Below are 228,219 nucleotides of genomic sequence, written 5' to 3'. Positions count from 1 at the left end.
TGTGGCCGGAGTCCTCGGGGACCAGCAGGCCGCAGCCGTGGGCCAGCTGTGCTTCGACCCGGGCGACGCGAAGAACACGTACGGCACCGGGAACTTCCTCCTGCTCAACACCGGCCGCGAGATCGTCCGCTCCGTGCACGGTCTGGTCACGACCGTCGCCTACCAGCTGGGTGGCGATGCCCCCGTCTACGCGCTCGAGGGCTCCGTGGCGGTGACCGGCTCTGCCATCCAGTGGCTCCGGGACCAGCTGGGCATCATCGGCGACGCCGCCGAGACCGAAGCTCTGGCCGGCAGCACGGCGGGCACGGACGGGCTGTACTTCGTCCCCGCCTTCTCGGGCCTCTTCGCCCCGCACTGGCGACCGGACGCCCGGGGCGCCATCGTCGGGCTGTCCCGGTTCCACACCCGCGCCCACCTGGCCCGCGCTGCGCTCGAGTCCATCTGCTACCAGTCCAGGGACGTCGTCGCGGCGATGGAGCAGGACAGCGGGATCACCCTCGGCAGGCTGCGGGTCGACGGCGGCGTCACCGCCAACGGTTTCGCCATGCAGGCCCAGGCCGACATCCTCGGGATCCCGGTGACCCGTCCCGCCGTCGCCGAGACCACCGCGCTGGGTGCGGCCTACGCCGCCGGCCTGGCGACGGGCTTCTGGTCGGGGACCGACGAGCTCAGGGCGAACCGCCAGGAGTCCCGGTGCTGGCTGCCGACCTGGACCGCGGAGGAGCGGGCCGACGGATACCGCCTCTGGCACAAGGCCGTTCAACGAACGCTCGACTGGGTCTGAGCGCGATGAGGAGAAGATGATGCAGTCTGAGAACGCAGCGCTCGGGCCCCGGCAGCGGCGTGATGCGCTGGCCCGGCTGGCCGTGCAGGAGTTCGACGTCGCCGTGGTGGGAGCCGGTGTCGTCGGGGCGGGGATCGCCCTGGACGCCGCCACCCGCGGGCTGTCCGTCGCGCTGCTCGAGGCCCGCGACTACGCGTCGGGCACCTCCAGCCGGTCGAGCAAGCTCATCCACGGCGGGCTGCGGTATCTCGAGCAGCTCGAGCTCGGCCTGGTCCGTGAGGCGCTGAGGGAACGGTCCCTCATCCTCAACCGGCTGGCGCCCCACCTCGCTCGCCCCGTCCCGTTCCTCTACCCCCTCCGGCACCGGGCGTGGGAGCGCGTGTACGTCGGCAGCGGCGTGGCGCTCTACGACGTGCTCGGTGGCCGGCACGGCGTCCCGTCCCACCGGCACCTGACGCGCGCCGGCGCCCGGGCCCTGTTCCCGTCGCTGCGTCGGGACGCCCTGGTCGGAGCCGTCCGCTACCACGACGGGCAGGTCGACGACGCACGCCTCACGATGATGCTGGCGCGCACCGCCCACCAGTACGGCGCGGTCTGTGCGCCGAGCACCCGGGTCACCGGCTTCCGGCGCGACGGAGACCGGGTCACCGGCGTCGTCGTGAGCGACCTCGAGGGCGGCGGACGGATCGAGGTCCGTGCCGAGCACACGATCAACGCCGCCGGTGTCTGGACCGACGAGATCCAGCAGATCGTCGGAGGGCGAGGACAGCTCCGCGTCCGCGCGTCCAAGGGCATCCATCTCGTCGTGCCGCGTGACCGCATCGACGCCACGGTCGGCCTCATCGGCCGCACCGAGAAGAGCGTGCTGTTCGTGATCCCCTGGGAGAACCACTGGATCATCGGGACGACCGACACCGACTGGGACCTCGACCTCGCGCATCCCGCAGCGAGCCGGTCGGACATCGACTACCTCCTGGACCAGGTCAACCGGCTCCTGACGACCCCCCTGACGCACGACGACATCCAGGGCGTGTACGCCGGCCTGCGCCCCCTGCTGCAGGGCGAGTCGGACGCGACCAGCCAGCTGTCCCGGGAGCATGCGGTGGTCACCCCGGTCGACGGCCTGACCATGGTCGCCGGGGGGAAGTACACCACCTACCGCGTCATGGCCAAGGACGCCCTCGACGCTGCCCTGCGCCCCCTCGGGCCGGCGGTCCCCGCCTGCGTCACCGAACAGGTCCCGGTCATCGGCGCCGACGGCTTTGCGGCCCTGTGGAACTCACGGCATCGCCTGGCCGCACAGTCGGGCCTGCATGTGGCGCGGATCGAGCACCTGCTGCACCGCTACGGGACGCTGGTCCACGAGCTGCTCCGGCTCGTCGCAGACCAGCCCTCGCTCGGCCGTCCTCTGGAGGGTGCGCCGGACTACCTGGCCGTCGAGGCCCACTACGGCGCGAGCCACGAGGGCGCCCTGCACCTCGACGACCTGCTCGCTCGACGGATGCGCATCAGCATCGAGACGTTCGACCGTGGACTCGACGCGGCACCCGAGGTCGCCCGGATTGTCGCGCCCGTCCTCGGCTGGTCCGACGACGACATCGCCCGCGAGATCGAGCACTACCGAGCACGTGTCCTTGCGGAACGGGAGTCGCAGCAACAGCCGGACGACCACACCGCGGACGCCGCCCGCCTCGGCGCCCCCGACGTGCGCCTGACCGTGGGGCGCCTCGGGCAGGCCGGCCCGGCCCTCTCGCGGGGTCCACGCTGAGGCGGCCGCCCCTGCCGGCCGGAGTCAGGCCGGCAGGGTCACCAGCATCCGCCCGCGCACCTCGCCGGCCGCGAGCAGCGAGCCCATCCGGCTCGACTGCTCCTCGGCCGCCTGCCAGCGGGGGTCGTCCCCGTGGCGCCGTTCGAGCTCGGCCTGGACGGTCGCCGTCGCCTCCTCCCAGTCAGCGGGGAGCGCGGCGAAGCCGTCGGTCCACCCACTGGCCACCACCCGGAGCGACGCTCGGTCGAGCAGCTCGTCGAGGGCCTCGACGGTGGGAAACGTGTTGCCCTCCGGCGGTTCCAGGCCGAGGTCTCCGGGGTGGGCGGCGCAGTAGACGACCAGGCCGAAGCGCGCCTCGCGCCGCAGCACCCGCCGGATCTCGGCCAGGTACGCCGGCTGGTCGTCCACCGTGCACAGCACGCCGAGACTCCACCCGGTCCCGATGACGCCGCTCGCGATCGGCAGCCGGCTGCCTGCCTGGATCGCCGGTAGGCCGAACAGGGACCGGGCCGCCCTGCAGGCTCCCGGCTCGGGGTCGGTGAGCACGGGACGGACGCCGGTCTCCCGCGCCGCGAAGGCGGCCGGTCCACCCACGCCGGCCCCGCAGTCCAGGAAGATCTCGTCGGGTTCGGGCCGCAGGTGGTCCAGCAGCCAGCGCAGGGCACCAGGACTGCCACTGCCGCGACAGCCGGCGGGGATGCGGTGGGCGGGGTCCAGGCCCGCGACGACGTCCGCGGTCCACGCCGCGACGGTGTCGAACTCGGCGTCCATCGAGTCGGCGGAGTCGCTCACCCCCGGACTCCCTTCGCCGTTCGGACCCGTCGTCCGATCTCGGCCTGGATCTCGGCGGCGGCCTGCACGCCGTGCGCCGACGCGAGCCCGGAAAGGTTCACCCCGGCGACGCCCGGCAGCCCCAGCAGGTTGACGGCCTCGTCCACGGCCGCCGCGACGCCGGCCTCGACGGGGTCGTCGGCCGTCAGCACCTTCTCCAGGCGTTCCGGTGCGATCTGCAGGCCGGGCAGGGCCGCGAGCACGGCCGCGGAGCGGTGATCGGTGAACACGACGACCGAGGCGATCACCGGCATGCGCAGCCCGGCCGCCTGAGCCGCGTCGAGGAACCGGCGGAGCTCCGTCGCGGTGGCCACGTGGTTCAGCACACCCACCCGCGCACCGACCCGCTGCTTGTGCACCAGCCTCAGGGGCCGCAGGGCCACGGGGCGGGCCGCAGGCGTCTCCGCAACCGCCGCGCACAGCCCCGACGAGGCAGCCAGGGCGGCCAGCCGGGTGCCGTCGAGGTCGAAGATCTGGGTCACGTCGGGGCGGACGTCGAACGCCCGGCCGTCGCCGGTCACGCACAGGACCGTGGCCAGCCGGTCCAGGGCGAGGGCGTGCAGCTCCTGCTCGAGGCTGACGCGGTTGCGGTCCCGGCAGGCCAGGGTCACCCAGGGCACGACGCCGGCGTCGGCGATCAGCCGGGCCAGCGTGCTCGGCGGGAAGTCGGGGCGGTCCTGGTGCTCGCCGACCAGGACGGCGTCGCAGCTCGGCGCGAGCAGCCGGGCCGTCGAGCGCAGCGTGTGCGCGTCGGCCGGTGGCACGCTCAGGTCGGTGAGGACCATCGGCACCCGCAACGCGTCGGGCGGGTCCGGGGAACGGTCGAGGGATGCTGCGCCCAGGCCGACGACGAGGTCGTCCGAGGGGTCGGTCAGCCGGTCGAACACGCACGGCGCCGCGACCATCTCGCAGTCACCGTCGGTCCGGACACCGCCGCAGGGCCCGTACACCATCCGCTTGGGGCAGCCGGGGGCCGGCCGCTGAGACGTCAGCTGCACGCCTCACAGACTGTCAGGTCGATGCCGACACGGCGGCGGCAGCATAGGGCGACGGCCCGGAAGGGTTGCCGAACAAGCGCGCGAGCGGCGCGCGGTGCGGGGTCCTGACGCGTGCGTGCGTCAGGACCCCGCACGCGGTACCCCGTCAGTTGGCGATCTTGTAACCGGCCTGGGCCACCGCCGCACGGATGGCGGCGTCGTCGATGTGGCCGCTGATCTCGAGCGTGCCGTTCGAGACGTCGACGTCGACGTCGCTGACCCCCTCGATGCCGCTCACGGCGTTCGTCACCTTGGTGACGCAGCTGTTGCAGGTCATGCCCTCGACGGTGTACGTGGCAGTGGTGTTGCACATCCCGGTGTTCTCCTCGTGTCTGGCCGGCGCTGCGGCGCATGGGTGGCCTGGGTGGGATCTCGGGACCGGCGTGATGCCGCCGCGCCGCGGACGCGACCCCCGGTTCGTGCGGAACCGGCCCAGTACCTGGCCGATAGGTTACCCCCCTACCGTATGAAGTCAAGGGTCTGCCGACCTTGACTGGGTACCCTCCCCCCGTATAGTACTTTTACCTCGGCTTGGACCATGACGCCTCAGGAGGACCCCGTGCTGGTGACCGTCGACGTCGACCGCTGCGAAGGCCACGGGTTGTGCACGCTCGCCGCACCGGAGGTCTTCTCCTTCGACGACCGGGGCACCCTGCAGGTCGTCGAGCGTCCGGACCCCCGGCACCTCGCGGGGGTCGAGCAGAGCGTGGGGGCCTGCCCGGCCCTGGCCATCACGCTCACCAGGGCTCCCACTCGCGATGCCACCCGCTAGCCGCGCCGAGCCGCGGGACCGGCCACGGCACGTGCTCGTCGTGGGGGCCTCCCTGGCCGGCCTGCGCACGGCCGAGGCCCTGCGTCGGGCGGGGTTCGACGGCCGGCTGACGATCGTGGGCGCCGAGAGGCATCCGCCGTACAACCGCCCCCCGCTCACCAAGGCCGCGCTGGTCGGGGGCCCGGAGCTGACCGCGCTGGAGCTTGCGCGGGCCGACGACCTCGCGGCCACCTGGGCTCTCGGCATCTCGGCCACCTCGCTCGACCTCTCGGCCCGGGAGGTACGGCTCGAGACCGGAGCCATCGTGCGGTTCGACGGGCTGGTCATCGCGACGGGCGCCCGAGCCCGACGGCTGCCAGGCACGGTCGGCGTCGCGGGCGTCCACCACGTCCGCACCGTGGACGACGCCTCGGCCCTGCACCGGGCCCTCGCCGAGCCCGGCCGGCGGGTGCTCGTCGTGGGTGCAGGCTTCCTCGGTTCCGAGGTCGCGTCCACGGCCGCCTCCCTGGGGCACCAGGTGCTGCTCGTCGAGGCCACGGCGGGACCGATGCTTGGTGCGCTCGGACCGGAGCTTCTCGGCGTACGCCGCCGGGGCGCATCGCAGCCGCGGGGTCGACCTGCGTACGTGCACGACCGTCGAGTCGCTCACTCCGTCGGGGGACGGGGCCGGACCCCTCGTCGCGGTGCTCGCAGACCGCCGCGACGGGAGCCGTTCTCGCGTGGAGAGCGACATCGTGGTCGGCGCCCTCGGCGCCACCCCCAACATCGAGTGGCTGAAGGACAGCGGCCTCGCCGTGGACGGTGGCGTCACCACCGACCTGTCGCTCACCGCAGTGGACCCCTCCGGCGCGCCGGTGCCCGGTGTCGTGGCCGTGGGTGACGTGGCCCGGGTGCCCCAGCCTCTGCTCGACGGCACCGCCCGCCGCGTGGAGCACTGGGCCACGGCCGTCGACCACTCCCGCATCGCCGCGGCGACCCTCAGCGGCGGGCAGCCGCAGACAGTCCCGGCGCTGCCGTCGTTCTGGACCGACCAGCACGGCGCGCGGATCCGCGGCATCGGCCTGCCCGGAGCAGGCGACACCAGCACCGTGGTCGACGGCGCCATGGACGACCACCGGTTCGTCATGACCCGGACCCTGCGGGGCCGCCTCGTCGGCGTCGTGGCGGTCAACGACACCCCGGCCCTGTTCCGCTACCGAGCCGAGCTCCAGTCCGTCTCGACGTTGCCGCAACCAACCCGCTAGGAGTGCCCGATGACCGAGCCCACCCCGTCCCCCCGTCCGACGACCGTCAAGGCGGTCCGCAACGGCCCGCTGCAGCTGAAGGGCACCTTCCGGCTCCTGGACCCGAACGGCGAGGAGTACGACCTCGAGGGCCAGCGCATCGTGCTGCTGTGCCGGTGCGGCAGGTCGAGGAACCAGCCGTTCTGCGACTCCAGCCACGTCCGCGAGGGGTTCGTGAGCCAGGACCAGCCCACGGCCTGCGACGCGGGCCGCGAGGAGGGCGACGACGGCGCAGAGGCGGGCGTGGCCTGACGACGGTCAGGAGCGGACCAGCCGCGCGATCGCCTCGTTCGCCTCCTTCAGCTTCACCTCGGCGTCCTTGCCGCCCGCAGCGGCGGCGTCCACGACGCAGTGGCCGAGGTGCTCCTCCAGCAGGCCGAGCCCGACCGACTGCAGGGCCTTGGTGATCGCGGAGATCTGGGTGAGGATGTCGATGCAGTACTTCTCGTCCTCGACCATTCGCTGCAGGCCCCGGGCCTGGCCCTCGATGCGCCTGAGCCGCTGCAGGTACTCGTCCTTGCGGTGGATGTAGCCATGGTGCTGGTGCGTCGTCTCGGTCATCTGCGATTCGTCTCCGCTGCTCCTCCCCGGGGGTGGCCCGGAGTCCTTTCGGCATACCGGGTACCAGTATGCGTCCTGGTGGCGCCACAGCACGCACCATTGACGCCGATACGCTAGGGGGGTATCGTATTTTCAGGACGGCGGCCCGTCGGACGAGCACTGGAGGTGGTCATGTCGACCCAGCACCCGGGGTACATCAGCGGGAAGGACGACGTCCTGCGACGCCTCCGCCGCATCGAGGGACAGGCCCGAGGGCTGCAGCGCCTCGTGACCGAGGACACGTACTGCATCGACATCCTCACCCAGGTCTCGGCGATGACCTCCGCGCTCCAGTCGGTGGCGCTCGGACTGCTCGACGACCACCTCAACCACTGCGTCGTGGACGCAGCCGCCGCCGGCCGCCCCGAGGCCGACGCAAAGCTCAGGGAAGCCTCGGCGGCGATCGCCCGCCTCGTCCGTTCCTGACCGCCGACACCACATCGAGAGGACATCCGCCATGAGCACCATCCAGACCTACACCGTGACCGGCATGACCTGCGGCCACTGCGTCGCCTCCGTCACCGAGGAGGTCGAGGCGATCCCGGGCGTCGAGCACGTCGACGTCGTCCTCGAGACCGGGGCCCTCACCGTCACCAGCGCAGAGCCGGTGGGCGACGCCGCGGTCAAGGAGGCCGTCGAAGAGGCGGGATACGCGCTCGCATGAGCGTCACCACGAAGCTGGTGGGCTTCCTCGTCGCGCTGCTTGCCGTCTTCGGAGGAGCGGTCGGTGCGGGAAAGCTGGTCGGCCCCGTCGGTCCGCCGCCCGCGGCCGGCGACCACGCCGGAATGGCCGGCATGGAAGGTACTGACGCCGACGCCGCCGCGATCCCGAAGGGGCTGATGGTGTCGCAGGACGGCTACACCTTCCGCCTGGCCCGCACGTCGGCGTCGGCGGGTTCCGCCGTCCCGGTGTCGTTCACGATCCTCGGGCCGAACGGGCGGCCGGTGACCCAGTACGACGTCGAGCACGAGAAGCAGCTCCACCTCATCGCCGTACGTCGCGACTTCACCGGGTTCCAGCACGTCCACCCGGTGATGGCCGCGGACGGCACATGGAGGACCGCGCTCGACCTCACGGCCGGACAGTGGCGGCTCTTCGCGGACTTCAAGGCCACCGGCGCCAAGGCGGGACTCACCCTCGGCAACGACCTGGCCGTAGCTGGCGCCTACCAGCCGGCCGCCCCCGCTCCCGACTCCCGTACCGCCACCGTCGACGGGTACACCGTCACGCTGGACGGCGACCTCGCCGCAGGGGCGTCGGCCAAGCTGACGCTGACGGTGACGCGCAACGGTAAGCCGGTCACCGACCTCGAGCCCTACCTCGGCGCCTACGGGCACCTGGTGAGCCTCCGGTCCGGGGACCTCGCCTACCTGCACGTGCACCCCGAAGGAGCTTCCCGGCGACGGCGTGACCCGACCCGGTCCCGGTGTGGTCTTCTTCGCCGAGGTCCCGAGCCCCGGCCGATACCACCTGTACCTCGACTTCAAGCACGGGGGCGTGGTGCGGACCGCCGCGTTCACCGTCACCGTCACCGGCTCCGCGCCGGGCTCGTCGACGGGCTCCTCCGAGGAGTCGCACGACGCCGAGTCCGGTGCCGGGCACACCGGCGCACACTGATCCCAGAGACAGAGGAGAACGACATGAGCTCCACCACCCGTCCGTCGGGCCTGCCGGTCTCGACCAGCCAGGTCGAGCTCCAGATCAGTGGGATGACGTGCGCCTCGTGCGCCAACCGCATCGAGCGCAAGCTGAACAAGATGGACGGCGTCAGCGCCACGGTCAACTACGCCACCGAGCAGGCCAAGGTCGTCTTCCCCGAGGGGCTGGACCCCGAGGAGCTCATCCGGACGGTGGAGCAGGCCGGGTACGGCGCTGCCCTCCCCCGACCGGCGCAGTCGGACGCCGAGCCCGCTGACCACGCTGCCGACGACCCCACCCGGTCGCTGCGCCAGCGCCTCATCGGTTCGGCAGTGCTGACCGTCCCCGTCATCGCGCTCGCGATGGTGCCGGCCTGGCAGTTCACCAACTGGCAGTGGCTCTCCCTCACCCTCGCGGCGCCCGTCGTCGTATGGGGGGCCTGGCCGTTCCACCGGGCGGCGTGGCTCAACCTGCGCCATGGGACGTCGACGATGGACACCCTGGTGTCGCTCGGCACGCTGGCCGCGCTCGGGTGGTCGCTCTACGCCCTGTTCTGGGGCACCGCCGGCACGCCGGGAATGCGGCACGCGTTCGAGCTGACGGTGGCCCGGACCGACGGTTCGGGCAACATCTACCTCGAGGCCGCGGCCGGGGTCACCACGTTCATCCTGACCGGCCGGTACTTCGAGGCGCGCTCCAAGCGCCGCGCCGGCGCCGCGCTCCGGGCCCTGCTCGAGCTGGGCGCCAAGGACGTCGCGGTCCTGCGCGACGGCCCGGGCGGACCCGTCGAGAGCCGGGTCCCCGTCGAGCAGCTGGCCGTGGGCATGCGCTTCGTGGTCCGGCCCGGTGAGAAGATCGCCACCGACGGCGTCGTCGAGGAGGGCAGCTCGGCGGTGGACGCCTCGATGCTGACCGGCGAGTCGGTGCCCGTGGAGGTCGGGCCCGGCGCCGCCGTCGTCGGTGCCACGGTCAACGCCGGCGGTCGCCTCGTGGTCCGGGCCACCCGGGTCGGGTCCGACACCCAGTTCGCGCAGATGGCGCGGCTGGTCGAGGACGCGCAGAACGGCAAGGCCGAGGTCCAGCGGCTGGCCGACCGGGTGTCCGGCATCTTCGTCCCGGTCGTCATCATGCTCGCCGCGGCCACGCTCGGGTTCTGGGTCGGGACCGGTGGTGGCCTGGCGTCCTCGGTCACCGCCGCGGTCGCGGTCCTCATCATCGCCTGCCCCTGCGCGCTCGGTCTGGCGACGCCGACGGCCCTCATGGTCGGCACCGGGCGAGGGGCCCAGCTCGGCATCCTCATCAAGGGCCCCGAGGTGCTCGAGTCGACGCGCAAGATCGACACCATCGTCCTCGACAAGACCGGTACCGTGACCTCCGGCCAGATGACCCTCGTCGACGTGGTCGCCGCCGACGGTCAGGACGTCGACGAGGTGCTCCGGCTGGCCGGTGCGCTCGAGGACGCCTCCGAGCACCCCATCGCCAGGGCCGTCGCCAACGCGGCGCGGGCCAAGGGCGGGTCGCTGTCCCGCGTCGAGGACTTCGCCAACGTCGAGGGCCTCGGCGTCCAGGGCGTCGTGCACGACGGCGACCGCAGCCATGCCGTCCTCGTGGGCCGGCCTCGGCTGCTCGAGGACTGGAACCAGACGCTGCCCGTCGAGCTGGAGCGGGCCTTCGCCCAGGCCCAGGCGAGCGGGGCGACCGCCATCGCCGTCGGCTGGGACGGGCAGGCCCGGGGGGTGCTCGTGGTGGCCGATGCGATCAAGCCGACGTCAGCGGAGGCGATCGCCCAGCTCCGCCGGCTCGGGCTGACGCCCGTCCTGCTGACCGGCGACAACGAGGCCACGGCACGGACCGTGGCCCGCGCGGTCGGCATCGACGTCTCGGACGACACGGTGATCGCCAACGTGCTGCCCGCCGACAAGGTGGACGTGGTCAAGCGCCTCCAGTCCGAGGGCCGGGTCGTGGCGATGGTCGGCGACGGCGTCAACGACGCCGCGGCACTGGCCCAGGCCGACCTCGGGCTGTCCATGGGCACCGGCACCGACGTCGCGATCGAGGCGAGCGACCTCACGCTGGTCCGTGGCGACCTGCGGGTGGCCGCCGACGCGATCCGCCTGTCGCGGCGCACCCTCGCGACCATCAAGGGCAACCTCTTCTGGGCGTTCGCCTACAACGTGGCGGCGCTGCCCCTGGCGGCCTCCGGGCTGCTCAACCCGATGCTGGCCGGCGCCGCGATGGCGTTCTCGTCCGTGTTCGTCGTCAGCAACAGCCTCCGACTGCGCCGCTTTCGACCGTTGACCGACCACACGATCGAGCCGGCGCAGGCGCGAGAGCAGGCCGCTCAGCCGGTCGCCGCGTGATGCGGTCCAGCAGCCTCGGTGGCCGCCCGGCTCCCGGAGGCCGAGGCAACGGTGCTCAGCCGGCCGACCCGGTCGGCTCAGCCACCTGAAGCCGTGAGGGTCTGGTCGCCCGGTTCGTGGTCCCCGAGGTCCCCGAGGTCGTCCAGGTCGTCGAGCAGAGCGCCGGGCCGCAGCCGATCGGTGAGCTGGCCGAGACGCTCGTGGGCGTTGAGCGAGACCACGGCGACCAGTCGGCTCCCGCGGCCCAGCGCCACCAGTGCCTGCCCGGACCCGACCGAGCCCCAGACCACCCGACTGCGGTCAGCGACCTGAGGGAAGCCGACGGAACGGATCCGCGCCCCGTGGATCGTGGTGCCGAACGTCGGCAGCTGGGTCAGGGGACGCCCGGAGCCGGGGCCGGCGAGCAGGTTGGCGGCCGCCAGCGCAGCCTGGTCGCGGGTGCTGGCCCAGTGCTCGACGCGGAGCGACTCGCCGTCGAGCAGGGCGTGCGGGACCGTCACGACGTCGCCCGCCCCGACCACCCGGTCGTCGCCGACGGCGTGCAGCGTGGGGCGGCAGGCCAAGCCCGCCGAGACCGACAGGCCGCTGCCGCGAAGCCACTCCACGTTCGGGGCCGTGCCGGTCGCCATGACGACGACATCCGCAGGCAGCCGGAGGCCGTCGTCGAGGACCACACCGGCCACCACCCCGGCCCGGATCTCCAGGCGGCGCGTCCGAGTGCCGAGACGGACCCGGACCCCGGCCGTGCGGTGGAGCCGGAGGAGGTGCTCGGCGATGGGCAGACCCACCGCGCGGCGGGTGGGCACGTCGGACGGGTCCACGAGCGTCGTGTCGTGACCGCCGGCGACCGCGGCCGCTGCGACCTCGGCGCCGATCAGGCCACCGCCGACCACGACCACCCGCTGTGGGCCGGACTCGAGGGTGGCCCGCAGGGCGCCGGCGTCGTCGACCGTGCGCAGCACGAACGCGTTCCGCACGTTCGCACCCGCGTCGACGTCCCGGGGCCGGGCCCCGGACGCGATGACGAGGCCGTCGAAGGGGATCCGCGCGCGGTCCTCCACGACCACGTGCCGCCCGGCCAGGTCCAGCTCCGTCGCGGCCTCCCCGAGGCGCCACGTCGTGTCGGCCGGCGGGCCGTCGATGTCGAGGCCCGGTCGGTGCAGGCCTCCGGTGAGGAACGCCTTCGACAGGGGGTAGCGGTCGTAGGGCCGGTGCCGCTCGGCCCCCACGACCGTGAGCTGACCGTCGTACCCGAGGTCGCGCAGGGCTGTCGCGGCGCAGTGTCCGGCCAGGGACGCGCCGACGATGACGATCCTCTTCATCGGTCAGCTCACCACTGGACGAGCTCGCACCCGGTGTGGTCGGTGGGCTCGACCTGAACGGTCGCGTGCGTGATCTGGTGGTCGTTGCGGAGCAGGTCTCGCGCCCGGTCGAGCACCGCGTGCATGTCCGCGCCCGGCACGACCTTCAGGTGCACGCTCATGGCGTCCATCGCAGAGGTGATCGTCCACACGTGCAGGTCGTGGGCCTCGACGACCCCGTCGAGCTGCTCGAGGTCGCGCGCCACCTGGTCGACGTCGATGTGGGCCGGCGCGGACTCCACCAGGATCCGGAGCGCCTCGGCCCCGAGGCGGTACGCACGCGGCAGGATGAACACGCCGATGCCGACCGCGATCACCGAGTCGACCCAGTACCACGAGGTCACCGCGATGACCGCGGCGCCGACCAGCACACCCACCGACCCGACGGCGTCGGCGACGACCTCGAGATAGGCGCCGCGGAGGTTGAGGCTCTCCTTGGCCCCGGCCTGGAGCAGCCGGAAGCAGACCAGGTTGACGAGCAGCCCCACCAGGGCCACGACGATCATCGGTGTGGAGGCCACCTCGTGGGCGCCGTCCCGCAGCCGGTCGATCGCCTCGTAGACGACGTAGCCCGCGACCGCGAACAGCAGCAGCGCGTTGACCAGCGAGGCGAGGATCTCCAGCCGGTACCAGCCGAAGGTCCGGTGGGCGGCCACGGAGCCGGCGCCGGCGAGGGAGATGGCGGCCAGCGACATCCCGAGCCCACCGGCGTCGGACAGCATGTGCCCAGCGTCGGACAGCAGCGCCAGCGAGCCGGAGACGATGCCGACGACGATCTCGACCGCCACGAAGGACAGGGTGAGCAGGAAGGCGATCATGAGCGGTCGCCGGTAGCGGGCACCCGCGCTCAGCGCCTCGGCGGCGCTCAGCCCGTGGCTGTGCCCGTGCCCGTGCCCGTGCCCGTTCCCCCGGCCGGGTGCGTCACCGTGCTCGTCCGCGTGGCCATGGTCGTGGTCATGGCCGTTGCCGTGGCCGTGGTCGTGTCCCATCAGGGGGCAGCCCTTCGTCTGGTGGGGCGGGAGGAAGCGGGTTCAGCTGTCCCAGAAGTGGCAGGTGACGGTGTGGTCGTCCCCCGGCCTGGACAGCTCCGGCGCGGTCGTGCGGCAGATGTCCTGGGCCATGGGGCAGCGGGGGTGGAACCGGCAGCCGGTCGGGGGGTCGATCGGGCTGGGGGGTTCGCCGGTGAGCCGGGAGACGATCCCGCCGCCGCCGGTGGTCTCGGCCAGCGAGGCTGCGAGCAGGACCCGGGTGTAGGGGTGGCGCGGGTTGGTGAACAGCTCGTCGCGGGGGGCGACCTCGACGATCTGGCCCAGGTACATGACCGCGACCCGGTCGCACAGGTAGCGCACGACGCGCAGGTCGTGGGAGATGAGCACGAGGGTCAGGTCCAGCTGGTCCTTCAGCTCGACGAGCAGGTTGAGGATCTGGGCCCGGATCGAGGCGTCCAGCGCCGAGGTCGGCTCGTCGCAGATGAGGAACGTCGGCTGCAGCAGCAGCGCCCGGGCGATGACCATCCGCTGCAGCTGCCCGCCGGAGCACTCCTGCGGGCGCCGGGACAAGATGGCCTCCTCGAGGCCGACCCGTTCGAGCATGGCCAGCATCCGTTCGCGGCGCTGGGTCTTGTCCTTGACGCCGTGGTGGCGCAGCGGCGCCTCCAGGCTGGTGCCCAGGCTCATCTTCGGGTCGAACGCGCCGTAGGGGTCCTGGAAGACGAACTGCATCGAGCGGCGCAGCGCCTTGAGCTGGGCGCCGGTGGCGCCGGTGATGTCCCGCCCGTCGAACACCACGTGCCCGGAGGTCGCCGGCACGGCCTGCAGGATCGTCCGGGCCAGGGTGCTCTTGCCGCAGCCGGACTCCCCGACCAGCCCGAGCACCTCGCCCTTGCCGACCGTGAAGGACACCCCGTCCACGGAGTGCACCCGCTTGCCCCGCCCGGCCGGGTAGTGCTTGACCAGGTCCTGGACCGCCAGCAGCGGCTCGGACCCGGTGGCTGGCCCGGTGGTGGGTCCGGTGGTGGGCCGGGTGGTGGGCGCCGGCAGGGGGGTGCTGGTGCTCATCGGGCCTCCGCGTGCTCTCGGGATGCGTAGCATCGACTGTGGTGCTCGTGCTCGCCGCAGGTGTGCAGTTCCGGCTCCACGCCACGGCAGGTGTCGCTGATGCCCAGCTGCGCGGCCATCGCGCACCGGGGCAGGAACCGGCAGCCGTGCTCCAGGGCCCGGGCCGCGGCGACGCTGCCCGGGATGGAGAACAGCTGGCCCCGCTCGGCCTCCAGCAGCGAGGCCCGCAGCAGCGCCTGGGTGTACGGGTGCTGCGGGTCATCGAAGATGTCGCGCGTCGCGCCGTCCTCCACGATCCGGCCCGCGTACATCACCGCGACCCGGTCGGCCATCGCCGACACGATGCCCAGGTCGTGGGTGATCAGCAGGATCGACAGGCCAAGCTCGTCCCGCTTTGCCTTGAGCAGGTCCAGGATCTGGGCCTGCACCGTGACATCGAGCGCGGTGGTCGGCTCGTCGGCGATCAACAGCTGCGGGTCGGCGCTGAGCGCGGCCGCGATCATGACCCGCTGGGCCATCCCCCCGGACAGCTGGTAGGCGAACGCCGAGGCCCGCCGGGCCGGTTCCGGGATGCCGACATCCCGCAGCAACTCCACCACCCGCGCCTTGGCTTCCCGGCGGCCGACGTTGCGGTGCGTGCGCAGCGACTCGGCCACCTGGGTCCACACCCGCGCGGTCGGGTCCAGCATCACCTTCGGCTGCTGGAACAGCATCCCGACCTTGTGCCCGCGGACCTCGTTGCGCCGCTTGGACGGCATCGCCAGCAGGTCCTCACCCTCGAGGCGGGCCTGCCCGCCGAGCACCTCCGCGCCCGGGGGCAGCAGCCCCATCACCGTCAACGCGGTCAGGCTCTTGCCCGATCCGGACTCCCCGACCAGCGCGACGATCTCACCCCGGCCGACCTTCAGGTCCATCCCGTCGATCGCCGGCGTGCCCGGCACGTCCGGGAAGTCCACCTGCAGCCCCCGGATCTCCAGCAGGGGATCGATCTCGTGCACCACACCCACACTGCGCTCCTGCTCCACCACCTGGCTCATCAGCCCCTCCTCAACGCCCATCACGAGCGGTCGTGGCGGCAGCAGGCCGCCGGTTGGACAGCGTGGCCACCGCGTCGTCGAAGTGCTTCTTGAGGACCGCCAGCGCCTGCTCGGTCCTGCCTTCCGTCATCAGGTCGCAGATCTGCCGGTGCTCGCCCACGAGGTTGGCCCGGCTGTCAGCCGCGGTGAGCACGCCGAGGCAGAGCCTCGTCTCGGAGATGACCGTGCTGAACATCCGCCGCAGCCGCGGGCTGCCACTGGCATCGACCAGGGCCACGTGGAAGTCCAGGTCGTAGACACCGACGGCCTCCCAGTCCCCCGCCGCCGCCGCCTTCTCCATCAGGGTGACGTTGCGGTCGAGCGCGTGGGCGGCTGCGCCCGAGGCATCCTTGGCCACGATCGTCCGCAGGGCGGCGAACTCCAGGGCCTCACGTGCCAGGTAGATGTCCGAGACGTCGTCCTCGGTGAGCACCGGGATGAACACCCCTCGATGGGGTTCGCTGAGCAGCAGCCCCTCCTGGACGAGTCGCTGCAGCGCCTCGCGGACCGGTCCACGGCTGACGCCGAAGCTGTGGGCCAGCTCCAGCTCGTTCAGCTGCGAGCCCGGTTCCAGGGTGCCGTTGACGATGGTCGTCCTCAGCCGCTCGGTGACGATCGAGGCGAAGGTGGTGCGCGGGATGGGGGCCGCGGACGGTGCGTCGTGGATCACAGCACTTCCCCGTCCTGCAGGGCCCCGCCCGCGGGCACCGCCGCGGGGGCGGTGGCCTGGGCCGGAGCGTCGGCCGGCACGGTGGCCGGGCCGCGCTTGCGGCGTTTCTTGGTGTCCAGGCCCTGGCCGATCATGGTGACGGACAGCGCGGTGATGAAGATGGCCAGGCCGGGCAGGATGCCCAGCAGGGGTGCGCGTTCCATGTAGGGCTGGGAGTCCAGCAGCATCTTGCCCCAGTCGGAGTCCGGGGGCTGCACGCCCAGGCCCAGGTAGGACAGCGCCCCGACGGTGATCAGCTTGTGCCCGAAGCGCAGGAACCCCATCGCGACCACCGGCCGGGCCGCGTTCGGGATGACGTGCCGGAAGATGATGTAGGCCTTGGGCGAGCCGAGAATCTCGGCGGCCTCGACGTAGTCCTTGGCGTTGATCTCCAGCGCCAGCCCGCGCATCAGCCGCGCGAACGGGGTCCAGCCGGTGATCGTCAGTGCCGCGATGAGCGTGCCGTACCCGGGGCCGAACAGCGCGATCAGGAACAGCGCGACGACCACGTCCGGGAAGCAGATCAGCATGTCGACGCTGCGCATCACCAGCTCGTCGACCCAGCCGCCGCGGCGGGCGGCCAGCGCCCCGATGATGCCGCCGGTGACCGCGCAGATCACCAGCGTGATCGCCGCGATGGTCACCGAGAACCGCCCGCCCCACATCAGCCGGGACAGCACGTCCCGGCCCAGGTGGTCGGTGCCGAGCCAGTGCTGGGCCGAGGGGCCGGCCAGCCGGTTGCTCAGGTCCTGCACGGCCGGGTCGTGCGGCGCGATCCACGGCGTCAGCGCCAGGACCAGCAGCACCAGGGCCAGCAGCCCCGCCCCGATGCCGAAGGTCCAGTGCCGGCCGCGGGCCCCGCGCAGCATCAGCGAGAGCACGTTGGGCCGGTGCGGCGTGGCCGAGGACAGCGTCGAGGGGCGCTGGTTGGGTCGCGGGCCGGGCACGGTGGCCGGTCGGGTCACGGTCTCAGGCATGGCTGGTCACCCTTATCGAGGGGTTGAGGACGCCGTAGAGCAGGTCGGTGGCGGTGTTGATGATCACGGCCAGGGCCAGGATCCACATCAACCCGCCCTGGATGACGGGCACGTCGTTGTTCAGCACCGCGGTGTACAGCAGCCGGCCCATCCCGGGGATGTTGAAGATCACCTCGATGACCACCGACCCGCCCAGCAGCCCGGCGAACCAGAACGAGAACAACGTCATCACCGGCAGCATGCTGTTGCGCAGCCCGTGCCGCACCAGGGTCTGCGGGAAGCTCAGCCCCCGGGACCGGGCCGCGGTGATGTACGGGGCGGCCAGCACGTCGGTCATCGCCGCCCGGGTCACCTGGGTGAAGTAGCCCAGCGGGCGCAGCGCCAGCGCCGAGGCCGGCAGCACCAGGTAGCTCAGCCCGCTCCACCCACCCGAGGGCAGCCAGCCCATCGTGCGCGCGAACACCAGCACCAGCACCGGACCCACCCAGTACTCCGGGGCCGAGACCGCGCTCTGGGAGGTGAACGTCACCACGTTGTCCACCTTCCCGCCCCGCGCCGTGGCCGCCCACGTACCCAACGGCAACGCCAGCACCAACGCCAGCAGCAACGACGCCAACGCCAACGTCATCGACACCCCCAACGCCGGCACCACCAGCTCCTGCACCGGCTCCCGGCTGGTGAACGAGAACCCGAAGTTGCCCGTCACCACCTGACGCAACCAGTCGAAGTACTGCACGTACAACGGCCGGTCCAGACCCAGCTCGTGGGTCAACGCCGCCACCTGCGAGGGGTCCAGCGCCGGGTCACTGACCCGCGCCCGCAGGATCTTGCGGGCCGGATCCCCATCACCGGCATACGGGATCAGGAACGCCAGCCCCGAAACCACCACCAACGTCACCACCAACGTGGCCGCCCGGCGGGTCAAGAAGGTCAACATCGCATTACTCCAGAAAATGGTCGACAAAGACCGGTCGAAGCTCGGGACTACTTGATGACGTCCTGAAACTTGTAGTAGGCGCCCGCGAACGGCAGGAACCAGGGCGGGCCCACATGGCCGGGAATCCGCTTGAAGGCGAGGTCGCGCCAGGGGTTGGCGTCCGGGACGCCGTTCAGGTACTCCGCCATCTGCTTGCCCATGTAGGTGGCCATCTGCACACCGTGGCCGGAGTAGCCGAGGGAGTAGAAGAGCCCGTCGTGCTCGCCGGCGTGGACCATGCGGTCCAGGCTCATGTCGACGAGGCCACCCCAGCAGTAGTCGACCCGCGCGTCGGCGAGCTGCGGGAACACCGAGACCATCGCCTTCTGCAGGATCCGGCCGCTCTTCTCGTCTGACTGCGGGCTCGACATCGCGAACCGGGCGCGGCCGCCGAACAGCAGACGGTGGTCTGGCGTGATCCGGAAGTAGTAGAGCAGGTTCTTGGAGTCCGAGGCCATCCGCCGGTTCGGCAGCAGCTGGTCACAGACCTCCTTGCCGAGTGGCTCGGTGACGATGATGAAGCTGCCGACCGGCGCGATCCGCAGCTGCATCCACCGGAACGGGCGCCCGGTGTAGCCGCTGGTGGCGACCAGCACCTGGTCGGCGGTCACGCTGCCGCGTGGTGTGACGACCGTGTGCTGGGTGCCGCTCCGGCGGACCACCTCGTCGACCGGCGCCTTCTCGTGGATCTTCACGCCGAGGCGGGCCGCAGACTCGGCGAGCCCGCGGGTGAACTTGCCGACATGCAGGCCGGCGCCCTTCGGGTCGACCATCGCGCCGTGGTAGTAGTCGCTGGCGATCTCGGAACGGATCTCCTGTCCGGGCACCATCTGCGTCTCGTAGCCCAACCGCTCGGCCAGGACCTCGTGGGTCTTGCGCAACCCCTCGTAGTGGGCCGGCTTCGCTGCCAGGTTCAGCTTCCCGGTCCGGGCGAAGTCGCAGTCGATGCCTTCCTCGCCGACGAGCTTCTCGACGGTGTCGATCGCGTCGTTGTAGGCGAGGAACAGCGTGCTCGCCGTCGGGAACCCGTAACGGGAGATGGCGTCCCGGAACCCGATCGACAGCCCGGTGGTCGCCATCCCGCCGTTGCGCCCGGAGGCGCCGAACGCGACGGTCTCTCGTTCGAAGACGGCGACCGTGGCGCCCTTGCGGGCCAGGTGCAGGGCCGAGGACAGGCCGGTCAGCCCGGCCCCGACCACGGCGACGTCGACGTGGCCGCCCACGTCCGTCGTCGACCGGTCCGGTCCCTTGGGGGAGGTGTCAAGCCAGTACGGCGTGAACTTCATTGTCCACTCTCTTCCTGGGTCGTGTCCGGGGGGACGGTCGGCCCGCCAGAGCCGTCCGGGGACCGAGCCGTCCCCCCGTCGTCGATGCGGGTCAGCCCACGCTGAGGTCCGCGGTGAGCACGTAGAAGTTCAGCGGGTGGGTCTTGAAGCCCTTGACGTTGGACGAGACGGCGGTCGTCAGGGACTCCTGGACGAGGAACACGCTGGCTGCATCGGCCTGCAGCTTCTCGGCGATCTTGGCGTAGAGCTCGTGCCGGGCCTCGGGGTCGGGCGTCTCGGCGACCTTCTGGATCATGGCGTCGGTCTGCGGGTTGCAGTAGTGGGCGATGTTGAAGCTGCCCTTGCAGCCGTAGTCCGAGCTCAGGTAGCCGGCCGGCTCGCCGACGTCGAGGAGGTAGCCACGCGAGAAGAGGGCGGCGTCGTAGTTGCCGGCAAGGAAGTCAGGCTCGAACGAGGCGTACTCACCCGCCTTGATCTTCACCTTGATGCCGATCTTGGCGAGCTGGTCCTGGATCACCGCGGCCAGGTCGGCGAACTCGGGCCGGTCGTTGTAGGCGATGAGGGTGAAGCTCAGCGAGCTCGGGTCCACCCCTGCCTGGCTGAGCAGCTGCTTGGCCTCGTTCGGGTCGTACGCCGCGGGCTTCGCGCCCTTGGGCGCCCACGGGTCGTCGGGCGAGAAGGGTCCGCTGGCCGGCTTGGCGCCGCCTTCGTAGACGCTGCTCGCGATCGCGTCGAGGTTGACCGCGTGCTGGATCGCCTGACGCACCAAGGGGTTGTTGAACGGCGGGCGCGAGTTGTTGAGCATGAGCGCCGTGGTGCGGGGCGCCTGGAGCGAGTCCACCTTGATGTTGTTGGACCCCTGGAGGGTGGCCTGCGACACCGCGGGGACAGCCGACGCGATCTGCACCTCACCGGACTGGATCTGGGTGACCCGGGTGGCGCCGTCGACGATGAACCGCACCTCCGCCGACGCGAGGTGGGGCTTGCCGCCCCAGTAGCTGTCGTTGCGCTTGAGCTCGAGCGACTGCCCGGGAACCTCGCTGACCACGGTGAACGGGCCGGTGCACGTCCCCTGGATGTCGATCTTGTCGCCGGTGTACGCCTTCGGCGCGAGGATCCCGGTGTTGGGGCTCGCGACGCGCAGCGGCAGGAGCACGTCCGGCGCCTTGGTGGTGATCTCGACGGTGGAGGCGTCGACCGCCTTCACCCCGGCGACCATGCTCGGCTTGAACGCCCGGGCCGGCGTCTTGGCCTTGAGCACGTGGTTCAAGGCTCCCGCCACCGCGCTGGCGTCCATGGGCGTGCCGTCCTGGAACTTGACGCCGGAGCGGAGGGTGAAGCTCCAGACGGTGGGCTTCACCTGCTTCCACGAGGTGGCGAGGCTCGGCGCGACTGACCCGCCCTCTTGGTAACGGGTCAGGGTTTCGAGGCATCCGGCCCTCGAGAGATCGATGGCGTCATCCGTTTCCAACGCCCAGGCCGCCTGCGGAGTCTTGAACTCCGCGTAGACGACGCGTCCGCCGGCGCCGTTGGCGCCGTCGCTGCTCGGGGTGCCGCCCATGCCACAGGCCGTGGCGGTCAATCCGACAAGTGCCAGGGCACTTGCCCAGCGAAGTCGACCCATTTCTGAACTCCTAGGTGTGCGTGCATCGTTGGACGCAAGGGGTGTGTTCAGTTCCTCAGCAGACCATGCAGTCTGTATTTTGTCAACAACTTTCAGTTGACGAATTGCGTTCTGACTCTTGAAAACTGGACGATTCCAGCGCGTAAATCGCCCCTTTCCTGGCGTATGCGGTCCGTATACTGTCGACTGTTGTGCCGATTGGGTACGACGTCAGGTGAACCGTGGCTGGACGGGGCCGCGCGCATTTTCGAGGAGTTGTCCGATGGCCGCCCAGAGCTCGCCGAGCCCGATCCCACGGATCACCCTGGCCTCGATGGTGGGAGATCGAATTCGCGCCGACGTGGTCGAGGGCGTCCTGCCCCCGGGCTCCCAGCTCAACGAGGTGGAGCTCGCGACGACCTTCGGGGTCAGTCGTGGTCCGGTCCGTGAGGCGCTGCAGCGGCTGATCCAGGAGGGGCTCCTCCTCAGGGAGCCCCATCGAGGGGTGTTCGTCCCGGTCATGACGCCCGAGGACGTCGACGACATCTACCTGGTGCGCGAGGCGATGGAGACCACCGCCGTGCGGCGCCTGGCAGGTCTGTCGAGGACAGCCTCGGCGTCCAAGGCGCTCGACAGGATCGTGCGCGCGATGGAGACGGCGGAGCGGGCCGACGACTGGAACACCGTGGCCTCCCGGGATCTGGACTTCCACAGCGCACTGGTCGCAGCGGCGGACAGCCCGCGCCTGGAGCGCATGTTCACGACGGTGATCTCCGAGACCCGGCTGTGCCTCGGCGTGCTGAGCGCGGCCTACGACACTCGCGACGACCTCGTGGAGGAGCACCGCCGAATCAGCGACCTGATCCGGCAGAACGACGTCGACGGCGCGGTGGCGGCACTGAAGAAGCACTTCGACGACGGGGTGGTGACGCTGAAGCGTCGGCTCGCGTCCCGTGGCGGTCCGCAGGCCGGCTGAACCGAGTCCCCGGACCACCCATGGGTGGCCTCCGGGGCGGGTCTGCGCTCGGGGGCGGCTCACGCTTCTCCTACGGTCGATCTCCGGCGGCCAGCGCCTGACGGTCTGCGTCGAAGCACCGGCCCGTGGGTCCGTCGTCGGGCAGCGTCGCCAGCCACACCGCCGTGTCGGCCGCCAGGTCCGACGGGCGCTCGGCGTCCGGACTCGCGGGCGGGCGGGTGCAGCCGGGCGACGCGGCGTTGACGAGGATGCCGTCGAACTCCACCTCGGCGGCCAGGACCTGGGTCAGCATGACCAGGGCAGCCGTGGAGACCTGGCCCGCGGGCGAGCCCGGCGCCGCTGTGCCCTCGGTCCCGCCCAGGGGGCTCGACACGTTGACGATGCGGCCGTACCCCCGCGCGCTCATGAGGGGGACCGCCTCGCTCGCGCATCGCCAGGCCCCGAAGAGGCTGGCCTCCATCGTCGTGCGGACCGTCGAGAGGTCCGGGGCCGCGGCGCGGTGCCGCGGCCCCTCGACGTCGGGCTCGGCGTTGTACACGAGGACGTCGACCGAGCCGTAGAGGCCGACCGCCTGCTCGAAGGCGGACCGTACCGAGGCGTCGTCCTTGACGTCCATCGGCACACCGGCCACATCACCGCTCGCCCAGCCCTCGAGGCCCTTGGCCGCCTCGTCGGCGCGGTGCGCGTCAGCGGCGGTCAGCACGACCCGGTAGCCGAGCTGGGCGAGCTGCCGGGCGATCGCCAGCCCGAGGCCCCGGCTGCCCTCGGTCACGAGGGCGACTCGCTTCTCCAGCACGTCCATTGAGCTCAGCCCCTGTGGAGCGTCAACCGGTGACGCCCACGCCCATCGCCAGTCCCACGAGGTAGGTCGCACCGGCGGCCATCGCCCCGAAGCCCAGCTGCCGCAGGCCACTGAACCACCACGGCACGACGGTCGCCATGGAGGCCAGGCTGCCGGCCACGAACAGTCCCACACCGCCGACGGCAAGGCCGTAGAACAGGGAGGTGAAGCCCAGCAGGAAGGGCAGCAGGGGGATGATCGCGCCCAGCGAGAAGGTGACGAACGAGGAGACCGCTGCGACGCGGGGCGACGGCTTCTCGCGGGGGTCCAGGCCGAGCTCCTGGGTCACGTGCACGAGGGCCGCGTGGTCGGGGTCGCGGTGGACGTCGCGTGCCGCCGCGGCGGCGGTGGCCTCGGTCATGCCCATGCTCGCGAACATCTCGGCGAGCTCGTGCTCCTCGGCCGCGGCGTGCTGCCGGATCTCGTCCGACTCCTTCTCCCACTCCCGGTCGACCTGCTCGTTCTGGGTCTTGACGGAGGTGTACTCCCCCATCGCCATGGAGAAGGCACCGGCGACGAGCCCGGCGAGCCCGGTGAGGATGACGTAGCGGGGGGCGACGCCGGCGGCGCCGACACCCGCGACGAGGGCGATGTTCGTGACGAGGCCGTCCATGGCCCCGAAGACGGAGGCGCGGAGCGCGCCTCCGGAGACGTCGGCGTGAGTGTGACCCACCTCGGCGGGTCCGGAGGGGATGAGGGTCTTCGACATGCGCATACCATAGGTGATGTGTAGACTGTCGACAACGCAGGAAAGCCTGTCCTAAGGTATGCGAGCGCGGCCTCGCGCGCTGTTCTTGCCCGGCCCACGACAGCGCCTTAGTGTCTTCGCATGCGCGCAGCTTCGCGAACGCCGCGGGCCATGCCGTCCCGCGAGCAGGTCGACCTCGCGGTCGAGGTCTTCAGGATGCTCTCCGACGCCACGCGGGTCCAGCTGCTCTGGGCGCTCCTGGACGGCGAGATGCCGGTGAACGAGCTCGCCGACGCGGTCGGGAAGCCGGCGCCCGGCGTCTCCCAGCACCTCGCCAAGCTGCGGATGGCCAGGCTCGTCTCCACCCGCCGCCAGGCGAACCAGGTCTTCTACCGGATCGAGGGGGAGCACGTTCGCCAGCTCGTGGCCGATGCGATCTACCAGGCCGAGCACGCCGCCGGCGGGATCCCGGAGCACCACCGCGCGGACACCTCGGTGCGCGAGATCCGTGAGGCGGCAGAGGCCGGCGCAGCAGCCGAGAGCTGAGCCGCGCCGAGCCGCTCCCCCGGGCCCGAGTTCAGGCGGCGGCGACCTCGGCGACGACGCCCGCACGGATGTGGAGCATCCGGGCGAAGAGCCCGTCGCCGCGGGTGAACTTCAGCGGGACCTCGCCATTGGCGGCGACCGCGTCCTTGGTGCCGTCGAAGAAGGCGGTGCCCTGGTCCGGGGTCTTGTCGCTCTTGTCGTCGGGGTAGAGCGGGTTGGTCGTGTTCTCGATCTTGGGCCACAGGGCTCGGGCCGCCTCGGTGGACTCGAACTCCATGATGAGGACCACGGTGTCCGGCAGCAGCTCACCGGCGACCTCCTCGAGCACGGATCCGCCGAGGTACCCGGGGTGCCCGTCGAGCGACCGCAGCCAGTCCTCGAGGTACTTCCGTGCCTGCTCCCCGTGGCCGGGCCGGGCCACGTTGATGAAGATGTCGCGTCGCTTCATGGAGTTCCTTTCGCGGGTGCGGCCGGGGGCCGCGGTGACGGGTTTCGGTGGCGACCGGCCCGGGCACGTCGCTGCGAGGCGCGCCGGCCCGGTCCGGGTGTCGTCAGAGGTCGAGCAGGGCGGCCAGACCGGTGAGGTCGCTGACCTCGTGGTAGCCGTAGTACGGCGTGCTGGGCTCGTAGCCGCGGTTGACGTAGACCTTGTTGGTCACCCGCAGGTCGTGCGCGGGAATGAGGTCGTAGCGCAGACTTGATGACACGTGCAGGATGTCCTCCGGACCGCAGCCCAGCTGGTCGAGCATGTACTCGAACGCCTGCAACCGGGGCTTGTAGGCCTGGGCCTGCTCGGCGGTGTAGACCGCGTGGAAGGGCGCGCCCAGCTTGTCGACGTTGCTGTGGATCTGCTCGTCGGCGGCGTTGGACAGGATCACCAGCGGGTAGCGCTGCGCCAGCGCGGCCAGGGGTTCCGGGACGTCGGGGTGGGGTCCCCAGGAGGGCACCGAGTCGTAGATCGCCTGGCCGTCGCTGTCACGGTGCTCGATCCCCCACAGCTTCGCGGTGCGGGCCAGCGCGTCGTTGATCACCTGGTGGTAGGGCTTGTAGGCCCCCAGCACCTCGTCGATCCGGTAGGCCTCGAAGTCGTCGAGGAAGTCGTCCATACCCTCGGCGGGAACCCGGTCGGCGACCAGCCTCCGGGTCACGGCGCTCATCCCGAACGCGGTGAGGGTGCCGTAGCAGTCGAAGGTGATGTACTTCGGGTCGGCGTCGATCATGCGGGCGTGCTCCTGTCTCTTCGCGGGTTGTCGGGCGTCGTGGGGTCGGTGGGTTCAGTCGTGGTGGCTGACCAGGGCGTGCGCGCGGTCGGCGTCGCGGGCCAGCGGCTCTGCGTGGATGGTGGCCGCGGTCAGGCGTCGCACACCGTGGACGAGGTCGTGCTCGACCTGGTGGCTCAGGTGGTGGGCGTCGATCAGCGACAGCGTCGAGTCCACGGTGACGCGGGCCTCGGCGAGCAGCTTGTGGCCGTGCCAGCGCAGCCGGATGTCGGTCACGTCGACCACACCCGGGGTGGCCCGGATGACCTGCTCGGCCTGGTCCACGAGGTGCGGATCGACGGCGTCCATCAGCCTGCGGTAGACCTCCCGGGCGGCGTCGCGCAGCACGAAGAGGATCGCGCCCGTGATGAGCACACCGATGACCGGGTCGGCGATCGGGAAGCCGAGCCAGGCGCCGCCGGCGCTGAAGACGACGGCGAGGCTGGTGAACCCGTCGGTGCGGGCGTGCAGCCCGTCGGCCACGAGGGCCGCGGACCCGATGCGTCGGCCGGTGCGGATCCGGTACTGCGCGACGACCTCGTTGCCGACGAACCCGACGACGCCGGCGATCGCCAGCACCGCCAGGTGCTTGACCTCGCCGGGGTTCATGAACCGCATGACCGCCTCGTAGCCGGCATATGCGGCGGACAGGGCGATGAGCGCGACCACGACGATCCCGGCCAGGTCCTCGGCGCGGCCGTAGCCGTAGGTGTAGGCGCGGGTTGCCGCCCGGCGCCCGACGATGAACGCGATGGCGAGCGGGACCGCGGTGAGGGCGTCGGCGTAGTTGTGCAGGGTGTCGCCGAGCAGCGCCACCGAGTTGGTGTAGAGCACGACGATCGTCTGGACCACGGCGGTCAGCAGCAACCCGACGAAGCTGATCTTCAGGCACCGCATGCCCTCGCGGCTGGTCTCGAGAGCGGAGTCGACCTTGTCGGCGCTGTCGTGCGAGTGCGGGACGAACAGCTCCTTGAGGAACCCGACGATCCCCCCGCGGTGCTCGTGTCCGTGCCCCTCGCCGTGGTCATGACCGTGTCCGTGGCCATGTCCGTGGCCATGTCCGTGGCCATGTCCGTGGCCAAGTCCCTTGTCGTGGCCGTGGCCACCATGGTCGTGGTGGCCACCGTCCTCGTGGGGATGGGGATGCGGGTGGGGGTGTGGGTGGGGGTGTGGGTGGGCTTGAGCGCGGTGCTCGCTCTGGGTACTGCTCATGGCTCCCTCTCTCCGTTCGCTGCTTCTCGCTCCTCGGCTCGTGGAAGCGCGACATCCCTTGCGGCGGTGCGCTTTCCGGCGATCCCCCGCGAGCGCCGGGGCGCCCGGGAGCCACCGGCGTGACGCCCTCCCTGTCGTGTTCCGCCGGTGCGCGCCGTTCGCCCTCCATGGGCCTCGAACGCTGCACGCGGGCCGGGACAGCTTCGCTCAGGACGAGGCTTTAGCTGCGAGTTTGCGTGTATGCGTAGATAGTAAGCATGCGCGAGTCCTACCGGCAACCCCCGCGCTACTGCCCGTCCCCGTCGACAGCCCGGGCGAGCCGCGCCGACACCGTCCGGATGTGCCTCGGGGGCCGGTGCTCAGGACGGCACCGAGGGCGGTACCAGCGCCGCACGGGCCTCGGCGAGCAACGCCGACTCCGCCCGGTCGAACAGGTCCTGGGCGGAGTCCGCCGTGTCGGCGATCGCCGTCATGCCGACCCGGCCGCACTCGGTGATCGAGCTGATCATGTGGAAGATGACGCCCGACTGCCGGGAGGCGTCGAAGTGCAGGCCGGACCGTGCGACGAGGTCGAAGAGGTCGGAGACGCGCAGTCCCATGAGTGCCGGGTCCTCGAGGTGGTCTGTGGCGACGAGATGGCGCTCCTCGCCGCCGGGGGTGCGGAAGACGCCCTCCTCCGCGACGTAGACGCCGTCGGTGAGGTACTGGAGGGTGAGGAAGGGGTGGGTCGTGCCGCCCTTGCGCAGGTTGATCTCGATGGAGTGGGCCTCCCACGCGTCACCGCGGCGCACGACGACGAAGTCGACGGCGAAGCGGCCCAGCACGCCCTTCTCGGCGAGCACCCGCCCGACCTTCTCGGCGTCACGGGTGATCGTCGTCGCGTAGGCGGGGTCGGCGGGGAAGCGGGCGCCGAGGTACACCTGCCCGCTCGGCCCGCCGAGGATCTGGTCGTGCGTCGAGAGGACCTCGAGCTCACCGGGCGGCGTCACCCGCATCTGCACGCTCGGGCTGCGCACCTCGTCGCCGACGACGCGCTCCTCGACGATGCCGCCCCGCTCCTCGAGCCGCCGCAGGTACGCCTCCTTCGGCGTCTCCTCGCTCTCGAGCCGCATGCCGCGCACGCGCTCGTCGACCGCCGCGCGGAGACCGGCCCCGTCGGCCTGCGGCAGGTCCCGCAGGTCGACGAGGGCGTTGCCCGACCCGGACGCGCCCTCGTTGAGCTTGACCATGGCCCACTCGGCCGCCGGCCGCGCGGCGTGCAGGTCGAGGACCGCGTCGACCAGGTCGTCCACGCCGTGGAGATCCTCGGCACCGAACGGGTGGGCGACACCGGCCCCCGCGAACACCCTCCGGCAGCCGGTCTTCGTGCCCAGGGGGTAGAGCCGCGGGTCGGCGGCATACATCGGGATGCCGAGCAGGAGGGCGAGGTCGCGTTCACGGGTCGTGCTGTTGTACGGCACGAGGTGCGAACGGCCGGGGTCGGGGATGAGCGAGCGCAGCTGCGCGACCACCCGCGGGCGGGTGAGCAGCTTGTCGGTGAGCGGCGTCGCTGACGAGTCGCCCACCGACACCAGCGTGAGGCGGGCACGGGCATGGCTGGGGATGACGCCGGGGAGCAGCGAGAGGTAGTACTCGACGATCTCCTCGCTGATCGGCATCGACGTCACGAAGACCATCCGCAGCCGCGGCTGGCGCAGGAGCAGCAGCATGAAGAGGAACCGCTCCTCCATGGCCTGGTTCATCGCACCCGCCGAGGGGCCGATCCGGTCCACGCTCATCGACGGCACGATCACGACCGACTCGAGGGGGTCGTCCTGGCGAAAGTGCCCCCAGATCCCGGGCAGCCGAGCCTGCAGGGTGTCGAAGAGCCGGTCCACCTCGTCCGGGGCGGAGCTCGGAGCGGCCTCGGAGACCCGGTGCCGGTCGTCCTGACGTCCGTCGTGCTGGTGTCGGTCGTGCTGGTGTCGGTCGTGCTGGTGTCGGTCGTGCTGGTGTCGGTCGTGCTGGTGTCGGTCACGGGTCCACGCCCTCCTCGGCGAGAGTCATCCCGAGGACCTCGTGGACCTCGAGCGGTCGGGCGAGACCGCGCAGCTGGAGCGGTCCGAGCGAGCGGGTCTCGAAGCGTCCGTCGAGCCCGGCGAGCACGCGCGGGCTGACGAGGATCTGCCGGGCGGCGGCCGATGCGCACAGCCGGGCCGCGACGTTGGTGACGGTGCCGATGGCCGCGTAGTCCCAGCGCCCTTCGAAGCCGACCCGGCCCAGGGTCGCGTAGCCCTGGGCGATGCCGACCCCGAAGCCGAGGTCGTGGCCGCGCCGCCGCCAGACGGCGGTCAGCTCGTCGACCCGGTCCCGCATGTCGAGGGCCATCCGCACCGCCCGTTCCGGGGCATCCGGGCACGGCGGTGGGTCGTTGAAGAACACCATGAGCCCGTCACCGGCGAAGTGCTCGAGCGTGCCCTCGTAGGCGAAGACGCGCTCGCCGAGCGCCGAGTGGTAGTCGCGCAGCACCGACATCGTCTCCTCGGGCTCGGCCGTCTCGGCGAAGGCGGTGAAGCCGCGCAGGTCGGTGAAGACCGTGGTGATGTCACGCCGGTGGCTCTCGAGGAACGACTCGTCGCCCGACTCGACAATGAGCCCGGCGATCTGCGGGGACAGGAAGCGACGCAGCCGCCCGAGCCGCTCGAGGTCGTCGACCTGCTCGGCCACACGCGACTCGAGCTCGGCGTTCCACTTCTCGAGGGCGGCCGACTGCTCGAGCACCGTGTCGTGCAGACGTTTCACGCGCGCGAGCGACCGCACTCGGGCCAAGCTCGGCCTGGTCGAAGGGCTTGGTGATGAAGTCGTCGGCGCCGACCTCGAGGGCGCGCAGCCGTTGCTGAACGCCGCTCGCCGTGACCATGACGACCGGAAGCAGCGACGTCCGCGGCTCGGCCTTGATCCGCGCGCAGGTCTCGTAGCCGTCGATGCCGGGCATGAGCACGTCGAGCAGGACGACGTCGAACTCCGCCTCGGCGAGGGCCGCGAGCGCCGCCGTGCCCGAGGGCTCCGAGCGGACGACGAAACCACGGGGCTCGAGCACGGCGTGCATGAGCTTGCGGTTCTCCTCGAGGTCGTCGACGACGAGCACCCGCACACCCTCGAGGGGTGCGACCGGGGCGGGCGCCGCCGTCACCGCTCCCCCGCCTCGTCGCGTCCGGGCAGGTGCCGACGGACCTGCGCAGGGAAGTCGCGGACGCTGATCGGCTTCTCGAGGTAGCCGGCGAAGCCTGACGTCAGGGCGCGTTCGCGGTCACGACGCATGGCGAACGCCGTCAGCGCGACGACCGGGATGTGCGCGGTGGGCGCGTGGCCGCGGAGCTGCTCGAGTGCGGCGAACCCGTCGATCCCGGGCAGCTGCAGGTCCATGAGGATGACGTCGGGCAGCGCGGAGCGCGCCTGCTCCACCCCTTCCTCACCGGTGGTCGCGACGACGACGGCGAAGCCCGCATACTCCAGCACGTCGCGCGCGAGCTTGAGGTTGCGCGGGTTGTCCTCGACGAGCAGGACGACGGGTGGCCGGGTCACGACTCCCCCTTGCATCCAGGAAGGTGCCGTCCCGCCGGTGCGGGGCGTCCGTCGAGGTCGGCCCGGTCGTTGTCGATCGTGTCGTCGCGCTGCTCGAACTCGGTCACCGAGTCCCCCCATCACGCCCGTGCGCTGCTCTGCGCCTGAAGGTCGAGACTCCCCACAGCAGTGTCCTCCCGAAGGGCGCACGGCATCCGGCGAATGCCCGGGTCGGGCACGATCGGGCAGCCGAGATCGGCCCGGACGGGCCGGACCCGCGTCACGAGTGGCCGCCTTCGGGCGTCGGCGTGCTGCCCTGCACACGCCCACACACCGCCGCCACCGCTGTCGTCGACGTCCACGTCGACGCCACGTCGACGTGGCGGCGGGCGGGTCAGACGCCGTCCCCCGGCCCGCCACGTCGTCCCCTGCCGGGCCTGCCGCGGCGACCTGGGCGAGCCGGTGGGCAAGGCTGGCCAGGTCGAGCCCGGCCTTCTCCGCGACGAAGGCGATGCGGCCCTCGAGGCGACGGCGGTCCTCCGGCGTGAGCGACTTCGCCGTCAGGACGACGATGGGCGGACCGCTGGGCGAGCCGTCGGCACGCAGCTCGTCGATGACCGCGAACCCGTCGACACCCGGCATGAGCAGGTCCATGATCACCACCGACGGCTTCACGGAATGCACGAGGTCTGCAGCCTCGAGGCCGCCGGAGCACGTGTGGACGGTCCAGCCGAGCGGCTCCAGGGTGCTGCGGACGAGCTTGAGCGCGAGCGGGTCGTCGTCGACCACGACGACGCTGCGCCCCTGCGGCAGGGTCCCTTCTTCAGCGGTGCTGGGAGTGTGCTGGAGGGCTCGCGCCATCGCGGCGAGCAGCAGCTCCCCACGCACCGGCTTGACGAGGTATTCCGTTGCGCCCAGGGCGAGTCCGCGACCACGCTCGGGCTCGACGCTGACGACGACGACGGGTACCGCCGCCGTGGTCGCGTCCGCCTTGAGGGCCTCGAGGACGTCCCACCCGGTCATGCCCGGGAGATGGATGTCGAGCACGACCGCCGCCGGCAGGAGACGGCGGACGGCCTCGAGGCCTGCCTCGCCGGTGCCGACGCTCACCGCGTGGAGCCCGGCGGTGCGCAGGTGCAGCTCGACGACTCGGCCGACCTCGGGTCGTCCTCGATGACGACGACCGTGGGTCCCGGCTCCGCGGGCTCGTCGACCATCCACCGCTCGCCGGGCGACTCGTCGTGCGGCTCGGCGTCCGGGCCCGCCTGCGGGATCCGCAGGCCGAAGGTGCTGCCCTGCCCGGGCGTGCTCTCCACCCACATCGTCCCGCCGTGCAGCTCGACGATCTGCTTGCTCAGCGTGAGCCCGAGACCCGTGCCCTCGGCCGTCGGCGCCGAGCGGCTGCCCTGCTGGAACGAGTCGAAGATGCGCGCCTGGTCCTCCGGCGCTATGCCGACGCCGGTGTCGGCGACGGTCACGACGAGCTCACTCCCCTCACGATGCCCGCGCACCCGAACCGACCCCCCGTCGGGCGTGAACTTGACGGCGTTGCTGAGCAGGTTGAGCAGCACCTGCTTGACCCGGAGCTCGTCGGCCGTCACGAGCCCAAGGCCCTCCCCGGCGTCGAGGGACAGGTGGATGCCGTGGAGCGCCGCGCGCTCGCGCACGAGGGACAGGGCCTGGCCGATGACGTCGACCACGGGGAATGTGGTGAGGTCGAGCTCCATCCGCCCGGCCTCGATCTTCGACAGGTCGAGGATGTCATTGAGCAGTGCGAGCAGGTGGTGGCCGGCGGCGTGGATGTCCCTGAGGTAGTCCTCCTGCCGCTCGTTGAGGTCGCCGAACATCTTCTCGAGCAGCACCTCGGAGAACCCGATGACGGCGTTGAGGGGCGTGCGCAGCTCGTGCGACATGCTCGCGAGGAACTCCGACTTGTGCTTGCTCGCCTCCGCGAGGTCGGCGCTCTTGAGCTCGAGCTCCTGGTAGAGGCGCGCGTTGGTCAGGGCGACCGCCGACTGGTTGGCGAAGGTGTCGAGCAGGTCGCACGTCTCTCCGCTGAACGAGCCGGTCCGCTTGCGCCGCACCACGAGCGCGCCCACGACCCGGTCCGGGCGCACGAGCGGGACAGCGACCAGCGACTTCCACCCGGATGCGTGGAGCACGGCGAGGTGCTCGTCGAGCTGGGCCTCGTCGAGGTCGGGGATCTGCAGGACGCGGCGGGTTCGAGCAGCCTTGCCCACCCACGTGCGGTCGATGTGGATCTCGGCGGCGCGCAGGGCAGCCACCGTGTCGTCGCCCGTGCCGTAGACGGTCCGAACCCTGAAGAGTCCGGTCGACTCGTCGTACTCCATGAGCGACCCGCCGTCGGTGTCGGACAGCTGGACCGCGTGCGACACGATCGTCGCGAGCATCTCGTCGGGCACGAGGCTCGAGCTGATCGCCGCCCCGACGTCGGCCAGGCCCTCCAGCTGCTCGACCTTGCGCGCCAGCTCGGCAGTCCTGCTCTCGAGGGCGGCGAAGAGGTCGACGTGGCGGAGCGCGAGAGCAGCCTGCTCGGCGAAGGTCGCCAGCACGCGTTCGTCGACGTCGTCGAAGGGTTCCACCCTGTTGCGCTGGACGTTGAGCGCGCCGACGACCTCGTCCCCGACGATGAGCGGCGCGCCGATCATCGAGCGGAACCCGGAGACCCGCTGGATGTCGGAGCGGTTGTACTCCGGGTCGGTGAGCGCGTCGGTGATGTAGTGGATCCGACGGTCGATCGTGACGCGCCCGACCAGCGTCCCCCGGTCGCGCGTGATGGGGTGCTCCTGCAGGAAGCGGCGGTGCTGCTCCGACATGCCGCTCTCGCGAGTGAGGACGTACGTCGCACCCTTGACGAGGTAGATCTGGGCGGTGGCCGCGTTGAGCAGCGTCCGCGCGTTCTCGACGACCGCGTCGAAGACGCTGTCCGGGTCGCCGGACGAGCTCGTCAGCACCTTCAGGATGTCGCTGGTCGCGCGGAACTGTTCCTTGACCTGGGTGAGACGACCTACCAGCGCCTGGCGCGACATCACCGCGACGCTGTCCTCGGACCCCTCTGCGAACCTGTTCATGCGCGGGCCCCTTGATCACTGGTGCCTCGATGCCCCTCCCCAGCAGTGTCCTCCCGCCCGGTCCCGTGCGTTCGAGAATGCCGCCGCTACGTCGCCGCACTCGCCACCGGCAGGTGAACGAGTGGGAGCCACGTCGCGGGGTATGTCACGCAGGTGAGCAGCACAGCCGGCCGGGGATCCAGCAGGCGCGCTGCCCGACATGGCACGACCACGCAGAGGAGGAGTGGTGGCTCGTACGAAGAAGCTCCCGTGGCTGTGCCGGATGGGCAGGCATGACTGGCAGGTCGTGGGCGGCAGCGACACCCTGCACGCCCAGCGCTGCCGGCGGTGCAAGCAATGGCAGACGGTGCGGGAAGAGGGATCTGAGGCCTAGCTCGGCATGGTCGCGTCAGCAGGCCATGAGCCCGATGACGTAGCCGCGAGCCCGCAGCTTCGGGATGAGGATGTCGACGGCGGCCACGGTCTGCGACCGGTCACCACCGCCGTCGTGTGCGTACTCCATCCGGTTCAGCTGCGGGGTGACCGCGCTGTTCGACAGCAGCGTGAGGTCCGGATGGCTCCACGTGTGGTTCCCGACGAGGTTGCCGTAGCTGCGCAGGGTGCGCCGGATCGACGGGTACGAGGCGACGTTCTGGCCGATCTCGAAGAACACGGCCCGCACGCCGGCGTGCGCTGGAAGGTCGCCGAACAAACGGGACCAGCGACGAATGAGACAAGAAGAGAGACGACGGCCGTTCGGCAACTCCCGACGGAAATGTCGCAGGGTCCGGCGGATCGACCCCGCGGCGACTCCGCCCGTGGAGACCAAGCCGCGGCTTGGCGGGTGCCACTCGAACGGCGGGCTCCGCGCCGGGGCCTCGCCTGTCGGATGTCGTGCGATCGAAGCAGACTCCCGGGCGAGGCCCCTGCGCGGAGCCGGATCCCTCGACTCGGCATCGGGCCGTTGAGGCGCTGAGCGAGCACTTCGAACCGGACCGCGGCGAGTTTCGCCACTCAGTTGATCGCCCGCGCCACCACCTTCGCGTCGACGGTGCCGCCTACCGCGTAGGCGGCGATGCCGTCGCTCGAGAGGTCGGGGAAGATGAGGTCGGTGATCGCGACCCGACCATCGCGGGTGAACACTTCGACCGAGGACCGGTCCACCAGGATCCGCAGCTTCAGCTGGCCGTCGACGAGCGGCACGGCGACATGCTGTGTCCGGTCGAAGACCGGACTGAAGGAGTCCTCACCCGAGGCGCTCCGGTCGACGTAGAGATGCCCGTTGGACCAGCCTATGCGGGTGCCCTGAGTTCGGCCCTTGCGGACCACGACACCGGCGTCGCTCGTCCCGTGCGGAGTGAGGGTGACGTCGAGGTCGAGGGCTGTCCCCCGCAGGCCGAGTGTCCGGCTGCCGGTGATCCCGTTGACGCTCTGGGTGGTTGCCCTGCCCAGGCTCTTGTTCAGCTCCACGACGGGCTTCTGCACCAGCGTCGGACGTCCGCCCACATCGGTGAGGGCCAGCTCTCTCGCAATCGACTGGCTACCGCGCCATGGTGAGGTGGGCGTGGAGTTGGCGTAGTCCCAGTTGCCGATCCACCCGATCTGCACCCGTCGGTCGCCGAGCAGGTTGTTGAAGGTCACCGCGGCGTAGTAGTCGGCGCCGTGGTCGATCCATCGCGTGCGCGCGGCGCTGTCGAGCGCCGGCGCGTCGGCCAGCATGGGCTGGTCGGCGTAGATGTGGCCCCAGCCGCCCGTGGCGTCGTCGATGAACTCCAGGTGCCCGGTCCGGCCCTGCAGCTGGGCGACGTCCCATGAGGTCCAGTCGAGCGAGGGGCTGTTGGTGCCGGTGGCGGATCGCACCACCTGCCCGTCGACGACGAGGTTGGCGGTGGTCTCCTGGCTCCAGGGTGCCGCTGCCGTGTCGGAGAACACGATGTGGTCGATCATGAGGTGGCCCCAGTCTGCGGTGCGCTGGTCGGTCACCTCGATGTAGGCGGTCTTGCCGCGCAGGGCACTGACGTCCCAGGCCCGCCAGTTGAGGTTGGGTGAGTTGTCCCCCGTCTCGGACCTAACGACCTGGCCGTCGACGACCAGGGACACCGCGGTCGGCTCCGGTCCGGACAGCGGGTGGTTGCCCCCGGCGACGAGCAGGTTGATGAAGTCGCGGCTGATCGTGAAGTCGGGCGAACGCACGGTGCCCACGGCGGGGTCGCAGCCGGCCCAGCAGGTGTCCAGCACACCGCGACCGACCCGGCCCGGCAGGTCGCTCCACGTGGTGTTCACCAGGTCGGTGAAGCTCCCGGTCCCGGTCCAGCCCGCCTGCAGCCCGTCGGCCTCGAAGTCGGCGAAGAGATCTCCCGCGGGCGGGGCCGTGGAGCCACCCTCGACGTGGGCGTAGTTCCCGCCGCCGACGAGCAGATTGAGGTACGGCTTGTCGATCTGGAAGTCCGGTGAGGTCAGGGTGCCTGTCTGGAAGTCCCCGTCGCCGTAGCTGTCGACGTACTTGTTGCCCATCGCGCCGAAGACGTCGGCGGGTGGCGTGTCGGGACCGTTGCCGAAGGCGGTCCCGGTCGTGGTCCAGCCCGGGTCCCACGTGTCGCCCTCGAAGTCGCTGATGACCTTTCCGGCAGGTGGCGTGTACGACGCGTCCGGGGAGGTGAAGGTCGAGCCGTCGAAGTCGCCGACGAAGTACTGCACCTTGCCTGAGACGCTCAGGGTGAGCACCCACTTTGTCGTGGTTGCCCCGGCCGCGTTCTTGTAGGGCAGGGGGAACAGGTCGGGGCACTCCCAGACGCCGCCCGTCGCTCCTGCGGGACCGAAGTCGCTCTCGTGCCGCCAGGTCTTGAGATCGGCGCTGGAGTAGATCCCGACCTTCCGTTCGACGGACTTGGCCACGACCATCACCCACCGGCCGGTCTTCTCGTTCCAGCTGACCTTGGGGTCACGGAAGTCGTGGGCGCCGATGTCGAGCACCGGGTTCCCTGCGTACTTGGTCCACGTCTCGCCGGCGTCGAGGCTGAACGCCAGCGCCTGACGCTGGAGACCGGTGTCCTTGTCGCGACTGGTGTAGATGGCCACCAGTGGCGGGTTGGTCGCGGTGCCGAACCCGGAGGTGTTGGCCCTGTCGAGCACGACGCTGCCCGACCAGACTTCCTCGTCGGCGTCCGCGGCGATCGCGACCCGGTGCTCGGTCCAGTGGACGAGATCCGTGCTGGTGGCGTGCCCCCAGGACCCGTTCCCGGCGGTGTTGCCCCACGGGTTGTGTTGGTAGAAGAGGTGGTAGACGCCCTTGTACTGGATGAGGCCGTTGGGGTCGTTCATGAAGTTGGCAGCCGGCGTGTAGTGATAGGTCGGCCGCCATTGACTGGTCTCGGTGGTGTTGGCAGGTGTGACCGCGGCGGCGGGCACAGCGACGGTCGTGGCGACAGCAGCCGCGAGCACGACGAGGAAGGGATGGCGTATCACGTGAGGATCCTTGACAACGTTGTCAGAGCCGGCCCCGAACGGGTCATGACGTGTGGTGAGTGGATTCAGGTGGGGACCCGCCGAACTGCACCGGATCCGGCCGGTTCGGAAGCTCCCTGAGGTGGTCGGCGAGGTGTCGCCGCTGCACCGGGCACGACAGTCGGTGTCCCCTGACGTGCGGGTCTGCTTGGGTTAGGCAGTCACGGCTCTGGCCACAGCGCTCGCGGGCCGTGCCAGATGTCGCGCATCTCCCAGCTCGACGAGCTGCGCAGCGTCGCCGAACCGGCGAGGAGCCTGAGGGAGCAGCCGACGGCGTCCGGTCGGGTCGGGTAGACGCGGGCGGTGAGGGCGCGGCCGTTGACGAAGACCTCGAGCGCCGAGTGGTCGACGAGCACCCGGACGTCGACCCGCCCGTCGTCGCCCACCGGCACAGTCCCGGCGCGGTCGGTCGCGTCGACGGACGCGTCGAGGCTGCTCCGCGATCGGTTGAGGCGTACGTTGCCGATCGTGGAACCCTCTGGGCCCCGGGCGATCTCGAGCAGAGTGGTCTCCTCGCCGTCATCGGTCTCACGTACGGCCAGGGCGATCGTCGAGTCCGGCGCCAGCGTCAGCGTGAACTCGACATCGAGCTGGTCGCCGCGTCCGAGGAGGGTCGCTTCGTCACGCGTCAGCTCGGTGACCTCGACCCGGTGCTCACGGCCGCGTAGCGACGCGACCTCCTCGACGGGTGAGAGGTGCAGTTCGCCGTCTTGTCCGAGAACGGCCTGGCGAGGCAACGACATGACACCCGACCATCCGCAGGCGATGGCGTCATCATCCGTGCGCCCCTCCTGGAGCCACCCGAAGAGGATGCGTCGTCCACGGTTGTCGGAGAAGCTCTGCGGGGCATAGAAGTAGCGACCGCCGAGGTCGAGACGGTGGACCGCCTCGGGCGTGAACGTGTCCCCGGTGTAGGCGCCGCTCAGGTAGAGCGGATGGTGGGTCACGCCCTCGTGCCAGGCCGAGAAGACGAGGACGTGGGAGGCCGGCGACGCCAGGTCCCGGTCTGCCGCGGCGTCAACGTGGGCGGTCGGTGGCTGGAAGAGGTCGACGCACTCCCACATGGTGCCCGCCCAGTCCGGGTCGCCCGGGGCCCCGATGGAGGCGTCGCCGACGACGAGGGGGCCGACGAAGGTCCAGTCGCGCAGGTCGCTCGACTCGTAGAGGAACGCCGCGCCGCCCCGGCCACGTACCCCGGAGCCGACGAGCTGGCGCCACACGTCACCCTCCTTCCAGACGCAGTGGTCGCGGAAAGCCGGCACGTCGTGACCAACCGGCGTGTCGTCGATCACCGGGTTGGCCGGCTCCTTGACCCAGGTGCGCAGATCCGGGGAACCCACTGCGACACAAGGCAGTTCGCGACCCTCACGCCTGCCCGAGTAGACGATCGTCGGCACACCGTCGTCGTCGACGAGGACGCCGCTCCAGCAACCGTCGCGGTCAGGACCCGTGTCGTCGGGCACGAGGGCCACCGGCTCGTCGGTCCACGTGACGAGGTCGCGGCTGGACGCATGCCCCCAGTGGATGCGATGGTGCACCGGCGCGTACGGGTTGTACTGGTAGAAGAGGTGGTACGTGCCGCCCCACTGGCACAGGCCGTTGGGGTCGTTGAGCCATCCCGCCGGTGCGACGAAGTGGAACCTCGGCCGGTGCGGGTCGGCCTCGGCGTCCGCGACGAGGTCGGGCTCGAGGCGGGTACCCCCGGCCGGAGCGGCGGTGTTGCGGTCGGGGCGCGGCAGGTCGGCGGTCGTCATGGGATCAGGTCCTCGGAGCTGTGGCGTGGGTCGTGGTCGGGCTGGTCTCCGCGCCGTCGCCGGCGGCCGACGCCGCCTCGGCGATGACGCGCGAGGCAATGGGCGAGGCGGGCGCGTAGCGGTGACAGCGGACCCAGTGCTCCCGACCGGCCTCTCGGGAGAGCCAGTGGTGCACGGGATTCACGTCACTGCAGGGGTTCTGGGAGTCCCCGCCGTGAGGACACGTCGTCGGGTGGAGCACCGCCTCGCGCAGTGCGCGGCGATCATCGGGGTCGAGCGCCGTCGCGCGGTGCGGGTCTGGAACGGCCGAGAGCAGGAGCCTCGTGTACGGGTGATCGGCTTCGTCCATGAGGGTGAGCGACTCCCCGCCCTCGACGAGCTCGCCGGCGAACATGACGTTCGTCGTGTCTGCGACGTAGCGCGCCGAGGCGAGGTCGTGAGTGATGTACAGCATGGCGATGCCACGCTCGTCGCGCAGCCGGCGGATGAGGTTGAGCAGTCCGACCCGCACCGACACGTCGAGCATCGACGTGGGTTCGTCAGCCAGGATGACGTCCGGCTCCGCGGCCAGTGCCCGCGCGACGCCGACGCGCTGGCGCTGACCTCCGGACAGCTCGTGGGGGTAGCGCTCGAGCAGTGCCGGGTCGAGCCCGACTGCATCCATCAGCTCGACGAGCCGCGCCCGGGTCTGCCGCGCCGACGTCGTGTGCCCGTGGATCTCGAGCGGCCGGCGCAGCACGTGCTCCACGCGGTGAGCCGGATTCAGCGAGCCGAACGGGTCCTGGAACACCATCTGCACCCGGCGCCGGTACGCCCGACTCGCCCGGCGCCGCTCGGTTCGCAGCACGTCCACCCCGTCGAGGACGACAGAGCCGGCGGTCGGCTGCTCCAGGCGGGCCAGGCACCGGGCAATCGTCGACTTGCCGCTGCCGGACTCCCCGACGAGCGCAACGATCGAGCCGCGCGGCAGGTCGAGGTCGATGCCGGCGACGGCTCGGACACGGTTGCGCGAGAAGAGGCCGCCGAGCCGGAACTCCTTGACCAGACCGCGGACCCGGACGACCGGCTCGGTGAGGGGGCCGGCGGTGGGGGCCGGCGGTGTCGGTGGGGCGACAGTCATCGGCCGGCTCCGTTCGTCGCTGCGACGCGTGGTGTCGTGGTGCTGGTCCCGGCGGGGCGCGTCGAGCCCGAGCGGGCGACCCAATGACCCGGCTCGACCTCACGCAGGTCGGGAATGCTTGTGGAGCAGTCGGACCGGTCGGGCGGGCACGTGACGTGGAAGCCGCACCCGTCGGAGGACCCACCCGCGCGCACGCGGTCCGCGAGTCCGACGAGCTCGACCCGCGGCCCGTGCAGAGGCGGGAACGCACTCATCAACGACTGCGTGTACGGGTGCTCTGGCTGGTCGAAGATGCGTCCGGCGGCCCCGAGCTCGACGACACGGCCGGCGTACATGACGGCGATCCGGTCGGACAGCTCGACCATGAGCGACATGTCGTGGGTGATGAAGAGGACCGAGAAGCCGCGCTCCCGTTGGAGTCGTTGGATCTGGGCCATGATCTCCTGCTGGACGACGACGTCCAGCGCGGTCGTGGGCTCGTCCATGACGAGGAGCTGGGGCCGCAGCGCCGACGCCATGGCGATGACCACCCGCTGGCGCATGCCGCCGGAGAGCTGGTGCGGGTACGAGCGCAGGCGGGAGGCGTCGATGCCGACGAGCTCGAGGAGCTCGGCGCTCTGCTTCCGGGCACCACGTCGCGTCGCGCCTTCGTGCGTCGTGAAGATGTCGCCGAGCTGCTCGCCGATCGTCAGCACCGGGTTGAGTGAGTTCATCGCGCTCTGGAAGACCATCGCCGCGCGGCGCCACCGGTAGCCGCGCAGGGCGGCCTCGTCCATCGCGAGCACATCCTCGCCCGCGAAGCGGATCGCGCCCGACGTGACGCGTGCCGGCTCCTTGAGCAGGCGCAGCACAGCCATGGCGATGGTCGACTTGCCGCACCCGGACTCGCCCGCGAGGCCGAAGACCTCGCCCTCACCGATCGCGAAGCTGACGTCGCGCACGGCGACGACGGGACGGGCACCGACGGCGTACTCCACGGTGAGGTGCTCGACCTCGAGCAGCGGCGCGCTCATCGAGTCACCTCCGCTGCAGCGACCGGGCGCGTCGCGGCGCGCGATGAGCGGGAGGAGCGAGACGCCGCCGTGCGCCGGCGGCCGCGCAGCCGCGGGTTGGTCACCTCGTCGACGCCGTAGTTGACGAGGGCGAGCGCGAAGGCGACGAGCGCGATGCTCAGTCCCGACGGGACGAAGGCCCACCACGCGCCCGACATGAGTGCGCCGTCATTGCTCGCCCAGTAGAGGTTCGTGCCCCAGCTGACGACCGAGCTGTCACCAAGGCCGAGGAACTCGAGCCCGGCCTGGGCGCCGATGCCGAAGATGACGCACGCGAGGAAGGTGCCCATGACGACGGACGCCATGTTGGGCAGGATCTCCCGGAACATGATCCGCCAGGCCCGCTCCCCCGAGACGATCGCGGCCGCGACGAAGTCCTTGCCGCGGATCGAGAGCGCCTGGGCTCGTAGCACCCGCGCGCTGCCGGCCCATCCGGTGACGACGAGGACGAGCACCACCGTCGCCGCACCCGGCGGGAGGAAGGCCGCGAGCACGACGAGCAGCGGCAGCCCTGGGAGCAGGAGGAAGACGTTGGTCACGAGGGACAGCACGTCGTCGACTACCGAGCCGAAGTAGGCCCCGGCCAGGCCGACCACGACCCCGATGAGCGTGGCGACCGTTCCGACGACGAAGCCGACGGCGAGCGAGCTGCGAGCGCCCCAGAGCGTCTGCGCCAGGACGTCCTGCCCCTTCGCGGTCGTGCCGAGCCAGTGGCTCGCACTCGGCGCCTCGGAGGCAAGGTCGCCGATCGCCGTCGGATCACCGGGGGCGAGCACCGGCGCGAGGAGAGCGAGAAGGGCGACCGCACCGAGAAGCGACAGGCCGACGACGGCCTTGGGGCTGCGGAACAGGCTCCCCAGGAGACCGCCGCGGGCGACGGTGGGGACCCACGAGCGGCGCGTCACGGACGGCGTCAGGCCGGGTTCGGGTGATCCAGCGCTGGGTGCACCCGGCGCGGTGAGGCCGGAGGCGCCGGCGGGAGCCAGCGCAGGGTCGGTGACGGAGGGCATGGTCTGCTCCTCTCAGGAGACCCGCACGCGCGGGTCGAGACGGACGTAGACGAGGTCGACGAGGAAGTTCGCGATGAGCACGGCAGCCGTGATCGTCAGGAAGATCCCCTGCATGAGCGGGAAGTCGAGCGCCTGCACCGAGGCGAGCAGCTGGTAGCCGACGCCCGGGTAGGCGAAGACGACCTCGGTGAGCAGGGCGCCGCCGACGACGAAGCCGAGCGACATGCCGAAGGAGGTGACGCTGGGCAGGAGCGCGTTTCGGGCGGCGTAGCGGACCATGATCCGTCCGCGCCGCAGCCCTTTGGCCTCGGCCATGGTGATGTAGTCCTCCGAGGCCGTCGCGATCATCGCGTTGCGCATCCCGAGCAGCCAGCCGCCGACCGAGACGAGCACGATCGTGAGCGCCGGCAGCACGAGGTGGGTGGCCACGTTGGCCGCGAACGGCGCCGACCACTCCGGCACGACACCGACGTCGAAGGCGTGCCGGAGCGGGAACCAACCCAAGGTCACGCCGAAGAGGTAGAGCGCCCCCATCGCGAGCCAGAAGTACGGGAACGAGCCGATGAACACGAGCACCGGCGGCAGGGCCGAGTCGAGGAAGCCGCCGCGACGCCAGGCCACGACAGCGCCGAGCACCGTGCCCAGGACCGCCGCGATGACCAGGGAGGTGAGTCCGAGCAACATCGTCCAACCGATCTGCGACGAGATGACCTCCGACACCGGGGTCGGGAAGCGCGAGATCGACACGCCCATCTCGCCGCGGAAGATGCTGGCGACGTACGAGACGTACTGCTCGACGACGGGACGCTGGTCGAGGCCGAAGAGGCGGCGCAGCTGCTCGACCTGGTCCGGCTCGAGCCGCGCCCCGGACTGGGTGAGCATCCGTGAGACGGGGTCACCGGGCATGAGGCGCGGCAGCATGAAGTTGAGGGTGATCGAGACCCAGAAGGCGATGGCGTAGAAGCCGAGTCGGCGCAGGAGATAACGCATACCGTCGTCAGCCCCCTTTCGAGAAGGTGGGTTCGGCCCGGGGGTGTGCCGGCGTATGCCGGGTGGCCGGGTCGGGCGGGTGGTGGTCGCGGGGGCCAGCCAGGTTGGCCCGGCCCCCGCGACGTCGTGTGCCGGTGCGCTCAGGCGCGCGGCTTCACGGTGGTGAGCACGAGCACCGCCGTGTTGCCACGGGTGAGCAGCGTCGCGTACGGGTTGTCCTGGGTCGGGAAGCCGGTGAAGCGGGCGTCGTTGTAGAGGCCCCACTCGGGCCCGCTGAAGAGCGGCACGACCGGCGCTTCGGCGTCGAAGGTCCGCTGCAGCTCGGCGGCGGCCTTCTTCTGGGCTGCCTCGTCGCTCGTTGCTGCCAGCGCGTCGAGGGCCTTGTCGGCGGCGGGGTCCCCGAAGCGGTGGTAGTTCTCGGAGGCCTTCTCGCCGGCCTTCTTCACCGTCGCGGTCGACATGACGCCGCGGTAGTACTGGTACGGCGTCGGTCCGCCGTTGCTCCAGACGATGCCGGTGTCGAAGCTGCCGTCCTCGTAGCCGGCGACGACGACCGCCCAGTCCTTGCTGTCCACGCGTGCCTTGACCCCGACGGCGGCGAGGTTCTGCGCGATGACGTTGGCGACCGAGAGCCAGTCGGACGAGGCGCTACCCACAGAGATGCGCATCTCCCAGGGCTTGCCGTCGGCGAGAGTGCGGAACCCGTCGCCACCCTTTCGCAGGCCGGCCGCGTCGAGGGCCGCGTTGGCAGCGGCGACGTCGAGCTTCGTCCACGTGCACGCGCCCGCGACCGACTCGTCGCGCCACGTGTCGTAGCCACCGGAGAGACCCGTGCAGTCAGCCGCTTGGGCGTAGCCGCTCATGCCGACCTTGACCACCTGGTCGCGGTTGACGGCCATGGACAGCGCCTTGCGCACCCGGACGTCGTTGTAGGGCGCCTTGGTCGTGTTGAGCTGCCAGTGGATGGTCGACCCGACCGGCGGGAACCAGTAGTGCCGGTGCACTGGGTCCTTGGCGACGAACGTCTTCTCGATGTTCGGCACGAACTGGTCGGCCCAGTCGGTCTCGCCGTTCGTCGTGGCGAGGTTGGCGGGGTCGTTGCCGGCGAAGGCGAGCATCCGGATGCCGGGGATGTGCTGCTTGCCGGGCTGCCAGTAGTTCGGGTTCTTCGACAGGTCGAACGACTGTGGCGTGAACGCGGCGACGGTCGTGTAGGGACCGCTGCCGACTGGCGTCGGGTTGGTCTCCTTGGCCGGGTCCTTGACCTTCTCCCACACGTGCTTGGGCACGATGACCTGCTGGCCGAGCTCGTAGAGCGCGGGCGAGAACGGCTTGGAGAGCGTGAACTGCACGGTGTGCTCGTCGGCCGCCGTGGCGTTCGCGAGGTAGTCGAAGCCGCCCATGACCTTCTTCTGGAGCGAGAAGGTGTAGGCGACGTCCTCGGCTGTGAGCGGCTGCCCGTCGGACCACTTGGCGGCCGGGTTGAGGTGGAAGGTGACGGTGCGACCGTCCTTCGACGTCTCCCAGGTCTGCGCGAGCCATGGCACGGCCTCGCCCTTGACGGGGTTGTAGATGAACATCCGCTCGTAGATCGCCTGCTGCGTCATGGGCAGCGCATTCGGCGAGAACGGGTTGAAGTTGCGTGTGAAGGTGCCCATGTCCTCACGTGGGATGGTGAGCAGGGCTCCCTTCGTCGCAGCGCCGGCGGCGTTGCCGGAGGCATTGCCGGCGGTGCAGGCGCCGAGCGCGACGGAGGCCGCGGTGGTCACGGCGAGGGCGAGCGCAGCCCGCCTCGAGACGGCTGACCGTGCCATATGATTCCTTCTCTCTGGTTGTGGCTGTCTGGCCTTGCTGGAGACACGTCATCGGTCCGATTCACGGTCGGACCGATGACCTTTCGAGCAGCGGGCAGTCGATCGTCACCACGGTGTCGATCGGCTGCCCGTCTGCCTTGCCCTTGTCGCCGCCGGCTGCGATCAGCGAGCCGAGCAGCGACACGGCCGTGCGGCCCATCTCCTCGAAGGGAAGGGCGACGGTGGTCAGGGCGGGCCGCAGGTACGCGGCGATCAGCACTTGGTTGTCGAAGCCGACAACCGCGATGTCCTCGGGGATGCTCAGCCCGCGCTCGCGGACCGCGTCGTAGGCGCCCATGGCCATGCGGTCGTTGCCGCAGAAGAGGGCCGTGGGGCGATCGGGAAGGTCCAGCAGCCGTCCGGCCGCTTCGTAGCCGCTGTCGGCGGTCGCGTGCCCGGAGACGACGAGGTCGGGGTCTGGGTCGATACCCGCATCGCTGAGAGCCTGACGGTAGCCCTCGAGCCGACCCACCGCGGCCGGGATGCCGGGGTCGAGGTTGATGAATCCGATGCGCTCGTGGCCGGCGTCCAGCAGTCGCTCGGTGGCGCGTCGACCGCCACCGACCTCGTCGGGCACGACCGACGGGAAGCGACCCTCGGCGTCGAAGCAGTTGACGAGCACGGTCGGCACCTCGCGGGCGGCCTCGGGCACCTGGACGGGACGGTGCCAGGTCGCGGCGTAGAGCAGTCCTTCGATGCGCTGCTCGAGCAGCTTCTCGACTGCTGCCTCCGCCATGTCGGCGCGATCCTCGCTCGAGGCGATGAGCAGGAACTTGCGCTCCTCCCACGCTCGCTCCTGTGCGCCCTTGATGACGTCGACGGCGAAAGGCGCCGTGACGATCTCGGTGATGAGGCCGAAGAGGCCAGTGCGCTGGGCGGCGAGGGCCCGGGCGCCGGCATTGGGCCGGTAGCCGAGGTCGCGGACGGCGTCCAGGATGCGGTCGCGCGTCTCCGGGGAGACGCTCGTGTCGTTGCGGCCCGCCAGAACGAAGGAGACGGCGGTGCGCGAGACACCGGCGCAGCGCGCGACGTCGCTCATCGTCACGTTGCGGCTCTTGCCCGATGCGCGCATGGTCTCCCTCGACCCTCGTCCTAGCTACTGCTGCCACCTACTAACGCGGGTTAGATAGCTTCGCGGGGCCGAGGTTACGCGCGTTACCTCGGGCCTGTCAACGGCCAACCCGAACTCGGCATGCTGGCTGGTGCCGTCGCCTGACCGCGACGGACCCGAGGTCGCAGAACAGGGCAGGTTGGGCGCTGAGCCGCTCGTGGCCGGCCCCACGGGAGCGCAGTCCTGCGGCTGGACGCATCCATCCCCACTCGCTCCGGCTCCTCCCAAATCCCGCGGCGTCCGATAAACGAAGCAGGACCCCGACGAAGAAGCGTGTCGGGGTCCTGCTTCGTCTGGCGGTGGCGGTGGGATTTGAACCCACGGTGGGGTTACCCCCACACACGCTTTCGAGGTCTGTACCTGCGCATTCGGGGCGGTTCTCCGGGCAACGCGCGGCCCCCGACGAGCCCAGTGCGGACGGTGCCGAACGCGGGCGATGACGCCCGAATGAGACTAGGAATGAGACCAGGGCCACCGACTGCTGACAACGGGGCGGCGACTGCATCCTTCCCACCCTGGCGACGGCAGGTGTTGATCGGGTTCCTACGGTGCACCGTCGGGTTGAGGTCGTTCCCGTTGATGTGGTTCGTCTCGACCAGAGCGGCGAGAGCCCACGCCGCGCGACCGTCCTCGGTCGCAATCACAGCGTCGAGGTGCCGCCGGTCGTTGAACCCTCGCCAGCGGCAGGAAATGTCACGGCTCGCACAGGGTGAAACGGGCGCGAAGCAGGTCGGCGGTGCGCGAGCTGTGGCCGACGAGCAGCTCGAACGCTCCGGGCTCGACGATGCGGCGCCCTTCGGCGTCGACCATGGAGCATGCCGCGGCCGGGATCGCCAGCCGGACCCGCGCACTGTCGCCGGGCGCGACCGTGACCTGCCGCCAGGCTTTGAGCTCCTGCTTCGCCCATGTGGCGCTCGTGACCAGGTCGCTGATGTAGGCCTGGACGGTCTCCAGCGCCGGCCGGGCGCCGGTGTTGGAGACGGTCACCTCGGCGCGCACCACACCGTCCAATGCCACGACGTCGTCGAGGACGACGAGATCGGTGTACTCGATCGCGCTGTAGGACAGGCCCTCTCCGAAGACGAACAGTGGTTCCTGGGTCAGGTCGGCGTAACGCTCACCATGCTGGCCCCGCACCTGGTTGTAGTAGACGGGCTGCTGTCCGACATGCCGTGGCACTGACAGGGGCAGGCGCCCCGACGGCTCGATCAGACCGAGTACGAGCTCGGCCACCGCCTGACCTCCTCTCATCCCTGGGTTGAACGCCTCGATCAGCGCTGCCGCCGCCAGCGCGGCGTCGGGCACTACTGAGGGCTTGCCGTGGACCAGCACCACGACGACGGGTGTTCCGGTGGCGACGAGCGCCTCGAGCAGGGCGACCTGTCCGCCCTGCAGATCGAGGGTCGCGGTGGAGCAGCCCTCACCCGTCAACGCGACGGTGTCCCCGACAACAGCGACGACGTAGTCAGCGGTGCGCGCGACGCCCACCGCCTCCGCGATCAGCGCGTCGTCGACTGGCGCGGACGTGAACACGGGCGGACGCGGTTGACCGTCGGGATACTGCGGCCCTTGCGGGTCTGGTACCAGGCGTTCGATGTCGGCGCCGCGGGCGTAGGTGACCGTCCACCCGTCGGGAACGGCTGAGCGGAACCCGTCGAGCACCGTCGTGACGGTCTCCCGGGGGTGCCCGTCCGGCATCCAGTCCACCTGACCGGACGCGCCGGCCCAGTCGCCCAGCATGGCCTGCGGGTCGTCGGCGTTGGGGCCGACGACCGCGATCGTGCGGACCTGACCTTTGGCGAGGGCGCGCCCGCGGTCGCCCCCAGTGACCCCTCCGTCGAGGGGCAACACGCCGTCGTTGCGCAGCAGCACCAGCGAACGGCGGGCCATCTCGAGATTGAGCTCGGCATGCTCGCGGCACCCGATCACGGCCCGCTGTCGGTCGGGGTCGGGTGCACGCGGGTCCTCGAACAGGCCGAGCTCGAACTTCAGCCGCAGGATGCGGCGTACGGCGTCGTCGATCTCCTTCTCTCCGAGCAGGCCTCGGCGAACCGCTTCCTGGGCGCCTTCGAAGAAGCTCGGAGTCGTCATCACCAGGTCGTTTCCCGCGCGTACGGCGACCGTTGCTGCTTCAACGTCGTCGGCGCAGACCCGCTGCTCCCACACCATCCGACCCACGTTGTCCCAGTCGGTGACGAGCATGCCGGTGAACCCCCACTCGTCCTTGAGGACGTCGTTCAGCAGCCACCTGTTCGCGGTGACCGGGACCCCGTCGATGGCCTGGTAGCCGAGCATGAACGTGCGGCAGCCCTCGCGGGCGGCCCGCTCGAACGGCGGCAGGAACCATGAGCGCAGCTTGCGACGGCTCAGGTCCGCCTCGCTGGCGTCGCGTCCGCCCTGCGTCTCCGAGTAGCCCGCGAAGTGCTTGGCGCAGGCCAGGACTGCTGTCGGGTCTTCCAGCCCAGCTCCCTGGTAGCCACGGACCATCGCGGCACCCAGCTCCCCGATGAGCAGCGGGTCCTCCCCGAAGGTCTCGTTCACGCGGCCCCATCGCAGGTCGCGGGTGATGCACAGCACCGGCGAGAAGGTCCAGTGGATGCCCGTCGCTGCGACTTCCACCGCGGTGGCGCGGGCCATGCGCTCGACGACTCGGCGTCCCAGGAGCAGGCCATCCCCAGCTGCGTGGGGAAGATCGTGGCACCGGGCCAGAACGAGTGGCCGTGGATGCAGTCGTCAGCGGTGAGCAGTGGTATGCCCAGCCTGGTGGCTGCCGCCAGCTCGATTGCGGCATGCATGCGCTCGGGCGAGGCGTGCAAGATCGACCCAGCCAGCTTGTTCGCCACGACGTCGTGCAGGTCGTCCCGGGCGTCGAGCTGCAGCATCTGCCCGATCTTCTCCCGCAGCGTCATACGGGCGAGCAGATCCTCGAGGCGTTCCTCGAGCGGTCTCGAGGCGTCCCGGAACGGCGGCGAGGTCGTGGTCACGGATGCTGCGGGTGAACTCTGGGCAGCGGCCTGGGGGTTCCCAATCATGTCATGGCACCTCGACAGAGGTGGTCGGGACGGGCGAGCGCGTCGTCGCCTCGACGCCCCGACTGGGGTCTTCGGTCCACCCCTGGCCGGGCTGTCGGGTGGGCACGGTCACCGGTGCGCCCTGGCGCAGCGAGAAGATCGCGCCAGCGACCTCGACTGTCATCGGGAGACCTCCGGTCAGCGTGACCGTCGTGCGCTCCGGGCCGATGGCGACGTCGAACGCGCGTCCTTGCCACAGCATCCGGCGCAATGTGAGGCCGGCCAGCTGAGGCGGCAGGATCGGGTCGAGCCTGACTCGGTCTTCACGCCAGCGCATGCCGCTGAAGCCGTACAGGAAGATCTGCAGGAATCCCCCATGTCCGGTCGTGAACGTGAACACCCCTCCCTGACGTCCCTCGGCGAACTGGTTGAACGGTCCGCGCAGAAACGGCTCCACGCTGCGGCGCATGAAGTCGTAGGAGGCGGACCCGGGGGTACCCAGGGCTGCGTGGGCGATGGAGTGGATGGAGTCCGTCATGGACGGCCCGTCAGGGTCCGTGCGCGCCGCGTAGTAGTCGATGTCGTTGCGCGCCACCTCGGCGGGCATGGGGTGTTCCCAGGGATACTGCAGCATGACCACGTCGGCCTGCTTGATGGTTTCGCCGGCGTAGCCGTCGTACTGCAGATGGATTCCCAGAGCCTCGTCGAACGGCACCCGCAGACCATCGGCAACCCGGCTCCAGTTCGGGTCCGCGGCCACGCCCACCACCTGCGCCGCCCGGGTGGCGATCCGCAGGGTCTCGGCGGCCGCGACGTTGGTGTACGCGCTGTTGTCGACAGGGAAGTGGTACTCGTCAGGACCCATGACCGTGTTGATGTCGTAGCCGCCGGCCTCATCGGCGACAGCGGAGCTCACCCAGAACTGGGCGGCCCCCTCCAGCACCGGCCAGGCCTTGTCCGCGAGCCAGCCACGATCGCCGGTGGCGAGGTAGTACTGCCACTGGGCGAGGGCGACGTCAGCGGTGATGTGGTGCTCGAGCTCGCCCATCTCCCAACCGGGCGGAGTCTGTTCGTCTCCTCGCAGGGCGCTCTCCCAGGGGAACCTCGCACCCGCGAACCCGGTCTGGGTCGCATAGCTGCGTGCTTCCGCCAGACGCTGCTGCCGATAGGTGTTCGCTCCCACCGCGATATCCGGATGCTGCGCGAGCAGCGCTGGATACATCCACGTCTCCGTGTCCCAGAAGATGTGGCCGTTGTAGCCGTATCCATCACCGGACAGGCCGCAGGGGGACAGGCTCCAGTCCACCCCGGCCCGGGTGCTCTGCAGCAGGTAGAACATGCTCGCGCGGACCTGCAGCTGCAGCTCCGGATCACCCAGGACCTCGATGTCAGCGCGCCACAGGTCGGCCCATGCCCTCTCGTGCTCGGCCAGCAGGTCGACGTAACCGGTGTCCGCGGCGGCCGCCGCCGCGGCACGAGCCGTCGACAACGGGTCTTCCGAGTCTTGGGAGCTGGCGATCCCGACGTACTTGGTGACCGTGTACGTGGTTCCGGCTCTCACCTCGAAGGTTGCCTGCACCCCGACCGACCTGGGCTCGTCGGTCCCGTACTCCTCGGTCTGTGCCGCCACCCCGGTGGGCAGTTCCAGTCGCGACGCGAGCGCTGCGCTGATACTGGTGCCGAGGGTCGTCACCGTCTCGTACGACTCCGCCGCTTCACCGTCGTAGCCCTTGCTCGAAGGTTCGGTCAGCCCGGCGCTGGTGCCGTCGAAGATCCCGGTGACGCGCGCGCGACCGCTCCAGTGCGGTGTGAAGGTGAGCTGCACGGCGGCCACCCGGTGCCGCGCCCGATGCGCGAGAACCTGATAGGTGAGATCGGTGCAGTGTCCCGCCGGCGAGGTCCACGTCGCGTGCGTGGTCAGCAGTCCGACCCGCAGGTCCAGCGACTGCCGGTAGTGGCTCACCGAGCCTTCCTCGCGGTCGTCCTGTGCGGGTCCAGGCGTCCGCCGCGGCAACCGTCCGTAGGTGCCCGACTCGTCCGAGAACGCCAGCGTGGACCAGGTCGGGATGTTCGCGTCCCTCTCGACCGGGCCGTGTTGGGCGAAGAACCCGGCCAGGTGCGCCTGGGTCTCGATCGGCTCCGTCGCGTAGCCCATCCCCGCTGCGGGGATGCGGCCACCGATGTAGCCGTTGCCGAGGAAGGTCGGCGCATAGTCGTCGTTCGTCTGGGTGGTACTGAGCGTCCAACCAGTCGCGGGCTCGGACCACGCTGCTGTCGGGTCGTGGGTGGGGTCCTGCTTCTCGGCGTGGTCGCCGTGGGAGGTCATGCGTTGCCCTTCTCGGATGGGTATCGGGGGTGGGCTGATCGCTGGCACCGCCGGGTGGTGGCCTCTGGCCGGGTTCCGCTGAAGCTCTTCCGCGCTCAGGACTTGGAGCCGGACAGCGCGATGCCCTCGACGATCTGGCGCTGCGCGACGGCGAACAGGATGAGGATGGGTGCCGCCAACAAGGTGGTGGCGGCCATCAGCGCCGGCCAGTCGGAGGTGTACTGACCCTTGAACTGGTTGACCAGCAACGGCAGCGTGAACTTGTCGGAGCTGTTGAGGAAGATCAGCGGCGAGAAGAAGTTGTTCCACTGGCCGAGGAAGGTGAAGATCCCCAACGCCGTGAGAGGAGTGCGCAGCAGCGGCAGGATGATCGTCACGAACGTGCGGAACCGGCCGGCGCCGTCGAGCTGGGCGGCTTCCTCGAGCTCCAGCGGGATGCCTTTGATGTACTGGCGCAGGAGGAAGACACCGAACGCGTTGAAGAGTGCGGGCGGCACGATGAGCGCGGCGTGAGTGTCCACCCAGCCGAGCCAACCCATGATGATGTACAGCGGGATGATCGTGAGCTGGCCGGGAACCATCATGGTGGCGAGGAAGACCATGAAGAGCCCCCGGCTGGCCCGGAAGTCGATCCGCGCGAACGCGTAGGCGGCCATCGCCGACGTGAGCAGCGAGACGACCGTGATCGTCACGGCGATGTAGGTGCTGTTCCAGAAACCGCGGACGAAGTCGGCGCCACCGAGGGCGGTTCGGTACCCCTCGAGGTTCCAGTCCTGGGGCAGCAGCTTGGGTGGCTGGATGAAGATCTCCCCCAGTGGTTTGAACGAGGAGAACAGCATCCAGGCGAACGGCAGCGCCATGGCGACCGCGCCGACGACAAGAATCGCGTGCAGCAACAGCCTGTGACGCGCGGGCCGGGAGCTGGAGGGCGCTTTGGCCGTCTTGACCGCGCGCCTGCTGGTGTCGGAGAAGGTGCTCATTCTGTGTAGTGGACCCATCTCTTCTGGGCTGCGAGCTGGCAGCCGGTGACCACGAGCAGGGCCAGGAACAGGAGGAAGGCGAGTGCCGATGCCTGCCCGAAGTCGAACTGGCCGAAGGCGATCTGGACGACTTCGTAGACGATGGTGCGCGAGGCGTCCGGGGCCGTGCTGCCGAAGAAGACGTAGATGTAGTCGAACACCTGGAACGAGCCGATGATCGAGGTGATCGACAGGAACAGGATGGTCGGGGACAGCAGCGGGATGGTGACGTGCCGGAGCTTCTGCCACTCCGAACAGCCGTCCAGCTCGGCGGCCTCCACGAACGACCGGTCGATGCTCTGCAGGCCGGCCATGAACATCACCAGCTGGTAGCCCAGGCCCTGCCAGATGCCGACCACCGCGAATGCGGGGATGACGAACCGGGCGTCCTGCAGCCAGTTGGGGGCAGGCAGGCCGATCGAGCTGCAGTGCGTGGTTGAGCGGGCTGATGTCGGGGTTGAACAGCCACAGCCAGATCGCGGCGACCGCGACCGAGGAGGTGACCACCGGGGCAAAGAACGCCAGCCGGTACACCGAGGTCAGCTTGCCGGCGCGTTGCATCAGCACCGCGAAGAAGAACCCGGTGAGCAGCAGTCCCGGGACCTGAAGCACCGTGAACCAGAGGGTGTTCATGGCCGACTGCCGGATTCTCGGGTCGGACAGCACGTCCCCGAAGTTGGCCAGGCCGGCGAAGGAGCGGGTACCGAACCCGTCCCAGTGGTAGAACGCCAGCACCAGCGCGAACAGCAGGGGGCCGACCATGAACACCGCCAGACCCACCAGCTGAGGGGTCAGGAACAGGTAGGCCGCGACCGTGTCCGCCCGTCGCCGGCGCCGGCGCGCGCGGCTTCGGTGGAGGTCCGGGATCTCCGACCCGGCCGGTGCCCGGGTCGGAGTTCCGGTGGTGAGCACGGCCATCATGAACCGCCGTTGATGAGCTGGACCACCTTGCCGCTGAAGGACTCCGGCGTCTCGTTGCCCGACTTGAACATCTTGTCCACCAGCACGGGAAGCTCGGTGAGGACCTTGGGCTTGCTGGCGATCGCCCTGGGAACGGCGTAGCCCTTGGCCGCTACGTCGTTGAACAGCTTGCCGTGCGCGGGAAGGTTGCCCTCGGTGACGATCTGGTCCAGGCCCTTGACCGATGGCACCGCGTTGCCACCATTGGCCAGGCGGAACTTCTGGCCTTCGGCGTTGACGTAGTTGCCGAGGAACTCCAGCGCCTTGGCCTGGTTCTTGGCGTTAGCGTTCACCGAGAGCGCTGCCGTGTTGACCGGCACCGGCATGATGTCCTTGCCCGATGGCGAGGGGAAGGGTGCGATGTCGTAGCCGAACTTGAGCTTCTTGAGGTTCGGCAGGATCACGCGGCCGGTGGCGATGGTGCCCAGCTGCCCCGCGTAGAACAGCACGTCACCGCTCTGACCTTGAGGCAGGGAGCCGGTGTAGGTGATGTTCCCCGACTTGAGCTGCTCGAACAGCCACGACAGGGCCTCCAGCGACTTGGGGTCGCTGTCGAAGACGGCCTTGCCGGACTCGTCGAAGAGCGTCCCGCCGAAGGTGGAGATCCACCCGAACCAGTCGTACCAGCCGCCACCGATCAACAGACCCTTCTTCTTGGTGGCGCGGATCTTGTCCAACATGTCGGTCAGCGCGTCCTGGGTCCACGTGCCCGCCTCGAACTGGGCAATCGGGTCGGTGCTGACACCCGCCTCGGCGAGAAGGTCCTTGTTGAACCAGAACACGGCGGGGTTGCAGTCCACCGGCAGCCCGTACAGCCCGGGACTGCCGTCGGCGGGTCGGCACCATTCGTAGAGCCCCTCGTAGAAGTCATCCTGCTTGACCGCCGCGCCGCTGCTGCCCAGGTAGCTGGTGAGGTCGAGCACCTGCTTGGTCTCGATCAGCTTGGCCATGTAGATGTCACCGACGTAGAACGCGGACGGAGCCGCGCCGGCGGACAGCTGAGACAGCAGCTTGGAGAGATAGTCCCCCACCACCTGTTGGTAGGTGACCTGAACCCCGAGCTGCTTGGTCATCTTCTCGGAGAACTGACGGAACCGGTCAGACTGCGGCGGCCCGTCCCAACCCGCCCACGTCAACCCAGGTGCAGCGGAGGAGCCTCCGCCGCAGGCCGCAAGCATGGGCCCGGCGGCCACACCAAGGCCGGCGAGCATGCCCGCCTTGAGGATGTTGCGGCGGCCCACGGTCGTGGCGGCCACCCCCTTGATCACGTTGCTGTGGCTGAACATCGTCGTCCCTTCCGCTGGCGGCACGCCGCCGTAGAACTGCCCTTGGTGGATTCCGCGTCAGGGCGCCCGGTCGAGCGTGTAGGCACCTCGTCGCGAATGCGGGTTTTACCGGTAAAGCAAGACGGTAGTGGCGCCGATCACAGCACGTCAAGGGGGTGTTTATCGATGACACGACGGGGAGGCCGCCTGTACGGCTCGGGCACCCCGGCAGAGCGCCCCTCCACGTCCGCCGTTTGCGCGAAAGCCCTGCAAGGACAATGCTGCTCGCGAAGTTGTGCCAAGCCTGCGCGATCCGTATGTCGCGCCACGAGCGTCCCAGCTCCTGTCTCACTCGTCTGCAGTCGGGTGCGCCCGGTCGAACATTTGTTGACGTTTCACCCACAGGCCCACAGAATCAGCCCATGGGCTTTACCGATTCAGCGGCAAGTCAGGGGCGCGGGCGCAGACCCGCCGCTGAGAGAACGGCTGGGTCGCCAAGGCCCACGATGGCTATGGTGGCAGCGCGGGTGGGAGTCTCCAAGCAGACCGTTCACTATGCGTTGAACGCCCCGGACCGGCTCAGCCCGGCCACGGTGCGCCGGGTCCTCAAAGCCGTGGACGAGCTGGGGTACCGACCCAACCAAGCTGCGCGTTCGCTCTCGACGAAGTCTCCGCGGGCCGTGGGCTTCCGGCTGTTCCCGACGGACCATCGGTCCCAGTCTGGCGGCGTTCTCGCGAGCTACCTCTACGAGTTCTCCCTGGCGGCACGCCAGGCCGACCACGACGTCTTCTGCCATGCCGCTGCCACCGACGAGGAGGAGATCCGGGTCATCCAGGAGATCTTCAGCATGAGCACGGTCGACTGCGTCGTCGTCACCAACACCCAGACCAACGACCCCCGGATCACCTTCCTGCTCGAGCGTGGCATTCCCTTCGCCTGCTTCGGGCGCCCCTGGGGACACGCCATGTCGGACACGTGGTGGGTCGACGTCGACGGCGCCGCCGGGGTGGAGCAAGCCGTCGACCACCTCGCCGAACGCGGCCACCGACGCATCGCCTACCTGGGCTGGGGCCCGCCCGGCGGGCTCGGGGATGACCGGGAGTCCGGCTGGCGCCGCGCCATGGCTTCACACGGCTTCGCGACCCGCGGGCTCGCGGCCCACGGCTCGGACGAGATCGGCACCGGCAGGGAGCTCGCCGGTCGACTCCTCGACAAGAAGACGCCACCCACCGCGTTCGCGTGCGTCAGCGACACGCTGGCGATGGGTGCGCTCCAGGCGTGCCGCGAGCGAGGCCTTGCCGTCGGCCATGATGTCGGCGTCGTGGGGTTCGACGACAGCATCGGGGCACGCGTCGTCACCCCCGGACTGACCAGCCTCGCCCAGCCGATCGACCAGGCCGCACGACACACCGTGCGCCTTCTTCTCGAGCTGCTGAAGGACCCTGGCGCACAGCCCGAGCAGGTCTTGCTCCGGCCGACCCTCGTGGTCCGGGAAAGCACCGTTCCACTCTGATCCCCAGCCAGGCGTCGCGGCCGCAGCCCGCTTCGCTCTCGACGGCTGGCAGCGGCTGGTGTCTCGGGAGGTCGAGGCAGCCTCGCGGCTGTGCGGCACCTGCTCAGGGGCGCCGCACAGCCGCGACCGTAGGGGTCAGGCCGGCAGGTTCCACCGTTGGCTCGTGCTGCTGTCACAGGTCTCGATCACGAGCGTGGTGCCGTTGCTCGTGCCGTCGTCCAGGGTCGCGAGGCACTTGCCGAACGCTTTCAGCTCACCGGTGTCCTTCTCGTACGTCCACTGCTGCGATGGGCCCCCGTTGCACGTAGAGATCTGCACGGGTGTCCCGTCCGCATCGGAGCCGCCGCGCACGTCCATGCACTTGCCGGCGGCCATCACTGTGCCGTTTCCGGGACGCGTCCAGGCCTGCGCGGGGCTGCCGTTGCAGTCCCAGATCTGGAGCGCCGTCCCGTCACTGGTGTTGCCCCACTGGATGTCCACGCATCGGCTGGGCGCAGCCGCCGAGGTGATCGGTCCGGTGCAGCTGGACGGCTGGGCCGTCGGCGCCGGGTGCCGGGTCGGGAGCTGCAGCGGCGTGGCGCCGGAGACCCGGTGCACCGTGCCGGAGCCGTCGCGAACCGCCACCGGGGCCCCGGAGCGCAGGGTCAGGGTCGTGCTCTGCTGGCCGACGGAGATGTCGAAGGTGCTGCCGTGCCACTTCACGCCGGTGACGTCGACGCCGGGCAGCTGGGTGGGCAGGAACGGATCCACGGTGACGGCGTCGGTTCCCCAGCGCAACCCGGTCAACCCGTAGAGGAACACCTGCAGGTACCCGCCCTGGCCGGTGGCGAAGTTGAACGCCCCGCCGTTGCGGCTCTCGTACCACTGGTCGAACGGCGCCGTGAGGAACGGCGTCGCGCTGCTCTTCAGGTAGGAGTAGGTCGTGCAGCCCGAGGAGCCGAGGGCGGCACTGTCGATGGCGGCGATGGCGTCCGTCATCGAGGGGCCGTTCCAGTCGGTGCGCGCGGCGTAGTAGTCGAGGTCGTTCTGGGCCACGGCGTCCGGCATCGGGACATTCCAGGGGTACTGCAGCAGGGTGACGTCGGCCTGCTTGACCGTCTGGCCGGCGTAGCCGTCGAACTCGGGGTGGATGTTCAGCGTCGTGTCCACCGGGATCTTCAGGCCGTCGGCGACCTTGCTCCACGCCGGGTCGGCGGTCCGGCCGAGGATCTGTGCCGCTTCGGTCGCGATGCGCAGGGACGCCTGTGCGCCGGCATTGGTGGTCACACTGTTGTTGACGTTGTCGTGGTACTCGTCCGGGCCCATGACGTCGTTGATGTCGTACCCGCCGGACCCGTCCGACACGGCGCGGGTGGCCCAGTAGTCGGCGATGCCCTTGAGGACGGGCCACGCCTTGTCGCGCAGCCAGGCCGTGTCGCCGCTCGCCTGGTAGTACTGCCACTGCGCCAGGGCGATGTCGGAGTTGATGTGGATCTCGGACTCGCCCATGGGCCACGGCGGCGGCGTCTGCTCCGAGCCGGTCAGCGCGCTCTCCCAGGGGAACTTCGCGCCCTTGATCGGGTGGCTGGACGTCGACAGCTGTGCGGCGGCGAGGTTGGCCGGGTGCAGCAGCTTCTGCCGGTACGTGTTCGCGCCGACAGCGATGTCAGGGTACTGGGCGAGGAGAGCCGGGTACATCCAGGTCTCCATGTCCCAGAAGACGTGACCGTTGTAGCCGTCCGAGGACAGCCCGCCCGGGCTGGCGCTCCAGGTCACACCGGGACGCATGCTGGTGAGCAGGTAGAACATGGACGCGTTGATCTGCCTGCTCATGGCCGTGTCACCGGGGATCGAGATGCTGGACTGCCACAGACGTGCCCACTCCTGGTTGTTGCGAGCGAGCGTGCTCGGGTAGCCGTTGCTGGCGGCACGCGCGGCCGTGGTCGCGGCGGCCTCCTGCGGGGTCGCGGCAGAAAGCTTCCGGTCGGTGTCGACGCTGGAGGCGATGCCGACGAACTTCGTGACCTGGATCGGCTGCTCGGCCTGGACCGGGAAGGTCGCGCTCTGCCCGGCGGTGCCGTCCTCGGCCGCGGGGATCGCCTGGGTGGGCACGGTCTTCCCGTCGACGCGCAGCACCGAGCTCAGTCCGGCGGTGACCAGCTCCCGTTTGGACATCACGGTCTCCGACAGCGTCCCCGTCCTGCCGTCCACGCGGGGGTCGGTGGCGGATGCCTTGGCCAGGCCCCGGCCGTCGAACGCGTCCACGGCGACCGCTGTTCCACTCCAGTGCGGCACCGCCCGCAGGCTCACCGTGCCCAGATGGCCGTCCGCGCGGTTGGCGCTGACCTCGTAGGTGAAGCTCGTGGTGTCACCAGCTGGTGAGGTCCAGTCGTACGAGGTGGTCAGCACCCCGGTGCGAAAGTCGATCGACTGCTGGTACTTGCTCGTGGCGCCGTCCGTGGCGGGGTCGATCGCCGGCGGCTGGCCGTCGCCGCTGCGGCCGAAGCGCAGCGTGGTCCAGGTCGGCAGGCTGGCCCGTTCCTCGATCTTGGTGTCCGAGAGGCCGTAGAAGCCCGCGAGCTGCGACTGCGTGGTGATGGGCGTGCTGCTGAATCCCTGACCTGCCGCCGGCACCCGCGCCGCGAGGTAGCCGTTGCCGACGAACGTCGGCGCATAGTTCTTCGACGGGTCGGTGGTGCTCAGCACCCAGGCGTCGCCGGAGCCGGCGGCCGCCTGGAGCGGCACGGTGGTGTCGGCCGAGGCCGGTGTCCCCACGGTGCCCAGCAGCAGGCAGCCGAGCGCCGGTACGACCCACAGCTTGCTGGTGATCACGCGTGAACGGCGATGGGGACGAGCGGGCACAGTTTGACGGCCGGGGCTGGGCGGTGGAGGTTCGATGGTGCTGCGAGGGTGGCTCATGGGTGTTCCTTCTTCGGGTCGGGTGGGGTCAGGCTCCCCGCCCCGCCCTGCACGGCGCCGGTTCGCGCGCCGTGCAGGGCGGGGCGTTCCGGGTCAGCCGATGGTGGCGGCAAAGAGGTGCATGTTCTGGTTGGTGGGCAGGGTGATCCACGCAACCTGCTTGCCCGCGGTGAGCGGGACGGTGGCGGCGTACAGGCTCACGGGCTGGTTCACCCGCGTGCCGTCGGACTGGTTCAGGTACGCCGTGGTCGCCGCGAGCGCGCCCCCTTCCGCTGCCTGGTTCGCCCACCAGTCCGAGAAGGACACCGTCGCGGCGGATGTGGTGCCGTCGGCGTAGGTCACGGTGAGCTGTCCCCTCTGGACCCCGCCACCGGCTCCGGCCCCGAGCAGGGAGAGCTGCGTGCCCGAGCCGTTCATCGCGATGACCTGCCCGGTGGCGTTGACCTCGTTCGGCTTCCCGGCCGGGACGTCCGGCCACGTGAACGTCGACGTCCCGGCGGTGACCGTGCTGCCGGGTGTCACACCGACGGCGGCCAGCGCCTGCGCCGAGAAGCTGTGTCCCCAGCCGTCGAAGTTGCCCAAGGCCGTGGCGGAGTCGTCGGTGACGCCGACCTTCTCGTACGCGGCCGCGAAGGTGGGGTAGCCGACCGTCACCGTGGCGGACCCGCTCGGCTGTGGGCGGCGGTCGGAGCCGGTGAAGCTCGTCGCGCCGAACACCGTTCCCGGACCGCCGACCGTGTCGGCAGGCACGGCCACCGACCAGGTGGTCGACACCGTCTGTCCCGGGTTCACCTGAGCGAAGCTCGCCGGGGACTGCGCGGTGGCCTTCCAGCCGCGCGGCACGGTGAGCGCGGTCACGGCACTACGCACCGGAGCCGTGGCCCCGTTCGTGAACTCGGTGGTCACCGACATGGTGGAACCCGGCATGGCCAACGTCGGGGCCTTCACCGTCGTGTACTGCGTTCCGTTGGTCACGGTGCGCCCCACGTTGAACGTGTCCGTGAGCGGTAGCGAACGCGAGGAGGACCCGACGTGCACGGTGTAGCTGCCGGCTGCCAGCGTCCAGCCCTGCGCGGGGGTGTTCCAGTACGACGCGTCCTGGGCGGTGATGTCGAACGTCACCCTCTTGGTCTCGCCAGGCTGCAGGTGGACCTTCTGGAAGCCCTTCAGCTGCCTGGGCGGCTCACCTGCGCTGGCCGGAACGCTGAGATAGAGCTGCGCGACCTCGGCGCCCGCCCGCGACCCGGTGTTCGTCACGTCGACGCTGGCCTGCACAGATCCGTTGCCCGACAGCGTGCGTGCGGACAGGTCGAGGTTCGAGAACGCGAACGTGGTGTAGGACAACCCGTAGCCGAACGGGAAGAGCGGGGTCCGGTTCTTCGCGTCGTACCAGCGGTAGCCGACGTTCAGACCCTCGGAGTACTGCACCTTGCCGTCCACGCCGGGCCACTGGGCGTCCGTGGAGGCGGGCACCTGGTCGAGCGAGGTGGGGAAGGTGACGGGGAGCTTGGCCGACGGGTTGGCGTCGCCGAACAGCAGCGCGGCGATGGCGTTGCCGGCCTGCTGGCCCGGGTACCAGGCCTCGAGGACGCCCTTGACCTTGTCGAGCCACGGCATGGTGACCGCTGAGCCGGTGTTCAGCACGACGATGGTGTTCGGGTTGGCGGCCGCGACGGCGTCGATGAGGTCGTTCTGGTAGTCAGGCAGGTCGATGTTCGGCTGGTCGCCGCCCTCGCCCTGGTAGAGGTTTGCGTACACCACCGCCACGTCGGACTTGGCGGCCAGAGCCGCCGCCTGCTGCGCGAGAGCGGCCTTCGGCGGCAGCCAGCCCAGATTGACGTAGGCCCCGCCGGTGCCCTGGTAGTAGTCCACCTCGATCTGCACGGGCTTGCCCGCGGTCAGGTCGACCTGGCCCGTCTCGGTGTGCGCGCCCTGGTCGCGCCAGTTGTCGATGACCTGCTTGCCGTCGATGAACAGCCGAGTGCCGTCGTCGCTGGTGACTCCGAAGGTATACGTGCCGGTGACCGGCGGCGTCACCGTCCCGGTCCACTTCGTCGAGAAGCCCGCGGCCGGCACGCCCGAGGCAGGCGCACCTCTCCAGTCGAACTTCACCTGCCGGTCGATGCGTGTTGCGGCCGGTGTCCCCGACAGGGTGGTGTTCGCGTAGTACTCGCCCGTCAGACCGTGGCCGGTACCCGACGCCGGAGTCAGGAACTGGCTGTCGATCGCGGGCAGGGTGCCGAAGTCACCCTTCGTGCCCGGGTTGCCCTGCGCGTACTGCACGTCGACGCCGGAGCCGGCGCGTGCCGTGATGCCGTCGTACGGGTTGACGGTCCCGGTGCCGGCGACGATCGCGCTGCCACCGCCGGCGCTCAGCGTGTTGTCCTTGGCGCCGCTGCCGATGACCGCGATCGAGTTCACCTTGCTGGTGTCCAGGGGCAGGGTGTTCCCGGTGTTCTTCAGCAGGACGGTGCCGTCCTCGGCGGCCTTCTTCGCGACGGCGACGTGCGCCTGGGTGGAAGCGACGGCGTCCGGGGTGTCCGCCGACGGGTGCTCGAAGAGCCCGAACCGGAACTCCTCGCGGAGGATGCGCACGACCATGTCGTCGACACGGCTCTGCGCCACTCTGCCGTCCTGCACGGCCTGCTTGAGCGCCGCCCCGAAGAAGGAGTCGTTCGGCATCTGCATGTCCATGCCCGCGTTGGCCGCCTGCACGGTGCTGTGTGTGGCGTCCCAGTCGGACGTGATGAACCCGTCGAAGCCGAAGCTGGTCTTGAGGATGTTGTTGAGGTACGCGTTCTCGCAGGCGTACGTCCCGTTGATCAACGAGTACGAGCACATCGCCGAGGACGGTTGCGCCTCGGCGACGATGGTGCCGAAGGCGGCGGTGTAGATCTCGCGAACCACCCGGTCGTCGATGACTGCGTTGTCGGCGAACGTGTTGCGGTTGGTCTCCTGGTTGTAGACGGCGTAGTGCTTGACCTGGGCCATCGTGCCCTGCGACTGGATGCCCTTGATGTTGGCCGAGCCGATCTGCCCGGCGAGGTACGGGTCTTCGCCGTAGGACTCGAAGGCCCGTCCCCACCGCGGGTCACGAACGATGTTGATCGTCGGGCCGAGGACCAGGTCAGCGCCCTTCGTCTTGGCTTCAGCCCCGACCACCTGTCCGTACGTGTCTGCGAGCGAGGTGTCGAAGGACGCCGCGACAGCGGCCCCGGCGGGCAGCTGCGTCGTGTCGTTCATGCGTACGCCGACCGGGCCGTCCGTCATCTTCAGTGTCGGGATGCACAGCCAGGGCTCGCCCGCGATCTGGCCCGTGTAGGCGGAACCGGCCGCGCCGTGCACGAGGTAGATCTTCTCGTCCAGCGTCATCTTGGCGAGCACCGCTTGGGCGCGTTGGGTGGGCGTGGCGTGCTGCCCGACCCACGGACAGTCGGGGGCCGCGGGGGCCGCCGGCGCGGCGGTGGGGACGACCAGGCTGCCCCCAAAGGCGGCGCAGGTCGCGGCGAGCAGGACGGGCCATCGCTTCAAGCGCATAGCGACTCCATTTCGGTGCGTGGGAAGCCGCGCCGACCGGGGGCGACGCGTGAGAGGAAAATTGGTGCTGACAGGCGTAAGTCGGTCGTGCCCATGCCCGAGAGAGGCCGCCGACGGGTGGCCGGGACCGTTCCTGCACTGATCGCCTCGAGTACCGGTTTTACCGATAAACCGCTAGGATCGGATTTAAGGTAGTGGCAGGTCGAATAGGCGGTCAACACCTTCGAATTTCGATTATCCGCGACGAAATTCGCCGCGAACGGAGGAGCGGGCATGGCCACCTACAGCACCGCGGAGCGGGTGCGGCGAGCCATGCGTGACGAGGTGCTCGACCACGTGTGGCAGCACGGAAGCGCGTCCCGCCCGGAGCTGGAGTCCGCGCTGGGCATGAGCCGCCAGACCGTCGCGGCGGTCGCACAGAACCTGCTGGACGACGGCCTGTTGAGGGAGCACCAGGGCGCGAGCGACGGTCGCGGCCGGCCGAGCCGCCGTCTGCTGCCCCGGTACCCGCCCGGTGCCGTCGTCGGGGTGGACCTGGGCCACCGGCACCTGGGCGTCGCCGTTGCGACGTTCGACCTGACCGTCCGAGCCGAGGCACGGTCCGCGGTGGACGTCGACGACCACCCCGATGTGGCCCTGGACGCCGCGGCGCGCCTCGTCCGCCGGCTGGTGGACAAGCTCGAGCACGAGGCCCGGGCCCGCCACACGGAGACCGGACCCGTGACCACCTGCGTCGCCGGAGTGCCGGGACCGCTGAACGCGGCGCGGCAGGCCGTCGCCTCCCCCACGATCCTGGCCAGCTGGTCCGGTCTCGACCTGGCCAGCGAGCTGAGCGACCGCACCGGGCTCACGGTCCACCTCGACAACGATGCGAACCTCGGCGCCCTCGCCGAGCACCGGCACGGCGCCGCTCGAGGCAAGGACAACGTCATCTACGTCAAGGCATCCGACGGCGTCGGCGCCGGGCTCATCATCAACGGGGCACCGGCACGCGGCAGCTCCGGAGCGGCGGGCGAGATCGGGCACACCCAGATCACCCAGGAGGGAGCGTGGTGCCGATGCGGCAACCGCGGCTGCCTGGAGACGATCGTCTCCAGCCAGCAGGTGCTCCATCAGCTGTCTCACCTCCGCCCGGGCGAGTCCGGCCCGCCAGCGCGACTGCACGAGTTCGCCGGCCACCCGGTGGCCCGGAAGGTCTTCGCCGAGTCCGGCAGGACGCTCGGCCAGGTTCTGGCCAACCTGTGCGCCCTGCTCGACCCGGCGACCGTCGTCATCGGCGGCGAGATGAGCCAGGCGGACGCCTTCATCGACGGCATTCGCGAGTCGATCCAGCGTCTGGCACAACCCGGCTTCGAAGACCACGTTCAGGTGGTGCCGGCCGCGCTGGGCCTGCGTTCCGAGATGATCGGCAGTCTCACCCTCGCGCGTGACATCGCGCTGCGGTCGGCGCTGACCTGACAGCGCCCACATCGGCTGGCCGCTGACGCTCACGGTGCCTCCCGCCACAACACCGGGGGCCGGCGGCTGGCCTCTCGGCGAGCGCCCAGCTTGTAATGAACAGTACGGCATTGCTACTGCTCTTCCGTTTCGTACTGTTTGCCTCTAAGGTCGGGTCACGCCCCGCGCCCTCACGGCGGGGATGGAAGCCATGGAGGAGACAGAGACAACTGATGCGTCTTATGGACATCGCCCCTGCCGCGCGCGGCTTCTCGCTGGTCCTGCACGGCGGAGCAGACGGCCGGGCCGCGGCGCTCTCCGTGGAGCAGGAGGAGCCGTACGCCGAAGGCCTGGCCGCGGCCTACCGGGCGGGGCGGACGGTCCTCGCAGGCGGCGGCTCGGCCCTCGACGCGGTGTGCGCAGCGGTCGTCGAGCTCGAGAACTGCGTGCTCTTCAACGCCGGTCGGGGTGCGGCGCTCACGGCCGAGGGTGAGGCGGAGCTGGATGCATCGGTCATGACCGGTGACGGCCGCGCCGGGGCTGTTGCCGTGACACGACGGGCGAAGAACCCGGTTCTCGCGGCTCGGAAGGTCCTGGAGGAGACCGACCATGTGCTGCTCGTAGCCCCCGAGGAAGCTGTGCTCGAAGGCTGGGGCGTCGAGACCGTGGATCCCGAGTACTTCGTGACGGAGTCACGGCGGCAGCAGCTGTCGAGTGTTCGGGCTGGGGTGCTGGCGCAGAGCAGGCACGGAACGGTCGGCGCTGTCGCGCTGGACCTGGCCGGGCGAGTGGCTGCCGCGACGTCCACGGGCGGCATCGTCAACCAGCACCAAGGACGCGTCGGCGACACTCCGGTCGTCGGGGCCGGGACCTATGCCCGGGACGGAGTCGTCGCGGTCTCCTGCACCGGCGAGGGCGAGGCCTTCATCGAGGGAGCCGTCGCCCACGACATCTACGCACGGATGCGGTACGCCGGTGCGGCGCTCCCCGATGCCGTTCGGGCGACCATCGACACCGAGCTCAACGGCCGGGGCGCGAACGGAGGCCTCGTCGCGGTCGGCGCGGACGGCCGGGTCGTCGTGGCGCACAACTCGCCGGCCATGTTCGCCGCGTGCGAAGAGGCCGGCGAGCTGGTGACGCTGACGTGAGGACGACGCCGTGATCCGGATCAGGAACGAGATCTTCGCTCGCATGGAGCAGCTTGCTCCGTCCGAGCGCAAGGTGGCGCGCACCCTGCTCGCCGACTACCCCAGCGCCGGGCTGGCCAGTGCCAACGCCCTCGCCAAGGCAGCGGGCACGAGCGCGCCGACGGTGCTTCGCCTGGTGGCACGTCTGGGGATCGGGAGCTACGCCGACTTCCAGAAGCACCTGCGCGAGGAGCTCATGCACGAGCTGCGCGCTCCCGTCCACCGCGCCGAGCGGGAGGCCGAGCGCGGTGGTGACGTGACCGACTTCGGGCGCTTGGTCACGCAACGGGTCGAGCTCGTGGACGCCCTTCGCTCCACGGTGGTTCCCGGCGAGTTCGACCGGGCGGCAAGGTTGCTCGCCGGAGAGGCACGCACGGTCCTCATCGCCGGTGGCTACTTCTCGAGGTTCGTCGCCGAGATCCTGGCCCGTCAGCTCGACCACATCATCCCCAACGTGCACTTCCTGGCCGATCCCCTCGGCTACGACGTGGGCAAGCTCCACGCCGCACGCAGGAGCACGGTCGTCGTGCTCTTCGACCTGCGCCGCTACCAGCAGCCGGCCCAGCATGTGGCGGCAATGGCGAAACGGGCGAACGCGTCCTTGGTCGTCGTCACCGACGAGGGTCTGTCACCGGCCGCCGGGGACGCCGACGTCGTGCTGACCGTGCCGGTCGGTGGGATCCCCTACGACTCCTTCGCGGCCCTCATGGTGCTCATCGAAGCCCTCGTCGAGTCGGTGTTCGTCCGGACCGGACCCAAGGGAATCGACCGGATGAAGCTCTGGGAAGAACGATCACTCATCCAGTACGCAGCCGTGGCCGATCGCCGGCCGGAGGAGGAAGCATGATGCAGCCGAACGACGCCGCGGCCACGCGGGCTCCCCTGACGGCTCTGCCGCGCGAGACATCCCAGCAACGCGCGCCGATGGTCAGCCTCAAGGGCGTGGACAAGCACTTCGGTGACCTCCACGTGCTCCGCGACGTCGACCTGACCGTCATGCCGGGAGAGGTGATCGTCGTCGTGGGGCCTTCCGGGTCGGGCAAGTCGACGCTCTGCCGGACGATCAACAGGCTCGAGACCATCGACGCCGGCGAGATCCACGTCGATGGGCGCGCCCTCGCATCCGAGGGCCCCGCGCTGGCGCAGCTGCGCTCGGACGTCGGCATGGTCTTCCAGTCGTTCAACCTCTTCGCCCACCGCACGATCCTCGACAACGCCACGCTGGCGCCGATCAAGGTGCGCCGACTCAAGCGGAAGGACGCCGAAGCCGAGGCGATGGAGCTCCTGGAGCGGGTCGGCATCGCGCAGAAGGCCCACGCCTACCCGGCCGAGCTCTCCGGAGGACAGCAGCAGCGGGCGGCGATCGCCCGGGCCCTGGCCATGCGGCCCAAGGTCATGCTGTTCGACGAACCGACCTCCGCGCTCGACCCCGAGATGGTCAACGAGGTGCTGAACGTCATGACCTCCTTGGCCAGCGAGGGGATGACGATGGTCGTCGTCACGCACGAGATGGGCTTCGCCCGCCGCGCCGCCGACCGCGTCGTCTTCATGGACCACGGACAGGTCGTCGAGCAGGACACGCCTGCTGCGTTCTTCGACGCCCCCAAGACCGAACGGGCGCGCTCGTTCCTCGCCTCCGTGCTCTCCCACTGACCCGGCTCCGACGCCCCCTCCCCACGCCTCCGACGGCGACCTTCTTCGAGGAAACCCACTGAAAGGTACCCACATGTTCAGCGATGCCGTTGTCCGCCGGCGCACCGCCGTTGCCGGTCTGTTCACCTCCGTCGCCCTGGCCCTCAGCGCGTGCTCCACCGCTCCCGTCAACATTCCCGGTGGTGACGGTCCGGGCAGCGCCAGCAGCAGCGACCAGCTCGTCGGCAAGGCACCGGTCGCGGCCGGCGACCTGATCATCCCTGGCTCGACCATGGAGAAGATCAAGAAGCGCGGCAAGCTCGTCGTCGCCACCGCCCTCGATGCACCGCTGGTCTCCCAGCAGGATCCAGCCGACCCTCAGAAGGTCGAGGGCTTCGATGCGGACCTCGCCAAGATGCTCGCCGTCTACATCCTCGGCAAGCCGAACGTCGAATGGGTTCCCTCGGCAGCCGAGACCCGGGAGGCCCTCCTGGCCAACGGCACCGTCGACGCCGTCTTCTCCACGTACACGATCACCACCAAGCGTGCGGAGCAGATCAGCTTCGCCGGCCCGTACTTCATGTCCGGCCTCGCTGTCGCGGTGAAGTCCGACAACACGAGCATCAAGGGAATCGAGGACCTGGACGGGAAGAACGTCATCGTGCAGACCGGGACGCCCTCGGTCGCCAAGGTTCCGGAGAAGCAGCCCGGCGCGAAGCTCCTGCCGTTCGCCACCACCCCGCAAGGTGTCCACGCCCTCATCCAGGGCCGCGGCGACGCGTACGTCCAGGACTACGTCCTGCTCGCCAGCCAGTCGGCGAGCAACAAGAACATCAAGGTCGTCGGCGCCCCCTTCACCGAGGAGCCCTACGGAATCGGCTTGAAGCACAACGACGCCGCGTTCAAGACTTTCGTCAACACCTGGTTGACGACGATCGAGAAGCAGGGGCTCTGGGCGCAGGTCTGGAAGACGACGCTCGGCTCGGTCGGCGACTCCCCTGCCCCGACACCGCCGGCCATCGGGTCCGTGCCCGGTTCCTGACCGGCGACTCGGCAACAGCGCCAGGAGTAGATCCGGATGAGTATCGCGATCGACCATGTCGAGCCCCTTCTGGAGGGGCTGGGACTGACCCTTCTCATGACCGTGCTCGCGGGTGCTGCGTCCCTGATCCTGGGGGTGCTCATCACCGTCGCGCGGATCAGCCCGATCCCGCCGCTGCGGGCGGCAGCGCTGGCGTACGTCCAGTTCTTCGTCAACGTTCCGCTCCTGGCGCTGTTGATCCTGGCCGTCTTCGCGCTGCCTGACGCGGGGCTGATCCTCCCCGTCATCCCCACGGTGGTCATCGTGCTGGCCGTCTACGAGGCCGCGTACGTCGCCGAGGCGATCCGCAGCGGGGTCAACACCGTGACGCGCGGCCAGATCGAAGCGGCTCGGGCGCTCGGGCTGACGCTGATCCAGTCGCTGCGCTGGGTGATCGTGCCCCAGGCCTTCCGGTCGGCCGTCCAGCCGCTGGGCAACATCATGATCGCCCTGGCCATGAACACCTCCCTCGCGGCCGTCGTCGGAGTGCTCGACCTGACCGCCCAGATCAACAGCATCAACCTCGTCTACGCCCAGCCCGTCCTCTTCTACACCGCCGGCGGCCTCGTCTACATGGCGATCGCCCTGGCCATCGGCCTGGCAACCGGGCGGATCGAACGCAAGGTGGCGATCATCCGATGAGCTTCATCTATGACGAACCCGGCCCGCGAACCCGCCGCAACGTGCGCATCGCCTCGGCCATCAGCGTGGTGGGCCTGCTGGCGCTGGCCGGAGCGGGCCTGTGGCAGTTCGGTTCCCACGACCAGCTCAACCCGCAGCGGTGGGCGGCGTTCACCCAGTGGGTCGTCTGGCAGTACCTGCTGACCGGACTGGTCGGCACCCTCAAGGTCGCCGGCACCGTGGCGGTCCTCGGCTCCGTGCTCGGCACCTTCTTGGCCCTGGGGCGACTGAGTCGGGTGCCCCCTCTGCGCTGGCTGTGCGCCTCCTACATCGAGGTCGCGAGGACGGTGCCCGTCCTGCTGCTGATCTACCTGATGCTCTTCGGGCTGCCCCAGCTGGGGGTCAACGTACCGACGATGTGGAAGCTGGCCATTCCGCTGACCTTCGTGACGGCCGCCGTCTTCGCCGAGATCGTCCGCGCCGGCATCACCGGACTGCCGTCGGGGCAGGCCGAGGCCGCACACAGCCTGGGCCTACGGCAGTCCCAGACCATGCGCCTGGTCATCCTGCCCCAGGCCCTGCGCAACGTCGCCCCCTCGCTGATGACACAGTTCGTGAGCCTGCTCAAGGACACGACGCTCGGCTACATCGTGGCCTACACCGAGCTGCTCTACCGGGGCCAGCTGCTCACCTCGTACATCAACCAGCTGATCCCCACCTACATCGTCGTCGCCTTCATCTACCTCGTCGTCAGTGGCAGCCTCACCGCGCTCGCGACTCGCCTGCAGAAGCGGACCACCCGCAAGCCTGCAGGCCTGCCCGCGCTTCCTGCCATCCCCGTACTGGAGGAACGCGTCAAGTGAGAAGGGTCGGAAGCCCCGGGCCTCGCGTCGACACCCGCGTCACTTTGACAGCTAGGTGTGGTCACCAGAAGGGTCAGTGAAGGAGCATCGGCTGGTCGGCACGACCGCGCTGTGAGCGGTTACTCGGACACTGCAGGATCGGTGTCCGGCCGGACTCGGTCGAGGTGCTCGGCGAGCCGCTCTCATATGCGGCTGCCCGCCGGTTGTCAGTGACTGCGGCCGCGCTCAGACGCTCTCCACCACAGCATCCATCGCCCGCAGCATCCCTGTCTTCGCGTGGCAGCCGAGGTACTCGAAGTACTGCTCGTCGGCGGCGGCCACGGTGACCTCGTGGTGCAGTCTCAGCCGGGCTGCGGGACCGAGCGTGGACAGGTACTTCATCGCCGCGCCGAAGATCGCCACGTGGGTCGGGTGCTCCCTGGCCCAGTCGTCGAGGTCGGCCAGGCTGCGCCACCAGCTCATGCCGAAGCTCTTGTCGGTGGGTCGACCGTCGGCGTCGAGCAGGCGCACGTATCGGTTCGCGTAGCAGCCGACCGTCCGTCCCTCGTCGCGGAGGAACTCCATGCCGGCTCGGAGGGTGGGTTCGACCTCCTCGAGGTACATCCGGCGCTCGTCACCGTCGGTGTCGGTCCAGTCCTGCCCGGAGCGGATCAGACAGAGGTTGTGCTGGCCGGAGACTCGCCACCTTGCGCCGTTGGCCTCCGGTCGAGGCACGTCACCCGGCAGCAGCGCGTCGGTCTGGGATGCGGGGAGCCGGTCACGTGCCCCGCCCCAGTAGGCATGCTCGAGGACCTCGCCGCTGAGCCTGTCGGCCAACCGTGCGACACCTTCGCGGCGGTCGTTGGAGAACAACGTCTCGAACCGGGACACCGACGGTCGCAGGGTCTCGACGAAGAAGCCCGCCGTGTCGGTGAGGTGCTGGTCGCCGAGCCAGACGGCGTGGGCTCCGGCGAACCACCGGTCGTAGCGCTCCGGCTCGTCCCAGTAGGCGATGGTGATGATGGTCGTGTAGCCGGCTTCGTCGACGTACGTTGCCCGGTCGCAGTGCCGTGGACCGTTTGCGGCCGAGCACTCGTGGTCGAGCCGCGACAGAGCCGAGGTCACGCGCTCCGGCGCCGGCCCGGTGCCGTCGTACTGGACACCCAAGCAGGCCATCACCACCCGAGTCGTCGTCGGGGCGAACCGGGCCACGTAGGACGGGTACGGCGGCTGCCAGCCGGCCCTCAGGTGCGACTGTTCGGAGCGTGTCTGCGCCAGGTGCGGCGGGATTGCGGATTCCATCAGCGTCTCCTGCTTCTTCGTGGTCAGGCCACCCCCTCGGGAGGCGGCGTTTCGACCGCGCGGGGGCGCGGGGTCGTGCTGCTGCTGGGGTCACGTGTCCTAGGCGCCGACGGCCAGCGCCGAGCGGCGCGGGAGGGCTTGGGCCTTCTCGTGCAGGTCGTCGTGGATCGCTTTGGCGATGTCGGCGCTGCGACTTACCAGCACCGGCAGGCCGAAGGTGAAGAAGAAGGCGCCCCGGGTGAGGTCACCCAACGCGTACAGCGCGCCCGGCCCGTCGCGTCCGACGACCGCGCTCGTCCGTGCCAGCACCTGCAGGCCGCCCGCGTGGTGCCGGCGCGCCAGACCGTGGGCGATGGCCGAGTCCACGAGCGGCTCGACCTTGGGATGCACGCCGTAGACGGCCGGGGTGATGGCATTGACGACGTAGTCGACGTGCTCTCTTGCCGTGGCCAGCTGGACGTCGAAGGCCTTCCGGCGGGGCATGACTGAGGTCACGCCGCCTCTCACCGTCAGCTGACCCGAGTCCAGCATCGCGAGGATCTTCCTTGCGTTGACCGGCGGCATGGGGCAACAGCGGCTGATGATCGAACGCAGCGTCGCGGGCGACGCCAGGATGCGACGCTGGTCCTCGGGGGTCAGGCTGTACCAGATGTCTTGCCAGACCAGAGGTATCGACTTCTGGAAGATGAACGTCTCGAGGTCCGCTGCGTCGTGCGGCCGCTCGAGCTGCCGGCGCAACCATGCCGCCTGGTTCGCGGGTCCGGGTGCGGCGGGAAACAGCCCCCGGGTTCTCCCTCCCCAGGCCTGCACCTCCCGGTTGACGAGGCGCTCGACATCGACGAGGGGATACGAGCCGGTCGAGCAGGCAAGGTCGACCAGCTGCTCCGAGGTCAGGTGCTTCGCCGTCCAGGGCGGGCCGGGGCGCCGTACCAGCGGGAGGACTCCGGATCGTGAGTACATCCGGATCGGCCCGTCGTGCCCGCGTTCCCTCAACGCCACGGCGACGTCCACCGCGGTCAAGCCACTGCCCAGCACGCCGACCGCGGCATCCGAGCGTATGCCGTCGAGACGCTCGCGGGTCGGGTACGGGTCTGCGACGTACCCGTCGCAGCCGTCGAGACGGAACGGGTTGCCAAGCACACTGCCGCCGGCACACAGGATGACGTAGTTGAACTCGTCGAGGCGGCTCCCAGCTCCCACGACGTAGCGCGACGAGCCGACCGGTACGAGCGAGGTGGCGCTCTCTTGCACGAACTCCACCGTCCAGCCCCGGCCGCGCAGGTCATGCACGAGCCCCTCCGCGTGCTGCAACAGGTACTGCCCGTACCGCTGGCGCGGGAGAAATACCTCCTCGGCGCTTCCGGGATCCAGGTCACCCTGACGCACCAGCCACCGCTTCGCGTGCGCGGTGTCCCCCTGACGGACGGACATGGCCTCCACCGGAGCGTTGGCGAGGATGTACTCGCTGTCGGGCGCGAAGACTCGCCCGCGCCACGGCTCGGGGGCCGGGTCGTAGAGCGTCAGGCTGATATCGGGGTGACTGCGCAGGGCCTGGCTCAGGCTGTCCAGCATGCAGGCGCCCGCAGTCCCGAGCCCGACGACGGCGATTCTCATGCGTACTCACTCCCCAAGGGGCCTCGGCAGCGTGGGACGGGTGCCCCAGGGCAATTAAGACGCATCGACGTCCATTTGCCCCGGTTCGATGCGTTTTACATACGGTTTTCCCGCTTTCCCTTTACCAAGCTCTCAGAATGCGCCGGACGCATCCCACGCCGGGACAACGTCGCACCCCAGAAACGACCGTTCTCGGAGCACCTGCGCCGGCAGCCAGCGTCGTGCTCGCGCGATTCTGCGCTCAGCAGTAGGACCGGCACGCGGGGTGGTCACGCGCGGATCCTGCGCAGCACGTCGATGCGGTAGTGCTGGGCAGGGCGTCACGATCCAGCGCTGCCGGCACAGGAGTGGCGGCAGCCCCACCTCGGTCTCGTGGGAAGGGTGCGACCGAGGACAAGCGACGTCGGGCTCGAACCCAGAGGAGGGTCTTCTGGGGCGTTCGCCGTCGCGCGGAGCAGAACCGTTGGTCGACATCGTTCGAGCGGCACCGAGAGCTCGTGCGCCTGTCGTGTTCTGGCGCGAGCCGCGGGTGCGCGCTCGGCACCGACGTAGACCTCGAGATCCAGCTGCTCACGGTGCGCCGCAATAGGCTGCGACCCAAGTACTCCCACGGATGTGATGGAACGTGCGGCAAGGCCAAGGCCGGCTACTGCCCGCAACGAGTTCGCACCAATCCGGACACCGACACGACCAAGTCCCGTGCCGGCCGGCGCCAGATCGGCCTCCCAGCCCAACTTGCGCACCTCCTCGCGCAGCACAAGACGATCCAGGACCGCGAGCGTCAACATGCGGGTGACGCCTGGACCGAGGGAGGCTGGGTCTTTACGACAGAGACCGGGGCGCCGATCAGCCCGCGCACCGACTCGAGCCACTGGAAGCAACTCCTCAAGGACGCCGGCATCCGTGACAGCCGGATGCACGACGCCCGTCACACGGCGGCCACCATCCTGCTGCTGCTCGGCGTGAGCCAGCCGACGATGATGAGCGTGATGGGCTGGTCCAACCCCGCCATGGCCCAGCGGTACGCGCACGTCGTCGACCCGATCCGGCGCGACGTCGCCGAGCGCCTCGGCCTCTTGTGGGACCCCGCCGAACCGCCGCCGGGAAGCTCAAATGAGACTACGAATGAGACCAGGACGGGAAACGCCGGTCAGGGCCCGAAGGCTCTGACCGGCGTTTCCGCAGGTGAATGGCGGTGGCGGTGGGATTTGAACCCACGGTGGAGTCACCCCCACACACGCTTTCGAGGCGTGCTCCTTAGGCCGCTCGGACACGCCACCGAGAGCAGACCTTACCGGAGCCTCCGGCCCTCGAAGAAATCGACGAGGAGCTCGGCCGACTCCCCTGCACGGACCCCGCCGACGATGTCGACGTTGTGCGTGGCGAGCGGGTCACGTGTCAGGTCCCAGACCGAGCCGCACGCTCCGGCCTTGGGGTCCCAGGCACCGAACACGACCCGGTCGAGGCGCGCCTGCATCGCCGCGCCGGCGCACATGACGCACGGCTCGAGGGTGACGACGAGCGTGCAGCCGTCGAGCCGCCAGGTTCCCCTCGAGGCGGCCGCCTCGCGCAGCGCGACGACCTCCGCGTGCCCGGTCGGGTCACCTGCCGCCTCGCGGACATTGCAGCCGCGGCCGATGACGGCCCCGTCGCCGTCGAGGACGATCGCGCCGACGGGCACGTCCTCGCTCGACGCCGCGGCCGCCGCCAGCTCGAGCGCCTCGCCCACCCAGGCGTCGTACAGGTCGGCGGGCGGCGGGACGGCCGGGTCGGTGGAGGTCTCGGATCGCGTAGCCACGCGCTAAGTTTCCACCCATGGACGTCCACGTCGCAGATCACCCGCTCATCGCCCACAAGCTCACGTACCTGCGCGACAAGCGGACCGACAGCCCGACGTTCCGTCGCCTTGCCGAGGAGCTCATGACGCTCCTCGCCTACGAGGCCACGCGCGAGGTGCGCGTCGAGCCGTTCGAGATCGAGACGCCGGTCGCGGCGACCACCGGCATCAAGCTGTCCAACCCCAAGCCGCTCATCGTGCCCATCCTCCGGGCCGGCCTGGGAATGCTCGAGGGGATGGTCCGTCTGCTGCCGAGCGCGGAGGTCGGGTTCCTCGGCATGCAGCGCAACGAGGAGACGCTCGAGGCCGTCACGTACGCCAACCGCCTGCCGGACGACCTCACCGGGCGCCAGGTGTTCGTCCTCGACCCGATGCTCGCGACGGGCGGCTCGATGGGCGACGCCATCACGTACCTCGTCCAGCGCGGCGCCGACGACATCACCGCGGTGTGCCTCCTCGCCGCCCCCGAGGGCGTCGAGCACCTGCGGTCCGCCACCGAGTCCCTCGGCGTGCCGGTCAAGGTGGTTCTCGGCACCATCGACGAGAAGCTCAACGAGAAGGGCTACATCGTGCCCGGCCTCGGCGACGCCGGCGACCGCCTCTACGGCGTCGTCTGACCGATGCGTCAGCGCGGCACCGAGTCGCCCCACTCGGCGTCGCGCGCCGCACGGTACCGCTCACGGTCCTTCTTCGAGACGACCTCCCGGCCGGCTGAGCCGTCGGGGCGACAGGCCTGGAACTCGACGAACCCCTTGTGCTTCAACGGCCGCCGAAGGATCCGCGCGGAGTCGGGTTGCGTCGCAACGACACCCGGTGCGGCCGCAGCCACCCACGAGAACTTCTCATCCTCGTAGGACAGCTGGGCGCCCTTGAGCCGGCGATGCTCGGCCGACCGACTGACGCGAGCGCCGAAATGACACCAGTCCGGTTGCACCAGAGGACAGTCCGCGGCGTGCGGGCAGGGGCCGAGGAGGGTCCACCCCGCCACCCGGAAGGTATCCCGGACCCTCAGCACCCTGGCGTAGCCGTCCGGTGTCCCCGGCTCGGCGACGACGACGACGCTGCCACGCGCCATCGCGTCGAGCACGAGCACGTCCTGTTGTGACGCGTCGAGCTCGCTCAGGACGTACGAGACGGTGACGAGGTCCGCGCGCTGGTCCGGCCAGCGTCCGGCCACGGCGCGCTCGAACCGCGCGGATGCCAGGGACGGCACCGGCGCGTCACCCACGAGGGCACGGCCCAGCCGCAGGGCCTCGTCGACCTGGTCCAGGACGGTGATGCGCTCCAGCGTCGGAAAGGCAGCCGCAGCGGCCCACGCCGCCGCCCCGGTGCCCCCGCCGAGGTCGAGCTGGGTGGTCGGCGCGAAGCCGGACGCCGCGACGTCGTCGAGGATCCTCCTCAGCGCTGCATGGGTCGCGGGCATGCGGTAGGCGGCATAGGCGAGAACGTGCGCGGCCGACGCGAGGATGGGCGCCTCGGCTGGCGCGACGGCGCGGTATCGTTCCACGAGCGCCTCGGTGGTGCGCGCGAGCTCCCGCTGGTCGGCGCCCCGGACCGCGCTGGCCAGGGCGTCTCGCAGCTCGTCGGCGAACGTCGTGGTCGGGCGCGGCACCCGCCGAGGATATCGACGCCGATGGTCAACACGCGGACGTCGGTACCTCGGCACAGAAGCCCCTTGCGGCACACTGGTTCCATTCCTGTGCCGTTGTGACTGTCAGGGCAGCCTCGGCCCCACCCTCCAAGGAGCGACATCCGATGGGCCCCAAGGCCAAGAAAGTCATCCTGATCGTGGTGCTGGCGTTCTTCGTCTACGCCATCTTCACGTCGCCGACCAAGGCTGCCGACATCGTCAACAACATCTGGGGCGTCCTCGTCGATGGTTTCCACGCGATCCTCGCGTTCTTCAACTCCCTGCTGAACCGCTGATCCCGCCCCGGGTGAGGAGGCCACCGTGCAGCTGCGACTGACACGCGACGCACCCAAGGGGCTCGACCGGGTCCTGCTGCCGGGAGAGAAGCTCGTCGTCGCAGTGCACTCGCACTGGGCCACCCTCATCGAACCGGTCGCCTCGACGGTCGCCGCCCTCGTCCTCGCGATCTGGGTCGACTCCAACGTCACCCGGACCACCCAGGCGCTCGGCAGCATCGTCTGGTGGATCTTCCTGGCCGTCCTCGCGCGGCTGCTCTGGATCCTCTTCGACTACGGCAACCACTGGTTCCTCGCCACCGACAAGCGGCTCCTCCTGCGCTACGGGATCGTCACGAAGAAGGTCGCGATGATGCCGCTGCTCAAGGTCACCGACATGAGCTACGTGCGCACGGTGCCGGGACGTCTCCTCGGCTACGGCAAGTTCGTCCTCGAGAGCGCCGGCCAGGACCAGGCGCTCCGCGAGGTCAAGTGGGTACCGGACCCGGACCGGACGTACCGCGTCATCTGCGCCGAGATCTTCCACATCACGCCCCCACCGGGCGACGAGGACTACGACGACATCGACGGCGACCTGCCGGACCTGCCCGACGACGGCCTCGGGGGCCGCGGAGGCCGTGGCGTCCCGACGCCGCCCGGGAGCCCCATCAGGCCCGCCGGCGGCGCGGGAGGCGAGTCGTACCCGGACGTGCACCGGACCCACAACCCCATCCAGGACCGGCTCGACTCCTACTCGCGCGCCGTCCCGGTCCAGCGCGGGTCGCGGCCCGAGACCGTCTACGAGAGCGACGACGTCAAGCGTCGCCGGCGCAGCGCCGACACCGGCCCGATCTGGCCGGTCCGCGACCGCGGTGGTCGCGAGTCCTGACACGGCCGCGGCAACCACCCAGACATACCCGCGCCGGCCGCATCCCGATCCCGCCGACCGCACGTCGGATCGCGGGTTGGACTCGCGCACAGCACGGCTCGCCGCGGGCACCCGAGGGGTCTACGTTGGGCAGATGCTGACGAACGCGCTCCACCCCGGGAGGCACACATGAGCATCTTTCGCACCAAGTCGATCGAGGCGTCGATGGCCTCGGCCGGCGAGGCCGACCACCACCTGAAGAAGCGCCTGACCGCGCTCGACCTCACCGTCTTCGGCGTCGGCGTCATCATCGGTGCCGGCATCTTCACGCTGACCGGCAAGGCGGCCAAGGAGTACGCCGGGCCGTCGATCGCCCTGTCGTTCGTCATCGGCGCCGTCGTCTGTGGTCTGGCGGCGCTGTGCTACGCCGAATTCGCCTCGACCGTGCCGATCTCGGGCTCGGCCTATACGTTCTCCTACGCGACGCTCGGCGAGATCATCGCGTGGATCATCGGCTGGGACCTGCTGCTCGAGCTCATGCTCGGCGCCAGCGTCGTCGCTCAGGGCTGGTCCACCTACTTCGTCAAGCTCCTGGACCAGCTGGGGGTCACCTGGCCATCGGCCGTGGCCCCCGGTTCGCACTTCGACCTGCCGGCGTTCGTGCTCATCGTCCTGCTCACCGTGCTCGTCGCGGTCGGCATCAAGGAGTCGATGCGCGTCAACCTCGTCCTCGTGGCGATCAAGGTCTTCATCGTCCTGTTCGTGATCTTCGCCGGCATCGGCTTCATCAACCGCGACAACTGGTCGCCGTTCGTCCCGCCGTCGACGACCGGGAAGCTCCAAGAGCGGCCTCGAGCAGCCGCTGCTCCAGTGGGTGACCGGCATGGAACCGGTGACGTTCGGCGTGCTCGGCATCATGGCCGGCGCCGCCGTCGTGTTCTTCGCCTACATCGGCTTCGACGTCGTCGCGACGACGGCCGAGGAGGCCAAGAACCCGCAGCGCGACCTGCCCATCGGCATCATCGGCTCGCTCGTCATCTGCACGATCCTCTACATGGCGGTCTCGCTCGTCATCACCGGCATGGTCAAGTACAACAAGATCGACCCCGACGCCGCCCTCGCCTCCGCCTTCACCTCGGTGGGCAAGGACGGGTACGCGACCCTGATCTCCGCGGGCGCCGTCGCCGGCCTCACGACCGTCGTCATGACCCTCATGATCGGGGCCACGCGCGTGACGTTCGCCATGAGCCGCGACCGCCTCATCCCGAGCGGGCTCGGGGTCACCAACCCGCGGACCGGCACCCCCGTGAAGCTGACGATCATCATCGGTTCGGCCGTCGCCCTCATCGCGTCACTGACCCCGATCGGCAAGCTCGAGGAGATGGTCAACATCGGGACCCTGACGGCGTTCCTGCTCGTCTCGCTCGCCATCCCGATCCTGCGCAAGCGCCGCCCCGACCTCAAGCGGTCCTTCAGGGTTCCCGGCAACCCGGTCATCCCGTGGCTGTCGGCGCTCGCCTGCTTCTACCTCATCCTCAACCTGTCGCTGGAGACGTGGCTGCGGTTCATCGTCTGGATGGCAGCCGGGTTCCTCGTCTACTTCCTGTACTCGCGCAGCCACAGCAAGCTCGCGACCGGCGAGGAGGAGGAAGGCATCAAGGTCACGGCCAGCGTCTGACCCGACCGCCCCCTCCTGGCCACCCCGACTCCTGCCGACTCCTCCCGCCCTCCTCCCGCCCTCCTCCCGCCCTCCTCACGACCGAACGACTCGTTCGGTGCCGAACGCGCCGGTCGACCGGCGCGTTCGGCATGTATCGACGCGTTCGATCCCTGGCCCGGGCCCTGGTGCGGGCCCTCGCGCGGGCTCTGGCCCGGGCTCGACCGCCGCTTGTCCACAGGGCCGCAGCGAGCTCCCTGCCCCGTGGGCCACCATCGACTCCATGGATCTCGCCTCGTTGGCCCGTGAGGACGTCGTCTCGGCCGCACATGCCCGGACGTGCGGCGTCACCAGCGCTGAGATGAGGCGACGCGTCCGGGCCGGCCAGGCCTTCCCCCTGCACCGAGGCTGGTACGCGACGCGGCGTCCTCGCGACGCCCGGGACCGGCACCTGCTGCGCACCACGGCCCTGCTGCAGGAGTACGACGGCCAGGCGGTCGCCAGCCACGGCTCGGCTCTCGTGCTCCTGCAGCTCCCTCTGGAGGCCGTCGACCTCGGGACGGTCCACCTCATGTGGCTCGGACCGGATGCCGGGTTCCGCTCGTACAGTCGGGTGCGCATGCACGAGGCGATCGACGCACCGGCCCTGCCGCATCGGGACGTGACGGTTCATCCGGCCCTGGCCGTCGTCCAGGCCGGCCTGCTCGACGTCACGTCCCTCGTCGTCGCGGGCGACGGCGCGCTCAGGCGCGGCGATGCGACGCGCCACCAGATCATGGCCGCAGCCACCGCGCTGCGTGGCCAGCGAGGGCTCATCCGGGCGCGCGCTGCCATACCGTGGCTGGACGCGCGGCACGAGTCCCCCGGAGAGTCGATGACGGCTCTCGTGCTGCGTGGACTGGGTTACGACCTCGATCCGCAGTTCGAGCCGGGCACCATCGGCGCGCACGGGCATCCGGAGCGGGCGGACTTCCTCGTCCGCGGGACTCGCGTGCTCGTCGAGTTCGACGGTCGGGACAAGTACGCGGCCGACTCGGCAGCCCAGGCGCAGTCGATGCTGTTCGCCGAGAAGCGTCGTGAGGACGGGTTCCGCCGGCTCGGCTACGAGGTCGTGCGCCTGACGTGGGCAGACCTGCATCACCCGGCTCAGGTGCGCGCACGCATCGAAGCCGCCCTCGCCCGCGACCGCGCCCGGGCCAGCTGAAGACGCGCAGCGCGCCTCCCCACCGAACGAGTCGTTCGGTTCCGGGCACGCTCGCGGCCCCCAACCGAACGAGTCGTTCGGTGCCGAACGCGGTGTTCGGGCTCGAACGCGTCGGTCCACCAGCACTTTCGGCACCGAACGAGTCGTTCGGTGCCGAACGCGGTGTTCGGGCTCGAACGCGTCGGTCCACCAGCACTTTCGACACCGAACGACTCGTTCGGTGCGGAAGAGGAGGGGGTGTGGGCGGGGTCGGGGCGGGCCGCGGTCAGAGGGCCTTGATGATGTCCTCGACGCGTTCCTTGGCGTCGCCGAAGAGCATGGCGCTGTTGTCCCGGAAGAAGAGCGGGTTCTGGACACCGGCGTAGCCCGCGTTCATCGAGCGCTTGAACACGACGACATCCTTGGCGTTCCACACCTGCAGCACGGGCATCCCGGCGATGGGTGAGCTGGGGTCCTCCGCAGCGGCAGGGTTGACCGTGTCGTTGGCGCCGATGACGAGGACGACGTCGGTCTCGGGGAAGTCGTCGTTGATCTCGTCCATCTCGAGGACGATGTCGTATGGCACCTTGGCCTCGGCCAGCAGCACGTTCATGTGCCCGGGCAGGCGCCCCGCGACCGGGTGGATGCCGAACCGCACGTCGACGCCGCGCTCACGCAGCTTCGCGGTCAGGTCCGCGACCGGGTACTGCGCCTGCGCGACCGCCATGCCGTAGCCGGGCGTGATGACGACGGAGGACGCGTGGGTCAGCAGGTCGGCGACCTCCTCGGCGTTCGTCTCGCGGTGGTCGCCGTAGTCGACGTCGCCGCTCGTCACCGCACCGTCGGAGCCGAAGCCGCCGGCGATGACCGAGACGAAGGAGCGGTTCATCGCGGTGCACATGATGTACGACAGGTAGGCACCGGACGAGCCGACGAGCGCACCCGTGACGATGAGCAGGTCGTTGCCGAGCATGAAGCCGGCCGCGGCCGCCGCCCAACCGGAGTAGCTGTTGAGCATCGACACGACGACGGGCATGTCGCCGCCGCCGATCGAGGCCACGAGGTGCCAGCCGAAGGCCAGCGCGATCGCCGTCATGAGCAGGAGCGGCAGGATCGAGTGCGACGCCACGAACCACACGAGCAGCCCGGCCGACACGACGAGAGCCGCGAGGTTGAGCCAGTGCCGCGCCGGCAGCATGAGTGGCCTGCTCGAGATGCGCGCCGAGAGCTTGAGGAACGCGACGATCGATCCGGTGAAGGTCACCGCGCCGATGAAGACCCCGAGGAAGATCTCGACGAGGTGCACGCCGTCGGAGGTCACCGAGGACCCGGATGCCAGGAAGGTGTTGAACCCGACCAGCACCGCGGCGGCGCCGACGAACGAGTGCAGCATCGCGATGAGCTCGGGCATGCCGGTCATCTCGACGCGTCGCGCCCGCCAGATCCCGATGCCCGCGCCGATCGCCATGGCCACGACGATGAGCAGCCAGCTCGTGGCTCCCGACCCGCGCAGCGCGAGCCACAGCGTGGCGACGAGCGCGAGCGCCATGCCGACCATGCCGAGGACGTTGCCGTCCTTGGCGGTCTCGTGCTTCGACAGGCCGGCCAGGGACAGGATGAACAGCACGGCCGCGACGATGTAGGCGGCCTGGATCAGTGCGAGGTCCATCGGCGCTCAGCCCTTCCGGAACATGGTCAGCATCCGGCGGGTCACGAGGAAGCCACCGAAGATGTTGATGCTCGCGATCAGCGTGGCGAGGAACGCCAGGACGACGATGACGCCGGAGATCCCGCCTCGCCACTGGCCCAGCTGGATCAGGGCCCCGACGACGATGATGCCGCTGATCGCGTTGGTCACGGACATGAGCGGCGTGTGCAGCGCGTGGTGCACGTGGCCGATGACGTAGTAGCCGACGACGACCGCGAGCGCGAAGACCGTGAAGTGTCCGAGGAAGCTGGTGGGCGAGAAGGCGGCGATGAGGGCGAACAGCACGGCACCGATGCCCATCGCCACATACTTTCGGCGGGGGTCCTTCGGTGGCTCAGGCTCTTTCACGACCTTGGGGGCGGACGCGGGGGCCGGCACGGGTGCGGCGCTGACCTGGATCGGGGGCGGGGGCCACAGCAGCTCGCCGTCCTTGGCGACCGTCATGTTGCGCTGCACGACGTCGTCGAGGTCGAGGACGACCTGTCCGTCCTTGCCGGGGGTCAGCAGCTTCATGAGGTTGACGAGGTTGGTGCCGTAGAGCTGAGAGGCCTGGGTGGGCAGGCGGGCGGCCAGGTCGGTGTAGCCGATGATCTTGACGCCGTTGGCGGTCACGACGAGCTCGTCGGGGACCGAGCCCTCGACGTTGCCCCCGTTGGACGCGGCCATGTCGACGATGACCGACCCCGGCTTCATCGTCGCGACCATCTCGGCCGTGATGAGCCGTGGCGCCGGGCGGCCCGGGATGAGCGCGGTCGTGACGACGATGTCGACGTCCGGTGCCTGCGACGCGTACAGCTCGGCCGCCGCGCGGTTGAACGCCTCCCCCATCTCCCTGGCGTAGCCGTCGCTCGACGGGGACAGCTCGGTCTCGGCCACCTGCACGGGAAGGAACTCGGCCCCCATCGACTCGACCTGCTCGGCGACCTCGGGGCGCGCGTCGGTCGCCCGCACGATGGCACCGAGAGAGCGGGCGGTGCCGATGGCAGCCAGACCGGCGACACCCGCCCCGGCGACGAGGACCTTGGCCGGAGGGACCTTGCCCGCGGCGGTGACCTGCCCGGTGAAGAACGAGCCGAACTCGTGCGCGGCCTCGACGACCGCTCGGTACCCGGCGATGTTGGCCATCGAGGACAGGACGTCGAGCGACTGTGCCCGGCTGATGCGCGGCACGGCGTCCATCGCCATCGCGGTGACACGGGCGGCCCGCAGGTTCTCGACGAGGTCCGGGTTCAGGGCGGGCGCCATGAGCGACACGAGCACGGCACCCGGCCGCAGCAGCGCGATGTCGGCGGCGGAGGGCGCGTTGACCTGGTGCACCACGTCGGAGCCCCAGGCCTCCTCACGCTCGACGAGGCGCGCGCCGGCCTCGGCGTAGGCGGCGTCCGCGAAGCTCGCGAGGGCGCCGGCACCGCGTTCGACGACGACCTCGTAGCCCAGGGCGACGAGCTGCTCGACGGTCTTGGGCGTGGCGGCGACCCGCGTCTCGCGGGCGCGCGTCTCTCGCGGTACACCGATCTGCACGGTCGCTCCTTCGCTGACGACGGCACTGGCTCCCGAACCTAGAGCACGGACCACCGGGCACGGGGAGGACTGCCGGTCTCATCACACACCGGATCGGGGGCCGCAGCCGGGCGCGTCTCTGATCGTGGGCGTGTCGCCGGCCGCGTTCGATGGAACGGTGAAGAGGGGTCGGACGCGGAGGGCTCGGGCGCAGGGCCGGCGCGGGTCAGCGCGAGGTCAGCGCGAGGTCAGCGGGGGTCAGCCGAGGAGCGCGTCGGCGAGGGTGGCGTCGGCGACGAGGGCGTTGACGAGCCGCCCGGTGAGGGCCGCACGCACCGCCGTCCCCTTCTGCGCTCCGGACGCGATGGCGACGACCTCGTCGATCCCGCGCAGCGCCTCCGGGCTGATCGTGACGACGCGCTCGGACAGCGAAGGTTCGACGACGGTGCCGGACGCGTCGAACAGCACACCGGCGATCTCGCCGACGACGCCGAGGCGGGCCAGGGCCTTGCGGTCGGCGGGGGCGACGGCGTCGTGGATCGTCGACAGGCCCGGGGCCCACGCGCCGACGCCCATGACCGCGATGGTGACGCGAGAGGCGCGGGCGAGGACCTTGGCGACCTGCGGCTCGCGCCGCAGCGTGGCCGCGCCGGCGGCGTCGTCGAGCAGGAGCGGCGCGTGGAAGATCGAGGACCCCCCGCCGGTGGCCCGGGCGGCCCGGCGGACGATGTCGACGGCGCTGCTGTCGTGGCCCTCGACCTCCATCGCGCCGCTCAGCTGCACCACGTCGACGGGCGGCAGGTCGTGCAGCGAGCGGGTCATGACGTCGACCGAGCGCGACCACGGCAGGCCGAGCACGTCGTCGTCGCGGACGATGTCGGTGAGCAGGCGCGCGGCGGCCAGCCCGAGGTGGTCGGCCAGCGCCGACGCCTCGACGCGCGAGCCGTCCACGACGACGGCGTGCCGCAGGCCGTAGCGCTCCTGGAGGCGTGCGGAACGGTCGAGGTCGAGCTCGCCGTCGGCGACGATCTCGATGCGCACGATCCCGGCCTCGCGGGCGAAGTCGATGAGCCGGGCGACCTTGAACCGGCTCAGGCCGAGGTCGTCGGCGATCTCGACCTTCGACTGGCCGGCGAGGTAGTGCCGCCGCGCGACCGCGGCCGCGAGCACGAGCTCGGCCGGGCCGCGTCGCTCGATGGCCGCGTCCTTCACACGCGAAGTCTGGCGTGTCCGGCGGTCGTTCGTGGCAGCACCCCTCACTTTCGCCTCCTTCCGCACTCGACGCCCGTCCTGCCTCCGGACGAACGGTTGACAGCCGTGACGCCAGTCACTTTACTCATATGTGCGCAGCAGCGCTCAAATGAGCGATACTCAAGGAGGAGACGTGCGACGAGGCGAGGTCGGGCACCGACGACGACGGGTCGGGCGACGGGTGCTGGTGGCCGGGCTGGCGACGGGCATCGTCACCGGTCTCGCCGGCTGCGCCGGATGGGGCGGCGGCGGCATCGGAGGGGGCGGCCCGAACAGCATCAGCGTCCTCATGGTCAACAACCCGCAGATGGTCGACCTGCAGCAGCTGACGGCCAAGTACTTCACGGCCCGGACCGGCATCACGGTCAACTTCACGGTGCTCCCGGAGAACGACGTCCGCGACAAGATCAGCCAGGAGTTCTCCAGCCAGGCAGGGCAGTACGACGTCGCGACGGTCTCCAACTTCGAGATCCCGATCTACGCCAAGGCCAAGTGGATCTCGCCGCTCGACCCCTTCCTGGCCAAAGACCCGGGGTTCGACCAGGCCGACATCCTCAAGCCCATGCAGACCTCGCTGTCCTACGGCGGCAAGGTCTACGGCGAGCCGTTCTACGGCGAGTCCTCCTTCCTCATGTACCGCAAGGACGTCCTGCAGTCCAAGGGCGTGACGATGCCGGCCGCCCCGACGTGGCCGCAGGTCGCCGACATCGCCGCCAAGGTCGACGGTGCGCGGCCGGGCATGAAGGGCATCTGCCTGCGCGGCCAGCCCGGCTGGGGGCAGGTCTTCGCCCCGCTCACCACGGTGGTCAACACCTTCGGTGGCACGTGGTTCGAGAAGGACTGGACACCGAAGGTCAACGCCCCGGAGTTCAGGCAGGCCGTCCAGTTCTACGTCGACCTCGTCCGGGCCCACGGCGAGAACGGTGCCCCGCAGGCCGGGTTCACCGAGTGCCTCAACAACCTGACGCAGGGCTCGGTGGCGATGTGGTACGACGCGACGTCGGCGGCCGGCTCGCTCGAGGCCAAGGACTCGCCGGTGCGCGGCAAGCTCGGGTACGCCCCGGCACCGGTCGTCCGGACGAAGAGCTCGGGCTGGCTCTACGCCTGGTCGTGGGGCATCCAGGCCGCGAGCACGAAGCAGGAGAACGCCTGGAAGTTCGTCTCCTGGGCCTCGAGCAAGGAGTACGAGCAGCTCGTCGGCGAGCAGCTGGGCTGGTCGAGGGTCCCCGCGGGCAAGCGGTCCTCGACGTACGAGAACCCGAAGTACCTCGCCGAGGCCTCGGCCTTCGCCGAGCCGACGAAGCAGGCCATCGAGTCGGCCGACCCGGCGAACCCGGGTGTGCAGCCGCGGCCGGCGCTCGGCGTCCAGTTCGTCGACATCCCGGAGTTCCCCGACCTCGGCACGCAGGTCAGCCAGGAGGTCAGCGCCGCGATCGCCGGGCGCACGTCGGTCGCCGAGGCCCTCGACAACGGTCAGAAGCTCGCCGCAGACGTCGCCGAGCGCTACAAGGCACGGGAGGCGGACCAGTGAGCACGAGCACCCACACCCACGACGAGACCCCGGGCGCCACCCACCCGACCGAGGACGCCGGACGCGCCACGACGCTGGCCCGGGCCGGTGACTGGGCCCGCCGGGCCCCGCTCCTGCCGGCGCTGGTCTTCGTCATCATCCTGACGCAGCTGCCGTTCGTCGCGACGCTCGTCATCTCGTTCATGAACTGGAACGCCTACTACCCGGACGAGCGCGGCTTCGCCGGGTTCGACAACTTCCGGCGGGTCTTCACCGACACCAACACGCGGTCGGCCGTCATCGTCACGGTCCTGCTCACGGTGGCCGTCGTCGTCCTCAGCCTCCTGCTGGGGCTCGGCATCGCGCTGCTGCTCGACCGCCGGTTCCGTGGCCGCGGCGTCGTCCGCACCCTGATGATCACGCCGTTCCTCGTCGTCCCGGTCGCAGCGGCCCTGCTGTGGAAGCACGCCCTCTACAACCCGGAGTACGGCCTGTTCAACGGCCTCCTCAAGGCGGTGTTCGGGCCGAACGCCCCGCAGCCCGACTGGATCACGAACAACCCGCTGTGGTCGATCATCGCGGCGCTCGTGTGGCAGTGGACGCCGTTCATGATGCTCATCCTGCTCGCCGGCCTGCAGAGCCGCCCCCTCGACGTCGTCGAGGCCGCCCGCATCGACGGCGCGAACGGGTGGCAGATCTTCAAGAGCATGACGCTGCCGCACCTGCGCCAGTACATCGAGCTGTCGGCCCTGCTCGGGGCGATCTACGTCGTGCAGAACTTCGACCACGTCTTCACGATCACGTCCGGCGGCCTCGGCACGGCCAACCTGCCGTACTTCATCTACCAGACCTTCTACACCGCCCAGGACTACGGGCGTGCCTCTGCTGCAGGCGTCGTCGTGGTGATCGGCACGATCATCATCGCCACCCTGGCCCTGCGCACCGTGTTCAGCCTGTTCAAGGAGGAGACCCGATGAGCGCCGTCCCGCAGAGCACCTCACCCGGCACCCGGGCCGGCACGGGGACCGGCAGCGGACGGAGTACGGACGCCGGAGCCCCCGGGACGCCCGGCACCCCGACCGTGCCGATCGCGCACCGCAAGCCGCCGAAGAGCCACGCCCTGCTCGGCCTGCTCGCCTGGGTCGTCGGCATCCTCTTCGCCCTGCCGGTGCTGTGGATGGTGCTGACCTCGTTCCACAAGGAGACCGACGCGGCGACCAACCCGCCGAGCCTCTTCGCGCCGCTCAGCCTCGAGGGCTACCGGACGTTCTTCGACGCCGGTCCGTGGCCCTCGCTGCTCAACTCGCTGACGGCGAGCGTCCTGTCGACGATCCTCGTCCTGCTCCTGGCCTTCCCGGCGGCGTACGCCCTGTCGATCCGGCCGGTGCGCAAGTGGACCGACGTGCTCTTCTTCTTCCTCTCCACGAAGATGCTGCCGATCGTCGCCGGCATCCTGCCGATCTACCTGTTCGCCCAGCGGGCGCACCTGCTCGACAACATCTGGCTGCTCGTCATCCTCTACACGTCGATGAACCTGCCGATCGCGGTGTGGATGCTGCGCTCCTTCCTCGCCGAGGTGCCGGTCGAGATGCTCGAGGCGGCGCAGGTCGACGGCGCGAGCCTGACCCGGACGCTGCGCGACGTCATCGCGCCGGTGGTCATGCCAGGCATCGCGTCGGCCGCGCTGATCTGCTTCATCTTCAGCTGGAACGAGCTGCTGCTGGCGCGGGTGCTCACCGGCACCACGGCCGGCACGGCGCCGGTGTTCCTCACCGGGTTCGTCACGAGCCAGGGCCTGTTCCTCGCCAAGGTCTGCGCGGCCTCGCTCGTCGTGTCCCTGCCGGTGCTCGCCGCCGGGTTCGCGGCGCAGGACAAGCTCGTGCAGGGCCTGTCGATGGGTGCCGTGCGATGAGCGCTGCCGCACCCGACCGCTCCGGGGTGGCCCTGTCCGACGCGACGCTCGGGGACCTGGACCCGCGCGTCGCGCGGCCGGCGTACGACCGGCGCGCCGTGACGACCGGCATCGTCCACTTCGGTGTCGGCGGGTTCCACCGTGCCCACCAGGCCATGTACGTCGATGCGCTCATGAACGCCGGCGAGGCGCTCGACTGGGGCATCTGCGGCGTCGGCGCGCTGCCCCACGACCGGCGCATCATCGACACGCTGAGCGCGCAGGACGGGCTCTACACGCTCGTCGTCAAGCACCCGGACGGCCACCGGGAGGCCCGGGTCGTCGGCAGCATCGTCGAGCTGCTCTTCGGCCCCGACGACCCCCAGGCCGTCGTCGCCAAGCTCGCCGACCCCGCCACCCGCATCGTCAGCCTGACGATCACCGAGGGTGGCTACCTCGTCAACCAGGTGACGGGCGAGTTCGACGCCGACGACCCGTCGATCCGCGCCGACCTCGAGGACGGTGCGACGCCGCGCACCGTCTTCGGCTACGTCGTGGCCGGGCTCGAGGCGCGCCGCGCGGCCGGGACGCCGCCGTTCACCGTCATGTCGTGCGACAACCTGCCGGGGAACGGCGACGTCGCACGTCGGATGATGACGGCGTTCGCCCGGCTCAAGGACCCCGACCTCGCCGACTGGATGGACGAGCACGTGCGGTTCCCCAACGGCATGGTCGACCGCATCACGCCGGTGACGACGCCCGACGACATCGACCGCCTCGACCGCGAGTTCGGCATCGCGGACGGCTGGCCCGTCGTCTGCGAGCCGTTCACGCAGTGGGTGCTCGAGGACCACTTCACCGACGGCCGGCCGCCCTTCGAGGACGCCGGCGTCCAGCTCGTCGACGACGTCGTGCCCTACGAGCTGATGAAGCTGCGGCTGCTCAACGCGAGCCACCAGGCGCTGTGCTACCTCGGCTACCTCTCGGGCTACCGGTACGCGCACGAGGTCTGCCAGGACCCGCTCTTCGTCGACTTCCTCCTCGGCTACATGGAGCACGAGGGCAGCCCGACGCTCCCCGAGGTCCCCGGTGTCGACCTCGACGCGTACCGGCACCAGCTCGTCGAGCGGTTCGCCAACCCGGAGGTGCGCGACACGCTGGCGCGGCTGTGCGCCGAGTCGTCGGACCGCATCCCGAAGTGGCTCGTCCCGGTCATCAACCACAACCTCGAGACGGGGGGCGAGGTGCACCGCTCAGCCCTCGTCGTGGCCTCGTGGGCACGGTACGCCGAGGGGGTCGACGAGCAGGGCGAGCCGATCGAGGTCGTCGACCGGGTCCGGGACCGCGTCATGGCTGCGGCGGCCCGGCAGCACGACGACCCCCTCGCCTTCCTACGCGACCGGGACCTCTTCGGCGGCCTCGTCGACGACCCCCGGTTCACCGCGGTGTTCACGGACGCGCTCTCGGCCTTGCACGACAACGGCGCTCGGGAGACCCTTCGGTCATGGACCAGCCGAGGCAGCACGTGACCGACGACCGAACCCTTGTCGCCGGGGTCGACAGCTCGACCCAGTCGACGAAGATCGTCGTCTGCGACGCCGAGACCGGCGCGGTGGTGCGCACGGCCCGAGCCCCTCACCCCGACGGAACCGAGGTGCACCCTGACCGGTGGTGGGAGGCCTACGAGCAGGCGAGCGGCGGCGGCATCCTCGACGGTGTCGCCGCCATCGCCGTCGGTGGGCAGCAGCACGGCATGGTCGCGATGGACGACTCCGACGTCGTCGTGCGAGACGCCCTGCTCTGGAACGACACGCGCAGCGCCCGGGCCGCTCGCGACCTCACCGACGAGCTGGGGGGCGCGGCGGCCTGGGTCGACGCGGTGGGTCTCGTCCTCGTCCCCAGCTTCACGGTGACCAAGCTGCGCTGGCTGGCCGAGCACGAGCCCGAGCGCGCTGCCCGCGTCGCTCGGGTCGTCCTGCCGCACGACTGGCTCACCGGAAGGATCCTCCAGCAGGGCAACGGGTTTCGAGGCTGGACGACCGACCGCGGCGATGCCTCGGGGACCGGCTACTGGTCGGCGGCCACGGACGACTACCGCGTCGACCTGCTCGAGCTGGCCTTCGGTCGCCGGGTCGCCGTGCCCGACGTGCTGGCGCCCGCCGAGGCCGCGGGCCGTACCGCGTCGGGGATGCTCGTGGCTGCCGGGACCGGCGACAACATGGGGGCCGCGCTCGGGCTGACGCTCGAGCCCGGGGACGTCGTCGTCTCGCTCGGCACGAGCGGCACGGTCTTCACCCCGCACGGTTCGGCGATCCGCGACGAGAGCGGCGCCATCGCCGGTTTCGCCGACGCCACGGGTCGCCACCTGCCGCTCATGTGCACCCTCAACGCGGCCCGGGTCCTGTCGGCCTCCGCCGCGATGCTCGGTGTGGACCTCGCAGAGCTCGACCGGCTCGCGCTCGCGGCCGAGCCCGGGGCGGGCGGTCTGACGCTGCTGCCCTACCTCGACGGCGAGCGGACCCCCGACCTGCCGGACGCCGCGGGGACGCTCGGCGGCCTGACCCGCGCGAACGCCACCCCCGAGAACCTCGCGCGCGCCACCGTCGAGGGCATGCTCTGCAACCTCGTCGCCGGCGTCGACGCCCTGCGCGGCCACGGCGTCGGCGTCGAGCGGGTCCTGCTCATCGGGGGCGCCTCGGCCTCGCGTGCCGTCCGCGAGATCGCGCCCGGCCTCTTCCGGACACCCGTGGTCGTGCCCTCCCCCGCCGAGTACGTCGGCGTCGGCGCGGCCCGCCAGGCGGCGTGGGCGCTGTCCGGGGGCGACGTGCCGCCGACGTGGCAGCTGCAGATCGACTCCGAGTACGACGCACCGCTCGATGCGGCCGGCGTCTCGGCGGAGGTCACCGGCCGCTACGCCGACCTGCTCGAGTGCCTCCACGGCGTCCGGCAGGGCTCCCCCCTCCCGACCCCCTGACCCGCAACACACCGAGCAGCTGCCAACCGCGGCGAGGTACTCCTGCCGGCCTTGGCAGTTTCTCGGTGTGTTGCCGGCAGGGGCGGTCCGGGCCGGTCCGTCGGGGCGGGTCGGGGCGGGTCGGGGCGGGCGGGACAGGTCAGGGCCGGTAGGGGCCGGGCAGGGGCGGCAGCGGAGGTCAGCGGTACTCGGGGTTGTGCCAGCCGAAGTGCTCCCCGGCGTTCCACTCCGAGCGCTGGTTGCCGTACGCCGGCACGCCCCCGGCCGCGCGGAGCATGGCGGCCAGGTGCATGAGGTTCCACGTCATGAAGGTCGTGTTGCGGTTGGTGAAGTCGTTCTCGGGGCCGCCGCTGCCGGGGTCGAGGTAGCTGGGGCCGGGACCCGCCTCGCCGATCCATCCGGCGTCCGCGTTGGGCGGGATCGTGTAGCCCACGTGCTGGAGGGAGTAGAGGATGTTCTGCGCGCAGTGCTTGATGCCGTCCTCGTTGCCCGTGATGAGGCAGCCGGCGACGCGCCCGTAGAACAGGTACTGGCCGCGGTCGTTGAGCATCCCCGACAGCGAGTAGATGCGTTCGATGAAGCGCTTGGTGACGCTCGCGTTGTCACCGAGCCAGATCGGGCCCGCCACGACGAGGATCTGGCTGTCGAGGATGCCCGGGTACAGCTCGGGCCACGCATCAACCGACCAGCCGTGCTCGCGCATGTCGGGGTAGACGCCGGTGGCGACGTCGTGGTCGACGAACCGGATGACGTCCACGTCGACGCCGTGCTCACGCATGATCGCCGCGCTCGCGTCGACGAGTCCCTGGGTGTGGCTCTGTTCGGGACTCCTCTTGAGGGTGCAGTTGACGTAGGTCGCCTTGAGGCCGCTGAAGTCCCAGTCGCTCATGAGGAGACTGTCCTCCGCCACAGCCTCGGGCCGCAACGGAGAAGATGTGACGAGGTGCTGACACCTGCACGGCCGGCCCCGCTCCCCGCGGGTCACATCTGCTCGGGTGCCTCCAGGCCGAGCAGACCCAGACCCGTCGTCATGACACGGAACACGAGCGCGCACAGGGTCAGCCGCGACTCGCGCACCTCGTCGAGCTCGGCCTTGAGCACGGGGCAGTTCTCGTAGAACGCCGAGAACGCCTGCGCCAGCTCGAAGAGATAGCCGCAGAGCCGGTGCGGCTCGTACACCGCACCGACCTCGGTCACGACGTCGGCGAAGCCGAGCAGGTGCAGGGCGAGGGCACGCTCCTGCGGCTCGCCGAGGACGATCCCCCCGTGCTGGGTCGCCGGGTCGGTGCCGACCTGCCGGAAGATGGAGCGGATCCGGGCCACGACGTACTGCAGGTAGGGGCCCGTGTTGCCGGTGAGGGAGACCATCCGGTCGAGGTCGAAGACGTACTCGCTGTCGTGCGCGACCGACAGGTCGGCGTACTTGACCGCGCCGATGCCGACCTGCCGGGCGATCGTCGCCCGCGCCGCCTCGTCGAGGTCGGGGCGGTTGGCGTCGATGAGCGCCCGCGCCTTGTCGACGGCCTCGTCGAGCAGGGCCATGAGCCGCAGCGACGCGCCCGAGCGCGTCCGCAGGATCTTGCGGTCCTCGCCGAGGACGTTGCCGATCTGCACGTGGACGGGCGTCACGTCCTCGGGCAGCCATCCCGCCTTGCGTGCGGTGTCCCACACCATGTTGAGGTGCAGGGACTGCGGGGCCCCGATGACGTAGAGGACCCGGTGCGCGCCGAGCTTGGACACCCGGTACCGGATGGTCGCGAGGTCCGTGGTGCCGTAGTTGTAGCCGCCGTCGGACTTGCGGATGATGAGCGGCACCGGCTTGCCCTCACGGCCGGTGTAGCCCTCGAGGAAGACGCAGAGGGCGCCGTCGGACACCGTCGCCAGGCCCTTGGACTCGAGCTCGTCGCAGATCGCCTTGAGCTCGTCGTTGTACGTGGACTCGCCCGCGAGGTCGTCGTCGGTGAGGGTGACGCCGAGCGTCGAGTACACCTTGTTGAAGTACACCTTCGACATGCCGACGAGCTCGTGCCAGTGCTCGAGCGTCTCGAGGTCACCGGCCTGCAGCTTGACGACCCGGGCCCGTGACCGCACGTCGAAGTCGCCTGCGCTCCCGCGCGGCTCGGCCTTCTCGGCCGTGTCGAACTTGGTCCGCGCCGCCTGGTAGAACGCGTTCGGGTCGCTGACGAGCAGCTCGGCCTCGGGCGAGCCCTCCCCCACCTCGAGCAGGTGCTCGATGAGCATGCCGAACGGCGTGCCCCAGTCACCGATGTGGTTCTGTCGGATGACGTGGTGGCCCAGGTGCTCGAGCGTCCGGGCCAGGGAGTCGCCGACGATGGTCGTGCGCAGGTGCCCGACGTGCATCTCCTTGGCGACGTTCGGCGCGGAGTAGTCGATCGGGATGTTCTCGGGGGCCTCGAGCGGCACGCCCAGCCGATCGTCGGCGTCGACGTCGGCGAGGAGCGAGGCGAGCCAGGCGCTGCTGAACGTCAGGTTGACGAAGCCGGGTCCGCTGACCTCGACCTTCTCGCACACGCCGTCGACGTCGAGCGCGTCGACGATCTTCGCGGCGACCTCCCGCGGCGGGGCGCCGACCCTCTTGGCGAGGGCGAGCGCCGCGTTGACCTGCACGTCGGCGAACTGCGACGGACGCAGCACCGGGTCCACCTCGCGGAAATCGTCACCGAGCGCGGTGGCGATCGCGGACTGGACCTTCGGCGTGAGCGCGACGAGCGGGGAGACCATGCGGGCCAGTCTAGGTGTGGCCGCGCGGTGCCCTCTCCCGGGTTTTGCCGGCGGCTGGGCCACCTCACCGCGCCCGCGGCGGGCCCGGAGGCGTGGGACGGGGCCGGGCGCCGTCGGGCTGCCCGGCCCCGTCCTCGGGGTCGCGACGGGCTACTCGCCGCGGCGGGTGAACCCCGAGCGACGTGCGGCGTCCTCGTCGTAGAACCACACGTCGGGCTCGGCGTCCTCGTAGCCCTCGTCACCGGGCGAGAGGAACTGGTTGCCGTCCCGGACACCCTTGACGGCATGGCCGAGCGGCTGGGCACCGTCGCCGATCGGCGCGGCGGACCCCATGCCGTAACCGCCGTCGACGACCTCCTCGTACTCCGACACCCGGCGACCGATCGAGCGCCCCGAGGCGTCTTCGGCAGCCCCCGCGGAGGCCTCGGACGACCCGGAGTCCGCGGAGTCCGCGGAGTCCGCGGAGTCCGCGGAGTCCGCGGAGTCCGCGGCGGCCTCGGCCGCCTCGTCCGCGGAGGCCGGAGCGGCCTCGGCGGCGCTCTCCTCGCCCTCGGGGGCCTTGGTCGGGTCGTCGCGCTCACCGAGGGCGGCGTCGCTGGCGTCCGGCTGAGCCGGGTCCTCGGCATCGAGCGGACGCTGACCGGTCGTCGTCGCCCACGGCTGGCCGCGGTGGTCGCCGGGGTCGTCGCTGGGGGTCCCTCCCTCGGTGAGGTGCTCCTCACGGTCCTCGAGGGCCGGCACGTGGACCTCGTCGGCCTCGTCGGCGTCCGGCGGCTGCCACGAGCCACCCGCGGCCCGGGCCGTCGACCCCGCGGTGCCGGTCGCCGGGGCCGCAGTGGCGTCCTCGGCCGCCTCGGCAGCCTCCGTGGGCGTCCGGCGCGGCTCGGACTCCTCGTCGCCGGTCGCGACCGGCTCACCGGAGGCCGCGGCCGTGGCGCTCGCCGCGCCACCCGAGAGCGCGGCCGCGCCCTCCTCGGCGCCCGCGGTGGGGTCGCCGGATGCGTCGTCGGTGCGCCCGGTGCTGGTGGTCCGGGCCTGGTCGGCGTCGTCGGCGGACGCCGCGGGCTGCTGGGTCGTGTCGCTCATGTCGTCGGCTCCGTTGCGGTCGGCGGTGGCACCGGGCTGCCCGGCGCCGTCGGACGCGACGCCTTCGGCCCCGCTGCTCGAGCCCGAGGCGTCCTCGTCGGTCGCCCTCGCGGCTGCCGACTCCGACCGGCTCTGCGGCTCGGCGTCGTCGCGCCAGGACGGCACCTGCTCAGTACCCATTCCCTCGCCCTCGGACGCGGCGGCACGTTCCACGTCCTCGGTCGTCGCGTCCGGCGGCGTGGTCCAGCCCCTCCCCCCATCCGGGTCGACCATCGCGTCGTCGTCCGAACCCGTCTGTGCCCCAATACGGTCGGCGGCCGGGGCGAAGGGGTTCTCGGCGTCGGCCAGGTCGTCGTCCTCGTCCTCCTCCTCGGTGAAGGCCGCGGAGCCCACGGCCGCTCCCGAGGATGTTCGGAGGGAGCCGCCCTCGTCGTCGCCCTCGTCCTCGGTGGCGACGTCGGGGTCGATGCGGTCCGCCTCGCGGGCGAGCGCGTCGTGCTGCGCCTGCGCCCGCTCCGCGGCCGCGGCCGCCCCGGCGGCCTGCTCCTCGAGCCGTCGCGCCTCACGGGCCCGGGCGTCGGCCTCGGCCTGCGCCTCGGCGGCCATCGCACCCGTCACCGACGCGCGGTCCTGCGCCTGCTGCACCTCGGTCAGCCGGGCATCGAGGCTGGCCCGCAGCCGGTCGGCCTCCGCGCGCCGCGCCTCGAGGTCCTTGCGCCGGCTGGCCGAGACGAAGAACCAGACGATCAGCGCGATGACGACGACGGCGACGACCACCCACAGGATCGTTGTGCTGGTGTCGGACATTCCATCCCTCTCGGGTCACGGGTCCAGGACGACCGCTCCACCGGGCAACCTACTGCGCCCCAAGCCGGTTCGCGTGGCTGCCACGACGACCTCTGCCGAGCGTGCCCGTTCCGACGCCTACGGGCGGCCCTGGCCGAGGCCGAGCCGCCTGGCCGTCGCCTCGCGCATCTCCACCTTGCGCACCTTCCCCGTCACCGTCATCGGGAACTCGTCCACGATCTCGACATACCGCGGGATCTTGTAGTGCGCGAGCCGGCCGGTGCAGAACTCGCGCAGGGACTCCGCCGTGATGGGCGTCGCGCCGTCCTTCATCCGGATCCAGGCGCAGAGCTCCTCCCCGTACCTCTCGTCCGGGACGCCGATGACCTGGGCGTCGAGGATGTCCGGGTGGGTGTAGAGGAACTCCTCGACCTCCCTCGGGTAGACGTTCTCGCCGCCGCGGATGACCATGTCCTTGATCCGGCCGGTGATCTCGACGTACCCGTCGTCGTGCATGACCCCGATGTCGCCGGTGTGCATCCAGCCGTCCACGACCGCCTCGGCCGTCTTGTCCGGCTCGCCCCAGTAGCCGAGCATGACGGAGTAGCCCTTCGTCATGAACTCGCCCGCCTGCCCTCGCGGCAGCGTCTCACCGGTGGCGGGGTCGGCGATCTTGATCTCGAGGTGCGGAGCGACGCGTCCGACCGTGCCGACCTTCTGCTCGACGGTGTCGTCGGTGCGGTTCTGCGTCGACACCGGGGAGGTCTCGGTCATGCCGTAGCAGATCGTCATCTCCTCGATGCCGGCGGCGATGAGCTTCTTCATCAGCTCGACCGGGCACGGGGAGCCGGCCATGATCCCCGTGCGGACCGTGGACAGGTCGTAGGAGGAGAAGTCCGGCAGGTTCCACTCCGCGATGAACATCGTCGGCACGCCGTAGAGGCTCGTGCACCGTTCCTGCTGGACCGCGGCCAGCGTCGCGGCGGGGTCGAAGCCGGGCGCCGGTATCACGGTGCACGAGCCGTGCGACGTGCACGCCAGGTTGCCCATGACCATCCCGAAGCAGTGGTAGAAGGGCACGGGGATGCAGACCCGATCCGCCTCGGTGTAGCCGCAGAGCTCGCCGACGAAGTAGCCGTTGTTGAGGATGTTGCGGTGGCTCAGGGTCGCACCCTTGGGGAACCCGGTCGTACCTGACGTGTACTGGATGTTGATGGCGTTGGTGTTCGACAGCCCGGCCTGCACGCGGGCCAGCTCGTCGGCGGGCACCTCGTCGGCACGTGAGAGGAGGTCGTCCCAGTCCGGCGTGCCGATGTAGACGACCCGCTCGAGTCCCGGCAGCTCGTCGCGGACCTCCTCGACCATCCCGCGGTAGTCGCTCGTCCTGAACCTCTCGGCGGCAATGAGGGTCGAGACGCCGGACTGGCCCAGCACGTACTGCAGCTCGTGCGCCCGGTAGGACGGGTTGATGTTGACGAGGATCGCGCCCGTCTTCGCCGCGGCGTACTGGACGAGCGTCCACTCGGAGCAGTTCGGGGCCCAGATGCCGACGCGGTCGCCGGTGCGGACCCCGACGGCGAGGAGGGCCCGCGCGAGACGGTCGACGTCGCGCTGCAGCTCGGCGTAGGTCCACCGCCGTCCCTGCGCGACGTCGACGAGCGCCTCGCGATCGGGGAACCGCGCGACGGTGGCGTCGAGGTTGTCGCCGATCGTCTGCTCGATGAGCGGCGGCTCGGTCTCACCCCGGGTGTGCGACAGCGTCGGGTCGAGCTCGGTGGAGGAGTCTGGCTGCACAGCGGTCATCGGTGGCCTCCGGACGTCGGGACGGTTCACCCTCACCCAACCTCCGCGTCGGGGCCGACGCAAGGGACGGCGTCGTCGCCGACGCGACCCCGGACCGGTGTCAGGCCGGCTGCGTCTGCATCTTCAGCTGGGCTGCCCCGTCCCCGTCCAGGTCGGCGAGCGCGACCGGACGACCGGTCAGGAGCAGCAGGAGGGCCATGATCGGGCCGGTGACCTCCGGGCCGGCCCCGACCGACCAGTCCGCGTCCGTCGCCACGAGTCGGTAGCCGTCGATGGGCAGCCGCCGGTTCACCGTCCCCAGCCACGTGTCCCGGGTCGCCCAGATCCGGTCGGCGGCGATGACCGCGGCGACCGGGCGCGTCTCGAGCCCGATGCCGAGTGGGACCGCGATGTCCTGTGCGTGCACGAGGCTGTCGGTGAGGGTCTCGCGGGGGGTCACGAAGGAGTTGTGGCGGCGTGACCCGATGCCCGCCCGGATCCGCGCGATGATCTCGTCGGTGGGCAGCGCCGCCTGGAGCACGGCCGAGTCGTGGATCATGCGGTTCAGGCCGATGCTGCGCAGCAGGCGCGGGTGCTCGACGAGCACACGCAGGACGTCCCCGACGTGCTGACGCTGCAGGGTGAGGTGGGCCGCCACGTGCCGCACCGTCCACCCGTCGCAGAGCGAGGGGTGGTCCCACTGGCGGGGGGTGAGGCTCTCGAGCATCGCCACCGTGCGGCGGCGCTGTTCGTCGATCTCCGACCAGATGAGGTCCAGGTCCGGCGTCTCGTTCACAGGTCTCATGTCGATCCCCTTCTGTCACGGATTCTCTCGCGGTCGCGCGTGGTCGCGGAACCGGCCGGCTCAGGTGAAGACGGGCGGGCGCTCACGCGTCCGCTTCAGCTCGTAGAACTCGCCGTGGCCGGCGAGCAGGCGTGCCCCCTCGAAGACGCGGACGGCGTCCCGTCCGCGCGGGATCGCGCCGAGGACGGGGCCGTAGGCGGCGGCGCCGTCGAGCGCGAGCACCGGCGTGCCGGCCTCGTCGCCGACGCGTCGGACGGCGTCGTCGTGGCTGCGGCGCAGGTCAGCGTCGTACGCCTCGGAGGAGAACGCCGCGCCGAGACGCCCGGGCAGCCCGAGGGACTCGAGGGCCGCACCTGCCGCAGCGCGGCACTCCTCCGGGTCCGGGTAGCGCCAGTGGTCGAAGACCCGGGCCCCGTACGCGGTGTAGAACGCTCCGAGCGCCTCGCCGCCGTGGCGCACCTCGACGGCCGTGGCGACGCGCGCCACCCCGGTCGACCGGCGCAGGTGGTCGACGTACGAGGGGTCGTCCGTGCGGTCGGCGTTGAGCAGGTAGAGGCTCATGACGTGCCAGCGCAGCCGGACGGGACGGTACCGCTCGACCTCGAGCAGCCACCGGGAACCGATCCACGAGTACGGGCAGACGGGGTCGAACCAGAAGTCGACGGTCACGGCCGGGCGGGACACGGCAGGGCTCGCTAGACTGGCTCAACTAGTACGAACATAGAACCAATGTAGTTCGTACATAGGACTATCACAAGAGGTGTCATGACCCGCGAGCTGCCCTCGTCCCTGCTCATGCTCATCGCCGCGCGCCACGCCGAGGCGCGGATCCACGAGGCCGTGTGCGCGGCGGGCTTCGACGACGTCACGCTCGCCCAGGGCCGCATCACGGCGGGCATCGACCCCGACGGCACCCGCATCTCGGTGCTCGCCGAGCGCGCGGGCGTGGCCAAGCAGACGGCCACCGCGCTCGTCGACCGGCTCGAGCGCGCCGGCTACGTCGAACGTGTCCCCGACCCCGACGACGGACGCGCCCGGCTCGTTCGGCTGACCGCCAAGGGACGGCGGGCGATCCCCGTGGCCCGCGCGGAGGAGGAGCGGCTCGAACGCGAGTGGGAGCAGCACCTCGGACCACGCCGGATGCGTCAGCTGCGCGAGGCCCTGACGATGCTGCGCGAGGTGACCGACCCCTGGTACGAGCCCGGCCAGCCGGCGGAGTGAGCGCCACGACCCACGGCGGCGCCGTCCTGCACGTCCACGTTGCATGGGAGGGGCCGGGCCGGGCCGACGCGCCCCTGCAGGGGCTGACACACGACGAGGGCCCCGATCGCATCCGGACGGGGCCTTCGCCCTCTGTGCCAACACAGAGCGCACCCGTAGCGATTCGAACCCCAGACCCTCTGCTCCGGAGTGCCCTTCGGCCCGTCCAGCGTCGGTACCGCCCCATGCGAGCACGGCGCCCATGCGCAGCCAGTCCGATTCGCGTCATGCGAACAATGCGATCCGAGTACCGGTCAGCAAGGCCGTTGGCAGCGCCCAGCCACGCAGGTGGGTCATGTCCACTCGGGCGGCTACGACGCTTTTCGCGAGTGAGGGCCGCATACTTGAGCCATCCCCGCAGGACTCGTGCTCAACCGAACACAGATCGGCCGGCCATGGCAGACGCTTCCCCAGCCACCCGGGTCAGCGATCAACTCGGGGTCATCGCTGATGCGTTTACCGAGCTCGGCGGGCGGGTCGAGGAAGCGACCGTCGGGTCGGCGTTCCAGGCGATCGTCGATGTCGCCCTTCACCGCGTCCCCGGAACGACGGCCTCCAGCATCACCCGGATGAACCGCGTGACGTTCCAGACGGTGGCCGCGAGCAGCGACCTGGCGCGGCAGGCCGACAACATCCAGTACGAGCTGGGCACCGGGCCCTGCATCGACGCGATCCTCGAGCAGACCACCTACCGTCCCCGCGACCTCACGACCGACCAGCGTTGGCCGGAGTACGGCCGCCGAGTCGCGGCCCTGGGCCTGCGCAGCATGGTGTCGTACCGGATGGACATGGGTGCCGGACTCATCGGAGGGCTCAACCTCTATTCCGACCGGATCGACGCGTTCGACGACACCGCAGCCGCCGTCGGGCTGCTCCTGGCCACTCACGGCGCGATCGCCGCCTCCGCGGTCGCCCACCGAACCCACGCTGAACAGCTCGAGCACGCCCTCGCCTCGAACCGGAGGATCGGCATGGCGATCGGGATTCTCATGGCGACACACAAGGTCACGGACAAGCAGGCGTTCGACCTGCTCCGGATCGCGAGCCAGAACACGAACCGCAAGCTCCGCGATGTCGCCGCGGACGTGATCGAGTCCGGAACCCTCGACGTCGTGTCCCCGCTTCGCGATACGTAGGGCCGTTCACCGCCTCCCCCGGCCGGCGTGCGCGGTCGAGACCCTCAAGGCTCATCGCGCCGAGCAGGATCGCGAGCGACGGGCCGCCGGTCCCGACGGGCACGCGGGCGACTAACGTCTTCACCGCGGAGCCGGCCTGCCCCTCTGACTGGACACGCCATCCCGACTGCTGCCCAAGCTCATCGAGCGCCACGACGCCCAGGTCGACAAGGCGGACGCGCTCCCGCGGCGCCGGCTGGACGAGAAAGGCCCTGACCTGCGTCTCCGCTGGTCAGGGCCTTGTCCTCTGTCTCAACACAGAGCGCACCCGTAGGGATTCGAACCCCAAACCTTCTGATCCGTAGTCAGATGCTCTATCCGTTGAGCTACGGGTGCAACTGTCTCCAGCCCTTCCGGGCGGGACGAAGAGTTACCTTAGCGCCTCGGGTCCGGAACCACGAAATCGTCCCTCGCCAGACCCACGCCGAGCCGCGCTTCCGGCCGGTCCGGTGGCCGCCCTGAGGCTCGACGGGTCGCCGGGCGCTGCATGGAGCGCACCGTTGTCCTTCGCGCCATCGCCGTGCAAATCCTGCAAGAAACCGACACGTCCGCGTCGGGCTCCTTGCAGCCGGCATCGGGTGTGAGCCGTGTCACCGGGACGGGGCGCACGAGCGGTCACCGGCCTTGGTGGCCGGGCGTACCGTGAGTTCATCACGTCATCTGCTCACTATGTGGACACCTGGCGAGGCGCCACCCGCGCCCGACCGGGGCCCGCACGGTGAGCAGCAGAAACCGGCACGACGTGGTGCCGGAGTGCACCGCGCGAAGGGATGGCCCGCAAGTGACCACGACCCAAGAGAAACCGACTACGCACACGACGCACGCCGGCCTGGCCGCGTGGGTCGACGAGGTCGCCGCGCTGACGCAGCCGCGCGACATCCGCTGGATCACCGGCACCCCCGAGGAGTGGGCCGAGCTGACCGACCAGCTCGTCGAGGCCGGCACCTTCGTGCGCCTCGCGGAGGACAAGAAGCCGAACTCGTTCTACTGCAAGAGCGACCCCTCCGACGTCGCCCGCGTCGAGGACCGCACCTACATCTGCTCGGTCGAGGAGAAGGACGCCGGTCCGACCAACAACTGGATGGCGCCGGACGAGATGAAGGCTCGGATGACCGAGCTGTACCGCGGGTCGATGCAGGGCCGCACCATGTACGTCATCCCGTTCGTCATGGGTCACCTCGACGCGAAGGTGCCGATGTTCGGGGTCGAGATCACCGACTCCGCCTACGTCGTCGTCTCGATGCTCGTCATGGCCCGCTGCGGCGACGAGGTGCTGCGCAAGATCGAGCAGACCGACGCCTCCTACGTCCCGGCCCTGCACTCGGTGGGTGCCCCGCTCGCCGACGGCGAGGCGGACGTGCCGTGGCCCTGCTCCGAGACGAAGTACATCGTCCACTTCCCGGAGGAGCGCGCCATCTGGAGCTACGGCTCCGGCTACGGCGGCAACGCCCTCCTCGGCAAGAAGTGCTACAGCCTGCGCATCGCGAGCGCCATCGCCCGCGACGAGGGCTGGATGGCCGAGCACATGCTCATCCTCAAGCTCACCTCGCCGAAGGGGTCCGTCCACTACGTCGCCGCCGCGTTCCCGTCCGCGTGCGGCAAGACGAACCTCGCGATGATCACCCCGACGATCCCCGGCTGGAAGGCCGAGATGGTCGGCGACGACATCGCCTGGATGCGGTTCGGCGAGGACGGCCGGCTCTACGCCGTCAACCCGGAGTTCGGCCTGTTCGGAGTCGCCCCCGGCACCGGCGCCTCGACGAACCCCAACGCCATGGCCACCATCGAGAAGGGCAACTCGGTCTTCACCAACGTCGCCCTGACCGACGACGGTGACGTCTGGTGGGAGGGCATGACCGACGAGCCGCCTGCCCACCTGACCGACTGGCACGGCAACGACTGGACGCCGGCCGACGGCGAGGCCGGCACCAAGGCCGCCCACCCGAACAGCCGCTTCTGCACGCCGGCCAAGCAGTGCCCGATGATCGCGCCGGAGTACGACAACCCGAACGGCGTTCCGATCGACGCGATCCTCTTCGGCGGCCGACGCAAGACGACTGTGCCGCTCGTCTACGAGTCGCGCGACTGGACCCACGGCACGTTCATCGGCGCGACCCTGTCCTCCGAGACGACGGCCGCCGCCACCGGTGCCGTCGGCGTCGTGCGCCGCGACCCGATGGCGATGCTGCCCTTCATCGGCTACCACGCCGGCGACTACATGAACCACTGGCTCGAGATCGGCAAGAGCGCCGACGCGTCCAAGCTGCCGCGCATCTTCGGCGTCAACTGGTTCCGCCGCGACGAGGAGGACGGCTCGTTCCTCTGGCCCGGCTTCGGGGAGAACAGCCGCGTCCTCAAGTGGGTCGTCGAGCGCCTCGACGGCGACGCCGAGGCGGTCGAGACCCCGATCGGGCTCGTCCCGACGCCCGAGTCCCTCGACGTCGACGGTCTCGACCTGACGCCGGGGCAGGTCGCCAAGGCCCTCGCCGTCAACGCGTCGGACTGGGAGGCCGAGCTCCCGCTCATCGAGGAGTGGTTCGACAAGTTCGGCGAGCAGCTGCCGACCGAGCTGCGTACCGAGCTCGACGCCCTCCGGGCGCGCGTCAGCGCCGACTGACGCGCCGGTCCGCAGCCGCGTGTCGGCGACGGCGGGCGACGTGATGCAGGGCCCGGCACCCCGATGGGTGCCGGGCCCTCCGTCGTCCCGGCCACCCGAGGGCACGGCACGGGCGGACCGGGTACACCTCTGGCATGAGCGACCCACAGCCCTACTCGCGGGACGAGACCGAGGCGCAGCGACTCGACCGCAACTTCAACGAGCAGCTCCAGGAGCTGCGCATCGTCCAGGCGGGCGTGCAGATCCTCTTCGCCTTCCTGCTGACGATCCCGTTCCAGCAGCGCTTCTCCCAGCTGACCGACCTGCAGCGCACCGTCTACGTCGCCACGCTCCTGTCGATCGCCGTCAGCACCCTGGTGTTCATGGCTCCCGTCGCCATGCACCGCATGCTGTTCCGTGAGGGTCTCAAGGACTACGTGGTCCGTCACACCGACCGGCTCATCGGCACCGGCCTGGTCTTCCTCGTCCTCGGCATCATCGGCGGTGTGGTCCTCGTCCTCGACGTGCTGCTGTCGCACCCGAGCGCGTTCTGGCTCGGCGGGGCGCTCGCCCTCCTGGCGATGGCCCTGTGGGTGCTGCTGCCCGCGTCGCAGCGCCGGCGACGCCGACGCCAGGACGTCGGCTGACGCGCATCACCCGCGACAGAGGGCGCAGGGCGGTCGCGCGAGCTCACGGCGGCGGGATCCGTCGTCCAGGAGTCCCCTCGTTCGTCGGGGACTCCTGGACTCCTCCCAAATCCCAACGTGTTCGATCAGCACGACACAGAAGGACCCCGACGAAAAGCGTGTCGGGGTCCTTCTGTGTCGTGCTGGCGGAGGCGGCGGGATTTGAACCCGCGAGAGGTTTTATCCTCAACCCGCTTAGCAGGCGGGCGCACTAGGCCACTATGCGACGCCTCCGTGCCCGGACCACCGGCGGCGCGACGCGGGGCGCGACACGGCGACGGATGCACGGGCGGAGTCAGGGTACCGGCCCCGGTCCGGGTCCCCCAAACCGGGGGTCCGACCCCCCGCTCGACTCGCGGATGCCGATGAGGTACCTGACAGCAAGTCAGGGCACAATGTCCTGTCGGCCGAGCCAACGAGCCGAGCAGAGAGGACCCCATGACCTACCCGACTGTGCGCGGTCCGGGGACGCCCCAGACCCGCGAGACGCTGCGTCGTGAGCTCAAGTCGGGCTTCCGACGCGCCCTCGGGCTCACCGTCCTGGGGACCGTCGTCCCGGGTGCGGGACTGACCCAGACCCGCAGCCGCAAGGTCGGCTGGGGCCTGCTCCTCATCGCCATCGCGAGCGCCGGCCTCCTCGCGTACTACGTCCTGAGGACGGGTGTGACGAACGCCGCCCTGGCCCTCGTCGCCCGCCCGACCGTGCTCACCGCGGTCGCCGTCCTCTTCGTCGTCGGTGGCATCCTCTGGTGCGGCTCGATCATCCTCACCGCCATCCAGTCCCGCCCGACGCGCCTGGACCGCACCCGTACCCGGCTCCTCGCCGCCTTCACGACCCTCATGGTCTTCATCGTCGCGGCCTCCTCGTTCAAGGTCGCCGAGTACGCGAGCATCACGCAGTCGACCGTGGCCCAGGTGTTCGGCAGCACCCGGGTCACGCCCGGCGAGGGCGCCCAGGTCGCGGAGGGCGAGGACCCGTGGGCCAAGCAGGCCCGCGTCAACATCCTCCTCATCGGCTCCGACGCCGGCGCCGACCGGGTCGGCATCCGCACCGACTCGATGATCCTGGCGAGCATCGACACCAAGACCGGCCGCACGGCCCTCATCTCGATGCCGCGCAACCTGCTCAACGCACCGCTCGCGCCCACCTCGCCTCTGCGCGCCCTCTACCGGTCCGGCAGCTTCGGCTCACCCGACAGCACCTGCGACCAGGGCCCCGGCCAGTGCATGCTGACCAACCTCTACGTCGACGCCGAGAACTACGCCAAGAGCCACCCCCACGCCTACCCGGCGGGCGCCTCCCCCGGCCGCACCGAGATCCGCGGCACCGTCCAGGAGATCACCGGCCTCAAGGTCGACCAGATGGTCGTCATCGACCTCAAGGGCTTCTCCCAGCTCATCGACGCGATGGGCGGACTCGACATCAACGTCAAGCTGTCCGGCTACGGCACCAAGCTGACCATCGGTGGCGAGCACGACGCCAGCGGCCGCCTCTTCGGCGTCAAGGGCTACTTCGAACCGGGCTTCCAACACCTCGACGGTTGGCACTCCCTCTGGTACGCCCGCACCCGCGCCGCCGACGACGACACGCACCGCCAGATGCGCCAGCGTTGCGTCGTCCAGGCGATCGTCAAGCAGGTCAACCCGGCCCAGATGGTCGGCAAGTACCCCGAGATCGCCAAGATCCTCAAGGACAACATCTACACCGACATCCCGGCGCAGAACCTCCCCGCCTTCGTCGACCTCGTCGAGCGCGTCCAGAAGGCGAAGATCAACAGCGTCGCCCTGACCTCCTCGCAGGGCGTCTACTCGAGCAACCCCGACTACCAGCTCGTGCGGGCGCTCGTCCAGAAGGGCATCGCGCCGCCGAAGCCGAAGCCGTCCTCGACGGGCTCGGGCACCTCGTCGACCAGCTCCCCGACCAGGACGAAGACCCCGTCCCCGACGGCGACCCCGTACGAGCAGTGCTGACGCGGTGGGCGGCCGGGCGAGCGGCCGTCCACGTCAGCGGTCACCGGCGCGCCCAGGCCCGTTCAGGCGACCGTGCCCACGCGCCGGGCGGGGAGCCGCAGACGGCGGGCCCGACCCCTGGTCCGCCGCGGATCCGCCACGGATCCGGCGAGGCGGCCCGAGACAGAACAGAGCCCCCGGCCGGACGGCCGGGGGCTCTGCACAAACGACGTAGGTGTCGCTCGTTGCGGTGTTCTCCGGTGTGTCAGAGCGGACGAACTGCGTCGGCCTGCGGACCCTTGGGGCCCTGCGTGACCTCGAACTCGACGCGCTGAGCCTCGTCCAGCGAACGGTAGCCATTCGTCTGGATGGCCGAGTAGTGGACGAAGACGTCGGGGCCGCCGCCGTCCTGGGCGATGAAACCAAAGCCCTTCTCGGCGTTGAACCACTTGACGGTGCCCTGTGCCATACGGGTAACTCTTCCTTCTTCTGCGTGCGGGACGGCACACCTCGTGCCTCCCGAGCTGCCGCTTCGAACCCACCTGACGAGCGAACTCGCCGCGCCGAAGAGAAGACCCGCCTCCGGTTGGAAACGGGCACCTGCTCGACAACGAGGAACTGCAACTGCAACCGGCAAGAAACCTAGCAGACTACCGTGCGCGGGGCTCGCCGGACCGCAGCGGATTTTCGCGGGTTCATGCACCGGTGGCCGGGACGCCACGCGGCACGCCCCGCACCGCCACCGCCTGTGCCCGGTCGCCCCGGATCGTCGCGACCATGTCGACGACGCGCCGGGTGGCCCGGACGTCGTGCGCCCGGAACACCGTCGCGCCGAGCCAGGCGGCGACGGCGGTGGCGGCAAGGGATCCCTCGAGGCGCTCCTCAGGGGGCAGGTCGAGCGCCTCGCCGACGAAGTCCTTGCGCGACATCGCCTGCAACACAGGGAAACCCATCGCTGCGATGTCGCCGGTGTGGCGCAGGACCTCGAGCGAGTGCGCGGTCGTCTTGCCGAAGTCGAGGGTCGGGTCGACGAGGACCCGTTCGCGGGGGACGCCCGCGTCGACGGCGGTCCGTGCGCCCCGCGCCAGGGTGGCGACGACGTCGCGGACGACGTCGAGCGGCTCGGACCCGTAGCTGACGTCGACGGGGTCGGTCCGGGGTGGCAGTCCTCCGGTATGTGAGACGACGTATCCGGCCCCGGTCTGGGCAGCGACGTGGACGAGGTCACGGTCGTGACCGGCCCAGGTGTCGTTGAGCAGGTCGACGGCACCGGCCGCTTCGCGCGCGACCTCCGAGCGCCACGTGTCGAGGCTGAGGACGGCCTCGGGGTGGACCTGCCGGGCCCACTCCAGGAAGGGGACGACACGACGGATCTCCTCGTCCGCGTCCACGACCTCACCCTCCTGCCCGGCCCGGACGCCGCCGACGTCGACGATGTCGGCCCCGAGCTCGAGCGCCGTCTCGAGGGCGGCCTTGGCCGAGTCGAGGTCGGCATGCCGGTTGCCGCTGAAGAACGAGTCCCGGGTGCGGTTGACGATGGCCATGACGGCCGGGGTCGAGGCGTCGAACCGCTTGTCACGCAGGACGAGCGGGGCGGGCGGGGGCAGGTCCAACGGGGCGAGCCGGGCGAGGATCCCCGCGGTCTCGGGCGTCGGGTCCGGGCTCTCGTGTCGCGTCACACTTGCGTATCTCACGCGGCGTTTGACAGGTCAATCCTCGCCGGGTCCATGGTTGCCGAACTGTTACCATTGGCAGCAGACGTCATCCGCCCGCCCGGCACCCGCTCCCAGTCGGGCGGGCGGGTGCCCGTCCGGTCCGGACGGCGCCCGCGACCCGGGGGCCCACCGGCTGGACGCAGCCGCCCCACGGTTGGGTGGGACGGCCCCGCGTGCGGCATGATGAGGCCCCGGCGTCGGCACGGCGCCGCTGGAGGGTTCGCATAGCGGCCGAGTGCAGGCGCCTTGAAAGCGCCCGAGGGAAACCTCCGTGGGTTCGAATCCCACACCCTCCGCCAACCGGCACGGTCACCGCCGGGCGTCCCCGCGTCGGGCAGGCCTCAGCCCAGCTCGGAACGGGCGGCCTCGAGGTCGGCGGGCGTGTCGACGTCGCGACCGTGCACCAGCGGGACGGCCACCTCGACGTGCGGCCTCGCGAGCAGCGTCCGCGCGGGGAGCCCGCCGACCGACGCGGGCAGCCCGTCCCGCAGGTCGCCCACCCGGTAGACGGCCAGCAGGGCGTTGGGCCGGCCCTGGACGACGGCGACGGCCGCCGCGGTCTCCGGACCCGAGGCCTCGAGGGCGTCGAGGAGGACCGCGAGCGCCGGCGCCGCGAACGGCATGTCGCCCGCGACGACGGCGACGAGAGGGGTGGCAACGAGGCTCAGCCCGGCCGCCACGGCGGCGAGCGGCCCACCGCCGGGGGGCTGCTCGCGGACCCACCTCGCGTCGGGTCGTGCGGTGGCGCGCGGCGGTCCGACGAGGACGACCGGCCAGCCGCCGGGGAGGGCGCCGAGGAGGTGGTCGAGGACGGTGCCCCGGCCGAACGGGGCGGCGAGCTTGTCGTCGCCGAAGCGTCGCGACGTGCCACCGGCGAGGACGACGACGCTGACGCGTGGCAGCGGGCCCGGCGCCGGGTGGGGGGTCGGCTCGCTCACCGGGCCAGTGTCGCAGCCGCCGTCAGGGTGAGGACGCACGCGCCGGGTCGCGCGAACGCCTCGAGCCGGACCCCGGGATGGACGGGGCCTCCGCCGGCCGGGCGCCCGGCCTCGAGAACACCCTCGACCAGGCCGCGGTGGACCTGACAGACGACCTCGGGATGACGACGCGCCGACTCGAGCAGTGGGCAGGTCCGGAGGAGGACCGTCGTCGGGCCATCGGCCTCGGGCCCGGGTTCGCCGGACTCGGGTGGGGCAGCCTGGACCTGCGGTGAGAAGCCCAGGCGCCCGAGGACGGCGAGGACCTGGTCCACGGCACCGGCGGCCGGACGGGCGAGGGCCGAGGCGGCTGCGGTCCGTCGCCGTCCACGCGCCTGCCGCTCGCCCTGGCCCGGCTGCCGGCAGTGCCCGCGCCCGAGCAGTGTCGCGCCCCAGGCCCGACCGATGGACCGGGCGTCACCGCCGGGGTCGCCACCACGCGCGGCCAGCCGTTCGGCGAAGGCGGCCGCCAGAGCCACGTACTCCTCGACCATGTCCGACCCCGTGGGGAGCGCCCCGTCGGCGCGCTCCGTCGCGCGGTAGCGCGTCGGCGGTCGGCCTCTCCGGGGCGACGCCGGTGCCGGCGCGGCACGGACCAGACCCTCGGCCGCCAAGCCGGCCAGGTGGTGCCGCACGGTGTTGGGGTGGCCGCCGAGCACCTCGACGAGCTCGCCGACCGTGGCCGCACCACCGGAGGACGAGACCTCCACGACGGCCTCCAGCACACGGGCACGCGCCGGGTCCAGGGGCTGTCCGGCCAGGCCCGGGCCCTGCCGAGTTGGTGCGGGACCGAGGGGAGGAGTACTTTTCACAATGTCATTGTAGAAAAGATCGACCGTGGAGGCCACCGATGGATGCCCGCACCGAACTGCCCCTCACCCCAGCAGCCCACGCCTGCGAGTGCGGCGACGACACACACGGCGCTCCCGAGCTCGACGTGCGCGCCATCCCCCACGCGATCCGCCACGCCACGGTCTTCGGCGCCCTGTCGGCCATCCCGGCCGGTGGCACCCTCGTCATCGTCGCGCCCCACGACCCCAAGCCGCTGCTCGCCCAGATCGCCGAGCGGGAGGGCCCGGTCACGGTGACCTACCTCGTCGAGGGACCCGAGCTCTGGCGCCTCGCGATCACCCGCGCCTGACCGCCGCAGACGGCCATGTGCTCCTACTGCGGGTGCGAGGACATCAGCGTCGTCGGCCGGTTCATGTCCGAGCACGTCGACATCATCAACGCCTGCGGCGACCTGCGACGGGCCTGCCGGTCCGGCGACGGCCGGGCCGTCGGGCCGGCCGTCGAGCGGCTCGTCGGCCTGCTGCATCCGCACACGGTCGCCGAGGAGGCGGGGCTCTTCAGCGTGCTCGCCGAGGATGCCGAGTTCACCGACCACGTCGGCAGGCTGTGCGCCGAGCACACCGCCCTCGACGAGCAGCTCGCCGCCATCCGGGACGGTGCCCACACCGCCTTCCCCGCGTTCGAGCGAGCGCTGCGCGCGCACATCGACCGCGAGGAGAACGGGCTCTTCCCTGCAGCCGCCATCGCGTTCGCCGGCCCCGAGTGGGACCGCGTCGCCGCCCTGACGCCGGGCCCGACCCCCGACCACGCACACGCTCAGCCGCACCACCACCCGAACGACCACCTGCACGTCCACCGGCACGACCACCAGCACGACGAGGCGGACGCCCACGTGCCCGCTCACCCGGCATGAGCGACGGCACGGGCACGTCACCGGTCGGACGGGCGGCCCGGGCCGCCGGACCGGGCGGCGACGGCGGCGGCAGGTCCGACCGCCCGGCCGCCCGACGCGGACGCTTCCCGCTGCGCGACCGTCCCGGCATCGTCTGGCTCGCCCTCGCCGGGCTGCTGACGCTCCTGCACCCGGTCGTCCCCGCCGCCGACTGGCTGCTCGTGCACCTCGTCCTGCTGGGCGCGCTGACGCACTCGGCGATGGTGTGGAGCACGCACTTCACCCAGGCGATCCTGCGCACGCCGGACTCGGTCGACGACCGCACCCAGCAGAACCGGCGCATCGTCGTGCTGCTCGCCGGTGCGACCCTGGTGCTCGTCGGCGTCCCCAGCGGAGCGTGGCCGCTCACGGTCACCGGTGCGACCGGGGTGGCCGCGGCCCTCGGATGGCACGGCGTCGCGCTGTGGCGGCGCCTCAGACGCGCCCTGCCCGGACGGTTCCGGACCAGCGTCCACTACTACCTCGCCGCAGCGTCGGCCGTGCCGGTCGGGGCGACCTTCGGCGCCTGGCTGGCCAGGGGCCTCGACGACGAGTGGCACGGCCGCCTGCTCGTCGCCCACTCGATGACCATGGTGCTCGGCTGGCTCGGCCTCACCGTCATGGGAACGCTCGTCACGCTCTGGCCCACGATGCTGCGCACCCGGATGGACGACCGCGCCGAACGCCTTGCCCGACAAGCACTTCCATTGCTGGTCGCCGGTCTCGTCGTCCTGGACGGCGGAGCGGTTGCCGGGCTGCGCGGCGTCGCACTCGGGGGACTGGGCGCCTACGTCGCCGGTCTCGGGTGGTGGGGTCGGGCGCTCGTCCGTCCGGCCCGCCAGGCACCACCGCGCAGCTTCGCCACCTGGTCGGTGACCGCCGGACTGGCATGGGGCGTCGGTGCGGTCGTCCTCGTCGCCTGGCGGCTGGGTACTGCCGGTTCGTGGAGCGCGGTCGCCGAGGGCTATGGCGTCGTCGCGGGCCTCGTCGCGGTCGGCTTCGCCGTCCAGCTCCTCTTCGGGGCCCTCTCGCACCTCATCCCGGTCGTGCTCGGCGGCGGGCCGTCGGTGGCCAGGGCGGCGTCAGCCTGGTTCGACCGGGCCTGGGTGTGGCGCCTCACCGTCGTCCAGCTGGGCCTCGCCGTGGCGGTCCTGCCCGTCCCGTCGACGGTCCGGGTCGGCGTGTCGGTCCTCGTCGTCGGTGCGCTCGGCGCCTTCGTGCCCCTGCTGCTCGGCGCGACGCGTGCGGCGGTCAGGGCCCGTCGCGACCTCCTGGCGGCCACCGGCTCCTCGGCCGGCGCCGCGGCCCGGGCCACCGCGCCCGGCGGCGCCGAGCCCACGTCAGCCGTGAAGGCGTCGGTCACCGCGTCTCCCTCGCCCGGCGCGTCGGCCCTCCTCCCAGCCCGTGGCGGCGGGCAGGTGGCCGTTGCGGCCTCGGCCGTGGCGCTCGTCGTCTCGCTCGGCGTGGCCCTGAGCCCGGCCCTGCTGAGCGCCGGCTCGCCGTCGCCACCGGCGTCCTCACTCGCCGCAGGCGTCACACCGACCGGACACACGACACGCGTCCGCGTCGAGGCGCACGACATGGCGTTCGTCCCCGCGTCGGTCGCCGTGCCGGCCGGCGACCGGCTCGTCGTCGACCTCGTCAACACCGACAGCGGATCACCGCACGACCTCACCTTCGCCGCGGGAGTCCGGACGCCCCGGGTCATGCCGGGGCACGCGGCGACGCTCGACGTCGGCGTCGTCGGCGCCGACGCCGAGGCCTGGTGCAGCGTCGTCGGCCACCGGCAGATGGGCATGGTGCTGCACGTCGCGGTGACCGGCGCTCCGGCGCGCGGCGCCGAGACTGCGATCCCGCACGGGGTCAGCGGTTCAGCCGCAGCCCCGACGCAGCCCACCCGCCTCGCCGGGACGTTCCCGCCGGGCTTCCGCGCCGTCGACGCGACCCTGCCGCCGGTGCCCGCGGGACGCGTGCACGACGTGACCCTGCGCCTCGAGAAGGTCGTGCTCGAGGTGGCCCCGGGCGTCCGGCAGCGGCGCTGGACCTTCGGCGGGACGGTTCCCGGGCCGACGCTGCACGGACGCGTCGGTGACACCTTCGTCGTGAGACTCGTCAACGACACCTCGATGGCGCACTCCGTCGACTTCCACGCGGGCGAGCGCGCCCCCGACCGCGTCATGCGCACCATCCCGCCCGGCGGCTCGCTGACCTACACCTTCACGGCCGGTCGGGCCGGCATCTGGCTCTACCACTGCGCGACGATGCCGATGACCGCGCACATCGGCGCAGGTCTGTTCGGGGCCGTCGTCATCGACCCGCCCGGTCTGCCGGCGGTCGACCACAGCTACGTGCTCGTCCAGTCGGAGGTCTTCCTCGACGGCGACGGTGTGGGCTCGGTCCGCGAGGTGGACGCCACGGAGGCGGCCGGCGACGCCGCCGACCTCGTGACGTTCAACGGCGTGGCGAACCAGTACGTGGCCTCGCCGCTCGTGACACGCGCCGGCCAGCGCACCCGCATCTGGGTGCTCGCGGCGGGTCCCAACCGCGGTAGCGCCTTCCACGTCGTCGGCTCACAGTTCGACACCGTGTGGAGCGAGGGCGCGTACCTGCTCGACCGCGGACGCGGCCCGGCCGGTGGGCGCGACGGCGGCGCCCAGGCACTTGCCCTGGCGCCGGGGCAGGGCGGGTTCGTCGAGCTGGCCCCGACGGAGCCGGGCAGCTACCCGTTCGTCACCCACGTCATGGCCGACGCCGAGCGTGGCGCCCGCGGGCTGCTGACCGTGACGCCGTGACGCACCGCCGCCGGTGACGAGGGCGGCCGGGACCGGGACGCGTGCTGACGCGCCACGCCCCGGCCGCGGGGAGCCGGCCGGCTCAGATGTAGATGGCGGGGTCGACCCACTGGTTGGCGGCGTCGCGCTTCGGGAAGCGCAGGACGGCGGGGATGCCGGTGGCGACGGCGCCCGCCGGGACGTCCTTGACGACGACCGAGTTGGCGCCGACCTGCACGTCGTCACCGACGAGAACCGGACCGAGGATGCGGGCCCCCGCCCCGATGGTGACGCGGTTGCCGACCGTGGGGTGCCGCTTGACCCGCGCGAGGGAACGGCCGCCGAGCGTCACACCGTGGTAGAGCATGACGTCGTCGCCGACCTCGGCGGTCTCGCCGATGACGACACCCATGCCGTGGTCGATGAAGAACCGACGCCCGATGCGGGCCCCGGGGTGGATCTCGACCCCGGTGACCGAGCGGGCGACCGTCGCCAGGACCCGCGCCGGCAGACGCCCGGCCGGGTGCTTCCACAGCTCGTGCAGTCCCCGGTGCGCCCAGATGGCGTGCAGGCCGGGCGAGGTGAGGACCACCTCGAGGCGCGAGCTGGCCGCGGGGTCGCGGGCCAGGGCGCCGTCGACGTCCTCACGGGCCCGGTCGACGACGCGTCGGGCCCAGCCGAGCGGGCCGCGGTACGCGGGCTCGGGCTGCCCCGGCGCGGCGTCGGGGCCGAGGGCGGGCGTGGCGTCGCCGCGGCGGGCCGGGGCGTCGGCGGGGACGTCCCGGACCAGCGACAGCGCGGGCTCGGCCGGTCGCGGGCGCGACTCGACCTGCGCGGTGGTGGTGGCTGCGGTGCTCATGCGACCGACTCCTCGGACCCGGACGGGTCTCAGTCGACGAGGCCCTCGAAGAGGACCGTGGACAGGTAGCGCTCGCCGAACGACGGGATGACGACGACGATGGTCTTGCCCTCGTTCTCGGGGCGCTGGGCCACCTGGGCGGCGGCCGCGATCGCGGCGCCGGAGCTGATGCCGACGAGGAGGCCCTCCTCGGTGGCGGCGCGGCGCGCGTACTTGACGGCCGTGTCGGCGTCGACGTCGATGACCTCGTCGTAGATCTCGGTGTCGAGGATCTCGGGCACGAAGTTGGCGCCGAGGCCCTGGATCTTGTGCGGGCCGGGCTGGCCGCCGTTGAGGATCGGCGACTCGGCCGGCTCGACGGCGACGATCTGGACCTCGGGCTTGCGGGCCTTGAGCACCTGGCCCACGCCGGTGATGGTGCCGCCGGTACCGATGCCGGCCACGACGATGTCGACCGTGCCGTCGGTGTCCTTCCAGATCTCCTCGGCCGTCGTCCTGCGGTGGATCTCCGGGTTGGCCTCGTTGGCGAACTGGCGGGCCAGGACGCCACCGCGCTCGGCGGCGATCTCGTCGGCCTTGGCGACCGCACCCTTCATGCCGGTGGCCGGGTCGGTGAGGACGAGCTCGGCACCGAAGGCACGCAGCAGCGCGCGGCGCTCCTTGCTCATCGACTCCGGCATGGTGAGGACGACCTTGTAGCCGCGCGCCGCTCCGACCATGGCGAGCGCGATCCCGGTGTTGCCCGAGGTCGCCTCGACGATGGTGCCGCCGGGCTCGAGCTCACCGCTCGCCTCGGCGGCGTCGATGATCGAGACGCCGATGCGGTCCTTGACGGAGCTGGCCGGGTTGTAGAACTCCAGCTTCGCCGCCACGGTGGCCGGGGCGCCGTCGGTGACCCGGTTGAGTCGGACGAGCGGGGTGTTCCCGATCAGCTTGGTGACGTCGTCGTGGATCGGCATGGCGTGGGGCCCCTTCGGCAGTCGGCAGTGTGCGGCTGGTGCGGCTGGTACGGCTGGTGGCGCGCTCGGTCGTCGGCGACAACCGGAGACTCGTTATGCATATTCCAACATCTCGTTATCTCTTGCCAAGACATGCGTTCACGATCTGGTCCACGACCCTGCGCTTGTCATGGCGCGCGACACCCGGGAAGCCGGCCCACGCAAGGGGACGAGCGTCACGTCGAGGCGCCCGTCACAATCACTAAGCGCTTGCTAACTCGTCACTAGACTCGCCGGCATGAGTGCGCTCCAGATCGTCGCGGTCGTCGTCTGCCTCGGGGTCACCGCGGTGGCGGTGGCGTTGCTGGTCAGGACGGTCAACGGGTTCGTGGCCACGTTCCGGCTCGGTCAGCCCGAGGACCGGGGTGATGCGAAGGGGGAGCGGACCCGGACCTTGCTGCGTGAGTTCCTGGGGCACACCCGGATGTCGCGGCTGCCGGTGGTGGCGGTGGCGCACTGGTTCACGATGGTCAGCTTCGGCGTCCTGTTCTTCACGCTTCTGAACGCGTTCGGACAGCTGTTCAAGCCGGACTTCGCGCTGCCGCTGATCGGGCACTTCCCGCCGTTCGAGTGGGTCACCGAGTTCTTCGCGTGGACCGGGCTGCTGGGCATCCTCGTGCTCATCGTGATCCGGCAGCGGCAGCACCCGCGTTCGGCCGCCGGTGAGGGCGGGCGGCGCAGCCGGTTCTTCGGCTCGACGTGGTGGCAGGCGTACTACGTCGAGGCCACGATCCTCGGGGTGACGCTGTGCATCCTGACGCTGCGCGGGCTGGAGTACGCCCTGTCCGATCGAGGTGGCAGCACCGGCACGACCGCGGTCAGCGACGCGAACGGGCTGCACTACCCGCTGACCGGCTGGCTCGGCGGGATGTTGACCGGCTGGTCGGTCGAGGCGCTGGAGAACGCCATCGTGGTCGTGGCCGCGGTCAAGATCCTCATCTCGTTCGCGTGGATGATCACCATCGCGCTGACCCCGACGATGGGCGTGGCCTGGCACCGGTTCCTGGCCTTCCCCAACATCTTCTTCAAGCGGCACGCCGACGGCCGGACCAGCCTCGGGCAGCTGCAGCCGATCCGCGTCAACGGGCAGGTGCTCGACTTCGAGAACGTCGAGGACCTGCCCGAGGACGCGCCGCTGGGGGTCGGCAGGGTCGAGGACTTCACCTGGAAGGGGCTGCTGGACTTCACCACGTGCACCGAGTGCGGCCGCTGCCAGTCCCAGTGCCCGGCGTGGAACACCGACAAGCCCCTCTCGCCGAAGCTGCTCGTCATGACGCTGCGCGACCACGCGCACGCCAAGGCCCCCTGGCTGCTGGCCTCCGAGGAGGTCCGCGCGGCCGGCATCGAGAACGCGTCGGACGCGTCGAACGGGGCCGACGGCTTCAGCGACGCCACGATGGGCGCGGTCGCGACCGAGCAGCTCGTCGGGACGACCGGATACGACATTCGCAACCCGCTGACGGCCTACAACCCGCACGGTACGCCGGATGGTGGCGCCGTCATCGACGAGGACGTGCTGTGGTCGTGCACCACCTGCGGCGCCTGCGTCGAGCAGTGCCCCGTCGACATCGAGCACGTCGATGCGATCGTGGACCTGCGCCGCTACAAGAACCTCATCGAGTCCGCGTTCCCGGCCGAGCTGAACGGGCTGTTCAAGAACCTCGAGAAGAACAGCAACCCGTGGGGCCTGGCGCCGCGGCTGCGGATGGACTGGGCCAAGGACCTGCCCTTCGAGGTCAAGCAGGTCGGTGTCGACGTCGAGGACCTCGGCGAGGTCGACTACCTGTTCTGGGTCGGCTGCGCCGGCGCCTACGAGGACCGCGCCAAGAAGACGACCCGGGCCGTGGCCGAGCTGCTGCACACCGCCGAGGTCAGCTTCGCGGTGCTCGGCGACGGCGAGGCCTGCACCGGCGACCCGGCCCGCCGCGCCGGCAACGAGTTCCTCTTCCAGATGCTGGCCGCCCAGAACGTCGAGACCCTGAGCGAGGTCGGCGCGACCAAGATCGTCGTCACCTGCGCGCACTGCTTCAACACCATCAAGAACGAGTACCCCCAGCTCGGCGGGCACTACGAGGTGCTGCACCACACCCAGCTGCTCAACCGGCTCGTGCGCGAGAAGCGCCTGACCCCGGTGGCCCGCCCCGGCGACGCCGCGTCCAGCGGGACCCTCACCGGCGCCGCGTCCACCGGTGCCAAGGTCACCTACCACGACCCGTGCTACCTCGGCCGGCACAACCAGGTCTACGCCCCGCCGCGCGAGCTGCTGCAGATCCTGCCCGGCGTCGAGTACGCCGAGATGCAGCGCTCGAAGGAGACCTCGTTCTGCTGCGGCGCCGGCGGGGCCCGGATGTGGATGGAGGAGAAGCTCGGCACCCGGATCAACACCAACCGAACCGCCGAGGCCCTGGCCACCGGCGCCGACCGCATCGCCGTCGGCTGCCCCTTCTGCAAGGTCATGCTCACCGACGGCGTCAACGCCGCCGTCCAGGACGGCACGAAGGCCGAGGGCGAGGTCGAGGTCGTCGACGTCGCCCAGATGCTCCTGGCCGCCGTCCGCCGCGGCAACGAGGGTGGCGAGCCCGAGGTCGCCGAGCAGCCGCAGCCCGACCCGGAGCCGGCCCCCACCGCCTGAGGCCGCTCCCCCGGCCACGCGAACGGCCCCCTCCCGTCCGGGAAGGGGGCCGTTCGCGTGCGGGCGCGACGCGGTCGGGCGTCCTCAGCGTCCTCAGCGTCCGGGAGCGTCCGGACGCAGCCGGCGCGTCAGGCGCGTCAGGCGCGTCAGGCGCGTCAGGCGCGTCAGGCGCGTCAGGCGCGTCAGAGGATTCCGCGGGCGTGGAAGGCCGCCGTGACCGCCCTGGCGGCCGATGCCCCGTAGAGGCGCTGCGCGGCAGCGACGGTGTCGAGCGCGGCGGCGCGGAAGGTGGTGTCGGGCGCGAAGGCGAACTGCGCCTCGACGATGAGCGTCGACGCCTTGGTGTCGCCGAGCGCGGCACGGACGTCCCAGAGGGCCCGCGACCAGATCTCGCCGTCCGCGTGCACCTCGCCGACGACGTCGGTGGGATACGTCTTCGTGCCGTCGAGGCGGCGCAGGCAGTGCGGGACCGTGCGCGTGTAGGAGACCGAGTCCCAGTCGGCGACGCACGCCTCGGGGGTCAGGGTCGGCGTCCCGGCACGCCAGCTCGTCACGACGACGGCGAGGTAGTCGCCGAAGGCCTCGCCGATCGCGCCGGACTCGAGGGTCGTTCCGAAGCCGGGCACCTGGCCGTCCTGCACCGAGTGGCCGTACTCGTGCACGACGACCTCGGCGTCCTCGGCGTCGTCCACGCCGCCCTTGCCGACGGTGATGTTCGCCTTGTCCGGTCGGAAGAAGGAGTTGTCGCCGCCGTACTGGTCGACCCGCAGCTCGATCTGGCGCTGGTTGACCGGCCGCAGGGTCGAGCCGAAGCCCAGGTGCTGGAGGTACTCCTGGGCCGTGGTCACCCAGTAGTAGCCCATGACCTGCTCGAACTGGTCGACGTCACGGTGGTAGGCCGGGAAGGCCCCGCCCACCGACCGCGCGGCCGAGCCCGTCGAGCTCTTGACCCGCACGTACTGGCCGGTCAGCGTGCCCGAGCCGTCGAGGTGCGTCAGGGTGACGCGGTGGTAGGCCGGCGCGAGGGCCGCGTAGTCGGCGTCCTTGGCGTCGGTCAGCGACTCGTCGCCGAGCTCCTGGACCGGGTTGGGCAGGAAGACGGTGCCGGTGGCCGTGTGGTCCCAGGGGGTCGACGAGCCGGCGGCCGGCGCGGCGGTGGCGGCGACGGCCAGCGTGGCCGCGACGGCAACCGCCGCGGCGAGGTTTCGATGTGCCATCCCGACACTCTGCACCCGCAGCCCGACCGACGGGCTTGGTACGAGGTCACGAGTTGTCGTGTGGCCCCTCGGCCTGCGGGCGCGGGCTCCCCGGCGACGTAGGGTGGCGCCCGTGACGACCTCGACCACGCCCCACGCCGCCCCTGCCGACGTCGTCCGCGACCTCGTCCCCACCGGCGTGCTGCGGGCGTCGATCAACCTCGGGAACCCCGTGCTGGCGCAGGGCACCCCCACGGAGCCTCGCGGAGTCACCGTCGACCTCGCCCGCGAGGTCGCCGCGCGGCTCGGGGTCCCGCTCCGGCTGCTGTGCTTCGACGCGGCCCGGTTGTCCTTCGAGGCCATGGCCGACGGCCGCGCCGACCTCGGCTTCCTCGCCGTCGACCCGGCCCGCGCCACCCAGGTGGCCTTCACCCCGCCGTACGTCGTCATCGAGGGCGTCTACGTCGTGCCCGAGGCCTCGACCGTGCGCTCACCGGCCGACGTCGACCGTCCCGGATCCCGCGTCGGGGTCAAGGCCGGGTCGGCCTACGACCTGCACCTGTCGCGCACCCTCGAGCACGCCGAGGTCGTGCGCGGCGCGGAGGGGGTCGACGTCTTCGCCGCCGAGGGACTCGAGGCCGGTGCCGGCATCCGCGAACCGGCGACGGCGTGGGTCGCCGCCCACCCGGGCACCCGAGTCGTCGACGAGGCGTTCATGCAGATCCGGCAGGCCGTCGGGACGCCGGCGGGCCGCGGGGAGGCCGCGGAGCGGTACCTGCGCGACCTCGTCGAGGAGCTCAAGGCGGACGGGTTCGTCGCCGCGTCGCTGCGCCGGTCGGGTCAGACCGCGGCCGTCGCCCCGCCCGCCTGAGCCGTCAGCCGCCGAGCAGCCTCGGCGGTTCGACCCCGAGCGCCGACATCTCGGCGTCGGTGAACAGGCGTGACCGGATGAGGAACCGCACGCCCTCGGGAGCCTCGACGCTGAAGCCGCTGCCGCGTCCGCGCACGACGTCGACGGTCAGGTGGGTGTGCCGCCAGTAGGCGTACTGCGACGCCGACATCCAGAAGGCCACCGGATCGTCCAGGCCCTCGACAGCGAGGTCGGCGAGGTGCACGTCGGCCTCGCTCGTGAGGAACTCGCCGGCCGGGTAGCACATCGGCGAGCTGCCGTCGCAGCAGCCGCCGGACTGGTGGAACATCAGCGGTCCGTGGACCCCGGTGAGGCGGCGGAGCAGGTCCGCCGCCTCACCGGTCAGGTCGACCCGGCTGCGGGAAGCCGATGGCTCACCGGGTCGACCCGTCCCGACGGACGTGACCTCCGGCCCGTGGGAAGGCACGTCGCGGCCCCGTCAGAAGAAGCCGAGGGGGTCCGGGGAGTAGGACACGAGCAGGTTCTTCGTCTGCTGGTAGTGGTCGAGCATCATCTTGTGGTTCTCGCGGCCGATCCCCGACTGCTTGTAGCCACCGAACGCCGCGTGCGCCGGGTACTGGTGGTAGCAGTTCGTCCAGACCCGACCGGCCTTGATGCCTCGGCCCATCCGGTAGGCCCGTGCGCCGTCGCGCGTCCACACGCCGGCGCCCAGGCCGTAGAGCGTGTCGTTGCTGATCGCGAGCGCGTCGGCCTCGTCCTCGAAGCTCGTGAGGGAGACGACCGGGCCGAAGATCTCCTCCTGGAAGATCCGCATCGAGTTGCTGCCCTCGAAGACCGTCGGGGCGACGTAGTAGCCGTCGGCGAGGTCTCCGTCGAGCACGTTGCGCTCCCCACCGGTGAGGACCTTGGCGCCCTCCTGCCGGCCGATGTCGAGGTAGGACAGGATCTTCTCGAGCTGGTCGTTGCTCGCCTGGGCGCCCATCGTCGTGTCGGTGTCGAGCGGGTTGCCCTGCTTGATCTTCTCGACGCGCGCCACGGCGTCCGGGACGAAGTCGGAGTAGATCGAGCGTTGGACCAGCGCGCGCGAGGGGCAGGTGCAGACCTCGCCCTGGTTAAGCGCGAACATCGTGAACCCCTCGAGGGCCTTGTCGTAGAAGGCGTCCCGCTGCTGGGCGACGTCCTCGAAGAAGACGTTGGGGCTCTTGCCGCCGAGCTCGAGCGTGACCGGGATGATGTTCTGCGACGCGTACTGCATGATGAGCCGCCCGGTCGTCGTCTCGCCGGTGAAGGCGATCTTGGCGATCCGCGGCGACGAGGCCAGGGGCTTGCCCGCCTCGACACCGAAGCCGTTGACGACGTTGACGACGCCCGCGGGCAGCAGGTCGCCGATGAGCTCGACGACCTTGAGGATCGACCACGGCGTCTGCTCGGCCGGCTTGAGCACGACGGCGTTCCCGGCGGCGAGTGCCGGCGCGAGCTTCCAGACGGCCATGAGGATCGGGAAGTTCCACGGGATGATCTGGCCGACGACGCCGAGCGGTTCGTGGAAGTGGTAGGCGACCGTGTCGGCATCGATCTCGCTGCTCGAACCCTCCTGTCCGCGAAGGACGCCCGCAAAGTAGCGGAAGTGGTCGACGGCAAGGGGCAGGTCCGCGGCGAGCGTCTCGCGGACGGCCTTGCCGTTCTCCCACGTCTCGGCGACGGCGAGCATCTCGAGGTTCTCCTCGAGGCGGTCGGCGATGCGGTTGAGAACGAGCGACCGTTCGCCGAGGCTCGTGCGGCCCCACGCCGGCGCGGCTGCGTGGGCGGCGTCGAGGGCCGCCTCGATGTCCTCCTCGGTGCCCCGGGCGATCTCGCAGAACGGCTTGCCGTTGACCGGCGAGATGTTCTCGAACCAGAGGCCCTTCTTCGGCTCGACCCAGTTGCCGCCGATGAAGTGGCCGTACCGGTCCTGGAGCGAGACGAGCGAGTCGGCCGCTCCCGGGGGTGCATAGATGGTCATGTCGTTCTCCCAACGTCCTTGGTGGCGGCCCCGAAAACGGGGTCGTCAGGACGTTAGGCAACCGGACGTTGCATCCACGTTGCGTGTCGAGAAGGGTGCTCGCGGCCGACGGCGGGCCCGACGGGTCCTCGTCTCAGGTGCCGAGCTCGCGGTCGAGGCGGTCGAGCTGGTTCCGGACGAGCGGCAGCAGTGGCGAGGAGGGACCGAGGAGCCTGGCCTGGGCCTGCCACATCTCGTAGTCGTCGGCACCGGACGCGGACCGCGTCCACGCCGACATGAGGTCGGTGCGGCCGCTCGCGAGGACGGCCCGGCGCAGGTCGCCCTCGATGCTCTCACGCAGCCGGACCACCCCGGGCGCGACCGACCGTGGCAGCAGCGCGCCCCGGTAGGCCCGCATGGCACTGGCGAGGTCCCCCGCGGCCAGGTGCGCCTCGACACCGAGCCAGTCGCCCGACAGCTCCGCGACGACCCGGTAGGGCCGCGACGCGAGCAGGTCGTCGCCGAGCAGCGCCCGCAGCCGGCCCATCTCGACCCGCAGCGTCGAGGCGCTGCTGTCCTCCTCGTAGAGCAGCACCGCGAGCTCGTCGCCGGACAGGCCACGGGCCGCCGATGCGAGCAGCAGGAGGATCTCGCTGTGTCGTGGGCTGAGCCGCAGCGTCCGCCGGTGACCGCGCCCGTCGTCGACGGTGAGCAGGGCGTCGTTGCGTCCGAGGGCCTCGAGCAGCACCGACAGCCGGCCCGCGGTGGCCGGCACCGAGGCGTATCGCGCCCCGACGAGCAGCTCGCGAGCCAGCTCGGACTCGGCCATCCGCGCCGCGGCCCGGACCATGGCCAGCGTCTGTGGCGCGACGATGTCGTCGCCGCCGGTGATGTCGAGGACCCCGAGGACGCTCTGGTCGCTGGGGTCGTGGATCGTCGTCGCCGCGCAGCTCCAGCGCTGGACCGAGCGGCGGAAGTGCTCGGCACCGATGACGTTGACGGGTCGGTCGAGCCGAAGAGCGACCCCCGGCGCGTTGGTGCCGGCCATCCGCTCGTCCCAGTTGCTGCCCTCGACGAAGCCGATGCTCTCGGCGCGGCGCAGCGTGCTCGGCGACCCGCACACCCAGAGCAGCTGGCCCGAGGCGTCGGCCACGGCCATGACCGCGTCGCAGTCGCGCGCCGCCTGGCCGAGCACGTCGTCGAGAAGGGGAAAGACCCGCGCGAGGGGGTGGGCCTCGCGATGGTCGCGCAGGGCGTCGGCCGGCAGCGTGATCGGGGCGTCGACCGCGTCGACGTGGACCCCGGCCGCCGCGGACCGGACCCAGGAGTCGGCGACGTGCGCGCGGACTCCCGAACCCTCGCTCTCGTCGCCCATGGGCCGATTGTGCCCAGCGATCCGGGTTGGTGACAGGGTTTGGCCGCAGGCCGGTGGGTAGGGGTCGGCGAAAGGGTGGTCAACGGCGCGGAACAGGCGCACCATGAAGGAGTCCGCCCAATGGATCGCCAGCAGCAGCCGAGGAGCGACCAATGTCACGACGAGCCCCATTCGTGCCCGACGGAGTGCCAGTACTGTCCCGCGGTCGTCACCGCAACCCCCGCAAGGGCGCCTGCTTCATGGAGATGGCCTCGTTCCTGGCCGGCGAGCGGTGGAGCGACCACCCCGCCTGCACCCATCCCGTGCTCGCGACCCTGGCTCGCTGCGTCAACGACATGCTCGACGAGCCCAACCGGCAGCGCCTGGTGACCATGGTCCCCGAGGTCGTCGGCCTCAACCCGAGCGACCCCCGCGCGACGACGGCGATCGTCCTCAGCACCGCCCGCGCGGCCCTGCCGGTGGCCGCCGAGGAGCGCCAGAACGCGATGGCGATCGCCATCCTCAACGCCGAGGGCATCCTCGCCGAGCAGGACGGTCGTGAGCCCGGACGCCTCTCCGCCGCCTCGCGGGCCGCGCTCACGGCGGCGCCGGCCGCCGAGCGCTGGGCACGGATCAACCTGGCCCGCATGGGCTTCAACTCGGCTGCGCTGCGCCCCTCGAACGCGGCGAGGATCGTCGCCCTCGGCGTCGACGGCGTGGCTCGGGCCTGCATCGACGACCCGGAGGACCGGCTCGTGCAGATGCTGCGCACCGGCATCGACGCGGCGAAGGCGTTCGTCCCCGTGACGACCCCCACCGTCACCGTGCCGTGGACCCAGCCCGCCCCGACCCCCGCACCGGCCGCCGACCCGGCGGTGCGTCGCTCCGTCACCCCGGCCTGAGAGGACCCCACCACACGTCAGCGCCGGTCCGCACGCCCGCCCTGGCGGTCCGGGGCAGACCCGGCCGACCCGAACGCTCCCGGGTCCGGTTCCGGTGGTCCCGCGAGACACGACACGGCCGCGTCCCCGAGGTGGGGACGCGGCCGTGTCGTGCGACTCCGGCTCGCCGTCGACTGTCAGCGGGTCTCGCGGAAGTCCACGTGCTCCCCGGCGACCGGGTCGAACTTGCGCAGCACGAGGCGGTCAGGGGTGGTGCGTCGGTTCTTGCGCGTCACGTAGCTGTAGCCGGTGCCCGCCGTCGAGCGGAGGGTGACGACGGGGCGAAGGTCGGTGCGCTTGGCCAATGGTGCTCCTCGGACGGTCGCTCCGCGGAGGTCGCGAAGCCACTCATGAGAACCGTTCTCGCCTCGTCGGCATTCCCTCCGCACCCGACGTCGCTGCCTTGCGCCGCTCGGCGCCGCCCCGGCGCGACCTCGGGCCCGCCGGGGCGACCGCCGGGTCAGCCGAGGCCGGCCTTCTGCAGGAACTCCGTCGCCACGTCCTCGGCGTCCTTCTTGTCGATGACGACCTCCTTGACGAGGCCGGCCAGCGTCGCCGTGTCGAGCTTCGCCGACACGGCGTTGAGCGTCGAGGAGATGGTGTCGTTGACCTTGGACTTGGTGATGAGCGGGACGACGTTCTGCGCCGCGAAGAACGACTTGGGGTCCTCGAGCGCGACGAAGCCGTTGGCCGGGACGTTCGGGTCGGTGGTGAACAGGTTGGCCGCCTGGATCTGGCCGTTCTTCAGGGCCTGGACCGTGAGCGGGCCACCCGCGTCGAGCGGCTTGAACTCCTTGAAGGTCAGGCCGTACACCTTCTTGAGGCCGGGCACCCCGGACTCGCGGGTCTTCCACTCGGGCGGCCCCCCGAGGACGAGGTCCTTGGCAACCGGCGCCAGGTCGGCGATGGTCTTGAGGTTGTACTTCGTCGCGGTGTCCTTCGTGACCACCACGGCGTCCTTGTCCTCGGCCGCCGACTTGTCGAGCACCTGCAGGCCCGACGGGAGGGCGGCCTTGAGCTCGTCGTAGACGGCCTGGGAGTCGGTCGCCTTGGCTGACTTGTCGAAGTACTGGTCGAGGACCCCGGTGTACTCGGGGACGAGGTCGATCGAGCCGTCTTGCAGCGCAGGGATGTACGTCTCGCGGCTACCGATGTTGGGTTTGGTCGAGGTCTTCACCCCTTTGGCCTCGAGGGCCTTGGCGTAGATGTCCATGAGGAGCTCGGACTCGGGGAAGTTGGCCGAGCCCACGACGATCGTGCCGCTCGGGGCCGCCGAGCCGGCGTTGGTGGGCTGGTCGAGGGGGCTGCCGCCACCGCCCGAGCCGCACGCCGCGAGACCGGCCAGAGCCAGCGCGGAGACCGACGTGAGAACCGTCTTGCTGTGCTTCATACTCATCTCTTTCCTGTGGACGCTGGCCAGGGGATCAGTTGACCGTGCCGACCGTGACGGTAGTCGTCGTGACTGACTCTGTGGTCGACCGGACCTCGGGACGGCCGCGTCGGGTGCGGAACCGGCCGGTGATCCCGCGCGAGACGGCGAGCCGCTGGGCGATGGACGCGACGAGGTCGATGGCGAGGGCCAGGGCGGCGACGAGCACGGCCCCGGAGGCCATCTGGGCGTAGTCGCGGACCGCGAGCCCGTCGATGAGGAAACGGCCGAGCCCGCCGAGGCCCACCGTCGCGGCGATGGTCGCGGTGGCCACGACCTGCAGCAGTGCCGAGCGCACGCCGGAGAAGATCAGCGGGAGCGCGCACGGCACCTCGACCTTGAACAGCACCTGCCAGCCACGCATCCCCATCCCCCGCGCGGCGTCCCGGGCCGCGGGGTCGACCTCGTCGATGCCCGCGTACGTGCCCGCGAGGATGGGCGGGATGGCGAGCACGACGAGGACGATGAGGCTCGGCAGCAGGAACGCGAGGTCGCCGGTGAGGTTGGGACCCAGCCACAGGACGATGAAGAAGAGCAGGCCCAGGGTCGGGATGGCGCGCGCGAAACCCGAGATGTTGACCACCGCGAACTTCCCTCGCCCGGTGTGGCCCACCCACATCCCGGCGGGGACGGCGACGACGGCCGCGATGCCCGTCGCGAGGAGCACGTACTCGATGTGCTCGAGGAGCCGCTGCACGATGTCCTCGCGGTTGGCCGGGTCGGTGAGCCAGCCGATGATGTCGGCGATCATGAAGCGGTCCTCGCTCGGGCCCAGGGCGTGAGCAGCCGGGTGACGACGACGATGATGACGTCGAAGACCAGCGACAGCACTCCACAGGCGATGATGCCCGTCACGATGGGGGCGAAGAAGTCACGGTTGAACCCGTCGGTGAAGAGCGAGCCGAGCTGCTGCACGCCGATGATGGCGGCGACGCTGACGATGCTGACGTTGCTGACGGCGGCCACCCGCAGACCGGCGGAGATGACCGGGACGGCCAGCGGCAGCTCGACCCCGAGCAGCCGCCGCACAGGTCGGTACCCCATGGCGTTGGCGGCGAGCCGGACGTCGTCGGGGATCGCAGCGAGGCCGTCGGCGACGGTTCGGACGAGCAGGGCCACGGTGTAGACCGTCATGGCGACGAGGACGTTGGTGGGGTCGAGGATCTGCGTGTGCAGGATGCCGGGAAGCAGGATGAAGACGGCCAGCGACGGCAGCGTGTACAGCAACCCGGTGCCGATGATGAGGGGCGGGTAGGCCCACGAGAAGCGACGGGCCGTCCAGCCCAGGGGCAGCGCGATGAGCAGGCCCAGCAGGAGGGGGAACCCGGCGAGGTAGGCGTGGGTGACGAGAAGTCCCCACACGTCGTCGAGGTGCGAGGTGAACCAGTCCATCAGACGACCTTCGTCTCCGCGGCTGCGGCCGAGTCGACGCCCGGCTCGACGCCCGGCTCGACTCCCGGCTCGACTCCCGGCTCGACGCCCGGCTCGACACCCTCGGTCTCGGCGTCCCGGGCCCGCTGACCGGCGGCGCTCACCTCGATGGGCTCGATGAGGTCCCGGGCACGCACGGTGCCCACGAAGGCGCCGTCGGGCCCGACGACGACGCCTCGGCCGGAGGGCGCCGACAGGGCCGCGTCGAGGGCCTGCCGGAGCGACCCCTCGGTCGAGGCCACCGTGCCGCCGCGATGAAGGGCCTCCCGCGTGACCGGACCGTCGAGCCGCTCCGGCTCGACCCACCCCAGCGGGTGGTCCTCGTCGTCGAGGACGAGGACCCAGGGGTCGGCCGTGACGGCCCGGGCGTCGGCCGCGGGCGCGCCGAGCCGGACCGTCGGCTCCGCCCTGGTCGGAAAGGTCGCGGTGCGGAAGCCGAGGGTGCGGTAGCCGCGGTCGCGCCCGACGAAGTCGGCCACGAAGTCGTCGACCGGCCGGGACAGCAGCTCCTCGGGGGCCGCGAGCTGGGCGAGCGTGCCCCCGACCCGGAGCACGGCCACCTGGTCGCCGAGCTTGATCGCCTCGTCGATGTCGTGGGTGACGAAGACGATCGTCTTGCCGAGCTCGTCCTGCAGCCGCAGGAACTCCTCCTGGAGCTGGTCCCGCACGACGGGGTCGACCGCGCTGAACGGCTCGTCCATGAGCATGACCGGCGGGTCGGCCGCGAGGGCGCGCGCGACGCCGACGCGCTGCTGCTGGCCTCCCGAGAGCTGCGAGGGGAACCGCTTGGCGAACGACTGGGGCAGCCCGACCCGCTCCATCAGCTCGAGGGCCCGGCTCGTCGCCCTGTCGCGGTCCCACCCGAGCAGGAGGGGCACGGTCGCGATGTTGGCCACGATGGTGCGGTGCGGGAAGAGTCCGGCGTGCTGGATCACGTAGCCGATGCCCCGGCGCAGCTCGGCGCTGTCGATGGTGGCAGTGTCGCGGTCGTCGACGAGGATGCGGCCACCGGTCGGCTCGATCATCCGGTTGATCATCCGCAGCGACGTGGTCTTGCCACACCCGGACGGCCCGACGAGCACGGTGATCTTGCCGGTGGGGGCCGTCAGGCTGAGCTCGTCGACCGCGACGGTGCCGTCGGGGTACTGCTTCGTCACTGACTCGAACCGGATCATCGGCTCGTCACCTCATTCGTGTGGGGGGTCGGGAACAGGGTTCGCGCGATCGTTCGAGCCTCCGCGGCGACGGCGACGCCGACGTCACGGCTCCGTTGCGGATCCAGACGGTAGGAGGGCCCGACGACGTTGAGCGCCCCCGCGATGCCGCCCAGCCACGCGATGGGGGCGGCGATGGCCGTGACGTCCTCCTCGACCTTGGAACGCACCACCACATACCCGCATTCCGGCGTGCGGCCCTGCAGGGCCGCACCGATGGCCGTGCCGTCGACCGGCACGGTGCGTCCGACCCAGCCGGCGTGGCGGATCGAGAACGTCCCCTCGGCCATCGCGATGTACACCGCCTCGTCAGGTCGCCCGGCGATGCCGAGGTACGCGGACTCGCCGCATCGGGCGATGAGTCGCTGCAGGGCCGGCTGGGCGGCCTTGACCATCTGGTTGCGGCCGAGGGCGACCGCCCCGAACCGGAACGCGAGGGATCCGGGGTGGAAGTCGCCGTCCTCGTCGCGGCTGACGAAGTCGAGGACCTCGAGCGTGCGCAGCAGGCGCAGGGCCGTCGTCGGGGACAGCCCCACGGCCTTGGCGCACTCCGACAGGCTCGTGGGCGCCGTCTCGCAGACGTGTGCGAGGAGACCGAGCGCGCGCTCGACGGAACGGGTGGCGGCGGCGCCGGGGGCGGGCGTCGACACCGGCTCAGAGGCGGGCGACGAACGACCCACGGACCGGGACGCGGATCGCGGCGACCGTGGGGGTGATGGACGTGTCATGGGTGACACCTCGTCGGTGATCGAGCGAGGGGCAACGAGTGCCGTTTTCATTCTGCGGCAGCCCTTTGCTGCCCAGTGGCAGTCTGGCACACTGCGGACACAGCGCGACACCCTGTTGCCCGAGAAAATCTCCGGCCGTCATCCGAGGACCGCACATGACCATCACCCTGACCGGGCAGCAGCTGACGATCGCCGCCATCGAGGCGCTGGGCCGGGGGGCGGACCTCGCGGTCGACCCCGAGGCGGCCTCCCGGGTCGACCGGGCCGCCCGTGCCGCCCACGAGGTGGCCCTGGTGCGGCCCGTGTACGGCAGGACGTCGGGGGTCGGCGCCAACCGCGACCGGGCGAGCACGTCGCCGAGACCGGGGCACGCCCTGCTGCGCAGCCACGGTGCAGGCTGGGGCGGGCCGTTCCCGCACGCGACCGTGCGCAGCGCCCTCGCGATCCGCGTCAACCAGCTGCTCGCCGGGACCTCCGGCGCCAGCGGGTCGCTCCTTCGGGCGCTCGTGGAGACCACGAGGGCCGAGGACGGACGGCTCCCCGTCGTGCACCGGCGCGGCGCCATCGGCACCGGCGACCTCACCGCGCTGGCGGAGGTCGGTCTCACCCTGCTCGGCGAGCGCCCCACCGCCGACGGGACCCTGCTCGCCCCCGCGCCCCTGGACGAGTCCGACGCGCTGCCCCTGATGTCGAGCAGCGCCTTCACCCTGGCCGAGGCTGCCCTCGGCTGCGGCCGGCTCGCCCGGCTCGCCGACGTCGCCATGGCTGTGTGCGCCCTGTCGTTCGTCGCGCTGCGCGGCAACCTCGAGGCCTTCGGGCCGGCCGTGCCGAGGGTCACCCCGTTCCCGGGCGCCGTCACCGCGGCCGCCACCGTCACCCGGCTCGTGCACGGCAGCACCGTCGAGCCGGCCCAGCTGCAGGACTTCTTCGGGCTGCGCACCTTCCCGCAGGTGCACGGCCCGCTCCTCGACGAGATCGACGACCTGCGCCGCGTCGTCGAGGCACTCGTCAACAGCGGCAGCGAGAACCCCGCGGTCCTGACGGACGACGACCCACCCGGCGTCGCGCACCACGGCGGCTTCCACCAGGCCTACCTGGCCCTCGCCGTCGACTCGACCCTGCTGGCCCTCGTCGGCTCGGCGCACACGAGCGCGTCTCGCATCTCCCACCTGCTGACCGACCCTGCGAGCGGTCTGCCCCGGTTCCTCGCCGGTCCGGAGGCAGGTTCCTCCGGCCTGCTCATCCTGGAGTACGGCGCCGCCTCGGCCATGGCGCTCATCCGGGAGGCCGCGTCGGCGGCGCGCTCGATCCAGTGGGTCTCGGTCTCCGCCGGGGTCGAGGACGGTGCGAGCCACGCCTCGGTGTCGTCGGCCCGCCTCACCGAGGCCGCCGAGGCCTACCGGCAGATCATCGCCCTCGAGCTCGTCACCGCTGTCCGCGCGCTCGTCCTGGGCGGGCGACGGGTCGCCGGCGAGCTGTCCGAGCTGATGGCCCGGTGCACGCACCTCGCGGGAGAGCCGGACGACCACGACCTCGCGCCCGCGGTGGCGGCTGCGGTCGACATCGTCGACGAGTGGGTCGCCGCGGACCCGCTGGGGCCCAACTGACCTGGGAGGCTCAGCCGCGGGGGGCTCGGACGCCCTTCCGGGACAGCCGGATCGGAGGCGTCACGCCTGCCCAGAGGTCGAGGGTGACGCCGCGGGAGTGGACGACCTGGGCGACGACGGCGCCCTCGGGCCCACTCGCCGGCTCCTCGTCGTGGCCCAGTTCCGCGGCGAACGTCGCGGTGACGATGCCGGTGACGAGGCGCGTCCACAGGGGCCAGCGCACGAGCATCGCGTGGTCGCCCCGCTCGACGCGCACGAGGGAGGCGTCGAGACCCTCGGCCTGCATGGACTCGACGAGGCGCCGGGAACGGCTCAGGCCGCAGACGACGTCCCGGTCCCCGTGGACGACGACGGTGCGCTGAGCGGGGCCGGGGCGCGGGTCACCGGGCTCGATCCACGGCGCGAGACCCACGACGAGGCGCACCCCGGGCTCGGTGCCGACGTGCAAGGCGGTGCGACCGCCCATCGAGTGACCGACGAGCGCGATCGACGCGTCGGGGTACGTCTCGCGCAGCCGACCCAGGGCCCAGCGGGCATCGAGCACCGGCATGGCGTCGTCGCCGTTCCACCCCCGAACCCGGAACCGCAGCCGTGCCACGGCGACCGGCCCGGGCACCTTGCGGGCCAGCGCTCGCGCGAACGGCACGAGCCGGGCGACGTTGTGCGACCACGGCCGGTTCGGCTCGAACCCCCCGATGGCGCCGCCGTGCAGGACGAGGACGACGACACGGGCGTCGGCGGGCCGGGCGTGCCAGACGAGGGTCGCCGGCGGGAGACCGTCGTCCGTGGGCGGGCCGACGACGCGCGACGGCCCCTCGAGCGTCCTGCTCACACGGGCGTCCGGTGGAAGTTCTGGAAGGAGCGGCTGGCGGTCGGACCGCGCTGACCTTGGTAGTGCGAGCCGTACTTCGCTGAGCCGTAAGGGTTCTCGCTCGGGCTACTGAGCCGGAAGAAGCACAGCTGGCCGATCTTCATGCCCGGGTAGAGCATGATCGGCAGCGTCGCGACGTTCGACAGCTCGAGCGTCACGTGGCCGGAGAACCCGGGATCCACGAAGCCCGCGGTGGCATGCGTCAGGAGGCCGAGGCGGCCGAGGGGCTCTTGCCCTCGACGCGGGCGGCGAGGTCGTCGGGCAGCGACACGGCCTCCAGCGTCGACCCGAGGACGAACTCCCCCGGGTGCAGGACGAAGCCGTCCTCGTCCGGACCGACCTCGACCAGACGCGTCAGCTCCGGCTGCTCGGCCGCCGGGTCGATGTAGGGGTACTTGTGGTTGTCGAAGAGCCGGAAGAACTTGTCGAGCCGGACGTCGACGCTCGACGGCTGGACCATGTTCTCGTCCCACGGGTCGAGCACGACACGACCGGCGTCGACCTCGCCCCGGATGTCCTTGTCGGAGAGCAGCACGGGTCGAGGCTACCGTGCAGGCGGCGTCGGCCCGCGGACCGCTCGCGAGGCCCGCCGGATCCGGTCCGAACGGTCGGTCGCTCCAGGCGCGTGCGGTACCCAGGCTCGCCTACCGTTGGGTCATGACGGAGCAGCCGAGGGACGAGGCGGGGACGCGCGAGCTCGTGGCCGAGTTCCGGCAGCTCGTCCGGCGGATGCTCGAGCAGCTGCCCGACGACGCCGGCGGGCCACGGCTCGTCGACGTGCTCGAGGCCCACCTCGGGGTGTCACCGCAGGGGCTGGCCGTCGTGTCGGAGCCGGTCATGCCGCACCGGCTCGTCGACGCCGACATCGCCCTGGACGAGGTGTCGGGGACCGACCCGGGGCGCAGCGTCGTCGGGATCGCCGGTGACGCCCGGCACCACATGTCCCTCGGCGACCTCGTCCAGAGCATCCACGGGATGGGCCTTCCGGTGGGGCAGGTCGACTACGGCCGCATGCCCACCGGCCCCGGCAAGGAGGACCACCGGCAGGTCGTCACCTCGGGCATCAGGATGTTCCGGTTCGAGGGCGAGCCGGTGGCCGTGCGCCAGCAGGGCATGAACCGGCAGTTCGGCCGTGAGGCGGGCAGCATCGAGGTCATGTCGCGCGACCGCGACACCTCCGACCGGCTCATGGCGCGGGTCCAGGAGCTCATGGACGCCCGCAGCATCCTCCGCGGCCAGGTGCTGACGTTCGGCGGCGACCCCTACGGCCCGGGGATGGCCGGGGTGACGTTCGTGGCGCGCCCGACCGTCGACGCCGCGGCGGTCATCCTGCCCGACGGGCTGCTCGACCGCGTGGCGCACCACGTCATCGGGATGGGTGAGCACCGTGAGCGCCTGCGGGCCCACGGCCAGCACCTCAAGCGCGGGATCCTGCTCTACGGGCCCCCGGGTACCGGCAAGACGCACACGGTGCGCTACCTGCTGTCGGCGACTCCTGGTACGACGGCGGTGCTGCTGAGCGGCGGCTCCCTGCGCTTCATCCACGACGCCGCGAAGGTCGCGCGGGCGCACCAGCCGGCCGTCGTCGTCCTCGAGGACTGCGACCTCGTGGCCGAGGACCGCTCGTTCGCACCGATGGGAGCCTCCCCGCTGCTCTTCGAGGTGCTGGACGCGCTCGACGGGCTCGACGCCGACGCCGACGTCGCGTTCGTCCTGACGACCAACCGCGTCGAGGACCTCGAGGTGGCGCTCGCGCAGCGTCCGGGCCGGGTCGACCTCGCGGCCGAGATCCCGCTGCCCGACCGCGCCGGCCGCCGCGAGCTGCTCCGGCTCTACGGCGGGCACCTCTTCGGTCCGGAGGCGATCTCGGCCGCTGCCGTCCGGTCCGAGGGCACGACGGCCTCGTTCGCCAAGGAGCTGGTCCGCCGGGCGGTCCTCGCGGCGGCCCTGGCCGCCGAGCCGCCGTCGGACGAGCACCTCCGCCTCGCCCTCGACGAGCTGCTGTCCGAGGGCGAACGCCTGACGCGCAGCCTCCTCGGCGTCGACGCGGCGTCCGCGGAGGGCCTGTCAGGGGACCCGACCGGTGGCACGGCAGAGGGCGCTGCAGGCGCCGGGACGTCCGGCCTCAGGTCCCGGAGGAGCCGACGGGGCGTCGAGTTCCTGCCCCGTGGCGGGTACCCGGGTCCGGTCCCCGGGCCCTACCCCGGGCCCTAGCCCGGCGGCGAGACCCCCGCCGGGACAGTCAGCCGGGACAGTCAGCCGGCGAAGGGCAGCACCGGCCTGCCGGGCACGGCGACGCGGACCCGGAAGACCGACCCCGCCTCGGGCTCGGGGTCCTTGAGGTTCTCCCGCGAGGTGGTGATGTAGAGGTCGCGCAGGTCCGGGCCACCCAGCGTGCACGCCGTCGTCTGCCTGACGGGCAGCACGACCTCGGCGAGGACGTCCCCGGAGGGGGACAGGCAGCGGACGCGGCCGGCACCGTTGAGCGCGACCCAGACGTTGCCCGCGGAGTCGACGGTCAGGCCGTCGGGATGGCCGACGTCGGCCGTGTGGAACGGACGGCGGTTCGTCAGCTCGCCGTCGACGACGTCGAACACGTCGGTGCGGCCGGTCGGGGTGTCGTCGTAGTAGGCGCGCGCACCGTCGGGCGAGAAGTCGATGCCGTTGGAGATCGTGACGTCCGGCAGGACCGTCGTGACGCGGCCGTCCGGGTCGACGCGGTAGAGCCGGGCGCCACCGGGGGCACGGTCGTGGGCCATCGAGCCGGCGAGGAGGCGGCCCTGCGGGTCGCACCCACCCTCGTTCATCCGGACCGACGTGTCGTCCCAGAGGGTCAGCCAGGGCGTCGGCTCGGTCTCTGGGTCCGCCGACAGGGCCAGACCGCGCTCGGTGCCGACGACGAAGCCACCGCCCGTTCGCGGTCGCACGAACGCCGCGACGTCACCGACGTGCAGCGAGGCGACCGAGCCGTCGGCGTGCAGCGTCAGGACGTCCCCGGCGAGCAGGTCGACCCACCGCAGTCCGCCCCAGGACTCCGACCAGACCGGCCCCTCGGCGTGGTAGCAGAGCGGTGCGGTGACCTGCTCCGGGCGCGACTCGACGAGCCCGTCCATCAGTCCCACCACACGCCGACGTAGTGGTGGCCGTCGGGCATCGCGGGCGCGTCGACGAGCCAGTCCAGCCGGCTCGCCGGGCCCCCGCTGGGCTGCGTCTCGGCGTCGATGGTCATGGCGTCGACCTCCTCCGGCATGAGGGTCGTGATGACGGCCACGCCACTGGCGTAGGGCCACTCGTCGTCGGGGTAGGCCCGGAACTCGAGCACGTCGAGCTCGACGCGCACGTCATGCACCTCCGGGCGCTCGCGCAGGTCGAACAGCACGCGGCGGACCGTGTCGAGGGGCATGGCCTCGTCGCGGTTGGGCGCGATCGACCACTCGCAGTCGTTGCCCTCGAAGAACTGCTCGAGCGTCACGGCGACCTGCGTGGTGTCGCCGCCCCGGCTCCGCACGTGTTCGACGAGGGCGGTCTGCTTGGCGAGGTCCATGGTGGATGTCGGGCCTTGGGGAGACGGTGCGTGGACGGGGTCGGGCGTCGGCTACACTGACGCCGCGTGCCGCCTCGCACCCCTCGTGGGGCATCGTGCGGCGGCCCGTGCGAGCGTAGCTCAATGGTAGAGCGCCAGCTTCCCAAGCTGGATACGCGGGTTCGATTCCCGTCGCTCGCTCCAGCACGAAGCCGCAGGTCAGGAGCTGTCTCCCGACCTGCGGCTTCGTCGTGCAACCCGGCCGCGAGCGCAGCTCACCGGGAGACGACCCGTCTCGCCATGGCCCACCGGGACCTCCGTGGGGACCTACGAAAGCACCGCCGCGAGCCCGGCGATCCCCGAGCGGGGACTGGACAGCACCGGGACGGACAGGGCGCCCGGATCGACAGAGGCCACCACCCGTGCCATGGACGCCTGTGCGAGCACGACGACGTCGACGCGTTGTGCCAGATCCATGAGGGCCTCGACGATGAGCTCGTCGTGCCTTCCTGCATCACCGGACCTCATCGCCGCGAAGGCCCCCTCTATCAGGACGGGGGTGACCTCCACGTCCTTCTCGCGGTCTTGGGCGCAGCGTCGCAGCAGCTCCACCGTGGGGTCGAGCGTCGACGCGACCGTTGCCAGCACACCTATTCGCCGCCCACTCTCGACGGCGGCCGAAGCCATCGGCTCGTCGATGCGCAGAACCGGTACATCGACCAGTCTCGAGGCGATCTCCACCGCAGGACCGATCGAGGAACACGTGGCAAGGACGGCCACGGCACCGCTGTCCGCGGCCGACAGGACGTGGTCCACGACCCGGCGGTTCACCGACTGGGTGAGCCCGCCGGCCGCGATCGCATCCTCCAGCAAGGACTCGTCCACGATGTTGGAGACCTTCACGTCCTCGGGCAGTCCCTTGGCCAGATCCTGGAAGACCGGCACCAGTCCGGCCACCGTGTGAACCAGAACAACACGACGCATCACGCTCGTTCCTCCTCCTGCAGTCGATCACGTACTGGCCCGGTCGCCGAGGTGGCGCTGCGGGCGGGCGTGATCGCTTCACAACCTGCTGTGCGGCCTGCTACCAGGGTGGTGAGCTGGGCGCTGGTCAACGGTCTGGTGGGCTGGTCACGCAGCATCAGCCAGAGCCGAGCTGTCTCCTCGATCTCCTCCGCCGCATCGGCCGCGGAGAGGAGGTCGTCGGCGGCCACGACGGAGCCGTGGTTGGCGAGCAGCATCGCGTGGTGCTCGCGAGCCATCTCCTCCACCGCGACGCTCAGCGACGGGTCTCCGGGCGCGAAGTACGGCACCAGCGGCAGGCTCCCCACGCGCATCGCGAAGTAGGCGGTCAGCGGTGGGACCGCAGACCGCTCGTCGATGTCGGCCAGGCACGAGACGGCGACGGCGTGGGTGCTGTGGAGGTGCACGACCCCGCGGGCGGCCGGACGGGCGCGGTAGAGCGCGGCATGCATACCGGCCTCCTTGGAGGGCAGAGAACCCCTGATCGGACGACCCTCCATGTCGATGACCGCGAGCCGGTGCGGATCCAGAGACCCGAGGCTGGCCCCGGTCGGTGTCACGACGATCTCGTCGCCGACACGGCAGCTGAGGTTCCCGGTGCGGCCGGGGGTCAGGCCACGGGCGAAGATCGACGCCCCGAGCTCGGCGATGCCCTCGGCTGCGGCGAGCGTCCCTTCTCCACGAGGCCTCATGTGGCGGCCTCCACGAGCAGTCGGCTCGAGCCGAAGTTGCCGGACTTGAGCAGGAGCCGGATGGGACGGCGCCCTTCGGTCGTGCACCAGGGAACCCCTGGTTCGTGCTCGTCCTCGACCAGCACCTGCCGGATGCCGAGGGCGGAGACGACGGCCCCGGACGTCTCCCCGCCGGCGACGACGAACCGGCGGGTGCCGTCGGCGGCGGCGTGCACGGCCAAGGCACCCAGCACCTTTTCCAGGTGCTGCGCCGTGTGGGATCCCATCGCCGCGACGGCTGCCTCACGTTCGCCACGCGTCGCCGACGCGTAGACGAGACGCGGTCGGCCGGCGGGCCGCCCGTCCAGCCACGCGAGCGCCTCCTCGAGCATCTGAGCGGGATGAGGGGTTCTCACCGGGTCGAGCCGATAGCTCGGAAAGGCGGCCTTCGCTTCCGAGACCTGCGCGAGGGTCGCTGCAGAGCAGCTGCCCGCCAGGACGAGCGTGCCTCCTGCGGAGGGGTCCTCGTCGGGGGTCCGGTCGGGCTCCGGCCCCGTGCCCGGAGCCGGAGGCGTGGCGCCCGGGGCCGGAGTCGTGATGCCCGGAGGCTCCGCCCCCGAGTGGAGCCGGGCGTGGACGGCCTCCGCCCACGCCTCGGCCAGCCCGGCTCCCCCGGTCAGGAGCGCGCGACCCTGCATCGCGGAGACGACGGCCCGGAGGTCGTCGGCACTGATCGCGTCCGTGACGACATGGCGAACACCAGATCCCGCGAGGCGGTCAGCCGCCTCTCGGACCGACGAGCGTCCCGACGCGACCTCTGGCCAGCTCACCAGGCCGACCCGGCCCGTCGTCTGTCGAGCCAGGAACCGGACCAGGTCTGCATCGGCCATGGGGGTCAGCGGGTGCTGACGCATCGGTGACTCCGACAGCAGCCGGTCGCCCACGAACAGATGTCCCTGGTAGACCGTTCGACCGTGAACCGGCGACGAGGGGCAGATCACCGACGTCTGCATTCCCGTGAGCTGGAGCAGGAGGTCGGTGATCGGGCCGATGTTGCCCTCGGGCGTGGAGTCGAAGGTGGAGCAGTACTTGTAGTAGAAGTGCTGAACCCCTTGGCTCGTCAGCCAGTCGTGGGCAGTGGCGACCTCCGTCGACGCCGTCTCTACTGGGGCCGTGCGGACCTTCAGCGCCACGACCGCCGCATCGCAGGTGGGAAGGGCCTGCCCCGGAGCGGGTACGCCGAAGACCAGCGCGACGCGCAGCCCGGCCCGACGCAGCCCAGCGGCGACGTCGGTGCCTCCCGTGTAGTCGTCGGCGATGCACCCGATCTCGGTCATCAGACAGCCGTCCTTACTCGCAGACTCATGGGAAGGCACCCACGATGGGAACGGACCGCAGATGCGGGATGGCTTGCGGAAGAGCGGTACTCGTTCACTGCACGCTCCACTGACCGATGGACAGGACTGCGAACCCGGGGTCCTCGGGACCGGAGCTGAGATATCGCAGCCGTGCCTCCACGGCCTTCACCTCACTGTCGAAGATCCCGCGCAGGTCACCATTGACCGTCAACGTCCACACCTTCATTCGTCGGCACCGTCCTCGGCGGCGGGTGGCGTCAGATCCCGAGCATCGTGTTGAGCTCGTCCAGGGACTTCACGACCGTGAGGTTGTAGCCGGGCGGGATCGGGTCGTTGCCGCGGTCGAGGAGCACGAGGTTGCGGAAGCCCATGTCGTGCATCGGCAGCGGGTCGTAGCGGGTGTGCGAGGACACGTGGACGAAGTCCTCGGGCTTGGCGTCGAGCTGGTCGAGCATGTACTCGAACGCGGCGTACCGCGGCTTGTAGTAGCCGGCCTGCTCGGCGGTGAAGACGGCGTGGAAGGGCGCCTCCAGCCGCGGCACGCTCTCCTCGAGGAAGGAGTTGTCGGCGTTGGACAGGATGACGAGCTTGTAGTGCTCGGCCATCTTCTTCAGCGGCTCGACGACGTCGGGGTGCGGGCCCCAGCTGCGGACGCCGTCGGCGAACCGCTTGCCCGCGGTCGGGTCGGACTGGATCCCCCACTTGCGGCAGACCCGGTCGTAGGAGTTCTGCAGCACCTGCTCGTAGGGGTAGTACGCGTCGTTCACTGCGTCGAAGCGGTAGCCGCGGAACTCGGCGACGAACTGGTCCCACTGCTCCTCGGGGATCTGGTCGCCGACCAGCTCCTTGGTGATGGGGTTCATCGGCCAGCTGATCAGCGTGCCGTAGCAGTCGAACGAGACGTACTTCGGCCGGAAGGTCGGGTCGCTCATCAAGGGTCCTCTCAGGGTCGGTGGTTCGGTGACGGGCCCGTCCGGCCCGTCGGCTGATGTGTCATGTCATCGCCGGGCGCGATCGTCCCTCTGCCCGCCCGGCGTCAGCCCTGGGAACCTCCCGTGGGCGTCTCGACCTCCCGGGCATCCGTGGGATCACGCACGGCCCGGACCGCTGGCTGCGTGCACGCTCGTACCGGTCCGTCCCCGGCCCCCGCGATGCGGCGGCTGGTGGGCATGTCATCCATGGAACACGGTGACCACTGGTGCGGTCCAAGACTCATTTGCAGGCTGACCGATAGGCGCTCTCTATCGCTCGGCGCACGGGTGCCGGGGGTCGAGCCACCGCAGGCCCAGTACGGGTCGACGGTCCGCGCTGCGCACCGCGGGAGCTTCCCGGGCGCTGCTTTCGATAGCTTCTGGCTATCGATATGCTGCGGTCGGCCCGCCCGCAACCGATGGCACGAGAGCGGCACAGGGGCAGAGTGGGCACGAGCGGGCAGGAGACGCGCTGAGGCGCGGAAAGGGGCACCATGGACGTCCGGCAGCTCCGCCAGTTCCTTGCCGTGGTCGACCACGGAACCGTCCATCGGGCAGCCGAGCACCTGTTCGTGGCGCAGCCGTCTGTCACGCAGACGATCCGCCGGCTCGAGGCCGAGCTGAGCACGGAGCTGTTCATCCGTCAAGGACGAGGTCTGGTGCTCAGCCCCTCCGGGGTGGCGCTCGTGGGTCCGGCGCGTGAGGTGGTCCGTGCGATCGACGTGGCCCGGGAGACGGTGGCTGCCGTCGACGGCCTGCGCGGTGGCCGGTTGAGGATCGCCTCGATGCCGTCCCAGGTGGTCAGCCCGCTGACGGGACTCGTGGCCTCGTTCGTGGAACGGTACCCGGGCGTAGGGGTCGCCGTCGGTGCGGCACCCCGGTCCGACGACGTGCGGGAGGCCTTGCGACGCGGGGCCGCCGAGGTCGGTGTGGTCGCCACGAGCGGCCCGGCGGACGCCCTGAGCGACCTCGACCGGTTGCCCCTGGAGACCCAGTCGTTCGTCCTGGTCGCACGCGACGACGCGAACCTGCCGGCAGGCAACGACGATCTCAGCATGAGCGACCTGCGGGGCCTGCCCTTGGTGGCAGGTCAGCCGGGCACGGGGATGCGGCGAGTCGCCGACGCGATCGTCGCCGCCACCGACTGTCGGATCGTGGTGGAGATCGAGCACCGCGAGGGACTCCTGCCCCTCGTTCTGAGCGGGGTCGGCGCGGCCGTGGTCGCCGACTCATGGCGCCCACTGGCCGATGCCGTCGGCCTGCAGGTCCGACGCCTGGCGGTCGACGACAGGCTCGACGTCGCGCTGGTGTGGCAGCGCAACCGACTCAGCCCCGCGGCCGGGGCCTTCGTGGCGCTGGCCGAGGCGGCCGGAGCGACCCCGGACACGGACTGACGAGCACCGTCACCGGTCAGCCCGCGCAGGCGCGCAGCGCCGCTCACCCGTCGGTGGGCGACACCACGAGGCAGTAGACCTTCCGGATCGTCTCGGTGACGTCCCAGCGACCCGACCATCCCCTCGGGAACGTGACCACGTGCCCGGAGGAGATCTCCGTCTTCTCGCCCGTGTCGTCGTCGGTGATCGTGGCGCGCCCAGCGACGATGTAGCACGTCTCGGTGTTCTCGCGGTTCACGATGGGCCAGCCGCCGGGCGCGGCCTCCCACACGCCGACCCTGACGTCGTCCGACGAGTCGAAGGCGGTCCAGGCGATCTGGGGGTCGCCGCTGTCGGCCCCTTCGCGCTGGCCCCTGGGCTCCAGCGGAGCGGTCACGGCGGTGGGGGGCTGGTGGTACAGGCTGGGCATGGGTGTCCTCTTGTGGGGTCAGCAGGGCAAGGCGGGGTCGGTGAACGGCTGGGACCGGTTAGTGGCCCGGTGGCAGGAACGGCGCAACGAGCCGTACGCGCTTCGCCGGCTTCCCGGTGCGCTCCTCGTACGCGTCAGCGGACGCGAGGGTCTTGTGGATGGCCATCGAGGCGATGAACCGCAGAGGTTCGGGCTCCCAGTTCCGGGTGTGGTGGCCGACCCAGGGAAGCGACGTCAGGTCTGTGCTGTGGCCCAGGATCAGGTCGCGCATCGTCCGGCCGGAGATGTTGGAGGCGGTCACGCCGTGACCACCGAACGCACCGACGAATCCCATTCCCGTGGTGCGGTCGAACGTCGTTCGCATGCACCAGTCGCGGGGAACCGCCAGGGAGCCGCCCCAGTGGTGGGTGATCCGAGCCTGCGCCACAGCGGGAAATGCCTCGTGCAGGGTCTGGACCAGGCGCTCGTAGACGCGGGCGTTCTGCTCGTTCTCCGGGGAAACGGGCTTGGTCAGTCGGTACGGCGCTCCTCGGCCGCCGACCACGATCCGACCGTCGACCGTCCGCTGGGCGTAGTAGAACAGGTGCCCGATGTCGGAGTACCCGATGCCGTCCCGCCACGCGAGCTCGTCCCAGGTCTCCTGCGGGAGCGGCTCGGTGGCGATGAGCAAGGAGTACAGGGGCAGGAAGCTGCGTCGCTGGCCTCGCTCACGGATCGTGTAGGACTCCGTCGCCCGGACCACGACGTCGGCCGCGATCCGTCCGTTGCGGCACTGGACCACCTTGGGGCCCAGGTCTTCTGCTGGGCTCTGCTCGTAGATCTTGACGCCCAGCCGCTCACAGGCCTCCGCCAGTCCGCGTGCCAGCCGTGCCGGGTCCACTCGAGCACAGTGCGGCGTGTAGGACGCACCGAGTAGACCTTGGGGCCCGTGGAGGAACTCGGAGCACTCGTCGGCGGTCACGAACCTGATGTCCTCGGGACCGAGACCCGAACGGTGCTTCGCCTCGATCCGGGCGCGCACCCGCTGCAGCTGCGGTTCGGTGGTCGCCACGGTGAGCGCCCCCGCCTTGTTGTAGCCGCAGTCGATGCCTTCGGCCGACACGACGCGGCCGATCTCGTCGATCCCGTGCAGGACCTCGCGCTCGGCACGATGGACGCTGTCCCAACCGCTGCGTCGTGCGTAGCGCGCGCCGCTGCCGGCGATCCCGGACGAGACGAAGCCGCCGTTGCGACCGGCAGCGCCGAACCCGGCGATCTCGGCCTCGACCACGGTGACCCGCAGCGACGGGTCGGCTTTCTTGAGGTAGTACGCCGTCCACAGGCCGCCGAAGCCGGCCCCCACGATCGCGACGTCACAGGTGTGGTCGCCCGCCAGCTGCTCTCTCGGCGTCAGACCCTGGACCACCCCGTCGAGCCACAGGCTCCGTGCCCACGGGTTGCCGGGCGCCGGTGGAGGAGCCGGCGCACCTCCTGGCCTCTTCGGGGTCTCGACTCGCACCACGACTACACCTTTCCTGCTCGGGCCACGGCCGGGGCCGGGCAAGGGCACCGGCCCCCATCGCTCGCGGTGACGAGCGCGACAGGGTGGCTGCTCGGCATGTCATCCATGGAACACGGTGTCGGCTGCGACCGTCCAAGACGGATTTGCAGGCTGACCGATAGGTCGGCTCTATCGGTCGACGCACCGCCCCAGTTGCCACCTCTCTCATCCCGGTCGGCGCACCGCGTCCGCGGGTACGCGTCAGGAAGACAGACCGGGGCCGGGGCCGCTCCCCCGCGCCGGACGCATGCGTGAGGAGGCCGACCATGGACGACGCGTCGCGGCACAACGAGGCGGAGCGGAAGTACGACATCGACCCCGGTGCCGACCTGCCCGACCTGCTCGCCGTCGACGGCGTCGCCGCCGTGTCGGCGCCCGTCAGGCACGACCTCGAGGCCGTCTACTTCGACACCGAGGGCTTCGACCTGCTCCGCCACGCGGTCACGCTGCGGGTCCGCCGCGGCGGGGACGACGACGGGTGGACGCTGAAGCTGCCCGACACCGACGCGGCCGACACGCGCGTGGAGGTCACGATGCCGGCACCGTCGCACGGCGTGGCCGACACGCCTCCGCAGGAGCTCGTCGACCGGCTGCGGGGTCTGCTCCGCGGCCGCGGGCTGCAGCCGGTGGCCCGGATCAGGAGCCGCCGGCTCGAGCGCACCCTCGTGGCCCCGGACGGTACGCGGCTCGCGTCGGTCACCGACGACCACGTGACCGCCGAGCCGCTCGACCGCACCGGTGGCACCTCGACCCCTCCCGAGGAGTGGCGTGAGGCCGAGGTGGAGCTCCTCGACGGCACAGCCGAGATGCTCGACTCCCTCGAGGACGCTCTCCGCGGAGCCGGCGTGGAGCGGTCGACGAGCCGGTCCAAGCTGGCACGGACGCTCGCCGGCCGCGTCCCCCCATCCTTGGCCGACACCGCCATGGGCGCGGAAGCCTTGAGCCGCGAGGAGGTCGCAGCGGGCCCGGTCGGTGCCGTGCTGAGTGCCCACCTCGCAACGCACCTGCAGGACCTCTACCGGCACGACCGCGGTCTACGCCGCTCCGAGCAGGAGTCCGTCCACCGGATGCGCATCGCCGCCCGCCGCCTCCGAGCCGCGCTGACCACCTACCGCCCTCTCCTCAGGCCCGACGCCGTCGACCCCCTGCGCGAGGAGCTCCCGGTGGCTCGGGCAGGTCCTCGGACCCGCCCGCGACGCCCACGTCCTGCGCACCCACCTCGAGGAAGCCGTCGCGGCGCAGCCGGCCGACCTCGTCCTCGGGCCGGTGGTGTCACGCCTGGTGGGCGAGCTCGGTGCCGCCGAGCAGGCCGGCCTCACCGCGGCACGCGAGGCGCTCGACAGCGACCGGTACCTCCGGCTCCTCGATGCGCTCGACTCCCTCGTCGACAGCCCGCCCCTGGCGGCGGGGTCCGAGGACGTCACGGCGGGCGACGCCGTGCCCCGGTTGCTGGCCCGGGACGCCAAGCGTGTGCGCAAGGCGGCGAGCCGGCTGCGCGCGGCGGAGGAGGCCGAACCTGCCGACGAGTCCGCTCAGGGCCGGGGTGCGGGCGAGGTCCCGGGGCACGAAGGGGACGACCACGACGCGGCTCTCCACGAGGTGCGCAAGAAGGCCAAGCGGCTGCGCTACGCCGCCGAGAGCGCGGTACCCATGGTCGGCAAGCGGGGCCGCAGGCTTGCCAAGCGGGCCAAGCGGGTCCAGTCCGCTCTCGGAGAGCACCAGGACGCCGTCGTCGCGCGCGCGGTGCTGCGCGACCTCGGCGTGCGCGCCCACCTCGCGGGCGAGAACGGCTTCACCTTCGGCCGGCTCCACGCCCTGGAGGAACGGCGCGCCGACCGAGCCGAGGACCAGTTCGGGAAGGCGTGGGACCGATTGCACCTCAAGCGGATTCGTCGACGTCTTCGCTGAGGAGGCGTTCTCGGTGGCATCCGGACGGCGCCGTACCGTCGGATCCGACCACCGTCAGCGGACGCGCCCCGCCCGCCAGTGGAGGCACATGAAGAAGACGAGGTCGCCCGGTCGGAGGTGCGACGTGGCGGTGCGCATCATCTTGACCCCCCTTCCTGTCCGTGGTCCTGCCGGACTGCCCCACCGGCGGACAGGACTCGGCGCCCGGCAGGCCGCCCGGGAGGAAATGCGGTGGACGTCTCCGGTCCCGGCGGCGCACCATGGTCGACACCTCGCGCTCGGACGCCGGGCGTCGTGTCGTCGTGAGCGGGTGAGCCCGCGGAGGGGTGGGTGGCCACCATGGCCTGTTCAGCGGACCGGTTCCACCGCTGAACCCTCCCGACCCACCTGCCGCAGACCCGCGCCACGAAGGAACCATCGTGAAACCCCTGTCCGAGAACGACATCCGCACCTCCCTGGTCAACTGCTCGCGTCGAGAGGCCAGGCAGGCGCCCATGCCGCACCGCCTGGAGTCGATGACCGCCGAGGAGTGGGACGCCCTCGACTACCTCGGCTGGACCGACCGCGGCAGTCCCCAGCGCGCCTATGCCGTCGTCCCGGTCGACGACGAGCCGATCGGCTTTGTGCTCCGGGCGGCCGGCCGGAAGGGGGCCCGCACCGCCATGTGCGCGTGGTGCGAGGACGTCTTCGCCACGAGCGACGTGTCGCTCTTCGTGGCTCGACGGAGCGGTGCCGCCGGCCGCGAGGGCAACAGCCTGGGCACCCTCGTGCACGCCGACTTCAGCTGCTCGGCGCACGTGCGCCGGCTTCCGAACGCGCTCGAGGGCGGCCTCGACCCCCACGCCCTGGTGCAGCGACGCGTCGAGGAGCTGCGGGCTCGGTCCACGGCGTTCGCGCGCCGGGTCCGGCACGGCTGACCCAACCCGCCGCCCGGAGCGGCGGGTTGGACGCCCGGGGACGGTGTCGGCTACGGTGGGCGACGCCTCGCAGGTGTAGTTCAGTAGCAGAACAGCCTTCTTCCAGAAGGAAGACGCACGTGCAATTCGTGCCGCCTGCTCCAGTGGCGAAGGGCCCGGTCTCGCGACCGGGCCCTTCGTGCATCCCTAGCCGGCTCAGCGCACGCCCACAGGCTCGGGCCGCGGCGTCCCGCTGCCCGACGCCTCCGACGAGCCGGACGTGTCCGGACCGCCGACGGTGTCGTCCTCCTCGCGGATGCCGAAGCGGGAGTACACGCGAGCGAGCGGGCCCGGCAGCCACCAGTTGGCGTCACCGAGCAGCCGCATCGTCGCGGGTACCACCACCATCCGCACGAGCAGCGCGTCGAGGACGATCGCGACGATCATCGCGACACCGATGAGCTTGATGAAGATGATCGACGACGCCGAGAAGAACCCGATGACGACGAGGATGAGCAGCGCCGCGGAGGTGATGATCCGCCCCGTGCGCTGCATACCCGCCGCGACCGCCGCGCGGTTGTCGCCGATGCGGTCGTACTGCTCGCGGATGCGCGAGAGGAGGAACACCTCGTAGTCCATCGACAGGCCGAAGACCAGCGTCATGACGAGGATGGGCTGGGTGGCCTCGACGAAGCCGGTGGACTCGAAGCCGAGCCACGAGGAGAGGTGCCCCTCCTGGAACACCCACGTGACGACCCCGAGCGTGGCCGCGAGCGTCACGACGTTGAGCAGGATGGCCTTGAGCGGCATGAGGAGCGAGCCGAACGCGAGGAAGAGCAGCAGGAACGTGGCGCCGGCGACGACGAGCCCCATGAGCGGCAGGGTGGAGCCGATGGAGTCCAGCCGGTCGATGAGCTGGGCCGTCGGTCCGGTGACGAGCGCCTGCCGGACGCCGTCGGCGTGCACTCCCCGCACGCCGGCGACGACGTCCTTGGCCTGCTGGTCGAGCGACTCGCCGCGGTAGGTGACGGCAACGGCCGCGAGGTCACCGTCCGCGCCGACGACCTGCGCGCCGGTGACGCCCTCGAGGGCGCGGAGGTCGGTGAGGTACCCGTCGAGCGTCGCCCTGCCCTGTGCCGACGCGACCGGCGCGTCGAGCGTGGCTGCGACGACGACGGGACTGGTCGTGGCGACGCCGAACTCCTGCGCGAGCACACGGCTCACCTGGCGGGCCTCGGCGTCGGCCGGTAGGACCCGTTCGTCCACGCCGCCGAACCGGACGCCGAGGAAGGGTGCTGCGAGGACGGCGAGCACCGCCAGCCCCGACGCGAGGAAGGCGACAGGACGCCGCATGACCAGCTCGGCGAGCCGCGACCAGAAGCCCGTGCCTCGCTCGACCCGGCGGGGACGCAGCGACCAGCGGTCGACGCGCGTGCCGAGCATCGCGAGCACCGCCGGCAGCACGAGGACCGCCGCGACGGCGGCGATGAGGACGGCCGCGATGCCGCCGATGCCCATCGAGCGCAGGAACGTCTGCGGGAACAGGAGCAGGCCGGAGAGGGCGACCGCGACCGTGGCTGCCGACACCGCGACGGTTCGCCCTGCGGTGGAGACGGTCCGACGGGTGGCCTCGATGCGGTCGTGGCCGGCTGCGAGCTCCTCGCGGAACCGCCCGACCATGAGCAGGCCGTAGTCGATGGCCAGCCCGAGGCCGAGGATCGTGACGAGGTTGACCGCGAAGATGCTGACGTCGGTGAACGCGGTGACGACGCGGATCGCCGCGAACGCCCCGACGATGGACAGCCCGCCGACGAGAAGGGGCAGCGACGCGGCGACGACGCTGCCGAAGATGACGACGAGCAACAGGAGCAGGATCGGCATCGAGAGCGACTCGGCACGCCCGATGTCGGCAGCGACGCGGTGGGAGATGTCGAGGTTCGCGCCGGCGGGACCGCCGAGGCGGACGTCGTAGCCGGCGTCGGTCAGCCTCGACCGGAGCGTGTCCACGGCCGCGGCGTCCCCGGTCAGGGCCTGGGGGTCGCGCAGCGTCACGGCGGCGTAGGTCGTGTGGCCGCCCCCGGCGACGAACGCGTCGCTGCCGGTGCTCCAGTACGTGTGCGTGCTGACGACGTCCTGCGTCGGCAGCGCGGCCAGGGCGGTGTCGACGGCGGCGCGGTAGGCGGGGTCCGCGACGGTACGCCGTGGGTTGTCGAGGAGGACGACGAGATCGGGTGACGTGCGGGCGATGCGCGACTGCAGGAGCGTGGCGGCGCGGCCGCTCTCGCTGGCGGGGTCGTCGAAGCCGCCGTTGGTCAGGGAGCCGAAGACGCCGAGGCCGAAGGCACCGGCGGCGACGGCGAGGACCACGGTGAGGGCGACGACGACGCGGCGACCGTCGGTGACGACGCGGCCCAAGGTCTGGAACATGGTTATCTCCGATGACTATGGCTCTGGCTAGTGAACGTTGTTAACGGATGCGATCAACTATAGTTCTCCTGTGCCGGACGTCGTCAAGACCGAGTCCACCCGCCGTGAGCGGCTGTTCGCAGCCACCCAGGCCGAGCTGAGCGAGGCAGCCCGCGAGCTGCTCGTCCAGGGCGGCGTCGAGGCGGTCACCGTGCGCGCCGTCGCCGAGCGGGTCGGCATGACGGCCCCGGCGATCTACCGCTACTTCGAGTCGCGCGAGGCCCTGCTCGCGCGCGTCTGCGTCGACCTCTACAGCCAGCTGGGCGCCCACCTCTACGCGGTCCGCGACGAGAAGCAGGGGGCGAGCGCCGCCGACCGGCTCGCCCACACGGCCCGAGCGTTCCGACGCTGGGCCCTCGACCACGTGCCCGAGTTCTCGCTCCTCTTCGGCGCCCCCATCCCGGGCGTCGTCGTCGACCACGAGGACAAGCACGGTGCCGCCGACGGCGGCCAGAGCTTCGCGCTCGTGTGGCTCGAGGTCTTCGCCGAGATCGAGGGCGAGGGCCACGGCATCCGGTGGAGCCGCCCGATCCCCGAGCGGATCCGCGCCCAGCTGGACGAGTTCTCCCACGGAGCCGGGCTGCCCATCGACACCAACGCGGCGATGCTCTACGTCTACTGCTGGCAGAGTCTCTACGGCGCCGTCGCCACGGAGGCGTTCGGTCACCTGCGATGGGCCGTCGACGACGCCGAGGAGCTCTTCGAGGGACGCCTGGCCGAGCTTCTCGTCCTCCTCGGCCTCGCGGGTCGCGAGGAGGCGGGCGCGCCCTGACCGACGCCCCGTCGGGCGCGCCTCCCCTTGCGTGCATTACCGGTCGGTAGCATGATGGAGGTGACCGGCCAGTAACTTGGTGGCGCCCGCCGATGGACGCTTCGCCACCGGGTGGCCGTCCACACACGGCTCCAGGGGACCGTCCGGCGGTCCCAGCGACAAGAACGGTGGAGAAGCCCATGGGCCACTACAAGAGCAACGTGCGCGACCTCGAGTTCAACCTCTTCGAGGTCTTCGGCCGCGGCGAGATCCTCGGTCAGGGCCTCTACGCCGACCTCGACGTCGACGCCGCCAAGGACATCCTCCGCGAGGTCTCGCGCCTCGCCGAGCACGAGCTGGCCGACAGCCTGCTGGACTCCGACCGCAACCCGCCCGTCTACGACCAGGCCACCAGGACCGTCGCGATGCCGGACTCGTTCCGCAAGAGCTTCCGCGCGTACGTCGACGGGGACTGGGGCAACCTCGACGTGCCCGCCGAGCTGGGGGGCATGGTCGTGCCGGCGTCACTGCGCTGGTCCGTGGCCGAGATGGTCTGTGGTGCCAACCCGGCCATCCACATGTACACGGCCAGCTACTCGTTCGCGAACCTGCTCTGGCACCTCGGCACCGACGACCAGAAGAAGCTCGCCAAGCACATCGTGGACAAGGCGTGGCACACGACGATGGTCCTCACCGAGCCCGACGCCGGCTCCGACGTCGGCGCGGGACGAACGAGGGCGATCCAGCAGCCCGACGGCACCTGGCACATCGAGGGCGTCAAGCGCTTCATCACCAGTGCCGAGAGCGACCTCGTCGACAACGTCGTGCACTTCGTCCTCGCCCGCCCCGAAGGCGCCGGCCCGGGCACCAAGGGCCTGTCGCTGTTCATCGTCCCGAAGTTCCACGTCGACCTCGAGACCGGCGAGCTCGGCGAACGCAACGGCGCGTACGTCACCAACGTCGAGCACAAGATGGGCCTCAAGGTGTCGACGACGTGCGAGGTGACGTTCGGCGACGCCGAGCCCGCGGTGGGCACCCTCCTCGGCGACGTCCACGACGGCATCGCCCAGATGTTCAAGGTCATCGAGAACGCCCGGATGTTCGTGGGCACCAAGGCGATCGCGACGCTGTCGACCGGCTACCTCAACGCGCTCGAGTACGCCAAGGAGCGGGTCCAGGGCGCCGACCTGACCCAGATGACCGACAAGTCCGCCCCTCGCGTCACCATCACCCACCACCCCGACGTGCGTCGCTCGCTCATGCTGCAGAAGGCGTACGCCGAGGGCCTGCGCGCTCTCGTCGTCTACACCGCCACCCAGCAGGACACCGTCAACCAGGCTCAGCACGGCAACCCCGCCGCGGCGGTCGAGAAGGGCTCCGAGGCCGACCTGGCCAGCCGCGTCAGTGACCTGCTCCTGCCGCTCGTCAAGGGTCTGGGCTCCGAGCGCGCGTGGGTGCTGCTCGGCACCGAGTCGCTGCAGACACTGGGCGGCTCGGGCTTCCTGCAGGACTACCCGATCGAGCAGTACGTCCGCGACGCGAAGATCGACACGCTCTACGAGGGCACGACCGCGATCCAGGGCCTCGACTTCTTCTTCCGCAAGATCGTCCGCGACAAGGGCCAGGCCCTGCAGCACGTCGCCGGCCAGATCCAGGAGTTCGCCAAGGACCTCGGCGGCTCGCTCGACGCCGAGCGCGAGCTGCTGGGCAAGGCGCTCGAGGACGTCCAGGGCATCCTCGGCCACATGATCGACGACCTCGTGAAGAGTGACCCGCGCACGGGCGGCGAGGTGACCAACCTCTACAAGGTCGGTCAGAACACGACGCGCCTGCTGCTGGCGGCCGGCGACCTCGTCGTCGGCTGGCTGCTCCTGCGCCAGGCCGAGGTCGCGCAGCGGGCCCTCGACGGCGGCGCCACCGGCAAGGACGCCGACTTCTACACCGGCAAGGTGGCCGCGGCCTCGTTCTACGCCAAGAACGTCCTGCCGAAGATCGCCGCCGAGCGTGCCATCGCCGAGGCCACCGACAACGACCTCATGGAGATCCCTGAGTCCGCGTTCTGACGAACCCTGCGCGGAAAGGGTCCGGACGCGGCCGACCCGTCCGAGCCCCCGCCGGTCACCGGCGGGGGCTCGTGTCGTCCGCGGCCGGGTGCCTCAGCGTCGGTCCGCTGCGCCGGCGCGGGCCGACGCGTGCCGCTCGGCGTAGGCGCGTGCCTTGGCCCGGTTTCCGCAGACGGCCATGATGCACCAGCGCCGTCGGCCCGTCGGGTTGAGGAAGAGCCAGCCACACCCCTCGCCGGGGCACGCCGACACGGCGACGGACCCGTCCGCCGTGAGGAGGTCGGCCGCACTCAGGGCTGCGGCGTAGAGCGGCTCGTGCAGCCCGGCGTCGCGCGTGAACGCCCAGCGCACCCCGGCCGCCGTGCGCTCCAGGGCCTGGCACTGGCGTGCCTCAACCGCGAGACCGCCCAAGCGACCCAGCGCAGCCGGGCCGGCCCCTCCGAGGACGAGGTCGTGGACGTCGGTGCGCAGCCGGTGCACCTCACGAAGGATCGCCCTGGCCCGGCTCGGGTGCGCCGCTGCGGCCCGCCGGAGACGGACCGTCGTCACCTCGTCGACGAGCCCGACCTCGCGGGCCCACACGGCGAGGTCGTCGTAGGAGGTGAGGTACTCCCCGCGGCGCCCGGTCGGCAGGTCCCAGCCGGCGCTCGTGTTGCACAGCTCGAGCGCCGGGTGGCCGGCGACCTGCGTCGGCAGCTCCCGGTCGTCGACGACGTACTTGAACACGACGGCAGTCTGACGCGTCGCGGCACGGCACGCCAACCGGTCTCAGGGGTACGACCGGTTAACAGCCGTCTTGCGGTCAGCGCGGGCGGATGCCCGAGGAACGCGCGTCTCCCCCAGACGTGCGCGCCGGCCGCACGAGTGGGCACTGCTCGACGCACCCGTGGCGGATGCCCGCACTCCTGGGGCGGCGGGCCTGCACGCATTGGGCGCAGGTTCACGAGGAGACGGACCGTCTCTGTCGTCGCCACCATCGCTCGTGCCGCGGCGGATGTCACACGGGCGCCGTGGGTACCTCGACGGGACTCGGGTGCTCATGGCGCGAACGACGGTGCGGCACGCGCCGGTGGCCGGCGCCGCTCGCGGGCATCGTGGCCGCGAGGAGGCCTGTGCCGCAGAGCAGTACGGCGAACGCGACGGCCGGCGCGAGGTCCCCGACGAGGAAGAAGACGGGCCGGTTGCCGAGGATGTCGACCCCGACGACCGACACCATGAGGATGCCGAGGAACACGACGAAGGCCGCGACCGCGGCGAGGATGTCCGGCCACCGACGTGCCTCCGCGGCAGCCGCGTCGCTCCCACCGGGTGACCGAGGACCGTGGTCGAACCGCAGGAAGGCGGCGACGAGCGCGGCGGTCACGGCAGCGAGCACGACGAACAGCACGGGACGCGTCAGCCACCACGACACCGATGCGACCGCCGGCTGCCTGATGCCGACCGCACGGAGCGTGAGCAGCGTGACCATGAGCGCCGTGAGGTGCCAGAGGAACGCGGTCATGGCGAACCGGCCGACGACGGCGACGCCCTTCCAGACAGCCGGCCGCGCCAGCGCTCGGTCCGCGAGCGGGCGGACCGCGGCGACCAGGCCGCAGATGCCGATGCCCTGCGCGAGGAGGGCGACCGTCGGCGGGGCCATGTTCGAGACGGCCTCTCCCGGCAGCCCGACCATCGACACCGGGTACGGCCCGAACCCGACGAGCAGGGCCATCGCCGCGTAGCCGCCGACGGCCATCACGGCGGCGACGCGCGGCGTGAGCCGCCCATCACGCCAGAGGAACCCGAGCTGGTGAAGGGCCAGCCACACGAGCGCGAACTGGAGATTCCCCACGAGCGCCGGGCCGCCGCCGAACCGCACGGCATCGACGAAACAGGCCGCCGCGACGAGAGCGACGACGACCCGGACCCCGAACCGCAGGTGCAGTCGTCGCAGGAGTGGCGCGAAGGCGCAGACCCCGAGGTAGATGCCGACGAACCACAGCAGCTGTGGCACGAGGACGAGCGCGTCACGCGCGAGCCGAGCCCGGTCGGAGGGGCCGGAGGTCACGCCCGACAGGTGGGCCGCGACGCCGCCCGCGACCCAGACCACGAGGAAGGCAGCCGTCGGACGCAGCAGGCGCGTCGTGCGGGACCGCACGAACGCGGCGTATCGGCCCCGCGGCGCCGGCCATCGGCGCTCGAGCGACTCGAGGGCGTGGGCGTGCGCCACGCCGCCGACGAGGAAGAACAACGGCATGACCTGGAGCACCCAGGTGAGCGGCTGGAGCGCGGGCACCGCGACGAGCGCGTTGGAGATGTGGCCGTCGGCCGTGATGTCGACCATCAGCCAGTGCCCGAGCATGACGACGACGAGCGAACCGGCACGCAGCGTGTCGGCCCAACGGTCCCGGTTCGAGGGTGTCGCTGCGTCGACCTCGGCGGCGGTCGGTCCGGGCGAGCGCGAGTCCCGGGCGCGCGGTCGCGGGCTGCGCGAGGTCCGCGGGGAGGTCGTCGTCACCTCGTCATGACAGCACGACCGGCGACCCGAGCGGATGGGTTCACGTGCTCAGGTCGCCGGTCGGAGGGTGTGGGCGCCGGAGGGGTTTCCGGCGCGTGGGCGCGTCAGCCCTGGGGCGGCGTCGTCGTCCCTGGGGGTGTCTGGCGTCGGCTTGTGGAGTCGGCCGCCGGCTCAGTAGCCGTCGTCGCGACGCTCGACGCGGCGCTCGACGACCTCGTCGGTGTCACGGTGCTCGACGACGTCCGGGCCGCCCCGGCGCTCGGTGACGACCGTGTGCTGGGTGCGCGTCCGCTGGGCGTTCATGATGAGGCCGAGGATGATCGCGAGCGCGCCCGCGACCATGAGGATGATGCCGACCGTGTTTCCCGTGCCGCTGCTCATGTTGAGAACGTCGGAGTCGAGGTTGGTGAAGTAGAAGATCGCACCGACCACGAGAAGGAAGATCCCGAGTCCGATACCCATCTGCACTCCTTCGTCGGAGCGCGCCCTGCTGGCACGCCTCTCGCAGGCCCCATACCCCACGGTCTGCGTTTCCGCACGGCCCCGCCGCCGCCGCTGGCGCCCGGTCCCGGCCCTCAGTACTGCTGACGGGTGCGACGGGCCTGACCCACGCGGCCACCGATGGCCGCGACGAGGAGCAGGACCACTGCGACACCGAGCGCCGCCCCGAGCTCGACGTAGAGGCCCCTGGCGGCCAGGCCGTAGGCCGCGTCGGCCACCGTGCGCGCCACGGCGGGCGCGACGGCCGGATCGACGCGGTCGATGAGCGGGCCGCGGGCCATCATGACGGCCAGGATGCCGAGGAGTGACACCACACCCCAGCCGACCGCGAGCCACGCTGCCGCACGGGCGTGCCGCACCGCGACGACGATGGCGAGCAGCCCGAGGACGGCGACGGCGAGCGGACCCCACGTCCCCCAGGTCGATGTCAGCCGGTAGAGCCGCTGGGCCGTCGCGAGCTGGGCCTCCTCGACGAGGGGGACGCGGATCGTCGGCTTGAGCGCCGCCGCGACGTCGGCGGCACCGGCCTGCTGGAGGGCCGACGTGACGCCGGGCAGGGGCACCTGCAGGACGAGGGAGACCCGGCCGTCGGCATCGACGGGAGTGTGGGCCCGGCCCTGCATGATCGCGACGAACCGCTGGTGCGCCTGGCGGATCGACGCCGTCCACGCTCGCTCGACCGTGCGGCTCGCGACGATCCTCGTCGCCTCGCTCCGGATGACCGGCTCCAGAGCGCGCTCGGCCACCGGTTGCAGCTCGATGGCGTCGAGCACTCCCGTCGTCAGGGTGTCCGCGAGGGTCTCCTGCACCTTGGGCTGGGTGACGACGGGCCCGAGCTCGCGGGCGAAGGCGTCGGTGTCGGTGAGCGTCGTGGAGGCCCAGAAGGCGACGAGCGCGACCGGCAGCAGCACGACGGCGAGCAGCCCGAGCAGAGTCGCGATGAGCGACCTGAAGAACCCGCCTGAGGACGATGTGGGCACGGAACCCCTTGTCTCGTAGGGCGACTCACGCGTCGCAGTGGAACGTGTCTCCGGACCGAGGGAGTCCAGCTGTCGGTCGCCGGCCCTCCCCACAGATGGGCTACACCCCGCGAAGGTCGAGGTCCAGTCTGGCAGGTGCGTTCGCATCGAACACCACCGGAATGCCCCAGTCCTGCTGGAACAGGTGGCAGGCAGCGTGCTCGGGCACCTCGCCGGTGTCGGGGTCCCCGTCACATGCGGCGGCCTGGACCGACACGTGGAGCGTGCCGGACCCGACGCCGTCCCGGAGCACGAGGGTGCGGGTCAGTCCCGGCGTCCGGCCGGCACCGTCGACGAGGAGCGCGTCCGGGGTCGCGGACACGTCCAGACGCGTCGGGTCGCCCCACCGGAGGTCGAGCTTCTGCCCCGTGGGTGGCACGAAGCTCACCTCGAGGTGCACCTCGCCCGCGGGCAGTGCGGTCGGCGGGCGCTGCGTGCGGTGCGCCGGGCCCTGCACCTGCTGCGCCTCCGCCGGAAGCGGCACGCGGACGAGCCGGTGCGCCGCCGACTCCACGACGACCAGACGCGTCGCGCCGGTGGCGGGGTCGACCTCGACCACGGCGTCGCTCGGCTCGGCGAGGCCCTGGGTGAGCGTCGACACCTGACGCGTCGCCGGGTCGAAGCGGCGGACCGCGCCGTTGTAGGTGTCGCTGACGGCGACCGAGCCGTCGGGCAGCTCGGTGACTCCCAGGGGGTGCTGCAGCAGCGCCTCGGAGGCGTCGCCGTCGCGGTGCCCGAAGTCGAACAGCCCCGTTCCGACGTGCGTCTCGACGGTAAGGGACCCGTCCGCGGCACGCGCCACCGAGCGCAGGGCCGACGTCTCGGAGTCGGCGACCCAGAGCCGCGCCCCGTCGGCGGACGTGGCGAGGCCGGAGGGCTGGGCGAACCAGGCCTCGGGCGCGGGTCCGTCGACGAGACCCTCGTTCGACGTGCCGCCGAGCACCTCGACGGTGCCCTCCTCCACGGTGTCGCCGGGGGTCCACGCCCACAGCTGGTGCGTGCCGGCCATCGCGATGACGACGCGTCCCTCGAACCACGCGAGGTCCCACGGGGTCGACAGTGCCTGCCCGAGGGCGGGGCCGCCGCCGGTGCGCTCGCGCAGCTGGTGGCCGGTGCCGGCGAGGGTGACGACCGCGCCGTCCGCGACGCGGATCCCCTTGAGCGCGTGGCCTACCGAGTCGGCGACAAGAAGGTCGACCCCGAGGCGGTCGCGGACCTCGGGAGTGGCGAGCAGGACACCCTGCGGCTCGGCCAGCACACCGGGACCACCCCAGCGGGCCCGCTCGGTCTCGAGGTCCGGCTCGAGGTGCACGACGGCGTGGCCGGCGGTGTCGGACACGACGAAGGAGCCGTCCGCCAGCGCGACCGCCTTGCCGGGGAAGCGCAGCGCGGTGTCGGGCGGCGGCGGGACCACGTACGGGTCGTCACCGGGCTGGAGCGTGCCCTTGGCGCGATGCTCCTCGACGAGCTCACCGACGAGGGCCGCCAGCCCCGGGCCGTGGCCCTCCCCCGACATCGAGGCGACGACGAAGCCCTCCGGGTCGATGACGACGAGCGTCGGCCAGGCCCGCGCCGTGTAGGCGTCCCATGTCGTCAGCTCGGGATCGTCGAGGACGGGGTGGTGCACGGCGTACCGCTCGACGGCGGCGGCGAGCGCGTCCGGGTCGGCCTCGTGCTCGAACTTCGGCGAGTGGACCCCGACGATCGTCAGGGCGTCCGGGTACTGCTCCTCGACCGGACGCAGCTCGTCGAGGACGTGGAGGCAGTTGACGCAGCAGAAGGTCCAGAAGTCGAGGACGACGACCCGCCCGCGGAGGTCGCCCAGGGACAGGCTCCGCCCGCCGGTGTTGAGCCAGCCGCGACCGACGAACTCCGGGGCGCGGACCTTGACGCGGGCTCGAGGAGAGGCGGAGGAGGTGGGGACGGTGCTCACCCCAGCGACGATACGTCGGGCCGGTCGGCCTTCCCCGGGCGGTCCGGGAACGGGCCACGAGTGCGGTGTTCCGTCAGGAGTGCGCGCTGCACGGCCCACTCCTGGAGCAAGCGCGGCTGCCTGCGGCCAACGTGCACGCCCACGTGCGCCGCGTCGGGTCAGAGGCGGCGGTCGGCGAGGACCGGGAAGTCCTCCCGCCACTGCCGCACGGCGTCGATGTCGACCTCGACGCTGAGGACCTCCTCGCCCGCACCGGCCTCGGCGAGGACCCGGCCGGTGGCGTCGACGGCCTGCGAGCGACCCCCCATCTCGTGACCGGCATGGGTCCCTGCGGTGTTGCACTGGAGCACGGCGCACTGGTCCTCGACGGCGCGGGCCCGCCCGAGCAGCATCCAGTGGTCGACGCGTCGCATCGGCCAGGCGGCGGGCACGACGAACGCGAGCGCACCGTCACCGACGAGGCGACGGTAGAGCTCGGGAAAGCGCAGGTCGTAGCACGTGGACAGGCCGACCGGCACCTCCTCGCCGCCCGCGACGGGGACGGGGACGACGACGAGGTCGGCGCCGGCATCCATGAGCCGCGGCTCGCCGTCACCGAAGCCGAACCGGTGGACCTTGCGGTACGTCGCGGCGAGCTCGCCCTGCGGCGAGAAGACGAGGCTGGTGTTCCAGACCCCGTGGTCCCCCTCGGCGAGGGGCTGGCCGCGTTCGACGATCGACCCGCCGTGCAGGGTCACGCCGGCGTCGCGGGCGGCGTCCGCGAGGGCGGTCGCGACGGGGCCGTCGACCGGCTCGGCCCGCTCGTCCCAGTGCCGGTAGTCGAAACCGCCGGCCGGCCAGAGCTCGGGCAGCACGACGAGGTCGTGGCCCTCCTGCTCGCGGACGAGACGCGCGACGCGCGCGGTGCGGTCGGCGACGGACTCGTCGTCACCGTAGGCGAGCTGGATGAGGGCGACCTTCATGGGTCCACTCTCACACGTCGGTCCGGGGCGTGGCCCCTCCGCTGTCCCGGGCGCGCACCCGCTCGGCCCGGCGCGCCACCGCGAGACCGGACCGGCGGCGGGCGAGGTCCTCGCGCAGCTCGGGGTCGTCCTGCACCAGCCACACGAGCCCGCAGTCCTGCGGGCCGGTGGCGCCGGGGACGCAGAGCGTGCACGGCTCGCCGAGGCGAATCGGGCACTGTGGCACGGGGACTCGGGCCATCTCGACTCCTTCCTACCTCATACTACATGACGTAGTAGAGACCGGTGTCCCAGGACGCGACGCGTGGGGGCCGCCGCCGGTCCGAGCCGACCGGACGGGTGTCCTCGACTCCCGCTCAGCGCGGCGTGTGCTCGTCGCGGCGGGCCAGCTCGGCGAGCCGCTCGTTGTACGCGGCCAGCTCGGCGTCGCCGTCCCGGTCGGCCCGTCGGTCGCGACGCGTGGACTCCGCCTTGTCGGACCGGAACCACTGGGCCGCAACGACGAGGGCGAGCACGAGGCTGGGCAGCTCGCCGATGGCCCAGGCGACGCCGCCGCCGAAGCGCTGGTCCGCGAGCGGGTCGGGCACCCACGGGAGGCGGATCGTCGTGAAGAAGTCCGCGCCGAGCAGGGTCGTGCCGGTGATCATGGCGACACCGAAGAAGGCGTGCGCCGCGATCGTCGCGAAGAGGACGATGAGCCGCAGGGCGGGGCTCCACCGCTTCGGCCCCGGGTCGACGCCGATGAGAACCCACGCGAAGAGGTACCCGGCGAGCACGAAGTGGGCGGTCATGAGCAGGTGCCCCGTGTGGGTCGTCAGGGCCAGCTCGAACAGGCCGGTCCAGTAGAAGACGACGAGGCTGAAGAAGAAGAAGGCCGCCGCGAAGACGGGGTTGCCGACGACCTTGAGGACCGGCGAGTGCACGAGGCCGAGGACGAGCTCGCGCGGGCCGAGGGTGCCGTCGCGGCGCGGCCGCAGGCTGCGCAGCGCCAAGGTCACGGGGGCCCCGAGCACGAGGAAGATCGGCACGACCATCGCCTCGATCATGTGCAGCGTCATGTGCCACGAGAACGAGACGCGGCCGTAGATGCCGAGCACGCCGTTGGTGGCGTAGGCGAACAGGGCCCAGCCGGCGACCCACGCCACGACGCGCAGCACCGGCCAGCGGTCACCGCGACGGCGCAGCCGCACGACGCCGGCCACGTACAGCCCCAGGGCGAGCAGCGCGGTGGCGAGGAAGAGCCACTCGACCCGCCACGCCGTGACCCACGACAGCGCGGTCGGCGCGGGCGGGGGCGGGAACCCGGTGAGGACGAGGGCCATGCTGGGGTTCGGCTCGGTCTCGGGCACCGGCGGCTGGCTGCGCGCCAGGGCCGTGGCGACGCCGAACGCCAGGCCCATGACGAGCGACTCACCCACCGCCAGGCGCACGAAGAGCCGCCCGCGCGGCAGCCCCCCGACGCGCCCGCCACGGCGGCGTCGAGGCGGTCGAGCGTCACGCGCCGGTGCCAGGCCCCGGCGGCGCCGAGGACGACGAACGCGACGGTCTTGACGACCAGGAGGACGCCGTACGGGGTCGCGATGTCGGACAGGGAGCCGAGGCGCACCGACGCGTTCATGACGCCGGACACCCCGAGCGTCACGAAGCACCACAGCGCGACGGTGGAGTACCGCCGGGCGACGATGCCGACGGCGTCGCCGAGGGAGCGCCAGAGGACGAGCAGCGCGAGGAGGCCACCGACCCAGACGGCCGCGCTCAGCAGGTGCGCGGCGATGGAGTTGACCGCGGTCTCGTGATCGGCCGACCCGCCCGCGTGACCGGCCAGGCCGAGGACGAGGACCCCGAACGTGGACACGGCGGCGAGGGCCAGTGTCACGGCGCGCGAACGGGCGACGGCCGCGACCGAGGCGACGAGGAAGGCGCAGCAGGCGCTGATGACGCCGACGCGCAGCGACTCGATCGACCACACCTCGGGCAGCAGGCCGCCGAAGGCCGGGTCGGACAGCGGCACACCGGCGGCATCGGCGAGGCCGAGGACCACTCCGGCGACGCCGGCGGCGGCCCAGACGAAGGCCGCGGGCACGGCGATGCGCAGGGCGTCGGCGCGACGCGGCTCGTCGGGCGCCGCGCTGGCCGCGGAGGTGCGGCCGGGAACCATCGTCGCGCCGAGGAGCAGGGCACCCAGTGTCAACGCGGCGGCGGCGTCGTGGACGACGCGGACGAGCGGAAGGGCCCACCGGACCCCGGCGCCGGCATCGACGAGACCCCCCGGCAGCGGCGCGGCGGCGCCGGTCGAGCGGGCCGCGAGGACGGACGCCAGCAGGCCGACGACGAGCGCGCCGGCGACGGCCCACGCGGGGCGCGAGAGCCGGTCCGCGGGGGCGGGCTCGGGCGGCTCTCGGTGCACGGCGGACATGCTCCAAGGGTAAGTAGTGTGGTGACATGCCCATCCACCCGGCCGCCCCTGTCGACCGCGACGGCCTGCTCGACGCGTTCGACCAGACCGTGCTGTCGATCATCGATCTCGGGTACGCATGCCGCGACGAGGACTTCGAGCGCGACACCGAGTGCCCCGGCTGGACGGTCAAGGACCAGTTCTCGCACGTCGTGGGCGCCGAGAAAGCCTTCGCCGGCGTGCGCCGTTCGCGGGTCGACGTGCCGGACTACCCGCACATCCGCAACGACCTCGGCCGCGTCGTCGAGCAGGACGTCGAGAGCCGGCGTGCCATCTCGGGGCGTGACGTCGTCGCCGAGCTGGCGGAGTTCCACCCCGGGCGGATGGCCGCGCTGCGCGCCTCCGGAGCCGACCTCGACACCGTCATCGGCGGGTTCTTCGGCCCCGAGGCCACGTTCGGCCTGCAGCTGCGGCGGCGGATCGTCGACATGTGGTGCCACGAGCAGGACATCCGCGCCGCCCTCGACCGCCCCGGCAACCTCGACTCCCCCGCCGCCGCCGTCTTCACCGAGGAGATCCTCGACGCCCTGCCCCGCGTAGTGGCGCGGGTGGCCGACATCGAGCCGGGGCACGCCGTCGTCCTCGACGTCACCGGACCGGTGCAGGCCCGCGGTGGGGTCCGCGTGTGCACGGGCGAGGACGGGCGGCCCTTCGGCGAGGCGCTCTTCAGCGGCCAGCACCGCGCCGAGGGGGAGGAGCAGCTCGACGTCACGTCGATCCAGCTGACGACCGACGCCCTGACCCGGCGCGCCGCCGGGCGCCGTGAGGTCGACGACCTGCGCTTCTCGGTGCACGGCGACGAGGCCATCGCGCGCCGCGTCCTCCAGGCGCTCGTCCTGACGCACTGACCCACCCCGGGGCCGCCAGGGTCGCAAACGCTCGACCCGTGCCCAACGTTGGACAGGGACCTCGCGCCGGGGTGGGCGCCCGGGGAAAGCGACGCAGAACCTGGGCAGCGTCCGGACGTCCTCCGAGGGGTCTCCGACCGTTGCTCGAACGTCGGGCTGCGTTCTCGCAGTGCATGATCCGTCACGATGCCAGCTCCCGAGGGGACCCTCCGTCCGCCGCCGGACCGCAGCCGACCACCCGACCCGCCCTTGCCAAACGTTGGACAAGGGCTTAACGTCGAGGCAGCCGGTCAAGCCAGCGCCGCTTCGGGGACTTCCCATGGAGGATTGCCATGACCGACATCACGGTTGGTCCGCGCAAGGACGCACGTACGCGAGAGCTGATCACCACCTTCCGCACCTCGGACTCCGAGTCCGAGCGCAACGAGGCGCTCGAGGCCGTCACGAGGCTGCACATGCCCCTCGCCCGGTCGCTCGCCCACCGCTACTCGGGCAAGGGTCTGGACCGCGAGGACCTCGAGCAGGTCGCGTTCCTCGCCCTGCTCAAGGCGGTGCAGCGCTTCGACCTCGACAAGACCACCGAGTTCGGTGCCTACGCCACGCCCACCATCACCGGCGAGCTGCGTCGCTACTTCCGCGACTACGGCTGGCTCGTCCGGCCGCCGCGCGAGCTGCAGGAGCGTCGCCAGCTCGTCACCGACACCCGCTCGCGTCTCGAGCAGGTCCTCGGCCACGACCCCGACCCCGACGAGCTCGCCGAGGAGCTCGCCATTCCCGTCGAGTCGGTCAAGGAGGCCCAGGTCGCGGCGTCGAACCTGCGGCCCGCCTCGCTCGACGTGACGACGAGCGAGGGCGGGCGGCCGGTCCTCGACCTCCTCGACGCCCGCGGCGACCTCGGCGACGACCCGGCCCTCGACGACTCGATCGTCGTCCGGTCGGCCATCCTGCGGCTGCCCGCCCGCGAGCAGGAGATCATCGAGCGCCGCTTCGTCGACGACATGACCCAGGCCGAGATCGCCGAGTCGATGGGCCTGTCGGCCATGCAGGTCAGCCGCCTGCTGCGCCGGATCCTGGAGTCCCTGCGCCGCCAGCTCGACGCCGAAGGCGTCGCGAGCGCCTGAGAGCAGGGGGGCGGAGGCGTCCGGGCGTGGAGTTCGCGCCCTCCTGCCTCGGCACCCAGAGCGCGGGCGCCGACCCAACGGTCCCGCCCGTCGCCCACCACGGTCGACGCGTCCGGTTCGTGCGGACGCGTCGACCGGTGCGTGGCGCTCGGCGCCCGGTCCGTCGCGGGTCAGCTCTTCGGAGGCACCGGGAACTGCGACTCCTGGCCCTGGATGACCTGCGTCGCGACGTGCGCGAGCTTCATGTTGAGCTCCTGGGACGTCCGGCGCAGCAGCTCGAACGCGGCGTCGCCGCTGATGTGGTGGGCCGCCATGAGCAGGCCGACGGCCTTGCCGATCTCGCGGTTGCTGTGCAGGCCCTGACGCAGGGTCGCGGCCTCCTCCCGCGCCCGGATGGCCATGAGCGCCACCGACGCGAACGAGGCGATGACGGCACCGACGTCCGCCGACGCGCGGGTCAGGCCGCCCGGGGTGTCGGAGAAGAGGTTGAGCGCGCCGACCTTGTCGCCCTCGAGGAGCAGCCGGTACCCGATGGCCGAGCGCACCGGCGTCTCGGCGACGATCCGCTCGGTGAAGCGGGGCCAGGGCGTCGTCGCGTTCGTGAGGTCGGGGTCGTGCTGGTAGGCCTCGTCGAGGATGGCGTCGACGCACGGGCCCTCGCCGAGCTCGAGCTCGATCTGGTCGATCCGTCGGGCGATGTCGTCGGTCGAGGCCGCCGTCAGGTAGCGGTCGTGCGAGCGCATGAGCAGCGAGGCCCGGTCACAGCCGTCGACCAGACGCACGGCCGCGTGGACGAGGGCGTGGTGGATCGAGCCGGCGTCGGCCCCCGAGTAGATGAGTGCCGAGAGCCCGTGGAACGCGTCCTGGATCGTCGCGTCCTGCGCCGTCGTGGCCGTGACGGAGGCATCGGGCACGGGCAGGTCGCTCGCGGACGCGCCCGGAGTCGGTGGGTCGACGGGAACGTCGGCGAGGTCGTCGGCGGGCATGGCACTTCCTGAGGGGTCGGGATCCGTCGCACCGTGCTCCCTTTCGAACACGGCGACGGCGCAGACATCTTGGCATCTCCCCCGAGGCGCATGCACAGACAACCACATGCGGACCGCGGCCGGGCACCCGACCGGCCACCCGCCCCGCCACTCCCGGTGACCCCGCGTCCTCGCCCGCCGCTCCGGGGCGCGTTTGACAGCGGGAACGCGCGGTCCAATACTTGCTTGGTGCAAACAAGCAATTCGGGGCCGTCGTGACCGTCGACAGGGAGGACGCGAACGCCGTCTTCATGGCGTTGCTCCGCGTGCAGAAGCTGCTCGTGGCGGCCAAGCACACCGCGCCGCGCATCCACGACGGCGTCGACGCGTCCGTCTACCCCGTGCTGTTCGTCGTCGCCCGGTCCTCCGACCCCGTTCGGATCTCCGACCTCGCCACGATGCTGCACAACGACGTGTCGACCGTGAGCCGCCAGGTGAGCGCGCTCGTCACGACCGGCCTGCTGGCCAAGACGGCCGACCCGAACGACGGTCGGGCGCTCGTCGTGTCGATGACCGACGAGGGACGCACCGTCCTGGACCACATCCTCGAGAGCAGGTCCTCCTGGTTCCAGGGACTCCTGCAGGCCTGGGACGGGGCCCGCGTCGCCACCTTCGTCACCGACCTGCACGAGCTCGCCGACGCGCTCGACACCAACCTGCGTGCCCGGGGCGCGGCCGTTCCGCCCATGCCCTTCGCCGCCACCACGTCATCGGACGGCCCGGCCGACCGACACAACAGGAAGGACTGACATGTCCGACACCACCACGGGTCCGTCGGGAGCGGCGAACAGCCCGGTGCGGGCCACCGAGCACCCGCCGCTGGCGCACCGCGAGATCGTCACGATCCTCGTCGGCCTGATGATGGGGATGTTCCTCGCCGCGCTCGACCAGACGATCGTCGCGAGCGCCATGCGCGTCATCGCCGACGACCTCAAGGACCTCGCCGGCCAGGCCTGGGTCACCACCGCGTACCTCATCACCTCGACGATCGCGACGCCGCTCTACGGCAAGCTGTCCGACATCTACGGGCGCAAGAAGTTCTTCCTCTTCGCCATCTCGATCTTCACGATCGGCTCGATGCTCTGCACGCTGGCGTGGTCGATCCCGTCGCTGGCCGCCTTCCGCGCCGTCCAGGGCATCGGCGCCGGTGGCCTGTTCTCGCTGTCCCTGGCGATCATCGGTGACATCGTGCCGCCGCGCGAGCGCGCCAAGTACCAGGGGTACTTCCTGGCCGTGTTCGGCACCTCGAGCGTGCTCGGCCCCGTCATCGGCGGCTTCTTCGCCGGTCAGGACACCCTCCTCGGCGTCACCGGGTGGCGGTGGGTCTTCCTCGTCAACGTGCCGATCGCTGTCGCCGCGCTCATCGTCGTGACCCGCACCCTGCACCTGCGACACCACCGCCTCGACCACCGCATCGACTACTGGGGCGCGGTGACGCTCGCCGTCGCGCTCGTCCCGCTCCTCATCGTCGCCGAGCAGGGCCGCGAGTGGGGCTGGGGCTCGGGCACGTCCGTCCTCTGCTACGGCATCGGCGTCGTCGGGCTCGTCGCGTTCTTCCTCGTCGAGCGGGCCATGGGCGAGGAGGCGCTGCTGCCGCTGCGCCTCTTCCGCAACCGCACCGTGGGCGCCGGCTCGATCGCGTCGGTCTTCATCGGCATGGGCATGTTCGGTGGGCTCGCCTCCCTGCCGCTCTACCTCCAGATCGTCCAGGGCGCGAGTCCGACCCAAGCCGGGCTCATGCTGCTGCCGATGACGCTCGGCATCATGAGCGGCTCGGTGATCTCCGGCCAGCTCATCTCCCGCACCGGCCGCTACCGCCACTTCCCCATCATCGGAGCCATCCTGCTCGTCCTGGCGCTCCTCGGGTTCCACTACGTCACGGCCGACACCGCACTGTGGATGGTCATGGTCGGGATGTTCTTCTTCGGCCTGGGCCTCGGCTTCAACTTCCAGCCGCTGACCCTGGCGATCCAGAACGCCGTGGACCGCCGCGACATGGGGGTGGCCACGTCGTCCGCGACCTTCACCCGGCAGATCGGTGGCACGCTCGGCACCGCCGTCTTCCTGTCCATCCTCTTCGCCCAGGCCGGCACGAAGATCGGCGAGGCGTTCGGGCGGATCGCGCCGACGCCGACGTTCCAGGCGGCGCTGCGCAACCCCACCGGCGGCGACCCTGCGGTCAACAAGCAGTTCGTCGAGCAGCTGCACGCCGCCCAGCAGTCCGGTGCCGGTTTCGGGGCGGGCGGTGCCGCGCTGCAGGACAGCTCGTTCATCCAGCACCTGGACCCGCGCCTGGCCCGGCCGTTCCTCGTCGGGTTCGCCGACTCGATGTCGGTCGTGTTCCTCGCGGCGGCGGCCGTCATGGTGCTCGCCGTCATCGCGACGTTCTTCCTGCCGCACGTCGACCTCGGGCCCAAGCCGGGGCAGCCGGGCGGCCAGAAGGGTGACGCGGAGGTGGCCCCGGTGGCCGCAGCCGGCCACTGACCCCCAGAGCCCGCCCCTCGCCGGCAACACACCGAGCAGCTGCCAACGCCCTTCAGGTATTCCTGGGGGGCGTTGGCAGCTGCTCGGTGTGTTGCGGGCACAGGGCGGGCGGACGCGTCGGTGGGTGACGAGGAGGTCAGCGGAGGTTGTGCAGCTCGCGGCGGGTGAGGAAGGCGCGGGTGCCGAGGGCCATGACGAAGGCGAACCCGCCGGCGATGACCGCCACCCAGTAGCCGTGCTGGGAGCCGACGCGGTCGACGACGGCGCCGGACACCGCCGACCCGGCGGCGATGCCGATGATGAGGCCCGTGAGGACGATCGTCATGCCCTCGTTGAGCTGGGCCTTGGGGACGATCCGCTCGATGAGGTTCATCGTCGTGATGAGCGTCGGCGCGGTGGCCATGCCGGCGACGACCATGAGGCCGGCGAGCAGCCAGAGGTTCGGCGCGAAGAGCAAGGGGGCCTCGAGCACGCCCATGCCGAGGGCGCCGGCCACGAGCAGCTTGACGAGGTTGCGCCCGTGCGAGACGTGCCCGAAGACGAGCCCGGCCAGCCCCGACCCGACGGCGTAGAGGGCGAGGATGGCGCCCGCCGTGCCCTGGGCGCCGTGGTCCTCCGCGACGGCGAGGGTGACGACCTCGTTGACGCCGAAGATCGCCCCGGTCATGACCATGATGAACGCGAGGGGGATGAGCCCCGGGTTGTGGTGCGCGTGCCCCTCGGGACGCTCGTGGTGCGGCACGACGGGTGGCTCGGTCGATCGCGCCGAGATGAAGACGGCGACCCCGATGCCGTACGCCACCGTGGCGACGACGAACCCGGCCTCCGGGAACCAGGCCGTGGCCAGCCAGATCGCTACGACCGGCCCGATGACGAACGTCAGCTCCTCCATGACCTGCTCGAACGACATCGCCGAGTGCAGCGACCGCGGGTCGTGGGCGAAGATGTGCGTCCACCGCGCCCGCGCCATGGTCCCCATGTTGGGGATCGCGCCGCAGAGCGGGAACGTGACGAAGAGCAGCCAGGACGGCCAGCCCTTGTACGACGTGACGACGGTCATGACCGCCCAGAAACCGGACCACAGGAAGAACGGGATGGCGATGCGCCGCTGCCCGTACCGGTCGACGAGGCGACCGAGGAAGGGCGCGAAGAGCGCGAGGGCCACCATGCCGACCGCGACGACGGCGCCGGCCAGCTCGTACGAGCGGGACCGGGCGGCGACCATGGCGACGACGGCCACACCGAACATCGAGCCCGCGGTGCGGGCCACCATCCCCCCGGCGATGAAGGTGCGAGCGCCCGGCACCTCGAAGAGAGGTCGGTAGGACGCGAGCACGGACAGCTCCTCCTCGGTCGGCGACGGCACCCTCGCCATAGTGCCACCAAGCGGACCGTGGGCCGAAACGACGCCGTCCGCCGGCCGGCCGGCCGGGTCAGCGGCCGTGGCGTCGGCGCAGCGACCACATCTGCGGCGAGCGCTCGAGCTCGACGGCGACGTCCCACGGCAGCCCGCCCGGGGCGGTCTCGCGGCGGAAGCTCGCGACCATCCGGCGCGCCAGCGCGGGGTCGCGGGCGACGCGTCGGGCCAGGGCGAGCGCCTGCTCCTCGACGTCGGCGTCGTCGTGCGACGCCCAGGCGAGGCCGAGCGCGACGGCGCGGTCGCCGTCGACCTCGTCACCGAAGAGGCCGAGGGCCGCCGCGGCCTCACGGCCGGCGACGCGGTTGAGCAGCGTGAAGTGCCCCCCGCCCGGGTGGATACCGATCTGCGCGAACCCGGGCAGGAGCCGCGCGCTGCGCGACACGATGCGAAGGTCGGTGGCGAGCGCGAGGTTGAGCCCGGCCCCCACCGCGGCGCCACGGACGGCGGCGACGGTGGGGACGCCGATGGCGCCGACGGTCGTGAACGCCGCGTAGACGGTCTCGAGGTTGCGGTACGCCTCGTCCTCGACGGGGTCGGCTCCGGTGTCGGCGAGGACGCTGCGCACCGCTCCGGCGCAGAAGTGCTCGCCACCGGTCACGACGACGGCGCCCACCGCGGGGTCGGCATCGGCCGCCCGGGCCGCGTCGGCGAGCTCGACCGACATCTCGACCGAGAGGGCGTTGCGCCGCCCGGGCGCGTCGAGGGTGATGAGAGCGACGCCGTCGGCAACCTCGTACCGGACCTCGTTCATCTGCGGATCTCCTTCGGTACCAAGACAGTTCACGTGGTCCGGTAGTCGCGGCTCTTGGCCCGGCCGGTCGTCACGAGGGTCCACAGCCGCTCGTGACCGGCCGAGGTGGCGAGCACCGTGAGGGTCTCGTCCCACTCGTGCACCGAGCCGTACTCGCTGCGTCGGGCGAGGATCGGCTTCGTCAGCGTGTGCAGCTCGTGCTCGAGCGTCGTGCCGATGGCGCCGAGGACCTGGTGGGCGTTGCGGACGACGACCGACGCGCCGTGGCCGACGCACGACTTGGCGACGCCGACGGCGAACAGCATGCCGCGGTCCTGCCAGTCGGAGGCCGCCGCCCGGGCGACGGCCGCGTCGGTGGCGGCCCGGGCGAGGGCGGTCTCGGCGGCGATGTCGGCAACCAGGTGCTGGACGGCCTGGAATCGCCCGATCGGCCGGCCGAACTGGACGCGGTCGCGCACGTGGGCGAGGACGACCTCGAGGACCCGCTCCATCGCCCCGACGACCTGGGCCGAGCGCGCCAGTGCCCCGCGGTGGTGGAACTGCTCGCCGATCTCGTGGGCCACGACGATGCCGTCCTCGAGGTCGAGCAGGTCGAACTCGACGGTGTCGCTGGGCTCGCCTGCGAGGTTGCGCCCCTCCTCCAGGCCGACGCGGTCGAGGGGCACGTCGGCCACGCGCCACTCGTCGCGGTCCTCCCACAGCGCCACGATGCGCGACGCGTCGCGGGCCCACGTCACGTTGAGGGCGACGCCGGAGGGGTCCGGACGGCACACCGTGCGGAGGCCGCCGTCGTTGCCGAGGCCCGCCGCCTCGAGCAGCCACCCGCCGAGGACGTCGTGCTCGGCGATCGGGACCGGGGCGCCCGCGGCCGCGGAGAGTCCGAGGAGGGCGGCGGCCTCGAGCCAGCCGGCGCCGCTGCCGCCCGAGGCCTCGCTGCCCGTCAGACGCGTCAGACCGAGGTCCTCGAGGCGCGCCCAGAGGTCGCGGTCGAGGTCCACGGTGGCGCCGGGGGTCGGACGCGTCGCGCGGTAGTCGTCGAAGAGCTCCGTGAGCATCGCGACGAGGTCGGGGTCGGCGGTGGCCGGTGCGGCCAGGTGCCCGGACCCCGCAGGGAGGTCGCGGCCCGCGCGGGAGTCGGCCATCAGCGCAACCCCAGCCCGCGCGCGACGACGCCGCGCAGGATCTCGTTCGTGCCGCCGCGCAGCGTGAAGCCGGGCCGCTGGAGGATCGCCGCGTGCAGGAGCGTGTAGAGCTCCTCGTCCTCGACCCAGCCGGTGGCGGTGAGCAGGTCGACGAAGTCGGCGATGTCGCCCTCGGTCGTCGTGCCGAGCAGCTTGACGAGGGCGGCCGGGACGTCGGCCGGCTCGTGGGCCTCGAGAGCCGTCGACACGGAGAAGGACAGGTGGTGCAGCCCGGCGACGCGCGCGACGTGCCGGCCCAGGCCCGCGTCGGCCGGGAGGCGTCCGTCGTCCATGGCCTGGGCGGCAGCCGCGAGCAGCTGGAAGGTGGACAGGACCCGCTCGGGCCCGCTGCGCTCGTAGGCCAGCTCGGAGGTGACCTGCCGCCAGCCGTCGCCCACGGCTCCGAGGACCCGGTCGTCGGGCACGAGTACGCCGTCGAGGTGGACCTCGTTGAAGTGGTGGTCGCCGCCCATGGAGACGATCGGGCGGATGTGGACGGCCGGGTCGTGCAGGTCGACGATGAGCTGGCTCAGACCGGCGTGCCGGTGCTCGGGGTCGGGCGGCGACGTGCGGCACAGCGCGAAGAACGCGTCCGCCTCGTGGGCTCCCGAGGTCCACACCTTCGTGCCGGTGACGCGCCAGCCGCCCTCGACCCGCTCGGCCCGGGTGCGCACGCTCGCGAGGTCGGACCCGGAGTCGGGCTCGCTCATGCCGATGCCGAAGACGACCTCGCCGCTGCTGATCCGCGGCAGGAACGCGCGCTTCTGCTCCTCGGTGCCGTAGCGCAGCAGCGAGGGCCCGATCTGCCGCTCGGCGATCCAGTGCGCCGCGACGGGCGCACCGACGACGAGCAGCTCCTCGGTGACGACGAACCGTTCGAGGTACGTGCAGCCCTGCCCGCCGTACTCGGTGGGGATGACCATGCCCAGCCAGCCACGGCGTCCGAGCTCGCGGGTGAACGCGCGGTCCCAGCGCGTCAGCCACGTGTCGACGTGCGGCACGAACGCCCCCGCCCGAAGCTGCTGGGCGAGGAAGGCCCGCACCTCCAGACGCAGCTCGGTGAGGGCGGGCAGCTCGCGCACGCCGGGTGGCACGAGTCGGGTCGCCATGCTCACCTCCGTCGGTCCGGCCGGGTCAGGGGTCACTCTCCCACACGGTGGTGCGCCTCCCGGGACGGGTGGTGCGCGCCACGGAGCACGCCGGCGCCGGCTCGGGCGAGCGCCCCCGCGCGGGGTCAGGCGCCCCCGGCGAGGACGAGGTAGCCGCAGAGGCCGACGATGACGGCGGTGATGAGGCCGGCGACGACGGTCGTGACGCGGTGGTTGACGAGGACGCCCATGAGGCGTCGGTCGCTCGTGAAGAGCAGGAGCGGCACGAGGGTGCCCGGCAGCGCGAACGAGAGGGCCACCTGGCTCCAGACCAGCGCGTCGGTGGGGTCGACGCCGAGGCCGAGGATGAGCAGGGCGGGCACGACGGCGAGGAGCCGCCGCAGCAGCGGCGCGATGGGGCGGCGTCCGAACCCCTGCATGACGACGTCGCCGGTCTGCACGCCGACGAGCGTCGAGGCCAGGCCGGAGGCGAGCAGGGCCACCGCGAGCATCGTCGCGGCGATGTCGCCGACGCTCGACCCGAGGGCCGCGTACGCCGACTCGATGCTGGCCCCCGCCGACGTCGGCAGCGCAGCGGCGAAGACGACGAGGCTGACGTTGGCGAACCCCGCCACCGTCATGGCGATGACGACGCTGCGGACGGTCCGACGCCCGGCCCGGAGGCGCTCGGCCGGCGACACGACCGGCGTGCCGTCGTCGTGCCCCCGCGAGGCCGCGGAGTGGAAGTGGAGGGCGTGCGGCATGACCGTCGCCCCGACGATGCCGACGGCCAGCAGGGCCGCGGATCCCTCGAGCGATCCGGGCACCAGCGCCCGGAGCAGGCCGGCGCTGTCGACGTCGGCGACCGTCACCTGCCACACGAGCGAGCCGACGATGACGATGAGCAGGACGAGCACCACCGAGTCGAACTGGCTACGGCCCCGGACCTTCAGGGCGAGCACGACGAGGCTGAAGAGCGTGACGCACGCGGCGCCCGCCATGAGCGGCATCCCGAAGAGCAGCCGCAGCGCGATGGCCCCACCGACGATCTCGGCGAGGTCGGTCATGACGACGACGAGCTCGGCCTGGACCCAGAGCAGGACCCGACCCACCCCCGGGAACCGCGCGGCACTGTGCTCGGCGAGGCTCCGGCCGGTGACCATGCCGAGCTTCGCGGCGAGGTACTGGATGACCATCGCGGAGCAGCTGGCGAAGACGACGACCCACACGAGGCCGTAGTCGTGCTCGGCGCCCGAGGTGATGTTGACGCCGAAGTTGCCGGGGTCGACGTAGGCGATCGCGGCGAGGAGCGCCGGCACCAGGGTCCGGGGCGCGCGCAGGGTGCCGCCGAGCCCCCGCTCCGGGGACCGGTCCTCGGTCCGGCGCCGTTCCTGCGCCACCTGCTCGTCCATGGTGCACAGCATCGAGCCTCACGGGGCGCGGCGCCAACTCCGTCCACGACACCGGGACCGCGCCACCGGTGGGCGCCTCGGACCGCGCGGGCCCCGACCGGCTCAGCGGGTCTCAGCGGGTCTCAGCGGGTGTCAGCGGGTCTCAGCGGGTCTCAGCGGGCCGAGGCGAGCCCGAGGAGGGCCGCGATGCCGAGGGCGCTGCGCGGGTCGTACGCCGACGTCCAGAGCCCGCCGTGGGCGGCCGCGTACGCCTCGTCCTGCCACGGGTGCCCGCGGCTCGGCGCGCCGGTGCGCAGGTCGTGGACGAGGAGTGCGGCCATGAGGGTGTTGGCCGTGCCGGGCTCGAAGACCTCGATGCCGAACCGGTGGGCCCCGGCGTAGGCCGCTGCCAGTGCCCGGTTCTTGACGACCGAGCGGGTGCGGGTCGGCGGCGCGACCTTGAAGGAGACGAGGCCGCCGTCGGCCCGGTGGGTCGCGGCGCGCCAGCGCTGGAGCCGCTTGGCCAACAGGTAGTTCGGGCCCTGCTGGAGCACGACGCTGTCGTTGATGCCCGGGTCCTGCCCCGGCACGTAGTTGCGACGCAGCAGCCTCCCTCCGCTCACCGTGCGCAGGGGCACGCGGAGCAGCTTCGAGGTGCGGCGCTGGGCGTAGCTGCGCACCGAGCGCTCGACCGCCTCCCCCGGCACCGCGAAGACGTCGGTGGGCGTGGCGAGGAAGGCGAGTGCGACGTCGTCCGGGCGACGCTCCTCGACGAGCCGCCTCGTCAGGGCGTCGACGGCCGTCGAGACGCGGACGTTCGTCGCGCCGTCCGCGTAGACGTAGTTGCCGAGGACGAGCCGGTGCGGCGCCTCGAGGCCGGCGACCCACCGGGTGACCGCCGCGAGGTCGTGCACGAGGTCGCCACCGGCACGCGCTGCCAAGGGACCGTCGGTGCCACGCACGGGCACGGTCATCGAACCGGCCAGGCGCCGGGTGTCACCGATGAGCCGGTCCCACAGCTCGGGCCGTGGCAGGTCGACCGCCGCGACGTTCGCGCCCCACCGCAGCAGGGACCGCAGCGGCCCCATCTCCGCCGCGGCGCCGAGGACGACGACGGTGTGGTCGCCGAGGTCGAGCCACTCCGGGTGCTCGACGACGCGGCCGACGGCCTCGGCGCAGGACGGCTCGACCGTCCCGGCCTCGACCCACGCGTCGAGGCGGCGCAACAGCGCGTCCCCGGACAGCCGCTCACGGCCGTAGGGCAGGGACAGGACGCGCTCCGGCTCTCCCTCACCATGGAGCGTCTCGGAGCCGAGCGTCCCCGAGGCGTCGGGCTCGAAGCCGTCGGGCGGCTCGAAGGCCGCGGCCAGCGGCCGGTCGCCGCCGGCTCCCGCCCAGCGCATCCGCGTGTGCAGCGATGCCAGCCCGTCGCGGGCGATGCCGAGGGCGGCGGCGTCGGAGACGAGCCCCGCCTCGACGAGCCGGCGGAAGTGGGGCAGGTACCCCTGCCGCCAGCTCGTCTCGCGCTCGGCCGACGCGGCCCCGACCGGGTCGTGCGCGCGCAGCGCGTCGGCGACGACGGCCCGCCCGACGGCGGTCGTGCTGCGTCGTCCGGTTGCCGGGTCGACCGGAAAGACCACGCCACGCTGGGCGTCGGAGTCACTCATGGAGCCATCCTGCCGGTGGGCGAGGCGGCTGTCCGCCGGCCGACCGGTCCCCGGCAGGGCGACAATGGGCGGGTGGACGAGTTTCCTGCCGCACCGGGACGCCTGCTCGACGAGGAGCGGCTGACCACCCTCCAGCGACTCGACGACCTGCGCAGCGAGTTCGCGCTCGTCGTCGACGCCACCGAGGGGTCGAACGCCGACGACGAGCACGACCCCGAGGGGTCGACGATCGCCTACGAGCGGTCGCAGATCGGCGCCCTCGTGGAGCAGGCCGAGCGACACCTCGCCGAGATCGACGCCGCCGTGGCGAGGGTCGCCGCGGGCACGTACGGTCGCTGCGAGGTCTGCGGGCAGCCGATCCCGCAGGCCCGGCTCGAGGCGCGGCCGACCGCGACGAGGTGCGTCGAGCACGTCGGTGGCCACCCGGGCTAGCGCTCTCGGCGAAACCCCGCGCGGCAGCGGCCGCGTCTGCAAGGCTGGGCGCGGAGGTCGGATGAGCGAGCCGGGCACCTGGCGGCGGGATGCCGCGCGTCTCGTCGTGCACCCCGGACACGGGGTCCACGGCAGGGACGACGAGATCGACGCCCTCGTGCGGGCCCTCGGTCCGGACGGTGCGCGTCGCGTCGTCGTCCACGGCCCCCTCGGCGTCGGCACGTCGACGGTCGTGGCCCTCGCAGTGGCCCGTCTCGGTGACGCCTACGACGCGTCGGTCACGGTCGCCGTGCGCGGTGGACCGGGTCTGCGGCGCGGCCTGGCGGGCCACCTCGGGGTCCTCGAACCCCACGACGTCGACCGGCTCGCCGCCGCCGTCGGACAGCGCCGCCTGCTCGTCGTCGTCGACCCGCCCGACGGCCCGGGCCCGCACGCACTCCTCGCCGAGCGCCAGCTCGTCCACGAGGCCGACCGGCTCGTCGACGCGTGTCCCGGGCTGGCCGTCGTCCTCGTCGGCCGGCGGCCCGCGGCATGGCCGGGCGCCGAGCAGGTCGCCGTCCGCGCGTTCGACGCGCCGCGCAGGAACGATGACCCGGACACCCTCCGGCGGCATCCCGCCGTCGCCCTCCTGCTCGACCGCGTCGCCCTCGTGGACGCCGGCCTCCTGCCGACCGACGACGTCGTTCGCGCCGCCGCCGAGGTGTGCCGCGGTGTCGGCGGCCTGCCGCTCGCGCTCGAGCTGGCGGCCGCACGCGCCGGTGCGCTCGGCATCGACGGCGTCGCCGGGCTGCTGCGCGGCGGGGCCTCCCGGGTGTCGCTGCTGACGGCGCGGCGCGCCGAGCCCCGCGGCGTGCGCACCGCTCTCGAGCTGGCGTACGCGACCCTGTCGCCCGATGCCCAGGAGCTGCTGCGCGACGCGTCGACGCTGCGGGGGCCGTTCGACCTCGACGCCGCGAGCGCCGTGTCCGACCTGCCGCTGCCGCGGCTCGTGGACGCCCTCGACACGCTCGTCGACCTCCGCCTCGCGGCCTACGTCCAGCCGGCGAGGCCCGCGGCGTCGGTGGAGCCAGCCGGTGGCCCGGCCCGTGACGCCTCGACGCCGCAGCGCGCCTGCTTCGCGCTCGACCCCGTCGCTGCCGAGCTCGCCGGCGAGCTGCTCGACCAGACCGACGGGGCCGGCGCCGTCCTCGACCGGCACGCCGCGCACCACGCCGCCCTGGCCAGGCGGGCGGCGGCCGCCGCGGCCGACGCCCGGGAGCCCGAGGCGATGGCCCTGCTCGAACCGGTGGCAGCCGACCTCAGCGCGGCCCTGACGTGGCTGCGCGCAGGCCCCGACCACGCCACCGCGTTGCGGCTCGCCGTCGACCTGGCCCCGCTGAGCCGGACCGTCGGTGAACGCGGGAACCTGCGCGCCGTCGTCGACGAGCTGCTCGCAGAGCTGGCCCTCAAGCCCGTCGACGAGGGTCTGCTCGCCGACGCGGAGATCTGGTCGGGGGTCCTCGCCCTCGACAGCGCCGACGCCGCGGAACGCGTCGACGAGGCCCTCCCCTGCCTGCTGAGCGGCATCGACCGGGCCCGCCACACCTCCGACCGGCTCCGCCAGCTGCAGGGGTTGGACGTCGTCGCGCGGACGCTGCCGCTGCACCGCAACGCGATCCTGGCCCACCGGAGCGTCCTCGAGGGGCTCGAGCTGGCGACGCACCTGGGCCACGCGCGCTGGCTCGCGCGCTTCGAGGCGTGGCGCGCGATCCTGTTGCACCGAGGCGGGGACACCACGGGCGCGGTCGCGCTCGGGCTGTCGGCGCTGCGCCGCGGTCGTGCCGCCGGTGACGGCCCGTCGGTGGTGGCCGCCGGCGTCCTGCTGCACACGGTGCCGTCCCGCATCGTCGGGCTGGCCGGTCCCCCTGAGGCGTCCGGACGCCCGGGGCCCGACGTGCCGACGCTCGAGGAGCTGCTCGGGGTCGCCACGGTGACCGGTGACGGGGCATCGCTGTCGCTCATCCTCGGCCGGCTCGCCTCACGGGCACTCGCGTGCGGCGACGCCGCGGCCGCGGCGCGGTGGACGCGCACCCGGCTCGAGCTCGCGTGGCGCCTCCCCGCCGGGACGGCCGTCGCGCACTGCTCCCTCGCAGCGGCCCGCATCGCCGCGGCCACCGGTGACCTCCTCGCGGCCGCGCGCTTCCACGGGTTCGCGCAGCCGATGCTGCCGATCCTCCTCTCCGGGCTGGCGCCGCTCGAGCGCACCGCGTACGAGCGGGCGACGGCCGAGCTGCGCACCCTGCTCGGGCCCGACGCGTTCGACCGGGCCGCGTTCGAGGGGTCGGTCCTCGACCCGTCGGCCGCGCACGCCGAGCTGCTCGCCTACGTCAGCGCCGTCGCCGGCGCCGACCGTGCTGACCCGGCGGACGGCGGCGGAGTGCCGTCGCCGGCGTCACCACCGGTATCGCACCCGGGATCGCGACGGGGATCGCAACCGGTCGGTGAGCTCCCCCTGGCGGCCCACGAGGTCCAGCTGCTCACCGCTCTGGGCTCCGGGCGGGCCCTGTCGGAAGCTCGCCGAGGCGGCGGGCGTCGACATCCCGACCATGACCGACGCGGCATCGGCGCTCTACGCCCGGCTGGGGTTGCGGGGTCGCGCGGAGGCGGCGGCCGTCGCGCTTCGCAGTGGGCTCGCCTGACGCGTCGGGACCGGCGACCGGGCTCACCGGCACGACCCGCCTCGCCCGGGGCCGGAGCGTCGGTGTCTCGGCGATGCCTGTCTCGCTCAGGCGAGCCCGGAGCCGATGTAGTCGAAGGCGGCATCGATGTTGCGCTCGAGGCGTCCCCCGCCACCGGCCTGCTGGTGCTCGATGCAGGCGCGGACCGCGGCGATCGCGACGGCGACCGTGACCCGCGGCTCGAGCGAGGCACCGGGGGCGTGGCCGAGCCGGCGCTCGAGGGCGGCGGTCAACGCGTTCTCGATGCGGATGTTGTTGCCGACGAGGGCCGGAGCGAGCGCGGGCTCACCGAGGAGGATCCGGCGACGCTTGGCCCGCAGCTCGCGGTCGACCGAGGCGGGCGCGAGCATGCCGGCGAGGATGCGGCGCAGCGACTCCAGCGGCGTCTCACCGTCGCGCACCTCCTCGAGCTGCTCGGCGTAGGACTCGAGCTCCTCGGCGGTCGTGCCGATGACGGCCGCCTCCTTCGACGGGAAGTAGTTGAAGAAGGTGCGGGCGCTCACACCGGCGCGTGTCGCGATCTCCTCGGTGGTGACCGTCGCGAAGCCCTTCTCCTCGACGAGGTCCAGGGCCGCGAGGTTGATGGCGCGCCGGGTCTCGCGCTTCTTGCGCTCGCGCAGGCCGCAGGACTCGTCGGCAACGGACGTGCTCATGGGTCCCATGATGGCACCAGGTCTGCATCCACTGCAATTTTGCAGTCACTGCACGTTTAGGTGTACGGTCGAGGACATGCCACAGACCTCGACGACCGCCCCCACCCCGGGCGCCACGACGGAGGCGGGACCGGCCGCGCACGGCCTGGACCGCGCCACCCGCAACATCTTCACCGCGCTCATGCTCGGCATGCTCGTCGCGTCGATCAGCCAGACCATCGTCGGTCCGGCCATGCCGCGCATCGTCGCCGAGCTCGGCGGCATCGACCACTACTCGTGGCTGGCCACCGCGGCCATGCTCGTGAGCGCGATCACCGTCCCGATCGTCGGCAAGATGAGCGACCTCTACGGGCGGCGCGGGTTCTACCTCGGCGGCCTCGTCGTCTTCATGGCCGGCTCGGTCCTGTCCGGATTCGCCCAGAGCTTCTGGTGGCTGATCGCCGCTCGCGCCGTCCAGGGCGCCGGCATGGGCACCCTGATGCCCCTCTCGCAGACGATCATCGGCGACATCATCCCGCCGCGTCAGCGCGGCAAGTACCAGGGCCTGATGGGCGGCGTCTTCGGCCTCGCCTCGATCCTCGGCCCGCTCGCCGGTGGCTTCGTCACCGACCACTGGGGGTGGCGCTGGCTCTTCTTCGTCACGCTGCCCGTCGGCGTCTTCGCCTTCTTCGGCATCAGCCGCTTCCTGCACCTCGAGCACACGCCCCGTGAGTCCGTCGTCGACAAGGCCGGCATCACGGTGCTGTCGCTGACCCTCGTCCTGCTGCTCGTGCCGACCTCGCTGGGCGGCACGACCCTGCCGTGGGGCTCCCCCGCGATCATCGGCATGTACGCCGCGGGCGTCGTCGCGCTCGCCGCGTTCGTCGCCGTCGAGCGCCGGGCCGTCGAGCCGGTCCTGCCGCTGCGCCTCTTCCGCAGCCCGCTGTTCACGCTGTCCAACATCGCGGCCTTCATGGTCTCGGTCATGATGTTCGGCGCGATGATCTACCTGCCCGTGTACGCGCAGGGCGTGCTCGGCGTGTCGGCCACCAACTCGGGACTCATCCTCATGCCGATGTCGGTGGCCATGATCGGCCTGTCGATCCTCTCCGGGCTCGTCATCACCAGGACGGGCAGGTACAAGCTGCAGACCATCGCGGGCATCCTCATCATGGGCGTCGGCTTCTGGCTGCTCACCCAGCTGCACCACGGCTCGAGCCAGACCGAGCTCACCCTGTCGATGGTCGTCTTCGGCGTGGGCCTCGGCATGGCGCTGCAGGTGTTCACCCTCATCATCCAGAACTCCTCGCAGCGCAAGGACCTCGGCGTCGCCACCGCCTCCACGCAGTTCTTCCGCAACGTCGGCTCGACCGTCGGCACGGCCGTGTTCGGCACGATCATGACCAGCGGGCTCGCGGGCAACATCGCCTCCCACCTGCCCGCCTCGGTGGTACGGCAGATGCAGGCCTCGGGCCAGGAGGTGAGCGCCGGGTCGGTGCTCGACCCATCGGCACTCGCGCAGCTGCCGCCGCAGGTCGCCTCCGGCGTCCAGCAGGGCCTGGCCGACTCGCTGCACACGGTGTTCGTCTGGGGCCTCGTCCCCTTCGCTCTGGCCCTCGTGACCGCGCTCTTCATCAAGGAGCTGCCGCTGCGCGACACCGTGCACACGCCCGACGAGGCCGGCATCGAGCTGCTCGACACGCTGTCGCAGTCGGCGCCCGACGACGAGGTCACGGTCCCGCTGGGCCGCGGCGCCGGCAACACACGGACGCACGAGCGCCTCCTCGGCCTGCGCCTCGGACTGCTCGCCGACTCGGCGCTGCGCGGCGACCGGCCCCTGCTCAGCCGGGCCGTCATCCGGCTCGGCGAGGGAGACCTCGACGCCGGCGCGGCGCTGCTGCACCGCACGGCGCGGATGCTGACAACCGAGGACCCGTCGGTCGCGGCAGACACGGAACGGTTCGCCGTCGAGGTGGCCGCACGCGCGAAGGCTCCGGGCGGCGTCCTCGACGACTGGCTCAAGCGCGAGCTCGCCACGGCGATCGCCGAGCGCGATGCCCACGAGGTCATGACGACCCTCGAGCCGACCGTCGCGGAGCGGTACGAGGCCGTCGACGTCCGGATGCTCGAGCGCGTCGGCGACGACCTCACCGCCGCCTACCTCGTCGACCGCAGGCAGGCCCGCCACGCCGAGCGCCAAGCGGCATCGGCCCGCTGACGCCGTCCACGAACACACCGAGCAGCTGCCAGGTCCCGCCGGGTACACCCCGTCGGGTTGGCAGCTGCTCGGTGTGTTGCGGGGGTTTGGTGCGGGAGGTCAGGCCCAGACGAGGGCGCGGCTGGGGTCCTCGAGGATCGCGGCGAGGTCGGACAGGAAGCGCGAACCGAGCTCGCCGTCGATGAGCCGGTGGTCGAAGCTCACCGCCAGCTGGGTCACGTGGCGCACCGCGATCTCGTCGGAGCCGTCGGCGGCGGTGACGACCCACGGCTGCTTGCGGATCGCGCCGAAGCACACGATCGCCGACTCGCCGGGGTTGATGATCGGGGTGCCGCTGTCGACGCCGAAGACCCCGACGTTGGTGATCGTGATGGTGCCACCCGACATCTCGGCCGGCTGGGTGCGTCCCTCGCGAGCGGTCGCCGTCAGCGCCCCGATGGCGCGGGCCAGCTCGAGCATCGTCAGTGCGTGGGCGTCCTTGACGTTCGGGACGATGAGCCCGCGCGGCGTGGCGGCGGCGATGCCGAGGTTGACGTAGTTCTTCTGGACGATCTCCTGGGCGGCCTCGTCCCACGTCGCGTTCATGCCCGGGTTGCGCCTGATCGCGAGGACGAGCGCCTTGGCGAGCACGAGCAGCGGCGTCACCTTGACCTCGCGGAACTCGCGCTCGCCCTTGAGGCGGTCGACGAGCTCCATCGTCCTCGTGACGTCGACGGTGACCCACTCGGTGACGTGCGGCGCCGTGAAGGCGGAGCCGACCATCGCCTGGGCGGTCATCTTGCGCACGCCCTTGATGGGGATGCGGGTCTCGCGCTCGCCCGCGCCGAACGGCAGCGCCGGGGCGGATGACGGGACGCCGGCTGCCGCCGGAACCGCCGGGGCTGCGCCGTCGACCGCGCCCGACGCGAAGGCGTTGACGTCGTCGCGGGTGATGACCCCCTCGGGACCCGAGCCGGCGACGGCCCAGAGGTCGACGCCGAGGTCCTTGGCGAGCTTGCGCACCGGGGGCTTGGCCTTCGGCCGGCCCTCCCGCGCGACCGGCGCCGACGGGGAAGCATTCACCGCGGGCCCGGCGCCCGGCGTCGGGGCCGGCGACTCGACGCGGGGCGCCGGGGCGGTCGGCTCGGCGACCGGCTCCGCGGCCGCGACCTGCTCGGTCTCGGTCGGCGCCGAGGCCCGGGCGACCGGGGCCGGAGCGGCGTCACCGGCCCGCTTGCGCGGGCGACGGGCCGTGGCACCGGCCTTGGCGCCGTAGCCGACGAGGATCGCCTCGCCGCCGGCCGGCTCCCCGGTTTCGCCGGGGACGGCCGGTGCGACCGGCGTCTCCTCGGCGGTGCCGTCGTCGATCGTGATGATCGGGGTGCCGACGTCGACAGTCTGGCCGACCTCCACGAGGAGGTCCTTGACGGTGCCGGCCCACGGGATCGGCAGCTCGACGAGCGACTTGGCGGTCTCGACCTCGAGGACCATGTCGTTGACCTTGACGGTGTCGCCGGGCTCGACCCGCCACTCGACGATCTCGGCCTCGACGAGGCCCTCACCGGGGTCGGGCAGCTTGAACGTGCGGATTGCCATGGAGGACAGTCCCTTTCGGTCAGTACGCGAGCGCGCGGTCGACGCCGTCGAGGATGCGGTCGAGGTCGGGGAGGAACTCCTCCTCCATCCGGCTCGGCGGGTACGGGATGTTCGCGCCGCCGACGCGTACGACCGGGGCCTCGAGCTCGTAGAAGCACTTCTCGGTGACCTGCGCGGAGATCTCCGAGGCCATGCCGAGGAACGTGCTCGCCTCGTGGACGACGACCAGCCGGCCGGTCTTCTTCACCGACGACACGATGGTGTCGATGGGCAGCGGCGACAGCGAGCGCAGGTCGATGACCTCGATGCTCGTGCCCTCCGACTCGGCGGCAGCCGCCGACTCGAGCAGCGTCTTGACGACGGGACCGTAGCCCACGAGCGTCACGTCGGTGCCCTCGCGCAGCACATTGGCCTCGAAGAGCCCGCGCGGCGCGGACGTCGCGGCGGTGTCGTACTCGGCACGGTCGTGGTAGCGACGCTTCGGCTCGAAGAACATGACCGGGTCGTCGCACGCGATGGCCTGCTGGATCATCCAGTGGGCGTCCTCGGGGTTGCTGCACGCGACGGTGCGCAGGCCCGCGGTGTGGGCGAAGTAGGCCTCGGGACTCTCCGAGTGGTGCTCGGGACTGCCGATGCCGCCACCGAACGGGATGCGGATGACCATCGGGATCTTGATCGAGCCGAGCGAGCGGGCCCGCATCTTGGCGACCTGGCAGACGATCTGGTCGAAGGCCGGGTAGACGAAGCCGTCGAACTGGATCTCGCAGACGGGGCGGTAGCCGCGCAGCGCCATCCCCAGGGCGGTGCCGACGATGCCGGACTCGGCGAGCGGGGAGTCGATGACCCGCTCCTCGCCGAAGTCCTTCTGCAGGCCCTCGGTGATGCGGAAGACGCCGCCGAGCTTGCCGATGTCCTCACCGATGAGCACGACCTTGGGGTCGGCCTCCATGGCCTTGCGCAGGCCGTTCGTGATGCTCTTTCCGAGGGTGACCTTCTCGAGCGCCATCTCAGCTCGCCTCCTCGAAGCTCGCCTTGTAGGCGAGGTAGGCGGCACGCTCGGCCTCCATGACGGGGTGGTCCTCGGCGTAGATGTGGTCCCACATCGTCGCGCCGGGCATCGTCTCCATGCTGATGCAGCCCTGGCGCAGCTCGGCGGCGAACTGGTCGGCCTCGGCGTCGACGCGGCCGAAGAACTCGTCGTCGGCCATGCCCTCGTGGGCCAGGTAGGTCTTGAGGCGCAGGATCGGGTCTCGGAACTTCCACTCCTCCACCTCGGCCGAGATGCGGTACTTGGTCGGGTCGTCGGCCGTGGTGTGGGCGCCCATGCGGTACGTGAAGGCCTCGATGAGCAGCGGGCCGTTGCCGTTGCGGGCCTCGTCGAGGCAGTGCTGGGTCACGGCGTAGGTGGCGAGGATGTCGTTGCCGTCGACGCGCACACCGGGGAAGCCGAAGCCGCGGGCGCGGTGGAACAGCGGGATCCGCGTCTGCTTGGTCACCGGCTCGGAGATGGCCCACTGGTTGTTCTGGCAGAAGAACACGACCGGGGCGTCGAACGAGGCGGCGTAGACGAAGGCCTCGTTGACATCACCCTGCGACGACGCGCCGTCGCCGAAGTAGCAGATGACGGCGGTGTCGCGCTCGGGGTCACCGGTGCCGACGTTGCCGTCCATCTTCACGCCCATCGCGTAGCCCGTGGCATGCAGCGCCTGGGCCCCGATGACGATGGTGTAGAGGTGGAAGTTGTTCTCCTTGGGGTCCCACCCGCCCTGGCTGACGCCGCGGAACAGCTGGAGCGAGCTCTGCGGGTCCATGCCGCGCACGAACCCGACGCCGTGCTCGCGGTAGGTCGGGAAGACGAAGTCGTGCGGCTTGAGCGCCCGACCGGAGCCGACCTGCGCGGCCTCCTGGCCGAGCAGGCTCGGCCACAGGCCGAGCTCGCCCTGGCGCTGGAGCGCATAGCCCTCGGCGTCGAGACGACGGATGAGGACGAGGTCGCGGTAGAAGCTCCGCAGGTCCTCCGGCGTCAGGTCCGCGACGTACTTGTCGTAGTCGGGGTGGGACACGCGCTGACCCTCCGGGGTCAGCAGCTGGATCATGTCCGGGCCGCCGTCGCCGACCGCGGGGGTCGGCTCGTGCAGCTCGGCGACAACCTTGTCGCTCACGTGGGGCTCCTTCGCCGGTGAGACCGGCCTACTCGTTCGGCCCGCGGACGGGGGTCTCCCGCTCGTCGGCTTCTGGGGGCGCAGGGCCGCCGTTCGTGACGACGGACGCCTTCTTGGTCCTCGACCCGGAACTTACCGGAGAGGCCTGCGAATCTCACAATGCGGGACGGCCCGGCCCCACCCGGCCGACGCGTCAGCCCGCCGACGCGACGCGGCGGGGTCGGCGTCGGGCCAGGTACTCGGCGGGCATGCCGGGGCCGACGGCCACCGTGACCTCGTCGACCGCCACCGGCCCGTGCGTCGCGCACGTCGACGCGACCGTGACGGCGTCGCCGCAGGCGGCGTGCTCGTAGAGGATCGGCGGCTCACCGGGAGCGGCCCAACGGTCACCCCACCGGGTCAGGGCCACGAGCGTCGGGGCGAGGTCGCGGCCCTTGTCGGTGAGCACGTACTCGCGCTGGGCGGCCGACCCGGGGACCTCCCGACGCTCCATCACCCCGGCGTCGACGAAGGCGTCGAGGCGGGACTGCAGGACGTTCGTCGCGATGCCGAGGTTGTGCTGGAAGTCGGTGAAGCGCGTGACGCCCGCGAAGAGCGCGTCGCGGACGATGAGCAGGCTCCACCGTTCGCCGACCACCTCGAGGGCCCGCGCGATGGAGCACACCTGGGAGTCGTAGGTCCGTCCGAGCACGTCGCCAGCCTAGCAAAGTGCTTGCATCATGAAAGTCGCCTGACCTAGGGTGCTTGCATCACGCAAGTCACAGCGGAAGGGAACACCCATGGGAACCGACCTCACGATGAGCTTCACGGTCGAGCACACTCCGCAGGAGGTCTTCGACGCCGTCAACGACGTCCGCGGCTGGTGGTCCGGCAGCATCGTCGGCGACCCGGCGACGCTGGGGGCCGAGTGGGTCTACACGGTCCCCGACATCCACTTCTCGAAGTTCCGCACGATCCGGCTCGACCCCGGCGCGGCCGTCGAGTGGCTCGTCCTCGACAGCCTCCTGACCTTCCCCGAGGACAAGGAGGAGTGGACGGGCACGACGGTCCGGTTCGAGATCACGTCCGAGCCGGCGGAGGCGGGTGCGGCCGGCCGCACCCGGCTGACGTTCACGCACGTCGGGTTGCAGGACGGGCACGAGTGCTACGACGTGTGCCGCACGGCATGGAGCCAGTACGTGCTCGGCAGCCTCCGGGACCGCGTGCGCACCGGGGCCGGCGTGCCGGACGCCTTCAGCAACCAGCAGTCCCTGGAGGCAGCCCTGGCCGGCACGGCGGAGGTGCCGGTGGTCCCGTGACCGGGGGACGCGAGCGCCGGCGCCGCGAGCGTCAGCGCCGCGAGCGTCAGCGCCGCGAGCCCCACGCCCACGGCGGCGTCGTCAGGAGGCCCTGCCCGACGACGGCCGTCTCGCCGAGGTCCTTGCGCAGCGTGAGGACGTGGGCCGGCGACCCGAGGCCCACCCGGCGCCCGCCGTCGTCGGCGTCACCGTTGTCGCCATCGTCGGCGTCACCGCCGTGCCCGGCGCCGAGCTCGCGGACGAGGGCCGCCGAGTGCGAGACGACCATGACCTGGGTGCGCTCGGCAGCCCGACGCACGAGCCGGGCCAGGGGCGGGACGAGGTCGGGGTGCAAGGAGGTCTCGGGCTCGTTGAGGACGAGCAGCGGTGGCGGGTCGACCGTGAGGAGGGCGGCGACGAGGAGCAGGTAGCGCACGGTGCCGTCGGACAGCTCGGCCACGCCCAGCGGGCGCAGCATGCCGGGCTGGTGCAGCGCGAGGTCGAACCGGCCGCCGTCGATCGTGACGTCGAGGACCGCGCCGTCGAAGGCGTCGGCGACGGCGCGGTCGAGCTCGCTGCGGCCGTCCTCGCGGATCGTCTGCAGGGCCGCGGCGAGGTCGCTGCCGTCGTCGGCGAGCACCGGCGTGCGGGTGCCCACCTGCGACCGGCGAGCCGGTGCGTCGGCATCGGCCCGGAAGCCGTCGTAGAAGCGCCAGCCCCGGACGAGGCGCCGGACCCTGAGCAGCTCGGGCGCCCGCTCGGGGTCGGCGAGCTCGGTGAGCATGCTCTCCCAGGGGCGCAGTGAGCGGGTCAGCTCGGTCCAGCCGCGTCGGCCACGCGCTCCCCCACCACCGGTGCCGGCCCCGAGCCCCTGACGGCCGACGGGGTCGGACTCCCACTCGTCGTCGGACCCGCCGCCCCACTCGTCGCCCCAGTCGTCGTCGGCGGGCCCGGTGGCGCGGGTCTCGACGACGCCCCAGCGGCGTCGCACCAGCACAGACCCCGGCCGCATCACCGGCCCGGCCCACACGACCTCGCGCTTGATCTCCGGGTCGCGCAGGAACGCCGAGGGGGTTCCGGCGTCGGCCCCGGACGCCTGCTGCGGCAGGCCGAGGTCGACGAGGTAGCCGATGTCGTCGGAGGCAAAGCCCAGTTGGAGGCCGATCGGACCCCTGCGGGTGGTGCCCTGCACCGCATGCCCGCGGCGCGCGCCGCCGAGGGTGGCCGGACCGGCCCACAGCGCCGACTGCAGGCCGCCCTCACGGGCGAGGGCGCCGACGACGTCGCCGCGCCCACAGCCGGCCAGCAGCCGCAGGGCGCGGTAGAGGTTCGACTTGCCGCTGCCGTTGGCTCCCGTGACGACGTCGAGGCCGTGCAGCGGCACGACGACGTCGCGCAGCGAGCGGTACCCCGAGACCGCGACCGCCGTCAGCACCGCCGCGCCTCAGGCGTCGGGACCGACGCCGTCGCCACCGGCACCACGAGACCACGCGGGCAGCTGCTGGAGCGTCCAGCGGTTGCCGTCGGGGTCGCTGAACCGGACGAACCGGCCCCACGGCTGGTCATCCACCTCGGAGGCCTCGACGCCGCGTTCGACGAGCTCGGCGCGCGCCGCGTCGGCGTCGGCGACGACCATCTGCAGGTTGACGATGCCACCGGGCACGGGCTCGGCCAGACCCCTGCCGATGGCGATGGAGCAGGCCGACCCGGGCGGCGTCAGCTGCACGAAGCGCACCTCCTCGCTGACGGTGTGGTCGTGGTCGAGCACGAACCCGACCTGGTCGACGTAGAAGTCCCGCGCACGGTCGACGTCGGTGACCGGCACGACGACGAGCTCCAGCTTCATGTCCATGCGCCCACGCTAGGGCCGGCCACCGACGGCGCCCCCCCGATCCGCCGCGGCCGCGTCGAGCTAGGAGCGCCGGCTGGAGCCGTCGTGCTCGGCGTCCCGCCGGCGCTCGGCCGCACGGTCGCGTTCGACGCGGTCGAGCGCACCATGCCAGGTCCGGAGCGCCACCCGCACCAGGGCCGGCCGCACGACGAGAAGGAGCGCGACGACGACCAGCGCGCCACCGACGACCTCGAGGTGGCCGGCCGGAAGCGTCTGCGACGTCAGGCCGGGCAGCAGCCCGTACGAACCCGCAGGGACACCGACGCGGGCCGCCCACGAGTGCGCCACGGTGACGAACGCCGCCGCCATGCCGGCAGCCCCGACGACCTCGCCGGTGCGTCCGGGCACGACGAGCCACGTGACGACCGCCGCGAGCGCGAGCACGAGCACCACGCACAGGGTCACGAGCGCGAGGAGGTTGGGCGGACCGCTCGCCGCACCGTAGACGGTGCCGTCCTCGGCGACGGTGACCTCGCGTCCCCACGACCACTGCTCGGTCCGGAAGACCCGGTGGAACTCGCCGACCTCGGCCGTCGTGAGGACGAGCGCCGCGGTGGGCCACACCACTGGGGTGGCGGCGAGGAGCACGCCGACGCCTGCCACGAGACCCGCGGGCAGGCGTCCGGGCACCAGCCCCGGGCGACGCGGACGACCCGGAGGGCGCGGCCGGCGACGGTTCATGACGCGTCCGGGTGCCGCGGGCGCTCGGCCCCGTCGGCCTCGCCGGCGTCGTCGCTGAACCCGACGGCTCCCGAGCGCGAGCCCGAGTGGTCGCGGGCGGACGCGTCCTGCAGCGTCGCGATGCCGATGCGCGGGCCTGCGGACCCCGACCTCGTGCCCGATGACCCCGGCCACCCGCCGGGGCCGCCGGGGGCGCGGTCGTCCGAGCCCGGAGCAGGCGAGGCCTCGGTGAGGACCGGACCGAAGGCATCGGGGGCCTCGTCCACCTCGGGCACACCCCGCAACCGGGCCAGCCGGGCGACGAGGCCCGGCCAGCTCGCCCGGGCGGTCCGGGCGGCCGGCCGCGCGGCGACGAGGACGAGCGCCGTCACGAGGAGCCCCACCGACACCCACTGGAGCCAGCCCGTCAGGTGCGTCTCGACCTCCATGAGCGGGTTGTCGCCGTAGAGGCCGGTCATGGTGTCGCCGACGCGCTGGACGAGGGGTGCGCCGAGGCCGAGGACCGCGCAGCCGAGGCCGGCCGCCCCGAGCACCCGTCCGTCGGTCCCGCGGCGCAGGGCGTAGGCGGCGCACGCGGCGACGCAGACGACGATGGACAGCGCGAGGAGCGTCAGGCTGAACGGGTTGGAGACGTCGAACTGGTTGGCGTCCTCCAGCGTCGTGTCGGCGTACCGGCCCCAGCTCCAGATCGACTGACGGAAGGTGTAGCCGCCGGACGGGCCGTCGCTGCGGACACCAACGGTGTGCGTCGGCCAGAACAGCTGCGGCGTCGCGAGCAGCGCCCCGGCGACCCCGAGCGCCGCGACCGGGGCGCGCCCCGCGACCACGGGCGGCAGTCTTCGGGCACCGCCCCGCGGTGGAAAGGTGCCGGGCGGAGACCCGGCCGGCATCGGACGCGTGCGAGGCAGGCGAGCCGGCGCCCGCCCCGTGGCCGTCAGGGCGGACACCATCAGCGCGAGCGCGGCCACGAGCACCACTGCGGCCGCCGTCTCGGCCAGCCCGGCCGGCGTCGACGCGCCCGACGCCGCCAGCCCGTGCACGTCGTCACGGACCGGCCGACCCAGCCGCGCCGGGACGGTCGTCGCGAGCCGCCCGAGGAGGGCACCGGTCGAGACCGGCGCGAGGACGCGGACCCAGTGGGCGTCGGAGGCCAGCCAGGCGACCGTCCCCGCGGCGGCGACGGCCAGCAGGGCCACGAGCGCCACCAGCCCCCAGGGGTTCCAGAGGTCCTGGACCACCGCTCCGCCCGCGCCGAGCTCCTGCGAGCGCCCCCAGCTCCAGTCGTACTGGTCGAAGAGCACGACACCGCTCTCGCTGTCGAGGGTCGTCACGCGCCACGTCGCTGCTACCAGGGAGGGGACCGCCAGGACGACCGCGGCGAGGGCCGTCAGCCCGGCCGGCACGTGCTCGCGCTGCAGCCTCATGACGCCGCCCTCCGATCACCGCGCGACCTCGCACGGTGATCCCATTGTCAGCGCGGGCCGAAGCGCTGCGCCACCTCCAGGAGACGGGTGTTCGCCTCGACCTCGCCGATCGTCACGCGCACGCCGTCGTCGCCGTACTGGCGCACGATGAGGCCGGCCTCCTCGCACGCCTGCGCGAACGCCGTGGACTCGGCCCCCAGCGGGAACCACACGAAGTTGGCGTCGCTGCGCGGCAGGTGCCAGCCCTGGTCGGCGAGGGCGAGGGTGACGCGGTCGCGCTCGGCCACGATCGAGGCGACGCGCTCGCTCAGCTCGTCGAACGCGTCGAGCGACGCGATCGCCGCGACCTGGGCGACGGAGCTGACCCCGAACGGCGTGGCCGTCTTGCGGATCGCCGCCGCGACCGGCGGGTGCGCCACCGCGTAGCCGACACGCAGGCCGGCGAGGCCGTAGGCCTTGGAGAAGGTCCGGAGCACGACGACGTTCGGGTGCCGACGCCACACCTCGAGGCCGCGGACCGCGTCGGGGTCGCGGACGAACTCGACGTAGGCCTCGTCGACGACGACGATGACATCGCTCGGCACCTTCGCCAGGAAGGCCTCGAGGTCGCGCTCGTGCACGCACGGGCCGGTGGGGTTGTTCGGGGTGCAGACGAGCACGACGCGGGTGCGCTCGGTGACCGCGGCGGCCATCGCGTCGAGACGGTGCCGGGCGTCGGCGTCGAGGCCCACCATGACCGGCTCGGCACCGGCGAGCTGGGCCACGATCGGGTAGGCCTCGAAGGAGCGCCACGCGAAGACGACCTCGTCGCCGGCGTCGCAGGCCGCGTTGACGACCTGCGCGAGCACCGCGACGGAGCCGGTGCCCGTCGCGAGGCACTCGGCCGGCACCCCCAGCGCCGCCGCGAGCCGCTGGGTCAGGGCGGTGACCGCCATGTCGGGGTACCGGTTGACCGTCGAGGCGGCGTCGGCGATGGCTGCGACGACCGACGGCAGCGGCCCGTACGGGTTCTCGTTCGACGACAGCTTGTACGCGGTGACGCCGGCCGGGGCGTTCGCGGGCTTGCCCGGCTTGTAGTCGGGCATCCGGGAGAGCACCTCGCGCAGCCGCACCCGGCTCGCGTCGGCGACGGCGTCTGCGTGGCCGGCGTCGACCGCGCCGGCGTCCGTCGGGGCGTCGGTCGCGGCGTCCGCCGGGGCGTCGGTCGCGGCCTCCGTCGGGGCGTCCGTCGGGGCGGGGGTCGCGGTGCGGTCGGCAGCGTCGCTCATAGGGCGCACTCTAGAGGGTGCGTCTCACGCAGGTGCCCGGCCTCTGGACGCTGTCCTGACGCGGTGGCCCCGCTGTGGCTAGGCTCACATCGTCGCGTCAGCGCCGCCTCGACACCCTTCACCATGCCCACACAGCGAAAGTCCAGCTCATGCGCATCGGCATCCTCACCGGGGGCGGAGACTGTCCCGGCCTCAACGCCGTCATCCGCGGCGCGACCCGCGCCGCCGAGGTCACCTACGACAGCACCGTCATCGGCTTCCGCAACGCGTGGCGCGGCGTCATGGACAACGACTACGAGATCCTCGACGTCGACCGGTGCCGCGGCATCCTGCCCCTCGGTGGCACGATCCTCGGCACGAGCCGCGACCAGCCCTTCGCCTACGAGGACGGCCTGACCAAGGTCCGCAAGGCCTACGACCGGCACGGCCTCGACGCCATCATCGGCATCGGCGGCGAGGGCTCGATGGGCGTGGTCAACCGGCTCCACGAGCACGGCTTCCCCGTCATCGGCGTCCCGAAGACCATCGACAACGACATCTCCCTCACCGAGATGACGTTCGGGTTCCAGACCGCCGTGCAGATCTGCACCGACGCCATCGACCGGCTGCACACCACCGCCGAGTCGCACCACCGCGTCCTCGTCGTCGAGGTCATGGGCCGGCACGTCGGCCACATCGCCGTGTGGTCGGGCCTGGCCGGTGGCGCGGCGATCATCCTGACGCCCGAGGAGGCCTTCGACATCGACGAGGTGTGCGAGCGCATCGTGCACCGGCACAAGAAGGGCCGGTTCGCCACGATCGTCGTCGTCGCCGAGGGTGCGGTGCCACGCGAGGGCACGATCGACATCCCGGCGCCCGAGGTCGACAAGTACGGCCACCAGATCCTCGGTGGGATCGGCTCCATCCTCGCCCGCGAGATCCAGGGCCGCACCGGCATCGAGAGCCGCATGACGGCCCTCGGGCACATCCAGCGCGGCGGCTCCCCGGTGGCCTTCGACCGGGTGCTCGGCACGCGCTTCGGCGTCGCCGCCGTCGAGGCCGCGATCGACGGGGCATGGGGGCAGATGGTCGCGCTGCAGCGGGGCCGCATCGAGCGTGTCCCGGTCAAGGACGCCATCAGCCACCTCAAGATGGTCGAGCCCGAGCTGCTCCGGCTCAACTCGATGTTCCAGCCGCGCATCCCCGGCGACGAGCACCCGGGCCTGCCGAACGGCGCCCTCGTCGACACGGGCCTGTCACGGGCCGGCGTCGTCGTCGCCGACGACACGGCGGGTGCCGCCGCGGACCCCGCGATCGAGGGCGAGCCCGTGGAACACTGAGCGCATGCTCATCAACTTCGCGCTCCAGACGGTCATCAACGCCGTCGCGCTGTGGGTCGCCGCGTGGCTCATCCCCGGCATCACGTTCGGTGGGGGGTCCACGGGCCAGGTCGTCAAGACGGTCGTCGTCGTCGCCCTGATCTTCGGCCTGGTCAACGCGTTCATCCGCCCCGTCGCCAAGGTGCTCTCGCTGCCGTTCATCATCCTGACGCTCGGGCTGTTCGTCCTCGTCGTCAACGCGCTGATGCTGGAGCTGACGTCGTGGATCGCGGGCAAGCTGAGCCTGTCCTTCCACGTCGAGCACTTCTTCTGGGACGCCGTCCTCGGCGCGCTCATCGTCACCCTCGTCTCGATGCTGCTCAGCTTCGTCAGGAGCGACTGACGCTGCGCGACCCACGAGCCCGTCCCCGCGACGCCGGGGGCGGGCTCGCGGCGTCCCGGGGTGTCGGCTTCGGCCGTGTCGGCGGGGGGTCCTACCGTCGTCGCATGCGGTTGCTCCACACCTCCGACTGGCACCTCGGGCGGACGCTCCACGGCGTCAACCTCCACGAGGCGCAGGCAGCCGTCCTGGAGCGACTGTGCGAGCTCGTCGAGGACCCGCCCGACGGCGTCCCCGTCGATGCCGTCCTCGTCGCGGGCGACGTCTACGACCGCGGCGTCCCGCCGGTCGAGTCCGTCCAGCTGCTCGAGTGGACCCTCTCGCGACTGTCGGCGGTCACCACCGTCGTCGTCACGTCGGGCAACCACGACTCCGCCATCCGGCTCGGCTACGGCGCTGGGCTGTTCCGCGACCGCATCCGCATGGTCACCGACCCCGGCCTGCTCGACCTGCCGGTCCTGCTCGAGGGCAGCGACGGCGTCCGGGCCGCGGTGTACGGCATCCCCTACCTCGACCCCGACCACGCGCGCGTCGCCCTCGCCGGCGGCGGCGAGCCGCTGCCGAGGTCGCACCAGGCGGTCGTCGCCGCCGCGTGCGACCGCATCCGTGCCGATCTGGCCGAGCGTCCGGGGGTGCGGTCCGTCGTCCTCGCGCACGCCTTCGTGGCCGGTGCCGACCCGAGCGACTCCGAACGCTCGATCATGGTCGGGGGCGTCGACCGCGTGGCCGGCACGGTCTTCCACGGCATCGACTACGCGGCCCTCGGGCACCTGCACGGCCCGCAGGCACCGGACTGCGCCGAGGGTTCGGTCGTGCGCTACTCCGGCTCACCGCTGCGGTACTCGTTCTCCGAGCAGGACCACACCAAGGTCGCGCTCCTCGTCGACCTCGACGCGTCCGGCCCGGCCCGGGTCGCGCCGGTGGAGATCCTGCAGCCGCGGCCGATGGCGACGCTGCGCGGCAGCCTCGAGGAGCTGCTCGACTCGCCGGAGCACGCGTCCGCCGAGCAGGCCTGGGTGCGGGTGACCGTCACCGACCGGGTCCGTCCCGACTCGCTCATGGACCGGGTCAGGTCGCGCTTCCCGCACGCGCTCCAGGTCTTCCACGAGCCCGAGCGCGCGGTCGAGCGGGCGCGCGCGAGCACCACCGTCGTCAGCGAGCGCGACCCACGCGAGCTCGGCTGCGACTTCATCGCCTACGTCACCAAGACCGAGGCGAGCGCGGGTGAGGTCGACGTCTTCGCCTCGGGCTACGAGGCGGCGGTCAAGGCGCAGCACCTGGCCGAGGCGCAGGAGGTGGGGTGACGTGCAGCTGCACCACCTGTCCATGACGGCGATCGGCCCCTACGCCGGCACCGAGACCATCGACTTCGCCGCCGTCGGCCGTGCCGGGCTCTTCCTGCTCGAGGGGCCCACCGGCTCGGGCAAGTCGACGATCATCGACGCCATCACCTTCGCCCTCTACGGCAAGGTGGCCCAGGCGTCGGCCGACGTCGAGCGGATCCACTCCCACCACGCCGACCCGCGCACGGTCCCCGTCGTCACGCTGGTGTTCGAGACCCAGAGCGGCATCTACCGCGTCCAGCGCACGCCGCGGTTCGAGCGGCCGAAGACCCGCGGTGCCGGCACCACGGTGCAGAACCCGTCGGTCAAGCTGTGGCGCGTCCAGACCCCCGACGACCTCCTCGGCGGCGAGCTGCTCTCGACCAACCTCGGCGACTGCGACGACGAGATCACCCGGGCCGTCGGCCTGACCCGCGACCAGTTCGTGCAGACGGTGATCCTGCCGCAGGGCGAGTTCGCGACGTTCCTGAGGGCGCGCTCCGAGGACAAGGGCAAGCTGCTCGAGAAGGTGTTCGGCACGGCGTTCTTCCGCCGCGTCCAGGACGAGATCGTCGAGGCCGGCCGGGCCGCACAGGCTCGCCGGGCCGGCGCGGTCGCCGAGATCCGCGACGCCGTGCACGCCTTCGCCGTGTCCGCCGGCCTCGACGACACGGCGCGCGACGCACTCCTCGAGACGAGCCGGTCGGCCCCGGACCTGCTCACCGCCGAGCTCACCGAGGTCCTCGACGAGCTCGTCACGCGGGAGCGGCACGCGGGCAAGCGCAGCCGCGAGGCCATCGAGGCCCACCAGCAGATGGCATCGATGGTCGGCGACGCGCGGCTGCGCCAGCAACGCCGCGAACGGCTCCTCGAGCTGCAGCGCCAGGACGAGAGCCTCGGCGCGCGGGCCGTGGAGTTCGACGACCTGAGGCGGGCCATGTCGCGGGCCCGGCAGGCTCGCCCCGTGGCCGGCGCGGTGCGCACGCTGGCGCAGAGCGAGGCCTCCCTCAAACGGGCGGAGTCGCTTCTCCTGACGGCACGCTCGAGGGTCGAACCGGCGCTGCGCGACGGGTCGGCGGCCGAGCTGCGGGTGGCCGCGGCGTCGCTGCGCGAGGTCATCGGCGGGCTCGCCGCGGCACTCGACCTCGAGCGGGCCCTGTCGACGCGTCGTGACCGGCTCGACGAGGCGCGGCGGGCGGCCGAGGCCGCTCGGCACCGCCTCGACGCCGTCACCGCCGAGCTTCTCCGCGCTGCCCGCTGCCGTCGAGGAGCACGAGCAGGCGCTCACCGCGGCGCGCGACCTCGTGTCCCTCCTCGACGTGCGCGCCGAGGCCGCCGAGACGGCCCGACGCCGGCTCGAGGCCGCGACCGCCCACGCCGCCGCCGCCGCGCGGCTGCCCGCCGCCGAGGCCGCCGCCACGGCTGCTCTCGAGTCGCTGCGCGCCGGCGAGGCCGAGCTCGCCCGCGTGCGTCGCGCCCGCATCGACGGCATCGCCGGCGAGCTCGGGCTCGCGCTGCGGGACGGTGAGCCGTGCCCCGTCTGCGGGTCCGCCGAGCACCCGGTCCCGGCCCGACCCACGGCCGACGCCGTCACGGCCGAGCAGGTCGCCGAGCACGAGGACCGGGTCACCGCGTTGCGCGACTCGGCCGCCGCCCTCGCGGAGGCGCTCGCCGGGCTGCGCGCCGAGGCCCGCGAGCTGGCGGCGGCTGCGGGGGGCCAGGGCGTCGACGCCGCGCGGGCGGCCGCCGAGCGGGCGGCCGCCGACCTCGCCGCGTCCCTCGCGGCCCGCGACGACGTCACCCACGGCATGCAACGGCTCGCCGCCCTCCGGTTGCGACAGTCCGAGCTCGCCGAGACGTCGACGGCGCTGACGGCCCAGGTCGCGCGCCTCGGGCACGCCGTCGAGCAGCTCGCCGACCGAGTCGCGTCCGAGGCAGCCGAGGTCGAGGCCGCCCGCGACGGCCACCCGAGCGTCGCGGCCCGCCGCGGAGCCCTCGTGGCCCGGGCCGGCCACGTGGACGCCCTCGTCGATGCCCTCGCTGCCCGCGACGTCGCGCGAGCCAGCGTCGCGGAGGACGAGGCCGCCCGCGACGCCGACCTGCGCGCCGCCGGGTTCACCGACCTCGCCGAGTGGCTCGAGGCCGACCGGCCGATGGAGTGGATCACCGCCAAGGAGAAGGAGATCGCGGACTTCGAGACCGCGTGCACCCGCGTCAAGGCGGGCCTGTCCGGGCCCGAGCTCGCCGACGTGCAGCTCGACGCGCTCTTCGACGACATCGAACCGATGGTGGCCCTGGAGCGGACCGCGAAGAAGGAGATGGAGGAGGCGGCCCGCGAGCACGGCGCCCTCCGCGGCCAGGTCAGCCGCACCAAGCAGCGCGTCGGTGACATCACGGCCGCCCTCGAGCGCAACGCGGCCGTCATCGCCGAGACCGCCGACGCCGTCCGCGTCGGGCAGCTCGTCGCGGGCAACGGCGACAACCAGCTCAACCTCGACCTCGCCAAGTACGTCCTCATCCGGCGGTTCACCGAGGTTCTGTCGGCGGCCAACACCGAGCTGGCGCGGTTCTCCGGGGGCCGGTACACGCTCGAGCACACCGACGCCAAGAAGGGCAACGCCAAGTCCGGTCTCGGGGTGCGGGTCCACGACATGCTCACCAACCAGGTTCGCGAGGTCGGAACGCTCTCGGGCGGCGAGACCTTCTACGTGTCGCTGGCCCTCGCCCTGGCGCTGGCCGAGGTCGTCCGCGCGGAGTCCGGCGGCGTCGACCTCGGCACGCTCTTCGTCGACGAGGGGTTCGGCACGCTCGACCCCGACGTCCTCGACGACGTCATGCAGACCCTCGAGGGGCTGCGCGAGGGCGGCCGCACGGTCGGCATCATCAGCCACGTCACCGAGCTGAAGTCGCGGGTGGCCGACCGCATCGAGGTGCTCGTGCGACCCGACCGCACGTCGACCCTGCGCGTCACGGCCTGAGCCGAGCGGCTCGAGTCGGGCGCCCCCTACGATCCGAGCATGAGCGTCGTCGCGAGCGTTGTCGTCGGCCTGGCCGCCCTGCTCCACGCCTACATCTTCTGGATGGAGTCGATCGGCTGGACCCGGCCCGAGGTGTGGCGGCGGTTCGGTGTCGCCGACCAGTCCGCGGCCGACACGACGCGGCCCATGGCGTACAACCAGGGCTTCTACAACCTGTTCCTCGGCCTCGGCGCCGGTCTGGGCATCGTCCTGTGGTGGGCCGGACACCACGAGGTCGGCCGCACGCTCATGCTCTTCTGCACCGGGTCCATGGTGGCGGCGGCAGCGGTGCTGACGACGAGCGGCCGCCGCTACCTGCGGCCGGCGCTGTCCCAGGGCACGGTCCCGCTCATCGGATTCGTCCTGACCCTCCTGACCTGACCCAACGCCTCGACCAGTCACCCGGACGACTCGCCCCGACCACTCGCGTCGACCACTCGCCCCGACCACTCGCCCCGACCCCTTCCGCGGCAACACACCGAGCAGCTGCCAACCCGGGCTGGAGTACCTGTGCCGGGTTGGCAGCTGCTCGGTGTGTTGCGGGGCAGCGGCCTGGGGGACGGCACGGCCGGGGGTCCGGGGGGTCCGGGGGCCCAGGGGTCCGGGGCCGGGCGCCGGGGCGCCGCGCGGTGGGGGTCAGGCGGAGGCGGCTGAGGCGCGGCCGGGGCGGCCGGCGCGGGTGGCGGTCGCGGCACCGATGACGAGGATGAGGACGCCGACGACGGCCGACCCGCTCGCGAGCGCCCCGTAGCCGAGGGACCCCACGACGATGCCGGCCGCGACGCCGCCGCCCGCACCGGCCAGGCCCATGAGCACGTCGGCGAGGCCCTGGGTCGCCGGACGCTCGTCCGTCGAGACGGCGGAGGTGAGCAGCGTCGAGCCGGACACCAGGGTGCACGACCAGCCGACCCCGAGGAGGAAGAGCGCGGCGAGGAGCAGACCCGACCAGCCCGCCGCGGTCCACGACGCGAGCACCGACGCCACCATGAGGACGGCGCCGCCCGCGGTCGCCACCCAGTGGCTGCCCCACCGGTCGACGGCCATCCCGACGAGGGGCGACAGCGCGAACATCCCGAGGATGTGCACCGAGATGACGAAGCCGATGACCTCGAGCTCGGCGTGGCCGTGCTTCATGTGGATCGGCGTCATGACCATGACGCTGACCATGACGAGGTGCCCGAGGGCCATGACGAGCATGCCGGTCAGCGCGCGCGGGTTGGACCGGAGCACCGCGAGGCCGCGGCGCATCGAGCCGTCGTGGTTCGGCGCCTCGCCGGCCGGTGCGGCGGACGGGTCCGCCGGCGCACCGACGGCCTCGCCGGGCGCGTCCACCGGGCCGGCCGAGGCCCCGACCGACGCGTCGGCCGGCAGCACCAGGGACGCCTCGGTGTCCACCCCTCGGGACCGGAGGTCCGCTGCGCGGGACTCGGCGTCGAGGCGTCGCGCGGTCAGGAGCGGGTCGGGACGCAGCAGCCGGTCGACGACGAGCCACGCGAGGACGAACCCGGCCAGCGAGAAGACGAACACGCCGGACAGCTCGGGCAGGCCGAGCACGTGGGCCACGGCCTTGCCGGGCCCCACGAGGTTGGGGCCGGTGACCGAGCCGATCGTCGTGGCCCACACGACCACGGACAGGTCGCGTCCCCGTCGTGCCGGCTCGGCGAGGTCGGCTGCGGCGTACCGGGTCTGGTTGTTGGCCGTCGTGCCGCCGCCGAAGAGGAACATCCCGACGACGAAGAGGGGGAACGAGCGCAGCACCGCGGCGACGACGACGAGCGCGGCGCCGACGAAGGCCAGGCTCAGCCCGAGCCGGAGCCCGATGCGTCGGCCGCGAGATGCTGTGGCGCGAGCCACCGGGATGGTCAGCAGCGCCGTACCCAGCACCTGCGAGGTGGTGCCGACGCCGGCGAGCGCCTCCGTGCCGCTGAGGTCCTCGGCGATGAGGGCGCCGACCGCGATGCCGCAGGCCATGCCGACCCCGCCGAGAACCTGCGAACCGACGAGGGTGCGAACCACCTTGCGCTGCAACGCCGCCCGGTCGGTTGCGACGGGAGTGGGCACCGCCTTCTCCCCGGCGGTCACACGTGCCTGCGCGAGGTGATGACGCGGAACCGGTTGGCGACGAACGCCGCATCGGTGTAGGCGGCGTTGGCGGCCGGGTTGGCTCCCGTGCCGTGGTAGTCGGAGAAGGCGGCGGTCTGGTTGACGAACACCTGGCCGGTGAGGTTCTCCGACAGGGCGACACCGCCCTCGGCCGCCGCCTCGCGGGCGCGGTCGAGGACGTCCTCGGACGTCGAGTACACCGAGGCGGTCATCGCGCCGTGCTCGCGCACCGTGTCGGCGAGCTGGGCCAGCGACTGGTCCGTCGAGGCGGTCCGGATGAGGAAGCCGACCGGGCCGAAACACTCCTGCGTGTAGACGTCCTCGCGCGAGACGTCGACGGCGACGAGCCCGGGTGCGCGCACGACGGCGTCGGGCCAGCTCGGGTGCGTCAGGCGTCGGGAGGCGAGCACGAGGCGGCCGTCGGCGTCGTCGGCCAGCGTCTCGAGGGAGTCGGCGTTGCTGCGGACCTGGTCGTTGACGGTGGCGCCGAGCAGCTCGACCGCCTTGGCGTCCTCGCCCGTGAGACGGGACACGGCGCCGGCCAGCCGCTCGCCGAACTCCTCGAAGCTCAGGTGGCCCTCGTCGGTGTCGACACCGCCGGCGGGCACGTAGACGTTCTGGGGGGCCGTGCACATCTGGCCGGAGTACAGGGTCAGGCTGAAGGCGAGGTTGCCGAGGGCGCCGCGCAGGTCGTCGGTCGAGTCGACGACGACGGTGTTGAGCCCGGCCTTCTCGGTGTACACGAGCTTGCCGAGCGCCGCGCCGCGCTCCTCGAGCCAGGCGCCGAACGCCGGGCCACCGGTGTAGTCGATGATCGCGACCTCGGGCCGCTCGGCGAGCACCTTGGCCAGGCCCTCACCGTCGGACTCGGGCGCGAGCTGGACGAGGGCGGGGTCGAAGCCGGCCTCCTCGAGCACCTCGCGCGCCGCGGCAACCGAGATCGCGAGGGGCAGCACGGCGCGCGGGTGCGGCTTGACGACGACGGGGTTGCCCGTGACGAGCGAGGCGAAGATGCCGGGGTAGGCGTTCCACGTCGGGAACGTGTTGCAGCCGATGACGAGCCCGATGCCGCGCGGCACGAGGCGGTAGTCCTTCTGCATCCGCAGCGGTGCCGGCCTGCCCTCGCGGTCCTTGCCGGGCTTCTCCCAGACGACCGACGCGGGCACGCGCTCCTGCTCGACCAGGCCCGCCGCGACCGCCTCGACCGCACGGTCCTGCGCGTGCGGGCCGCCGGCCTGGAACGACATGACGAAGGGCTGGCCCGAGGTGTGCATGACGGCGTTGGCGATCTCGAAGGAGCGCGCGTTGACGCGGTCGACGATCTCGACGCAGACGGCCGCCCGGACCTGCGGGCCGGCGTCGCACCAGGCGCGCATCGCCTCGCGAGCAGCGGCAAGGCCGGCGTCGAGGTCGAGCGCGGGGTACGTGACGCCGAGGGCCGGGCCGTACGGCGACACCTCGCTGCCGACGGACGTGCCGTCGGTCGGCTGGCTCGCGAGCGCGGCGAACGGCGCGCCGAGGTGCGCCTCGTGGGCGGCCAGCCCCTCCCTGGCGGCGTCCTCGCCGTAGACGCGGGGGCTCGGCGACTCGGGGTAGCGCGAGTAGTACGTGCGGCCGGCCAGCGCCTGACGGATCTCGTCGAGGACGCCGGTGTGGCGGTCGAGCAGCGGGTGGGTGGTGGGCGTCGTCGCCGGTGCAGTCACGCCATCGATGCTAGTCCGGCGCCCGGCGCGCGGACCGGACGAGGCAGGATGGCCGCATGGTCACCGACGACGCCGCCCCGACCCCCACGGACGCCGCAGGCCTCGAGGACGACCGCGGCGGGCAGGCCGCAGGCGAGTCCGCCTTCGGCCGCGTCGCCGTCGTCGGCGCAGGAGCCATGGGAGCCGGCATCGCGCAGGTCGCCGCCGTCGCCGGGCACACCGTCGTCCTCGTCGACGCGGTCCCCGGCGCTGCGGCCTCGGCGCTGGAGCGGATCGGGGCCTCGCTCGAGCGCCTCGCCGACACCGGCCGCATCGAGCAGGCCACCGCCACCGCCACCATGCGACGCCTCGCGACCGCGGAGGCCGTCGGCGACCTGCCGGAGTGCGCCCTCGTCGTCGAGGCGGTGCCCGAGGACCTCGACCTCAAGCGGCGGCTGTTCGCCGAGCTCGCCGAGGGGCAACCCCCGACGGCCGTCCTCGCGACGAACACGAGCAGCATCGACATCGACGCCATCGCCCAGGACGTCACGGACCCCGAGCGCGTCCTCGGCCTGCACTTCTTCAACCCCCCGCCCGTCATGCGCCTCGTCGAGGTGGTGCACGGCACCGTGACCTCGCGCGCCTACGTCGAGCACGCCGTGACGCTCATGGAGGCGTGGGGCAAGACGCCGGTGCGCTGCGCGTCGACGCCGGGGTTCATCGTCAACCGGGTGGCGCGGCCGTTCTACGGCGAGGCGCAGCGCATCGTCGAGTCCGGGGTCGCCGACGCCGCCACCGTCGACTGGATCCTCCGCGAGAGAGGCGGCTTCCCGATGGGGCCGCTCGAGCTGACGGACTTCATCGGCCAGGACGTCAACCTCGCGGTCGGCACGTCGGTGTGGGAGCAGACCGGCCACGACGAGCGCTACGCCCCGACCGACCTGCAGCGTCGGCTCGTCGACGCCGGTCGCCTCGGCCGCAAGACCGGCGCCGGCGTCTACACGTACGGGGCCGACGGTACCCCGACGGACGCCGAGCCAGACCTCGCGCTCGCCGAACGCCTCGTCGGCGGTCCCCTCGAGACCGACCCGCTTGCCCGCACCCTGGCGATGCTCGTCAACGAGGCCGTCGACCTCGTGCACCGCGGCGAGGCGAGCGCCGAGGACGTCGACACCGCGATGCGGCTCGGGACGCGCTACCCCAAGGGGCCGATCGCCTGGGGCCGTGAGATCGGCTTCGACGTGGTCGCCCGGCAGCTCGAGCAGCTCGACGCCACCTTCCCGGGCGGCCGCTACCGGCCCAGCCCGGCGCTCACGGACGGGAGTCTCGCGTGAGCGCCACCGACGCGTCGGACGCCTCGGGCGCGTCGGGCGCGTCGGACGCATCGGGCGCGTCGGACGCGTCCGGGGACGAGGTCGCGGCCGGGGTCGCGTTCGCGCAGCGCATGTGGGACGACGACGAGGCGTCGCGGCGGCTCGGGATGGAGGCCGTCGTCGTCGAGCGCGACCACGCCGTCGTGCGTCTCACCGTCCGCGACGACATGGTCAACGGGCACGCGATCTGCCACGGCGGATTCATCTTCACGCTCGCCGACTCGGCGTTCGCCCTGGCGTGCAACTCCCGCGGTGACCTCACCGTGGCGGCCGGGGCCGACGTCACCTTCACGGCACCGGGACGGCTCGGCGACGTGCTCGTGGCCGACGCCCGGGTCCGCACGGCGTACGGACGCAGCGGCCTCACCGACGTCACGGTGACGCGGGCCGCCGACGGCGTCGTCGTCGCCGAGTTCCGGGGGCGCAGCCGTTCGATCCCGTCGGCCGGCTGAGCGGGCCGCTCCCGCGTCGACCCCGCTCCACGAGCCCGCCCGCGACCGCCCCCGACCGCCCGCGAAGGCCCGGAGTGGCCGGCCGGTGCACTATCCACAGGCCCTCCCGCGGTACCGGACACGGTGTCGTGACGATTGTGGATCACGTGCCGCGGCGGGGCGCCGCGGCGGGGTACATTGCCGCGGACCGACAGGGAGGTTCGCAGACAGTGAGCGACGAGCAGGGGTGGACCACTCCCGGGGCAGCGACGCCGCCCGGTGACGTTCCACGTGACGTTCCACGTGGCGTCCCGAGTGACGTTCCGGGAGACAGGACGCGGGACACGACGGGAGCGGCAGGCGGTGACGCCTGGGCCTCGGCGTCCACCGGCCCGTCCCACGACCCGACGTCCGACGCGTCGTGGGGCCCACCGCCCGGCACCGCACCGTCCACGCCCGCCCAGCCGGTGCCGACGCCCGCCCCGTACGCGGCGTCCCACCCCCCGGCGGCGTACCCGCCCCCGTCGGGATGGGTTCCGCCGCAGCTGGCCCCGAAGCCGGGCATCATCCCGCTCCGGCCACTGACCCTCGGCGAGATCTGGAGCGGGGTCATGACGGCCGTGCGGGGCAACCCGGCGGCCACCATCGGCCTCGCCCTCGTGACGACCGCGGTCGTCCTCGTACCGCTGACGCTCGTCGGCGTGTGGGTCGCCCAGAACATCGCGGGCAGCGCCGCCACGGGTCCGTTCGACGCGACGGCGGACGGCTCCCCCGACGAGTTCTTCCGGATGTTCGACGGCCAGCTGGCCGGCTCGATCCCCCAGATCGCCTCCTACGTCACCGCGCTGCTCCTGCCGCTGTTCATGGCCGTCGTCATCGGCCAGGGCGTGCAGGGCCGACGCATCGGGCTCGGCGAGACGGCACGCGCCGCCCGGGGTCGCATCTGGTCGGCGCTCGGCGTCCTGCTGCTCGTGCTGCTCGCCGGTCTCGTCGCCTTCGGCATCCTCGTCGGCGTGGTCGTGGCCGCGTGGGTGGGCACCGGCGACGGCGACGGCCGCGGGGCCGGCCTCGTCACCTTCCTGGCGGTCGTCGTCGCCATCTGGCTCGTCGTCCTGTTCAGCGTGCGGTGGTGCCTCGCCGTGACGATCGTCGTGCTCGAGGGGGCCGGCCCGGTCACGGCCCTGCGCCGCTCGTGGACGCTGACCCGCAAGCGCGGCTTCTGGCGCATCTTCGGCATCCGGCTGCTGACCGCCATCGTCGTCGGCGTCGCGGGGTCGGTCATCGCCGTGCCCGTGAGCTTTCTCAGCGGCCTGATCTCGGCCGGCGCGGTGACCGGCTCGCTGTGGCTGGTGCCCGTCCTGCAGGCCTGCGTCGTCCTGGTCCAGAGCGTCCTCACGACACCGTTCAGCTCGGGCGTCGACTCGCTGCTCTACGTCGACCAGCGGATCCGTTACGAGGGCCTCGACGTCGCTCTGCTCCAGCGGTCGATGCAGGGCCACGACGCTCGGGCCTCGTGACCCTCGCGTCGGCCCTGCCCACGAGCCCGCCGCTCGACCCGACGGTCGAGCAGGCCCGGGCCTGGCTGGCCCACGAGCTCGCCGCACCGGCGTACGCCGACGACCGCAACCTCCTCGACCGGTTCCGTGACTGGCTCGGCGAGCAGCTGTCCGGTGTCGGTGGCCCGCCGTCGGCGCCGGGCTGGGCGCTGCCGGTCGCGCTCGTCGTCCTCGCCGTGGTCGTGGCCGCCATCCTCGTCGTCGCGGTACGGCGGTCCCCGGTCGTCTCGCGGGCCGGCGCAGGCGGCGGGGTCCTCGACGAGCCGCACCTGACCTCAGCGGACTACCGGGCCCGGGCCGAGGCCGCCCTCGCCCGGGCAGACGCGGCCACCGCCACGGCCGACGCCTTCCGCGCCGTGGCCGCCTCGGCCGCCGAGCGCACCCTCCTCGACGACGTGCCCGGGCGCACCGCCCACGAGATCGGCACGACCCTCGCCACGGTCTTCCCGGTCGAGGCCGGCGAGGTGCGCGACGCCGCCGACCTCTTCGACCGTGTCGTCTACGGACGCGTCCCGGTCGAGGTGGAGGACGCCCGCCGCGTCCTCGACCTCGACGCGCGCCTCGGCGCCACGCGTCCGACCCTCGCGGCGGCCCACGCGGGCGGTGTCCCCGCCGAAGCCGTCGGCCGGGGTGGTGCCCCGTGAGCGCGGCGGTGACCGGGGTCGCCGGTGTGACCGACGTCGCGGGGCCGTCGACCGGTCCGACGGCCTGGAACGCGGCCATCCCGCCCAAGGCGCCGCGCAGCCGGCGCCGCACCGCGGTCCGCGTCCTCGTGCTCGTGCTCGCCGCGGTCGTCGCGATGTGGGCCCTCGCCGCGGTCGTCGCCGGGCCGGCCCGGTCCGGGCTGCCCCTCGACCCCGACGACCCCGGCCACGCCGGCGCCCGGGCGGCGGCCGAGGTGCTTCGCCAGCAGGGCGTCGAGGTGTCCGTCGTGCGCAGCATCGGCGACCTCGAGCGGACGCTCGACTCCGGCGACACCCGCGCCGCGTGGACCGTCGTGCTCACCGACGCCACCTACCTGGGCCAGGGCGCCGCCGAACGGCTCACCCTCGCCGTCGAGCAGACCCACCGGTTCGTTGTCGTCGAGCCCGACGACGTCGAGCTCGGCGACCTCGGCCTGCCGCTCACCGTCACCGACCGCGGCCGCACGCACCTCAGTGCCGGGTGCACGTCGGGCGTCGCCGACCCCACGGACCGGCTCGAGACCTCGTGGAGCAGCTACGGGCTGCTCCACGGCGCTGCCGGCACCGTCCCCTCGGACCGGGCCGGCACCCCCGCCGACCCCACCGACCCCGCCAATCCCACCGATCCGGCCTACCCTAACGACCCAGCCGACCCGGACGCCCCGCAGCCGCCGGTGCTGTCGCGCTCGGCCGCCGGTGCGACGGTGTGCTTCCCGACCCCCGACGCCGCGAGGGGCAGCGGGCAGGGCAGCGGGCAGGCCAGCGGGTCGGACGGCTCCGGGAACACGTCGGAGGGCTCCGGCAGCGCCCCCGCGGGCACCGGCACCCAGCGTTCCGGCGCCCTCGTCGTCCTCCCGCCGGAGGGCCGCGCGCCCGAGACCGTCGTGCTCGGATCGGCCGGGGCGGTCAGCAACGGCCAGGTGCTCGACGCGAGCCACGCGGCGCTGACCCTGCGGACGCTGGGGCCGACGGAGCACCTGCTCTGGTACGTGCCCGGGGTCTCCGACCTCGATGCACCCGACTCCTCGGGCAACCACGTGACGGACCCCGGCCGCGGCGTGCCCGGCTGGCTCACACCGGGGGCGCTGCTCCTGGCCGCCGCCGTCGTCGCGTTCGCACTGGCCCGCGGGCGCCGGCTCGGTCGCCTCGTCGTCGAGCCGCTGCCGGTCGTCGTCCGGGCCGTCGAGACCACCGAGGCCCGCGGCCGGCTCTACCACCGCGCCGCCGACCGGCCGCTCGCGGCGCGGGCGCTGCGCGCCGGCACCCGCACCCGGCTCGCCGACCGCCTCGGCCTGCCGCGCTCGACCCCGGTCGTCGCCCTCGTCGATGCCGCCGCCCGGGCCTCGGGCCTGCCCCGTTCCGACGTCGAGCTCGCGCTCGACGGTCCCGACCCGACCACCGACCGCGACCTGCTGCTGCTCGCGCAGCGGCTGGCCGACCTCGAGGAGAGCGTGCGAAGCGCATGAGCCAGACGCCCGACCCCCAGACCAGCACCGCGCCCACGACACCACCGGACGAGCCCGAGCCGTTCCGGGACGCCCTGCCCCATGCGCCCGGCCCCGACGGCGACGGCCCCTCGGACGCCGCCCGCCAGGCCCTCAACGCCGTGCGCGCCGAGGTGGCCAAGGCCGTCGTCGGGCAGGACGCCGCCGTCAGCGCGGCCATCGTCGCCCTCCTCGCCCGCGGCCACCTCCTCCTCGAGGGCGTCCCCGGCGTCGCCAAGACCCTCCTCGTCCGATCGCTCGCGGCGGCGCTCGACCTCACCGCCAAGCGGGTCCAGTTCACGCCCGACCTCATGCCGGGCGACGTCACCGGCTCGCTCGTGCTCGACCCGCGCACGTCGGACTTCACGTTCCGCGAGGGTCCGGTGTTCACCAACCTGCTCCTCGCGGACGAGATCAACCGGACGCCACCGAAGACCCAGTCGGCGATGCTCGAGGCGATGGAGGAGCGCCAGGTCAGCGTCGAGGGCAGGCCACGCCCGCTGCCGACGCCGTTCCTCGTGGCGGCCACCCAGAACCCCGTCGAGTACGAGGGCACCTATCCCCTGCCGGAGGCCCAGCTCGACCGGTTCCTCCTCAAGGTGACGCTCCCGCTGCCGCCGCGCGAGGACGAAGTCGCCGTGCTGCGACGGCACGCGGCCGGCTTCGACCCGCGTGACCTGTCGAGCGCGGGACTGCGGGCCGTCGCCGGCCGGGCCGACCTCGAGGCGGGCGTGCAGGCCGTGCGGCGCGTCGAGGTGTCGCCCGAGATCGCCGGCTACATCGTCGACATCGCCCGCGCCACGCGCACCTCTCCGTCCATCTCGCTCGGCGTCAGCCCCCGCGGAGCCACGGCGCTGCTCGCGACGAGCCGCGCCTGGGCCTGGCTCAACGGGCGGTGGTTCGTCACGCCCGACGACGTCAAGGCGCTCGCGCACGCGACCCTCGCGCACCGCCTCGCGCTCCGGCCGGAGGCCGAGCTCGAGGGGGTCAGCGTCGCGGCCGTCCTCGACAGCGCCCTCGCCTCCGTGCCGGTGCCCCGGTGAGCGGAGCCGGCCCGTGGTCGTGACGACGCGTGCCGCGTGGGCCCTGCTCGCCGGTGCGGTCCTGCTCGTGTGGTGGCCCTCGACGGGCACCGTGCTGCTGTGGGTAGTCGCCGTCGCGGTGCTCGCGGCGGTCGACGTCGCACTGGCGCCCTCCCCGCGCGCCCTCCGCCTCGAACGCACCGGCCCCGCGCAGGTGCGCCTCGGCGAGACCGTCCCGACCGACCTGCTCGTCACCAACCCCGGGCGCCGGGCGGTCCGTGGCCTGCTGCGCGACGCGTGGCCGCCGTCCGCGGGAGCGACCCCCGACCGGCATCCGCTGCGCGTCGGCGCCGGCGAGCGGGTCCGCGTCCGCACCCCGCTGCGTCCGACGCGGCGGGGGGACCGGGCCGCCGACCGCGTCACCGTGCGCACCGTGGGTCCGCTCGGCCTGGCCGGCCGGCAGCACTCGACGAGCGTTCCGGGCAGCGTCCGGGTCCTGCACCCCTTCCCGTCCCGACGCCACCTGCCCAGCCGCCTTTCGCGGCTGCGCGAGATCGACGGCCGCTCGGCCGTGCGACGCCGCGGCCAGGGCACCGAGTTCGACTCGCTGCGGGACTACGTCGAGGGCGACGACGTCCGCTCGATCGACTGGCGGGCCACGGCGCGCCGGCGCTCCGTCGTCGTGCGCACCTGGCAGCCGGAGCAGCACCGCCACGTCGTCATCGTCGTCGACACGTCGCGCACGAGCGCGGGGCGCGTCGGCGACGTGCCGCGGCTCGACGCCGCCATGGATGCCGCCCTGCTCCTCACGGCTCTCGCGAGCCGGGCCCACGACCGCGTCGACGTCCTGGCCGGCGACCAGGCCGTCCGGGCCCGGGTCGGCGGGTCCGTCGACCGGGCGACGCTGCTCGCCGACGTCGTGTCGGCCCTGGCGCCGGTCGACGCCGCGCTCGTGGAGGCCGACTGGACGGCCCTCGTGTCGGGCCTCGTCGGCCGCGGCCACCACCGCGCCCTCGTCGTGCTCCTGACCCCGCTGGAACCAGCGGCCGTCGAGGAGGGCCTGTTCCCCGTGCTGCCCGCCCTCGTCGCTCGGCACCGGGTCGTCGTCGCCAGCGTGGCCGACCCGGCCGTGACGGCCCTGCGGCAGGCGCGCGAGACCGCCCAGGACGCGTACGCCGCCGCCGCCGCCGAGCGCACGAGCGCCCAGCGCCGCCGCGTCGCGGAGGCCTTGGAACGGATGGGCGTCGACGTCATCGACGCCGACGCCGACGCGCTGCCGCCGCGCCTCGCCGACCACTACCTCCGCCTCAAGAGCGAAGGACTGCTGTGACGCGTCAGCCGGCGACCGGAGCGGCGTCGCCGGCCTCGCGGGCGGACACGTCGCCCGTCGTGCCGCGCCGGTGGGTCCGGCGGCCGATGACGAACACGTAGACGAGGAAGGCGCCCCAGGCGACCAGCCCGATGGCGATGCGCGCGGCCGTCGGCAGCCCCGACGGCGTGACGAAACCCTCGATGACACCACTGACGAGCAGCACCGCCACGAGCCCGAGCGCGATGCCGACGACCGTGCGCCCGGCCCGGGCGAACGACGCCGAGCGCGACAACGGTCCCGGCTCGACCCACGACCAGAACAGCCGCAGACCGGCGCCGCCTGCGACGAACACCGCGGTCAGCTCGAGCAACCCGTGCGGCAGGATGAGCCCGAAGAACAGCGAGGCGCGGTCGTGGCTGACCATGAGCGCCGCGACGATGCCGAGGCCGACGACGTTCTGCCACAGGACGTACAGCACGGGCAGGCCGAGCGCCCCGAACGCGATGCACTGGGCCGCGACCCACGCGTTGTTGACCCAGACCTCCGTGGCGAACTCGTGGTGAGCGAACTCCGTGTAGTACCCGGCGAAGTCCGTGTCGACGTAGGCGTGGATCTGCTCGGCCGTCAGCTGCGACGTGTAGAGCTCGGGGTGCGCCACCGTCCACCATGCCACGAGCGCGGTGACGACGACGCTGCCGACGAGCGTCGACACCCACCAGCGGCGCAGGTCGTAGAGCGCGGCCGGGAAGGTGCTCGTGAAGAAGGCCAGCAGGCCGGCCCACGTCGACGCGTGGCGCCCGGCGAGGGAGAGGCGCGCGCGGGTCAGCAGCGTCGACAGGTGGCGTACGAGCGCCGGGTCCGGCGCCGTCGAGCGCACCTGCGACAGGTGGGTCGAGACGCGTTCGTAGAGGTCCAGCAGCTCGTCGGCCTCGGCGCCCGAGAGGCGGCGCCGCCGGCTCAGCGCGTCGAGGCGCTGCCACTGCTCGTGGTGCGCGGTGACGAGCGCATCGACGTTCACGGCGTCACCCTAGCCGCGCGGGTCCGGCCGCGGGCGGCGTCGGTCCACAACCGGCCGGGTCCGGCCCGCGGGGGGTCCTTCGCGGGGTTAGCCTGCCCCTCGTGACGGCGAACGCGCGCAGCACGCCGGTGCCCTACCGGGGGTACGCGGCGCAGGAGTCGGTGACCGGCGAGGGCGTCGCGCTCGAGCTGCCGGTCGCCAACATCGGCTCCCGGGCGGTGGCGGGCCTCATCGACGTCGTCGTCAACGGCCTGGCCTGCTGGGGCCTGGCCGTGCTCGCGCTCGGCCTCACCGAACGGTCGTCCGAGGCGGTCAGCCGGACCGCCCTCGTGGTCGTCGTCGTCGGGGTGCTCGTCGGCGTGCCGGCCACGACCGAGGCGCTCACCCGCGGCCGGACGCTCGGCAAGCTCGTCATGGGTCTGCGGGTCGTGCGCGACGACGGCGGTCCGGTGTCCTCGCGGCACACCCTGACCCGCGCCCTCGTCGGCTGGCCCGAGGTCTACCTGACCTCCGGTGTCGCGGCCCTCATAGCGGGCCTGTCCAGCTCGCGCGTCAAGCGCCTCGGCGACCAGGCCGCGGGCACGTACGTCGTCGCAGAGCGCAGCCGGCTGACCCTGCCGCCGCCGCCGCAGATGCCGGCCGAGCTCGAGGCGTGGGCCGCCCACGCCGACATCGCCCCGCTCGACCCCGGCCTGGCCGCCGCGCTGCGGCAGTTCCTCCCGCGCGCGGCGTCCTTCGCGCCGCACGCGCGCGACGCCCACGGGCGCCAGCTGCTCGGACGCGTCCTCGCGGCGGTCGCCCCGCCCCCACCCGCGGGACACCACCCCGAGACCGTCCTGCGCGCCGTCGCCGCCGAGCGGTACCGCCGCGACCTCGCGCGGCTCGAGCGCGAGCAGCGGCTGCGCGACGCGGTCCTGCCCCGCGAGCTCTGACGCCGGGCCGGCGTCGGTGACGTGCCCATCTAACGGTTCGGTGTCCCTAGTGTCCACCTGCCGGGATAGGTGGCAGGATCGGCCAGACCCAGCGCAGCGCACCGTCGCGCCTGCCTGACCGATGCAACGCCCGGAAGGACCCCACACGCATGCGCCGCATGTCCCTCATCGCCGCCACCGGCCTCGTCGCCGTCGGCCTCTCGCTGTCCGCCTGCGGGTCGGACTCACTGTCGACCAACCCCGGCAGCGGCGGTTCCGCGGCCGGCGGCCCCGCCACGACGCCGGCCGGTGGCGGCGTCGACCAGGCCCTCGCCGCCAAGGTGCCCGCAGCCCTCAAGAGCAAGGGCGTCATCACCGTCGGCACCGACCCGACGTACGCGCCGAACGAGATGCTCGGCTCCGACGGCAAGACGGTCGAGGGCTTCGACGTCGACGTCTTCAACGCCGTGGCCGCCAAGCTCGGCCTCAAGACCGAGTGGCAGCCGGCCGGCTTCCCCACGATCATCCTCGGCGTCACGAGCGGCAAGTACGACATCGGCGTCTCGAGCTTCACCATCAACCCCGACCGCAAGAAGCAGGTCAACATGGTGAGCTACTACAAGGCCGGCACCCAGTGGGTCGTCGCCAAGGGCAACCCCGAGAAGGTCACCATGGACGACGTCTGCGGCAAGAGCGTCGGTGCCCAGAAGGGCACCGTCCAGGCCGACGACCTCGCCGCCCGCAGCAAGAAGTGCACCGACGCCGGCAAGCCGGCCATCACCATGGTCATCCAGGAGGGCCAGAACCAGGTGACGTCCGACGTCGTCAGCGGCAAGACCGTCGCGATGCTCGCCGACTCGCCGGTCGGCCTCTACGCCGTCAAGACGACGGGCCAGCTCGAGCCGCTCGGCGACATCTACGACTCGGCCCCCTACGGATTCGTCGTCCCCAAGGACCAGACCGACTTCGCCAACCTCCTCGTCGAGGCCCTCAAGGCCACCAAGGCCGACGGCAGCTACGAGGCCGCCCTGAAGAAGTACTCGGTCGAGGCCGGCGCCATCGACGACTTCGCCCTGAACCCGTGAGCGAGACCACCGGCACCACGACGGGCTCGTCCCCGGCCGCACCCGCGGCCGGGGACCGCCCCGGCATCATCGACGCGCGGCCGGTGCCCCACCCCGGCCGGTGGGTGGCGCTCGTCGTCATCCTCGTGCTGCTCGCGATGCTGATCAGCTCGTTCCTGACCAACGACCGCTGGAACTTCCCCAAGGCGCTCGAGATCATGAACCAGTCGCCCGTCCTCGAGGGGCTCTGGAAGGGCACGATCATCGGCACCGTCGGCGCGATGGTCATCGGTGTGGTCGGCGGCGTCCTCGTCGCGATCCTGCGCCTGTCGCCCAACCCGGTGCTGCGCGGCGTCTCCTTCGTCTACACGTGGTTCTTCCGCGGCATCCCGCGTCTCGTGCTCCTCGCGATGATCGGCAGCGGCCTCGGCTACCTCTACAGCCACATCGACTTCGGGGTGCCGTTCGGCGAGCAGCTCGCCTCGCTGATGGGCCTGGACCGCAGCTTCACGTTCTTCACGCTCAACGTCAACCAGTTCTCGAGCACGCTCCTCGCCGGCATCATCGGCCTGGGCCTGTCCGAGGCCGCCTACATGGCCGAGATCGCCCGCGCCGGGATCCTGTCGGTCGACCAGGGCCAGAACGAGGCGGCGGCCGCGCTCGGCATGAGCCGAGGCCAGGCGATGCGGCGGATCGTCCTGCCCCAGGCGATGCGCGTCATCGTGCCGCCGACCGGCAACGAGACCATCGCGATGGTCAAGGACACCTCGCTGCTGTCGGCGATCCCGGTCATCACCGAGCTCTTCTACCAGACGAGCGCGATCGGCAACCGGACGCTGCTCATCATGCCGGCGTTCGTCGCCGTCACCGCGTGGTACCTCGTCGTCGGGTCCGTGCTCATGGTCGGCCAGTACTTCCTCGAGCGACGTTTCGGGCGCGGCTTCGGCGCACCGAGCAACAGGCGGTTCGCGCGACCGGCCGGGGCAGGAGGCGCCTGATGCCAGACACGACCACGACCACGGGCGCGTCGAGGGGGCCGGGGCGGCGGCGTCCGGGCACCGACGAGGAGCAGCCGCTCGTCCGGGCCCTCAACGTCCTGAAGAGCTTCCACGGCAACGAGGTGCTCAAGGGCATCGACCTCGACGTCCACCGCGGCGAGGTCGTCTGCCTCCTCGGCCCGTCGGGGTCGGGCAAGACGACGTTCCTGCGCTGCATCAACCAGCTCGAGCAGATCGACGGCGGCCGCATCTGGGTCGACGGCGACCTCGTGGGGTTCCGCGAGGAGAACGGCCACCTGCACCACCTGACCGACAAGCAGGTGGCCGCGCAGCGCCGCGAGATCGGCATGGTGTTCCAGCGCTTCAACCTCTTCCCGCACATGACGGCCCTCGAGAACGTCATCGAGGCCCCGGTCCAGGTCAAGGGCGTCGGCAAGAAGGCGGCGCGCGAGCGGGCCCAGCAGCTGCTCGAGCAGGTGGGCCTGGCCGACAAGGCCGGGTCCTACCCGGCGCAGCTGTCGGGCGGCCAGCAGCAGCGCGTCGCGATCGCGCGGGCGCTCGCCATGGAGCCGAAGCTCATGCTCTTCGACGAGCCCACCTCGGCCCTCGACCCCGAGCTGGTCGGCGACGTGCTCCGGGTCATGCGCGAGCTCGCCCGCGACGGCATGACGATGATCGTCGTGACGCACGAGATGGGCTTCGCCCGGGACGTCGCCGACCACGTCGTGTTCATGGACGGCGGTGTCGTCGTCGAGGAGGGGGCGCCCAAGGACGTCATCGGCAACCCGCAGCACGATCGCACCCGCACCTTCCTCAAGCGGATGCGCGCGGACTCCCACGACGACGCGGGCGCCTGACGCGTCACCGACCCGGCCGCGGCGCGTCCGCCCAGCCCGGACGCCACGTCACCCCGCAACACACCGAACAGCTGCCAGCTCCGCACGGAGTACCCGTGACGGGTTGGCAGCTGCTCGGTGTGTTGCGGTTCGGGGGTGGGTGACAATGGGCGGCATGACGACGGAGTCACCGGGGCCTCGGCCCGCCCTGCCGGACCACGAGATCCCGACGCTGTCGGTCGACGAGCTGCGCACGCTCCAGCTCGAGCGCCTGCAGGCGACGGTGCGGCGGGTGTATGACAACGTCTCGCACTACCGGAAGGCGTTGGAGGACAAGGACGTTCACCCGGATGATGTGCGAGGGCTGGCGGACCTGCGGCACCTGCCGTTCACGACCAAGGCGGACCTGCGCGCCAACTATCCGTTCGGGATGTTCGCGGTGCCGCGCGAGCACGTCGTCCGCATCCACGCCAGCTCGGGCACGACCGGCCGCCCGACCGTCGTCGGCTACACGCGGCGCGACGTCGACACGTGGGCCGACCTCATGGCCCGCTCGATCCGCCTGGCGGGCGGCCACCCGGGCGACGTCGTCCACGTCGCGTACGGCTACGGGCTGTTCACGGGCGGCCTCGGCGCGCACTACGGCGTCGAGCGGCTCGGGGCCACCGTCGTGCCGGTCAGCGGCGGCATGACCGAGCGACAGGTCCAGCTCATCCAGGACTTCGGCCCGCGGGTCATCATGGTGACGCCGAGCTACTTCCTGTCCCTGCTCGACGAGATGGAACGCGCCGGTCTCGACCCCTCCGCGACGAGCCTGCAGGTCGGCATCTTCGGCGCCGAGCCGTGGACCGAGTCGATGCGCCAGGAGATCGAGCGACGCACCGGCATGGACGCCGTCGACATCTACGGCCTGTCGGAGGTCATGGGGCCGGGCGTGGCGCAGGAGGCGGCCACGACGAAGGACGGCCTGCACGTGTGGGAGGACCACTTCTACCCCGAGGTCATCGACCCGGTCACCGAGGAGGTGCTGCCCGACGGTGAGCTCGGCGAGCTCGTCCTCACGTCGCTGACCAAGGAGGCGATGCCGGTGCTGCGCTACCGGACCCGCGACCTGACCCGGCTGCTCCCGGGCACCGCCGTGCCCTCGATGCGGCGCATGGCCAAGGTGACCGGTCGCACCGACGACATGATGATCATCCGTGGGGTCAACGTGTTCCCGACCCAGATCGAGGAGCACGTCCTCGCCGAGCCGGGGCTCTCGCCGTACTTCCAGTGCGTCCTGAGCCAGCCGGGCCGGATGGTCGAGCTGACGGTTCTCGTCGAGCCCCTCGAGCGCCTGTCGGAGGACGCGACCCTTGAGGTCGCGCGCCGCCTCGAGCACGCGGTCAAGACGCACGTCGGGGTGACGTGCCGCGTCGAGGTCCGCGCGCCGGGGTCGATCGAGCGGTCGATCGGCAAGGCCCGCCGGATCGTCGACGAGCGTCCCAGGGCCTGACGCGCCTGCTGCCACCGCCCCGCCGACGGGTCGGCTTCCGCGCGATTCGGTCCCGAGAAGGGCCCGACCGGTGCTTCACTCAGGCGAGGACGTCCGGGTCGGCCCGGACGCCGGCGAGCGAGCGAGGTCCCGATGGCATCGATCGGCCAGCGTCTGTGGAAGGTCGGCAGCATCGTCGCCGTCTGGGTGTACCGGCGCACCGGGGGCCGGCTCGGCGGTACGGCCAAGGGCGGCAGCCGCGTCCTGCTGCTCACCGTGGCGGGCCGCAGGACCGGCGTGCCGCACACGGTGCCCGTCGGGTACGTGCTCCGCGACGGCGCCTACTACCTGGCGGCCTCCGCCGGCGGGCAGCACGCCGAGCCGCAGTGGATCCGCAACCTGCGGGCGGCCACGTCGGCGACGATCGAGGTGGGCCGCGAGCGCCACGAGGTCGCCGTGGAGGTGCTGCGTGGCGCCTCGCGAGACGCGGCGTGGGACGACGTCATCGTCGCCACCCACCCGTTCTTCGCCGACTACGAGACGAAGGCGGGCCGCACCATCGCCGTGGCGAGGCTGACGCCCACGGAGTCCGGCGTCGGGTCAGCCTGAGGCCGGGGGCCGGAAGGCACGGCGCACCGCGTCGAGCGCGTCCGCCTCGCCGAACCCGGCGTCGCGCACGCCCGCGACGAACCGTGCGGCGAGCGCCTCCAGGGCGACCTCGCCGGCGTGCGCCCCGGTGGCGACGGTCGTGCCGGCGCGTCGACCGGTGACGACGAGACCCGCGGCCTCGAGCTGCTTGACGGCGCGGGCGACGGTGCCGGCGGCGACGCCGAGCTCGGTGGCCAGCCCACGGACCGTGGGCAGGCGGTCGCCGGGCAGGAGCCGCCCGCTCGTGATGAGGTCGGCGAGGCCGACGCGCACCTGCTCGAAGGGCGGGGCGGCCGCGTCGAGGTCGACGCGCACGAGTCCGCCACCGCCGGAACCGTCCACCGTCACCGTGCGTGCATCCACGCGGCCCATCCTCGCCGGTGCGGCCGGGCGTGGCGCGCCTCACACGCCGAACACCTCCCCGACGTGCTGTAGTACTACAGGGTGTCGTATCCTCTACTACGTCATGTAGTTCGCCAGTCTCTCCGTGTCGGGAGCCTCCATGGATGCCACAGACCTGGCCAGGTGGCAGTTCGCCATCACCACCGTCTACCACTTCCTCTTCGTGCCGATCACCATCGGCATGTCCCTCGTCGTCGCCGTCTTCAACACGCTGTGGGTCCGCACCCGCGACGAGCAGTGGATGCGGCTCGCCTCCTTCTTCGGCAAGCTCTTCCTCATCAACTTCGCGCTCGGGCTCGTCACGGGCATCGTGCAGGAGTTCCAGTTCGGGATGAACTGGAGCGACTACTCACGCTTCGTCGGTGACATCTTCGGTGCCCCGCTGGCCATCGAGGCGCTCCTCGCCTTCTTCCTCGAGTCGACCTTCCTCGGCCTGTGGATCTTCGGCCGCGGTCGCCTCCCCGAGAAGCTGCACGCCGCGACGATGTGGGTCGTCCACGTCGGCACCGTGCTGTCGGCGTACTTCATCCTCGCCGCCAACTCGTTCATGCAGCACCCGGTCGGCTTCCGGTTCAACCCCCAGAGCGGGCGCGCCGAGCTGACCGACTTCTTCGCGGTCCTGACGAACAAGGTGCAGCTCGTCACCTTCCCGCACGTCGTGCTGTCCGCCTACATGACCGGCGCCGGTGTCGTCATGGGCGTCTCGCTGTGGCTGATGCGACGCGAGGCACGCCGGGCCGCGGGTGTGGCCGCAGTGGCCACGGTGGCCGGGGCCGGGGCGGCCGCCGAGCCGACCGGGGCGGCCGCCGAGCCGGCCGAGACGGCCGCCGAGCCGGCTGAGACCACGCCACACCCGGGTGCCGCTGTGTCGGCCGGCGGCTCGGAGGCCGGGATGTACCGGCGCGCGACGCGTCTGGCCGCCGTGTTCTGCCTCGTCGCGGCGGCGGGCGTCGCCCTGTCCGGTGACGTCCAGGGCAAGATCATGACCGAGGTCCAGCCGATGAAGATGGCCGCCGCGGAGGCGCTCTACGACTCGGTCCCGGCCGGTCAGGGCGCGCCCTTCTCGGTGCTGTCGGTCGGCTCCCTCGACGGCTCGCACGCCAACGCCGTCATCGAGGTTCCCGGCCTGCTCAGCTTCCTGGCCACCGGCTCGTTCGACGGTGCCGTCCAGGGCATCAACGACCTCAAGGCCGAGTACGCCCAGCGGTACGGGGCCTCCGGCGACCCGCTCGTCGCCGACGCGGCCACCGCCTATGCGCCCAACATCCCGACCACGTACTGGACGTTCCGTCTCATGATCGGGCTCGGCGTCGCCACGGCCCTCATCGCCCTCGCCGTCCTGTGGCTGACCCGCAGGGGCCGCACCCCGACCCAGCGCTGGCTCGTGTGGCTGGGCATCGCGGCACCGCTCCTGCCGGTGTTCGCGAACAGCTTCGGCTGGATCTTCACCGAGGTCGGTCGCCAGCCGTGGGTCGTCTTCGGCCTCATGACGACCGCCCACGGCGTGTCGCCGGGTGTGTCCGTCGGCGAGGTCCTCACCTCGATGGTCGTCTTCACCCTCCTGTACGGAGCGCTGGCCGTCGTCGAGGTCAAGCTCTTCCTCCACTACGTCCGAAAGGGTGCCGAGCCGTTCGAGCAGCCTCCGGACCCGAGCGAGCGGGACGAGGACGCACCCCTCGTCTTCGCCTACTGAAAGGCGCGTGACCACCCATGGACCTCGCAACCTTCTGGTTCATCGTCCTCGGCATCCTCTGGACCGGCTACCTCGTCCTCGAGGGCTTCGACTTCGGCGTCGGCATGCTCCTACCGGTGCTGGGGGGTCGGCGGTACGCGTCCGACGCGGCCGACGCGCAGAAGCGCCGGCGCGTCCTGCTCAACACCATCGGGCCGGTGTGGGACGGCAACGAGGTCTGGGTGCTGACCGCCGGTGGCGCGACGTTCGCGGCCTTCCCGCACTGGTACGCCACGCTCTTCAGCGGCTTCTACCTGCCGCTGCTCGTCATCCTCGTCGCGCTCATCGTGCGCAACCTCGGGTTCGAGTACCGGCACAAGCGTGACGACGCCCGGTGGAAGGCACGCTGGGACCAGGCGATCTTCTGGGGCTCGCTCGTGCCCGCCCTCCTGTGGGGCGTCGCACTGACGAACATCGTGCGCGGCGTACCGATCGACGCGCACAAGGAGTTCACCGGCACCGTCCTCACCCTGCTCAACCCGATGGGCCTGCTCGGCGGGATCGTCTTCGTGGCGCTGTTCCTCACCCACGGCGCGATCTTCGTGGCGCTGAAGACCGACGGGCAGATCCGCCACGAGGCACAGGTCATCGCCCAGCGGGTCGGTGGCGTCGCCGCGGGGGCGGCGGTCGTGCTGCTGCTGTGGCTGGGTGTGACCGACGGCAAGGTCGCCTCGTGGGCCACGACGGTCGTGGCGGCTGTGGCGCTGCTCGGCGCGCTGGCGGCCAACCGCGCCGGACGCGAGGGGTGGGCGTTCGTCGGCACGGCGACGACGATTGCCATGGCGGTCGCGACGTACTTCCTCGTGCTGTTCCCGAACGTCATGCCCTCGACGACCGACCCGGCGTTCAACCTGACCGTCGACAACGCGTCGAGCACCGACTACACGCTCAAGGTCATGACGATCGTCGCGCTCGTCTTCACGCCGATCGTCCTGCTCTACCAAGGCTGGACGTACTGGGTGTTCCGGAAGCGCTTGACCACCAAGCACATTCCCGAGGACGCTCCGCTCGTTCCCAGCGGTACCTGAGGGGCCGACGACGTGAGACCCTTCGACCCACGGCTGCTCCGGGTGGTCCCCGCCGCCCGGAGGCCCGCCCTCGCCCTCGGCGCCTTGGGCGTCGCGAGCGGCGTCGCGACGATCGCCACCGCCTTCGCCCTGTCGGCCGTCGTCGTCGGCGTCGTCGACGGGTCCGGGCTCGTCGGCCCGCTGACCTGGCTCGGCGCGCTGTTCCTCGTGCGCGCCGGGCTCGCCGCCGGCAACGAGGCCGTCGCGGCGTGGGCCGGCGTGGCGGTGTCGTCGGCGCTGCGCTCCGCGCTGCTGCGCCACTGGGGCCGGGTCGACGCCGACACGGCGCCCGAGCCCGGCCGTGCCGTGGCGCTCGCCACCGCGGGCCCGAGCGCGGTCGAGCCGTACGCGTCGAGGTACCTGCCGACGCTCGTCACCGCCGCGTTCGTTCCGGTCGTCGCCCTCGGCACCCTCGTCGTCGTCGACTGGCCGAGCGCGCTCGTCGTCGCGCTGACGCTGCCGCTGCTGCCGCTGTTCGCCGCGCTCATCGGCCGCGCCACCGCCGACACGACCGAGCGGCGCTGGGCGGCACTGGCCGCGCTCGCGGGCCACTTCCTCGACGTCGTCCGTGGCCTGCCGACGCTCGTGTCCTACGGTCGCGCGCGGCGCCAGGTCGAGACGGTGCGCGAGGTCAGCGACCGGCACCGCCGCGCGACGATGGAGACCCTCCGCATCGCGTTCCTGTCCTCGGCCGCCCTCGAGCTGCTCGCGACGATCTCCGTGGCGATCGTCGCCGTGACCGTCGGGCTGCGCCTGTCGAACGGGTCGATGGCCCTCGGCCCGGCCCTCGTCGCGATCCTCCTCGCCCCGGAGGCGTACTGGCCCGTGCGACGGGTCGGCGCCGAGTTCCATGCCGCCGCCGACGGCGCCGCCGCCCTCGACGCCCTCCTCGCCGAGCTGGCCACCTCCGCCACCCCCTCCCCCTCCTTGGGACCGAACGAGTCGTTCGGTGCCGAACGCGTCGGTGCACCGGCCGGTTCGCGACCGAACGACTCGTTCGGTGCCCGAAGCCGCGGGGTGGCCGGGCGTGCGGGAGAGGTGCGGGCCTCCCGGCTGACCTACGCCTACGGGCCGGCGTCCTCCCCCGTCGTCGAGGACCTCGACCTCGTCGCCGGACCCGGGCTCACCGTCGTCACCGGTGAGTCCGGTGCCGGCAAGTCGACGCTGCTCGACCTCCTCGCCGGACTGCGCACGCCGACGACGGGCACCGTCTCCGCACCGCCGTCGCACTACCTGACGCAGCGTCCGTTCCTGCCCACCGGGTCGGTCCGGGCCGCCCTGACCATCGGGCACCCGGCCACCGACGAGCAGCTGTGGCACGCCCTGCGCACCGTCGGCGTCGACGGCGTCGTCGCAGCGCTGCCGGGTGGCCTGTCGGCCTCGCTCGGGGACGACGGCTTCGGCCTGTCCGCCGGCCAGCGTCAGCGCCTCGCCCTCGCCCGGGCCTGGCTCGCCCCGGAGACCGTCCTCCTCCTCGACGAGCCGACCGCCCACGTGGACGCCGGCGGCGCCGAGTCCCTCGCGGACGTCGTCGCCGAGCTGGCCGAGCGTCGCGTCGTCGTCGCCGTGACCCACCGCGACGAGCTCGTGCGCCGGGCCGACCACCACGTCGTCCTCTCGCGCCACGGCCGTGCGCCCGCCCGAACCGCCCCCGGTCCCGCGAAGGAGGCGACCCGGTGACCCCCACCGCCACCTCGCGGCCCGCGTCACGTCCCCCACGGGGCGTCGCGCGTCCCGCCACCGCTGCCACCACCGCCACCCGGCGGCGCGGCGTCTCGTGGCCGTCTGCCGGCACGGTCCGCGGGGGCCTCCTCGGGGGCGTCGCCACCGCCTCGGGCATGGCGCTCACGGCGACGTCCGGCTGGCTGATCGTCCGCGCCGCCGAGCGGCCCGTTGTCCTCACGCTGCTCACGGCGATCGTCATGGTGCGCGCCTTCGGGATCGCGCGACCGGTGTTCCGCTACGCCGAGCGGCTCGTCAGCCACGACGCGGCGCTGCGGCTGCTGGCCGAACGACGCACCGACGCCTACGCCCGCCTCGTGCCGCTGACCCCCGCGCGGCTGGGCCGACGCCGCCGGGCGGACGTCCTGACCGGCGTCGTCGAGGACCTCACCGACGCCGTCGACGCGCAGGTGCGCGTCACCGTGCCCGTCATCTCGACCGTCCTGGCCGGTGGCCTCGTCATCGCGGTCGTCGCGGCGGTCGCCCTGCCCGTGGGCCTCGTGCTGCTGGCCCTCGCGGTCGTCGTCGGTGTCGTGTGCGCCGTCGCGCTCGCCCTCGAGTCCCGTTCCCTCCCGGACCTGCTCGCGGCCCGAGCCGAGGTCGCGCGGGTCAGCGAGCTGATGGCCACGCAGTCCCGGGAGCTGCGCGCGGTCGGCGGTTGGGACACGGCGCTCGGGTGGCTCGACGACGCCCACCGCACCCTCGGGCAGGTCACGCGCCGCATCAGCCTGGGTCGTGCCACGGCCGCAGCGCTGTTCCTCGTCGGCGTGGGCGCCGCCGTGGCCGCCACCGCCGTCATCGCCCGGGGCCTCGATGTCGCCACGCCCGTCAAGGCCCTCCTCGTCCTGACCCCCGTCGCGGTGTCGGAGGCCATCACGCCGCTCGTCGACGCGATGCGTGCCCTCGCCCGCGCACGTGGCAGCGAGGCGCGCATCGACGCGCTCCTCGACAGCGACCCCGCCGTCGTCGACCCGGCCGCAGACGCGGCCCCCGACGCCGTCACCGGGGGGTCGGACGCCGACGCTGCCGACCACCTCTCCGCTGCCGGGGGCGTCGCCGTCGACGTGCGCGACGTAACGGCGTCGTGGACGGGCCGCCGCACCGACCTCGGCCCGCTCGACCTCGACCTGCGGCCCGGCAGCCGCGTCGTCGTCACCGGACCGAACGGCACCGGCAAGTCGACCCTGCTCGCCGTCCTGGCCCGGCACCTCGACCCGTCGGGCGGCAGCTATGCGCTCGACGGCAGCGACGCGCTCGGCGTCCCGCTCGAGGCCGCGCGGTTGCGCATCGCGGTCGTCGACGACGAGCCCCACGTCTTCGCCACGACGCTGCGCAACAACCTGACGCTCGCCCGTCCGGACGCGTCCGACGCCGAGGTCGAGGCTGCCCTGGACGCCGCCGGCCTCGGCGGGCTCCTCGCCGACCTGCCGGACGGGCTCGACACCACTCTCGGGGCGTCCGGACGCGGTCTGTCCGGGGGCGAACGGGCCCGGCTCGGCATCGCGCGAGCCCACGTCAGCCGCCGCCCGCTCGTCCTGCTCGACGAGCCGGTGGCCCACCTCGACCCACCGACCGCGCGCGCCGTGCTCGCCGACCTGACCGGCGCGGCAGAGGCTCGCCAGACGCTCGTCATGGTGACCCACCGTGACGAAGGGACCGACCTGTTCGACCGGGTCGTCGCCCTGCACCACCCGGCATCGGGCACGATGCCACCCAGCACCGCGACCGGCGACGACGGCCGCGGGTCCGGATCCGGCGAGCGCCGGTAGATTGGAACGACCATGCCCAACACTCCCCGCAACCGCCTCGGCGAGCTCGAGCGCGCCGTCATGGAGCACCTCTGGAACACCGCGGAGTCGAACCCGGGCGGCCTCACCGTCCGCGACGTCCACGACGAGATCGGCGTCGAGCGGGGCCTGGCCTACACGACGCTCATGACCGTCCTCGACCGGATGGCCAAGAAGGACCTCGTCACGCGCGAGCGCGACGGACGCGCCTGGCGCTACACGCCCGCGTCGACGCGTGAGGAGCTGACGTCCGAGTCGCTGCACCACACCCTCGGCGAGCTGGCCGGCGAGACCCGCCGCAGCGCCCTCCTGCACTTCCTCGACGAGTCGACGCCGGAGGAGCTCGACGAGCTCAAGGCCGCCCTCGCCGAGCTCGAGGCGCGCCGCGGTCCCGGGCCGAAACCCCGAAGCGCCTGACCCATGGTCGTCGTCGGCACGCTCGTGGTGCTCGCGGCGCTGCTGGCGTGGCCGGTGCCGCGGCTGCTGTCCCGCGTCACGGTGCTGCGTCGGGCGCCGCGTGCCGCCCTGGCGCTGTGGCAGGCGACGGCCGTCGCCGCCGTCATCGCCGCGCTGCTGGCCGCTCCCGCCGCGCTGCCGGCGCTCCTCGGTCACCGCGCGCGGCTCGCCGACACGTGGCCCGTCGTCGCCGTCGCCGGCGCCCTGAGTGCCGTCGTCGCCGGCCGGCTGCTCGTCGCCGGCGACCGCATCGGACGCCAGCTGCGGGCGGCCCGGCGGCGGCACCGCGACCTCGTCGACCTGCTCGGCGCGGCCGGTGAGGGCCCCGACCGCGACATGCGCGTCCTCGAGCACGCGACGCCCACTGCCTACTGCGTCCCGGGCGTCCGGCGCCGGGTGGTCCTGACCCAGGGCACGCTCGCGTGGCTGGCACCCGAGGAGCTCGACGCGGTCCTCGCGCACGAGCGCGCGCACCTCACCGCGCGGCACGACCTCGTCATGGAGTTCTTCACCGTGGTCCACGAGGCGGTACCGCGGTTCCTGCGCTCCGACGCCGCGCTGCACGAGGTGCACCTGCTCATCGAGGTGCTCGCCGACCGCGCAGCGGTTCGCCGCACGGGCCCGGTCACCACGGGCCGGGCGATCGTCGCCATGGCCGACGGCCCCAAACCGTTGGGCGCGATGGCGATCCGCGAGAACGCGCCGGTGGCCAGGACCCGCATCGAGCTGCTCGACGCCGACCGCATCGCGGGCCTGCCGGCGGAGGTCGTCGGGGGCGGGATGTACGCGGCCGCCGTGGCGCTCGTCGCGGCGCCGCTCGGTCTGTACGCGCTCGCCATCACGGGTTTCGCGCTCGTCTGAGGGCGCTCGACCGGCTCGGTCGGCTCGGTCGGCTCGGGAGGGCGGCTCGACCGGCTCGGTAGGGTGACCGCATGCGCGTACTCGTCAGTGGCGGCGCCGGCTACATCGGCTCGCACACCGTGGTCCAGCTCGTCGCCGCCGGGCACGAGGTCCTCATCGTCGACAACTTCGCCAACAGCAAGCCGGCCGTCGTCAACCGCCTCGAGGCCCTCACCGACACCCACCTGCCGGTCCACGCCTTCGACCTCACCGACGTCGACAAGACCGAGCACCTCTTCGCCCACGAGCACATCGACGCCGTCATCCACTTCGCCGGACTCAAGGCCGTCGGTGAGAGCGTCGAGCTGCCGCTCGAGTACTACGAGAACAACCTCGGCTCGACGTTCTCGCTCGTCCGCGCCATGCGACGCCACGGCGTCGACAAGCTCGTCTTCTCCTCCTCGGCCACCGTGTACGGCCTCGACCAGGAGGCCGCCACCGAGGACCGGTCGACGTCGGCGACCAACCCGTACGGCTGGACCAAGGTCATGCAGGAGCAGATCCTGCGCGACGTCGCCGTGGCCCACCCGTCGATGCGGTTCGCGCTGCTGCGGTACTTCAACCCGGTGGGCGCCCATGTCAGCGGCACCATCGGCGAGGACCCGCAGGGCATCCCGAACAACCTCGTGCCCTACATCTCCCAGGTCGCCGTCGGACGCCGCGAGTACCTGCAGGTCTACGGCGACGACTACCCGACCCCCGACGGCACCGGCCTGCGCGACTACATCCACGTCGAGGACCTCGCCGCCGGCCACCTCGCCGCCCTGGCCCGGCTCGGCACGATGGACGAGCCGGTCGGCGTCTGGAACCTCGGCACGGGGCAGGGCACGTCGGTGCTCGAGATGCTCCACGCGTTCGAGCGGGCGGTCGGTCGTGAGCTGCCCTATCGCGTCGTCCCGCGCCGGGCCGGTGACGTCGCCGTGTCCTTCGCCGACCCGACCAAGGCCAACGAGGAGCTCGGCTGGCGCGCGACCCGCACCGTCGACGACATGTGCGTCGACACGTGGCGCTGGCAGCAGGCCAACCCGACCGGTTACCCGGACAGCGCCGGCTGACCCACGCGCCCCCGCACCCACACCGTGTCTGCTGCCTCACGCCGGCGGCGATCCCACGTCCCGACGCCGCCCTCGTGCCTACCGTGGAGGGGTGGGTCGTCGTCATCGACGCGGTGACCGCGCCGCGGTCCGCGTGGACCGGCTGAGCGCGAACGACCTCACGACGCTCGTCACCGACCGTGGCCCTGTCCCGATGCACATCGCCGCGGCGCTCGTCCTCGACCCGCCGACCGGTGGCGGCCCTGGTGTCGACGCGGCTACGGTCGCACGGCTTCTGGACGAACGTGTCGCGGGGGTGCCGCGACTGCGCCAGCGGTTGCACGGCGACGCGGCCGGGCTCGCACGCCCGTACTGGAGCGACGACGAGCAGTTCGACGTGCGGCGCCACCTGGAGGTGCATGCGGTCGACGGGTTCGCGGGGCTGCTCGAGCTCGCCGCCGACGTCGTCTGCCGTCCGCTGCCGCGGGACCGCCCGCTGTGGGCCGCACACTGGGTGACCGGCGTCGGACCGGGCCGCAATGCCCTCGTCATCGTCGCGCACCACGTCCTCGCCGACGGGATCGGAGGGGTGGCGGTCCTTCAGTCCCTCGCCGACCCGGCCGTCGCGACACCGTCGACGGCCGCGACACCGGCGAGCGCGTCGACGAACCCCTTGCCCAGTGCCTCGACGAGCGTCCCGACGAGCGTCCCGACGGGCGCCGCGGGGGGTGGCACGGGAAGCGAGACCGGTGCGGGCCAGCGCGCACCGTGGCCGTCCCGGCACGACCTGACGGCCGCTTCGCGGATGCGTCGGACCGCGATGCGTGGGCTCGTCGGCAGGCTGGCACGGCGCATCCGCGTCACGGCGTCGGGGCTGCGCGACCTCGGCGTCGGCGCCCGGCCTCCGCGGCTCGTCGCGCGGACCTCGCTCAACCGGCCGACCGGTCCGACGCGTCGGATCGGCGTCGTGGACCGTCCACTCGACCTGGTGCTGTCGGCGGCCCACCGTCTCGGGGCCACCGTGAACGACCTCGTCCTGGTCGCCGTGGCGGGAGCTCTGGTCGACGTGCTGGAGGGGCGCGGCGAAGGCGCTGACGAGATCGTCGTCTCGGTCCCGTACTCCGCGCGCCCGAGCACCACCGCCCGCGACCTCGGCAACGCGAGCGGCGTCGTGCCGTTCCGGGTGCCCGGCACGGGAGCCGACGCGCGAGCGCGCCTCGAACGGGTGCACGCCCAGTCCCTCGCTCAGCGCAACCGGCCGCGAGCTGCGTCGGCGGCTCCGCTCGGACTGGTGTTCAGGTTCCTCGCGCGAGTCGGCCTCTTCCGGTGGTTCATCGAGCGCCAGCGGCTCGTCACCACGTTCGTCACCAACGTCCGGGGGCCCGCGCAGAGCGTCCGGCTCGGCGGCTGCGAGGTGAGCCGCATCATCCCGGTGGCGGTCACCCCGGGCAACACGACGGCGACCTTCGACGTGCTCTCGTACGCCGGCCGCCTCGGCGTCACCGTCGTCGCCGACCCCGTGACGGCGCCGGACGCACCGCACCTCGTGGCTCGGGTCGGAGCCCGCCTCGACGAGCTCCTCGGCTGACCCGGTACAAGCGACGGGCCGACGCGGTCCGTCCCAGGAGTGCGCGTCGACCCCGGGAGTGCGCGCCTTGCCCAGGGATGCGCCGTGCACGGCGCACCCCTGGGCAAGGGCGCACTCCTGCGGAGACGGCGCACGTCTGGGCCGACGTCGTATCGCTCCGGGGCGCGCGTCGGTCAGGGGCGTGGGTCGAGCGCGTCGTACTCGCGGAACGAGCGGACCCGCGCCACGGCGAGGACGACGAGGGCGACGACGAGGACCCCGCCGACGACGGGCGGCACCCACGTGGCCGTCAGCGTCGCGAGCGTGCCCGCGAACATCTGCCCGAGGCGCGGCCCGCCGGTGACGACGACGGTGAAGACGCCCTGGGTTCTGCCGCGCAGGTGGTCCGGCACGGCGGACTGCAGGATCGACTGCCGGAAGATCGCGCTGACGTTGTCGGCACCACCGGCGACCGCGAGGCACAGCATCGCGAGCGTCAGGGCGAGCCGGTCGACGTCGCCGAAGTCGCGCGAGGCCACCGCGTGCCCACCGAGCGTCGTCGTCGCGAGCACCAGGCCGAGGCCCAGCACCGCGAGTCCGTAGACGACGATGGCGTTGCGGATCGCCACGCCCTGCCAGCGCAGGCCGGTGACCCGTCCCGAGCCGAGGCTAGACACGATGCCGCCCACGGCGAAGGACGCGAGCAGCAGGCCGGCGGTCACGGAGCCACCACCGATGACGACGGCACCGACGGCCGGGAAGAGCACCATCGGCTGGCCGAACGTCATGGCGATGATGTCGACGACGAAGCTCATGCGGACGTTCGGCGCCCGGCGCAGGTGCGCGAGTCCCTCGAGGACCGACCCGATGCCGCCGACGACCGGCCGGTCACCCTCGGGCCGGATCCGCGGCAGCGTCCACAGGCCGAAGAACCCGGCGAGGAAGAGGACGACGTCGACGGTGTAGGTCCAGGCGTAGCCGGCCCGTGCGACGAGAACGCCCGCGAGGCCCGGCCCGACCGTCACCATGACACCGGCCGAGATGCCCATGAGCGCGGCGGCCTTCGGCAGCATCTCTCTCGGCAGCAGTCGCGGCGTGATCGCCTGGCGCGTGGCCGACGCGATCGTCGCGGCCACGGCGTTGACGGTGGTGATGACGTAGAAGACCCAGACGTGGGTGAGGTGCAGCCAGGCCACCGACGCGAGCGTGACCGTCGACACCCAGGCCACGGTCGATGCCGTGATCGCCACGGTGCGCCGGTCGAACCGGTCGGCGACCGCCCCGCCGTAGAGCCCCGCGACGACCATCGGGACGAGAGAGAACCAGGCGACGAGCGAGACCATGAAGGTCGACTGCGTCAGGTCGTAGATGTGCAGGCCGACGGCGGTGCTCGTGACGAACGTGCCGATGCCGGCGAGGGCGTTGCCGAACCAGAGGCGCGCGAACGCCGGGCTGACACGCAGCGGTGTCAGGTCGACGAGGTGCGACCGATGCTGTGGCCCAAGGCTGCCCGAGGGGTCGACGTCCTGGCTCGCGGGCAGGCCTGCCCCGGGGTCGGCGCCGCTGCCCGGCCCGCTGCCCGGCCCGCTGCCCGGCCCGCTGTCCGGCCCGCTGATCAGCCCGATGCCTGCCCTGTCGCCATCCGCGGCGTCGCCGCCGGCGTTCGCGTGGGTGGGGGTGCTCCTGGTCGTGTCGGTCGTGCGACGGTCCTCGTGCTCGTCGGTGCCGCGCTCCCCCGGTCCTGCCCTCACCCGCCCGACGCTACGCCACCGACGTGTCGGTGCCGGCGACCGGAAGGCACGCGGCGATGTCGCGCAGCCGGGAGCCGTCCCGCGTCCACACCCACGTGCCGTCCGGCTCCCGGCGCGCCACCTGCGTGCGGACCGTGCCGTCGGACCAGGTCGAGGTCGTCATCGCGAGCGCGCCGGACACGACTGCGCGGGTCGAGGCCGCACCGAGCGCGGTGTCGACGAGCGCCCCCGCATCGAGCGCCGCAGCGTACGCCGCGCGTACCGCGTCGCGGCCCGCCGCCTCCCGCCCACCCGGCAGGCTCACGACCGCGTCGGGCGCGTGAAGGGCGGCCACCGCGTCCAGGTCGGCGCTGGCGACGGCGGCGGCGAGAAGGGCCTCGAGGTCCTCGGGAGCCTGGGCTGCGGGGCGGGTCGTCGTCATGGCCACACCGTGGCACCGACCACCGACAGCACGCCGCACGCGCCACCGGAGACCGTCCCGACCCCCACCCCCGGAGATGTTTCGCGCGCTTCTGTCCGAAGCGCGCGAACCGTGGCGTGGAGCAAGGACAGGGGCGCGCCATCCGGTGTCCGCGCGCGCGATATGTTGCGCGCCCACGTCAGAAGCGCGCGAAACGTCGTGGAGGCGCGGCGGGAATCCGGCCGCGGCGCGTGAGGTCGGCTGGGGGGCCGGGCATCGGCCGCGCACGGGTCGGTGAGTGCCTCGACGCAGCCCGCGCGGCCGCCACAGGAGCGCGCGAACCGGCCCGGCGCCCCTCACGAGCCGCCCTCCGGAACAAGCGGGCCAATCTGCGCACTTCGGGCACCGGGCGCGAGTCTGCGGTGTTCAATGGGCAGCATGCTCGCGCGCCCCCTCCACGTCACCTTCGTGTGCAGTGGCAACATCTGCAGGTCGCCGATGGGGCACGTCATCCTCCAGTCCCTCGTCGAGGAGGCGGGGCTGGCCGACGACGTCCGGGTCAGCTCGAGCGGCATGGGTGACTGGCACGTCGGGGAGAACGCCGACCCGCGCACCGTCGCCGTCCTCGCCCAGCACGGCTACGACGGCTCGCACCACCGGGCCCGCGAGTTCGACCCCGGGGAGTTCGACGACCTGGACCTCGTGCTCGCCTCCGACGAGGGGCACGTGCGCACCCTCCAGCGGCTGGCCGGGACATCCGCCAACCGCCGCAAGATCCGGCTGGTCCGCGAGTTCGACCCCACCGCCGTCGAGGCCGGCACGCTGGAGACGAGCGACCCCTGGTACGGCGGCGACGAGCACTTCGCCCGGTGCTTCGCCGAGGTCGAGGCCGCCTGCCATGGCATCCTCGACCATGTCAGGGCCACGCTGGCGAGCCAGCACGCCCATCCCCTCACCTGACCGACACGAGACCTGAGCCCGACCGTGCCCGACTACCCGTACGGGTCGCCCTGCTGGGTCGACCTGCTCACGACCGACGTGCCCCGCGCCAAGCAGTTCTACGCCGACCTCTTCGGCTGGACGTGGCTGAGCGGCGACCCCGCCACCGGTGGCTACACGATGGCGCTCCTCGGCGGGCAGCCCGTCGCGGGCCTGAGCCGCAAGCCGGCGAACGCGCGCGTGCCGAGCCAGTGGACGACGTACCTGCGTGTGGGGGACATCGACGTGGCCGCCACGGCGGTCCAGGCCCACGGCGGACGCGTCCTCGGCCGGCCGGTGCCCCTCGGCGCGCTGTCCCGCACCCTCGTGGCCGTGGATCCCGGCGGCGCGTACTTCGGCGTCTGGGAGCCGGGCGAGCTGCCGGGGTCCGGCCTGCTCGACGAGCCCGGGTCCCTGACGTGGAACGAGCTGCTGACCCGCGACTACGACCGGGTCCAGGGGTTCCACCTCGGCGTCTTCGGCCACGAGTTCACCGACGAGACGGAGCCGGGCGGGCCCCGGTGGTCGACCGCGCACACCGGTGACGGCAACCCGGCCTACGGGCTGGCCGAGATCGACGCCGAGTGGCCCGCCGAGATCCCGCCGCACTGGGTGGCCTCGTTCGCGACGCACGACGTCGAGTCCTCCGCCGCGCGCGCCGTCGAGCTGGGTGCGACGCTGGTGCAGGGACCGTTCGACGGGCCCTACGGCCTCGGGGCGGTGCTGGCGGGTCCCGAGGGAGAGGTCTTCTCCCTCCTCGTGCCCGACCTCGACTGACGCCCCATCGACCACCGACCTGCAGGAGGAAGACCGTGCCCGTCCACGAGGACAGCTTCGCCCCCGGAACGCCGTGCTGGGCCGACGTCCTGGTCGGTGACGTGGCCCGTGCCCGCGACTTCTACGGCGCGCTGTTCGGGTGGACGTTCGAGGACCTCCCGCCCGAGGCCGGCGGGTACGTCATGGCGCGCAAGGACGACCACGTCGTGGCCGGTCTCATGGCGCGCGACCCGCAGGACCCCGGCCAGCGGGACGTGTGGACGGTCTACCTCGCGACCGACGACGTCGACGCCACGGCTGAGCTTCGCGCTCGCGGCCGGGGGCATCTTCTTCCTCGGACCGGTCGACGTGCTCGACGTCGGCCGGATCGCCGTCGGCGCCGACCCGGCCGGTGCCGCGTACGGGCTGTGGCAGGCGCGCACGCACACCGGCGCCGACCTCGTCGGCGAGCCTGGATCCCTGTGCTGGGCCGAGTCGATGAGTCGCGACTACTCCGCCAGCCGGGCCTTCTACAGTCACGTCCTCGGCTACCGCCTCGAGGAGATCGGCGAGGGCGGGTTCAGCTACTCCGTGGCCACGATCGAGGAGAGTGGTCAGCCGGTCGCCGGCATCGGCGCCATCCCGGCAGAGGCGCCCGCCGAGGTGTCCTCGCACTGGATGGTCTACTTCGCCGTCGCGGACTGCGACGCCGCTGCCGCCCGGGTCACGAGCCTCGGGGGCAGCGTCGTGCAGCCGGCGTTCGACAGCCCGTACGGCCGGATGGCCGTCGTCGCCGGGGCGCAGGACGAGACCTTCTCGGTCATGCAGCTGCCCGAGCCGTCCCCGCGCACCGACGCGTCCGCCCCCGACGCGTCCGCCCCCGACGCGTCCGCCCCCGACGCGTCCGCCCCCGACGCGTCGCCCGGCTGACGCGCTCGCCCGGCTGGCATGTCGCCCGGCCGAGGCCGGGATCGGCTGAGACGGCGGTCGGGGCACGGTTCCCGCTCTGGGAGGATGGGGGCCATGGCTTCCCTCGCTGACGCGACCCCGCCCATCGCCCTCGGCGCGCTCGACGGCCGCTACCGCGGCGCGGTGGC

193 protein-coding genes, 6 tRNA genes and 9 pseudogenes (2 of these 208 cut by a window edge) are annotated in these 228,219 nt (G+C 71.9%); 92 read left to right on the top strand and 116 right to left on the bottom strand.

The window, feature by feature from the left end; genetic code table 11:
- Positions 1-784 carry the 3' portion of a glycerol kinase GlpK gene (gene glpK / locus AC1VM9_RS11025; protein ID WP_483122660.1) on the top strand. It extends 725 nt beyond the left edge of the window, so only the last 784 of its 1,509 coding nucleotides appear in the window; its start codon lies beyond the left edge, outside the window; it ends in the stop codon at positions 782-784.
- Between the two features lie 19 nt (positions 785-803).
- Positions 804-2,552, top strand: coding sequence for a glycerol-3-phosphate dehydrogenase/oxidase (locus tag AC1VM9_RS11020; RefSeq protein WP_483122658.1), 1,749 nt, complete (start codon positions 804-806; stop codon positions 2,550-2,552).
- Positions 2,553-2,576: 24 nt separating this feature from the next.
- Here the strand turns inward: AC1VM9_RS11020 and AC1VM9_RS11015 are convergent, their stop codons facing one another.
- The 3 genes from AC1VM9_RS11015 to AC1VM9_RS11005 form a co-directional block, all read right to left on the bottom strand.
- Positions 2,577-3,344, bottom strand: a complete 768-nt coding sequence (locus AC1VM9_RS11015) for a class I SAM-dependent methyltransferase (RefSeq protein ID WP_483122657.1) — start codon at positions 3,342-3,344, stop codon at positions 2,577-2,579.
- A complete protein-coding gene (locus tag AC1VM9_RS11010) occupies positions 3,341-4,381 on the bottom strand; it encodes a methylenetetrahydrofolate reductase (protein WP_483122656.1) in 1,041 nt (346 codons plus the stop codon). Before AC1VM9_RS11010 ends, AC1VM9_RS11015 begins: the two co-directional genes overlap by 4 nt.
- A 145-nt stretch (positions 4,382-4,526) precedes the next feature.
- Positions 4,527-4,733 carry a heavy-metal-associated domain-containing protein gene (locus AC1VM9_RS11005; RefSeq protein WP_481343630.1) on the bottom strand — a complete coding sequence of 69 codons (207 nt, stop codon included), beginning with the start codon at positions 4,731-4,733 and terminating at the stop codon, positions 4,527-4,529.
- 225 nt (positions 4,734-4,958) lie between these two features.
- Between AC1VM9_RS11005 and AC1VM9_RS11000 the strand changes: the two genes are divergently transcribed.
- The 4 genes and pseudogenes from AC1VM9_RS11000 to AC1VM9_RS10985 all read left to right on the top strand — a co-directional run bounded on the left by AC1VM9_RS11000 (position 4,959) and on the right by AC1VM9_RS10985 (position 6,727).
- The gene (locus AC1VM9_RS11000; RefSeq protein WP_481343631.1) at positions 4,959-5,192 is read left to right on the top strand and encodes a ferredoxin; all 234 of its coding nucleotides are present in this window, start codon (positions 4,959-4,961) and stop codon (positions 5,190-5,192) included.
- Positions 5,179-5,751, top strand: a pseudogene (locus tag AC1VM9_RS10995) (FAD-dependent oxidoreductase); the annotation flags it as partial. The gene AC1VM9_RS11000 and the pseudogene AC1VM9_RS10995, both read left to right, overlap by 14 nt.
- Complete coding sequence (locus AC1VM9_RS10990; RefSeq protein WP_483122655.1) at positions 5,654-6,436, top strand: FAD-dependent oxidoreductase; 783 nt, start codon at positions 5,654-5,656, stop codon at positions 6,434-6,436. The pseudogene AC1VM9_RS10995 and the gene AC1VM9_RS10990, both read left to right, overlap by 98 nt.
- A gap of 9 nt (positions 6,437-6,445) precedes the next feature.
- Entirely contained in the window at positions 6,446-6,727 is a 282-nt protein-coding gene (locus AC1VM9_RS10985; RefSeq protein ID WP_481343633.1) for a CDGSH iron-sulfur domain-containing protein, read from the top strand.
- Positions 6,728-6,733: 6 nt separating this feature from the next.
- Here AC1VM9_RS10985 and AC1VM9_RS10980 read toward each other — a convergent pair whose 3' ends face one another.
- A complete protein-coding gene (locus AC1VM9_RS10980; RefSeq protein WP_481343634.1) occupies positions 6,734-7,036 on the bottom strand; it encodes a metal-sensitive transcriptional regulator in 303 nt (100 codons plus the stop codon).
- A 171-nt stretch (positions 7,037-7,207) separates the two neighbouring features.
- Between AC1VM9_RS10980 and AC1VM9_RS10975 the strand changes: the two genes are divergently transcribed.
- The 3 genes from AC1VM9_RS10975 to AC1VM9_RS10965 all read left to right on the top strand — a co-directional run bounded on the left by AC1VM9_RS10975 (position 7,208) and on the right by AC1VM9_RS10965 (position 11,074).
- Positions 7,208-7,501, top strand: a complete 294-nt coding sequence (locus AC1VM9_RS10975; RefSeq protein WP_481343635.1) for a metal-sensitive transcriptional regulator — start codon at positions 7,208-7,210, stop codon at positions 7,499-7,501.
- Positions 7,502-7,532: 31 nt separating this feature from the next.
- Positions 7,533-7,739 (top strand): heavy-metal-associated domain-containing protein, encoded by a 207-nt coding sequence (locus tag AC1VM9_RS10970; RefSeq protein ID WP_481343636.1) that lies wholly within the window; start codon positions 7,533-7,535, stop codon positions 7,737-7,739.
- Positions 7,740-8,716: 977 nt separating this feature from the next.
- Complete coding sequence (locus tag AC1VM9_RS10965) at positions 8,717-11,074, top strand: heavy metal translocating P-type ATPase (RefSeq protein ID WP_483123998.1); 2,358 nt, start codon at positions 8,717-8,719, stop codon at positions 11,072-11,074.
- Between the two features lie 77 nt (positions 11,075-11,151).
- On the opposite strand, the gene AC1VM9_RS10960 is transcribed toward AC1VM9_RS10965, so the two are convergent.
- The 9 genes from AC1VM9_RS10960 to AC1VM9_RS10920 form a co-directional block, all read right to left on the bottom strand.
- Positions 11,152-12,396 (bottom strand): NAD(P)/FAD-dependent oxidoreductase, encoded by a 1,245-nt coding sequence (locus AC1VM9_RS10960; RefSeq protein ID WP_483122653.1) that lies wholly within the window; start codon positions 12,394-12,396, stop codon positions 11,152-11,154.
- 8 nt (positions 12,397-12,404) lie between these two features.
- On the bottom strand, positions 12,405-13,424 hold the full coding sequence (locus AC1VM9_RS10955; RefSeq protein ID WP_483122652.1) for a cation diffusion facilitator family transporter: 1,020 nt from the start codon (positions 13,422-13,424) through the stop codon (positions 12,405-12,407).
- A gap of 42 nt (positions 13,425-13,466) precedes the next feature.
- Positions 13,467-14,492: an ABC transporter ATP-binding protein gene (locus tag AC1VM9_RS10950; RefSeq protein ID WP_483122651.1), complete on the bottom strand. Its 1,026-nt coding sequence runs from the start codon at positions 14,490-14,492 to the stop codon at positions 13,467-13,469.
- Positions 14,489-15,529, bottom strand: a complete 1,041-nt coding sequence (locus AC1VM9_RS10945) for an ABC transporter ATP-binding protein (protein ID WP_483122649.1) — start codon at positions 15,527-15,529, stop codon at positions 14,489-14,491. The genes AC1VM9_RS10950 and AC1VM9_RS10945 overlap by 4 nt, the downstream gene beginning before the upstream one ends.
- Before the next feature lie 10 nt (positions 15,530-15,539).
- Complete coding sequence (locus AC1VM9_RS10940; protein WP_483122648.1) at positions 15,540-16,238, bottom strand: GntR family transcriptional regulator; 699 nt, start codon at positions 16,236-16,238, stop codon at positions 15,540-15,542.
- Entirely contained in the window at positions 16,235-17,242 is a 1,008-nt protein-coding gene (locus AC1VM9_RS10935) for an ABC transporter permease (RefSeq protein WP_483122647.1), read from the bottom strand. Before AC1VM9_RS10935 ends, AC1VM9_RS10940 begins: the two co-directional genes overlap by 4 nt.
- 4 nt (positions 17,243-17,246) lie before the next feature.
- Positions 17,247-18,191 carry an ABC transporter permease gene (locus AC1VM9_RS10930; protein ID WP_481340941.1) on the bottom strand — a complete coding sequence of 315 codons (945 nt, stop codon included), beginning with the start codon at positions 18,189-18,191 and terminating at the stop codon, positions 17,247-17,249.
- A gap of 47 nt (positions 18,192-18,238) precedes the next feature.
- A complete protein-coding gene (locus tag AC1VM9_RS10925) occupies positions 18,239-19,516 on the bottom strand; it encodes an NAD(P)/FAD-dependent oxidoreductase (RefSeq protein WP_483122646.1) in 1,278 nt (425 codons plus the stop codon).
- Between the two features lie 91 nt (positions 19,517-19,607).
- Positions 19,608-21,077, bottom strand: a complete 1,470-nt coding sequence (locus AC1VM9_RS10920) for an ABC transporter substrate-binding protein (RefSeq protein WP_483122645.1) — start codon at positions 21,075-21,077, stop codon at positions 19,608-19,610.
- Positions 21,078-21,402: 325 nt separating this feature from the next.
- Here AC1VM9_RS10920 and AC1VM9_RS10915 point away from each other — a divergent pair, with 325 nt between their 5' ends.
- Entirely contained in the window at positions 21,403-22,095 is a 693-nt protein-coding gene (locus tag AC1VM9_RS10915; protein ID WP_483122643.1) for a GntR family transcriptional regulator, read from the top strand.
- A gap of 70 nt (positions 22,096-22,165) precedes the next feature.
- Here AC1VM9_RS10915 and AC1VM9_RS10910 read toward each other — a convergent pair whose 3' ends face one another.
- Positions 22,166-22,897, bottom strand: coding sequence for an SDR family NAD(P)-dependent oxidoreductase (locus tag AC1VM9_RS10910; RefSeq protein WP_483122642.1), 732 nt, complete (start codon positions 22,895-22,897; stop codon positions 22,166-22,168).
- A gap of 22 nt (positions 22,898-22,919) precedes the next feature.
- On the bottom strand, positions 22,920-23,645 hold the full coding sequence (locus AC1VM9_RS10905; RefSeq protein WP_483122641.1) for a VIT1/CCC1 transporter family protein: 726 nt from the start codon (positions 23,643-23,645) through the stop codon (positions 22,920-22,922).
- A gap of 120 nt (positions 23,646-23,765) precedes the next feature.
- On the opposite strand from AC1VM9_RS10905, the gene AC1VM9_RS10900 reads away from it, so the two are divergent.
- The gene (locus tag AC1VM9_RS10900) at positions 23,766-24,170 is read left to right on the top strand and encodes an ArsR/SmtB family transcription factor (RefSeq protein WP_483122640.1); all 405 of its coding nucleotides are present in this window, start codon (positions 23,766-23,768) and stop codon (positions 24,168-24,170) included.
- Positions 24,171-24,201: 31 nt separating this feature from the next.
- On the opposite strand, the gene AC1VM9_RS10895 is transcribed toward AC1VM9_RS10900, so the two are convergent.
- From AC1VM9_RS10895 to AC1VM9_RS10790, 22 genes and pseudogenes are all read right to left on the bottom strand, one after another.
- A complete protein-coding gene (locus AC1VM9_RS10895; protein WP_483122638.1) occupies positions 24,202-24,618 on the bottom strand; it encodes a hypothetical protein in 417 nt (138 codons plus the stop codon).
- Between the two features lie 103 nt (positions 24,619-24,721).
- Positions 24,722-25,390: a haloacid dehalogenase type II gene (locus tag AC1VM9_RS10890; protein WP_483122637.1), complete on the bottom strand. Its 669-nt coding sequence runs from the start codon at positions 25,388-25,390 to the stop codon at positions 24,722-24,724.
- 54 nt (positions 25,391-25,444) lie between these two features.
- Positions 25,445-26,641, bottom strand: a complete 1,197-nt coding sequence (locus AC1VM9_RS10885; protein WP_483122635.1) for a cation diffusion facilitator family transporter — start codon at positions 26,639-26,641, stop codon at positions 25,445-25,447.
- Between the two features lie 359 nt (positions 26,642-27,000).
- The gene (locus tag AC1VM9_RS10880; protein WP_483122634.1) at positions 27,001-28,419 is read right to left on the bottom strand and encodes a peptide ligase PGM1-related protein; all 1,419 of its coding nucleotides are present in this window, start codon (positions 28,417-28,419) and stop codon (positions 27,001-27,003) included.
- Positions 28,420-28,654: 235 nt separating this feature from the next.
- Positions 28,655-29,422, bottom strand: coding sequence for an adenylate/guanylate cyclase domain-containing protein (locus AC1VM9_RS10875; protein WP_483122633.1), 768 nt, complete (start codon positions 29,420-29,422; stop codon positions 28,655-28,657).
- An 85-nt stretch (positions 29,423-29,507) separates the two neighbouring features.
- A pseudogene (locus AC1VM9_RS10870) lies at positions 29,508-29,729 on the bottom strand (response regulator); the annotation flags it as partial.
- An 80-nt stretch (positions 29,730-29,809) separates the two neighbouring features.
- Positions 29,810-31,294 carry a response regulator gene (locus tag AC1VM9_RS10865; protein ID WP_483122632.1) on the bottom strand — a complete coding sequence of 495 codons (1,485 nt, stop codon included), beginning with the start codon at positions 31,292-31,294 and terminating at the stop codon, positions 29,810-29,812.
- Positions 31,291-33,276, bottom strand: a complete 1,986-nt coding sequence (locus AC1VM9_RS10860) for a GAF domain-containing sensor histidine kinase (protein ID WP_483122631.1) — start codon at positions 33,274-33,276, stop codon at positions 31,291-31,293. The genes AC1VM9_RS10865 and AC1VM9_RS10860 overlap by 4 nt, the downstream gene beginning before the upstream one ends.
- Before the next feature lie 388 nt (positions 33,277-33,664).
- The gene (locus tag AC1VM9_RS10855) at positions 33,665-33,937 is read right to left on the bottom strand and encodes a polysaccharide deacetylase family protein (protein WP_483122629.1); all 273 of its coding nucleotides are present in this window, start codon (positions 33,935-33,937) and stop codon (positions 33,665-33,667) included.
- A gap of 332 nt (positions 33,938-34,269) precedes the next feature.
- Positions 34,270-36,720: a glycoside hydrolase family 32 protein gene (locus AC1VM9_RS10850; protein WP_483122628.1), complete on the bottom strand. Its 2,451-nt coding sequence runs from the start codon at positions 36,718-36,720 to the stop codon at positions 34,270-34,272.
- A gap of 200 nt (positions 36,721-36,920) precedes the next feature.
- Positions 36,921-38,513, bottom strand: coding sequence for a glycoside hydrolase family 32 protein (locus AC1VM9_RS10845; RefSeq protein ID WP_483122627.1), 1,593 nt, complete (start codon positions 38,511-38,513; stop codon positions 36,921-36,923).
- Positions 38,514-38,517: 4 nt separating this feature from the next.
- A complete protein-coding gene (locus AC1VM9_RS10840) occupies positions 38,518-39,633 on the bottom strand; it encodes an ATP-binding cassette domain-containing protein (RefSeq protein WP_483122626.1) in 1,116 nt (371 codons plus the stop codon).
- Positions 39,630-40,646, bottom strand: coding sequence for an ABC transporter ATP-binding protein (locus tag AC1VM9_RS10835; protein ID WP_481346129.1), 1,017 nt, complete (start codon positions 40,644-40,646; stop codon positions 39,630-39,632). The genes AC1VM9_RS10840 and AC1VM9_RS10835 overlap by 4 nt, the downstream gene beginning before the upstream one ends.
- Entirely contained in the window at positions 40,643-41,695 is a 1,053-nt protein-coding gene (locus AC1VM9_RS10830; RefSeq protein ID WP_483122625.1) for an ABC transporter permease, read from the bottom strand. Before AC1VM9_RS10830 ends, AC1VM9_RS10835 begins: the two co-directional genes overlap by 4 nt.
- Positions 41,696-41,707: 12 nt before the next feature.
- Complete coding sequence (locus AC1VM9_RS10825; protein ID WP_483122624.1) at positions 41,708-42,685, bottom strand: ABC transporter permease; 978 nt, start codon at positions 42,683-42,685, stop codon at positions 41,708-41,710.
- Between the two features lie 140 nt (positions 42,686-42,825).
- Positions 42,826-44,499, bottom strand: coding sequence for an ABC transporter substrate-binding protein (locus tag AC1VM9_RS10820; protein ID WP_483122623.1), 1,674 nt, complete (start codon positions 44,497-44,499; stop codon positions 42,826-42,828).
- Between the two features lie 61 nt (positions 44,500-44,560).
- Entirely contained in the window at positions 44,561-45,610 is a 1,050-nt protein-coding gene (locus AC1VM9_RS10815; RefSeq protein ID WP_483122622.1) for a LacI family DNA-binding transcriptional regulator, read from the bottom strand.
- Positions 45,611-46,342: 732 nt separating this feature from the next.
- Positions 46,343-47,539 carry a glycoside hydrolase family 3 C-terminal domain-containing protein gene (locus AC1VM9_RS10810; RefSeq protein WP_483123997.1) on the bottom strand — a complete coding sequence of 399 codons (1,197 nt, stop codon included), beginning with the start codon at positions 47,537-47,539 and terminating at the stop codon, positions 46,343-46,345.
- Positions 47,540-47,698: 159 nt separating this feature from the next.
- A pseudogene (locus AC1VM9_RS10805) lies at positions 47,699-48,531 on the bottom strand (glycoside hydrolase family 3 protein); the annotation flags it as partial.
- A gap of 151 nt (positions 48,532-48,682) precedes the next feature.
- Positions 48,683-50,986: a glycosyl hydrolase family 65 domain-containing protein gene (locus tag AC1VM9_RS10800; protein ID WP_483122621.1), complete on the bottom strand. Its 2,304-nt coding sequence runs from the start codon at positions 50,984-50,986 to the stop codon at positions 48,683-48,685.
- A 95-nt stretch (positions 50,987-51,081) separates the two neighbouring features.
- Positions 51,082-51,966 carry a carbohydrate ABC transporter permease gene (locus AC1VM9_RS10795; RefSeq protein WP_481340966.1) on the bottom strand — a complete coding sequence of 295 codons (885 nt, stop codon included), beginning with the start codon at positions 51,964-51,966 and terminating at the stop codon, positions 51,082-51,084.
- The gene (locus AC1VM9_RS10790) at positions 51,963-52,520 is read right to left on the bottom strand and encodes a carbohydrate ABC transporter permease (RefSeq protein ID WP_483122619.1); all 558 of its coding nucleotides are present in this window, start codon (positions 52,518-52,520) and stop codon (positions 51,963-51,965) included. The genes AC1VM9_RS10795 and AC1VM9_RS10790 overlap by 4 nt, the downstream gene beginning before the upstream one ends.
- On the opposite strand from AC1VM9_RS10790, the gene AC1VM9_RS10785 reads away from it, so the two are divergent.
- Positions 52,442-52,612 (top strand): hypothetical protein, encoded by a 171-nt coding sequence (locus AC1VM9_RS10785; protein WP_483124060.1) that lies wholly within the window; start codon positions 52,442-52,444, stop codon positions 52,610-52,612. The two genes, AC1VM9_RS10790 and AC1VM9_RS10785, sit on opposite strands and share 79 nt — an antisense overlap.
- A 310-nt stretch (positions 52,613-52,922) precedes the next feature.
- Here AC1VM9_RS10785 and AC1VM9_RS10780 read toward each other — a convergent pair whose 3' ends face one another.
- Complete coding sequence (locus tag AC1VM9_RS10780; RefSeq protein WP_483122618.1) at positions 52,923-54,251, bottom strand: ABC transporter substrate-binding protein; 1,329 nt, start codon at positions 54,249-54,251, stop codon at positions 52,923-52,925.
- Between the two features lie 257 nt (positions 54,252-54,508).
- Between AC1VM9_RS10780 and AC1VM9_RS10775 the strand changes: the two genes are divergently transcribed.
- Positions 54,509-55,744 carry a LacI family DNA-binding transcriptional regulator gene (locus tag AC1VM9_RS10775; RefSeq protein WP_483122617.1) on the top strand — a complete coding sequence of 412 codons (1,236 nt, stop codon included), beginning with the start codon at positions 54,509-54,511 and terminating at the stop codon, positions 55,742-55,744.
- Positions 55,745-55,879: 135 nt separating this feature from the next.
- Here AC1VM9_RS10775 and AC1VM9_RS10770 read toward each other — a convergent pair whose 3' ends face one another.
- Complete coding sequence (locus AC1VM9_RS10770; protein WP_483122615.1) at positions 55,880-58,555, bottom strand: ricin-type beta-trefoil lectin domain protein; 2,676 nt, start codon at positions 58,553-58,555, stop codon at positions 55,880-55,882.
- Between the two features lie 180 nt (positions 58,556-58,735).
- Positions 58,736-62,179, bottom strand: coding sequence for a glycoside hydrolase family 3 C-terminal domain-containing protein (locus AC1VM9_RS10765; RefSeq protein WP_483122614.1), 3,444 nt, complete (start codon positions 62,177-62,179; stop codon positions 58,736-58,738).
- 273 nt (positions 62,180-62,452) lie between these two features.
- Between AC1VM9_RS10765 and AC1VM9_RS10760 the strand changes: the two genes are divergently transcribed.
- The 7 genes from AC1VM9_RS10760 to AC1VM9_RS10730 all read left to right on the top strand — a co-directional run bounded on the left by AC1VM9_RS10760 (position 62,453) and on the right by AC1VM9_RS10730 (position 69,000).
- A complete protein-coding gene (locus AC1VM9_RS10760) occupies positions 62,453-63,637 on the top strand; it encodes an ROK family transcriptional regulator (protein WP_483122613.1) in 1,185 nt (394 codons plus the stop codon).
- 212 nt (positions 63,638-63,849) lie between these two features.
- Positions 63,850-64,764, top strand: a complete 915-nt coding sequence (locus tag AC1VM9_RS10755; protein ID WP_483122611.1) for an isoaspartyl peptidase/L-asparaginase family protein — start codon at positions 63,850-63,852, stop codon at positions 64,762-64,764.
- 10 nt (positions 64,765-64,774) lie between these two features.
- A complete protein-coding gene (locus AC1VM9_RS10750; RefSeq protein ID WP_483122610.1) occupies positions 64,775-65,650 on the top strand; it encodes a MurR/RpiR family transcriptional regulator in 876 nt (291 codons plus the stop codon).
- Between the two features lie 77 nt (positions 65,651-65,727).
- A complete protein-coding gene (locus AC1VM9_RS10745; RefSeq protein ID WP_483123996.1) occupies positions 65,728-66,456 on the top strand; it encodes an amino acid ABC transporter ATP-binding protein in 729 nt (242 codons plus the stop codon).
- Between the two features lie 73 nt (positions 66,457-66,529).
- Positions 66,530-67,477: a glutamate ABC transporter substrate-binding protein gene (locus tag AC1VM9_RS10740; RefSeq protein WP_481346715.1), complete on the top strand. Its 948-nt coding sequence runs from the start codon at positions 66,530-66,532 to the stop codon at positions 67,475-67,477.
- Between the two features lie 36 nt (positions 67,478-67,513).
- Positions 67,514-68,158 (top strand): amino acid ABC transporter permease, encoded by a 645-nt coding sequence (locus tag AC1VM9_RS10735; protein WP_481343336.1) that lies wholly within the window; start codon positions 67,514-67,516, stop codon positions 68,156-68,158.
- Positions 68,155-69,000: an amino acid ABC transporter permease gene (locus AC1VM9_RS10730; protein ID WP_483122609.1), complete on the top strand. Its 846-nt coding sequence runs from the start codon at positions 68,155-68,157 to the stop codon at positions 68,998-69,000. Before AC1VM9_RS10735 ends, AC1VM9_RS10730 begins: the two co-directional genes overlap by 4 nt.
- Positions 69,001-69,225: 225 nt before the next feature.
- On the opposite strand, the gene AC1VM9_RS10725 is transcribed toward AC1VM9_RS10730, so the two are convergent.
- The gene (locus tag AC1VM9_RS10725; RefSeq protein ID WP_483122607.1) at positions 69,226-70,281 is read right to left on the bottom strand and encodes a phenylacetaldoxime dehydratase family protein; all 1,056 of its coding nucleotides are present in this window, start codon (positions 70,279-70,281) and stop codon (positions 69,226-69,228) included.
- 99 nt (positions 70,282-70,380) lie between these two features.
- Positions 70,381-71,895, bottom strand: coding sequence for an FAD/NAD(P)-binding protein (locus tag AC1VM9_RS10720; RefSeq protein WP_483122606.1), 1,515 nt, complete (start codon positions 71,893-71,895; stop codon positions 70,381-70,383).
- Positions 71,896-72,200: 305 nt separating this feature from the next.
- On the opposite strand from AC1VM9_RS10720, the pseudogene AC1VM9_RS10715 reads away from it, so the two are divergent.
- Positions 72,201-72,917 (top strand): annotated as a pseudogene (locus AC1VM9_RS10715) (tyrosine-type recombinase/integrase); the annotation flags it as partial.
- Between the two features lie 168 nt (positions 72,918-73,085).
- On the opposite strand, the gene AC1VM9_RS10710 reads toward AC1VM9_RS10715, so the two are convergent.
- Positions 73,086-73,175: transfer RNA gene (locus tag AC1VM9_RS10710), tRNA-Ser, on the bottom strand.
- Positions 73,176-73,186: 11 nt separating this feature from the next.
- The gene (locus AC1VM9_RS10705; protein WP_483122605.1) at positions 73,187-73,693 is read right to left on the bottom strand and encodes a nucleoside deaminase; all 507 of its coding nucleotides are present in this window, start codon (positions 73,691-73,693) and stop codon (positions 73,187-73,189) included.
- A 17-nt stretch (positions 73,694-73,710) separates the two neighbouring features.
- On the opposite strand from AC1VM9_RS10705, the gene upp reads away from it, so the two are divergent.
- Entirely contained in the window at positions 73,711-74,349 is a 639-nt protein-coding gene (gene upp / locus AC1VM9_RS10700) for a uracil phosphoribosyltransferase (RefSeq protein WP_481343709.1), read from the top strand.
- A gap of 8 nt (positions 74,350-74,357) precedes the next feature.
- On the opposite strand, the gene AC1VM9_RS10695 is transcribed toward upp, so the two are convergent.
- Positions 74,358-75,344, bottom strand: coding sequence for a small ribosomal subunit Rsm22 family protein (locus AC1VM9_RS10695; protein ID WP_483122604.1), 987 nt, complete (start codon positions 75,342-75,344; stop codon positions 74,358-74,360).
- A 143-nt stretch (positions 75,345-75,487) separates the two neighbouring features.
- On the opposite strand from AC1VM9_RS10695, the gene AC1VM9_RS10690 reads away from it, so the two are divergent.
- The 4 genes and pseudogenes from AC1VM9_RS10690 (at position 75,488) to AC1VM9_RS10675 (ending at position 79,366) form a co-directional block, all read left to right on the top strand.
- Positions 75,488-75,658, top strand: coding sequence for a hypothetical protein (locus tag AC1VM9_RS10690; protein WP_483122602.1), 171 nt, complete (start codon positions 75,488-75,490; stop codon positions 75,656-75,658).
- A gap of 25 nt (positions 75,659-75,683) precedes the next feature.
- Positions 75,684-76,526, top strand: a complete 843-nt coding sequence (locus AC1VM9_RS10685) for a PH domain-containing protein (RefSeq protein WP_483122601.1) — start codon at positions 75,684-75,686, stop codon at positions 76,524-76,526.
- Between the two features lie 168 nt (positions 76,527-76,694).
- Positions 76,695-78,183: pseudogene (locus AC1VM9_RS10680) on the top strand (amino acid permease).
- A gap of 262 nt (positions 78,184-78,445) precedes the next feature.
- A complete protein-coding gene (locus AC1VM9_RS10675; protein WP_483122600.1) occupies positions 78,446-79,366 on the top strand; it encodes a hypothetical protein in 921 nt (306 codons plus the stop codon).
- Between the two features lie 265 nt (positions 79,367-79,631).
- On the opposite strand, the gene pntB is transcribed toward AC1VM9_RS10675, so the two are convergent.
- From pntB to AC1VM9_RS10660, 3 genes are all read right to left on the bottom strand, one after another.
- The gene (pntB, locus tag AC1VM9_RS10670) at positions 79,632-81,014 is read right to left on the bottom strand and encodes a Re/Si-specific NAD(P)(+) transhydrogenase subunit beta (RefSeq protein WP_483122599.1); all 1,383 of its coding nucleotides are present in this window, start codon (positions 81,012-81,014) and stop codon (positions 79,632-79,634) included.
- Between the two features lie 6 nt (positions 81,015-81,020).
- Positions 81,021-82,574 carry a Re/Si-specific NAD(P)(+) transhydrogenase subunit alpha gene (locus AC1VM9_RS10665; RefSeq protein WP_483122598.1) on the bottom strand — a complete coding sequence of 518 codons (1,554 nt, stop codon included), beginning with the start codon at positions 82,572-82,574 and terminating at the stop codon, positions 81,021-81,023.
- Positions 82,575-82,811: 237 nt separating this feature from the next.
- Positions 82,812-83,765: a sugar-binding transcriptional regulator gene (locus tag AC1VM9_RS10660; RefSeq protein WP_483122596.1), complete on the bottom strand. Its 954-nt coding sequence runs from the start codon at positions 83,763-83,765 to the stop codon at positions 82,812-82,814.
- Between the two features lie 172 nt (positions 83,766-83,937).
- Between AC1VM9_RS10660 and AC1VM9_RS10655 the strand changes: the two genes are divergently transcribed.
- From AC1VM9_RS10655 to xylB, 5 genes are read left to right on the top strand one after another with little or no spacing between them, the layout of a single operon-like run.
- On the top strand, positions 83,938-85,335 hold the full coding sequence (locus tag AC1VM9_RS10655) for an ABC transporter substrate-binding protein (protein WP_481346870.1): 1,398 nt from the start codon (positions 83,938-83,940) through the stop codon (positions 85,333-85,335).
- Entirely contained in the window at positions 85,332-86,291 is a 960-nt protein-coding gene (locus tag AC1VM9_RS10650) for a carbohydrate ABC transporter permease (RefSeq protein WP_481341655.1), read from the top strand. The genes AC1VM9_RS10655 and AC1VM9_RS10650 overlap by 4 nt, the downstream gene beginning before the upstream one ends.
- Complete coding sequence (locus AC1VM9_RS10645) at positions 86,288-87,226, top strand: carbohydrate ABC transporter permease (RefSeq protein ID WP_483122595.1); 939 nt, start codon at positions 86,288-86,290, stop codon at positions 87,224-87,226. Before AC1VM9_RS10650 ends, AC1VM9_RS10645 begins: the two co-directional genes overlap by 4 nt.
- Positions 87,223-88,734, top strand: coding sequence for a mannitol dehydrogenase family protein (locus AC1VM9_RS10640; protein ID WP_483122594.1), 1,512 nt, complete (start codon positions 87,223-87,225; stop codon positions 88,732-88,734). Before AC1VM9_RS10645 ends, AC1VM9_RS10640 begins: the two co-directional genes overlap by 4 nt.
- Positions 88,710-90,179, top strand: coding sequence for a xylulokinase (xylB, locus tag AC1VM9_RS10635; protein ID WP_483122593.1), 1,470 nt, complete (start codon positions 88,710-88,712; stop codon positions 90,177-90,179). The genes AC1VM9_RS10640 and xylB overlap by 25 nt, the downstream gene beginning before the upstream one ends.
- 178 nt (positions 90,180-90,357) lie before the next feature.
- Here xylB and AC1VM9_RS10630 read toward each other — a convergent pair whose 3' ends face one another.
- The 6 genes from AC1VM9_RS10630 to AC1VM9_RS10605 all read right to left on the bottom strand — a co-directional run bounded on the left by AC1VM9_RS10630 (position 90,358) and on the right by AC1VM9_RS10605 (position 98,064).
- Entirely contained in the window at positions 90,358-91,068 is a 711-nt protein-coding gene (locus AC1VM9_RS10630) for a flavodoxin family protein (protein WP_481345459.1), read from the bottom strand.
- 92 nt (positions 91,069-91,160) lie between these two features.
- Positions 91,161-92,921: an arginine--tRNA ligase gene (gene argS / locus AC1VM9_RS10625; protein WP_481341660.1), complete on the bottom strand. Its 1,761-nt coding sequence runs from the start codon at positions 92,919-92,921 to the stop codon at positions 91,161-91,163.
- A gap of 150 nt (positions 92,922-93,071) precedes the next feature.
- Positions 93,072-94,814, bottom strand: coding sequence for a sunset domain-containing protein (locus AC1VM9_RS10620; RefSeq protein ID WP_481341661.1), 1,743 nt, complete (start codon positions 94,812-94,814; stop codon positions 93,072-93,074).
- 117 nt (positions 94,815-94,931) lie between these two features.
- Positions 94,932-96,596, bottom strand: a complete 1,665-nt coding sequence (locus tag AC1VM9_RS10615) for an AMP-binding protein (protein ID WP_483122591.1) — start codon at positions 96,594-96,596, stop codon at positions 94,932-94,934.
- A 100-nt stretch (positions 96,597-96,696) separates the two neighbouring features.
- On the bottom strand, positions 96,697-97,380 hold the full coding sequence (locus AC1VM9_RS10610; protein ID WP_481345463.1) for a maleylpyruvate isomerase family mycothiol-dependent enzyme: 684 nt from the start codon (positions 97,378-97,380) through the stop codon (positions 96,697-96,699).
- Positions 97,381-97,440: 60 nt separating this feature from the next.
- Positions 97,441-98,064 carry a mycothiol-dependent nitroreductase Rv2466c family protein gene (locus tag AC1VM9_RS10605; RefSeq protein ID WP_481341664.1) on the bottom strand — a complete coding sequence of 208 codons (624 nt, stop codon included), beginning with the start codon at positions 98,062-98,064 and terminating at the stop codon, positions 97,441-97,443.
- Between the two features lie 81 nt (positions 98,065-98,145).
- Between AC1VM9_RS10605 and AC1VM9_RS10600 the strand changes: the two genes are divergently transcribed.
- Together AC1VM9_RS10600 and AC1VM9_RS10595 are read left to right on the top strand one after the other, a co-directional pair.
- Positions 98,146-98,601 (top strand): MarR family winged helix-turn-helix transcriptional regulator, encoded by a 456-nt coding sequence (locus AC1VM9_RS10600; RefSeq protein WP_481341665.1) that lies wholly within the window; start codon positions 98,146-98,148, stop codon positions 98,599-98,601.
- Between the two features lie 383 nt (positions 98,602-98,984).
- The gene (locus tag AC1VM9_RS10595; RefSeq protein WP_481341666.1) at positions 98,985-99,776 is read left to right on the top strand and encodes a GAF and ANTAR domain-containing protein; all 792 of its coding nucleotides are present in this window, start codon (positions 98,985-98,987) and stop codon (positions 99,774-99,776) included.
- Positions 99,777-100,078: 302 nt separating this feature from the next.
- Here the strand turns inward: AC1VM9_RS10595 and AC1VM9_RS10590 are convergent.
- Positions 100,079-100,151 (bottom strand) — tRNA-Arg (locus AC1VM9_RS10590).
- Positions 100,152-100,596: 445 nt separating this feature from the next.
- On the opposite strand from AC1VM9_RS10590, the gene AC1VM9_RS10585 reads away from it, so the two are divergent.
- The gene (locus AC1VM9_RS10585) at positions 100,597-102,432 is read left to right on the top strand and encodes a phosphoenolpyruvate carboxykinase (GTP) (RefSeq protein ID WP_483122590.1); all 1,836 of its coding nucleotides are present in this window, start codon (positions 100,597-100,599) and stop codon (positions 102,430-102,432) included.
- Between the two features lie 134 nt (positions 102,433-102,566).
- The gene (locus AC1VM9_RS10580; protein WP_481341668.1) at positions 102,567-103,058 is read left to right on the top strand and encodes a DUF6328 family protein; all 492 of its coding nucleotides are present in this window, start codon (positions 102,567-102,569) and stop codon (positions 103,056-103,058) included.
- A gap of 183 nt (positions 103,059-103,241) precedes the next feature.
- Here AC1VM9_RS10580 and AC1VM9_RS10575 read toward each other — a convergent pair.
- Positions 103,242-103,331 (bottom strand) — tRNA-Ser (locus AC1VM9_RS10575).
- A gap of 204 nt (positions 103,332-103,535) precedes the next feature.
- Between AC1VM9_RS10575 and AC1VM9_RS10570 the strand changes: the two genes are divergently transcribed.
- Positions 103,536-105,068, top strand: coding sequence for an LCP family protein (locus tag AC1VM9_RS10570; RefSeq protein WP_483122588.1), 1,533 nt, complete (start codon positions 103,536-103,538; stop codon positions 105,066-105,068).
- A 244-nt stretch (positions 105,069-105,312) separates the two neighbouring features.
- Here AC1VM9_RS10570 and AC1VM9_RS10565 read toward each other — a convergent pair whose 3' ends face one another.
- Both AC1VM9_RS10565 and folP read right to left on the bottom strand, forming a co-directional pair.
- Positions 105,313-105,516 carry a cold-shock protein gene (locus AC1VM9_RS10565; RefSeq protein WP_034805904.1) on the bottom strand — a complete coding sequence of 68 codons (204 nt, stop codon included), beginning with the start codon at positions 105,514-105,516 and terminating at the stop codon, positions 105,313-105,315.
- Positions 105,517-105,742: 226 nt separating this feature from the next.
- The gene (gene folP / locus AC1VM9_RS10560; protein ID WP_483123995.1) at positions 105,743-106,681 is read right to left on the bottom strand and encodes a dihydropteroate synthase; all 939 of its coding nucleotides are present in this window, start codon (positions 106,679-106,681) and stop codon (positions 105,743-105,745) included.
- A 294-nt stretch (positions 106,682-106,975) separates the two neighbouring features.
- Here folP and AC1VM9_RS10555 point away from each other — a divergent pair.
- Positions 106,976-107,061: transfer RNA gene (locus AC1VM9_RS10555), tRNA-Ser, on the top strand.
- Between the two features lie 42 nt (positions 107,062-107,103).
- Here AC1VM9_RS10555 and mobA read toward each other — a convergent pair.
- Both mobA and AC1VM9_RS10545 read right to left on the bottom strand, forming a co-directional pair.
- Complete coding sequence (gene mobA, locus AC1VM9_RS10550; RefSeq protein WP_483122587.1) at positions 107,104-107,700, bottom strand: molybdenum cofactor guanylyltransferase; 597 nt, start codon at positions 107,698-107,700, stop codon at positions 107,104-107,106.
- Positions 107,697-108,551 (bottom strand): helix-turn-helix transcriptional regulator, encoded by an 855-nt coding sequence (locus tag AC1VM9_RS10545; protein ID WP_483122586.1) that lies wholly within the window; start codon positions 108,549-108,551, stop codon positions 107,697-107,699. Before AC1VM9_RS10545 ends, mobA begins: the two co-directional genes overlap by 4 nt.
- 38 nt (positions 108,552-108,589) lie before the next feature.
- Here AC1VM9_RS10545 and AC1VM9_RS10540 point away from each other — a divergent pair, with 38 nt between their 5' ends.
- The 3 genes from AC1VM9_RS10540 to AC1VM9_RS10530 all read left to right on the top strand — a co-directional run bounded on the left by AC1VM9_RS10540 (position 108,590) and on the right by AC1VM9_RS10530 (position 112,254).
- Positions 108,590-108,880 (top strand): DUF2249 domain-containing protein, encoded by a 291-nt coding sequence (locus AC1VM9_RS10540; RefSeq protein WP_481343498.1) that lies wholly within the window; start codon positions 108,590-108,592, stop codon positions 108,878-108,880.
- A gap of 63 nt (positions 108,881-108,943) precedes the next feature.
- On the top strand, positions 108,944-109,444 hold the full coding sequence (locus AC1VM9_RS10535) for a hemerythrin domain-containing protein (RefSeq protein ID WP_483122584.1): 501 nt from the start codon (positions 108,944-108,946) through the stop codon (positions 109,442-109,444).
- Positions 109,441-112,254 carry a multicopper oxidase domain-containing protein gene (locus tag AC1VM9_RS10530; protein ID WP_483122583.1) on the top strand — a complete coding sequence of 938 codons (2,814 nt, stop codon included), beginning with the start codon at positions 109,441-109,443 and terminating at the stop codon, positions 112,252-112,254. The genes AC1VM9_RS10535 and AC1VM9_RS10530 overlap by 4 nt, the downstream gene beginning before the upstream one ends.
- Before the next feature lie 82 nt (positions 112,255-112,336).
- On the opposite strand, the gene epsC is transcribed toward AC1VM9_RS10530, so the two are convergent.
- Positions 112,337-113,092, bottom strand: a complete 756-nt coding sequence (gene epsC / locus AC1VM9_RS10525) for a serine O-acetyltransferase EpsC (RefSeq protein ID WP_481343501.1) — start codon at positions 113,090-113,092, stop codon at positions 112,337-112,339.
- Positions 113,093-113,121: 29 nt separating this feature from the next.
- A complete protein-coding gene (cysK, locus tag AC1VM9_RS10520; protein ID WP_481343502.1) occupies positions 113,122-114,051 on the bottom strand; it encodes a cysteine synthase A in 930 nt (309 codons plus the stop codon).
- A gap of 277 nt (positions 114,052-114,328) precedes the next feature.
- Here cysK and AC1VM9_RS10515 point away from each other — a divergent pair, with 277 nt between their 5' ends.
- Positions 114,329-116,722 carry a (Fe-S)-binding protein gene (locus AC1VM9_RS10515; RefSeq protein WP_483122582.1) on the top strand — a complete coding sequence of 798 codons (2,394 nt, stop codon included), beginning with the start codon at positions 114,329-114,331 and terminating at the stop codon, positions 116,720-116,722.
- Between the two features lie 182 nt (positions 116,723-116,904).
- Here AC1VM9_RS10515 and AC1VM9_RS10510 read toward each other — a convergent pair whose 3' ends face one another.
- Complete coding sequence (locus tag AC1VM9_RS10510) at positions 116,905-117,939, bottom strand: M36 family metallopeptidase (protein WP_483122581.1); 1,035 nt, start codon at positions 117,937-117,939, stop codon at positions 116,905-116,907.
- A gap of 112 nt (positions 117,940-118,051) precedes the next feature.
- Between AC1VM9_RS10510 and AC1VM9_RS10505 the strand changes: the two genes are divergently transcribed.
- Positions 118,052-118,789: a transporter substrate-binding domain-containing protein gene (locus AC1VM9_RS10505; RefSeq protein WP_483122579.1), complete on the top strand. Its 738-nt coding sequence runs from the start codon at positions 118,052-118,054 to the stop codon at positions 118,787-118,789.
- A gap of 4 nt (positions 118,790-118,793) precedes the next feature.
- Here the strand turns inward: AC1VM9_RS10505 and AC1VM9_RS10500 are convergent, their stop codons facing one another.
- The 3 genes from AC1VM9_RS10500 to AC1VM9_RS10490 all read right to left on the bottom strand — a co-directional run bounded on the left by AC1VM9_RS10500 (position 118,794) and on the right by AC1VM9_RS10490 (position 122,145).
- Positions 118,794-119,174, bottom strand: a complete 381-nt coding sequence (locus AC1VM9_RS10500) for a DUF779 domain-containing protein (protein ID WP_483123994.1) — start codon at positions 119,172-119,174, stop codon at positions 118,794-118,796.
- 93 nt (positions 119,175-119,267) lie between these two features.
- Positions 119,268-120,791 (bottom strand): acetaldehyde dehydrogenase ExaC, encoded by a 1,524-nt coding sequence (exaC, locus tag AC1VM9_RS10495; protein ID WP_481340600.1) that lies wholly within the window; start codon positions 120,789-120,791, stop codon positions 119,268-119,270.
- A 133-nt stretch (positions 120,792-120,924) separates the two neighbouring features.
- Positions 120,925-122,145 carry a GAF domain-containing protein gene (locus AC1VM9_RS10490; protein ID WP_483122578.1) on the bottom strand — a complete coding sequence of 407 codons (1,221 nt, stop codon included), beginning with the start codon at positions 122,143-122,145 and terminating at the stop codon, positions 120,925-120,927.
- Between the two features lie 173 nt (positions 122,146-122,318).
- Here AC1VM9_RS10490 and AC1VM9_RS10485 point away from each other — a divergent pair, with 173 nt between their 5' ends.
- The gene (locus AC1VM9_RS10485; RefSeq protein ID WP_481340604.1) at positions 122,319-123,026 is read left to right on the top strand and encodes a hypothetical protein; all 708 of its coding nucleotides are present in this window, start codon (positions 122,319-122,321) and stop codon (positions 123,024-123,026) included.
- A 176-nt stretch (positions 123,027-123,202) separates the two neighbouring features.
- On the opposite strand, the gene rpmG is transcribed toward AC1VM9_RS10485, so the two are convergent.
- From rpmG to AC1VM9_RS10455, 6 genes are all read right to left on the bottom strand, one after another.
- The gene (rpmG, locus tag AC1VM9_RS10480) at positions 123,203-123,370 is read right to left on the bottom strand and encodes a 50S ribosomal protein L33 (protein ID WP_481340606.1); all 168 of its coding nucleotides are present in this window, start codon (positions 123,368-123,370) and stop codon (positions 123,203-123,205) included.
- A 155-nt stretch (positions 123,371-123,525) separates the two neighbouring features.
- Positions 123,526-124,455 (bottom strand): ABC transporter substrate-binding protein, encoded by a 930-nt coding sequence (locus AC1VM9_RS10475; RefSeq protein ID WP_481345478.1) that lies wholly within the window; start codon positions 124,453-124,455, stop codon positions 123,526-123,528.
- Positions 124,456-124,489: 34 nt separating this feature from the next.
- Entirely contained in the window at positions 124,490-125,245 is a 756-nt protein-coding gene (locus tag AC1VM9_RS10470) for an ABC transporter permease (protein WP_483122577.1), read from the bottom strand.
- Positions 125,242-125,886, bottom strand: a complete 645-nt coding sequence (locus tag AC1VM9_RS10465; protein ID WP_483122575.1) for an ABC transporter permease — start codon at positions 125,884-125,886, stop codon at positions 125,242-125,244. Before AC1VM9_RS10465 ends, AC1VM9_RS10470 begins: the two co-directional genes overlap by 4 nt.
- Positions 125,886-127,100 carry an ABC transporter ATP-binding protein gene (locus AC1VM9_RS10460; protein WP_483122574.1) on the bottom strand — a complete coding sequence of 405 codons (1,215 nt, stop codon included), beginning with the start codon at positions 127,098-127,100 and terminating at the stop codon, positions 125,886-125,888. The genes AC1VM9_RS10465 and AC1VM9_RS10460 overlap by 1 nt, the downstream gene beginning before the upstream one ends.
- A complete protein-coding gene (locus AC1VM9_RS10455; RefSeq protein WP_483122573.1) occupies positions 127,097-127,789 on the bottom strand; it encodes an IclR family transcriptional regulator in 693 nt (230 codons plus the stop codon). The genes AC1VM9_RS10460 and AC1VM9_RS10455 overlap by 4 nt, the downstream gene beginning before the upstream one ends.
- A 233-nt stretch (positions 127,790-128,022) precedes the next feature.
- On the opposite strand from AC1VM9_RS10455, the gene AC1VM9_RS10450 reads away from it, so the two are divergent.
- On the top strand, positions 128,023-129,474 hold the full coding sequence (locus tag AC1VM9_RS10450) for an aromatic amino acid ammonia-lyase (RefSeq protein WP_483122572.1): 1,452 nt from the start codon (positions 128,023-128,025) through the stop codon (positions 129,472-129,474).
- Positions 129,475-129,484: 10 nt separating this feature from the next.
- Here AC1VM9_RS10450 and AC1VM9_RS10445 read toward each other — a convergent pair whose 3' ends face one another.
- Both AC1VM9_RS10445 and dcd read right to left on the bottom strand, forming a co-directional pair.
- On the bottom strand, positions 129,485-130,306 hold the full coding sequence (locus tag AC1VM9_RS10445) for an alpha/beta hydrolase (RefSeq protein WP_483122571.1): 822 nt from the start codon (positions 130,304-130,306) through the stop codon (positions 129,485-129,487).
- A pseudogene (gene dcd, locus AC1VM9_RS10440) lies at positions 130,303-130,880 on the bottom strand (dCTP deaminase). The gene AC1VM9_RS10445 and the pseudogene dcd overlap by 4 nt, the downstream one beginning before the upstream one ends.
- A 122-nt stretch (positions 130,881-131,002) precedes the next feature.
- Here dcd and AC1VM9_RS10435 point away from each other — a divergent pair.
- Positions 131,003-132,559: an ATP-binding protein gene (locus AC1VM9_RS10435; protein ID WP_483122569.1), complete on the top strand. Its 1,557-nt coding sequence runs from the start codon at positions 131,003-131,005 to the stop codon at positions 132,557-132,559.
- Positions 132,560-132,600: 41 nt separating this feature from the next.
- On the opposite strand, the gene AC1VM9_RS10430 is transcribed toward AC1VM9_RS10435, so the two are convergent.
- The gene (locus AC1VM9_RS10430) at positions 132,601-133,458 is read right to left on the bottom strand and encodes an SMP-30/gluconolactonase/LRE family protein (RefSeq protein ID WP_483122568.1); all 858 of its coding nucleotides are present in this window, start codon (positions 133,456-133,458) and stop codon (positions 132,601-132,603) included.
- Complete coding sequence (locus AC1VM9_RS10425; RefSeq protein WP_483122567.1) at positions 133,458-133,889, bottom strand: hypothetical protein; 432 nt, start codon at positions 133,887-133,889, stop codon at positions 133,458-133,460. The genes AC1VM9_RS10430 and AC1VM9_RS10425 overlap by 1 nt, the downstream gene beginning before the upstream one ends.
- Positions 133,890-133,998: 109 nt before the next feature.
- On the opposite strand from AC1VM9_RS10425, the gene AC1VM9_RS10420 reads away from it, so the two are divergent.
- A tRNA-Gly gene (locus AC1VM9_RS10420) sits at positions 133,999-134,072 on the top strand.
- A gap of 123 nt (positions 134,073-134,195) precedes the next feature.
- Here the strand turns inward: AC1VM9_RS10420 and AC1VM9_RS10415 are convergent.
- From AC1VM9_RS10415 to AC1VM9_RS10395, 5 genes are all read right to left on the bottom strand, one after another.
- Positions 134,196-134,852, bottom strand: coding sequence for an aspartate/glutamate racemase family protein (locus AC1VM9_RS10415; RefSeq protein WP_483123993.1), 657 nt, complete (start codon positions 134,850-134,852; stop codon positions 134,196-134,198).
- Positions 134,852-135,583 carry a 3-oxo-tetronate 4-phosphate decarboxylase gene (gene otnC, locus AC1VM9_RS10410; RefSeq protein ID WP_483122566.1) on the bottom strand — a complete coding sequence of 244 codons (732 nt, stop codon included), beginning with the start codon at positions 135,581-135,583 and terminating at the stop codon, positions 134,852-134,854. Before otnC ends, AC1VM9_RS10415 begins: the two co-directional genes overlap by 1 nt.
- On the bottom strand, positions 135,580-136,899 hold the full coding sequence (locus AC1VM9_RS10405; protein ID WP_483122565.1) for a four-carbon acid sugar kinase family protein: 1,320 nt from the start codon (positions 136,897-136,899) through the stop codon (positions 135,580-135,582). Before AC1VM9_RS10405 ends, otnC begins: the two co-directional genes overlap by 4 nt.
- A 94-nt stretch (positions 136,900-136,993) precedes the next feature.
- On the bottom strand, positions 136,994-137,131 hold the full coding sequence (locus AC1VM9_RS10400; protein ID WP_481340638.1) for a hypothetical protein: 138 nt from the start codon (positions 137,129-137,131) through the stop codon (positions 136,994-136,996).
- Positions 137,132-137,177: 46 nt separating this feature from the next.
- Positions 137,178-137,852 (bottom strand): haloacid dehalogenase type II, encoded by a 675-nt coding sequence (locus AC1VM9_RS10395; RefSeq protein ID WP_481340639.1) that lies wholly within the window; start codon positions 137,850-137,852, stop codon positions 137,178-137,180.
- A 533-nt stretch (positions 137,853-138,385) separates the two neighbouring features.
- On the opposite strand from AC1VM9_RS10395, the gene AC1VM9_RS10390 reads away from it, so the two are divergent.
- The gene (locus AC1VM9_RS10390) at positions 138,386-139,285 is read left to right on the top strand and encodes a LysR family transcriptional regulator (RefSeq protein WP_481340640.1); all 900 of its coding nucleotides are present in this window, start codon (positions 138,386-138,388) and stop codon (positions 139,283-139,285) included.
- A 43-nt stretch (positions 139,286-139,328) separates the two neighbouring features.
- Here AC1VM9_RS10390 and AC1VM9_RS10385 read toward each other — a convergent pair whose 3' ends face one another.
- Positions 139,329-139,694 (bottom strand): cupin domain-containing protein, encoded by a 366-nt coding sequence (locus AC1VM9_RS10385; RefSeq protein ID WP_483122562.1) that lies wholly within the window; start codon positions 139,692-139,694, stop codon positions 139,329-139,331.
- A gap of 58 nt (positions 139,695-139,752) precedes the next feature.
- Positions 139,753-141,195: an NAD(P)/FAD-dependent oxidoreductase gene (locus tag AC1VM9_RS10380; RefSeq protein ID WP_483122561.1), complete on the bottom strand. Its 1,443-nt coding sequence runs from the start codon at positions 141,193-141,195 to the stop codon at positions 139,753-139,755.
- Between the two features lie 305 nt (positions 141,196-141,500).
- Here AC1VM9_RS10380 and AC1VM9_RS10375 point away from each other — a divergent pair.
- The 4 genes and pseudogenes from AC1VM9_RS10375 to AC1VM9_RS10360 form a co-directional block, all read left to right on the top strand.
- Positions 141,501-142,382: pseudogene (locus tag AC1VM9_RS10375) on the top strand (CYTH domain-containing protein); the annotation flags it as partial.
- A gap of 25 nt (positions 142,383-142,407) precedes the next feature.
- Positions 142,408-143,142 (top strand): annotated as a pseudogene (locus AC1VM9_RS10370) (CHAD domain-containing protein); the annotation flags it as partial.
- Between the two features lie 419 nt (positions 143,143-143,561).
- Positions 143,562-144,059: an FBP domain-containing protein gene (locus tag AC1VM9_RS10365; protein WP_483122560.1), complete on the top strand. Its 498-nt coding sequence runs from the start codon at positions 143,562-143,564 to the stop codon at positions 144,057-144,059.
- A 69-nt stretch (positions 144,060-144,128) separates the two neighbouring features.
- Positions 144,129-144,202, top strand: a tRNA-Gly gene (locus tag AC1VM9_RS10360).
- A gap of 52 nt (positions 144,203-144,254) precedes the next feature.
- Here the strand turns inward: AC1VM9_RS10360 and AC1VM9_RS10355 are convergent.
- Positions 144,255-146,465: an MMPL family transporter gene (locus tag AC1VM9_RS10355; protein WP_483122559.1), complete on the bottom strand. Its 2,211-nt coding sequence runs from the start codon at positions 146,463-146,465 to the stop codon at positions 144,255-144,257.
- A gap of 70 nt (positions 146,466-146,535) precedes the next feature.
- Here AC1VM9_RS10355 and AC1VM9_RS10350 point away from each other — a divergent pair, with 70 nt between their 5' ends.
- Both AC1VM9_RS10350 and AC1VM9_RS10345 read left to right on the top strand, forming a co-directional pair.
- Complete coding sequence (locus AC1VM9_RS10350; RefSeq protein WP_483122557.1) at positions 146,536-147,276, top strand: TetR/AcrR family transcriptional regulator; 741 nt, start codon at positions 146,536-146,538, stop codon at positions 147,274-147,276.
- Between the two features lie 179 nt (positions 147,277-147,455).
- Complete coding sequence (locus tag AC1VM9_RS10345; RefSeq protein WP_483122556.1) at positions 147,456-149,318, top strand: acyl-CoA dehydrogenase; 1,863 nt, start codon at positions 147,456-147,458, stop codon at positions 149,316-149,318.
- A gap of 93 nt (positions 149,319-149,411) precedes the next feature.
- On the opposite strand, the gene AC1VM9_RS10340 is transcribed toward AC1VM9_RS10345, so the two are convergent.
- The 9 genes from AC1VM9_RS10340 to AC1VM9_RS10300 form a co-directional block, all read right to left on the bottom strand.
- Positions 149,412-150,044: a CGNR zinc finger domain-containing protein gene (locus AC1VM9_RS10340; RefSeq protein WP_483122555.1), complete on the bottom strand. Its 633-nt coding sequence runs from the start codon at positions 150,042-150,044 to the stop codon at positions 149,412-149,414.
- Positions 150,045-150,315: 271 nt separating this feature from the next.
- On the bottom strand, positions 150,316-151,815 hold the full coding sequence (locus AC1VM9_RS10335; protein WP_483122553.1) for an acyltransferase family protein: 1,500 nt from the start codon (positions 151,813-151,815) through the stop codon (positions 150,316-150,318).
- A gap of 171 nt (positions 151,816-151,986) precedes the next feature.
- Positions 151,987-152,277, bottom strand: a complete 291-nt coding sequence (locus AC1VM9_RS10330; RefSeq protein WP_481340652.1) for a DUF6458 family protein — start codon at positions 152,275-152,277, stop codon at positions 151,987-151,989.
- Positions 152,278-152,390: 113 nt separating this feature from the next.
- Complete coding sequence (locus tag AC1VM9_RS10325; RefSeq protein WP_483122552.1) at positions 152,391-153,296, bottom strand: hypothetical protein; 906 nt, start codon at positions 153,294-153,296, stop codon at positions 152,391-152,393.
- Between the two features lie 100 nt (positions 153,297-153,396).
- Entirely contained in the window at positions 153,397-155,268 is a 1,872-nt protein-coding gene (locus AC1VM9_RS10320; protein ID WP_483122550.1) for an NHL domain-containing thioredoxin family protein, read from the bottom strand.
- Between the two features lie 158 nt (positions 155,269-155,426).
- Positions 155,427-156,230, bottom strand: a complete 804-nt coding sequence (locus AC1VM9_RS10315; protein ID WP_483122549.1) for a carbon-nitrogen family hydrolase — start codon at positions 156,228-156,230, stop codon at positions 155,427-155,429.
- 10 nt (positions 156,231-156,240) lie between these two features.
- On the bottom strand, positions 156,241-156,471 hold the full coding sequence (locus AC1VM9_RS10310; protein ID WP_483122548.1) for a DUF6767 domain-containing protein: 231 nt from the start codon (positions 156,469-156,471) through the stop codon (positions 156,241-156,243).
- A 115-nt stretch (positions 156,472-156,586) separates the two neighbouring features.
- On the bottom strand, positions 156,587-157,387 hold the full coding sequence (locus AC1VM9_RS10305; protein WP_483122546.1) for a cytochrome c oxidase assembly protein: 801 nt from the start codon (positions 157,385-157,387) through the stop codon (positions 156,587-156,589).
- Positions 157,285-158,646 carry a copper resistance D family protein gene (locus tag AC1VM9_RS10300; RefSeq protein WP_483122545.1) on the bottom strand — a complete coding sequence of 454 codons (1,362 nt, stop codon included), beginning with the start codon at positions 158,644-158,646 and terminating at the stop codon, positions 157,285-157,287. The genes AC1VM9_RS10305 and AC1VM9_RS10300 overlap by 103 nt, the downstream gene beginning before the upstream one ends.
- A gap of 26 nt (positions 158,647-158,672) precedes the next feature.
- Here AC1VM9_RS10300 and AC1VM9_RS10295 point away from each other — a divergent pair, with 26 nt between their 5' ends.
- Together AC1VM9_RS10295 and AC1VM9_RS10290 are read left to right on the top strand one after the other, a co-directional pair.
- Positions 158,673-159,533, top strand: a complete 861-nt coding sequence (locus AC1VM9_RS10295; protein WP_481340658.1) for a maleylpyruvate isomerase family mycothiol-dependent enzyme — start codon at positions 158,673-158,675, stop codon at positions 159,531-159,533.
- Positions 159,534-159,865: 332 nt separating this feature from the next.
- On the top strand, positions 159,866-160,654 hold the full coding sequence (locus AC1VM9_RS10290) for a sigma-70 family RNA polymerase sigma factor (protein WP_481340659.1): 789 nt from the start codon (positions 159,866-159,868) through the stop codon (positions 160,652-160,654).
- 170 nt (positions 160,655-160,824) lie between these two features.
- On the opposite strand, the gene AC1VM9_RS10285 is transcribed toward AC1VM9_RS10290, so the two are convergent.
- Positions 160,825-161,640: an ANTAR domain-containing protein gene (locus tag AC1VM9_RS10285; protein WP_481340660.1), complete on the bottom strand. Its 816-nt coding sequence runs from the start codon at positions 161,638-161,640 to the stop codon at positions 160,825-160,827.
- A 254-nt stretch (positions 161,641-161,894) separates the two neighbouring features.
- Between AC1VM9_RS10285 and AC1VM9_RS10280 the strand changes: the two genes are divergently transcribed.
- The gene (locus AC1VM9_RS10280) at positions 161,895-162,428 is read left to right on the top strand and encodes a MarR family winged helix-turn-helix transcriptional regulator (protein WP_481340661.1); all 534 of its coding nucleotides are present in this window, start codon (positions 161,895-161,897) and stop codon (positions 162,426-162,428) included.
- Between the two features lies 1 nt (position 162,429).
- On the top strand, positions 162,430-164,163 hold the full coding sequence (locus AC1VM9_RS10275; protein ID WP_483122543.1) for an MDR family MFS transporter: 1,734 nt from the start codon (positions 162,430-162,432) through the stop codon (positions 164,161-164,163).
- A 136-nt stretch (positions 164,164-164,299) separates the two neighbouring features.
- On the opposite strand, the gene AC1VM9_RS10270 is transcribed toward AC1VM9_RS10275, so the two are convergent.
- The 6 genes from AC1VM9_RS10270 to AC1VM9_RS10245 form a co-directional block, all read right to left on the bottom strand.
- Positions 164,300-165,529: an MFS transporter gene (locus AC1VM9_RS10270; protein WP_481342889.1), complete on the bottom strand. Its 1,230-nt coding sequence runs from the start codon at positions 165,527-165,529 to the stop codon at positions 164,300-164,302.
- A 67-nt stretch (positions 165,530-165,596) separates the two neighbouring features.
- Positions 165,597-166,334: an enoyl-CoA hydratase-related protein gene (locus AC1VM9_RS10265; RefSeq protein WP_481347522.1), complete on the bottom strand. Its 738-nt coding sequence runs from the start codon at positions 166,332-166,334 to the stop codon at positions 165,597-165,599.
- A 29-nt stretch (positions 166,335-166,363) separates the two neighbouring features.
- A complete protein-coding gene (locus AC1VM9_RS10260) occupies positions 166,364-167,476 on the bottom strand; it encodes an acyl-CoA dehydrogenase family protein (protein WP_483122542.1) in 1,113 nt (370 codons plus the stop codon).
- Positions 167,476-168,624 carry an acyl-CoA dehydrogenase family protein gene (locus AC1VM9_RS10255; RefSeq protein ID WP_483122540.1) on the bottom strand — a complete coding sequence of 383 codons (1,149 nt, stop codon included), beginning with the start codon at positions 168,622-168,624 and terminating at the stop codon, positions 167,476-167,478. The genes AC1VM9_RS10260 and AC1VM9_RS10255 overlap by 1 nt, the downstream gene beginning before the upstream one ends.
- Before the next feature lie 125 nt (positions 168,625-168,749).
- Positions 168,750-170,015 (bottom strand): Nramp family divalent metal transporter, encoded by a 1,266-nt coding sequence (locus AC1VM9_RS10250; protein ID WP_483122539.1) that lies wholly within the window; start codon positions 170,013-170,015, stop codon positions 168,750-168,752.
- 152 nt (positions 170,016-170,167) lie between these two features.
- On the bottom strand, positions 170,168-171,661 hold the full coding sequence (locus AC1VM9_RS10245) for a hypothetical protein (protein ID WP_483122537.1): 1,494 nt from the start codon (positions 171,659-171,661) through the stop codon (positions 170,168-170,170).
- A gap of 72 nt (positions 171,662-171,733) precedes the next feature.
- On the opposite strand from AC1VM9_RS10245, the gene AC1VM9_RS10240 reads away from it, so the two are divergent.
- On the top strand, positions 171,734-172,093 hold the full coding sequence (locus AC1VM9_RS10240) for a TraR/DksA family transcriptional regulator (RefSeq protein ID WP_481345915.1): 360 nt from the start codon (positions 171,734-171,736) through the stop codon (positions 172,091-172,093).
- A gap of 2,764 nt (positions 172,094-174,857) precedes the next feature.
- On the opposite strand, the gene AC1VM9_RS10235 is transcribed toward AC1VM9_RS10240, so the two are convergent.
- A complete protein-coding gene (locus AC1VM9_RS10235) occupies positions 174,858-175,463 on the bottom strand; it encodes a TetR family transcriptional regulator (RefSeq protein WP_481342897.1) in 606 nt (201 codons plus the stop codon).
- A 76-nt stretch (positions 175,464-175,539) separates the two neighbouring features.
- Here AC1VM9_RS10235 and AC1VM9_RS10230 point away from each other — a divergent pair, with 76 nt between their 5' ends.
- Entirely contained in the window at positions 175,540-177,660 is a 2,121-nt protein-coding gene (locus AC1VM9_RS10230; protein WP_483122535.1) for an MDR family MFS transporter, read from the top strand.
- Between the two features lie 99 nt (positions 177,661-177,759).
- On the opposite strand, the gene AC1VM9_RS10225 is transcribed toward AC1VM9_RS10230, so the two are convergent.
- From AC1VM9_RS10225 to AC1VM9_RS10210, 4 genes are all read right to left on the bottom strand, one after another.
- Positions 177,760-179,235, bottom strand: coding sequence for a dihydrolipoamide acetyltransferase family protein (locus AC1VM9_RS10225; RefSeq protein ID WP_483122534.1), 1,476 nt, complete (start codon positions 179,233-179,235; stop codon positions 177,760-177,762).
- Positions 179,236-179,254: 19 nt separating this feature from the next.
- Complete coding sequence (locus AC1VM9_RS10220; protein WP_481342900.1) at positions 179,255-180,241, bottom strand: alpha-ketoacid dehydrogenase subunit beta; 987 nt, start codon at positions 180,239-180,241, stop codon at positions 179,255-179,257.
- Position 180,242: 1 nt separating this feature from the next.
- Positions 180,243-181,397: a pyruvate dehydrogenase (acetyl-transferring) E1 component subunit alpha gene (pdhA, locus tag AC1VM9_RS10215; RefSeq protein ID WP_481345909.1), complete on the bottom strand. Its 1,155-nt coding sequence runs from the start codon at positions 181,395-181,397 to the stop codon at positions 180,243-180,245.
- Between the two features lie 193 nt (positions 181,398-181,590).
- Positions 181,591-182,088 carry a winged helix-turn-helix transcriptional regulator gene (locus AC1VM9_RS10210; protein ID WP_483122533.1) on the bottom strand — a complete coding sequence of 166 codons (498 nt, stop codon included), beginning with the start codon at positions 182,086-182,088 and terminating at the stop codon, positions 181,591-181,593.
- 88 nt (positions 182,089-182,176) lie between these two features.
- Between AC1VM9_RS10210 and AC1VM9_RS10205 the strand changes: the two genes are divergently transcribed.
- Positions 182,177-182,695, top strand: coding sequence for an SRPBCC family protein (locus AC1VM9_RS10205; protein ID WP_483122532.1), 519 nt, complete (start codon positions 182,177-182,179; stop codon positions 182,693-182,695).
- A 46-nt stretch (positions 182,696-182,741) separates the two neighbouring features.
- On the opposite strand, the gene AC1VM9_RS10200 is transcribed toward AC1VM9_RS10205, so the two are convergent.
- From AC1VM9_RS10200 to hisC, 5 genes are read right to left on the bottom strand one after another with little or no spacing between them, the layout of a single operon-like run.
- Entirely contained in the window at positions 182,742-184,109 is a 1,368-nt protein-coding gene (locus tag AC1VM9_RS10200; protein WP_483122530.1) for an AAA family ATPase, read from the bottom strand.
- 9 nt (positions 184,110-184,118) lie between these two features.
- Complete coding sequence (locus tag AC1VM9_RS10195; protein ID WP_481345906.1) at positions 184,119-184,526, bottom strand: glyoxalase superfamily protein; 408 nt, start codon at positions 184,524-184,526, stop codon at positions 184,119-184,121.
- Between the two features lie 60 nt (positions 184,527-184,586).
- Complete coding sequence (locus AC1VM9_RS10190; protein ID WP_481345905.1) at positions 184,587-185,195, bottom strand: hypothetical protein; 609 nt, start codon at positions 185,193-185,195, stop codon at positions 184,587-184,589.
- Between the two features lie 47 nt (positions 185,196-185,242).
- Positions 185,243-186,670, bottom strand: coding sequence for a hypothetical protein (locus tag AC1VM9_RS10185; protein WP_481345904.1), 1,428 nt, complete (start codon positions 186,668-186,670; stop codon positions 185,243-185,245).
- A 47-nt stretch (positions 186,671-186,717) separates the two neighbouring features.
- Positions 186,718-187,755, bottom strand: coding sequence for a histidinol-phosphate transaminase (gene hisC / locus AC1VM9_RS10180; protein ID WP_481343669.1), 1,038 nt, complete (start codon positions 187,753-187,755; stop codon positions 186,718-186,720).
- Between the two features lie 332 nt (positions 187,756-188,087).
- On the opposite strand from hisC, the gene AC1VM9_RS10175 reads away from it, so the two are divergent.
- From AC1VM9_RS10175 to AC1VM9_RS10150, 6 genes are all read left to right on the top strand, one after another.
- The gene (locus AC1VM9_RS10175) at positions 188,088-189,257 is read left to right on the top strand and encodes a 6-phosphofructokinase (RefSeq protein WP_481343760.1); all 1,170 of its coding nucleotides are present in this window, start codon (positions 188,088-188,090) and stop codon (positions 189,255-189,257) included.
- Positions 189,258-189,261: 4 nt separating this feature from the next.
- On the top strand, positions 189,262-189,639 hold the full coding sequence (locus tag AC1VM9_RS10170) for a phage holin family protein (RefSeq protein WP_481345903.1): 378 nt from the start codon (positions 189,262-189,264) through the stop codon (positions 189,637-189,639).
- A 104-nt stretch (positions 189,640-189,743) separates the two neighbouring features.
- The gene (locus AC1VM9_RS10165; protein ID WP_481345902.1) at positions 189,744-190,940 is read left to right on the top strand and encodes an exonuclease SbcCD subunit D; all 1,197 of its coding nucleotides are present in this window, start codon (positions 189,744-189,746) and stop codon (positions 190,938-190,940) included.
- A gap of 1 nt (position 190,941) precedes the next feature.
- Complete coding sequence (locus AC1VM9_RS10160) at positions 190,942-192,486, top strand: AAA family ATPase (protein WP_483122528.1); 1,545 nt, start codon at positions 190,942-190,944, stop codon at positions 192,484-192,486.
- 280 nt (positions 192,487-192,766) lie between these two features.
- Complete coding sequence (locus tag AC1VM9_RS10155; protein ID WP_483123992.1) at positions 192,767-193,936, top strand: SbcC/MukB-like Walker B domain-containing protein; 1,170 nt, start codon at positions 192,767-192,769, stop codon at positions 193,934-193,936.
- 39 nt (positions 193,937-193,975) lie between these two features.
- On the top strand, positions 193,976-194,356 hold the full coding sequence (locus AC1VM9_RS10150; protein WP_481343756.1) for a DUF1304 domain-containing protein: 381 nt from the start codon (positions 193,976-193,978) through the stop codon (positions 194,354-194,356).
- 255 nt (positions 194,357-194,611) lie between these two features.
- On the opposite strand, the gene AC1VM9_RS10145 is transcribed toward AC1VM9_RS10150, so the two are convergent.
- Entirely contained in the window at positions 194,612-196,036 is a 1,425-nt protein-coding gene (locus tag AC1VM9_RS10145; protein ID WP_483122527.1) for an MFS transporter, read from the bottom strand.
- 17 nt (positions 196,037-196,053) lie between these two features.
- Positions 196,054-197,781, bottom strand: a complete 1,728-nt coding sequence (gene paaN / locus AC1VM9_RS10140; RefSeq protein WP_483122526.1) for a phenylacetic acid degradation protein PaaN — start codon at positions 197,779-197,781, stop codon at positions 196,054-196,056.
- Between the two features lie 56 nt (positions 197,782-197,837).
- Between paaN and AC1VM9_RS10135 the strand changes: the two genes are divergently transcribed.
- The 7 genes from AC1VM9_RS10135 (at position 197,838) to AC1VM9_RS10105 (ending at position 205,639) form a co-directional block, all read left to right on the top strand.
- Entirely contained in the window at positions 197,838-199,094 is a 1,257-nt protein-coding gene (locus tag AC1VM9_RS10135; RefSeq protein WP_483122525.1) for a 3-hydroxyacyl-CoA dehydrogenase NAD-binding domain-containing protein, read from the top strand.
- Positions 199,091-199,585 (top strand): hydroxyphenylacetyl-CoA thioesterase PaaI, encoded by a 495-nt coding sequence (gene paaI, locus AC1VM9_RS10130; protein ID WP_483122523.1) that lies wholly within the window; start codon positions 199,091-199,093, stop codon positions 199,583-199,585. Before AC1VM9_RS10135 ends, paaI begins: the two co-directional genes overlap by 4 nt.
- A gap of 446 nt (positions 199,586-200,031) precedes the next feature.
- Positions 200,032-201,081, top strand: coding sequence for a DUF7847 domain-containing protein (locus tag AC1VM9_RS10125; RefSeq protein ID WP_483122522.1), 1,050 nt, complete (start codon positions 200,032-200,034; stop codon positions 201,079-201,081).
- Positions 201,078-201,764, top strand: coding sequence for a DUF4129 domain-containing protein (locus tag AC1VM9_RS10120; protein WP_483122521.1), 687 nt, complete (start codon positions 201,078-201,080; stop codon positions 201,762-201,764). Before AC1VM9_RS10125 ends, AC1VM9_RS10120 begins: the two co-directional genes overlap by 4 nt.
- Positions 201,761-203,269: a DUF4350 domain-containing protein gene (locus AC1VM9_RS10115; RefSeq protein WP_483122520.1), complete on the top strand. Its 1,509-nt coding sequence runs from the start codon at positions 201,761-201,763 to the stop codon at positions 203,267-203,269. Before AC1VM9_RS10120 ends, AC1VM9_RS10115 begins: the two co-directional genes overlap by 4 nt.
- Positions 203,266-204,330, top strand: coding sequence for an AAA family ATPase (locus AC1VM9_RS10110; protein WP_481343575.1), 1,065 nt, complete (start codon positions 203,266-203,268; stop codon positions 204,328-204,330). The genes AC1VM9_RS10115 and AC1VM9_RS10110 overlap by 4 nt, the downstream gene beginning before the upstream one ends.
- Positions 204,331-204,343: 13 nt before the next feature.
- Positions 204,344-205,639, top strand: a complete 1,296-nt coding sequence (locus AC1VM9_RS10105; RefSeq protein ID WP_481343576.1) for a DUF58 domain-containing protein — start codon at positions 204,344-204,346, stop codon at positions 205,637-205,639.
- Between the two features lie 4 nt (positions 205,640-205,643).
- On the opposite strand, the gene AC1VM9_RS10100 is transcribed toward AC1VM9_RS10105, so the two are convergent.
- On the bottom strand, positions 205,644-206,639 hold the full coding sequence (locus AC1VM9_RS10100) for a stage II sporulation protein M (protein WP_483122519.1): 996 nt from the start codon (positions 206,637-206,639) through the stop codon (positions 205,644-205,646).
- Positions 206,640-206,740: 101 nt separating this feature from the next.
- On the opposite strand from AC1VM9_RS10100, the gene AC1VM9_RS10095 reads away from it, so the two are divergent.
- From AC1VM9_RS10095 to AC1VM9_RS10070, 6 genes are all read left to right on the top strand, one after another.
- Complete coding sequence (locus tag AC1VM9_RS10095) at positions 206,741-207,571, top strand: RDD family protein (RefSeq protein ID WP_481344732.1); 831 nt, start codon at positions 206,741-206,743, stop codon at positions 207,569-207,571.
- Between the two features lie 149 nt (positions 207,572-207,720).
- On the top strand, positions 207,721-208,635 hold the full coding sequence (locus AC1VM9_RS10090; RefSeq protein ID WP_483122518.1) for an ABC transporter substrate-binding protein: 915 nt from the start codon (positions 207,721-207,723) through the stop codon (positions 208,633-208,635).
- The gene (locus tag AC1VM9_RS10085) at positions 208,632-209,612 is read left to right on the top strand and encodes an amino acid ABC transporter permease (RefSeq protein WP_481344734.1); all 981 of its coding nucleotides are present in this window, start codon (positions 208,632-208,634) and stop codon (positions 209,610-209,612) included. Before AC1VM9_RS10090 ends, AC1VM9_RS10085 begins: the two co-directional genes overlap by 4 nt.
- Entirely contained in the window at positions 209,612-210,469 is an 858-nt protein-coding gene (locus AC1VM9_RS10080) for an amino acid ABC transporter ATP-binding protein (RefSeq protein WP_483122517.1), read from the top strand. The genes AC1VM9_RS10085 and AC1VM9_RS10080 overlap by 1 nt, the downstream gene beginning before the upstream one ends.
- Positions 210,470-210,623: 154 nt before the next feature.
- Positions 210,624-211,943: a phenylacetate--CoA ligase PaaK gene (gene paaK, locus AC1VM9_RS10075; protein ID WP_483122515.1), complete on the top strand. Its 1,320-nt coding sequence runs from the start codon at positions 210,624-210,626 to the stop codon at positions 211,941-211,943.
- Positions 211,944-212,075: 132 nt separating this feature from the next.
- Positions 212,076-212,531: a nitroreductase/quinone reductase family protein gene (locus tag AC1VM9_RS10070; protein WP_483122514.1), complete on the top strand. Its 456-nt coding sequence runs from the start codon at positions 212,076-212,078 to the stop codon at positions 212,529-212,531.
- Here the strand turns inward: AC1VM9_RS10070 and AC1VM9_RS10065 are convergent.
- A complete protein-coding gene (locus AC1VM9_RS10065; RefSeq protein ID WP_481344737.1) occupies positions 212,523-212,933 on the bottom strand; it encodes a GntR family transcriptional regulator in 411 nt (136 codons plus the stop codon). The genes AC1VM9_RS10070 and AC1VM9_RS10065 overlap by 9 nt on opposite strands.
- Positions 212,934-213,072: 139 nt before the next feature.
- On the opposite strand from AC1VM9_RS10065, the gene AC1VM9_RS10060 reads away from it, so the two are divergent.
- The 8 genes from AC1VM9_RS10060 (at position 213,073) to AC1VM9_RS10025 (ending at position 223,258) form a co-directional block, all read left to right on the top strand.
- Positions 213,073-214,665 carry a cytochrome ubiquinol oxidase subunit I gene (locus AC1VM9_RS10060; RefSeq protein WP_483122512.1) on the top strand — a complete coding sequence of 531 codons (1,593 nt, stop codon included), beginning with the start codon at positions 213,073-213,075 and terminating at the stop codon, positions 214,663-214,665.
- A 17-nt stretch (positions 214,666-214,682) separates the two neighbouring features.
- Positions 214,683-215,732 carry a cytochrome d ubiquinol oxidase subunit II gene (gene cydB, locus AC1VM9_RS10055; protein ID WP_483122511.1) on the top strand — a complete coding sequence of 350 codons (1,050 nt, stop codon included), beginning with the start codon at positions 214,683-214,685 and terminating at the stop codon, positions 215,730-215,732.
- A gap of 12 nt (positions 215,733-215,744) precedes the next feature.
- The gene (gene cydD / locus AC1VM9_RS10050; protein WP_483122510.1) at positions 215,745-217,451 is read left to right on the top strand and encodes a thiol reductant ABC exporter subunit CydD; all 1,707 of its coding nucleotides are present in this window, start codon (positions 215,745-215,747) and stop codon (positions 217,449-217,451) included.
- Positions 217,448-219,262, top strand: coding sequence for a thiol reductant ABC exporter subunit CydC (cydC, locus tag AC1VM9_RS10045; RefSeq protein ID WP_483122509.1), 1,815 nt, complete (start codon positions 217,448-217,450; stop codon positions 219,260-219,262). The genes cydD and cydC overlap by 4 nt, the downstream gene beginning before the upstream one ends.
- Before the next feature lie 12 nt (positions 219,263-219,274).
- Entirely contained in the window at positions 219,275-219,697 is a 423-nt protein-coding gene (locus AC1VM9_RS10040) for a BlaI/MecI/CopY family transcriptional regulator (RefSeq protein WP_481341403.1), read from the top strand.
- A gap of 3 nt (positions 219,698-219,700) precedes the next feature.
- Positions 219,701-220,597 carry a M56 family metallopeptidase gene (locus AC1VM9_RS10035; protein WP_483122508.1) on the top strand — a complete coding sequence of 299 codons (897 nt, stop codon included), beginning with the start codon at positions 219,701-219,703 and terminating at the stop codon, positions 220,595-220,597.
- A 71-nt stretch (positions 220,598-220,668) separates the two neighbouring features.
- Positions 220,669-221,691 carry a UDP-glucose 4-epimerase GalE gene (gene galE / locus AC1VM9_RS10030; protein WP_483122506.1) on the top strand — a complete coding sequence of 341 codons (1,023 nt, stop codon included), beginning with the start codon at positions 220,669-220,671 and terminating at the stop codon, positions 221,689-221,691.
- 91 nt (positions 221,692-221,782) lie between these two features.
- Positions 221,783-223,258 (top strand): wax ester/triacylglycerol synthase domain-containing protein, encoded by a 1,476-nt coding sequence (locus tag AC1VM9_RS10025; RefSeq protein ID WP_483122505.1) that lies wholly within the window; start codon positions 221,783-221,785, stop codon positions 223,256-223,258.
- A gap of 173 nt (positions 223,259-223,431) precedes the next feature.
- Here AC1VM9_RS10025 and AC1VM9_RS10020 read toward each other — a convergent pair whose 3' ends face one another.
- Both AC1VM9_RS10020 and AC1VM9_RS10015 read right to left on the bottom strand, forming a co-directional pair.
- Positions 223,432-224,778: an MFS transporter gene (locus tag AC1VM9_RS10020; protein ID WP_483123991.1), complete on the bottom strand. Its 1,347-nt coding sequence runs from the start codon at positions 224,776-224,778 to the stop codon at positions 223,432-223,434.
- Positions 224,779-224,998: 220 nt separating this feature from the next.
- Positions 224,999-225,409, bottom strand: a complete 411-nt coding sequence (locus AC1VM9_RS10015) for a nuclear transport factor 2 family protein (protein ID WP_483122504.1) — start codon at positions 225,407-225,409, stop codon at positions 224,999-225,001.
- Positions 225,410-225,826: 417 nt separating this feature from the next.
- On the opposite strand from AC1VM9_RS10015, the gene AC1VM9_RS10010 reads away from it, so the two are divergent.
- The 5 genes and pseudogenes from AC1VM9_RS10010 to purB form a co-directional block, all read left to right on the top strand.
- Positions 225,827-226,348, top strand: a complete 522-nt coding sequence (locus AC1VM9_RS10010) for a low molecular weight protein-tyrosine-phosphatase (protein ID WP_483122503.1) — start codon at positions 225,827-225,829, stop codon at positions 226,346-226,348.
- 24 nt (positions 226,349-226,372) lie between these two features.
- Positions 226,373-227,143 carry a VOC family protein gene (locus AC1VM9_RS10005; RefSeq protein WP_481341397.1) on the top strand — a complete coding sequence of 257 codons (771 nt, stop codon included), beginning with the start codon at positions 226,373-226,375 and terminating at the stop codon, positions 227,141-227,143.
- A 35-nt stretch (positions 227,144-227,178) separates the two neighbouring features.
- A pseudogene (locus tag AC1VM9_RS10000) lies at positions 227,179-227,433 on the top strand (VOC family protein); the annotation flags it as partial.
- A gap of 58 nt (positions 227,434-227,491) precedes the next feature.
- Positions 227,492-228,052, top strand: a complete 561-nt coding sequence (locus AC1VM9_RS09995; RefSeq protein ID WP_483122501.1) for a VOC family protein — start codon at positions 227,492-227,494, stop codon at positions 228,050-228,052.
- A 93-nt stretch (positions 228,053-228,145) separates the two neighbouring features.
- Positions 228,146-228,219, top strand: the 5' portion of a protein-coding gene (gene purB, locus AC1VM9_RS09990) for an adenylosuccinate lyase (protein WP_483122500.1). 1,339 nt of this gene lie beyond the right edge of the window; only the first 74 of its 1,413 coding nucleotides appear in the window; it begins with the start codon at positions 228,146-228,148; its stop codon lies off the right edge, out of view.

The sequence above is a fragment of the Monashia sp. HAY1-11D genome (assembly GCF_056868035.1).
This window is presented reverse-complemented; position numbering and strand designations above follow the sequence as displayed.

Excerpts from the sequence above, each read along its gene's own strand:
- AC1VM9_RS11020 (WP_483122658.1), top strand. The coding sequence starts at position 804 with ATGCAGTCTGAGAACGCAGCGCTCGGGCCCCGGCAGCGGCGTGATGCG.
- AC1VM9_RS11005 (WP_481343630.1), bottom strand. The coding sequence starts at position 4,733 with ATGTGCAACACCACTGCCACGTACACCGTCGAGGGCATGACCTGCAAC.
- AC1VM9_RS11000 (WP_481343631.1), top strand. The coding sequence starts at position 4,959 with ATGACGCCTCAGGAGGACCCCGTGCTGGTGACCGTCGACGTCGACCGC.
- AC1VM9_RS10985 (WP_481343633.1), top strand. The coding sequence starts at position 6,446 with ATGACCGAGCCCACCCCGTCCCCCCGTCCGACGACCGTCAAGGCGGTC.
- AC1VM9_RS10980 (WP_481343634.1), bottom strand. The coding sequence starts at position 7,036 with ATGACCGAGACGACGCACCAGCACCATGGCTACATCCACCGCAAGGAC.
- AC1VM9_RS10975 (WP_481343635.1), top strand. The coding sequence starts at position 7,208 with ATGTCGACCCAGCACCCGGGGTACATCAGCGGGAAGGACGACGTCCTG.
- AC1VM9_RS10970 (WP_481343636.1), top strand. The coding sequence starts at position 7,533 with ATGAGCACCATCCAGACCTACACCGTGACCGGCATGACCTGCGGCCAC.
- AC1VM9_RS10965 (WP_483123998.1), top strand. The coding sequence starts at position 8,717 with ATGAGCTCCACCACCCGTCCGTCGGGCCTGCCGGTCTCGACCAGCCAG.
- AC1VM9_RS10960 (WP_483122653.1), bottom strand. The coding sequence starts at position 12,396 with ATGAAGAGGATCGTCATCGTCGGCGCGTCCCTGGCCGGACACTGCGCC.
- AC1VM9_RS10955 (WP_483122652.1), bottom strand. The coding sequence starts at position 13,424 with ATGGGACACGACCACGGCCACGGCAACGGCCATGACCACGACCATGGC.
- AC1VM9_RS10950 (WP_483122651.1), bottom strand. The coding sequence starts at position 14,492 with ATGAGCACCAGCACCCCCCTGCCGGCGCCCACCACCCGGCCCACCACC.
- AC1VM9_RS10945 (WP_483122649.1), bottom strand. The coding sequence starts at position 15,529 with ATGAGCCAGGTGGTGGAGCAGGAGCGCAGTGTGGGTGTGGTGCACGAG.
- AC1VM9_RS10930 (WP_481340941.1), bottom strand. The coding sequence starts at position 18,191 with ATGTTGACCTTCTTGACCCGCCGGGCGGCCACGTTGGTGGTGACGTTG.
- AC1VM9_RS10925 (WP_483122646.1), bottom strand. The coding sequence starts at position 19,516 with ATGAAGTTCACGCCGTACTGGCTTGACACCTCCCCCAAGGGACCGGAC.
- AC1VM9_RS10920 (WP_483122645.1), bottom strand. The coding sequence starts at position 21,077 with ATGGGCGGCACCCCGAGCAGCGACGGCGCCAACGGCGCCGGCGGACGC.
- AC1VM9_RS10915 (WP_483122643.1), top strand. The coding sequence starts at position 21,403 with ATGGCCGCCCAGAGCTCGCCGAGCCCGATCCCACGGATCACCCTGGCC.
- AC1VM9_RS10910 (WP_483122642.1), bottom strand. The coding sequence starts at position 22,897 with ATGGACGTGCTGGAGAAGCGAGTCGCCCTCGTGACCGAGGGCAGCCGG.
- AC1VM9_RS10905 (WP_483122641.1), bottom strand. The coding sequence starts at position 23,645 with ATGTCGAAGACCCTCATCCCCTCCGGACCCGCCGAGGTGGGTCACACT.
- AC1VM9_RS10900 (WP_483122640.1), top strand. The coding sequence starts at position 23,766 with ATGCGCGCAGCTTCGCGAACGCCGCGGGCCATGCCGTCCCGCGAGCAG.
- AC1VM9_RS10895 (WP_483122638.1), bottom strand. The coding sequence starts at position 24,618 with ATGAAGCGACGCGACATCTTCATCAACGTGGCCCGGCCCGGCCACGGG.
- AC1VM9_RS10890 (WP_483122637.1), bottom strand. The coding sequence starts at position 25,390 with ATGATCGACGCCGACCCGAAGTACATCACCTTCGACTGCTACGGCACC.
- AC1VM9_RS10885 (WP_483122635.1), bottom strand. The coding sequence starts at position 26,641 with ATGAGCAGTACCCAGAGCGAGCACCGCGCTCAAGCCCACCCACACCCC.
- AC1VM9_RS10880 (WP_483122634.1), bottom strand. The coding sequence starts at position 28,419 with ATGAGCGTGGACCGGATCGGCCCCTCGGCGGGTGCGATGAACCAGGCC.
- AC1VM9_RS10860 (WP_483122631.1), bottom strand. The coding sequence starts at position 33,276 with ATGAACAGGTTCGCAGAGGGGTCCGAGGACAGCGTCGCGGTGATGTCG.
- AC1VM9_RS10845 (WP_483122627.1), bottom strand. The coding sequence starts at position 38,513 with ATGACGACCGCCGACCTGCCGCGCCCCGACCGCAACACCGCCGCTCCG.
- AC1VM9_RS10840 (WP_483122626.1), bottom strand. The coding sequence starts at position 39,633 with ATGACTGTCGCCCCACCGACACCGCCGGCCCCCACCGCCGGCCCCCTC.
- AC1VM9_RS10835 (WP_481346129.1), bottom strand. The coding sequence starts at position 40,646 with ATGAGCGCGCCGCTGCTCGAGGTCGAGCACCTCACCGTGGAGTACGCC.
- AC1VM9_RS10830 (WP_483122625.1), bottom strand. The coding sequence starts at position 41,695 with ATGCCCTCCGTCACCGACCCTGCGCTGGCTCCCGCCGGCGCCTCCGGC.
- AC1VM9_RS10825 (WP_483122624.1), bottom strand. The coding sequence starts at position 42,685 with ATGCGTTATCTCCTGCGCCGACTCGGCTTCTACGCCATCGCCTTCTGG.
- AC1VM9_RS10820 (WP_483122623.1), bottom strand. The coding sequence starts at position 44,499 with ATGGCACGGTCAGCCGTCTCGAGGCGGGCTGCGCTCGCCCTCGCCGTG.
- AC1VM9_RS10815 (WP_483122622.1), bottom strand. The coding sequence starts at position 45,610 with ATGCGCGCATCGGGCAAGAGCCGCAACGTGACGATGAGCGACGTCGCG.
- AC1VM9_RS10810 (WP_483123997.1), bottom strand. The coding sequence starts at position 47,539 with ATGGCCCGCCGTTCGCTGGTGCTGCTGCGCAACGACGGCGTGTTGCCC.
- AC1VM9_RS10800 (WP_483122621.1), bottom strand. The coding sequence starts at position 50,986 with ATGACCTCCCACGGCGACCACGCCGAGAAGCAGGACCCCACCCACGAC.
- AC1VM9_RS10795 (WP_481340966.1), bottom strand. The coding sequence starts at position 51,966 with ATGAGCACCTTCTCCGACACCAGCAGGCGCGCGGTCAAGACGGCCAAA.
- AC1VM9_RS10780 (WP_483122618.1), bottom strand. The coding sequence starts at position 54,251 with ATGTTCAGCCACAGCAACGTGATCAAGGGGGTGGCCGCCACGACCGTG.
- AC1VM9_RS10775 (WP_483122617.1), top strand. The coding sequence starts at position 54,509 with ATGCTGCTCGCGAAGTTGTGCCAAGCCTGCGCGATCCGTATGTCGCGC.
- AC1VM9_RS10765 (WP_483122614.1), bottom strand. The coding sequence starts at position 62,179 with ATGCGCTTGAAGCGATGGCCCGTCCTGCTCGCCGCGACCTGCGCCGCC.
- AC1VM9_RS10760 (WP_483122613.1), top strand. The coding sequence starts at position 62,453 with ATGGCCACCTACAGCACCGCGGAGCGGGTGCGGCGAGCCATGCGTGAC.
- AC1VM9_RS10755 (WP_483122611.1), top strand. The coding sequence starts at position 63,850 with ATGCGTCTTATGGACATCGCCCCTGCCGCGCGCGGCTTCTCGCTGGTC.
- AC1VM9_RS10745 (WP_483123996.1), top strand. The coding sequence starts at position 65,728 with ATGGTCAGCCTCAAGGGCGTGGACAAGCACTTCGGTGACCTCCACGTG.
- AC1VM9_RS10740 (WP_481346715.1), top strand. The coding sequence starts at position 66,530 with ATGTTCAGCGATGCCGTTGTCCGCCGGCGCACCGCCGTTGCCGGTCTG.
- AC1VM9_RS10735 (WP_481343336.1), top strand. The coding sequence starts at position 67,514 with ATGAGTATCGCGATCGACCATGTCGAGCCCCTTCTGGAGGGGCTGGGA.
- AC1VM9_RS10730 (WP_483122609.1), top strand. The coding sequence starts at position 68,155 with ATGAGCTTCATCTATGACGAACCCGGCCCGCGAACCCGCCGCAACGTG.
- AC1VM9_RS10725 (WP_483122607.1), bottom strand. The coding sequence starts at position 70,281 with ATGGAATCCGCAATCCCGCCGCACCTGGCGCAGACACGCTCCGAACAG.
- AC1VM9_RS10720 (WP_483122606.1), bottom strand. The coding sequence starts at position 71,895 with ATGAGAATCGCCGTCGTCGGGCTCGGGACTGCGGGCGCCTGCATGCTG.
- upp (WP_481343709.1), top strand. The coding sequence starts at position 73,711 with ATGGACGTCCACGTCGCAGATCACCCGCTCATCGCCCACAAGCTCACG.
- AC1VM9_RS10690 (WP_483122602.1), top strand. The coding sequence starts at position 75,488 with ATGGGCCCCAAGGCCAAGAAAGTCATCCTGATCGTGGTGCTGGCGTTC.
- AC1VM9_RS10675 (WP_483122600.1), top strand. The coding sequence starts at position 78,446 with ATGGATCTCGCCTCGTTGGCCCGTGAGGACGTCGTCTCGGCCGCACAT.
- pntB (WP_483122599.1), bottom strand. The coding sequence starts at position 81,014 with ATGGACCTCGCACTGATCCAGGCCGCCTACATCGTCGCGGCCGTGCTG.
- AC1VM9_RS10645 (WP_483122595.1), top strand. The coding sequence starts at position 86,288 with ATGAGCGCCGTCCCGCAGAGCACCTCACCCGGCACCCGGGCCGGCACG.
- AC1VM9_RS10640 (WP_483122594.1), top strand. The coding sequence starts at position 87,223 with ATGAGCGCTGCCGCACCCGACCGCTCCGGGGTGGCCCTGTCCGACGCG.
- xylB (WP_483122593.1), top strand. The coding sequence starts at position 88,710 with ATGGACCAGCCGAGGCAGCACGTGACCGACGACCGAACCCTTGTCGCC.
- AC1VM9_RS10630 (WP_481345459.1), bottom strand. The coding sequence starts at position 91,068 with ATGAGCGACTGGGACTTCAGCGGCCTCAAGGCGACCTACGTCAACTGC.
- argS (WP_481341660.1), bottom strand. The coding sequence starts at position 92,921 with ATGGTCTCCCCGCTCGTCGCGCTCACGCCGAAGGTCCAGTCCGCGATC.
- AC1VM9_RS10620 (WP_481341661.1), bottom strand. The coding sequence starts at position 94,814 with ATGTCCGACACCAGCACAACGATCCTGTGGGTGGTCGTCGCCGTCGTC.
- AC1VM9_RS10615 (WP_483122591.1), bottom strand. The coding sequence starts at position 96,596 with ATGACCGCTGTGCAGCCAGACTCCTCCACCGAGCTCGACCCGACGCTG.
- AC1VM9_RS10610 (WP_481345463.1), bottom strand. The coding sequence starts at position 97,380 with ATGAGACCTGTGAACGAGACGCCGGACCTGGACCTCATCTGGTCGGAG.
- AC1VM9_RS10600 (WP_481341665.1), top strand. The coding sequence starts at position 98,146 with ATGACCCGCGAGCTGCCCTCGTCCCTGCTCATGCTCATCGCCGCGCGC.
- AC1VM9_RS10580 (WP_481341668.1), top strand. The coding sequence starts at position 102,567 with ATGAGCGACCCACAGCCCTACTCGCGGGACGAGACCGAGGCGCAGCGA.
- AC1VM9_RS10570 (WP_483122588.1), top strand. The coding sequence starts at position 103,536 with ATGACCTACCCGACTGTGCGCGGTCCGGGGACGCCCCAGACCCGCGAG.
- AC1VM9_RS10565 (WP_034805904.1), bottom strand. The coding sequence starts at position 105,516 with ATGGCACAGGGCACCGTCAAGTGGTTCAACGCCGAGAAGGGCTTTGGT.
- AC1VM9_RS10540 (WP_481343498.1), top strand. The coding sequence starts at position 108,590 with ATGGATGCCCGCACCGAACTGCCCCTCACCCCAGCAGCCCACGCCTGC.
- AC1VM9_RS10535 (WP_483122584.1), top strand. The coding sequence starts at position 108,944 with ATGTCCGAGCACGTCGACATCATCAACGCCTGCGGCGACCTGCGACGG.
- AC1VM9_RS10530 (WP_483122583.1), top strand. The coding sequence starts at position 109,441 with ATGAGCGACGGCACGGGCACGTCACCGGTCGGACGGGCGGCCCGGGCC.
- epsC (WP_481343501.1), bottom strand. The coding sequence starts at position 113,092 with ATGAGCACCGCAGCCACCACCACCGCGCAGGTCGAGTCGCGCCCGCGA.
- cysK (WP_481343502.1), bottom strand. The coding sequence starts at position 114,051 with ATGCCGATCCACGACGACGTCACCAAGCTGATCGGGAACACCCCGCTC.
- AC1VM9_RS10515 (WP_483122582.1), top strand. The coding sequence starts at position 114,329 with ATGAGTGCGCTCCAGATCGTCGCGGTCGTCGTCTGCCTCGGGGTCACC.
- AC1VM9_RS10510 (WP_483122581.1), bottom strand. The coding sequence starts at position 117,939 with ATGGCACATCGAAACCTCGCCGCGGCGGTTGCCGTCGCGGCCACGCTG.
- exaC (WP_481340600.1), bottom strand. The coding sequence starts at position 120,791 with ATGACCATCTATGCACCCCCGGGAGCGGCCGACTCGCTCGTCTCGCTC.
- AC1VM9_RS10490 (WP_483122578.1), bottom strand. The coding sequence starts at position 122,145 with ATGGGCGACGAGAGCGAGGGTTCGGGAGTCCGCGCGCACGTCGCCGAC.
- AC1VM9_RS10475 (WP_481345478.1), bottom strand. The coding sequence starts at position 124,455 with ATGAAGCACAGCAAGACGGTTCTCACGTCGGTCTCCGCGCTGGCTCTG.
- AC1VM9_RS10470 (WP_483122577.1), bottom strand. The coding sequence starts at position 125,245 with ATGATCGCCGACATCATCGGCTGGCTCACCGACCCGGCCAACCGCGAG.
- AC1VM9_RS10465 (WP_483122575.1), bottom strand. The coding sequence starts at position 125,886 with ATGGACTGGTTCACCTCGCACCTCGACGACGTGTGGGGACTTCTCGTC.
- AC1VM9_RS10460 (WP_483122574.1), bottom strand. The coding sequence starts at position 127,100 with ATGATCCGGTTCGAGTCAGTGACGAAGCAGTACCCCGACGGCACCGTC.
- AC1VM9_RS10450 (WP_483122572.1), top strand. The coding sequence starts at position 128,023 with ATGACCATCACCCTGACCGGGCAGCAGCTGACGATCGCCGCCATCGAG.
- AC1VM9_RS10435 (WP_483122569.1), top strand. The coding sequence starts at position 131,003 with ATGACGGAGCAGCCGAGGGACGAGGCGGGGACGCGCGAGCTCGTGGCC.
- AC1VM9_RS10430 (WP_483122568.1), bottom strand. The coding sequence starts at position 133,458 with ATGGACGGGCTCGTCGAGTCGCGCCCGGAGCAGGTCACCGCACCGCTC.
- AC1VM9_RS10425 (WP_483122567.1), bottom strand. The coding sequence starts at position 133,889 with ATGGACCTCGCCAAGCAGACCGCCCTCGTCGAACACGTGCGGAGCCGG.
- AC1VM9_RS10415 (WP_483123993.1), bottom strand. The coding sequence starts at position 134,852 with ATGCGTCGTGTTGTTCTGGTTCACACGGTGGCCGGACTGGTGCCGGTC.
- otnC (WP_483122566.1), bottom strand. The coding sequence starts at position 135,583 with ATGAGGCCTCGTGGAGAAGGGACGCTCGCCGCAGCCGAGGGCATCGCC.
- AC1VM9_RS10405 (WP_483122565.1), bottom strand. The coding sequence starts at position 136,899 with ATGACCGAGATCGGGTGCATCGCCGACGACTACACGGGAGGCACCGAC.
- AC1VM9_RS10395 (WP_481340639.1), bottom strand. The coding sequence starts at position 137,852 with ATGAGCGACCCGACCTTCCGGCCGAAGTACGTCTCGTTCGACTGCTAC.
- AC1VM9_RS10390 (WP_481340640.1), top strand. The coding sequence starts at position 138,386 with ATGGACGTCCGGCAGCTCCGCCAGTTCCTTGCCGTGGTCGACCACGGA.
- AC1VM9_RS10385 (WP_483122562.1), bottom strand. The coding sequence starts at position 139,694 with ATGCCCAGCCTGTACCACCAGCCCCCCACCGCCGTGACCGCTCCGCTG.
- AC1VM9_RS10355 (WP_483122559.1), bottom strand. The coding sequence starts at position 146,465 with ATGTTCCAGACCTTGGGCCGCGTCGTCACCGACGGTCGCCGCGTCGTC.
- AC1VM9_RS10345 (WP_483122556.1), top strand. The coding sequence starts at position 147,456 with ATGGGCCACTACAAGAGCAACGTGCGCGACCTCGAGTTCAACCTCTTC.
- AC1VM9_RS10330 (WP_481340652.1), bottom strand. The coding sequence starts at position 152,277 with ATGGGTATCGGACTCGGGATCTTCCTTCTCGTGGTCGGTGCGATCTTC.
- AC1VM9_RS10315 (WP_483122549.1), bottom strand. The coding sequence starts at position 156,230 with ATGAAGGTCGCCCTCATCCAGCTCGCCTACGGTGACGACGAGTCCGTC.
- AC1VM9_RS10310 (WP_483122548.1), bottom strand. The coding sequence starts at position 156,471 with ATGGCCCGAGTCCCCGTGCCACAGTGCCCGATTCGCCTCGGCGAGCCG.
- AC1VM9_RS10300 (WP_483122545.1), bottom strand. The coding sequence starts at position 158,646 with ATGTCCGCCGTGCACCGAGAGCCGCCCGAGCCCGCCCCCGCGGACCGG.
- AC1VM9_RS10295 (WP_481340658.1), top strand. The coding sequence starts at position 158,673 with ATGCCCATCCACCCGGCCGCCCCTGTCGACCGCGACGGCCTGCTCGAC.
- AC1VM9_RS10290 (WP_481340659.1), top strand. The coding sequence starts at position 159,866 with ATGACCGACATCACGGTTGGTCCGCGCAAGGACGCACGTACGCGAGAG.
- AC1VM9_RS10285 (WP_481340660.1), bottom strand. The coding sequence starts at position 161,640 with ATGCCCGCCGACGACCTCGCCGACGTTCCCGTCGACCCACCGACTCCG.
- AC1VM9_RS10275 (WP_483122543.1), top strand. The coding sequence starts at position 162,430 with ATGTCCGACACCACCACGGGTCCGTCGGGAGCGGCGAACAGCCCGGTG.
- AC1VM9_RS10265 (WP_481347522.1), bottom strand. The coding sequence starts at position 166,334 with ATGAACGAGGTCCGGTACGAGGTTGCCGACGGCGTCGCTCTCATCACC.
- AC1VM9_RS10260 (WP_483122542.1), bottom strand. The coding sequence starts at position 167,476 with ATGGCCGACTCCCGCGCGGGCCGCGACCTCCCTGCGGGGTCCGGGCAC.
- AC1VM9_RS10255 (WP_483122540.1), bottom strand. The coding sequence starts at position 168,624 with ATGGCGACCCGACTCGTGCCACCCGGCGTGCGCGAGCTGCCCGCCCTC.
- AC1VM9_RS10250 (WP_483122539.1), bottom strand. The coding sequence starts at position 170,015 with ATGGACGAGCAGGTGGCGCAGGAACGGCGCCGGACCGAGGACCGGTCC.
- AC1VM9_RS10245 (WP_483122537.1), bottom strand. The coding sequence starts at position 171,661 with ATGAGTGACTCCGACGCCCAGCGTGGCGTGGTCTTTCCGGTCGACCCG.
- AC1VM9_RS10235 (WP_481342897.1), bottom strand. The coding sequence starts at position 175,463 with ATGAGCACGTCCGTTGCCGACGAGTCCTGCGGCCTGCGCGAGCGCAAG.
- AC1VM9_RS10230 (WP_483122535.1), top strand. The coding sequence starts at position 175,540 with ATGCCACAGACCTCGACGACCGCCCCCACCCCGGGCGCCACGACGGAG.
- AC1VM9_RS10225 (WP_483122534.1), bottom strand. The coding sequence starts at position 179,235 with ATGGCAATCCGCACGTTCAAGCTGCCCGACCCCGGTGAGGGCCTCGTC.
- AC1VM9_RS10220 (WP_481342900.1), bottom strand. The coding sequence starts at position 180,241 with ATGGCGCTCGAGAAGGTCACCCTCGGAAAGAGCATCACGAACGGCCTG.
- AC1VM9_RS10205 (WP_483122532.1), top strand. The coding sequence starts at position 182,177 with ATGGGAACCGACCTCACGATGAGCTTCACGGTCGAGCACACTCCGCAG.
- AC1VM9_RS10195 (WP_481345906.1), bottom strand. The coding sequence starts at position 184,526 with ATGGACATGAAGCTGGAGCTCGTCGTCGTGCCGGTCACCGACGTCGAC.
- AC1VM9_RS10185 (WP_481345904.1), bottom strand. The coding sequence starts at position 186,670 with ATGAGGCTGCAGCGCGAGCACGTGCCGGCCGGGCTGACGGCCCTCGCC.
- hisC (WP_481343669.1), bottom strand. The coding sequence starts at position 187,755 with ATGCCCGACTACAAGCCGGGCAAGCCCGCGAACGCCCCGGCCGGCGTC.
- AC1VM9_RS10175 (WP_481343760.1), top strand. The coding sequence starts at position 188,088 with ATGCGCATCGGCATCCTCACCGGGGGCGGAGACTGTCCCGGCCTCAAC.
- AC1VM9_RS10170 (WP_481345903.1), top strand. The coding sequence starts at position 189,262 with ATGCTCATCAACTTCGCGCTCCAGACGGTCATCAACGCCGTCGCGCTG.
- AC1VM9_RS10165 (WP_481345902.1), top strand. The coding sequence starts at position 189,744 with ATGCGGTTGCTCCACACCTCCGACTGGCACCTCGGGCGGACGCTCCAC.
- AC1VM9_RS10155 (WP_483123992.1), top strand. The coding sequence starts at position 192,767 with ATGCAACGGCTCGCCGCCCTCCGGTTGCGACAGTCCGAGCTCGCCGAG.
- AC1VM9_RS10150 (WP_481343756.1), top strand. The coding sequence starts at position 193,976 with ATGAGCGTCGTCGCGAGCGTTGTCGTCGGCCTGGCCGCCCTGCTCCAC.
- AC1VM9_RS10135 (WP_483122525.1), top strand. The coding sequence starts at position 197,838 with ATGGTCACCGACGACGCCGCCCCGACCCCCACGGACGCCGCAGGCCTC.
- AC1VM9_RS10110 (WP_481343575.1), top strand. The coding sequence starts at position 203,266 with ATGAGCCAGACGCCCGACCCCCAGACCAGCACCGCGCCCACGACACCA.
- AC1VM9_RS10090 (WP_483122518.1), top strand. The coding sequence starts at position 207,721 with ATGCGCCGCATGTCCCTCATCGCCGCCACCGGCCTCGTCGCCGTCGGC.
- AC1VM9_RS10080 (WP_483122517.1), top strand. The coding sequence starts at position 209,612 with ATGCCAGACACGACCACGACCACGGGCGCGTCGAGGGGGCCGGGGCGG.
- paaK (WP_483122515.1), top strand. The coding sequence starts at position 210,624 with ATGACGACGGAGTCACCGGGGCCTCGGCCCGCCCTGCCGGACCACGAG.
- AC1VM9_RS10070 (WP_483122514.1), top strand. The coding sequence starts at position 212,076 with ATGGCATCGATCGGCCAGCGTCTGTGGAAGGTCGGCAGCATCGTCGCC.
- AC1VM9_RS10060 (WP_483122512.1), top strand. The coding sequence starts at position 213,073 with ATGGATGCCACAGACCTGGCCAGGTGGCAGTTCGCCATCACCACCGTC.
- cydB (WP_483122511.1), top strand. The coding sequence starts at position 214,683 with ATGGACCTCGCAACCTTCTGGTTCATCGTCCTCGGCATCCTCTGGACC.
- AC1VM9_RS10040 (WP_481341403.1), top strand. The coding sequence starts at position 219,275 with ATGCCCAACACTCCCCGCAACCGCCTCGGCGAGCTCGAGCGCGCCGTC.
- AC1VM9_RS10035 (WP_483122508.1), top strand. The coding sequence starts at position 219,701 with ATGGTCGTCGTCGGCACGCTCGTGGTGCTCGCGGCGCTGCTGGCGTGG.
- galE (WP_483122506.1), top strand. The coding sequence starts at position 220,669 with ATGCGCGTACTCGTCAGTGGCGGCGCCGGCTACATCGGCTCGCACACC.
- AC1VM9_RS10015 (WP_483122504.1), bottom strand. The coding sequence starts at position 225,409 with ATGACGACGACCCGCCCCGCAGCCCAGGCTCCCGAGGACCTCGAGGCC.
- AC1VM9_RS10010 (WP_483122503.1), top strand. The coding sequence starts at position 225,827 with ATGCTCGCGCGCCCCCTCCACGTCACCTTCGTGTGCAGTGGCAACATC.